The organism is Cryomorpha ignava, from assembly GCF_010686655.1.
Classification (GTDB): domain Bacteria; phylum Bacteroidota; class Bacteroidia; order Flavobacteriales_D; family Cryomorphaceae; genus Cryomorpha; species Cryomorpha ignava.
On record NZ_JAAGVY010000003.1, the window covers coordinates 1 to 205356 of the forward strand.

The 205356-nt window shown below is 40.4% G+C and carries 189 protein-coding genes and 2 pseudogenes; 97 read left to right on the forward strand and 94 right to left on the reverse strand.

The window, feature by feature from the left end:
- Positions 1-335 precede the first annotated feature (335 nt).
- From upp to G3O08_RS02655, 3 genes are read left to right on the forward strand one after another with little or no spacing between them, the layout of a single operon-like run.
- The gene (upp, locus tag G3O08_RS02645) at positions 336-983 is read left to right on the forward strand and encodes a uracil phosphoribosyltransferase (RefSeq protein WP_163283128.1); all 648 of its coding nucleotides are present in this window, start codon (positions 336-338) and stop codon (positions 981-983) included.
- A 7-nt stretch (positions 984-990) separates the two neighbouring features.
- Positions 991-1455, forward strand: a complete 465-nt coding sequence (locus tag G3O08_RS02650; protein WP_163283129.1) for a hypothetical protein — start codon at positions 991-993, stop codon at positions 1453-1455.
- 4 nt (positions 1456-1459) lie between these two features.
- Positions 1460-2158, forward strand: coding sequence for a YjjG family noncanonical pyrimidine nucleotidase (locus G3O08_RS02655; protein WP_163283130.1), 699 nt, complete (start codon positions 1460-1462; stop codon positions 2156-2158).
- Between the two features lie 3 nt (positions 2159-2161).
- On the opposite strand, the gene G3O08_RS02660 is transcribed toward G3O08_RS02655, so the two are convergent.
- From G3O08_RS02660 to rsfS, 5 genes are read right to left on the reverse strand one after another with little or no spacing between them, the layout of a single operon-like run.
- Positions 2162-2821 (reverse strand): phosphatidylserine decarboxylase family protein, encoded by a 660-nt coding sequence (locus G3O08_RS02660; protein WP_163283131.1) that lies wholly within the window; start codon positions 2819-2821, stop codon positions 2162-2164.
- A gap of 17 nt (positions 2822-2838) precedes the next feature.
- Positions 2839-3657 (reverse strand): phosphatidate cytidylyltransferase, encoded by an 819-nt coding sequence (locus tag G3O08_RS02665; protein WP_204336760.1) that lies wholly within the window; start codon positions 3655-3657, stop codon positions 2839-2841.
- A complete protein-coding gene (locus G3O08_RS02670; protein WP_262888927.1) occupies positions 3654-3860 on the reverse strand; it encodes a DUF2007 domain-containing protein in 207 nt (68 codons plus the stop codon). The genes G3O08_RS02665 and G3O08_RS02670 overlap by 4 nt, the downstream gene beginning before the upstream one ends.
- 6 nt (positions 3861-3866) lie before the next feature.
- On the reverse strand, positions 3867-6002 hold the full coding sequence (gene ftsH, locus G3O08_RS02675; RefSeq protein ID WP_163283134.1) for an ATP-dependent zinc metalloprotease FtsH: 2136 nt from the start codon (positions 6000-6002) through the stop codon (positions 3867-3869).
- 21 nt (positions 6003-6023) lie between these two features.
- Complete coding sequence (gene rsfS, locus G3O08_RS02680) at positions 6024-6398, reverse strand: ribosome silencing factor (RefSeq protein ID WP_163283135.1); 375 nt, start codon at positions 6396-6398, stop codon at positions 6024-6026.
- An 80-nt stretch (positions 6399-6478) separates the two neighbouring features.
- On the opposite strand from rsfS, the gene G3O08_RS02685 reads away from it, so the two are divergent.
- Entirely contained in the window at positions 6479-7213 is a 735-nt protein-coding gene (locus tag G3O08_RS02685) for a biotin--[acetyl-CoA-carboxylase] ligase (RefSeq protein ID WP_163283136.1), read from the forward strand.
- On the opposite strand, the gene G3O08_RS02690 is transcribed toward G3O08_RS02685, so the two are convergent.
- Together G3O08_RS02690 and pyrE are read right to left on the reverse strand one after the other, a co-directional pair.
- Positions 7203-7604: an SRPBCC family protein gene (locus G3O08_RS02690; protein ID WP_163283137.1), complete on the reverse strand. Its 402-nt coding sequence runs from the start codon at positions 7602-7604 to the stop codon at positions 7203-7205. The two genes, G3O08_RS02685 and G3O08_RS02690, sit on opposite strands and share 11 nt — an antisense overlap.
- A 3-nt stretch (positions 7605-7607) precedes the next feature.
- Positions 7608-8249: an orotate phosphoribosyltransferase gene (pyrE, locus tag G3O08_RS02695; RefSeq protein WP_163283138.1), complete on the reverse strand. Its 642-nt coding sequence runs from the start codon at positions 8247-8249 to the stop codon at positions 7608-7610.
- Positions 8250-8257: 8 nt separating this feature from the next.
- On the opposite strand from pyrE, the gene G3O08_RS02700 reads away from it, so the two are divergent.
- Positions 8258-8875, forward strand: a complete 618-nt coding sequence (locus G3O08_RS02700; RefSeq protein WP_163283139.1) for an NUDIX hydrolase — start codon at positions 8258-8260, stop codon at positions 8873-8875.
- A gap of 8 nt (positions 8876-8883) precedes the next feature.
- On the opposite strand, the gene G3O08_RS02705 is transcribed toward G3O08_RS02700, so the two are convergent.
- The 10 genes from G3O08_RS02705 to G3O08_RS02750 form a co-directional block, all read right to left on the reverse strand.
- Positions 8884-11394, reverse strand: a complete 2511-nt coding sequence (locus G3O08_RS02705; RefSeq protein ID WP_163283140.1) for a YbcC family protein — start codon at positions 11392-11394, stop codon at positions 8884-8886.
- Positions 11395-11524: 130 nt separating this feature from the next.
- A complete protein-coding gene (locus G3O08_RS02710) occupies positions 11525-13186 on the reverse strand; it encodes a proton-conducting transporter transmembrane domain-containing protein (protein ID WP_163283141.1) in 1662 nt (553 codons plus the stop codon).
- 29 nt (positions 13187-13215) lie between these two features.
- Positions 13216-13506: a hypothetical protein gene (locus tag G3O08_RS02715; protein WP_163283142.1), complete on the reverse strand. Its 291-nt coding sequence runs from the start codon at positions 13504-13506 to the stop codon at positions 13216-13218.
- 430 nt (positions 13507-13936) lie between these two features.
- A complete protein-coding gene (locus G3O08_RS02720; protein ID WP_163283143.1) occupies positions 13937-15313 on the reverse strand; it encodes a TlpA family protein disulfide reductase in 1377 nt (458 codons plus the stop codon).
- Positions 15300-15770 (reverse strand): pantetheine-phosphate adenylyltransferase, encoded by a 471-nt coding sequence (coaD, locus tag G3O08_RS02725; protein ID WP_163283144.1) that lies wholly within the window; start codon positions 15768-15770, stop codon positions 15300-15302. The genes G3O08_RS02720 and coaD overlap by 14 nt, the downstream gene beginning before the upstream one ends.
- Before the next feature lie 3 nt (positions 15771-15773).
- A complete protein-coding gene (kdsA, locus tag G3O08_RS02730; RefSeq protein WP_163283145.1) occupies positions 15774-16553 on the reverse strand; it encodes a 3-deoxy-8-phosphooctulonate synthase in 780 nt (259 codons plus the stop codon).
- Positions 16550-17149 carry a KpsF/GutQ family sugar-phosphate isomerase gene (locus G3O08_RS02735; protein ID WP_163283146.1) on the reverse strand — a complete coding sequence of 200 codons (600 nt, stop codon included), beginning with the start codon at positions 17147-17149 and terminating at the stop codon, positions 16550-16552. Before G3O08_RS02735 ends, kdsA begins: the two co-directional genes overlap by 4 nt.
- A 46-nt stretch (positions 17150-17195) precedes the next feature.
- Positions 17196-17729 (reverse strand): 16S rRNA (guanine(966)-N(2))-methyltransferase RsmD, encoded by a 534-nt coding sequence (gene rsmD, locus G3O08_RS02740; protein WP_163283147.1) that lies wholly within the window; start codon positions 17727-17729, stop codon positions 17196-17198.
- Positions 17717-18562 (reverse strand): DUF3822 family protein, encoded by an 846-nt coding sequence (locus G3O08_RS02745; RefSeq protein WP_163283148.1) that lies wholly within the window; start codon positions 18560-18562, stop codon positions 17717-17719. The genes rsmD and G3O08_RS02745 overlap by 13 nt, the downstream gene beginning before the upstream one ends.
- Positions 18525-19328 (reverse strand): hypothetical protein, encoded by an 804-nt coding sequence (locus G3O08_RS02750; RefSeq protein ID WP_163283149.1) that lies wholly within the window; start codon positions 19326-19328, stop codon positions 18525-18527. The genes G3O08_RS02745 and G3O08_RS02750 overlap by 38 nt, the downstream gene beginning before the upstream one ends.
- 145 nt (positions 19329-19473) lie before the next feature.
- Between G3O08_RS02750 and G3O08_RS02755 the strand changes: the two genes are divergently transcribed.
- Positions 19474-20913 (forward strand): ATP-dependent DNA helicase, encoded by a 1440-nt coding sequence (locus G3O08_RS02755; protein WP_163283150.1) that lies wholly within the window; start codon positions 19474-19476, stop codon positions 20911-20913.
- Positions 20914-21010: 97 nt separating this feature from the next.
- Here G3O08_RS02755 and G3O08_RS02760 read toward each other — a convergent pair whose 3' ends face one another.
- The 3 genes from G3O08_RS02760 to G3O08_RS02770 all read right to left on the reverse strand — a co-directional run bounded on the left by G3O08_RS02760 (position 21011) and on the right by G3O08_RS02770 (position 24310).
- A complete protein-coding gene (locus tag G3O08_RS02760) occupies positions 21011-21466 on the reverse strand; it encodes a hypothetical protein (RefSeq protein ID WP_163283151.1) in 456 nt (151 codons plus the stop codon).
- A 421-nt stretch (positions 21467-21887) separates the two neighbouring features.
- Positions 21888-22859, reverse strand: coding sequence for a DUF3078 domain-containing protein (locus G3O08_RS02765; RefSeq protein WP_163283152.1), 972 nt, complete (start codon positions 22857-22859; stop codon positions 21888-21890).
- 224 nt (positions 22860-23083) lie between these two features.
- On the reverse strand, positions 23084-24310 hold the full coding sequence (locus tag G3O08_RS02770; protein ID WP_163283153.1) for a proline dehydrogenase family protein: 1227 nt from the start codon (positions 24308-24310) through the stop codon (positions 23084-23086).
- Between the two features lie 57 nt (positions 24311-24367).
- Here G3O08_RS02770 and aroB point away from each other — a divergent pair, with 57 nt between their 5' ends.
- On the forward strand, positions 24368-25462 hold the full coding sequence (gene aroB / locus G3O08_RS02775) for a 3-dehydroquinate synthase (protein WP_163283154.1): 1095 nt from the start codon (positions 24368-24370) through the stop codon (positions 25460-25462).
- Positions 25450-26679, forward strand: coding sequence for a 3-phosphoshikimate 1-carboxyvinyltransferase (locus G3O08_RS02780; protein ID WP_163283155.1), 1230 nt, complete (start codon positions 25450-25452; stop codon positions 26677-26679). The genes aroB and G3O08_RS02780 overlap by 13 nt, the downstream gene beginning before the upstream one ends.
- Before the next feature lie 373 nt (positions 26680-27052).
- Here the strand turns inward: G3O08_RS02780 and G3O08_RS02785 are convergent, their stop codons facing one another.
- Both G3O08_RS02785 and G3O08_RS02790 read right to left on the reverse strand, forming a co-directional pair.
- Entirely contained in the window at positions 27053-28363 is a 1311-nt protein-coding gene (locus tag G3O08_RS02785) for a hypothetical protein (protein WP_163283156.1), read from the reverse strand.
- 522 nt (positions 28364-28885) lie between these two features.
- Positions 28886-29023: a hypothetical protein gene (locus G3O08_RS02790; protein ID WP_163283157.1), complete on the reverse strand. Its 138-nt coding sequence runs from the start codon at positions 29021-29023 to the stop codon at positions 28886-28888.
- Between the two features lie 370 nt (positions 29024-29393).
- On the opposite strand from G3O08_RS02790, the gene G3O08_RS02795 reads away from it, so the two are divergent.
- Positions 29394-29606: a hypothetical protein gene (locus G3O08_RS02795; protein WP_163283127.1), complete on the forward strand. Its 213-nt coding sequence runs from the start codon at positions 29394-29396 to the stop codon at positions 29604-29606.
- A gap of 139 nt (positions 29607-29745) precedes the next feature.
- Here the strand turns inward: G3O08_RS02795 and G3O08_RS02800 are convergent, their stop codons facing one another.
- The 4 genes from G3O08_RS02800 to G3O08_RS02815 all read right to left on the reverse strand — a co-directional run bounded on the left by G3O08_RS02800 (position 29746) and on the right by G3O08_RS02815 (position 33912).
- Positions 29746-31854, reverse strand: a complete 2109-nt coding sequence (locus G3O08_RS02800; RefSeq protein WP_163283158.1) for a hypothetical protein — start codon at positions 31852-31854, stop codon at positions 29746-29748.
- Positions 31851-32669, reverse strand: a complete 819-nt coding sequence (locus tag G3O08_RS02805; RefSeq protein WP_163283159.1) for a PorV/PorQ family protein — start codon at positions 32667-32669, stop codon at positions 31851-31853. The genes G3O08_RS02800 and G3O08_RS02805 overlap by 4 nt, the downstream gene beginning before the upstream one ends.
- Positions 32670-32744: 75 nt before the next feature.
- Positions 32745-33002, reverse strand: a complete 258-nt coding sequence (locus G3O08_RS02810; protein ID WP_163283160.1) for a hypothetical protein — start codon at positions 33000-33002, stop codon at positions 32745-32747.
- Complete coding sequence (locus tag G3O08_RS02815) at positions 32992-33912, reverse strand: sterol desaturase family protein (protein WP_163283161.1); 921 nt, start codon at positions 33910-33912, stop codon at positions 32992-32994. The genes G3O08_RS02810 and G3O08_RS02815 overlap by 11 nt, the downstream gene beginning before the upstream one ends.
- Before the next feature lie 659 nt (positions 33913-34571).
- Here G3O08_RS02815 and tnpA point away from each other — a divergent pair.
- Positions 34572-35033: pseudogene (tnpA, locus tag G3O08_RS02820) on the forward strand (IS200/IS605 family transposase).
- 207 nt (positions 35034-35240) lie between these two features.
- The gene (locus G3O08_RS02825) at positions 35241-36125 is read left to right on the forward strand and encodes a DNA-methyltransferase (RefSeq protein ID WP_163283162.1); all 885 of its coding nucleotides are present in this window, start codon (positions 35241-35243) and stop codon (positions 36123-36125) included.
- Between the two features lie 92 nt (positions 36126-36217).
- On the opposite strand, the pseudogene G3O08_RS21420 reads toward G3O08_RS02825, so the two are convergent.
- From G3O08_RS21420 to G3O08_RS02855, 6 genes and pseudogenes are all read right to left on the reverse strand, one after another.
- Positions 36218-36469, reverse strand: a pseudogene (locus G3O08_RS21420) (putative toxin-antitoxin system toxin component, PIN family); the annotation flags it as partial.
- A gap of 32 nt (positions 36470-36501) precedes the next feature.
- The gene (locus G3O08_RS21800) at positions 36502-36639 is read right to left on the reverse strand and encodes a putative toxin-antitoxin system toxin component, PIN family (protein WP_163283163.1); all 138 of its coding nucleotides are present in this window, start codon (positions 36637-36639) and stop codon (positions 36502-36504) included.
- Positions 36620-36895 carry a hypothetical protein gene (locus G3O08_RS02840; protein ID WP_163283164.1) on the reverse strand — a complete coding sequence of 92 codons (276 nt, stop codon included), beginning with the start codon at positions 36893-36895 and terminating at the stop codon, positions 36620-36622. Before G3O08_RS02840 ends, G3O08_RS21800 begins: the two co-directional genes overlap by 20 nt.
- Positions 36896-37161: 266 nt before the next feature.
- The gene (gene purE / locus G3O08_RS02845) at positions 37162-37635 is read right to left on the reverse strand and encodes a 5-(carboxyamino)imidazole ribonucleotide mutase (RefSeq protein WP_163283165.1); all 474 of its coding nucleotides are present in this window, start codon (positions 37633-37635) and stop codon (positions 37162-37164) included.
- Between the two features lies 1 nt (position 37636).
- Complete coding sequence (locus G3O08_RS02850; RefSeq protein ID WP_163283166.1) at positions 37637-38785, reverse strand: 5-(carboxyamino)imidazole ribonucleotide synthase; 1149 nt, start codon at positions 38783-38785, stop codon at positions 37637-37639.
- A 9-nt stretch (positions 38786-38794) separates the two neighbouring features.
- Positions 38795-40285 carry a T9SS type A sorting domain-containing protein gene (locus tag G3O08_RS02855; RefSeq protein ID WP_163283167.1) on the reverse strand — a complete coding sequence of 497 codons (1491 nt, stop codon included), beginning with the start codon at positions 40283-40285 and terminating at the stop codon, positions 38795-38797.
- Positions 40286-40396: 111 nt separating this feature from the next.
- Between G3O08_RS02855 and hpt the strand changes: the two genes are divergently transcribed.
- From hpt to G3O08_RS02905, 10 genes are all read left to right on the forward strand, one after another.
- Positions 40397-40933 (forward strand): hypoxanthine phosphoribosyltransferase, encoded by a 537-nt coding sequence (gene hpt, locus G3O08_RS21075; RefSeq protein ID WP_163283168.1) that lies wholly within the window; start codon positions 40397-40399, stop codon positions 40931-40933.
- 3 nt (positions 40934-40936) lie between these two features.
- Positions 40937-41515: an adenylate kinase gene (locus G3O08_RS21080; RefSeq protein ID WP_163283169.1), complete on the forward strand. Its 579-nt coding sequence runs from the start codon at positions 40937-40939 to the stop codon at positions 41513-41515.
- Positions 41505-42494, forward strand: coding sequence for a GTPase ObgE (obgE, locus tag G3O08_RS02870; RefSeq protein WP_163283170.1), 990 nt, complete (start codon positions 41505-41507; stop codon positions 42492-42494). Before G3O08_RS21080 ends, obgE begins: the two co-directional genes overlap by 11 nt.
- A gap of 2 nt (positions 42495-42496) precedes the next feature.
- A complete protein-coding gene (locus G3O08_RS02875) occupies positions 42497-43066 on the forward strand; it encodes a phosphatase PAP2 family protein (protein WP_163283171.1) in 570 nt (189 codons plus the stop codon).
- Entirely contained in the window at positions 43063-43431 is a 369-nt protein-coding gene (locus G3O08_RS02880; RefSeq protein ID WP_163283172.1) for a fluoride efflux transporter FluC, read from the forward strand. Before G3O08_RS02875 ends, G3O08_RS02880 begins: the two co-directional genes overlap by 4 nt.
- Positions 43428-45050: an alkaline phosphatase PafA gene (gene pafA, locus G3O08_RS02885; RefSeq protein WP_163283173.1), complete on the forward strand. Its 1623-nt coding sequence runs from the start codon at positions 43428-43430 to the stop codon at positions 45048-45050. The genes G3O08_RS02880 and pafA overlap by 4 nt, the downstream gene beginning before the upstream one ends.
- A 97-nt stretch (positions 45051-45147) precedes the next feature.
- Complete coding sequence (locus G3O08_RS02890) at positions 45148-46080, forward strand: ABC transporter ATP-binding protein (RefSeq protein WP_394352317.1); 933 nt, start codon at positions 45148-45150, stop codon at positions 46078-46080.
- Complete coding sequence (locus G3O08_RS02895; protein ID WP_163283175.1) at positions 46073-47419, forward strand: ABC transporter permease; 1347 nt, start codon at positions 46073-46075, stop codon at positions 47417-47419. The genes G3O08_RS02890 and G3O08_RS02895 overlap by 8 nt, the downstream gene beginning before the upstream one ends.
- Before the next feature lie 137 nt (positions 47420-47556).
- Positions 47557-48489: a Ppx/GppA phosphatase family protein gene (locus tag G3O08_RS02900; protein ID WP_163283176.1), complete on the forward strand. Its 933-nt coding sequence runs from the start codon at positions 47557-47559 to the stop codon at positions 48487-48489.
- Between the two features lie 2 nt (positions 48490-48491).
- Entirely contained in the window at positions 48492-49670 is a 1179-nt protein-coding gene (locus tag G3O08_RS02905; protein ID WP_163283177.1) for a sigma-54-dependent transcriptional regulator, read from the forward strand.
- A 42-nt stretch (positions 49671-49712) separates the two neighbouring features.
- Here the strand turns inward: G3O08_RS02905 and G3O08_RS02910 are convergent, their stop codons facing one another.
- The 3 genes from G3O08_RS02910 to G3O08_RS02920 all read right to left on the reverse strand — a co-directional run bounded on the left by G3O08_RS02910 (position 49713) and on the right by G3O08_RS02920 (position 54739).
- Positions 49713-51980 (reverse strand): patatin-like phospholipase family protein, encoded by a 2268-nt coding sequence (locus G3O08_RS02910; RefSeq protein WP_163283178.1) that lies wholly within the window; start codon positions 51978-51980, stop codon positions 49713-49715.
- Between the two features lie 94 nt (positions 51981-52074).
- Positions 52075-52890: a helical backbone metal receptor gene (locus tag G3O08_RS02915; RefSeq protein ID WP_163283179.1), complete on the reverse strand. Its 816-nt coding sequence runs from the start codon at positions 52888-52890 to the stop codon at positions 52075-52077.
- Positions 52891-53368: 478 nt separating this feature from the next.
- A complete protein-coding gene (locus tag G3O08_RS02920; protein WP_163283180.1) occupies positions 53369-54739 on the reverse strand; it encodes a pyridoxal-phosphate dependent enzyme in 1371 nt (456 codons plus the stop codon).
- Positions 54740-54981: 242 nt separating this feature from the next.
- On the opposite strand from G3O08_RS02920, the gene G3O08_RS02925 reads away from it, so the two are divergent.
- Positions 54982-56109 carry a hypothetical protein gene (locus tag G3O08_RS02925; RefSeq protein ID WP_163283181.1) on the forward strand — a complete coding sequence of 376 codons (1128 nt, stop codon included), beginning with the start codon at positions 54982-54984 and terminating at the stop codon, positions 56107-56109.
- Between the two features lie 161 nt (positions 56110-56270).
- Positions 56271-56507, forward strand: coding sequence for an SdpI family protein (locus tag G3O08_RS02930; protein ID WP_239540902.1), 237 nt, complete (start codon positions 56271-56273; stop codon positions 56505-56507).
- Positions 56508-56518: 11 nt separating this feature from the next.
- Here G3O08_RS02930 and G3O08_RS02935 read toward each other — a convergent pair whose 3' ends face one another.
- Complete coding sequence (locus G3O08_RS02935; RefSeq protein ID WP_163283183.1) at positions 56519-58045, reverse strand: FtsX-like permease family protein; 1527 nt, start codon at positions 58043-58045, stop codon at positions 56519-56521.
- A 44-nt stretch (positions 58046-58089) separates the two neighbouring features.
- On the opposite strand from G3O08_RS02935, the gene G3O08_RS02940 reads away from it, so the two are divergent.
- A complete protein-coding gene (locus G3O08_RS02940) occupies positions 58090-59313 on the forward strand; it encodes an exo-beta-N-acetylmuramidase NamZ family protein (RefSeq protein ID WP_204336762.1) in 1224 nt (407 codons plus the stop codon).
- Positions 59314-59360: 47 nt separating this feature from the next.
- Positions 59361-59918 (forward strand): DUF7935 family protein, encoded by a 558-nt coding sequence (locus tag G3O08_RS02945; RefSeq protein ID WP_163283185.1) that lies wholly within the window; start codon positions 59361-59363, stop codon positions 59916-59918.
- 263 nt (positions 59919-60181) lie between these two features.
- Here G3O08_RS02945 and G3O08_RS02950 read toward each other — a convergent pair whose 3' ends face one another.
- The 7 genes from G3O08_RS02950 to G3O08_RS02980 form a co-directional block, all read right to left on the reverse strand.
- Positions 60182-61084, reverse strand: coding sequence for a histone deacetylase family protein (locus tag G3O08_RS02950; RefSeq protein WP_163283186.1), 903 nt, complete (start codon positions 61082-61084; stop codon positions 60182-60184).
- Between the two features lie 361 nt (positions 61085-61445).
- The gene (locus tag G3O08_RS02955) at positions 61446-61715 is read right to left on the reverse strand and encodes a DUF2188 domain-containing protein (protein WP_163283187.1); all 270 of its coding nucleotides are present in this window, start codon (positions 61713-61715) and stop codon (positions 61446-61448) included.
- 219 nt (positions 61716-61934) lie between these two features.
- Positions 61935-62348, reverse strand: coding sequence for a type II toxin-antitoxin system VapC family toxin (locus tag G3O08_RS02960; protein WP_163283188.1), 414 nt, complete (start codon positions 62346-62348; stop codon positions 61935-61937).
- Positions 62345-62590, reverse strand: coding sequence for a DUF6364 family protein (locus G3O08_RS02965; protein ID WP_163283189.1), 246 nt, complete (start codon positions 62588-62590; stop codon positions 62345-62347). The genes G3O08_RS02960 and G3O08_RS02965 overlap by 4 nt, the downstream gene beginning before the upstream one ends.
- A gap of 59 nt (positions 62591-62649) precedes the next feature.
- The gene (locus G3O08_RS02970) at positions 62650-63948 is read right to left on the reverse strand and encodes a DUF819 family protein (protein WP_163283190.1); all 1299 of its coding nucleotides are present in this window, start codon (positions 63946-63948) and stop codon (positions 62650-62652) included.
- 157 nt (positions 63949-64105) lie between these two features.
- Complete coding sequence (locus tag G3O08_RS02975; RefSeq protein ID WP_163283191.1) at positions 64106-68545, reverse strand: zinc-dependent metalloprotease; 4440 nt, start codon at positions 68543-68545, stop codon at positions 64106-64108.
- A gap of 121 nt (positions 68546-68666) precedes the next feature.
- A complete protein-coding gene (locus G3O08_RS02980; protein WP_163283192.1) occupies positions 68667-69545 on the reverse strand; it encodes an SDR family oxidoreductase in 879 nt (292 codons plus the stop codon).
- Between the two features lie 51 nt (positions 69546-69596).
- Here G3O08_RS02980 and G3O08_RS02985 point away from each other — a divergent pair, with 51 nt between their 5' ends.
- Together G3O08_RS02985 and G3O08_RS02990 are read left to right on the forward strand one after the other, a co-directional pair.
- On the forward strand, positions 69597-70010 hold the full coding sequence (locus G3O08_RS02985) for a hypothetical protein (protein WP_163283193.1): 414 nt from the start codon (positions 69597-69599) through the stop codon (positions 70008-70010).
- A gap of 18 nt (positions 70011-70028) precedes the next feature.
- Positions 70029-70541 (forward strand): DUF2911 domain-containing protein, encoded by a 513-nt coding sequence (locus G3O08_RS02990; protein ID WP_163283194.1) that lies wholly within the window; start codon positions 70029-70031, stop codon positions 70539-70541.
- A gap of 65 nt (positions 70542-70606) precedes the next feature.
- On the opposite strand, the gene G3O08_RS02995 is transcribed toward G3O08_RS02990, so the two are convergent.
- The 3 genes from G3O08_RS02995 to G3O08_RS03005 all read right to left on the reverse strand — a co-directional run bounded on the left by G3O08_RS02995 (position 70607) and on the right by G3O08_RS03005 (position 73965).
- Positions 70607-71563, reverse strand: a complete 957-nt coding sequence (locus G3O08_RS02995) for a septum formation inhibitor Maf (protein ID WP_163283195.1) — start codon at positions 71561-71563, stop codon at positions 70607-70609.
- Positions 71564-71800: 237 nt separating this feature from the next.
- Positions 71801-72484, reverse strand: a complete 684-nt coding sequence (locus tag G3O08_RS03000; protein ID WP_163283196.1) for a CPBP family intramembrane glutamic endopeptidase — start codon at positions 72482-72484, stop codon at positions 71801-71803.
- Positions 72481-73965 carry a sigma 54-interacting transcriptional regulator gene (locus G3O08_RS03005; protein ID WP_204336763.1) on the reverse strand — a complete coding sequence of 495 codons (1485 nt, stop codon included), beginning with the start codon at positions 73963-73965 and terminating at the stop codon, positions 72481-72483. Before G3O08_RS03005 ends, G3O08_RS03000 begins: the two co-directional genes overlap by 4 nt.
- A gap of 132 nt (positions 73966-74097) precedes the next feature.
- Between G3O08_RS03005 and G3O08_RS03010 the strand changes: the two genes are divergently transcribed.
- Positions 74098-75165: an FAD:protein FMN transferase gene (locus G3O08_RS03010; protein ID WP_163283197.1), complete on the forward strand. Its 1068-nt coding sequence runs from the start codon at positions 74098-74100 to the stop codon at positions 75163-75165.
- On the opposite strand, the gene G3O08_RS03015 is transcribed toward G3O08_RS03010, so the two are convergent.
- From G3O08_RS03015 to G3O08_RS03025, 3 genes are read right to left on the reverse strand one after another with little or no spacing between them, the layout of a single operon-like run.
- Positions 75162-75356, reverse strand: coding sequence for a membrane or secreted protein (locus G3O08_RS03015; RefSeq protein ID WP_163283198.1), 195 nt, complete (start codon positions 75354-75356; stop codon positions 75162-75164). The genes G3O08_RS03010 and G3O08_RS03015 overlap by 4 nt on opposite strands.
- Before the next feature lie 60 nt (positions 75357-75416).
- Positions 75417-76151 carry a GIN domain-containing protein gene (locus tag G3O08_RS03020; RefSeq protein WP_163283199.1) on the reverse strand — a complete coding sequence of 245 codons (735 nt, stop codon included), beginning with the start codon at positions 76149-76151 and terminating at the stop codon, positions 75417-75419.
- On the reverse strand, positions 76148-77221 hold the full coding sequence (locus G3O08_RS03025; RefSeq protein WP_163283200.1) for an acyloxyacyl hydrolase: 1074 nt from the start codon (positions 77219-77221) through the stop codon (positions 76148-76150). Before G3O08_RS03025 ends, G3O08_RS03020 begins: the two co-directional genes overlap by 4 nt.
- A 95-nt stretch (positions 77222-77316) precedes the next feature.
- Between G3O08_RS03025 and mazG the strand changes: the two genes are divergently transcribed.
- The 5 genes from mazG to G3O08_RS03050 all read left to right on the forward strand — a co-directional run bounded on the left by mazG (position 77317) and on the right by G3O08_RS03050 (position 80908).
- On the forward strand, positions 77317-78084 hold the full coding sequence (gene mazG / locus G3O08_RS03030) for a nucleoside triphosphate pyrophosphohydrolase (RefSeq protein ID WP_163283201.1): 768 nt from the start codon (positions 77317-77319) through the stop codon (positions 78082-78084).
- An 83-nt stretch (positions 78085-78167) separates the two neighbouring features.
- The gene (locus G3O08_RS03035) at positions 78168-78485 is read left to right on the forward strand and encodes a thioredoxin family protein (RefSeq protein ID WP_163283202.1); all 318 of its coding nucleotides are present in this window, start codon (positions 78168-78170) and stop codon (positions 78483-78485) included.
- Positions 78485-78727, forward strand: a complete 243-nt coding sequence (locus tag G3O08_RS03040; protein ID WP_163283203.1) for a DUF6952 family protein — start codon at positions 78485-78487, stop codon at positions 78725-78727. Before G3O08_RS03035 ends, G3O08_RS03040 begins: the two co-directional genes overlap by 1 nt.
- Before the next feature lie 328 nt (positions 78728-79055).
- A complete protein-coding gene (locus G3O08_RS03045; protein ID WP_163283204.1) occupies positions 79056-79412 on the forward strand; it encodes a hypothetical protein in 357 nt (118 codons plus the stop codon).
- A 119-nt stretch (positions 79413-79531) separates the two neighbouring features.
- Positions 79532-80908: a sigma-54-dependent transcriptional regulator gene (locus tag G3O08_RS03050; protein ID WP_163283205.1), complete on the forward strand. Its 1377-nt coding sequence runs from the start codon at positions 79532-79534 to the stop codon at positions 80906-80908.
- Position 80909: 1 nt separating this feature from the next.
- On the opposite strand, the gene G3O08_RS03055 is transcribed toward G3O08_RS03050, so the two are convergent.
- From G3O08_RS03055 to G3O08_RS03070, 4 genes are all read right to left on the reverse strand, one after another.
- Positions 80910-83375, reverse strand: coding sequence for a hybrid sensor histidine kinase/response regulator (locus G3O08_RS03055; RefSeq protein ID WP_163283206.1), 2466 nt, complete (start codon positions 83373-83375; stop codon positions 80910-80912).
- 58 nt (positions 83376-83433) lie between these two features.
- A complete protein-coding gene (locus tag G3O08_RS03060) occupies positions 83434-84225 on the reverse strand; it encodes a DUF481 domain-containing protein (RefSeq protein WP_163283207.1) in 792 nt (263 codons plus the stop codon).
- Between the two features lie 146 nt (positions 84226-84371).
- Entirely contained in the window at positions 84372-85292 is a 921-nt protein-coding gene (locus G3O08_RS03065; RefSeq protein WP_163283208.1) for a DUF6263 family protein, read from the reverse strand.
- Between the two features lie 548 nt (positions 85293-85840).
- Positions 85841-86113, reverse strand: a complete 273-nt coding sequence (locus G3O08_RS03070; protein WP_163283209.1) for a hypothetical protein — start codon at positions 86111-86113, stop codon at positions 85841-85843.
- A gap of 97 nt (positions 86114-86210) precedes the next feature.
- Here G3O08_RS03070 and G3O08_RS03075 point away from each other — a divergent pair, with 97 nt between their 5' ends.
- Complete coding sequence (locus G3O08_RS03075; protein ID WP_163283210.1) at positions 86211-87044, forward strand: DUF1853 family protein; 834 nt, start codon at positions 86211-86213, stop codon at positions 87042-87044.
- A 432-nt stretch (positions 87045-87476) separates the two neighbouring features.
- Positions 87477-87779, forward strand: coding sequence for a hypothetical protein (locus G3O08_RS03080; protein WP_163283211.1), 303 nt, complete (start codon positions 87477-87479; stop codon positions 87777-87779).
- 35 nt (positions 87780-87814) lie between these two features.
- Here G3O08_RS03080 and G3O08_RS03085 read toward each other — a convergent pair whose 3' ends face one another.
- Positions 87815-89347 carry a helicase HerA-like domain-containing protein gene (locus tag G3O08_RS03085; RefSeq protein ID WP_163283212.1) on the reverse strand — a complete coding sequence of 511 codons (1533 nt, stop codon included), beginning with the start codon at positions 89345-89347 and terminating at the stop codon, positions 87815-87817.
- 145 nt (positions 89348-89492) lie between these two features.
- On the opposite strand from G3O08_RS03085, the gene G3O08_RS03090 reads away from it, so the two are divergent.
- Positions 89493-91541, forward strand: coding sequence for a dipeptidyl-peptidase 3 family protein (locus tag G3O08_RS03090; RefSeq protein ID WP_317164019.1), 2049 nt, complete (start codon positions 89493-89495; stop codon positions 91539-91541).
- 151 nt (positions 91542-91692) lie between these two features.
- On the opposite strand, the gene G3O08_RS03095 is transcribed toward G3O08_RS03090, so the two are convergent.
- From G3O08_RS03095 to G3O08_RS03115, 5 genes are all read right to left on the reverse strand, one after another.
- A complete protein-coding gene (locus tag G3O08_RS03095) occupies positions 91693-92508 on the reverse strand; it encodes a mechanosensitive ion channel family protein (protein WP_163283213.1) in 816 nt (271 codons plus the stop codon).
- Between the two features lie 281 nt (positions 92509-92789).
- The gene (locus tag G3O08_RS03100; protein WP_163283214.1) at positions 92790-95897 is read right to left on the reverse strand and encodes an ATP-binding cassette domain-containing protein; all 3108 of its coding nucleotides are present in this window, start codon (positions 95895-95897) and stop codon (positions 92790-92792) included.
- A 69-nt stretch (positions 95898-95966) separates the two neighbouring features.
- The gene (locus G3O08_RS03105) at positions 95967-96383 is read right to left on the reverse strand and encodes a hypothetical protein (protein ID WP_163283215.1); all 417 of its coding nucleotides are present in this window, start codon (positions 96381-96383) and stop codon (positions 95967-95969) included.
- A 4-nt stretch (positions 96384-96387) separates the two neighbouring features.
- Complete coding sequence (locus tag G3O08_RS03110; RefSeq protein WP_163283216.1) at positions 96388-97284, reverse strand: hypothetical protein; 897 nt, start codon at positions 97282-97284, stop codon at positions 96388-96390.
- Positions 97285-97349: 65 nt separating this feature from the next.
- A complete protein-coding gene (locus G3O08_RS03115) occupies positions 97350-99113 on the reverse strand; it encodes a sodium:solute symporter family protein (protein ID WP_163283217.1) in 1764 nt (587 codons plus the stop codon).
- A 137-nt stretch (positions 99114-99250) separates the two neighbouring features.
- Here G3O08_RS03115 and priA point away from each other — a divergent pair, with 137 nt between their 5' ends.
- Together priA and G3O08_RS03125 are read left to right on the forward strand one after the other, a co-directional pair.
- Positions 99251-101713, forward strand: a complete 2463-nt coding sequence (gene priA, locus G3O08_RS03120; protein ID WP_163283218.1) for a replication restart helicase PriA — start codon at positions 99251-99253, stop codon at positions 101711-101713.
- Positions 101714-101978: 265 nt separating this feature from the next.
- Complete coding sequence (locus tag G3O08_RS03125) at positions 101979-102734, forward strand: lysophospholipid acyltransferase family protein (RefSeq protein WP_163283219.1); 756 nt, start codon at positions 101979-101981, stop codon at positions 102732-102734.
- Between the two features lie 246 nt (positions 102735-102980).
- On the opposite strand, the gene G3O08_RS03130 is transcribed toward G3O08_RS03125, so the two are convergent.
- The 5 genes from G3O08_RS03130 to G3O08_RS03150 form a co-directional block, all read right to left on the reverse strand.
- The gene (locus G3O08_RS03130; RefSeq protein ID WP_163283220.1) at positions 102981-103430 is read right to left on the reverse strand and encodes a PaaI family thioesterase; all 450 of its coding nucleotides are present in this window, start codon (positions 103428-103430) and stop codon (positions 102981-102983) included.
- An 8-nt stretch (positions 103431-103438) separates the two neighbouring features.
- Positions 103439-105145, reverse strand: coding sequence for a gamma-glutamyltransferase (gene ggt, locus G3O08_RS03135; protein ID WP_163283221.1), 1707 nt, complete (start codon positions 105143-105145; stop codon positions 103439-103441).
- Positions 105146-105964, reverse strand: a complete 819-nt coding sequence (locus G3O08_RS03140) for a peptidylprolyl isomerase (RefSeq protein WP_163283222.1) — start codon at positions 105962-105964, stop codon at positions 105146-105148.
- Positions 105964-106308: a DUF1883 domain-containing protein gene (locus tag G3O08_RS03145; RefSeq protein WP_163283223.1), complete on the reverse strand. Its 345-nt coding sequence runs from the start codon at positions 106306-106308 to the stop codon at positions 105964-105966. Before G3O08_RS03145 ends, G3O08_RS03140 begins: the two co-directional genes overlap by 1 nt.
- A 266-nt stretch (positions 106309-106574) precedes the next feature.
- Positions 106575-107354 (reverse strand): hypothetical protein, encoded by a 780-nt coding sequence (locus G3O08_RS03150; protein WP_163283224.1) that lies wholly within the window; start codon positions 107352-107354, stop codon positions 106575-106577.
- A gap of 82 nt (positions 107355-107436) precedes the next feature.
- Between G3O08_RS03150 and G3O08_RS03155 the strand changes: the two genes are divergently transcribed.
- Positions 107437-108048, forward strand: coding sequence for a DUF1684 domain-containing protein (locus G3O08_RS03155; RefSeq protein WP_163283225.1), 612 nt, complete (start codon positions 107437-107439; stop codon positions 108046-108048).
- A gap of 5 nt (positions 108049-108053) precedes the next feature.
- Here G3O08_RS03155 and G3O08_RS03160 read toward each other — a convergent pair whose 3' ends face one another.
- Genes G3O08_RS03160 through G3O08_RS03175 form a run of 4 tightly spaced genes read right to left on the reverse strand, consistent with a single transcriptional unit; the run spans position 108054 to position 110532 of the window.
- Complete coding sequence (locus G3O08_RS03160) at positions 108054-108830, reverse strand: hypothetical protein (protein WP_163283226.1); 777 nt, start codon at positions 108828-108830, stop codon at positions 108054-108056.
- Between the two features lie 18 nt (positions 108831-108848).
- The gene (locus G3O08_RS03165; protein ID WP_163283227.1) at positions 108849-109247 is read right to left on the reverse strand and encodes a hypothetical protein; all 399 of its coding nucleotides are present in this window, start codon (positions 109245-109247) and stop codon (positions 108849-108851) included.
- A 1-nt stretch (position 109248) separates the two neighbouring features.
- On the reverse strand, positions 109249-109554 hold the full coding sequence (locus tag G3O08_RS03170; RefSeq protein ID WP_163283228.1) for a hypothetical protein: 306 nt from the start codon (positions 109552-109554) through the stop codon (positions 109249-109251).
- A gap of 27 nt (positions 109555-109581) precedes the next feature.
- Entirely contained in the window at positions 109582-110532 is a 951-nt protein-coding gene (locus tag G3O08_RS03175) for a LysR substrate-binding domain-containing protein (protein ID WP_163283229.1), read from the reverse strand.
- Between the two features lie 117 nt (positions 110533-110649).
- Between G3O08_RS03175 and G3O08_RS03180 the strand changes: the two genes are divergently transcribed.
- The gene (locus G3O08_RS03180; protein ID WP_163283230.1) at positions 110650-111339 is read left to right on the forward strand and encodes a hypothetical protein; all 690 of its coding nucleotides are present in this window, start codon (positions 110650-110652) and stop codon (positions 111337-111339) included.
- 110 nt (positions 111340-111449) lie between these two features.
- Here G3O08_RS03180 and G3O08_RS03185 read toward each other — a convergent pair whose 3' ends face one another.
- The 3 genes from G3O08_RS03185 to G3O08_RS03195 are packed head-to-tail and all read right to left on the reverse strand — an operon-like array spanning position 111450 to position 113751.
- Entirely contained in the window at positions 111450-111824 is a 375-nt protein-coding gene (locus G3O08_RS03185; RefSeq protein ID WP_163283231.1) for a hypothetical protein, read from the reverse strand.
- Positions 111825-111832: 8 nt separating this feature from the next.
- Positions 111833-113227, reverse strand: a complete 1395-nt coding sequence (locus G3O08_RS03190) for a cytochrome c (RefSeq protein ID WP_163283232.1) — start codon at positions 113225-113227, stop codon at positions 111833-111835.
- A complete protein-coding gene (locus G3O08_RS03195; protein ID WP_163283233.1) occupies positions 113212-113751 on the reverse strand; it encodes a redoxin domain-containing protein in 540 nt (179 codons plus the stop codon). Before G3O08_RS03195 ends, G3O08_RS03190 begins: the two co-directional genes overlap by 16 nt.
- 85 nt (positions 113752-113836) lie before the next feature.
- On the opposite strand from G3O08_RS03195, the gene G3O08_RS03200 reads away from it, so the two are divergent.
- Positions 113837-115828, forward strand: coding sequence for a Na+/H+ antiporter NhaC family protein (locus tag G3O08_RS03200; protein WP_163283234.1), 1992 nt, complete (start codon positions 113837-113839; stop codon positions 115826-115828).
- A gap of 3 nt (positions 115829-115831) precedes the next feature.
- Here G3O08_RS03200 and G3O08_RS03205 read toward each other — a convergent pair whose 3' ends face one another.
- The 3 genes from G3O08_RS03205 to G3O08_RS03215 all read right to left on the reverse strand — a co-directional run bounded on the left by G3O08_RS03205 (position 115832) and on the right by G3O08_RS03215 (position 121739).
- On the reverse strand, positions 115832-118066 hold the full coding sequence (locus G3O08_RS03205; protein WP_163283235.1) for an efflux RND transporter permease subunit: 2235 nt from the start codon (positions 118064-118066) through the stop codon (positions 115832-115834).
- Positions 118067-118538: 472 nt separating this feature from the next.
- Positions 118539-120443 carry a molecular chaperone DnaK gene (gene dnaK / locus G3O08_RS03210; protein ID WP_163283236.1) on the reverse strand — a complete coding sequence of 635 codons (1905 nt, stop codon included), beginning with the start codon at positions 120441-120443 and terminating at the stop codon, positions 118539-118541.
- Positions 120444-120614: 171 nt separating this feature from the next.
- On the reverse strand, positions 120615-121739 hold the full coding sequence (locus G3O08_RS03215; RefSeq protein WP_163283237.1) for a hypothetical protein: 1125 nt from the start codon (positions 121737-121739) through the stop codon (positions 120615-120617).
- Between the two features lie 165 nt (positions 121740-121904).
- On the opposite strand from G3O08_RS03215, the gene panB reads away from it, so the two are divergent.
- From panB to G3O08_RS03235, 4 genes are all read left to right on the forward strand, one after another.
- On the forward strand, positions 121905-122720 hold the full coding sequence (gene panB / locus G3O08_RS03220) for a 3-methyl-2-oxobutanoate hydroxymethyltransferase (RefSeq protein ID WP_163283238.1): 816 nt from the start codon (positions 121905-121907) through the stop codon (positions 122718-122720).
- Complete coding sequence (locus tag G3O08_RS03225; RefSeq protein WP_163283239.1) at positions 122720-123421, forward strand: RluA family pseudouridine synthase; 702 nt, start codon at positions 122720-122722, stop codon at positions 123419-123421. Before panB ends, G3O08_RS03225 begins: the two co-directional genes overlap by 1 nt.
- Positions 123422-123587: 166 nt before the next feature.
- Positions 123588-124028 carry an Hsp20/alpha crystallin family protein gene (locus tag G3O08_RS03230; protein WP_163283240.1) on the forward strand — a complete coding sequence of 147 codons (441 nt, stop codon included), beginning with the start codon at positions 123588-123590 and terminating at the stop codon, positions 124026-124028.
- Positions 124029-124201: 173 nt separating this feature from the next.
- Positions 124202-125113 (forward strand): J domain-containing protein, encoded by a 912-nt coding sequence (locus G3O08_RS03235; RefSeq protein WP_163283241.1) that lies wholly within the window; start codon positions 124202-124204, stop codon positions 125111-125113.
- A 129-nt stretch (positions 125114-125242) separates the two neighbouring features.
- Here the strand turns inward: G3O08_RS03235 and G3O08_RS03240 are convergent, their stop codons facing one another.
- The 4 genes from G3O08_RS03240 to G3O08_RS03255 all read right to left on the reverse strand — a co-directional run bounded on the left by G3O08_RS03240 (position 125243) and on the right by G3O08_RS03255 (position 130408).
- Entirely contained in the window at positions 125243-127297 is a 2055-nt protein-coding gene (locus G3O08_RS03240) for a M13 family metallopeptidase (RefSeq protein WP_163283242.1), read from the reverse strand.
- A 109-nt stretch (positions 127298-127406) separates the two neighbouring features.
- Positions 127407-127988 carry a nitroreductase family protein gene (locus G3O08_RS03245; protein WP_163283243.1) on the reverse strand — a complete coding sequence of 194 codons (582 nt, stop codon included), beginning with the start codon at positions 127986-127988 and terminating at the stop codon, positions 127407-127409.
- A 318-nt stretch (positions 127989-128306) separates the two neighbouring features.
- On the reverse strand, positions 128307-129437 hold the full coding sequence (locus G3O08_RS03250; RefSeq protein ID WP_163283244.1) for a Fic family protein: 1131 nt from the start codon (positions 129435-129437) through the stop codon (positions 128307-128309).
- A gap of 212 nt (positions 129438-129649) precedes the next feature.
- A complete protein-coding gene (locus G3O08_RS03255) occupies positions 129650-130408 on the reverse strand; it encodes an NUDIX hydrolase (protein WP_163283245.1) in 759 nt (252 codons plus the stop codon).
- Positions 130409-130522: 114 nt separating this feature from the next.
- Between G3O08_RS03255 and pfkA the strand changes: the two genes are divergently transcribed.
- The 11 genes from pfkA (at position 130523) to G3O08_RS03310 (ending at position 145351) form a co-directional block, all read left to right on the forward strand.
- Positions 130523-131503 carry a 6-phosphofructokinase gene (gene pfkA, locus G3O08_RS03260; protein WP_163283246.1) on the forward strand — a complete coding sequence of 327 codons (981 nt, stop codon included), beginning with the start codon at positions 130523-130525 and terminating at the stop codon, positions 131501-131503.
- Positions 131504-131524: 21 nt separating this feature from the next.
- Complete coding sequence (locus tag G3O08_RS03265; RefSeq protein WP_163283247.1) at positions 131525-132397, forward strand: hypothetical protein; 873 nt, start codon at positions 131525-131527, stop codon at positions 132395-132397.
- 2 nt (positions 132398-132399) lie between these two features.
- Positions 132400-133050, forward strand: coding sequence for a beta-phosphoglucomutase (gene pgmB / locus G3O08_RS03270; RefSeq protein ID WP_163283248.1), 651 nt, complete (start codon positions 132400-132402; stop codon positions 133048-133050).
- Positions 133051-133227: 177 nt separating this feature from the next.
- Positions 133228-135534 carry a family 65 glycosyl hydrolase domain-containing protein gene (locus G3O08_RS03275; RefSeq protein WP_163283249.1) on the forward strand — a complete coding sequence of 769 codons (2307 nt, stop codon included), beginning with the start codon at positions 133228-133230 and terminating at the stop codon, positions 135532-135534.
- Positions 135531-137918 (forward strand): alpha-amylase family glycosyl hydrolase, encoded by a 2388-nt coding sequence (locus G3O08_RS03280; protein ID WP_163283250.1) that lies wholly within the window; start codon positions 135531-135533, stop codon positions 137916-137918. Before G3O08_RS03275 ends, G3O08_RS03280 begins: the two co-directional genes overlap by 4 nt.
- Position 137919: 1 nt before the next feature.
- Entirely contained in the window at positions 137920-139293 is a 1374-nt protein-coding gene (locus G3O08_RS03285) for an alpha-amylase family glycosyl hydrolase (RefSeq protein ID WP_163283251.1), read from the forward strand.
- A 566-nt stretch (positions 139294-139859) separates the two neighbouring features.
- On the forward strand, positions 139860-140207 hold the full coding sequence (locus tag G3O08_RS03290; RefSeq protein WP_163283252.1) for a hypothetical protein: 348 nt from the start codon (positions 139860-139862) through the stop codon (positions 140205-140207).
- A 5-nt stretch (positions 140208-140212) separates the two neighbouring features.
- Positions 140213-141748 (forward strand): T9SS type A sorting domain-containing protein, encoded by a 1536-nt coding sequence (locus G3O08_RS03295; protein ID WP_163283253.1) that lies wholly within the window; start codon positions 140213-140215, stop codon positions 141746-141748.
- A gap of 81 nt (positions 141749-141829) precedes the next feature.
- Entirely contained in the window at positions 141830-142624 is a 795-nt protein-coding gene (locus G3O08_RS03300) for a T9SS type A sorting domain-containing protein (protein WP_163283254.1), read from the forward strand.
- Positions 142625-142697: 73 nt separating this feature from the next.
- Positions 142698-144356 carry a T9SS type A sorting domain-containing protein gene (locus tag G3O08_RS03305; RefSeq protein WP_163283255.1) on the forward strand — a complete coding sequence of 553 codons (1659 nt, stop codon included), beginning with the start codon at positions 142698-142700 and terminating at the stop codon, positions 144354-144356.
- A 50-nt stretch (positions 144357-144406) separates the two neighbouring features.
- Entirely contained in the window at positions 144407-145351 is a 945-nt protein-coding gene (locus tag G3O08_RS03310; RefSeq protein ID WP_163283256.1) for a T9SS type A sorting domain-containing protein, read from the forward strand.
- 71 nt (positions 145352-145422) lie between these two features.
- Here G3O08_RS03310 and G3O08_RS03315 read toward each other — a convergent pair whose 3' ends face one another.
- A complete protein-coding gene (locus G3O08_RS03315; RefSeq protein WP_163283257.1) occupies positions 145423-145764 on the reverse strand; it encodes a helix-turn-helix domain-containing protein in 342 nt (113 codons plus the stop codon).
- Positions 145765-146499: 735 nt separating this feature from the next.
- Positions 146500-146637, reverse strand: coding sequence for a hypothetical protein (locus G3O08_RS20870; RefSeq protein WP_204336764.1), 138 nt, complete (start codon positions 146635-146637; stop codon positions 146500-146502).
- Between the two features lie 207 nt (positions 146638-146844).
- On the opposite strand from G3O08_RS20870, the gene G3O08_RS03320 reads away from it, so the two are divergent.
- The 5 genes from G3O08_RS03320 to G3O08_RS03340 all read left to right on the forward strand — a co-directional run bounded on the left by G3O08_RS03320 (position 146845) and on the right by G3O08_RS03340 (position 153003).
- A complete protein-coding gene (locus G3O08_RS03320) occupies positions 146845-147216 on the forward strand; it encodes a methylglyoxal synthase (protein ID WP_163283258.1) in 372 nt (123 codons plus the stop codon).
- 11 nt (positions 147217-147227) lie between these two features.
- Complete coding sequence (gene fbaA / locus G3O08_RS03325) at positions 147228-148298, forward strand: class II fructose-bisphosphate aldolase (RefSeq protein ID WP_163283259.1); 1071 nt, start codon at positions 147228-147230, stop codon at positions 148296-148298.
- 15 nt (positions 148299-148313) lie between these two features.
- Entirely contained in the window at positions 148314-149957 is a 1644-nt protein-coding gene (pgi, locus tag G3O08_RS03330; protein WP_163283260.1) for a glucose-6-phosphate isomerase, read from the forward strand.
- Between the two features lie 104 nt (positions 149958-150061).
- Positions 150062-151504, forward strand: coding sequence for a T9SS type A sorting domain-containing protein (locus G3O08_RS03335; protein WP_163283261.1), 1443 nt, complete (start codon positions 150062-150064; stop codon positions 151502-151504).
- A gap of 197 nt (positions 151505-151701) precedes the next feature.
- Entirely contained in the window at positions 151702-153003 is a 1302-nt protein-coding gene (locus tag G3O08_RS03340; RefSeq protein WP_239540890.1) for an MFS transporter, read from the forward strand.
- Positions 153004-153440: 437 nt separating this feature from the next.
- Here the strand turns inward: G3O08_RS03340 and G3O08_RS03345 are convergent, their stop codons facing one another.
- Positions 153441-155318 (reverse strand): alpha-amylase family glycosyl hydrolase, encoded by a 1878-nt coding sequence (locus tag G3O08_RS03345; protein ID WP_163283262.1) that lies wholly within the window; start codon positions 155316-155318, stop codon positions 153441-153443.
- Between the two features lie 117 nt (positions 155319-155435).
- Between G3O08_RS03345 and G3O08_RS03350 the strand changes: the two genes are divergently transcribed.
- Both G3O08_RS03350 and G3O08_RS03355 read left to right on the forward strand, forming a co-directional pair.
- Positions 155436-157139, forward strand: coding sequence for a pullulanase X25 domain-containing protein (locus G3O08_RS03350; protein ID WP_163283263.1), 1704 nt, complete (start codon positions 155436-155438; stop codon positions 157137-157139).
- Between the two features lie 356 nt (positions 157140-157495).
- Positions 157496-157651 (forward strand): DUF1328 domain-containing protein, encoded by a 156-nt coding sequence (locus tag G3O08_RS03355; protein WP_163283264.1) that lies wholly within the window; start codon positions 157496-157498, stop codon positions 157649-157651.
- 118 nt (positions 157652-157769) lie between these two features.
- Here G3O08_RS03355 and lpdA read toward each other — a convergent pair whose 3' ends face one another.
- Positions 157770-159158, reverse strand: a complete 1389-nt coding sequence (gene lpdA / locus G3O08_RS03360; protein WP_163283265.1) for a dihydrolipoyl dehydrogenase — start codon at positions 159156-159158, stop codon at positions 157770-157772.
- A gap of 249 nt (positions 159159-159407) precedes the next feature.
- On the opposite strand from lpdA, the gene G3O08_RS03365 reads away from it, so the two are divergent.
- The 8 genes from G3O08_RS03365 (at position 159408) to G3O08_RS03400 (ending at position 165304) form a co-directional block, all read left to right on the forward strand.
- On the forward strand, positions 159408-159953 hold the full coding sequence (locus G3O08_RS03365; RefSeq protein WP_163283266.1) for a GNAT family N-acetyltransferase: 546 nt from the start codon (positions 159408-159410) through the stop codon (positions 159951-159953).
- Positions 159954-160051: 98 nt separating this feature from the next.
- Positions 160052-160603, forward strand: a complete 552-nt coding sequence (pyrR, locus tag G3O08_RS03370; protein ID WP_163283267.1) for a bifunctional pyr operon transcriptional regulator/uracil phosphoribosyltransferase PyrR — start codon at positions 160052-160054, stop codon at positions 160601-160603.
- On the forward strand, positions 160600-161535 hold the full coding sequence (locus tag G3O08_RS03375) for an aspartate carbamoyltransferase catalytic subunit (protein ID WP_163283268.1): 936 nt from the start codon (positions 160600-160602) through the stop codon (positions 161533-161535). Before pyrR ends, G3O08_RS03375 begins: the two co-directional genes overlap by 4 nt.
- Before the next feature lie 33 nt (positions 161536-161568).
- Positions 161569-161964 (forward strand): STAS domain-containing protein, encoded by a 396-nt coding sequence (locus G3O08_RS03380; protein ID WP_163283269.1) that lies wholly within the window; start codon positions 161569-161571, stop codon positions 161962-161964.
- Positions 161961-162698 (forward strand): T9SS type A sorting domain-containing protein, encoded by a 738-nt coding sequence (locus G3O08_RS03385; RefSeq protein WP_163283270.1) that lies wholly within the window; start codon positions 161961-161963, stop codon positions 162696-162698. Before G3O08_RS03380 ends, G3O08_RS03385 begins: the two co-directional genes overlap by 4 nt.
- A gap of 61 nt (positions 162699-162759) precedes the next feature.
- On the forward strand, positions 162760-163671 hold the full coding sequence (locus G3O08_RS03390; RefSeq protein WP_163283271.1) for a ribonuclease Z: 912 nt from the start codon (positions 162760-162762) through the stop codon (positions 163669-163671).
- Between the two features lie 76 nt (positions 163672-163747).
- Complete coding sequence (locus G3O08_RS21645) at positions 163748-164434, forward strand: response regulator transcription factor (protein ID WP_163283272.1); 687 nt, start codon at positions 163748-163750, stop codon at positions 164432-164434.
- A gap of 27 nt (positions 164435-164461) precedes the next feature.
- Positions 164462-165304, forward strand: coding sequence for an N-acetylglucosamine kinase (locus G3O08_RS03400; protein WP_163283273.1), 843 nt, complete (start codon positions 164462-164464; stop codon positions 165302-165304).
- Between the two features lie 12 nt (positions 165305-165316).
- Here the strand turns inward: G3O08_RS03400 and G3O08_RS03405 are convergent, their stop codons facing one another.
- Complete coding sequence (locus tag G3O08_RS03405; protein WP_163283274.1) at positions 165317-167059, reverse strand: M23 family metallopeptidase; 1743 nt, start codon at positions 167057-167059, stop codon at positions 165317-165319.
- Between the two features lie 179 nt (positions 167060-167238).
- Between G3O08_RS03405 and G3O08_RS03410 the strand changes: the two genes are divergently transcribed.
- From G3O08_RS03410 to G3O08_RS03445, 8 genes are all read left to right on the forward strand, one after another.
- On the forward strand, positions 167239-167529 hold the full coding sequence (locus tag G3O08_RS03410) for a hypothetical protein (protein ID WP_163283275.1): 291 nt from the start codon (positions 167239-167241) through the stop codon (positions 167527-167529).
- A 10-nt stretch (positions 167530-167539) separates the two neighbouring features.
- Positions 167540-167818, forward strand: coding sequence for a cell division protein ZapA (locus G3O08_RS03415; protein WP_163283276.1), 279 nt, complete (start codon positions 167540-167542; stop codon positions 167816-167818).
- Between the two features lie 62 nt (positions 167819-167880).
- Positions 167881-169422 carry a ribonuclease Y gene (rny, locus tag G3O08_RS03420; RefSeq protein WP_163283277.1) on the forward strand — a complete coding sequence of 514 codons (1542 nt, stop codon included), beginning with the start codon at positions 167881-167883 and terminating at the stop codon, positions 169420-169422.
- 4 nt (positions 169423-169426) lie between these two features.
- Positions 169427-170416: an SDR family oxidoreductase gene (locus tag G3O08_RS03425; protein WP_163283278.1), complete on the forward strand. Its 990-nt coding sequence runs from the start codon at positions 169427-169429 to the stop codon at positions 170414-170416.
- Between the two features lie 274 nt (positions 170417-170690).
- The gene (locus tag G3O08_RS03430; protein ID WP_163283279.1) at positions 170691-171992 is read left to right on the forward strand and encodes a lipopolysaccharide biosynthesis protein; all 1302 of its coding nucleotides are present in this window, start codon (positions 170691-170693) and stop codon (positions 171990-171992) included.
- A gap of 39 nt (positions 171993-172031) precedes the next feature.
- Positions 172032-172604: an acyltransferase gene (locus tag G3O08_RS03435; protein WP_163283280.1), complete on the forward strand. Its 573-nt coding sequence runs from the start codon at positions 172032-172034 to the stop codon at positions 172602-172604.
- A 44-nt stretch (positions 172605-172648) separates the two neighbouring features.
- On the forward strand, positions 172649-173710 hold the full coding sequence (locus G3O08_RS03440) for a glycosyltransferase (protein WP_163283281.1): 1062 nt from the start codon (positions 172649-172651) through the stop codon (positions 173708-173710).
- The gene (locus tag G3O08_RS03445) at positions 173707-174834 is read left to right on the forward strand and encodes a glycosyltransferase (protein WP_163283282.1); all 1128 of its coding nucleotides are present in this window, start codon (positions 173707-173709) and stop codon (positions 174832-174834) included. Before G3O08_RS03440 ends, G3O08_RS03445 begins: the two co-directional genes overlap by 4 nt.
- A gap of 93 nt (positions 174835-174927) precedes the next feature.
- Here G3O08_RS03445 and G3O08_RS03450 read toward each other — a convergent pair whose 3' ends face one another.
- Positions 174928-176076, reverse strand: coding sequence for a DegT/DnrJ/EryC1/StrS family aminotransferase (locus G3O08_RS03450; protein WP_163283283.1), 1149 nt, complete (start codon positions 176074-176076; stop codon positions 174928-174930).
- A gap of 3 nt (positions 176077-176079) precedes the next feature.
- The gene (locus G3O08_RS03455) at positions 176080-177111 is read right to left on the reverse strand and encodes a glycosyltransferase family 2 protein (protein WP_163283284.1); all 1032 of its coding nucleotides are present in this window, start codon (positions 177109-177111) and stop codon (positions 176080-176082) included.
- A 319-nt stretch (positions 177112-177430) separates the two neighbouring features.
- Here G3O08_RS03455 and G3O08_RS03460 point away from each other — a divergent pair, with 319 nt between their 5' ends.
- From G3O08_RS03460 to G3O08_RS03490, 7 genes are all read left to right on the forward strand, one after another.
- On the forward strand, positions 177431-178366 hold the full coding sequence (locus G3O08_RS03460; protein ID WP_163283285.1) for a hypothetical protein: 936 nt from the start codon (positions 177431-177433) through the stop codon (positions 178364-178366).
- Positions 178363-179625 carry an O-antigen ligase family protein gene (locus tag G3O08_RS03465; protein ID WP_163283286.1) on the forward strand — a complete coding sequence of 421 codons (1263 nt, stop codon included), beginning with the start codon at positions 178363-178365 and terminating at the stop codon, positions 179623-179625. The genes G3O08_RS03460 and G3O08_RS03465 overlap by 4 nt, the downstream gene beginning before the upstream one ends.
- Complete coding sequence (gene wecB / locus G3O08_RS03470; RefSeq protein WP_163283287.1) at positions 179622-180701, forward strand: non-hydrolyzing UDP-N-acetylglucosamine 2-epimerase; 1080 nt, start codon at positions 179622-179624, stop codon at positions 180699-180701. The genes G3O08_RS03465 and wecB overlap by 4 nt, the downstream gene beginning before the upstream one ends.
- Before the next feature lie 58 nt (positions 180702-180759).
- Positions 180760-182004, forward strand: coding sequence for a DegT/DnrJ/EryC1/StrS family aminotransferase (locus G3O08_RS03475; protein WP_163283288.1), 1245 nt, complete (start codon positions 180760-180762; stop codon positions 182002-182004).
- On the forward strand, positions 181982-182578 hold the full coding sequence (locus G3O08_RS03480; RefSeq protein ID WP_163283289.1) for a sugar transferase: 597 nt from the start codon (positions 181982-181984) through the stop codon (positions 182576-182578). Before G3O08_RS03475 ends, G3O08_RS03480 begins: the two co-directional genes overlap by 23 nt.
- A gap of 123 nt (positions 182579-182701) precedes the next feature.
- A complete protein-coding gene (locus G3O08_RS03485; RefSeq protein WP_239540893.1) occupies positions 182702-182959 on the forward strand; it encodes a type II toxin-antitoxin system RelE/ParE family toxin in 258 nt (85 codons plus the stop codon).
- Between the two features lie 78 nt (positions 182960-183037).
- Complete coding sequence (locus tag G3O08_RS03490) at positions 183038-183325, forward strand: helix-turn-helix domain-containing protein (RefSeq protein ID WP_163283290.1); 288 nt, start codon at positions 183038-183040, stop codon at positions 183323-183325.
- 360 nt (positions 183326-183685) lie between these two features.
- Here the strand turns inward: G3O08_RS03490 and G3O08_RS03495 are convergent, their stop codons facing one another.
- The 4 genes from G3O08_RS03495 to G3O08_RS03510 all read right to left on the reverse strand — a co-directional run bounded on the left by G3O08_RS03495 (position 183686) and on the right by G3O08_RS03510 (position 186845).
- The gene (locus tag G3O08_RS03495; RefSeq protein WP_163283291.1) at positions 183686-184582 is read right to left on the reverse strand and encodes a transglutaminase-like domain-containing protein; all 897 of its coding nucleotides are present in this window, start codon (positions 184580-184582) and stop codon (positions 183686-183688) included.
- A 102-nt stretch (positions 184583-184684) separates the two neighbouring features.
- Complete coding sequence (locus tag G3O08_RS03500) at positions 184685-185551, reverse strand: nucleoside phosphorylase (protein ID WP_163283292.1); 867 nt, start codon at positions 185549-185551, stop codon at positions 184685-184687.
- Between the two features lie 71 nt (positions 185552-185622).
- Positions 185623-185937: an HPF/RaiA family ribosome-associated protein gene (locus G3O08_RS03505; protein WP_163283293.1), complete on the reverse strand. Its 315-nt coding sequence runs from the start codon at positions 185935-185937 to the stop codon at positions 185623-185625.
- A 173-nt stretch (positions 185938-186110) separates the two neighbouring features.
- Positions 186111-186845, reverse strand: a complete 735-nt coding sequence (locus tag G3O08_RS03510; RefSeq protein WP_163283294.1) for a DUF4197 domain-containing protein — start codon at positions 186843-186845, stop codon at positions 186111-186113.
- A 155-nt stretch (positions 186846-187000) separates the two neighbouring features.
- On the opposite strand from G3O08_RS03510, the gene G3O08_RS03515 reads away from it, so the two are divergent.
- The 6 genes from G3O08_RS03515 to rimO all read left to right on the forward strand — a co-directional run bounded on the left by G3O08_RS03515 (position 187001) and on the right by rimO (position 191731).
- Positions 187001-188713, forward strand: coding sequence for a competence/damage-inducible protein A (locus tag G3O08_RS03515; protein ID WP_239540896.1), 1713 nt, complete (start codon positions 187001-187003; stop codon positions 188711-188713).
- Between the two features lie 61 nt (positions 188714-188774).
- On the forward strand, positions 188775-189014 hold the full coding sequence (gene rpmB, locus G3O08_RS03520; protein ID WP_163283295.1) for a 50S ribosomal protein L28: 240 nt from the start codon (positions 188775-188777) through the stop codon (positions 189012-189014).
- 21 nt (positions 189015-189035) lie between these two features.
- Positions 189036-189218, forward strand: a complete 183-nt coding sequence (gene rpmG / locus G3O08_RS03525) for a 50S ribosomal protein L33 (protein ID WP_163283296.1) — start codon at positions 189036-189038, stop codon at positions 189216-189218.
- A 7-nt stretch (positions 189219-189225) separates the two neighbouring features.
- Entirely contained in the window at positions 189226-189384 is a 159-nt protein-coding gene (locus G3O08_RS03530; RefSeq protein WP_163283297.1) for a DUF4295 domain-containing protein, read from the forward strand.
- Between the two features lie 73 nt (positions 189385-189457).
- Complete coding sequence (gene ftsY / locus G3O08_RS03535) at positions 189458-190414, forward strand: signal recognition particle-docking protein FtsY (protein ID WP_163283298.1); 957 nt, start codon at positions 189458-189460, stop codon at positions 190412-190414.
- A gap of 6 nt (positions 190415-190420) precedes the next feature.
- The gene (rimO, locus tag G3O08_RS03540; RefSeq protein ID WP_163283299.1) at positions 190421-191731 is read left to right on the forward strand and encodes a 30S ribosomal protein S12 methylthiotransferase RimO; all 1311 of its coding nucleotides are present in this window, start codon (positions 190421-190423) and stop codon (positions 191729-191731) included.
- Between the two features lie 265 nt (positions 191732-191996).
- On the opposite strand, the gene G3O08_RS03545 is transcribed toward rimO, so the two are convergent.
- The 5 genes from G3O08_RS03545 to G3O08_RS03565 all read right to left on the reverse strand — a co-directional run bounded on the left by G3O08_RS03545 (position 191997) and on the right by G3O08_RS03565 (position 201708).
- Entirely contained in the window at positions 191997-193289 is a 1293-nt protein-coding gene (locus tag G3O08_RS03545; protein WP_163283300.1) for a T9SS type A sorting domain-containing protein, read from the reverse strand.
- The gene (locus tag G3O08_RS03550) at positions 193286-197152 is read right to left on the reverse strand and encodes a DUF7948 domain-containing protein (RefSeq protein WP_163283301.1); all 3867 of its coding nucleotides are present in this window, start codon (positions 197150-197152) and stop codon (positions 193286-193288) included. Before G3O08_RS03550 ends, G3O08_RS03545 begins: the two co-directional genes overlap by 4 nt.
- Before the next feature lie 369 nt (positions 197153-197521).
- The gene (locus tag G3O08_RS03555) at positions 197522-198994 is read right to left on the reverse strand and encodes a glyceraldehyde-3-phosphate dehydrogenase (protein WP_163283302.1); all 1473 of its coding nucleotides are present in this window, start codon (positions 198992-198994) and stop codon (positions 197522-197524) included.
- A gap of 68 nt (positions 198995-199062) precedes the next feature.
- Entirely contained in the window at positions 199063-199926 is an 864-nt protein-coding gene (locus tag G3O08_RS03560; protein ID WP_163283303.1) for a sigma-70 family RNA polymerase sigma factor, read from the reverse strand.
- A 333-nt stretch (positions 199927-200259) separates the two neighbouring features.
- Positions 200260-201708, reverse strand: coding sequence for a Do family serine endopeptidase (locus G3O08_RS03565; protein ID WP_163283304.1), 1449 nt, complete (start codon positions 201706-201708; stop codon positions 200260-200262).
- 156 nt (positions 201709-201864) lie between these two features.
- Between G3O08_RS03565 and G3O08_RS03570 the strand changes: the two genes are divergently transcribed.
- The 5 genes from G3O08_RS03570 to G3O08_RS03590 are packed head-to-tail and all read left to right on the forward strand — an operon-like array spanning position 201865 to position 205235.
- Complete coding sequence (locus tag G3O08_RS03570; RefSeq protein WP_163283305.1) at positions 201865-202653, forward strand: hypothetical protein; 789 nt, start codon at positions 201865-201867, stop codon at positions 202651-202653.
- Entirely contained in the window at positions 202643-203425 is a 783-nt protein-coding gene (gene dapF, locus G3O08_RS03575) for a diaminopimelate epimerase (protein ID WP_163283306.1), read from the forward strand. Before G3O08_RS03570 ends, dapF begins: the two co-directional genes overlap by 11 nt.
- The gene (locus tag G3O08_RS03580) at positions 203418-203942 is read left to right on the forward strand and encodes a GNAT family N-acetyltransferase (protein WP_163283307.1); all 525 of its coding nucleotides are present in this window, start codon (positions 203418-203420) and stop codon (positions 203940-203942) included. Before dapF ends, G3O08_RS03580 begins: the two co-directional genes overlap by 8 nt.
- Positions 203935-204984, forward strand: coding sequence for an endolytic transglycosylase MltG (gene mltG / locus G3O08_RS03585; RefSeq protein WP_163283308.1), 1050 nt, complete (start codon positions 203935-203937; stop codon positions 204982-204984). Before G3O08_RS03580 ends, mltG begins: the two co-directional genes overlap by 8 nt.
- Positions 204984-205235, forward strand: a complete 252-nt coding sequence (locus tag G3O08_RS03590; protein WP_163283309.1) for a hypothetical protein — start codon at positions 204984-204986, stop codon at positions 205233-205235. Before mltG ends, G3O08_RS03590 begins: the two co-directional genes overlap by 1 nt.
- Positions 205236-205356: the final 121 nt, after the last annotated feature.

A 205356-nucleotide genomic window follows, 5' to 3' on the forward strand; every position in this document is an offset into this window, starting at 1 on the left:
ATAGTCTACCAAAGCATATAGAAAGGATTCTTTACTATTGTAGCTATGAACATAGGAAAGACAGGACAAATCATATAGAACGCCTAATAACAGGGAGTTCTTAAGTACACGCTAATTCCTTTAGGGGTCGGGGGCGCGGGAAGGCGTTGATTGATTGTTGTTATACATTCTCAAAACTTTCAGACCACGATGTGTATATAGATTAGATTAATGATAGCGACTTTATGCTTTTGATTGTCATATTGAAACTGTTGATATGATTTTTATCATAAAACAGCTATTAGTAGGTATTTCACCGCTGAAATCCTTAATTTTAGCATCTTTAAAACCAGAACATGATTCAAGAAATAGGACTTCAGAATTCAATTTTTAACCAGTTTTTACGTGAAGTGCGCGATGAAAAAATTCAAACAGACCGGGCGCGTTTCAGAAGAAATTTGGAACGTCTTGGTGAAATATTCGCCTACGAGATTAGTAAAAAATTGGAGTATGAAGTTGTAGATGTTACCACTTCTCTGGGTAGTGCAAGTATGCGGGTGCCAAAGCAGTATCCTGTGCTGGCAACAATTATGCGCGCCGGACTTCCTTTTCACCAGGGTATGCTAAATTATTTCGATCATGCTGATTCGGCTTTTGTATCAGCATATAGAATGCATTCAAAAGATGAAGGCGATTTTAAAGTAGAAGTAGATTATATGAGCTGTCCTGATTTGGATAAGCGTGAGCTTATACTTGTTGATCCCATGCTGGCAACGGGTTCATCAATGGTGAAAGTACATAGGGCATTACTTAAAAACGGTGCGCCTTCTCACAATCATATTGTAACCCTGCTCGCTACCAAAGAAGGAATAAGCCTGGTTAGAAAAAATGCTCCTCCCAACACCACCATCTGGGTAGGGGCAATTGACGATGAGCTTACTGCTCAAGCGTATATTGTGCCCGGCTTGGGAGATGCAGGAGACCTTTGCTATGGCGCAAAATAAATGAGAGGTGAGCACGATCATTGCTAAAATATTGAGCGTGTTCTTTCTCAGTACTGTAAAGTTTATGTGGGCTCCCGGTACTGCTTTGGTTTCGGGGTTCTCCTTTTTTGAAACCATTCTTATTACCACTGTTGGTGGAATGACGGGGATAACATTTTTCTATTTTTTCGGGATGTGGGCAATAGAAAAAATTGAAGGGATAAAATCACGATCTAAATTTTCTCGTTTTCAAAATTCTCCCAAAAAAGTTTTTACCAAAAAGAATCGCCGTATTATTAAAATCAAGGTTTCGTTTGGGTTAATAGGGTTAATCATCATTACCCCGGCGTTGCTCAGTATTCCAATAGGATGCGTAGTAGCAGCAAAATTTTACCGACATAATAAACTCACCTATCCCTTGTTGCTTCTATCTACTTTTATCTGGTCGCTGTTTCTTACAACGATTGTTTTTTATATAAAATCAAATTGGTAAATTAATGCGCCGTTACAAACACTTATTTTTTGATTTAGATAGAACCCTTTGGGATTTTGATACAAATTCGAAATTTGCCTTAAGTGAAATATATGACACGTTTAATCTAAAGGGAGAAGGAGTAGCCGATTTAAATGAGTTTATTTCGCGGTATCAGCTTATCAATGAGCGGTTATGGGGATGGTATCGCATGGGTAATATCAAAAAAAATGATTTGAGGAGACGACGGTTTAGCGAAGCACTTGCTCATTTTGGTTGTGAGAATGAAGATTTGGGAGTTAAACTCGATGAAAACTACATCAAAATAAGTCCATACCAAAAAACGTTGATGCCTAAAGCGATTGAAACGCTTGAGTATCTTTCCGAAAAATACGCACTACACATTATCACCAATGGATTTGAAGAGGTGCAAAATATTAAGATGCAGGAATCTGGTTTGCAGCCGTTTTTTAAACACATAATAACCAGCGAGCGGGCTATGGCGCGAAAACCCGATCCGATAGTTTTTAATCTGGCCTGCAAACTAGCCAAGACTATTCCGGCAGACTCGCTAATGATAGGCGACGATTTGGCGGCGGATATATTGGGTGCAAAAAAAGTATGGATGGATCAGGTGTATTTCAATCCATTAGAAATTTCACACGATCACGACGATATTACTTTTGAGATTAAATCGCTTGAAGAGTTGAAGGTTATTCTGTAAAACTTAGCTTTTTGGTAAAACAGCCAAAACAGTTTTAGATCCAACAACTTTGTCGTCGATATTCACTTTTATTTCGCTGCCAAGCGGAAGGAAAACATCTACACGCGATCCGAATTTGATAAAACCAAACTCGGTACTCTGGCTAACTTCAGTACCCGGTTTTGAATAGCAAATAATACGACGGGCTACCGCTCCGGCTATTTGCCTGAAAAGTACAGACACACCCTTACTGTTTTCAACCACAACTGTAGTACGTTCATTATCGGTGCTTGACTTTGGGTGCCAAGCCACCAGGTATTTTCCCTTGTGATACTTAAAGTACTTGACGATTCCGCTGATGGGGTACCAGTTTATGTGCACATTTAATGGCGACATAAATATGGATACCTGAATACGTTTGTCTTTGAGATATTCAGTTTCAGTCGTTTCTTCAATTACTACAACCTTTCCGTCGGCAGGGCATATTACCAGATTTTCATCTGATGTAATAACACGCTTCGGAACGCGGAAAAATTGCACAACCAAAAAGAAAAAAATCAGTGTAACGGGAATGGAAAATGCGAGAAATATATTCGGCGCAAGCCAATAAACCAATAGATTGATACCCACGATAAGTAAGAAAGTAGTGAGCATAATAAGGGTTCCTTCGCGGTGCAATTTCATGTTTCTGTAGAGTTAAGTTAATGGACAAAAATCATAAGGTACGTAAATACGATTGGGCTAGCCAGCAATACGCCGTCAAATCTATCTAATATTCCGCCATGTCCGGGCAATAAATTGCTGGAATCTTTCACCTTGAGACTGCGCTTTAACATAGACTCAACCAAATCGCCAAAAGAAGCCGAGATGGTGATTAGAATGGCGAGAATAAGCCAATTTTGAACTGTAAATTGTTGGTAATATATGGATATTATCCATCCGCCACCTATTGCGGCAAGCATTCCACCTATCAATCCTTCCCAAGTTTTATTGGGCGATATACGCGGAAAAAGTTTGTGTCGGCCAAACAGTCTGCCAAAAGCGTATGCACCGGTATCATTCAGCCAAAGCATAACGAAAAACCCAAGAACAATTTCAGGTTGATATTCGTGAATGATTTCTTCAAAGCTAAACACGTTTAGCAATGCAAGCGGTGCCATTACATAAATAATTCCGATGATGGTATGGGCAATATTATTGAAAGGGTCTGGCCGCTGGCGGTACAGCTCATAGATGAAAATTGCAATAAAGAATGGTATGCTCAATCCCACGTATTGTATGGGCACTACATTTAGCTTCACTAATTCTATGGCTATATAAAGAACAGTACCGGTAATTACCCCCAGCGTGCTTTGCGGATGGGTACCACCAATTTTGGCAAGACTATAATATTCAAGCATACCCAATACACCCACCACGTAAAATAGCGAAGCGAGTGTATAAGGATTGTAAACAATAGAACTTATTACTACTATAAGGAACACTAGCCCTGTTGATATTCTTAAAAAGAGTTCTCTCACAACTGGGCTTCGCTAATTATTTTATTTGCATGAATAACATCGGTGTTTAAGACCAATAAATTTATGTCGCCGATGGTTACGTAAATAGAATCTTGTTGGTTTAAAACAATTGATTCTATGTCATATGAACTGAGTAAATGCTTCAACAGCTGAATTTTATGCATTTGCCTAGAGCTGTAAACCAAGACCCAATCCTTTTCCATCTATTCTTAGTCCTTTCCGTCCTTGGTATTTACCTCGGCAATGTTTTCCTGATCGTCTTCGGTTTCTAGATTTTCAGAGATTCCTTCACCTAATGAAGTTGGTTTTTCACTAGCCGGACGAAGCTTTTTTTCGTCATCTTCATGGCTGGTCGGTATTAAATGCTCCTCAGTTTCGTAAGGTCGCTTGCCAAATATCTTCTGCAAGTCTTCTTTAAAAATCACTTCTTTTTCTAGCAGCTGAGTGGCAAGTAGGGTAAGTTTTTCTTCATTCTCGCGCAAAATTTGCTTAGCACGTTCATATTGAGCTTCGATAATTTTTTTAACCTCCGCGTCAATTTTTTCAGATGTTTTCTCGCTATACGGTTTGGTGAAATTGTAATCAGACGATCCTGAAGAGTCGTAGAAACTAATGTTTCCAATTTCTTCATTCAGTCCATACACTGTTACCATCGCATAAGCTTGCTTGGTTACTTTCTCTAAATCGCTTAAAGCGCCGGTAGAAATTTCATCAAAAACCACTTTCTCTGCGGCTCGTCCACCCAGGGCTGCACACATTTCATCAAGTATTTGATTAATGGTATTTAGTTGGCGTTCTTCAGGGAGATACCACGCTGCGCCGAGCGACTGCCCACGGGGAACAATGGTGACTTTTACCAATGGAGAAGCGTGCTCAAGCAACCACGATACAGTAGCGTGACCAGCTTCGTGATAGGCAATAACTTTTTTCTCTTTCTTGGTAATAATCTTATTCTTCTTCTCAAGGCCTCCGATAATACGGTCTACGGCATCGAGAAAATCTTCCTTGGTTACCATTTTTTTCTTGCGTCGCGCTGCAATAAGTGCTGCTTCATTACAAATATTGGCAATATCTGCACCGCTAAATCCAGGTGTTTGCTTGGCAAGAAAATCAACATCAATAGATTTGTCTACTTTAATAGGAGCTAGGTGGACTTTAAAAATCTCTTTTCGCTCATTTAAGTCAGGCATATCAACGTAAATCTGTCTGTCGAAACGACCTGCACGCATAAGTGCTCTGTCTAATATGTCGGCGCGGTTGGTGGCCGCGAGAATGATTACTCCACTGTTTGTTCCAAAACCATCCATCTCTGTAAGTAGCTGATTTAGTGTATTCTCTCGTTCATCGTTGGCGCCCATGCTCGCGTTTTTACCACGTGCTCTACCTATGGCATCAATCTCGTCGATAAATATGATTGCCGGTGCCTTTTCTTTGGCTTGCTTAAACAAGTCGCGTACGCGCGAAGCGCCAACTCCAACAAACATTTCTACAAAGTCTGAACCCGAAAGTGAGAAGAACGGTACTTGTGCTTCTCCTGCAACGGCTTTCGCCAACAGGGTTTTCCCTGTTCCGGGAGGTCCTACTAAAAGTGCTCCTTTTGGAATTTTAGCACCCAGAGTGGTATATCTTTTCGGGTTTTTAAGGAAATCTACAATTTCCTGCACTTCTTCTTTGGCACCTTCCAGACCGGCTACATCATTAAATGTTGTAGAGGTTTGTTTGGTTTTATCAAATAACTGCGCTCTTGATTTACCGATATTGAAAATCTGTCCGCCGGCACCACCGCCACCGCCTATTCGGCGCATAACAAACATCCATACAGCAATCATAATTCCGATAAAGAGCACCCAGGTAAAGAGTTCCTTACCCCAATCGCTGCGTGTTTTATAATCATATGCCAGGTTGTACTCGCTGCTCCAGCTATCTAGTTTTTCCTGAAAGCTGTCTGCCGGCCCAATATCAAATTTATAATGCGGACCCGAATTTTGTGCTCCTGAAATAAGCGGAGATTTAATGCGCTTGCTGTGCTTTTCCTTCTTTAGTGCTTCTTTCTTTAAAAACACTTCGGCCATCTGCTTATTGTAAACCACTACGCGTTCTACTTCACCTTGTTCAACCATTTGCTCAAACTCGGTCAAATTGATGTCTGTCATGTTGCCATTCCAGTTAAAAAGGTTGAGCGATATAAGCACAACTCCAATAATGGCGTAAATCCAGTAGAAGTTAAAAGGCTTTTTTGAATTCTTATCGCCGTTGCCACCACTACCACCCGTCGGAGGCGTAATTTTCTTCTTCAGGTTTTTGTACTGCTTATTGTCTTTATTATTATCTTTCTTTTCTGTCATTTCCCTAATTTATCAATCAGCTTAAAACTGATATTCAATTTGTTTAACATCGGCATCCGCCCAAAGTTTTTCGAGGTTGTAAAACTCCCGTGCTTCTTCGTTAAAGATGTGGACTACGATATTAAAGTAGTCTAGCAGAATCCATTCTGCATTTTCTTTTCCTTCCTTATGAAACGGCGATTCGCCAGTTTCGCTATAAATTATTTTTTCTACAGAACGCGCAATAGCATCTACCTGAACATGTGAAGTTCCATGGCAGATGATAAAGAAATCACTAACAGAATTGTGGATTTTTCGCAGGTCAATAGATAATATTTCGTGCCCTTTCACCTCTTGAATTCCGCGCACAGCGGCCTCGGCGAGGTCTTGGGATGAAGTAATGTTTTTGTTTACCATTAATTTGATTTACTCAAGTCAGCAAAATTAAGCAATTTAGCCCATCGTTTAGGTATAGATCAGATGCAAATCACCTTTTTATGATAGGAAATAAAATTACTCAGTTTAATTCTCTTGATAGCACAAGCAACTATGTTGCCAAACAGCTAATTAGCGGTGATTACGAAGAGGGAGATGTAATTCTGGCACATTTTCAGACGGAAGGGCGCGGACAGCGCGGCAGCTTTTGGCAGAGTGTTTCCGGTCAAAACCTCACTTTTAGCTTTGCTTTAAGGTCAGATTTTCTGAATATCCACGAGCATTTTATTTTTTCTAAAGCTGTTTCGGTGGCAATTTACGACCTGCTTTGCAAGCGACTTAAAACAGATGTTTCTATAAAATGGCCCAACGACATACTGGTTTCTGACCAAAAAATTTGCGGTATTCTACTCGAAACCAAAATAATTGATTCACAAAAGTACACCATTTTTGGACTTGGATTAAACGTGAATCAAGGCGAATTTCCCATAGGCTTAAAAGCCACGAGTATCGCGCTGCAATTGAGAGAATCAATTTCTGTGAATGAAATTCTGACCGATTTAATTCGCGAACTAAACGCTTGTCTAAAGCCGATTACTGACGGCTATTATGATGATATTGAGTGGCGCTATATGAATGCACTATACGGTGCACATGAATGGATAAATTTCACAGAAGAAAACCGCAGCTTTTATGGAAAAATACGCGAAGTAGATAATGCCGGCGTAATGCTCGTTAAATCAAAACAAGGGAATGCCTTAAATTACCGAACAAAAGAAGTCACGATTAATTACTAACTTTTTCGGTCAGCCTGTCAGCTATGAAATCAAAAAGATTGGTAAGCGGCTTTTGCACCATCATTTTTAAAAATGGATTTACCTTGGCTTCCATTATTTGATAAACCGTGGTTTCGTCATCATTTCCAGACAAATAAATATTTAATGTAAATGGAAATGGTGATTTTTCGCCACTTTCAAGAAGGATGTGGTCAAACTCGGTACTATCTTTCAAATTTAAATCTATTGTTGCCGTACCCTGTACTTTAAAACTACAGTAGGTTTCAGTGCTTTCCCATTCAGAAATGCGGTCTTCTGGAAGAAGATTATTGAAATTATTTAGATCAGTAATATATTTGAATACTTTTTCGCGACCCGCAGGTACATTTACTTTTTTACTTTCTATTTTCATTGCTTACTGTCCCCAGGTTTCAGGCGAAACGCGCCAATTTTCTAATGATTCTACTTCTTTTTGGTCAATATATTCGGCTTTTACGGCTTGCTTTATCAGGTTGCTGTAATCTGTTAGAGTTACCAGCTGTACGTCTGCTTTTTCGAAAGCTTCTTTAGCGCGTTCAAAACCATAAGTAAATATGGCAGCCATGCCTTTTATCGATGCGTTTGATGCGCGAAGCGCATCTACCGCGAGCAAACTGCTCTTTCCGGTTGATACTAAATCTTCAATAACGACAACAGACTGGCCTGACTCTAAATGACCTTCAATCATGTTTTGCATGCCGTGGCCTTTAGTAGACGAACGTACATATACAAAAGGAACTCCAAGCTCCTGAGCGATAAGGGCACCTTGAGCGATTCCGCCTGTAGCCACGCCCGCTATTACATCTGGTTTTCCAAAATTTTCTAAAATGGCATCCACATAATTTTGACGTATAAATGTCCGAATCTTTGGATATGAGAGGGTTACACGGTTGTCGCAATATATAGGCGACTTCCATCCGCTTGCCCAGGTAAATGGATTTTCGGGCTGAAGTTTAACAGCCTTGACTTGTAGGAGAAATTCTGCTACTTTTAGAGCCGAATCACGTTTAGATTGCATGGCTGCAAATGTATAAAGTTTTCTTCAACGACAAGTTCGTTTTACTTACAGATAAATATGAATATGATGTCCTCGGTAAGGGGGTCTTACTTTTGCGTTATGAAGATTTTGAAGAGCTACACTTTGTGATTGCCTTGCTCAATGAATCAAAATTCGTTAGTGCAGTAGTTATTTTAAGCACTGATGTAGAAGAGCTTTGGGCCGATTTTAGAAGTCATTTTGTGGAAATTGATGCTGCAGGTGGTTTAGTAACCAATAGCAGGAATGAATTACTTCTTATTCACCGGAACGGTTTATGGGATTTGCCTAAGGGCAAGCTCGAAGAAAGCGAACACGCCAGTGATGGAGCTTTGAGAGAGGTAGAAGAGGAATGTGGTATTACAGACTTGCAGCTGGTTGACAAAATTACCACCACATACCACGTTTACTCAATGAAGGGTTTTACTTATTTAAAACGCACTTTTTGGTACTCCATGATTAGCAATCAAGAAGAATTTGTTCCGCAAGGCGATGAGGGGATTGATAAAGTGGAGTGGGTGAAAATAGAAGAATTCAATTGGGATAATCTGGAAACGTATGCTTCTATAAAAGAGGTTGTTAATCAGTTTTTGGTGCTTGGTGCTTAATTTTTGGCTCAATTGGTACTTGAGACTGCATTTAGTCTTTCCCAACTCAAATTTCCGGTATAGCGGTGCGAGACCATTCCTTCTTCGTTCATAGCCAGTAAATTAATCCAGCCATTGTCGCACAATTCTTTCACCATTTGGTGTTTTTCAATGATACGATTCATCTCTGCCATGGGCGCTTCAACTATTACATTTAGCCTTAAGGGTTCATGCTGATAACGCTCTCCATCGTGAATGGATTGAATGGGCAGCCCTACGCGCAAATCGCCCGAGTAGCCTTCTAATACGCCGATGCCGGCTGTAACATTGTGGAGGGTTTTATTTCCCGAACCAAAGGTTTTGTTATCTACTGTAGAGCCGTAATATTGCAGATTTATCCATGCGGTAACAACCATTGGGGCAGTCATAATGAGTTCCAGAACTGAGAATTGGGTATCTCTTTTCCAGTTGTAGGAATGTAAGAACGTGCTACTGCCTAAATCAATGTGTTTAGATCTTGAGCGCGGTGCGACTACAAATGCAGAGCAGCCTGCCAGACCCCATTCCGGCCGCACTTGCGACCAGTCTTTACTTCGCGCAATAATAGACTTGCTCACATCATTTCCAGTTGGTGAAAGCTTAAGCGATCGCTCTAATCTGGTCGCGTTACCTGCCAACCTGAGAGATTTTTTAATTTCGGCCAAAGCTTCTTTTTGATTGATGGGTACATCATTTTCATTGTATATGCCTACTTCATCAGTTGTGGTATCGTGCAGGCACGCTAAAAATGTAGTGTCTTTCGGAATAAAAATATTCGCTTTCTTAAGCCCTTCTCTTACTTCATTATTATTTAAAACTGCTGCGGCTACTTTGGCATTAGCCTCACCGGTATGTCCTCCACATGCGCCACAATCGTATCCCGAAGCATGCGGATTATTTACCATTGTTGACCCGTGGCCGGTTATGAGAACAAAGGGGGCAAAATTTTCTGCTAAGGACATGGCAATCAGCGCGTTTTTCGCCATTTCTATTTGCTGATCTATTGGAATTCCGAAAGATTTCCCATCAACGATCTCTGATTTTAGGCTTATGCTTTTTTTACTAGAGGTATTATTGGTCATACCGGTTTTATTTGGATTGGGTACCGGCCTGGTTATGCCAAATGAATCTGTAAATAGTTTTGGAAGATAGGTGAGACCTAATGGACTAACAAAACTGAAACAGGTTATAGCACCAGATTTAAATGTTTTCCAAACTTGTTGAATTTGCCGGCTTAAAATCCTGTTGTTAAATACGCCTTTCTGTTCTTTTTCATCGGGCATTTGTTCCAGAATATTCGGTCCTGTTTTAAGCAGAACCGGGCATTGTGCTTCGCCAACCTTATGCCCAATAGGTAGATAATTGATAGAAAAAGCAAAAAAACCGGCAAACCCGAGGGTTTCGATTTTAGCATTAACCGCTTCGAGGTTTCTGCGGTAAACTTCTGAACGCACATCAATACAGAAAACAGCTTGAGCTTTGGGACGGACAGATTTGTCGTTGATATAATTTTGACTTTTAAATTTACTTATCAATTTACGCTGCGCCGCAATGTCAAAAGCTTCCTGAAGAATCAAGTTTTCAGAGAGTTGCTCTTGAATTTCTACTTGGATGTTGACCTGACCGTATAAAGCTTTATTTTCATTCCATTTTTGTGAAAGCGATGTGTGCATCAAACTATCGAGTATGCAAGCTTCCCAGCAGAGAAGAATGGCCAAAAACTCTATGAGCTTCCCATCTTTGCCACCATATAGTTCGCTATCCCAATCTAATCGCGCTGCATAGGCTGACCATCCGCCAACACCCAAAAGAATTTTATGCAAATAAAGCGGAATCCCTTCCTCGGGAATACCTATTTTATCAAGAGCTACTTGCGCTGCATACAATGGGTGATCAGGGAGTTGTTTAATGTGTTTTCTAAAATTTTTAAGACCACTAATCTCGGGAGTACGATCTATTTCTGCTTCCGCTTTCCAGGCCATAAACAACCCTTTGTTTTTATTGGCTGCCGACCAAATAGCCTGGCCATTATCAAAATAAGACGCAGCCCAAACAGAAATTCTGGCAATAACCAGTCGGCTCCAATCTTTGTGAGTTACCTGCGCGGCTGATTCTGCAATAATCGGAATGGTTTTGATTTTTATGGGTTTTTCAGGTCGCTTATTAATTTTCTGAATAAAATCCTTTACCTCTATCTTGCTGTTTCTTCTTCTTAAAGCTGCGGCTATATCATCATTTGTTATTTTTCCTGCCTTTATCTTTTCCAAATAAAAACCACCCGGAAGGGTCATTTGTATGGCTCCTGCATACGCCAATTCCTGCGCCACTTCGGTAAATTTTTTGTCCGTAAGACCCAGATATGGATTTACCGCTACAAAATTTTCTAAAGGCCATACAGGAGCAATTTTTTTACAAGCCGTTCTTAATGTGCTTAGCAGCTTGGCTTGCTCGTCGCTTAAATTTTCAAAATAGCCGGCGTTTCGTAATGAATTTTCTACCATGATGCTTTTCTTTCTGATGATAATTTTAGGAATTGGGTTTACCTTAATTAGAGTCTGTCAATACACTCAAGTGGCTGGATCATAAAGTCCAAGTGCAACGCTGATATTGGACTTTATGGACAGACACTAATTAGACAGGTTGCTCTTTAAATGCTACTTGTTTTATTGATTTCTTATGTCTCAAATCAGAAGGGTCTATAAGTTCTTCGCCAGGCTTGCCGTGTGAATAGAGGGCTCTCACCATTCTGTCAAATAAGGCATTGGCATACAGTCCATTCCTTAAATGAATAGCCAAGTTGATGTAGGCTGGCTTGGCGCGAAAAAGGGGTGCTAAGATTTGGATGAAAACGGTTATTCCAAAAATGATGAGGATGGCACTTATCAACCCTGTTTCCAAGATGCTGGGATTTGTGAGGACTGGAATTTGAGCTGACAGTAAGTGATGCGCTCCAGCTTCTAAAGTAAAGAATGCAGCAGCAACAACCACAGCAAGTAGCGAGGCTCTTAAAATGAGTTTTAAACTAACTGTCGAATCGAGCGCTGCAGTAAACAGGCGTGATAGGCCCATTACTATTATTGCACCAATGGCAAAAAGTGCGAGCTCTGTGTTCGGATCAATTCCCCAAATTAGCGCAAAGCTAGTGTACACTGAAAAGGAGAGTATAATTCCAAGTCCTATTCTCAATGGGCTTCCTATTCGTTTTGCAGAAACAATTTTGGCAGATTGAATCAAATCGATTACACTTCCTGATGATAAAAAAGAGTGAGCTTTGTAGAATGAGTGTGCGACCAGATGAAGCATAGCAGCCGGAAACACACCTAAGCCGCATACCATCAAACTAAACCCCATGTGGCCAACGCTGGAATATCCCAAAGCCGTTTTCACTGATGTTTGGGTGAGATAAACTACGGATGCAAATAGAGCGGTAAAGCCACCTATAATTAATAGAGCAATTGAAGCATAAGTAGTTGCATCCATTATATAAGCCATTCGTATTATTAGGAATGGGCCGGCATTTAGAACGCCTGCGTGAAGCAGCGCAGATACTGGCGTCGGGGTTTCCATTACTTCAATAAGCCAGCCATGAGTTGGAAATTGTGCTGATTTTAAAATGGCAGCTGCTGCGAATAGCAATGCTACAATTTCCATTCCTTCCATCGATATATTTGCGGCCACATTAGATTTAATCATTGTAAAGATATCTCCAAAATTTCCTGTGCCAAACATTTGGTAAAGGATACTAATGGCTGATAAAACGCAGACATCTGCTACTCTAGCAATAATAAATTTTTTGCGCGCTGCTATTATGGCACCTGGCCTTTCGTGATAAAAAATAAGCAAACGGTGCAAAGTGATGCTTGTTGAGATCCACGCTAAAAACAAGAGACCCAAATTTCCCGAGAGTACCAGCAATTGCACTGCGGCAATGGTGGCAGCGAGCCTACCTATAAAAGCTCCCTGGCGCTTATCACCATCTAAATAATTAAGGCTGAAACGAATGATGATAAAGCTAAGCAGGGCAATCATAGAAAACATAATTACACTAATTGAATCAAGCCGTAAGCTTAACCCAATATTAGCAATCCCAAAAAAAGCCGTTTCCAGAAAGGAATATTTTACAACAAAAACGCTGCAAACTATGGCGATGGTGATACTAATAGTGGCTGAGATAACTCCCAGTTTTTTTACCAGATTAGGCCTGATTCCAGGCTGGAACCATGAAATCAAAGCTGTTAAAATAAATGCTAATGGAGAAAGTAAGGCAATTGATGCTAGTAGGTGTTCAGTCATAGCAAATAAGTTGGCTATTAGAAAGATGTTTAGATAAGTTCAATATATATTTTTGATGATAGGCGCACCGTTTTACTCTGTTCTTTGGCTATCAAAATTTCTTTCTCAATGGCGCTCATGCGGTTTTTCAAGATTTTAATTCGGTCTAGAGAATCTTGATCCGATTTACCGAATTGAATTTGCGCACTAAATGATTTTAGCTCGTGAAAGCTTATTTTTTTGGTAAAAAGGTGGCGTATAATTTCCTGTGCATCTTCCGCAGCAAAGTCGCCTTTTATAAAGTCAAACTCTTCCTTTTTCGTTGTGAGACTTTGTGCCATATTTGAAGTGGTCATACTTTTTTAATCGCAGTACAAAGTATGAGATTCTAATCCATATATTATTATTTATATTTGTGATGTAAAGCATAAATAAATTTTATGAATTATATGATTTATCAGCTACGTATATTCTTAAAGGTGGTAGAGAAAGCGAAAGGTTTGCCTAGCATCACGCAGTGGCGATTGATTTGGCAATAATGAAAAAAGCTTTGGCCGGTTAGCCAGGCGTACTTGAATTTTGTTAAGATTGAAAAAGAGAATATTCGAGAGGCACTTTTTGAATGGTGTTTAAAATATTGAAGGACAATTCAATGCTTATCTCGGCAGTTCATATATGTCTGGCGGTAACTGTAGCTGGATCAATCTAGTAAGCTCCTTATCGCAATTGAGGTGGGAGTCGATTTTCCTCCGAGAATAAAAGGTTTACGTTCTATTGTCCGACCTTGATTCTGTTCCTATTATCTGTCTCTGTCTGTACTTTAAACAGTCGTGATTCTAAACCTTCACTGGGCTTTTCAATTCCGTTTTCACGAATTGTGCCGTTGCCATCCACCCATATAAAATGTGGGAATCCATAAATATTAAAATGGTCTAAAAACTGCATTTGATTCTGTGGGTAATAAACTTTCCACGGGCGGGTTGCCGGTTTTGACCCATCGCTGATTCGCACTTCAGCAAAGTGAGCAATGCCTTCATACTTTTCAAAAAGCGATTTCAAAACCAAAGCTTCTTTTTCGGAGGCAGTACTACCCTCAGTGGTCACCATCAAAATAGTCGGCAAGGTGTCTTGTTCAGCAATATACCCCGGTTTCCAGTTTTTAGAAATGGTCGCCAAGTTGCTGTCGATAAGCGTGTTTTCCATCTTTGCTTTTAATCGATTGGCAATGGCACCCACTTCTGTTGATGCCGGTGTTTCGCCAATAAGATTTACAATGGCTATGAGTTTATCAAGAGGATATGCAGGATTGGAATAACTTTCTGAAATTGATTTTAAGATTACCAGCTGGCGAATGGTATCGTTTTGCAAAAAATCATCTTGCTTAAATAAAATCGACAAGCTATCGGGCGGTAGGCCTGTTTTGAGCCTATTGGCAATTGTAGCACCGCCAAATTTCAGATCGTAAGTCTGGAAATAATCAGCGTAAAAGAGATTAAAAAAATCAAACCAGGCAATGTTTTGCAGCTCGATGGGCTTATCGTTCAAATATTCTTCAAAAAGATCGCTTTTTTTGAATCCGCTCGAAAGTTTCATTTCTGCGAAGGTGTATATTTGATAGGTATGAATAAAGGCGTTTGCAGAATCCGTTTTTTGCTCTTCGGCATATGCGGCAACTTTTCTTTTAAGTTGTGATGTTCCTATAAACCGGGAATTATCAAGGTAAAAATCATAATACTTTGTATCAAAATCGGCCAGCATTTTATTTACGTCTACAGCGTCAAGCGCCAGAAAAGCGTATTCAAAACTTCCGTTTTGCCAGGTATCCACAAGAATATTTTCGGGCTTTGGAATGATAGAAATGGGATAAACAGTAGCGGGCGAAATCCATATAGGCGATTTAAAGCGTTTGACAGCCAGCCAGTAGAGCGCAGTTTCGCTGGTGTCAACAGTGAGTTTAAAACTTCCGTCAGATACAATCGTGTCAGAATCAACCTGCCTGAAAGTTTTTGTAATGGGATCGTTTTCAATTAGAAGCCTTATTTCTTTTCCGGACCATTCTTTGGCAATTCCCGAGATTTCAGCTTTTTGGGCCTTCGCCGATAGGCAAAACAAGACGAATAATATGGATAGTCCTCTATAAATCGTCATTCAGCTGAATAGAATTTGGAATGAATTTGCTTACATCGCCATCGTTTCTCAAAATATCGCGCACAATAGACGAGCTGTAAGCCGAATATTCGGGGCTGGTCACCAAAAAAACTGTGTCAATTTCTGCGGCCAACTCGCGATTCATTTGGGCAATAGAGCTTTCAAATTGAAAATCTTCGGCATTGCGCAGGCCGCGGATAATGTAATTTGCGTTTACGCTGCGGCAATAATTTACAGTAAGGCCTTCGTAGCTGCCCACCTCAAAATTTTCTGCAAACGAAAATGTTTGGCGTATCCACTCTTTACGCTCTTCCAGGCTAAACATATATTTCTTATCGGCATTTACACCAATAGCCACAATTACCTTGTCGAAAAGGGGAAGAGCCCGTCTTATGAGATTTTCATGACCCTTTGTAATGGGGTCAAACGATCCGGGAAATACTGCAATTCTTGCCATCGTCTAATAGTTTAATGCTTTTCTAATTTTCATGCATTTCTCTAAAATTGGTTCCAATCTATCGAGCTGTAGCATGGTAAAAGGATCGCTTTGCGCTTTATGCGGCTCCGGGTGTACTTCCAGAAAGAGTCCGTCAACGCCGGTTGCAGCAGCAGATAGAGCAATTGCTTCAATCAATTCTGGATCGCCGCCGGTAATTCCAGAAGTTTGATTTGGCTTTTGAACGCTGTGGGTACAGTCCATTACGGTGGGTACGCCAAGCTTTTTCATACGGTAAATACTTGTGGCATCAACAATTAAGTCAGTGTATCCAAAAGTCGTTCCCCGTTCGCAAACCCAAACTTTATCGTTTCCGGTTGAGCGCACTTTTTCTACTGCAAATTTCATCGCTTCAGGACTTAAAAACTGTCCTTTCTTGATATTTACAGTGCACCCCGATTCACCGGCTGCAAGCAATAACTTGGTTTGACGGCAAAGAAAAGCGGGAATTTGCAAATGCGTAACATAATCAGAAATCTCTTTCGGCTCATAGCTTTCGTGCACATCTGTAATATTATCGATCCCAAGTTTATCACTCACTTCTTTCAATATCTCCAATGCTGTTTGCTTCTCGATTCCGGTAAAGCTATCGAGTTTGCTGCGGTTAGCTTTTTCGTAACTACCTTTAAAGATATACTCAATGCCGAGATTGTCGCAGATTCGCTTTACTTCGTTGGCAATTGTAAATGCGGTATCGCGTTCTTCGATGGCGCAAGGGCCGGCGATTAAAAAAAACTTTCTCATTCTTCTTTTGCTTTTTGTCCAAGGTAGCCGCTGTGATGCCGCTTGGCATATTCTGCTTTTGTAAAACCTATTTTTTCCATGAGCAACACCACGAGTACATCGCCGGCTACAGTCATTACAGTTGTAGATGTGGTAGGAGTAAGCCCAAGCGGGCAAATTTCCGGGGGGCCACCGGTAAATAATGTGAGGTCGGCTTTTTCTGCCAGCTCTGAATCTTTATTTCCGGTAAGGACGATAAACTTTATACCCGGATGAAGTCTTTTGGCAAGAAACTCAAGCTCAATAACTTCGCGTGTTCTGCCGCTATTGCTAATGGCGAAAATCACATCGTTTTTTTGAATAACTCCCAAGTCGCCGTGTTGGGCTTCCGCCGGATGAATAAAAACTGCCGTGGTGCCGGTAGAGCTAAGTGTAGTAGCAATGTTTACACCTATTTGGCCTGCTTTTCCCATTCCGCTTACCACTACTTTGCCACCTTTTACATGCACTTGTTCGTATATCAAATCTACGACGTCGCGTATTTGCCCGTCGATGGGGATATTCTGAATTGCTTCAATTTCTTTTGCAATCAGTTCTTTGATTCTCTCTTTTGTCAAAATCTTAATTTTGGACTACAAAATTAGCCTTTCCCGACGATTTGCCTTAATTCCGGAAAAAACTAAAGTTCACACTGCTATATTGTCTATGCGATTGAAAACGCAGATTTGACTCAAAATTGTGTTCAGAGCCGTGTTCCAGTATCAATAAGCCGTCTTGTTTTACCCATCCCGAATCAAAAATCATATCGGGCAATTCGGGAAAACGCGGATCTGCATAAGGTGGATCGGCAAAAACAATGTCGAAACTACGGTCGGCCTTTTTGAGTAATTTAAAAACATCGGCTTTTACGGTTTTTAGATTGTCAATTTCCCATTCTTTCTTTATACCGTCCAGAAATTTTTTAGAAAGATATTCCACATCAATAGCTGTGGCCGAGTTTGCTCCGCGGCTAATAAACTCGAGTGAAATGGCTCCTGTTCCCGAAAAGAGATCGAGCACATCGGCTCCGTGAATGTCTAATTCGTTTTGCAAAACATTAAAAAGTGCTTCCCGAGCCATGTCGGTTGTAGGTCGTGCTTTTATATTGGCCGGTGGCGACAATCGTCTGCCTTTATACTTGCCGCTTATAATGCGCATACAGAGGCGTATATTCCTGCCCAATGAGCGGCTGCAAAACGCGAATCGGGGAGATTTGTTATGGATGTCTTATCGCTAAATGCGTGGCTTTTAAACGTTGTGTTCAACTTAGGTAAATACGGTTTTAGAAGGGCTATCACCTTTTCGTTTTTCGCGGAAGCGCCTAGAAAATTCACTTTAATATCGGTGTTTAATCCAAGCGTTTTTAAGGTGTAAAGCAGAAAATAACGCGCATCTTCTGCATGGCTGGCGTGAATGGAATTAGCGAAAAGTAAGGTTGATTTGCTGAAAATTACTAAATCGAAAACATCGCCAGACTGATGAAAGAAAACTTCATGGTCTTCATTTTGGTTTTGTCTGCAAAATTCTAAAAGGGCGCCAACACCATGTTTTACGCGCAAACTTGGAAATATTCTTTCTACCGTCGTTTCAGATTTTTCGTCGCGTTTATATATCAGCACAGAGTCGAGACCGATTATTCTATTCCATTCGGCTTCATTGGCAGCAGCCGACGTATTGAAGCTGAGATACTTTCCGGCATCCTCATCATTAAATACTTGCTGGGGTACAAGGGTATAATCGCCCATAAAGGATAATGCAAAAATAGGCTTGAGTGCTTTTATTTCGCTGCTCTGAAGCGGCACCGTAGAGTTGAAAGTGCCATAAGCGACCGGAATTCTTGCATCTAAATCGCCGTAGAAATAGGCTGTAAAAAAATTGGGCTCAAAAATGAGCCCAATAGATTGAATATCAGCTTTAGAGTGGCTATTAAAATGTGTGAGCCCTTCTATCATCTTACTCTTTCCAGTTACCACTTGTATTTGCTTTTTCAAGTGATCCTACCATAAGTTGATTAGCAAAAGGTTTGGGGTCTTTTACTAAAAAAACCGATTGGGTAACACCACCCGATTCAACAGTCCCTGTTTCGAGCACAAATTTGTGTTTTCCAAACGGCACATACGGAAGGGAATCGAGATATAATTTGTATTTTCTATTACTTGAATCTGATTGGTCAAAAACGTAGGTATCAACCGGTACAAGTATTGTGTCGCGGACAATCATTCCAGAGGCTATAACCTGTTCTTCTGTCAGCGAATCGGGCATCTGATGAATTAAACCAAGCTCACGTGCCATTTCTTCTGTGGGAACAGTGTCGGGAAGTGCACCGAATCTTTTAATTAGTGAAACTTGTCCATTTTTGAGGAAATCGATAAGGGTATCAAAACTTGGAGTATACGCTCCGTATTCTTTTTGATAAGCTACCTCTGCTTTTCGAATATCCTTTAGTCTTTGAATGATATGCGACTCTATTTTTTGCTTCTTTGTGTCATAAGCTAGCCTGTCTTTAATTACATCGTAATCTTTAAACGCCAGAAATAAAGCACCTACTGCAATTACTACGGCAACGATTACCTGCACCTGTCTGTTTATTATTCCTTTTACAAACAAGAAGCCCAGCACTCCTACAATTAAAATGCCCGCGCCGCCTAGTTTATACCAGATAGTTTGACCTTGGGAAAAGAGTAATAACGAAAGTCCAATCAATATTAACAGAATTGGAAAAAGATATCTGCCTACTATGCGTCCTATTTCTTGCATGTGCTCTAATTTTAAACGAGTGGCAACAAATCTACAATTTTTTTTATTTCATCATTACTTTGATGCAACGAATTAAGCAAAGGTTGAATTTGGGAAGGAACAATTACCTGTTTTCAGCATTAAAGTCACGTTATTTGTTGGAATTATGAGCAATCCCAGCGATTCAAAAAGTAGTGCGCCGGAGCTTGAGGGCTTATTGCTCGATAATTTCGGCTTTATTCCTACCGAATCTCAGCATCGGCTGATCAAAGCTATGGCTCGTTTTCTGATTAGCGACAAGCCCAATTGCCTGCTAATGGTAAAGGGATATGCCGGTACCGGAAAAACGAGTATGGTCAATACGCTTGTACGCACCTTGCCGGCCGTTCGTATGGGGTCGGTTTTGCTGGCTCCCACGGGAAGGGCAGCCAAGGTTCTTAGTGGATATACGGATGCCCGCGCTTATACCATTCACAAAAAAATTTACTTTCAGCAACGCACTCCAAATGGGGGAATGGCTTTTTCTCCTGCCCGAAATTTGCATAAAAACACGGTTTTTGTAGTCGATGAAGCATCAATGATCGGTTGGGAAAATTATGGAGCACCGGGAGGTGGAAATCTCCTTTTAGATTTATTCGAATACGTTTATAACGGTCAGAATTGCAGGCTTATGCTTATAGGAGACGGCGCACAGTTGCCACCCGTAGGGAGTCCAATAAGTCCGGCGTTGGATTTAAAATTTTTGAAAAGTGAGTTTTCGTTAACTGCCGCCCTCTGCGAACTCACAGAAGTAATGCGCCAAAAAGATGATTCGGGAATATTAGACATTGCAACAGATATTCGTTCGTGTTTGGAGGGGGGCAGTATGGATAAGCTTCCGCTAAAATTGCCTGCTAAACCCGATGTTATTCAAATTACAGGAATGGAACTTCAGGATTATCTGGAAGAAGTGTTTGGAAAGTTCGGCACAGAGGGAAGTGTCATTGTGAGCAGATCAAATAAGCGATGCAACCAGTTTAATCAGGAAATAAGAGCCCGTGTTTTCTTCCGGGAAGAACTTGTTTCGGCCGGCGATTATATTATGTCGGTAAAAAATAACTACCACTGGCTGGGCGACGATAGTAAAGCGGGATTTATAGCAAATGGCGATGTAATGGAGGTATTGCGCATTGGCAAAGAAGTAAATCGTTACGGGTTTAATTTTATTCACGTAAGTAGCCGTCTAATTGATTATCCCGACGAGCCACCAGTTGAAATGGTTCTCTGGACAGATTCACTTTACGTAGATGGCCCCTCAATGAGCAGTAAAGACTGGGAAACATTATACCGTGGCGTCTTAGAAGATTACAACCATTTGCCGACAAAGGCAGAGCGTAAAAAAGCTGTAAAGCAAGATGAATATTACAATGCAGTGCAAATAAAATTCGCCTATGCAGTAACCTGCCATAAAGCCCAGGGTGGTCAATGGCCTGCGGTAATTGTAGATCAAGGCTACGTAACTGAAGATATGATTAACGAAGAGTATTTTAGATGGCTCTATACCGCAGTAACACGTGCCAGCGAAAGATTGTATTTACTGAATTTTAGCGACAAGATATTTCAGTGATCTGATTTTAGATTGATGATTTCAGATTGCCGTTGCAGAGATCGTGTTTGGAGCCTATGGATTTCGCAGCAGCGCAAATGGCGAAGAGCCTATTTATCTATTTAAGCGTTCGCTTAAAGAAATACCGGATAATGAAAATTCCAGTTCCGTCGTCTTTGCCTGAATCACTTTCCACACCACTTACCACAAATGTTAATTCCCATCCTGCTGAAACGAGTTTGTTGATTTTATCGGCAATCAGGGCATCATTTGATGCAATATTCTGAAAATTGATACCCGTTGCGCTGTAGAAATTAAGTAGTTTCGTTTCATCAAAATGGTCAATTTTGGCATCCTTCCTGTTTACGGTTCCCTGGTCACTTTTTTTGCCGTCCGTCCTGGTAGTGGTCAAATCTTCAATAGAAATTTCCTGCTGGGATTCGATTATACGGGATCGACCTATTCCCATAGGAACGATAGACTCAACCGATGTTACAACTTTATATTCAACCTGCTGCGAAAATGCCAGGCTTACAAAAAGTAATGCGCTGATTGTTAGAGAATTCTTAAGCATAATTTGTGTTATAAATGGCTAATTTAAATAAAAAAAGCATCCATGTTGAAGATTTCAGATTGAAGATTTCAGATTGATGATTTTAGATTGATGATTTCAAATTCCTGTTGCAGAGATCGGGTTTGGAGCCTTTGGATTTCGCAGCAGCGCAGATTATAAATAACGTCATTTTAAATATCTGATAGCGAGAGTTATGCAATTTATCATTTTGTGAGAAATATGAAACCGAAATGCATCACGCTACCTATAGAAATGAATCGTTTTTCCGCGATAAAGTGAATGCTATCCAAAAATCAAGCATTCGCAAACAAAAAAGCCTCTCGATAAATCGACGAGGCTTTGCATCCCTCGATCCCCAATCTGAAATCTGAAATCAACAACTTAGCAAAGCGTTCATGACCGAAGGGAATAATCCGAAATCCTAAAACTTCACTGAAAGACCAAGGGCAAAAACTTCTTTAAACTGTGTGCGCGGGCCTCGTTTTTCGATAATAGTTGGTTCACCATCAACAATCACTTCACGTGAATCTGTTACAATCATAATGTCGTCGTCATATATGAGCTGTGTAGCGATAGATGCTGAAAGCCAGCTGTTTATTTTCATCGAAATAAGTGTTTCCCAGTTCACATCCACATTTTGTGGATTGTTGGCGTAATTCGAAAATAGGTCAATTCTGGTAAGCAGATTCACATTCTCAAAAATGTCTTTTTGATAAGTCAATTTTACAAATGCTCCCAGTTCAAATCTCACATTATCTCCTGGATCAATTCCAAAATCAGGCGCTAGTCTATCATCGTTTACAATCGTAATTTTAGTTGTAAGTGGCGAAAGAAGTGCTGAAAAATTATCGTTTGGCTTATAATCCATACCGAGCGAAAAAATCATGTATGCCGGTGCAAAGAAATCCGAGATTTTCGGGCCTATTTCCTCACCATCTTCAATCTCGTAACCCGGAGCAAACTGCGATCGGAAATTAAACAGGGCAGAATAATACCAGTTTGGATTTTTGAGTTGGTAGCCATATTTTGATGTCAAATCAATTTTATCGTCTGTTTTAATCGGGTCTTTTTTGTCAAGCGCCTGCAATCCATAGGCCAGATCTATTGAGTTGTCCCAGCTATTGCGGCCCTTTGTGTATTTCGCAAATCCGTTAAAAAATGCCGTTCCGGAAATTGAGTTTTGACCACCGGCAGCCCAGTTACTGAAGTAGGCCTGGCTGAAATTTAATCCGGCCGAACCTCCAAATTTCCAAATTGTATCGGTCGCTGCAGCTCTTTCTTGCAATGCTTTTATTTTGGCTTTGTCGGCGTCGTTAAGTCCATCTACATTGACCTGGCTGAAGGATAAAAAAGGAAGAATTCCCAGAAGGAATAAGAAGGAAAGTTTTTTCATTTTAGCGTGGATTTTAAGAATAGAATTTATTCGCCATTCTGTTCAGAATATTTGAAAAGATGTTTTAGCGCAATAGCTTTTATTTAATTGGGTTAAATTGCTTAATATAAAGGAATTACACGTTTTTCGTTATTCAAAACGGCGTCAAAGAAACGAATAATTTTGAATATGAAGGCTGATGTGTAATACGATAAGACCGGTTGTGCTCCCACAACTTTGTTTTTTTAAGCCCTAAGGATTTGCTTCCGCCGTTCGATTTCTTTTAGAATCAAGTTTAGCTCGCGGGTAGTCTGTCCTGCTACTGAAGTGTTTTCTTCGGCACGTCGAATTAAATAGGGCATTACCTCTTTTACAGGGCCATAGGGTACATATTTTGCCACCAGAAACCCGGCATTGCTGAGGTTAAAGCTAATGTGATCGCTCATTCCAAATAGCTGGGCAAAATAAATGCGTCTGTCTTTTCGGCCTAGACCACGCCGGTCAATTTCGTCAGCCAGAAATAGCGAGCTTTCTTCGTTGTGTGTTCCTGCACAAAAAGCAACTCTATCAAGGTGGTCAAGACAAAATGAAATGGCAGCATTGTAGTCGCGATCGGTTGCTGCTTTATCTGGTTGGATGGGCGAAACATAGCCCATCTGCTCTGCGCGCAACCGCTCTTTTTCCATATAGGCGCCGCGCACGAGCTTTACAGCATAAATATAATCGTTCTCTTCGGCTTGCGAATAAGCTTCTATTAAATGCGCAATGCGGTCATGGCGATACATTTGCAATGTGTTGTAAACTATAGCTTCTACTTTGTTATATCGCGCCATCATTTCCACTACCAAATCGTCAATGGCTTTTTGCATCCAGGTCTCTTCGGCATCGATAAATATTGGAGTACCCGTAGCTGCTCCCTTGGCGCATATTCTATCTACACGGTTTTGAAGGCGTGCATATTCTGCCAGCTCTTCTTCGCTTAACGGTTGAGCCGAGCTTATTTTTTCGAGCAATTCGTTCCGGCACATTCCGGTTACCTTAAATACAGAAAAAGGCACATTCGGATTGCCGTGTGCAGTTTCTACTGTTTGTAAAATTTCGGTGCAGGTCGCCTCAAATGTTTCACGGTCGTTTTTGCCCTCTACGCTGTAATCCAGAATAGTACCAACGTTATACTTATCTAAAATTTGTGTAGTTTTTGCGCATTCTGCAATGGTTTCGCCGCCGCAAAATTGTTTGAAAATGGTTTTCTTAATCATCCCCTTTATCGGAAGATTTACTTTGAGCGCAAAAATGGTAAGGTACTTTCCGCAAATCATTATAAACGGACTGGCAATTAGCTTAAAAAGCCAATAAGCCCGCTTTAATTCTGCATCGCTTTTGCTTGAAAAAGCAATTTTGGTATTCTCTAAAGATAGAAACCCGGATTCCTGACCGGGAATGGTGGTATTATTTTGATCTGTTTTAATCATTTCGTTTCTCAAAAAGCTGTCATATATTAGCCGCTTGCAATCTTAACCCTATTCACGATGTCAACTGTAGCTATTCAGCATATTAAATCAGATGGTCACCAGGTCATTCTGGGCAGACACTGCCTTGGAGAATTCGCTGAATTACTTTCCACAGAAGCATTTTCGGGCGCGAAGTTATTCATTTTAGTTGATGAAAATACAGCAAAATATTGTCTTCCTGCGTTAATTTCGAAAGTAAGTATTCTTAGCGACGCCGAAGTACTTGAAATAGGTGTTGGCGAAGAGAGTAAGAGCATAGAAATCAGCACACAGTTGTGGAGCGTGCTCAGCGAGTTAAATGCCGATCGTGGCAGTGTTTTGATCAATCTGGGTGGTGGTGTAATTACCGATCTAGGCGGTTTTGTTGCGGGTACTTACAAGCGTGGAATACGATTTTTTAATATTCCCACCACTTTGCTCGCCCAGGTAGATGCATCGGTAGGGGGCAAGGTTGGCATAAATCATGACGGCCTCAAAAATGAAATTGGTCTTTTTAATAATCCCAATACCGTTTTTATAGATCCTGATTTTTTGAGTACGCTTCCGCGAAAGCACCTTCTTAGTGGATTTTCTGAAATGATTAAACATGGCCTCATTTGCGATAAGGATTATTGGGTAAAGCTAAAAGAGGTCAGCTTTTTTGAACTTGAAAGTCTCGATGAATCCATTTTGACTTCTATAAAAATCAAAAACGAAATTGTAAGTAGCGACCCGTTTGAATCAGGGCGGAGAAAAATTTTAAATTTTGGTCACACCATCGGCCACGCCGTTGAGTCGTATTCTTTTGAAAGCGATACCAAGGAAGTTTTACATGGTGAGGCGGTGGCTATGGGAATGGTCTGCGAGAGTTTTATTTCGCACCGTATGGGAATGTTGCGTGAAGATGAACTTCAGGAAATAACTGCATTTATATTTAGTCATTACACCCGGATTTTTATTGATCAGCTCGTTTTTCATCGGCTTATTGAATTGATGAACCACGACAAGAAAAATCGCGATGGCGAAATAAAAATGAGTTTGATTCAGGGAATAGGAAATGCCGTAATTGACAAAGCGGTAAAAGCTGATGTAATTATTGACTCACTGAATTTTTATGCGCGATGGGTGAATTGATCACAGTTTCCGCGTCAAAGAATTCTGTGCAGTCAAATGTGCAAATCAATCTGCCGGCATCTAAAAGTATAAGCAATCGGCTGCTTATTATGCGTGCCCTTAGCGGTAATTTGATAAGGATTGAAAATCTCAGTTCTGCAGACGATACTCAAATTTTGGAAACTGCTTTAGGCGTTAAATCTGGCGAAGTAAATCTCGGACTTGCCGGTACTGCCCTTCGTTTTGGAATGGCGTGGGCCGCGGTTACGCCTGGTGTTCGCGTTTTGCGTGGCGATGCCCGGCTAAATGAACGACCTGTAAAAGAACTTGCCAATGCACTGCGCGAACTCGGAGCCGACTTCAAGTACATCGAAAAAGAGGGATTTGCGCCTGTTGAGATCACCGGAAAAAAATTGAATGGCGGTAAATTGACCATCGACGGAAGTCGCAGTAGCCAGTTTATTACTGCCATGATGCTTATTGCACCTTATTGTGAAGCGCCTCTGCTTTTTAAAATTGATAAAAGCCAGGTATCAATGCCATACGTAGATATGACAGTGAGCCTCATGCGTAAAGCCGGAGCGAAAATAGAGCAGCAGGAAAGCGATATTAAAATCTCTGGAGCTTATGGTTCTTCTGATTTTGTTGTAGAGCCTGATTGGAGTGCGGCTTCGTATTTTTATCTCTGGGCAATGGCCTTGGAGAAAACTACGCTCTCTATTAATGGCTTGCCTTTTGAATCTGTTCAGGGCGATAAAGTTGCATCCGATATCTTTGCTCACTACGGCATTATCAGCCATTTTACTGATGGGAATATGCGTATTGCAAAGAAGCTTTTACCTGATTTTCCCGAAGAAATAAATTGCATTGGCTGCCCTGATTTGGCTCAAACATTTGCTATTGCTGCCGTAATTGCTCAAAAATCGGTAAGGCTTACAGGTTTACAAACGCTCCGCCACAAAGAGACTGATCGCATAGAAGCTTTAAAAAATGAGCTGGCAAAATGTGGAGTTTTCTGCAAAGCCGGATCAGACTTTTTAGAAATTCTTTCATTTGAAAAACCTGCTGGTACACCTATAATCAAAACCTATAAGGATCACCGCATGGCGATGGCATTTGCGCCGCTTGCTGCCATTTTTGGAGAAATCCAGATTGAAAATCCGGGTGTGGTTTCAAAATCTTTTCCGGGTTATTGGAAGGAAGTTGAAAAGATGGGGTTGGTATTAGAAAGTGATTGAGTTAGAATTGAGCACGCAATCGGTTACTTGATAATGGTTTGTCATCATTTTTGAATTTGGCAACGAACTTTTTTATAATGTGAATCTTTTATCAAATATTGCATATCGAGTCTTTAAGATAACAATCAAAAATGCCGCCAAACGGTTGTGATTCAGCCAATTGAAGTTCTATAAACATGTGGCCCCTCCAGGGTCCGATATGTTGAATTCAGCATCGCTTTCATCATCGAGATCTCTATACGCTTAGCACACCTGCGGGCTTTCGTTGGTCGTGAAATCGCTTCCCTAAGTTGCGGTAAAACTCCGTTCGCGTAGCGAAATCTTCACTTATCACTCCGCTCCAACAACCAAAAACTAAAAACAAAGCACCAGGTTACCCCAATCTATTCCGCATCAAAAATACATCCCAATATTTCTCCTTTGTCATCTCATCCCAATGAATCTCGTAATAGCGGTATTGATAGGTTTGAACTTGACAAACTACTAGGAGCAAAAAAGTCAGCGAAAGCAGAGCAATACGCCATTTTTTAGATTTGGCTTCCGCCAATAAAACGGCAAACAAAATCATAAAAAGCGGAATGTATTCCACATAAACCCGCGAAGAAAAACTACCGCCGTAATACCACATCCACCAGGAAGAAAAAACGTAAGTAATTATGACAAAAAATATGAGCCAGCTAAGTACTGCAAACTTCCTTTTGTTGAAAAAGGGAATCAGACCAAACATGGCGAGCAAATACATAGGTGTATAAAGAAATAGCCCTTTTTTATAACTGAAAAGAATATCAATGAAATGCGGATCTAAAAAATTAAATCCTTCTTCCTGATAAGAATAAACAATAAGTTGGCCGGTAGAGATTTTGTAAATAATAAGCTGGATGGAAACTATAATCACAAAAATAGCCGCGCTAAAAATGAGATTTTTATAATGAATGATAGCAAATTTCAATCCTTCTTTAACTGATTTTAAGCTGCCTGCCAAAAATGGCCAGCTCAAGATTATCAGCAAATTGACTGGGCGTATTAGCACTATTATTCCAAGCAACAGTGCAAGAACAGGCAGCGATTTTGCTTTTGGCGTATTGAAATACCGCTTGGTGAAATAAATAAATGCCGAGATAAACCCAAAACTGAAAACATGCGAAAGTCCGGTGTCAACCACGGTATAGACGAATAAATTTGTGGCAAAAACCGCTGCTACAAGTGTTGCCGAAATGGCCCATCGCGGTATGGCGTATGCGATAAGCGTTTTGCGCAGATAAAACAATCCCAAGAACAGGTAAAAAAGCGCCGCGATATTGATAAAAATCATGTAGTATTTTGAGTAGCCGTCTGCATCGCCATTGGTTGCAATCGTGAGGGAATGAGCCATCACGAAAAAGGGCAATTCGGCTACAGCCGTACCGCTGTAATACTTATTGATAAGTTGACCGGTTCCGGAGTTGGCTCTGTAATCGTAATACCTGTTTGGGTTGTAATATTTCTCTTTTTCAATGTGGTCGAAAAACCCAAAATTTAAATCGTGATAAATAAAAACGGCAGGTAAATAGGCATAGTAGCCTTTTCCATCGGCTTCTACAATGCCTTTCCAACGCTCTTTGCCCCAGTTTATATTTGATGAAATGGCCGTCATCAATACCATGATGGCAATGAGGGTTATTTTTGAAATGTCGACTTTTTTCATTTAGAGAAAATAAATTTGTTGGAATGGCAGAGCTTTAAAATTTTACGCTTTTTAAACGCTCCAATATTGACTCCCTCCGGCCGAAAGGCATCAAGATTTTGCGCAAAGTTCGCAAAGAAATATACATTTTATATGCAATCAATTGTTTGGTATTTTAGTTTACGCTCCATCTATGTTGTGGTAAGTGATGCGAAAAGTTTTAGTTTATAGAAATAGATTAGTTAGAATCGATTTGAACTAGGCTTGAGGTCTTTTGTCTGGGTCTTGTTGGCTCTGGAAACATGAGAGGATTTTGATGGTGCGTTGTTCTCATTTATGACGAAGTAAAGAGCGTAAGGGAAGCCCTTTAGTTTTAAGGCTCGAATGTTTTTATATCTGATTCTGAAATAAGGATTTACTTTTAAGGTGTTGTAAGCCGCTTTTGTTTGGGCTATAAATTTTAAGGGAGCATCAACACTATTCTCTGCATAATATTCCACAGCTTCATCTATTTCTATTTGAGCTTAGGGCGAAATGGTTAATTCAAATCCCATATTTTTTATTGAGCTCTTTCAGAGATTCGTCAGCTGAAAGATGTGTGCTTTCGTCTTCTTGAAGGCGAGCGTCTAAAATAGTTTTCATTTCAGTTGTAAGCTCCAGATCACCATCGCTTTCCTCCACAATGATTGTAATAGGTTTTGATTTAAAAGTGGCTTTAATTGCGTCAAGTATGTCTGTGTTTACATCTTGTGCCGATGCTAAATGTTAAGTAGTATACATTGTCGTTTATTTTATTGGTTATAAAGATAACGAATTTTTGCATGGTCAAAGTTGAGACCATATTCCGCATCAAAAATAGAAACAATTGATTTTGGTAGTATTGACGTGCATACGTTTTTTTCATTTGGTCGATAGTTGATCAGAATAACTCCTATCCGCTCGATTTATTCATCTGATAGAGATGAGAAAAGCCAAGATTTTGTCATCTTTCTTTTCGAATTAAAACCAGACTTAGTATGAAAACTAAGACCACATATTATGACTCACAGAAATGAAGGAGATAACACTCATAATACCAGAGAAGAATCTGGAATTTTTCATGGAGTTCGTTAAGCAATTAGGTATTGAAGTAACTGATGAAATTGAGATATCAGAAGAGCATAAAGCTATAGTTAGAGAAAGAATTAGAACGTCTAAACTGAAGATATGGTTTCTTGGAAAGAAGCCCATACCCGTTTGTCATTTAAAGATAAACCGTAAATAAAGGCATTTGAGTTAATATTAGATGAGTTAATATTAGACCCAAGAGCTATTCGCGATGTTCAGGCAGTATTGTCTTGACCGACTCTTAAAAGTTTCAGATTGCACCGGCACATTTCCAAGCATCGTAATAAATCTTTACCCTAAAACTTAAAGAGAAACTGGGCTTTAATCTCAGATTTAGTATTGCCATTTATCAATTCCTTGCTACTGCCAATTTCATTTCTGTCGGTATAATAATATTGCGCCCAGCGGAGCCAGAAATCAATATTGCGACCAATGTCGTACTTTATCATTGCGTAAACCCGTGTACCTCGGCCGCTATAGGCAGGAATCGAGAAGAAATACCGCACATCGTTTTCGTAGGCATAAATCCGCGAATCGTAGGTGTCGGTATCAAACAAAGCGTAGCGGAATGTAAACTTTAAAGGGAGCTTTTTAAAGTCGTAGCTAACATCCTGATAAACCATAAATCCGCGCGATACGGGCTCTGCACCGCGCTTGTATTCCGAAAACTCAACCCGGGATCTGAACTGAATATTGCGGGCAGCACTATAGCTAAAGTTTAAACGGAGATTGCGCCTCGGGTTGAGTACAATATTATCCAACCCTTCCACATCTTCGCGTGTATTGATTTGCTTTTCTCGATCGCGATAGCGAATGTAAACTCCAAATCTACTGCTCGGTTGATAATCAAGCTGGGCTAAAAAATCGTATCCCGATGAGGGTGCATCAACCTGGTACCGCAGCCACGGAAATTTAAACTGATCGAAATAGGCATTGAATTTCCATTTTTTAAACGGCCGGAATTCAATGCCCAGATACACACCCGATTCGTTTTCTACAGACGACCCTTCACCAAAACCAACAGAAGCCACAGGCTGAAAGTCGGTGTCGTAATGCCGCTGGGTAATGTTTACGCTAAGCCGCGGATTCATGTTTATGTTCACTCCGTTCATGGTAGCCAAGCCACCATTTTCACTGCGCGAGGTTTCACCAAAAAAGAAAAAGTTGCGAAACTTATAACTGTAATCGCCACCGATAATTGTGTTTTCGCTTCCGCTAAAGCGGAATTTGCTATACTCTTTAATGTCTCGATTTATGGCGCCGTCAAGCTCCATGCGTGCGGCAGTAACTCCCAGATGCAGCCTTTCATGGTCAAAAGAAATATTCCCGCCATAATGCTGTTGAAAAATGGAGTTTTTGCTTCTTACCTCAGATGCTGTTCTGTGGTAGCCACTTTCCTGAAACGAAGAAACCAGCACTTCAGGTTCGCTAAAATCAAGGGTATCTTGCTCTTGTTCTAAAAGGTTTCCGTCTATCTCTTTGCCCGAATAGAATACAGAAACATCAAACTTGCCAAGCCCAACAGTTGCAGCACCGCCGCGCAAAAACAAATTTTCGTTTATAGAAGTGTATGCGCCAATACCGCGTCCGCGCTGGGCGGTGCTTACTGTAAATGAGCTTTTTCTATTAAAGCCGAGCCCCGACCAAAAGGTGAGTCCCTGCCCAAATTGCGCCTGATAGTCGCCAAGAGATAAGGCCTTTACGACGCCAAAATCACTCAAGTGTAAATGCGCTGAATAAAAGTCGAATCCGTTTTTCTGGCTTCCATTAAAAAATTCTTCGCCATTGTCTTTCTCTGCGGTAATTCCAAAGCTTATTCTGTCGTCATAGCGATAGCGGTAGCGAGTGTAAACCTTATCGGCCGAACCCAGATATCGTGCATTTTCGCTTTTTTCCCATTCTTCGGGTGTGGCATCGGTGTAGCCGTATTGCTCTTCGAGTATGCGTTGATACCGCACCACCCATTCGTTTTTACCGTATTTGAGCATTTTCTCCAGGGTGATCTTTCGGTTTGCCGTTTCAGGGCTTACCATCACAAAGGGCTCTATAAGATCGGCGGTATAAACGTCCCATCCATTTATTTGCGGAAGCTCAAATATGGAAAATAAATTCCCGTATTCAAGGCGGTATTCCATAAATTCGCCTATCTGATAATTCGATAAAAAGCCTAGACTGTAAAGATCGTCAGCGGTAGCCGAATTCAAATTTAGCGGAAAATCGATATACACTGACAGTTTTTCAAAAAGCGTATTGTAATCCAGATTTTCATCTTCCGAGGTTTCGGCAATTTGCTCAATGCGCTGCTCAATAATCAGTGCTCTGTCCATAGCATCATTTACACCTTCCTGGGCTTTCGCCGAAAGGCAAAATAAAAAGGCAAACGCTATCCAGACTAAATTTTTCATTTTTTGCCTGGTGCGTAAGTAAGTGCGATCTGCGGTGAATAGCCGAGCGCGCTGTGGTAAGTGGTAGATAGATCGAGTTTAAAGGCGTCGAAATTTAAGCCAAACCCAAAAGCTAAAAGGCCGGGATTGCTCGATACACCGATGCGAAGGAATAAAATGTCGGCCGGCTGATACTCCATGCCCGCTCTAAAAATGGGATTCATATCAATATCTTTTTCCACTTCGCCGGTCGCCAGCAGGTCTTCGCTTATTTGGTAGCCCGCGCCAAAACGAATTACGGTAGGAATGCGTTCATCGTCAAAATCGTTTAAACTAGTGCGTGTTGGGTTTGAGATATGCGCTGCAAGACTCACATTATCTGACACTTGCAGTCTAAATCCAACATCGGCAGTTATAGCGCCTTTACTGCCATACCCATCGGCATCAATCCGCAAGGTGTGATAATTTAGCTGGACTCCAACGGCAAATTTTTCTGAAAGCTTCATTCCGTAAGCCAGTCCTACCCTGCCCTCGTTGTATGCCGAATAGCCAAAATTGGTATAGCTTACGCCAATAGCTCCATTGCCTAGGGGAATGGCGCCGGCAAATCCGGCGTAAGCAAAATTGCTGATCAGAAATTTATTTTCGTAAAAAATTGACGCTGTAGGGCCTTGAATATATCCCAGGCCGGCCTGATTGTGGTAGATACTCCAAATATCGGTAAAGGTTAAACCCGCGTTTGCCATCGCTGCCGATCGCGCTCCGGGTGGGTCGTTTTCGCCACCGGCGTAGCTTAGCAGCGGTAGGCAAATAAGTAAAATGGTTATGAGTCGCACTAAAAATGATTTGTCGCAAAGTACAAATCATTCTTAAATTTTTGATTTAAATCACAAATTTCGCTTTTGCGGATATTATTTCAGCTCATTTGTAGATTTTTCCGGAGCAGTTTTGCGAGATCTAAAATAATCGAAAATAGTGAAAATGAGCAGTAAGAAAGGGAAGCTGTGCATTACCAAATCAAACCAATCGATAGCCTGCATACCCACCGCTCCATCAAGTAGCCACCGCCACTTTTGAAAAAGGTGCGGCTCGGGTGTAAACGGCGCCAGGCCAAGTGTAGCACTGAAAAGCAATGCAAAAAGGATATTCTGAATTTTCTTATTTTTCAACTGGCTGCATTTTAGATTTCAGATTTTGACTTTTTGGTGGTTTTGCAAAGCCATGGGTTATCTGCCCCACAAATTTATGCGGAAATTCTTCATCGCCGTGAAATCCGATTTCAATATCTTTCCCCGAATAAGGTACGTAGGCAGTTCCAAAAATATAGTCCCATAAGCTCAGCGACAAGCCGTAATTCATACCATACCTATGCGAGTCGGGCAGGTTATAGGCATGATGCCACATATGCATGTCGGGGTTGTTGAAAATGTATTTCAATGGTCCTATTTTTACTCTGAAATTGGCGTGATTCCAGTGGCCTACTGCGATGGCAAACATGTGAACGATAAAGAAATCGTCTATTCCAAAACCGATCATTGCCAGTGGGATATAGGCTATTCCTTTGTAAAGTACGCTTTCCATCCAGTGAAAACGCAGGTGTGCCGCAAAGCCCATTTCCTTAACAGAATGATGCACTTTGTGAAACTCCCACAAGGCTGGAACGTGGTGTAGCAGGCGGTGAATCCACCACTCTATAAAATCTTTTGCGACAAAAAGTGTAAGCAGCTGCACCCATACCGGCCATGATGATACCTCAAGTGAAACAAGATTGGTAATGCCCAGCTGCGCGAGAAAATTATTGAATAGATTGACACCTATTTCGCTCAATCCTGCAAAAATAATCAGCGAGAAAACAAAGAAATTGAAAAACATGTAGAAGGCGTCGAGCCAAAAATCACCCCTGAATTTGGGTTGGTTTTTTCGCCATGGTCTGAGCCATTCTAAAACCAGAAAAAACAGAGATATGGCAATGAGGTAGTAGAAATAATTTCCCCACAGCCCTTCCTGAAAGGTTATTTGCCGCCAGAGCCACAGGCCGTAGTTCTTTGTAGCTTCCCAAAATATTTGAATATATTCCATGATCATAACTGGTGCAAAGATACAATGACTAGAATGCTTCTCGTGTGAGTCAAATCACAATACTTGTTTTTTGGGGAATGTGTCGGTTATGGTTTTTTTTGGCACAATTAAATTAATGCAAATACGTATCACGTACCTAAAGGCACGTTATGTTCGGAATGAATCGTTTTTGGCTACCGATATTAAGGCTACCGATATTAAGTCCCTAACGCGACAGTGTCGAAAATTCATCCATCTCCGTCGTTCCTCTATAGAAATTCGTGATTTAAATTAAAAATGCCGAAATTTATCCATGCATTTTCGTCCCGTTAGGGACAAAATATGGGATGATATAATTTATCCATCCATTGACGTCCCGTTAGGGATAAAATATGGGATGATACAATTTATCCATCCGTATTCGTCACCGTTCGGGATAAAATATGGGATGATATAATTTATCCATCCGTATTCGTCACCGTTCGGGATAAAATATGGGATGATACAATTTATCCATCCGTATTCGTCACCGTTCGGGATAAAATATGGGATGATATAATTTATCCATCCATTGACGTCCCGTTAGGGACGAAATATTGGTAGATGACAAAATATGGGTAGCTCCTAGAATTTATAAACGAACCGGCGTGCCGTGAGGTACGCAATATGAAACATTATTAATGGCAAATACCTACACACAAATTCATATCCAAACCGTTTTTGCGGTGCGGAACAGACAGAGTCTCATTCAGAGAGATTGGCAAGACGAACTCTATAAATATATTACTGGAATTATTCAGAACCACAGCCATAAAATTTAACAAATTAACGGCATGTCTGATCATATCCATATTCTCTTCGGAATGCGTCCCACACAATCTATCTCGGATCTCTTAAAACAGGTGAAACATGATTCATCTGTATGGATAAATGATGAAGGTTTCGCGAATGGAAAATTCTCGTGGCAATCGGGTTATGGTGCATTTTCATATTCAAAACGTGATGTTCCGAATGTGATAAGATACAACAAAAATCAAAATGAACATCATAAAGCGATATCCTTTACAGATGAATATTTGAAATTGCTGCAAGAATTTGAAATGGAATATGACAATCGTTACATATTGAAATCGGTGATGTAAACATGGATCATTCCGTATTTCAACAATTTTGGGTCAAAATCATTTTCTTATAGTATATGGTGTTGGTTACCATCATTAATTTCCAGTTTGCTTGAGTTTTTCTTGCATCACGTATTCTAAGTTTACATTTCATATCGACAAGCTACGATTAAAGTCGTTGTACTTCTCGCATTTCAAACTATGAGAATAATCATTTAACTTTACCTGATGGCAGAAGGAATAAAAGAGTATCTGAATAAGGTTATTCAGGGCGATTGTCTGGATGTGATGAAAAGTTTTCCGGACAAGTCGATCGATATGATTCTCTGCGATTTGCCCTATGGCACAACCCAGAATAAATGGGATTCGGTAATAGATCTCAAAAAGCTTTGGAATGAGTATGAAAGAATAATAAAGGACAATGGTGCCATTGCTTTAACTGCGCAAGGTATTTTTACCGCCCGACTTATTTTGAGCAACGAAAAATTATTCAAATACAAGGTGGTTTGGATAAAGTCTAAATCCACAAATTTTCTAAATGCCAAAAAGCAACCTCTTAGAAAACATGAAGATATTTGTGTTTTTTATAAAAATCCGCCGACATACAATCCGCAAATGACTCCAGGGGAAGCTTACGATAAAGGAGTGAGAAAAGCCCAGAACACCGGGAGTTACGGCTTGTTTGAACCCAGCCACGTAAAAAGCAAAGGTAAGAGATATCCCAATGACATCGTTTTTTATGAAAACCAGCCCGTTGATGATTTTGTATATGTAAAAACAGCCGAGAGTGAAGGCCCGGTATTGCATCCAACCCAAAAGCCGATTGCGCTAGGCAGGTATTTGATAAGAACCTACACAAATCCGGGCGATGTAATACTAGACAATGCCAGTGGCAGCGGTAGTTTTTTATTGTCAGCGATACTTGAAAACAGAGGTTTTATCGGAATTGAAAAAAATAAAAATGGCGAGCTGCACCGAATAAAGAAAATGGATTTCATCAAAATCACTTCAGATAGGATTGAGCAAATACTGGAGCGAGATGAAGTTGAAGAGTCACGGCGAGCGCTATTTGCTAAGCCGATTTTTGATAATCATACTTTCGTTTTACGATGATAATTTTCAATAAGCAGTTTCTAATAAGCAAAGCTTTACAGTAGGGATGTGATTTTTTTGGAGAATGGTTCACTTTGGAATCGAAATAACAGCTAATTTTTCGTTTCAAATTCATCCCAGTATTCTCTTGGGGTCATTATTCTTGTGTATTCAAATTCAGTTATTTGAAAGTCAAGTGTGTTGCCTGTGATCAGATAGTCCGCCGAACTTGCAGCTGCCAATTCCAGAAATTTATTATCACTTTTATCTTTTAAAACGTAAATCTTTCGGTTGGGTTTGTAGAAAATCGATAATTTACGAAGTTGATTTAGCACTATATCTGCTTTCGTTTTAACGTTGGAGTATTTGGCAAATTTTTCCTATTCATCACTTCAAGTTATTCTGTAAATACTTCGTCGGACAAACATGTTTGAACCTTTTTGGCTAGAACCAATTCATATAAGATCTTCGTAGGGATTGAGTTGGAAATCAGAGCTGAGACGACAATATTTGTGTCAAGAATGATCTTTAGCATCTCTTACAGCCTTTATTTCAGCATTTATTTCTTCGGATGTCATTTTAGAAAGACCTTCTTGTTCGGCAATTTCATTGCAATCCAAAAGTGTTTCTCGAGCATATTCATTGCTAATCAATTCAACCAAGTCGGTAAATTTGATTTCTGTACTTTTCAACTTATACCTTTCAAAGTCAGATTTGCTTATTTTTATTTGTAAAGTTTGCATATTGCTATTCATTTGAGTAGCTCCTCTCAAAAATACGATTTTTTTCATAATCAGTTATTTTTGAAAACTCATACGGAAAAAAATCCTGACGTGGCGCCAGAGTATGCCACCCTATCCCCAACCTTCGCTTTTTACGGGCACATCAAGACGCCGCCAAAAAGCGTGGTAAACTGAGCGTGTGGGTAGGTGCAAAATTTGAATCCCGCATTTTCAAAATGACATTTATCTCGCTGAAATCTCTCAATAACCCGGAAAGCTTTGAGACCTCAATCTGAAATCATAAATCTGAAATCATAAATCTAAAATCATAAACCCTAAATCAATTTCGCGTCTCTCAAAACTTTGTCTTTCATCCCTTCTTTATATGCTGAAATACGCTTGCGCACATTTTCATCGGCTACGCCCATAATTTGCGCGGCGAGAATTCCCGCATTTTTGGCTCCATCTAGAGCTACCGTGGCTACCGGAACCCCTCCGGGCATTTGCAAAATACTCAGTATCGAATCCCATCCGTCAATGCTATTCCGGCTTTTTACCGGTACACCGATTACCGGAAGGGGAGTGATAGATGCCGTCATTCCCGGAAGGTGAGCTGCCCCGCCTGCCCCGGCAATAATTACGCGAATACCTCTCTCCTCGGCGGTTTTCGCATACTCAAACATACGCTCTGGTGTGCGGTGCGCACTTACGATTTCTACTTCGTGGGCAATGCCGAGCTCATTCAAAATATCAATGGCTTCCTGCATAACCGGAAGGTCGCTTTTGCTACCCATTATAATTCCTACCATCTTATTTTGCTTTAACTTTTATAATCGATTTTACACGCATTGCTTTCTCACGAGCCTCATCGGCTGTAGCCGCAGTAATGGTTACATGGCCCATTTTACGAAACGGCTTGGTGTCGGTTTTTCCGTAAAGGTGCACATAAACCCCTGAAATTTGCAGTGCTTCTTCGAGGCCTTCGTAAATCACGGGTCCGGTATGTCCTTCTTCGCCCAGCAAATTTACCATGGCCGCCGGCCGTAATAAATCGGTATCGCCAAGCGGAAAGTTTAGAATAGAACGCAGATGCTGCGCGTACTGCGAAGTAATATTTGCCTCTATTGTTTGATGACCTGAATTATGTGGGCGCGGGGCTACCTCATTTACCAGAAGTTCTCCTTCTTTGGTCAGAAAAAGCTCTACCGCTAAAATTCCTACAAGTCCAAAAGCTTCAATTGTTTTTCGTGCGATGTTCTCAGCTTTTTTGGCAATCTCATCCGAAATATTTGCCGGAGCAAAAAGCAGTTCCACCAGGTTTGCCTTTGGGTTAAAATCTAGTTCAACGGAGGGAAAAGTCTTGATTTCTCCGCTTTCATTCCGGGCTACAATAACCGAAAGCTCTTTTTCGAAATCAACAAATTTCTCCAAAACTGTTGGTGCATCAAAACCTTCTTCAATCTGATCTTTTGATTTAATCACAAATACACCGCGGCCATCATAACCACCTTTGCGCAATTTTTGAGCTGCGGGCAAAAAGTCGGTATTGTCGTAAAGTTCTGCTTTGTTATTCAATAACCGGTAAGGCGCTGATGGGATCTGGTGCTCCTTGTAAAATTCTTTTTGAAGGCCTTTGTCTTGCACAATTTCCAGCATATCTGGCTGGGGAAAAACTTTTACACCGGCTTTTTCTAAATCGCGCAGACCTTCAATGCTTACATGCTCTATTTCAACGGTTACCACATCGAGATCTTTTCCAAACTCGCGCACAGTTTTGCGATCGTTAAAATCGCCTGTGGTGAAAAAATTTACAATCTGGTGGCAAGGTGCTTCGGGATTTGGATCTAAAGCAGCAAGCTTAATGTCCAGATTCACAGCTTCCTGCAAAAGCATTCTGCCCAATTGCCCGCCGCCTAGAACGCCGAGTTTAAAATCTTTACTGTACGGCTTCTTTGCCATTGTTTTTATTTATTGAAGAATGATTTTTCCATTTGCAATAAAGTCCCTTCCGCTAATCTGTATCAGGTAAATTCCTGCCGGGAAACGAGAAAGATCAAGTTTTAAATTCTTTGACTGATTGGTGGAAATGTTTTGCAAAACGCGTCCACTCAAATCGTAAAGACGAATGCTTTCGGCTTTTTCAGCCAATTCAATATTCACAAAATCTACCGCCGGATTGGGATAAATAAGCGCCAAATTATCTATTGAAATTTCGTTTACGCCAGTGGGGTCAACAATTGCACCACATAGCCAATTGCTGTAATCTACAATCCCAAGCGAATCTGCATCAGCAAAATGAAAGATAAGGTCCTCAATATCATCTTCTGTTGCATCCTGATTGTCTTCTGTCCAACAATTTGCCTGAGCAAACACAAAATTTGGCGTATTGTTATAAAAGGCAAAGATTTCGCCACCATTTCCGTTTCCGGAAAAGACATTGTTTCCGGCTCCGATTTCTTCATCATCCAGATTGCCCATATTTATCATTGCGTTGCCTTGAGTGGTGATTCCCCAAAGGTTTCCGCGTATTTCATTGTCAAGAATCACGTGGCTGTTTTCACCACCGCTGTTTATATTAATTCCGCTGCCACCAAGAGCCGGATTTCCCTGTGTGTTATTGTCTTCGATGATATTGCCGGTAATGAGTGTGTATGCTTTACCTACGGCAGTAAGTCCGTAGCGATTGTTGCGAATGGTATTTCCTGATATAACTGCGTAAGTGCCCCCTCCAAAAAAATCGGCTATCGCGATTCCTCCAGCTTGATCGTTTTCGGGATAGCCTGTAATGGTATTGTTGATAATAAAAGTTGTGTCGATTCCTGATGGGCCAAGGTTAATTTGTGGCCTGTTTTGATTTTCCATTGTATTTCCTGTAAAGGTGCAATTGATGATGGTAGGCGCTACGCTTCCATTTGCAGGGCTTCCAATTGCCGCTTTGTCATTTTCGAGAAAAGTACAGTCGCTAAAAAGTGGTTTTCCGGCAGATAGACCCACAACTGCGCTGCTTGAGCTGCCACCGTTATGATAGCGCATGATGCAATCTACCATTTGTAGATTTCCGGTAATGGATTTGAACCCACCTCCATATTCAAAGATGGGTCCTTCTATATTTACATTGCTGAGAGATTCAAACCTAAAACCTACATAGTTTGAATCAGGATTTAATTTTGTGAAAAGTGCATTTGAAAATACGTTGAAAACTGCACTGTCTTCAATGGTTATTAGTGCCTCTGGGGCAATGCGTACCGTGTTATTTGTTGTAATCTCAAAAGTATCAGTAGCCGCTATGAATAAAGGTTGATGAATTTGATATTCATTTCCGCCACTGGTCACTGCTCCATTGCTAAGGGTTACCAACTCGTCAAGCGAATAAGTTTGACCAGTACCCGGAGTTGTGTATTGTGCCACAAGGGCAAAAGGGATAATAAATAGGGTTAAAAGGGAGTATAATTTTGTCATGGTTATTATTTTTCGGTGCAAACTTAGAACTTTTATAAGAGATTATGGAAGTTAGCACAATGATAATGGCATCTGAATTCATTACCTTCGCACACTTATATTTTGCCATTTATGACAGGAGTAAAGATTCACGACAAGGAATTTGTAGATTATATTTCATCTGAAAAAATTCAGAAACGCATTGAAGAGCTGGGACAGGAAGTTCATTCTGACTTGGCCGGAAAAAACCCGATTTTCCTCGGAATTTTAAATGGATGCTTTCGATTTTCGGCAGATTTACTCAGCCACGTCGATACACCTTGCGAGATTAATTTTCTAAAAGTTAGTTCTTATGTCGGCACGAAAACAACGGGAAAGGTCAATGAGCTAATCGGTCTCAATGTCAGCCTCAAAGGCAGGCATATTGTAATTCTTGAAGATATTGTAGATACCGGTCATACTGTAGATTTTTTGATTGACCGCTTGCAAAAAGAAGAACCTGCGGGTATTAAAATTGCAACGCTGCTTTGCAAACCCAGTGCATATCATGGTAAGCACAAACTCGATTATGTTGGGTTTGAAATACCGAATCTTTTTGTGGTGGGCTATGGACTTGATTACGACGGATATGGGCGAAATTTAAATGATATTTATCAAATTAAAACGTAAGAAATGATTAATATAGTACTATTCGGACCTCCCGGCGCCGGAAAAGGAACGCAGGCAGAACGATTGGTAGAACGCTATAATCTGGTGCATCTCTCAACCGGCGATGTTTTTAGAAGAAATATTAAAGGAGGAACCGAGCTGGGTTCTCTTGCGAAAAAATATATGGACGGCGGCAATTTGGTGCCAGATGAAGTAACAATTAAAATGCTTGAGTCTGAAGCCAATCAGCATCCCGATGCGAATGGGTTTATTTTTGATGGTTTCCCACGTACGCAGCCTCAGGCAAAGGCTCTTGATACTTTTCTGGAAAGTAAAAATCAGTCAATTTCCCTTATGCTTTCGCTCAATGTGGAAGACAACGAGCTGAAAAACCGCCTGATGAAACGCGCTGAAACAAGCGGTAGAACAGATGATGCCGATCCTGAAATTATTGCAAACCGAATTGATGTCTATAAGCGCGATACAGCTCCCGTTGCCGATTATTACAGCGCACAAAATAAGCTTGTTGAAATAAATGGAATAGGCTCAATCAATGAAATAAGCCAGCGTCTTTTTGATGCTGTAGATAAAAATGGCAAGTAGCAATTTTGTAGATTACGTAAAAATTCACTGCAAGTCTGGTAGTGGCGGTGCCGGTTCAAAGCACTTATTTCGTGATATTCTTACCGCAAAAGGTGGGCCTGATGGGGGAGATGGAGGTCGCGGTGGACATATTATTCTTCGCGGAAACGCACAACTGTGGACTTTGCTCCATTTTAAGTACAAAAAGCACGTAAAGGCAGGCCACGGTGGGGGCGGTAGTAAACAAACGAGTACCGGTAAATCGGGCGAAGATGAATATCTTGATGTACCACTTGGCACCATAGCCAGAGATCCCGAAACTGGTGAAACGCTTGTTGAAATTACCGATGAGGGCCAGGAGTATGTTCTTATAAAAGGTGGTAGAGGCGGACAGGGAAATGCACATTTTAAATCTAGTACAAACCAAACGCCGCGTTATGCCCAGCCGGGTGAGGAAGGCGAAGAAGGATGGCGGATTCTAGAACTTAAAGTCCTGGCAGATGTAGGTTTAGTGGGTTTCCCAAATGCCGGTAAATCAACACTCTTGTCAGTTGTATCTGCTGCCAAACCCGAAATTGCCAACTATCCTTTTACCACTCTGGTGCCCAATTTGGGTATTGTGGGATACCGCGATGATCGCTCTTTTGTAATGGCCGATATTCCGGGAATTATAGAGGGCGCCAGCGAAGGAAAAGGCCTGGGAACGCGATTTTTGAGACATATTGAGCGCAACAGCGTTTTACTCTTTGTTATTCCGTCAGATAGCGACGATATTTACAAGGAATACGAAATTTTGCTAGGCGAATTGCGCGCCCACAATCCCGAACTGCTCGATAAAGAAAGACTGCTTGCAATTACAAAAACAGATTTGCTCGACGCCGAGCTGATAGCAGAAATAAAACCCGATTTACCGAATATTCCCTACGTTTTTATTTCATCTGTTGCACAGCAAGGATTGATGGAATTAAAAGATCTTATTTGGAAGCATTTAAATAAATAATTGTGTTTGAGGCCTTAAAAGATTTTGACAGAGAAATATTTCTTTTTTTGAACGGACTGCACCAACCGTGGCTCGATCAGGCCATGTTTTACATGACAAAAGCGGTGTTTTGGATTCCGGTTTATGCCGTATTGCTTTACCTCGTAGCAAAAACTTATGGTTGGAAAATTATGCTTTGGTCGCTTCTTGCCATTGCTGTGGTTATCACCTTAAGCGATCGTATTTCTGTAGAACTTTTTAAAGAAGTTTTTCAGCGATACCGGCCTTCGCGAAATTTGACTATCGGGCCAATCGTGCATGTGGTTAATGAATACCGCGGAGGACTTTTTGGATTTGTGTCTTCGCATGCAACAAACTTTTTCGGAATTTCCACTTTCGTGGCGCTCCTTCTGCGGAAGCAGTACCCTAAAATTTTGCCTTTACTCATTCTTTGGGCTTCATTTATTTGCTACACACGCGTTTACCTCGGTGTGCATTACCCTTCAGATATTTTGGTGGGCTCATTACTAGGCGCCACTATTGGGTTTTCGGTTTACAAACTGTTTAAATACCTTGTGCTTAAGGAGAAATGAAAACACTAATCGCCATATTTATAGGAGGAGGATTGGGCTCTATAGCCCGATACGCAATAAGTAGATTGAGCGTTTTGGCTTTTGGAAATACCGTTTTTCCATTGGGTACGCTCATGGCGAATGTTTTGAGCTCTGCGTTATTGGCAGTTTTGGTGGTATCTATCGGTAAAGAATACCTGCAAGGACTGTGGATTCCTTTTTTGGTAATAGGGTTTTGCGGTGGCTTTAGCACATTTTCTACCTTTAGTTTCGAAACGTTTATCTTAATTAATGAAGGCAAATGGATATGGGCGGGAGCTAATGTTTTAATTAGCGTAGCAACCTGCCTCGTTCTTATTTACATCATTTCAAAACAATTGACATGAAACGAATCATTTTACTGGCTTTCCTATTTCATTTCTCTTTGGCTTACGCCCAAAAAACAGAAAATGCTCCAAAGCTTGTGGTGGGTATCGTGGTAGATCAAATGAAGAATGAATTTTTGTACCGGTACGCCGATCAATATAGTGAAGGTGGATTTTTGCGTCTGATGAATGAAGGCTTTTACGCTGCAAATCATCAGTACACATATATGCCCACATCTACCGCGCCGGGACATGCTTCGATTTACACAGGAACTACCCCGGCTGTTCACGGCATTTCTGCCAATAACTGGTACGATCCACACGCCAAAGAGATATTTTATTGCGTTGGCGATAATTCTGTTAAATCTGTAGGGCTTAGCACATCTGCCGGTCAGCGCAGTCCTAAAAATTTAAAAACGACAACTATTACCGATGAGCTCAAGCTTTTCTGGAATTTTAGAAGTAAGGTTATCAGTGTTTCTTTAAAAGATCGCGGTGCTATTTTGCCGGCAGGCCATTTGGCAAATGGTGCCTATTGGTATAATGACGGTGTGTTTATTACCAGCAGCTTTTATATGGATGAGCTTCCGCAATGGGTGACTGATTTTAACAACAGCGGACTTGCTAATGCGTATATCAAAAAGGGGTGGCAGCGCTTTTCGCCAGATCTGGAGTACAAGGCAAGTACAGCCGATGATAGTCCTTATGAAATGATTTTCGCAGAAGAAGATCGCCCGGTTCTGCCCAAAAACTTAAAGAAGCTGGCGCCGCACAATAGAAATGCCGATATACTAAAGCTTACGCCATTTGGTAATTCAATTGTACTCGATTTTGCGCTAAAAGCTATTGAAGAAGAGGAACTTGGAAAAGATGCTATTACCGATTTTTTGAGCGTAAGCTTCTCAAGCACAGACGAAATAGGTCATGTATATGGAACAAGGGCTATTGAGGTAGAAGATACCTATATCAGGCTTGACGCCGATATTGCCAAGCTGCTGAATACTCTTGATGAACAGATAGGTAAGGATAATTATATTGTATTTCTAACCGGAGATCACGGCAGCGCTGAAGTTGCTCAGTTTAGTCTGGACAATAAGCTACCGGGTGGATATATCGATACTGATTCTGCCGCTAAGGCTTTAGAAGAAGTTATGCTTACCCTTCATCCATCGGGAATGGATCTCGTGGAGACTTTAGAAGGTAACGAATTGTATTTTGATAAGGAAAAAGTGGCTGCCGCCGGATTGAAAATATCTGATTTGGCTGAAGCTGTTGCAGAGAGATTCGCTTATTTTCCCGGGATATATGCAGCTTATCCCACTGCTGATATTGTGAAAAGCGCATCAGAAGAATTTCCGATAAAGAATCTTAAACGTGGCATATATCCTGCCGTAGCGAGCGATGTAATATGGGTGCTGAACAGTGGATGGATGGACTATGGAAGTGTAGGAACTCAACACGGTACACCCTGGAAATACGATACCCATGTTCCGTTTATACTCTATGGGAAAGGAGTGAAAAAGGGAAAGATTTATCGTGAAACAAATATTCGCGATATTGCTCCAACTCTCTCTATGATTCTACAAATACCGCTACCGAGTGGCACAACCGGAACTCCGATTGTGGAAGCAATTGAGTAGTCTTAAATTAGTGAGACTCGTATTGAAAAGAATTATCGGCTTCACCTTCCAAAATATTAACCATTTGAATTAGATTTGGATTTTTTAAAACAAATAAATTATGGACGTTCTCAAAGTTGAGAATATTACCAAGGCTTACGCCAATCACATCGCCCTTAATGATGTAAGTCTTAGCGTGCCCAAGGGCAGTATATACGGGTTGCTGGGGCCCAACGGTGCAGGTAAAACCACGCTTATTCGTATTGTCAACCAAATAACCGGCCCTGATAGTGGTAAAGTATTTTTTAATGGCGAGCCTTTAAGCCCCAAACATGTTTCACGAATTGGCTATTTGCCCGAAGAGCGCGGTCTTTATAAAAAAATGAAGGTGGGCGAGCAGGCTCTTTATCTGGCACAGCTTAAAGGAATGTCGAAAAAAGACGCCAATGAGAAGCTGAAAGAATGGTTTAAGCGTTTTGAAATTGAAGGATGGTGGGATAAGAAAGTAGAAGAGCTCTCAAAAGGAATGGCGCAAAAGGTGCAATTTATTACCACCGTAATGCACGAGCCGGAGTTTATTATTCTTGATGAACCCTTTAGCGGCTTCGACCCCATTAATGCAAATTTGATAAAAGGAGAGATTAAGCGCCTTTCGGAAAATGGTACCACTATTATGCTTTCTACGCACAATATGGGATCTGTTGAAGAGATTTGCAGCCATATTGGTCTGATACACAATTCTGTAAAAATGCTCGAAGGGTCTATCGGTACCGTGAGAGATGCCTATAAAGAGGGCGTTTACGACCTGCAGTTTCAGGGTGATATGATCTCTATTACAAATGCAATGTGGACGAATTTTGAACTGATTGACCATTGGAAAAGAGACGGGTCGCAAATTGCACGTATTAAATTGCTCAATAAGTCAACGGTTAACGATCTACTTGCTGTTGCCATAGCTGTGATAAAAGTAGAAGCGGTAAACGAAGTGATACCCAGTATGAATGATATTTTTATTAAAGTAGTTGAAAATAAATCGGATAGCCATGAATAAAACAAACCTGATTATCCAAAGAGAATACCTTACACGGGTTAGAAAGAAGTCATTCATTATTATGACATTCCTTGGGCCGGTATTTATTGCGGGGTTAATGAGCCTTGGTATCTATCTCGGTATGAGCGACTCGAGTGTGTACAACGTATTGGTAGTTGATAATACACCACAAATTTCGGCCGACAGCCTTTCGCAGCCAAAATCTCTTTTCTGGAAAGAATTTAAGGAAACTCCGCAGATGAAGTTTCAATATACACATGACGCACTCACCAATGCCGAATTTGATTCTAGTGCATACTCATTAATGCTCGTAATGCGCGAAGATATTGTGACTTTTCCAGAAGCAGAGCTTGTTTTTAGAAAGTTGCCAAGCGTGAAAGCACGCAGCTATATTAAATCGCAGGTAGAGAAAGTTATAGAAAATGAAAAGCTAAAGCTGAATGCTATTGATAAACGTGTGTATGATAGCATACGAACTGATGTAGAAATTCTTAGCGTTGATTCTGAAGATGGCGGCACCTCTTACAAGCAGGAGCAGGCAATGGTTGGTTTTGGCTTTGCTGTGCTAATTTATTTCTTCATTTTTCTCTATGGCGTACAGGTAATGCGCGGTGTAATGGAAGAAAAAAGCAGTCGCATTGTTGAGGTTATAATCTCATCTGTTAAGCCATTTCAACTTATGATGGGTAAGATTATTGGCATTGCGCTAGTTGGTTTAACCCAATTTTTACTTTGGGTTATTCTTACCGGTATTATTTTTACAGTGGTTTCAGGTTTAATATTGCCCGATGCGGCAACGATGGCAGAGCAGGTGCAGGCCACCCAGGTTGCCGCCGAGCAGGCCACAAGCGACCCTATGAACCAGGCCGTAATAAGCGATATGGCAGAGTTGTTTCTCTTTCGCATTAACTGGCCGCTTATGCTGGGAATGTTCCTTTTTTACTTTTTAGGAGGTTACCTGCTCTACGCTTCCCTTTTTGCAGCAGTTGGCGCGGCAGTTGACAATGAAACGGATACCCAGCAGTTTATGATGCCGATAACTATTCCACTAATTTTTGGATTTATCGTCGCTCAATTTGCTTTGACAAATCCCGAAGGAGGAGCTGTGTTTTGGTTTTCCCAAATACCGTTTACTTCGCCAATTGTTATGATGGTGCGCGTAGCAATGGGCTTTGATGCCGGAACCGTCTGGCAACTTGCCCTTTCTATGGCGCTACTTGTTGCCGGATTTATTGGAGCCGTGTGGATGGCAGGTAAAATATACCGCGTAGGGATATTGATGTACGGTAAAAAGATAACTTACAAAGAGCTTTGGAAATGGATGCGGTTTAATTCATAAATCTCGATTTACGAGTTAATCTATCTCTTTGATTGTCTTGGACTTGAAAGTCAACTAATTTTAAAAGGTTTTAAAAGTGAAGAAATCTCAATTTCAAAATCTTATATTTACCTCAATCTCAAAACGCAAATAATCAGGTGAAAGTCGGAATTATAGATTTAGGTACAAATACATTCAATCTGCTAATCGCTGAAATTGACGATGTTGGCGGCTATAAGCAAGTTTACAGCTCTAAAGTGGGTGTAAAGCTTGGCGAGGGCAGTTTTGCCAAAAACTATATAACCGAAGAAGCCATGGAGCGCGCAATGGTGGCGCTCCACGCCCAAATAAGCGTCATTAAAAATCAGTATTGCGATCGTATTCTGGCATTTGCCACGGCAGCTGTTCGCAATGCCAGCAATAGCCAGCAATTTATTGATAAGGTGTATTCTGCTTTTCAGGTCAAAATTCGTGTTATTGACGGTGAGCATGAAGCGAGTATGATCTATCAGGGAGTTCAAATGTCAGGAGCGCTCACAGATCAAAATGCGCTTATTATGGATATCGGTGGCGGAAGTACCGAGTTTATTGTGGCCAATGATCAGGAAATTATCTGGAAACAGAGTTATGAGCTTGGTGTTACAAGATTGGTCGAAAAAATGGAACCGGATGATCCCATCACACTAGCTCAAATTGAGGAAACAAAATCTTATTTGATTCAAACCATGTCGGAGGTGTTTGACGTGGTAAAGCAAGAACAGGTCAAAATACTCATCGGGTCTTCCGGCTCTTTTGATAGCTATTCTGACGTTTTAGCTAACCGCAAAAATACCTTTGAACAGGATGCATTACGAAGCGCTTTGCAATTTGATATAGACGAATTGAAGCCCTTTTTAAATGAACTCATAACCACTACTATTTCTCAGCGTCAGGATATGATAGGTATGGCGTCAATACGCGCAAATATTATAAATATGTCGGCGATTTTTGTTTTGCTGGTTCTCGAAAAAACCAATATACCAGTAGTTAAGCTCTCAAGGTACGCTTTAAAAGAAGGCGTGCTTTTTGATGTGCTCAAAGGAAATTTATAACTATGCCCCACATTCTTATTATTGACGACGAAAGAAGTATTCGCAATACTTTAAAAGAGATTCTTGAATTTGAAAAGTTTACAGTAGATCTGGCCGAAGATGGCCCGGAAGGATTAAAAAAATTAACCGAAGGAGCGTATGATGTTGCGCTTTGCGATATTAAAATGCCTAAAATGGATGGGATTGAGGTGTTGCAAAAAGCTTTGGAAGCTGAAGTAGAAACTCCAATCGTAATGATTTCGGGTCATGGAAATGTAGAAACGGCTGTAGAGGCGATCAAATTAGGAGCTTATGATTTTATAGAAAAGCCACTTGATCTCAATCGTACCCTTGTTACTTTGCGCAATGCGCTCGAACGATCTACCCTCGAAGCGGAGACGAAAACCCTCCGCAAGAAAATAAATCTTATTAAAGGTTTTGAAATCATAGGAGCCTCTGAACCTATTTCGGAGATTAAAAATATGATTCAAAAAGTGGCGCCAAGCGAAGCAAGGGTGCTTATTACTGGCGCCAACGGAACCGGAAAAGAGCTTGTGGCGCGACAGCTCCATGCTTTGAGTAATCGAAATAAGGCACCTTTTGTGGAAGTGAATTGTGCTGCTATACCGTCAGAATTGATTGAAAGCGAATTGTTTGGCCACGAAAAAGGTGCGTTTACATCTGCAATAAAGCAGCGCAAAGGAAAGTTTGAGCAGGCAGATGGTGGAACATTGTTTTTAGATGAAATTGGTGACATGAGTGCATCTGCCCAAGCTAAAGTATTAAGAGCATTGCAAGAAAATAAGATAAGCAGAGTAGGTGGTGAGAAAGAGATAAAGGTTAATGTGCGCATTCTTGCCGCTACAAATAAAGATTTGCGAAAGGAAATCGAAAATGGAAATTTTCGGGAAGATCTCTACCACCGCTTAAGCGTAATTCTCCTTCAGGTGCCTGCGCTTAACGATAGAAAAGATGATATTCCGCTTCTCGCCGATCACTTTATGAATCTCATTTGCCAGGAGCAAGGCATTCAGCCAAAGACTATTGCAGATGGAGCTTATGAGGCTTTGAAAGAAATTAACTGGACCGGAAATATCAGAGAGCTGCGAAATGTAATAGAGCGCCTGATTATTTTGGGTGGAGTTACAATTACACGTGCGGATGTAGAGGCTTATGCCAATCCTGGGAATGTCTTTAGATGATTTCATTTGGACCTCGCGATGAATCGTCGAGCCTACAAATCATCAAAGTTCATAAACGCTCTTATTGAAAATGGTAAACCCAAAGTTGAAGAAAAAGCTCCATGGGCCTTCTTCGCGGTTGTCGTAGTAGTTTAGATTTAAACTTACCGGACCTAACGGGCTGTGATAAACAAGTGTGCTAGAGCCGATAAAATACCTGTTTTCAAAAGGATCGGTGTAAATTGCTTCGTTATTCGCATCGGCTACAATAGATCTAAACGGTTGAAATACATAGCCTTCCATTCTGAAGTCAATATTTTTTCTGATCGAAAAAACGGATATTAGCCCGAAGCTTGCATATTCGGTGGTTCTGAACTCATTGATAAAAATCGTCTTGCTTTCGGGTATGGGCTGATAAGCGGGAGCAGAAATAATGGAGGCGTAATAATTTTCGTAAAAGGGCTTGTTTGAGTACAGCGCCTCCAAATCAAAGCCAAAACTAACCGGCCCCAGGTTTGAAAAATAGTTCTGATAGTTAAAGCTTGTTTCAACCCATGCATGGCTTTCTTTGAAATCGTCGGCATCATTTCCAGTGGTTCCAAAAGTGGTGGTTTCGTTTCCGAATACTCCGCGCACCAGTAATTCTATCCTACTTCCTTTACTTGGGTATTGCTTTCTGTTTAAGGTATTGCGGTCTATTCCTGCAGCTATTGTACCCATTCTAAATTCGGTAAGATCTGCCGTATCGAGCACCGTAAAATTATCAGATTGGTAATACCTATCGTCTGTTTCGCCATATTTCACATCACCGAGTATCACTGTATTATTGCCCCATGAAGCCGTATAAATAAATCCTCCATAGGTTTCGTTCTTTATGATGTACGACGGTTTTGAAAGCTCAAAAAATGTTGCGAAGCTTTTAAAATAATCCCATCTGTTTGCCACAAAAAGGGGTGAAATACTCATGCGTGTTTTACCACCAAAGTCCACATTTGCCCGGAGTAAAATAGAGCCATAAAATTTTCCGAAGTAACTATTTGCCATGAGCGTTGCCGACGTTCTGCCAAAGAGATTGTACTTTAAACCAACATAACCAATATTGATGGGGCGCGATGAAAAATTACCGCCAAAATATAGGGTGAGATCTTTTTCTCTGCGGACTTTTAAATCGATGGAGTATGCGTCTTTCGTAGAGTCGTAGGTTGCAATGGGCTGTAGGTATTTAATTTTGCTGTCTTGTGCCAGGCGCAAATACTGCGGCTTAAAATCCTGAAATGTATAGACGTTGTCTTTTTCATTTTTACCGAGGGTAGATTTGATATACTCCTCCTGATTTGCATTTAAGTCGCCGCTGATTTTTATATCGCTGATATTCTGATCGGGAAAATCTGATCTGAAACGACTGCGCATAATATTCCTGTCTTGCGCGGTGCGCCTTGCATTATGCGTCATTATCTTTATTTTGGCAATGCTGTCAATGGTTGCATTATAGCCATTCTGTATTTCAGCTTCAATATCAGAAAAGTCAAAAACTCCAATATCAGATTTTGGTTCAATAACAATGCCCTCCTCGCACTTTAATGTAAAATCACGCGGGCTGGTTATCATATTTCGCACCAGCGAAAGCAAGTCATCCTCATCTGGGGGTTCAATTTGCGATGCCACATTGCTTCCAATAATTACATCGGGTAAGAAGGCATCGTACATTACATCTGCCGGAAAGTTATTGTACAAGCCACCATCAAAAAGCAAGGTGCTGTCTATAATTACCGGCTTGTAATAAAACGGATACGTGGTAGATGCACGCAAAGCAAGAGCGAGACTACCTTCGTCAAATACCACTTCTTGCTTTTGTGTAATGTCAGATGCTACACATCTAAACGGTATCATCAGACTATCAAAATCGTATTGTGCTTTCGCGGCAGGTTGTTCAAATAGATTGAGAAACATGTACTCCATCAAGTCTGGAGTAATCAGGTTGGTAGGAATAGAATTACGAATTAACCGCTTTGGTGAAATTTTCAATCGAATAATCGAAGCATCTAAAATGTCTTGGGTAAAGTAATAAACATCTTTATTTGAGAGTTCGCCGCTTATGGCAAGACTAAAGTTTTCACTTTTTACAATTTCGGTAATTTCTTCTACTGTATATCCCGATGCGTATAAGCCACCAATCAGCGCTCCCATAGATGTACCGCTGATGTAATCTATGGGAATATCATTCTCTTCCAGAGCCTTTAATACGCCAATATGAGCCAAGCCTGCTGCACCGCCGCCGCTTAGCACGAGACCAATTTTTTGAGCATGAACAGTGGTTGTGGTCAAGGTCAAAAAAAGGATTATAAAAAGAAAATTCTTCAATTTAGCCATTTGCTTAGCGCCCTCAAAATTACATTTTTTGGACAGAGAAACTAGTGTATTCACACTAACGGTAAAATGAGCTGATTTCTTGTGCGAATTTCTGTAAATACGGCAGGCAATGCAAAATTCTGGATCCGTACCAACTAAATGCCTCACCATCTACGCCCATGGTTTTTATACCTGTTTCACTTAAAATTTCACTGTCGTGAATGGCTTTGAAGGGATAGGGCTCGGAGCTTAGAAATATGACGTCGGGATTTAGTGACTTGATTTCTTGAATCGTTGTTTCCGGATACCGAAGTCCTGCGTCATCCCATTTTGAAAGGCTGTTTTCAATACCGCAAATATTCAGCATTTCTGTAATGAAAGCGTCAGTTCCGGCAGCCATGTAAGGATCTTTCCAAATCAGGTAAAGCGCATTTATTGATTTGCTACCTTCCGAGATTTTTTTTAATTTGGCAATTGCATTGTTGATTTTGGCATTGAGCAAGGCCGCTTTTTCTTCATTTCCCGTAAGGGTACCCATATCATTTGCAAATGCTTGTGCATGATCCAGATTTTGAATATCACTGACGTAAACCGGATATTTCTCCGAAAGCTTTTCTACATCTTCCCGGTTATTTTCCTCCTTATTCGCAATGATCAAATCGGGATTTAAGGCATTAATTCTATCAAAATGCAGTTTTTTAGTGCCACCAATTATCGTTTTCGCTTTCCGCAAATGTTTTGGGTGAACGCAAAATTTGGTCACTCCTACAATGCTATCTTCCAACCCCAAATCGCATAACAATTCTGTTTGGGAAGGAACCAGCGAAACGATACGCTGAGGTGGCGCTTTTAATTCAAACTTACGTGCTATTTGATCAGTATAAACAGGCATAGGGCTAATTGATTGATTAAAGTTTTAAACATCTCTTAGAAAGCGGGTTTGGTTGTGTTTTAAATTTTAGAATATAGTAAATTTTCTCAAGTGTATATTCAATATGAGATTAACACATTTGACCCTGTAAGGCGGAACATGCCCGGCACACCAAACATGTGACCCTTACAGGTCGCCCTTCTAACGGGAAAAATTCATCATACTGCTCAATATTATCCTAATGATTTTCATCGTCATAAACTCAGATATTGGACTTTTTGAGCGGACACTCAAGTGTCTTAGTCAAAAAGTTCAAGATCAAGCGCTGTGCTAAGCAAAGTTCAATAGCAAGGCGCACGTATGATTGAAAACCAATGAGTCCCGCTGGGGCGCGATGCGATGCCTTGAGTGGTTATTGAGCCTGTCGAAATGCGGAGTCGAAAGGACTGTTTTCAAAACAAGAGCAACGCCGATATCGGGCTTTATAGCCAGACATGACTTAATGCAAAGCGGCAATCAAATCATGACGCGTAATAATGTGATGTTTATTATTATCGATTTTGACAATAACAGCTGACACATTTTTATTCACCATTTTCATTACGTCTTTCAAATCCATATCGCTCTCTACAATCGGAAATGGTTTCGACATAATCTCTTTGATTTTCATATTATCAATGGATTTATTCTCTACCATCACGTCAAAAATAGCGCGTTCGTCTATCGATCCTACAAACTTACCATCTTGTACTACAGGAATTTGTGAGATGTCGTATTTGCGAAGTTTTTCTACTGCGTGCGAAACCAATTCTTCTGTGCCAACTGTAAGCAAAGGCTTGTCGCCATGTTTGTTAACCAAGTCGAGAGCAGATTTATTTCGGTCGTTTAAGAATCCGCGGTCGCGCATCCAGTCATCGTTATATACCTTGCCTACGTAGCGCGATCCATGATCGTGAAAGAGCACCACCACCACATCATCGGCAGTAAGCTCATCTTTCATTTGCTCAATTACGGCATACGCCGATCCGGCAGAATAGCCAAGCAGCAGTCCTTCTTTACGAGCCAGTTCGCGTGTATACACGGCGCCGTCTTTATCAGTTACTTTTTCGAAATGGTCGATAATACTAAAGTCGACATTCTTAGGTAGAATGTCTTCGCCAATACCTTCGGTGATGTATGAGTATATTTCATTCTCATCAAATTCACCCGTTTCGTGGTATTTTTTGAAAACGGATCCATATGTATCAGCACCCCAAAGTTTGATATTTGGATTTTTTTCTTTCAAATATTTTCCAGCTCCTGATATTGTTCCCCCAGTCCCGACACCTACTACAAAATGCGTAATTTTTCCTTCGGTTTGTTCCCAGATTTCAGGACCTGTAGTAAGGTAATGCGCTCTGGCATTTCCCGGATTGTCGTACTGGAATGGATAAAATGAATTCGGAATTTCTTTATTTAGTCGAGATGCTACAGAGTAATACGAGTCCGGGTGATCGGCAGCGACGTTTGTAGGACAAACATATACTTCCGCACCCATGGCGCGTAGAATATCCATTTTTTCCTTGCTCTGCTTGTCGCTGAGCGTGCAAATGAGCTTGTATCCTTTTACGATACAGGCAAGAGCAAGGCCCATTCCTGTATTCCCTGATGTACATTCTATTACTGTTCCGCCCGGCTTTAATTGACCGGATGCTTCGGCATCTTCAATCATTTGCAGTGCCATACGGTCTTTTACGCTGTGGCCGGGATTGAAATATTCTACTTTCGCATAAATCGTTGCAGGGATGTGTTTGCAAATTTTGTTCATGCGAACCAGTGGCGTATCACCAATGGTCTCTAAAATATTGTTGTAAGCTTTTCTGAATGCCATGCTTTAAATTTTTTGCAAATTTACGCATCTGGATTCGATTATTAAAGGGTTGTTTTAATTACGAATTATGAATTATGAATTATGAATTATGAATTATGAATTATGAATTATGAATTATGAATGTCCAAGCAAATGTGTCTTACTCAACAGAACATATATTGAACTCGCAAAATTTGAAGTAAACAAATTACAAAGACAATTTTATATCTTAGGAGGATTATTTCAAGACTTTGCATGCAGCAGTGCTAACTGAAAAAGCGGAGCAGATTGTGTGCATTTCGATATTAAAAACCGGGCAGCATAGGATGGAGCTAAGTGGGATTACCAACGTGGGAATTATTAAAATAATCGCTGAGCTTCTTTCAGTTGCTAAGAAAAAGAGGTTGATTTTTTTACTGTTTATTCTGCTTCTGTTGAAATCGGAGCGTGGAAATGGTCAATCTTATGACGCGTATCATCAACTGATTTTAGCAGCAGAGGAGTTTTACTTCCTTCAGAATAATGTTGATAGTTCATTGTTTTACTATGATAGGTGTTTCAAATCTTTTGATTTTATTTTTGCAAGAGACGCTGTAAATGCTTTTCAAATAGCCTATAAGGAGGGTCGTCCCATTGATGAGTTTTTGATAACAGCCATGGAGTCTGGTGTTACGCCATATGTTTTAGCAAGCATTCCAGCGCTGACTGATTTTACAAAAGATTCACTGCCTAATTTAGACTTAATGCGCGATTATGATCTATACCGTTCTCGCTATCTGGAAAGAATAAATGTAAAATGTTTGAACAATATTTACAGACTAGGAATCAAGGATCAAATAACCAAGTACATAGAAGGAAGACATGAAACTGGACCATTATTTAAGTTGGCATTGGTTTATGGCCTCCCCGGAGAAAGAAATTGTGGGATTGAAGATTTGGAAATCCATAAGGAATTGGGAGGCAGAGCAGCAGATTTTCTTAGTCTGAGAGATAGTATGTCTGAAAAGTACGGAAGGGGCCTCAGGTATTACAAACTGGATAATAATTCACTGATTACGCATATTCCTATCGTAATTATGCTTCATGATTACTGCACCTATAAAGACTATGAGAACGACTTGCGCGAAGCATATTTAGGGGGGTTTATTCATCCGAGGGAAATAGGATGTATTTATGATAACGCTTTCAGAGGTTATGGATCAAAATGCTTGATGGTTCCAAATAGAGGGATTTTTGGATTAAATACTTTTGTGAATATTTCCAATACCAATATAGATGAAGAAAAGGCAAATCAACTTAGATCAAAATGGCAAATATGCTCAATTGAAATAGACAGAAAAAAGAAAGAATTAGAAAAGCTAGGGTTTAGATTTATTTGGGATTATTGGTGAAAGCGGGAATCAATATTTTGTATTAAGAAAATAAACGCAATAGTCGGATTTAGTTTATCTCATAATGGATCAAATTCACAACTAAAATGGACCATAATATTATTAATGCCATGGTCTTCGTAAGTATTGCGATCATATTTGTGATTTTCAGACCCAAGAAAATGAATGGCCTATTTGGCTATAGAACTCCGCGCTCTAAAAAAAACTTGTCAAATTGGAATTATGCTCAAAGACTAAGTAGCTCGCTTCTCTTAATTTTCACAAGTTCTATTTTTGTATTGACCTTATTTCCGGCTTATATTGAAATAAATTTCAATGTTGTCGTAATTTTAATTCTTCCGTCATTCATTTTGACAATATTGATTGTTGAATACAAATTATGGCGAAGAGATAATTAGGGAGCTTCGAATTAATCAAACCGTATAGCCTTTGTAGGCCGTATCTGCGCCACAGCAAGCGAAGGAATCAACATGGCAGCCACACAAATAAGCAGGGTAGCCAGATTCAACCCAAGAATCACCATGGGGTCAAGCAATACCGGAACTACAGAAACGTAGTAATTCTCCGGGTCGAGTTTCACAAATCCAAAGGTTTTTTGGAGCAATCCAAGTCCTATGCCCAGCGCATTTCCCGCAAGGAGGCCAATGGTAATAATGTAGGCAGCCTGAATAATGAAAATGCGCTGAATAAACCAAGACCCGGCACCCATCGCCTTGAGCATACCTATCATATTGGTGCGCTCCATGATGAGAATGAGCAGGGCAGAAGTCATATTGATTACCGAAATCAAAATCATCAATCCCACAATAATTAGGGTGTTGAGATCAAGCATTTCCAGCCAGTTAAAAATTTCAGGAAGGTTTTGCTTTATGGTAGAGGTCTTTAAATCGTAGTTGAGATGCTCGTATAAAATCTGATCCATTCTATCCAAATCTTCGTAGCTGTTTAGCTGCACTTCAAATCCACCGGTATAGTATTTTCCCGATCCGCCTGAAGTTGAAATGGTATATGAATTATCAGCAGGGCAGTGGCAGTTTCCAGCAGCACGGGACACACCTGAATAGTTGAAAAATGCTGTGTCGCCAATAGTTTGGGTATTATCTGTCGCCACCACGTAAATGGTGGTATCGCCTTGAATGCAAAATGAATGTGGCCCTTCTCCGCGCAGCGAATCGGCACTCCATTTAAGCCGCAGATCACCGTTTCCGCCAAAACCTTTTGCAGCCAAAAGTGTCTGCCCGTTTTGGCAACCCTTATAAATCATTTGGGCATCAATACCCCATTGGCTCAACTTTCTAATCTGATCAATATCGATAAAGACAAATTCTTCGTCCATCTCTTTGAGGCCGGTATTAAAAATACCAACAAGCGTAAAATTCCGCTGGCTCATTCCGCTTTTAGCGTTCTGAAAATAGACAGGAACTTTGTCGCCCAGCTTTACTTGTAGCCGCTTTGCAAGAAATTCCGAGATGAGCATATCGTTGCTCGTCGCCGTGTCGCTTACGCTTAAAACGCTTCCCTCTACGAGTTTTGATTTTAAAAAAGTCCAGTCAAAATCACTCGCAACACCCTTTGCAAGAATGCCTTGTATATTGTCTTTGGTTTCAAGCACACCCTCTTTAAGCGCAAACATATTGATGTGCTTTACACCGTCAACAGTATCGAGCGAAGGATAAAACGCCTGGTCTATTTCCAGTTTTGGATCAACAAACTTACTGGCAGTTCCAAATTGGGTAATTTGGATATGAGAGCCAAAACCAATTACTTTTTCTCTAATTTCGCCCTGAAAACCTGTAACGATTGCTATGGCCAGAATCATTACCGCCATGCCGAGTGCTATGCCAATAGTGGCAATACGCACAATGGGGCGGGAGAGTTCCTTGCCCACACTTTCTTTACGAATTAAACGTTTTGCTATAAATAATGGAGTATTCAATGCCCTGTATCAAATTAGCGTTTTTGCTAAACGCGCGTAAAAGTATGAAATTCATTAGCCTTTGCTGCCTGTTCTTGCCATTGATTGCATCTTGCAGCTCACAATCTGCCCAAAACCATTTTCCGGAAACTAAAAGTCAAGCGGAAACGATTACGGAAAAACAAATATTGCCGGGTATTTACGCTATGGATTCCATTGTGGCTGCCCTTTTGGGGAAAAGAGTGGCGTTGATTGCTAACCACACCAGTTTGGTAGATGGTACGCATGCGGTTGACACGCTTTTAGGCTCGGGGATAAATGTTGTAAAAGTATTTGCATCAGAGCATGGTTTTCGCGGCGATGCACCCGATGGTGCGCATATCGGGAATACAAAAGATCCAAAAACGGGACTTCCCATTGTTTCGCTCTACGGAAAAAACAAAAAGCCAACACCCGAAATGCTGAAAGATGTTGACGTAATAGTTTTTGATATTCAGGATGTGGGATGCAGGTTTTACACCTTTTTGTCAACGATGCATTACGCTATGGAGGCCGCTGCCGAAAATGGTTTGGAAATGGTTGTGCTAGACAGACCAAATCCAAATGGTTTTTATGTTGATGGCCCGGTGCTCGATCCGAAGTTTAAATCATTTGTTGGTATGCATCCCATTCCCGTAGTCTACGGAATGACCCTGGGCGAATGCGCTAAAATGATAAATGGTGAAGGATGGCTTAAAGATGGCGTAACTGCCGATCTGAAAGTATTTGAATGTGAAAACTATACACATAGCTCACTATACGAATTGCCTGTAAAACCGTCGCCAAATTTGCCAAACATGGATGCAATATATTGGTATCCAAGTCTCTGCTTTCTGGAAGGTACAGATGTAAGCGTGGGCAGGGGAACGCCAACTCCATTTACGATTATTGGTGAACCTGGAAATAAAGGTGGAGATTTTGAATTCACACCCGTTTCTATTGAAAATGCATCAACAGATCCAAAACATAAAGGCGAAGTTTGCGTGGGCTATGACCTTTCGGGAAAGCTCGATTTTAAAAACCTACCAGATACTGTGCAGATTTCCTGGCTTGTACGGATGTACAATGAAACAGATAGCAAGGCAGACTTTTTTCGGAAGGATGGATATTTTGATCTCCTGGCCGGAACTGATGCATTGCGAAAAGCTTTGGTGGCCGGAAAAACGGCGAATGAAATAAGAGCTGAATGGCAAAAAGATTTGCTGGACTTTAAAAAGATTCGCGTTAAATATTTGATTTACGCAGACTAGAAACCATTGTAGACTGAAATCGTAAACCTATTCTAAGATAAAAAATCATGAACGATATTCTTTCCATAATTCTGGCACTTGCTCCTTATTTAATCATTGGCTTTGTGTTAATTTATCTTTTTCACGAAGCGATGCGTTTTATAAAAACCCGCGACGAGCAAATGATAAAGTTGCGATTGGCTACCAATCAAAATACAGTGAGCAGCGGACAGAGCGAATCTGTTATAAAACTTGAGCTTCAGGCTGCCGAGCGATTTGCGTTATATCTGGAGCGTATTTCTCCCGATAGATTGGTGATGAGATTGCACCAAACGGGGATGAGTGCCAAAATGCTCCAGTCTGAAATGCTTCGCGCAATCCGTGAAGAATTTGACCACAACCTTTCGCAGCAGATTTACATTTCTGAAAATGCGTGGGAGCTGATTAAAAATGCAAAAGAAGAAATGGTGAAGTTTATCTCTGTTTGCGGAGATAATATGGGCGATAAAAATTCTGGACTTGACCTGAGCCGTAAGATTTTTGAAGCAGCTTCACGTGTTGAGAAATTACCAAGTGAAATTGCTCTTCAGTATTTGCGGAAGGAGACAAGGCGGTATTTGAATTAATAGGCAATAGGCAAGGAGAATTTATGGTATTTAATAGGCAATAAGGATGCCGTCGCTTCGCGTCTCGCGAGGGACGATTTGTCTGGCGTCCCGCCGGGTTCCAGTGAAAAAATTTGGTTTTGATTTTGCGTAAAAATTTCGATTCCACAGGGTGCATGACAGCTGAGCAAAGTTTTTAAACCACAGAATAGAAATCCGTCAAGATAAGCCTGGCGGGACGCCAGATGTAACCACCCTCGCAAGATGCGAGCGTGTGCAATGGGTCAAAAAAACACCTCCCTCGCTACTTTAAACGTATTTGCATGGGCATCAACAATAGTCGCAATACGTTCTGAATAGCCGCCCCCCATGTTGAAGACTACAGGAATTTCTTGCTTCGCAATTTCTTCAAAAACAATTTGATCTCGGGTTTTGCAGCCATCAATTGTTAGCGCAAGTCTTCCGAGTTTATCCGTTTTTAAAACATCAACCCCTGCTAGGTAAAAAATCAAATCGGGTTTTTGTGATTGGATGAGTTTGGGAATATTTTCGCGAACGATTTTCAAATAAGTATTGTCGTCTGTATTATCATCTAAGGCAATATCTAAATCTGATTTTTCTTTGTGATGCGGATAGTTTTTGGCGCCGTGCACGCTAAATGTAAAAACCCGATCGTCGCCTTTAAAAATAAAAGCCGTCCCATTTCCCTGATGCACATCTAAGTCAATGACCAGTATTTTCTTTTTTCTTAAATTATCAATGGCATAATGCGATGCAATGGCAATGTCGTTTAAGAGACAAAAACCTTCGCCATGACCTGGATAGGCGTGATGGGTGCCTCCCGCAACATTCGCGGAAGCGCCGTACTGTAAAGCGTAATCAACTCCCGAAACAGTGCCTTGTGTAATTTCGAGCTCTCGCTGAACCAAGCCTGCGCTAAGCGGAAACCCGGTAACGCGCTGCTCGCGTTTTGAAAGACTTAGTGTTTTTAATTTTTCAAGATATTCCTTGTCATGAACTTTTAAAATCAGCTCATCGTCAATTGGCTTGGGATGGAAAAAATTGGCTTCGGTAAAACTGCCTTCGTGAAGCAATTGAGCAGGAATCAGGCTATATTTTTCCATTGGAAAACGATGTCCGGGAGGCAAAAGATGGGGGAAAGTATTGCTGTAGGCGATTTTGAGCATGGACAGTTTTAACAGATTGTTTGGGTGTTTGTTGAGCTTGAGACATCTCCATTTATAAAGAAGCCATCGCTGCGCGTCTTGCGAGGGACGATTTGATAGACTTCCCGCGGATTCCTGTGAAAAGGATTTCTCTCTATTCCCAATTTCAAACTTTAGTCTAAAAGACAGAGACCCTTCAAAATTTAGCCTGGCAAGATGCCAGTTAAGACCACCCTCGCGAGACGCGAGCGCGTGCCCGAGACAGAGCCTCAAGCCTAATTAAATAAGCTCAAAAATCAATACTTTAAGCAGTGGTTTATATTTCTCGTCAAAAGGACAGTTTATGAAAACGTTTTTATTAAAACCCATAAACTGTATTAAATTATCCCGCTAATGATAGCCATTCATCAACATCTCCCGTTGATTTGTGAATGACTACTTCACCTTCAATCTTTTTTGCACATTCTTTTGCAAATTCAACTGCTTCCGGCTTCGTATTGAAAACTCTCGTGGCGCGAATGTTTCCCTGTAATACAACAGACCACTTTCGCCCTATTCCCAACATAACGTGATACCTATTAGGATGTGCAGGTTTTGCAGAAGCAGCAACCAAAGCACCCAACTCTTTTGTATATAGACTTTTTATAGGCATATTCAAATATACACATTTTTAAATGAAAAGAAAATATAATGGCTGAGAGTCTTATCAGGTTAATACAAAGAGGTAGTAAGAGTAACAGGTACTTCAGTATAAGCGAAACCGGCGGCAAAAAATAGGAAAATATTGCTGTAGGCGATTTTGAGCATGAGCAGTTTTAACAGATTGCGTGCATGAATGTTGGATTTACTTAAAATCTGTCAGAATTATATGCTAAATTGTCGCTAAAAATTCTTTTGTAGTTAGCACAGGGATTTTAGAGTTCTGAAAGTCTTTTTTGTTCCGTGTTATTATTATATCTATCTGATTTTCTAACGCTGAATAGTATTGCAGTCCGTCTTCAAAATCAGGAAATTCTTCGTCGTTTAAAGCTAACTCTGTTATTTTATCATCTAAGCTCAATATTTCAACCAGTACTTTGAATTTACGTAAGATTTGTCGTGCTTCTCGCGACGATGTTTGTTTGGTTAATGTATAGTTGGTGTTTGCGAAAGATAAAGATGAAATAGCCATTCTTAATTTTTTTTGGTCACAAAGTGAAAATAATTCAGCAGCTTCTTCATAAAATCCTGATCTTTTAGCCAATAAGTCAATTATGACATTTGTATCGATTAATAGTCTTGTCATTTGTACTTCTTCATTATGTAATCAGCGTATTCCTTCTTTTCATCATAATCGGCCGGCAGTTCTATCACCCCGCTCAAACTCTCCACTAAAGGAGTTATTTTGGAATTTTTACTGGCGGGTTGAGTTAGAGAATTAAAGTATGACTCAATTAATTTAGAAAGACTCGTATTGTTTGATTTAGCGTACAGCTTCGCTTTTTCAATAATAGTTTGATCTAAACTTACAGTTAATTTCTTGGACATGATTATTTGTTTACGTACGAATATACCAAATATTTACGTATTCAACAAAAATAAATGACCTACATCGTCAAGCTCTGCATCAATATTGCACAAGCTATAGCACCAAAAGTACCAATAGCATATCCCAAAACGGCAAGCAGTACCCCAACCGGAGCGAGCGCAGGGCTAAACGCCGATGCTACAATAGGAGCAGAGGCAGCACCGCCAATATTGGCCTGGCTGCCTACGGCGATAAAGAAAAATGGGGCGCGAATGAGTTTTCCGATAAGGAGAAGGATGGTGATGTGAATAAGAATCCAGATAAATCCGATAGAAATAATGTACTTAAAAACTTCCCATTCGCGAATAAGCTGACCAATATCCATGTGCATTCCAATCGTTGCTACGAGTACATACAGAAAGGCGCTTCCAAATTTTGAGGCTCCTGCATCTTCGTATTTTTTAAGTTTTGTAAAAGAAATCGCAACACCACCAATTGTCGCAATTACCACCAGCCAGAAAAACGAACTGCCAAACGAGGTAAAAAGCCTGATCCACGAATCGGGATTGGCCTCTAAAGCAGCGGTTATGCTTCCTTCTATTCCCGGAGCAATGGCGTCGCTTAGCGCATGAGCGATGGCAACTGTTCCAAACCCAATTGCGAGAATTATCATAATGTCAGTAAACGATGGAATGCGCGCATTGGCAAGCTGCTGTTTTTCAATGCGATTTTTGAGATCGGCTATAGCAGAATTGTCTGCTTTTAGCGATTTGTCGAGCTTGTCAGAAATTCCGGCTCCGTACAGTAAAAATGCCATCCAGATATTTGCCACCACCACATCTACAACTATCATGGCAGAGAAAAGGGTATCGCTTGCACCGTAAATTTCCTTCATTGCAGTTTGATTGGCACCGCCACCTATCCAGCTACCGGCTATGGTTGCCAGTCCACGCCATATAGCTTCGGGTCCACCACCTTCAAGTAATTGGGGCTCAAATTGACCCATTATAAAAAGGGCTATTGGAGCACCGATAATAATGCTCACAGTAGAAGTTCCAAACATGATCAAGGCTTTTGGGCCAAGCTTAAAAACGCCTTTCAGATCAATATTTAAGCAGAGTAAAACCAAACTGGCCGGCAGTAAAAAACGTGATGCTACGAAATAAAGGCGGTCTGAAGTTTCGGCCGAAAATAAGCCGAGAGAGTTGAGGATGGCTGGTACAAAATAGCAGAGTAAAAGGGCGGGAACGAATTTATAAAATCCGGCAAATCGGGGTGAACCGCTGGTTTTGAAGATAATGGCCAAAACGACCATCAATATGCCAAGAGTAATGGCATCGTTATTTATCAATCCCTGTACTTCTAAAATTATTGGCATTATAAACGGTTGATGGATTTCACAAAGCGCAATAATAAGCTTTTAATTGATAAATCCAGCTAGCAGAAAGTCAAGTAGGTATTAAAGGCAAAGCCGCTGACGGTCCTAAGACCAATCAGCGACTTCTCCCCTTAAACTATCCGTTCAAATATATTTATTACTGTATCAGTAATTTCTTTGAGAGTGTTTGTTTTCCGTGTGTAATGTGCAGAAAGTACATTCCGGGTTTAAAATTAGATATGTTCAATTCCTTTGGAGTCAAATTCTTAAAATCACTTTTAAATTTTTCTAATCCATGCCCTTGAGTATCAGAAATTTCGATTATGATATTCTCCCAGTCTCCTTTCGTTTGCAGATTTACCTGCTTGCCGTAGCTTCCCGGGTTAGGGAAAATGAACATATTAAGCTTTAGAATTTCCGGGTTTCCAAATGCTATATTGCATATCTCTCCCCAGGGCGTCCATGCTCCTTCTTTCAAAGCTCTCGCTTGAGCCTGATAATAAGTTTCAGGAGTAACTCCTTCTAATGAAATAGCTGAAAATTCGGGTTGATTACTTTGAAGGTTTGCTTCGAAGTTTTCTGCTTCATTGCTAATTCTGATCTCATATACGGAGGCGTTTTCAATAGGTTGCAGTAATATGATATCAGATTGTAAATTAATTGAATAATTTTCACACCATTCATCTGTAAGTGCCGTCGTTTCTATAAAAGGTATCACTTTTACAATACAATTTTCGCCGTATTCGCCCCAAATATTGCGGTATTTAGCACGAACTAAAACATTGTATTCTACCTCTAATTCCAGATCTTCAACATCTGCTAGTGGGCAGCTGCTCTCTCCATCAGAATAGTAATAAAGCCTGGCCAAAGTAATTGGATTTTCGAACCGGAATTCATAGTCAGTTGCTCCTTGCACCGAGGTGGCTGTAACTATGTCTTCTATCATCAGGTTTAGGTTTCCACAATCGCCACTTATCAGTTTAGATTCATTTATTGCAAATTGTAATTCACATGCCGATCCAAAATCGCTTGGAATAAGTGGATTCACCCCTTTTACCCGAATTTGATAAATCATTCCTGGTATCAAGGCAGGTATATCGCTTCCGCTAAAAGAAGGAATGGTGGTAGTAAAGTTTATAGGATTGTCCAAATCTGGCAATCTGCGCAGTTCCCATGCATAATTCAAGACGTTTTCTACCGGTTGGCAATTTACAGAGTCGTAAAAACCAACATTTTGTTGTTCGCAAATTGACGCTTCAACTTGTGTTTCAGAAAGACTATCGCAGCTCATCTGCTCAATTGTAAAATTGGCGGAAGCCGAACAGCTATTGCCATCAAGTACGTCAATCACATACGTATCTGCCGAAAGGCTATTGAGTACCATGTTCGTAATTACCACGTTGTTTAGTGTCACTATATAAGGCTCGGTTCCTCCGCTTACGCTGATAGATGCTGCACCTGCAGGATTATCATCACAATCGTCGTTTTCAATACTTTGCACGGCAATAAGCAAGGCGGCAGGCTCTGTAAGTACAACTTGCAGAAAGGCAGTACACTCACCTTCTACAAGACTAGCTTGATAGGTGCCGGAACCTAGTCCAGTAAGAACTGTTCCCGTCATCCCATTATTCCACGTAAGTGTATAATCGTTTGAAACGGTGCTAACTGTTATATTTATCTCGCCATTTTCACTTCCGTTACATGTAGGCGATAAGCTTGAAATAAGCGTAATTCCTACACCCTCGCAAAGAATGCAATCGTTTTCGATAATATTATCGCAAGTTCCACAATCGTCGTAATATGCTTCTCCACCCCATACACCGGCACAATCTTGCACACAGTCGTTGTTGGAATTCGAATCGCAAGTTCCGCAATTATCAAGGTATGCACTCCCTCCCCAAACTCCGGCGCAATCTTGCACACAGTCATTATTCGGATTTGAATCGCATACCTCGCAGTTGTCAATTACCGCATTTCCACCCCATACACCGGCACAATCCTGCACACAGTCATTATTTGGGTTTGAATCGCAGACACCGCAATTGTCCATGGCAGCATCTCCACCCCATACGCCGGCACAATCTTGCACACAGTCGTTGTTGGAATTCGAATCGCAAGTTCCACAATTATCAATGTATGCACTACCTCCCCACACACCGGCGCAATCTTGCACACAGTCATTATTCGGATTTGAATCACATACCTCGCAGTTGTCAATTACAGCATTTCCGCCCCACACACCGGCACAATCTTGCACACAGTTGTTATTCGGATTCGAATCACAAACTCCACAATTGTCCATTACTGCGTTTCCGCCCCACACACCGGCACAATCTTGTACACAGTCGTTATTCGAATTTGAGTCACAGACGCCGCAATTATCCATTACCGCATTTCCACCCCAGGCACCGGCGCAATCTTGCACACAGTCATTATTTGCATTTGAATCGCAGATGCCGCAATTGTCAAGCTCGGCGGTTCCATTCATTACATTTAAGCAGTCATAGCAGCTATTCCAGTCTCCTCCATTATTGTCATTGCAGTCGTCGCCCAGAGTCACATACCCTGTTGGTTGCGCGCATGATTCAATAGTAGCGTTTGGATCTCCGTGGCCGTCATTATCAGTATCGGCATACCAGGTTTGTACTGATCCTACTGTTATATAATCTGATTTGAGTTCAATATCATTTCCAAATTGGTTTGTAGCAATAAGGCGTACATTGTACGTACCGGGTGTATTGTAAGTAATTGTGCCTGGATTTGCTCCGGTTACCGTAAAGGGGCTTCCGCCAAAAAATTTCCACTCATAGCTATCTACGTCTCCAGTAGTAAGATTTGTAAAAGTGGTACTACCGCCTTCGCAAATATTTGTTGAAGCTGCCGAAAAGTTAGCTACCGGTGGATCTCCGCCACTACTAAAACAGAAGTTAGTTGTTTCCTGGGTTCCAAAATCACCACCCGAAGCGAGCAAATTATCGTTTTCATCTTCTAGGGTGTATGAGCCATTGCCGTTCTCGCAGCATATTCCATCGCCCATTATATCCATTATCACAAAGTCATAGCAACCATTGTCCACACAAACAATTTCTGTTTCAATGGTTCCACTTTGAAAATTGGCATAAGGACCACCGCTGGCTATAGTTTCATTGGCACTATTGCGTATTAACCAAGTGGTTTGCCCGCCCAGCACATCTTTTACGATGTTGAGTGTAAGTGTATGTCCGTTCTGTACCGCGTTGTATCCCGCTGTAGATTGGTCGTTTGATGAGTTTGCATCGGTACTTCCATTTGGTAAATTCGTGCGTGCATAAAGCGTTTGCTGACCCCAGCCACCATTGTATACCGGTAGGGTTACATCTACCGATTGGTTTTGTCCTAAAAGCCCTGTCCAGCTGTAGTTTTGCCAGCTTCCTGTCGTTTTGTACTGGATGGTGACATTGTTTAAATTTACACTCCCCACGTTTGTAAGCGTGACCACGGGCTGTATCATATTTATACACGAATTTCCCACCGGTTTAGTAATGGCTATAATAGAAGCATCGGCCTGAGTAACTGTGATAGGTTCGCAGCCGTTAGAATTTATCAGATTGATTCGCGAGTTTTCCAAGGCAGCGCGCATACGTAGCTTTTGACCTTCGCTAAACATGTTTTTACAGTTCTGACTGGTGTAGTCCATGTAATTTTCTACCTGTTGGGTACCTCCACAAGCGGGGTTGTTGCAATTTGAATTTAAAGTGGTAGGAGGGGTGTCGCAAACCCTGTCGCCTTGCATAGTGCAGTTTGTTTCAGTACAAGTGCCTCCCTGAAAGGTGTGAAATAAGGCAAAAGCATGACCAATTTCGTGGGTAAGAGTTTTGTTTTTATTGGTATAAGATTTTAATGCTCCTATAGTTCCAAAAGCATTGTAGAGCAATACTGTACCATCAACTATTGAGGTTGTAGGGAAATAGGCATACCCTTGAATTCCAGAGCCTCCGTTGTTATCTTCAATTTCGGTAACTACCCAAATATTGTAATATTGTTGATTTGGCCAACGCGAAAGATTTTTAACTGAGGTTTCGCTGGCTCCCTGACCGTTTCCGGCAGTAATACCTTCGGTGCAATAATCTGTCACGCTACACCCACTTATACGGTTAATTCCGGTAGAGGCATTCCCATTAGGATCGCGTTGTGCGAGGCAAAATTCTACTTCAATATCTGCACCGTCTCCATCGCCTGCCGTACCAATCATTTTCCGGTAGTCCTGATTCAAAGCGTTTATAGCGCTGTAAACCTGCTCGTCAGAAATATTCGATCCTGTGCCAATAGCTTCGCCTTTGTGAATAATGTGCACAACAACAGGAACGGTATGAATAGTTCCGGTTTTAGGAACCATTCCTGATTTATATTGTTCAACCAGATTTTCAATAGCGATTTGCTGTGCTTCCTGCTCGGCCCGGTATTGCGGGTTTTGCAACATAAGTCGCTCATGTATATCAGTATGAGCACACTGATCTTCAGTGTGTTCGTTAAAGTCGCCATATGGAGTTTGTTCGCTCTCCTGGCCAAAAATACATGTAAATGCAAATAGTGATAATATCGTCAAGTAGTGTCTCACAGTCCTGAATCTTTAGTGATGATTCCCGACTGTTTACTGTAATACTTGATTTTTTGTTACGAGAAATTAATTGATAACGATAGAAAATCGATGAATAATCATCTGGCTTCGTCGAACACTATTAACTACCTTTTTTGCTTCGGATAGAAGCTTCTATGGCATCCCACATTTCTTCAGGAACTGCCTCCAGTTGATTAAACTGGCCTGCTCCCTGTAGCCATTCACCTCCATCTATTGTCACAATTTCACCGTTCATATAAGCTGCAAAATCACTCATTAAATAGGCCGCCAAATTAGCGAGTTCCTGGTGCTCCCCAGTTCTACGAAGCGGAATTCTTTTTTCCATCGATATTTTTTCTTTCAACGGTTCAGGCAATAATCTGTCCCAGGCTCCCTTTGTTGGAAATGGACCCGGAGCGATTCCGTTAAAACGAATGCCGTATTTTGCCCATTCCACCGCCAGGCTGCGGGTCATGGCCTGCACACCTGCTTTTGCACATGCAGATGGTACGACATATGCCGAACCCGTAGTGGCATATGTGGTTACTATATTGACTACTGTGGCAGGTTGTTTTATTTCAATCCAGTGTTTACCAAAAACCATGGTCATATTTATCGTACCTTTAAGAACGATATCAATAATCACACTAAAAGCCTTTGGGCTTAGCCTCTCGGTAGGGCTAATAAAATTTCCGGCAGCGTTGTTGAGCAAGCCGTGTACGGCTCCAAACTCATCAAGTGTTTTTTTAAGAAGTACGTGAATCTGGTCTTCATGACGCACGTCGCAAGCAACTGCCAGTACCTTGCCTCCGGTTTTTTCGCGCATTTCGGCTGCTGTTTTTTCGAGTACATCAAGTTTTCTACTTGTAATAACCACATTTGCACCGAGTTGCGAAAAATATGTGGACATAGATTTACCCAGACCCGTGCCGCCGCCGGTTACCACAATAGTTTTTCCTTTTAAAGCGTTATCTTTCAGCATTGGTTCAGCAAAATTCATATCCATTGAGTTTTTTTAATTTAGCCAAAGTAACTACTAAAATTTAGAATATTGAAAACCTCTTATCCTGCCAAAATATTACTCGCCTGGGGTGAGGCCATTAGCGGTAATAAAAAAATTCGAGAATGGCTTATGGAAAACGGATATCCCGAGCTGGGTATCTTTGTTTTTGCGCTCCGCAATAAAGATGATGCCAAGAAATGGCTCTTTGAAAATAATTTTAGACATCTCGCCGCAACTATTTCTGGAGCCGAAGGGAACAAAGGTGCAATAGAATGGTTGTCTAAAAGTGATTTTGATGTTCTTGCACGTGTTGCAGGTGTGGGCGATGGAGATGAACCTGCGTTTAAATGGCTTTTGGCCAACGGACATAGGGAAATGGCAATGATTGGCAAGAAAATTGAGGCAGTAAAGGATGAAATTGAACGCGATAACAACGACGTTCATAAAATAAGTCAGGAATAAAAACTAAAAAAAAATAAAATGAAATTATTGAAAACCAGCTTAATTCTATTCGTTAGTTTACTTTGTTTAAACCTTCAGGCGCAAGACAAAGCAGACAGACCAAGCCCGCCAATGACCGCTGAAGCAGTGGTAAATGGTACAGAAGTAGTTATAGATTATTCATCGCCTGCAGTGAAGGGTCGTACCGTATGGGGAGATTTAGTTCCTTACGGAAAATCGTGGCGCACAGGAGCTAATGAAGCAACGACGTTGACGATTTCTGATGATGTTGAAATTGATGGCCAAGTGTTAAAATCAGGAAAATACAGCCTGTTTACTATTCCGGGAGAGAAGGAATGGACATTTATTATCAATAGTGTTTGGGATCAATGGGGGGATTATAATTACGATGCATCAAAAGATGTTATGCGTTTTACAGCCAAGCCTCGTGAGCTTACCGAAGCTCAGGAGCGTATGATTTTTGAAATTTCAGATGCCGGCATGGTTGAGGTAAAATGGGATAAACTCGGTGTTGGTTTTAAAATCAAATAATCTTTTCCAAAAAAAATTGCGGAGCAGAACCAGCGGTTTTGCTCCGTTTTTTTGCCTTATACTTTTTACTCGGTTATCTTATAATGCAATCCCAAACTATCTCTCAAACTTTGGTTGGCATTTTTATTCAATTCCCAATAAGGAAGCATTTCGGTGTTACGGGCTTCTGCCTTCGTGGTTAGCGCTTTGGCAGGATTGGAAAAATTATTTGTTTCTTCCCAGCTTATGATTTTAAATGGAAATAGGCTTTGACAAGATATTTTCAATACACGATCTAATTCAGGATACTTGATGGTATATACGTAAAACTCCTTTGGCTCTTCGCTTTTTACATCATTAACTTGCAATACAAGGGAAGCCTGAGCATCGTAAGCCTTCAGATCCTTGTGGTTTAATCGCAAATACTCCTGCGAGGGAACCATCTTTATTTTTCCCAGTGGCAACATTTGTGGCTCCAAGCGTATTCGTGTCCACACATCTTCTTCCACATAAGTGGCATCAATAGCTTCATTTACATCACCTTCTGCCTGAAAGTAAGAGCGCTGCTCATAATTCAGCTTTCCATTTCGCAAATTCATTTGCGCAAAGCTCTGTCCGCACCAGTCTTGCGACGAAAAAGTGAGCTTTAGAGTTTGTGGATACTTTCTAAACTCAATAGGAGTAAAAATGCTCGTCATAATAGAGTAATCGTAAATTCCGGTGATGAATTTTTTCATGTAATTCAGTTTCAAAACAGAAATTCCTTTTTCATCGCCAAATTCTTTTTTCACCTGTTTTTCCGGAAGAAAATCTTCGGTAACGTAAATAAGCACCGCGTCGCCTTTTCGTTTTTCACCATAGCGTATTTGGGTAAGATCGAAATGATTGAGCTCGGCTTTTCCGGCATACCAATAATCACCGAACTGCTCGGGATGCGTTTGCTCAAACGAATCGTCGGGCGAAGTATTGACCTGTGCATCGCATGATGAAAAGGTGAATAAGAGAATAATGTAAAATGTAATTTTTTTAATGTCTTGAGGCATGACTAAAGGATTTTCGTTCGGCAAGTTAGCAAGAACTTTTGGTGAATATCTTGTTGTGCTTTAACTCGCGATGCCATTTTTGCTGTGAAAAAACAACATTTGACTATTGAGCTCTATTCGTATTGCACTAATCACCGCATATTTAAGGGGAATAGACGTGTTATTCTCCGCATTCTTAGTGTTCTGTGACAAAAACACCTATTTACAAGCCAAGTAATTCTTGATGCGGTGAAAATTTTATAGCAATAACAGAGGCTTGTTTAAGGTATTCGTCGCTTTTTCTGTCGTTATCGTCTGTGAGTCGGTTTCGTCAAGATTAGTTTCAAACATATTTTCTTGTGGTAGTTCGATTTCTATTCTATCGTTAAATTGTGACTTCCCACTTTTTATAAGATGTCTGAAAAGCACATAATCAATTCCCGCGTGTGCCAGGCTTGCGCCAATAATGCCCATGTAATCCGTGTAATATCCCAAAGCGGCAATGGCTAATGTCATGTAAACGCCGTAAACGGTCATCTTCCAATCACGGGGATCTAAATATCCGTGTATGGCGACAAAAACTATGGCGGTTATCCACAGGCCGATAAGCGGCTGTATGGCTCCGCGAAAAAGAAGCTCTTCACCAAATCCGGCGCAGAGGGAAATGAAAATAATATGCCAATGTTTTAGTTTAAGTCCGGCTATAATGCGCGAATATTTTTTTTCAACTCCACCCAAAAATGGTCGCGACACTACATATTGCGCTCCATAACCCAAAGCAAATCCAAGTGCAATACCGGATGGAATTTGAAGCCAGACTGCAACCGGCGATCTGAACATGATTGCCAGCGAATTATCTCTGAAAATAGCCAGAATGCCCCAGCCAGCGAGTGGAAAAAGTATCAATGTCCCCAGCGCTGCCAGGAGTAACCTTTTTCTCATCCGTTTTCAGAATCTTCAAAGTCGTCCATCGAAAAAACAGAGCTGAACAAATCTGAAAACGATAATCCGTCGTCCAAAATATTTTTGCTTAGCATAGAGTATTCTGAAAGTCCGTGAAGAACGAATTCCATTAGCAAAAAGCTATCTGCTTCACTTGCTTTTGGGTTGTATTTTTTCGCTAAATCTTCAAGTCCCGGAACTTCTTTAAGGCTTTTTTGATATTCTTTTTCAGTGAGATCTGCAGGCAAGTCAACTTCATTTTTTCCAAACCACCGCACAATTTTATCGTAGGGATTTATTTCGTTTTTACGCTTCTTGGCCAGTTCAGGATCTGGAAAGAACTGGGCAAATTGATTTCGAATAGCCTTGCCCATCAATGTGAGCGCTACGCCTCGCGATCCTTCTTGCTCACCCTCATATACCAGCTCTACCTTTCCGGTAATGGCGGGTAAAATTCCCAATAAATCTCCAACTCGCGCTCGACCCTTTGCCTCACCATTTTTGATAATTCGTCGCTCAACGGCACTTACCATATTTTCAAAAGCAGTAATTGTAAGCCTCGCCGAAACACCACTTTTTTGATCTATAAACTCGCTACTTCGGGCTTCCACGGCTATTTGCTCAATGAGTAGGCTTATCAAATCTGGAACTTCAATATTCTTTTTTTGGTCATCGGCAAGTCGTGCTTCCTGGCGAGTAATCGCCGATGAGATAATCGTGTTTTTCGGATAATGCGTTAGTATCTGACTTTGAATCCGGTCTTTAAGCGGTGTGATAATTGCACCACGATTGGTATAGTCTTCGGGGTTTGCTGTAAATACAAACATCACATCAAGCGGCAGTCGCAATTTAAATCCGCGAATCTGAATATCGCCTTCCTGCAATATATTGAACAAGGCTACTTGAATGCGCGGCTGTAAATCAGGAAGCTCATTAATAACAAAAATTCCGCGGTGAGCGCGGGGAATCAGTCCAAAGTGTATGACGCGCTCATCAGAATAATCGAGTTTTAGGTTGGCAGCTTTTATCGGGTCTGCATCGCCGATAAGGTCGGCCACTGTTACATCAGGAGTCGCCAGTTTTTCAGTGTAGCGATCATCCCTGTGCAGCCATTCAATGGCGGTGTCGTCACCTTTTTCAGCAATAAGATCAATGGCGAATCGTGAAATTGGCTTTAAGGGGTCGTCAGAAATTGAAGACCCTTTTACAAACGGAATATATTCGTCAAGCAATGACGTTAGCTGGCGTGCCATGCGGGTTTTTGCCTGTCCGCGCAAACCCAGAAAATTAATGTTGTGCCGCGATAAAATGGCGCGTTCTACTTCCGGAAAAACCGTATTTTCATATCCCAGAACATCCTGAAAAACAGGTTCTCCGCTTTTTAATTTTTTAATTAGGTTATTGCGCAATTCATCTTTTATAGGAATAGATTTATATCCCGATTCTTTTAATGTTTTTAAAGTCTCTGGTCTTTTGGCCATTTTCGTCATTTCTTGATAGATATTCAACAATATTTTTAAATCGTGGCAGTATTATGCCTGAATCCGTCTCTTATATTCTAATTTTGGACTTTGATATAGTTAATCAAACACGAATCTAAGGCATTGGTTGCGATGAAGTATAGAAATTTCCTACATATTATCACATTTTTTGTTTTCCCGGTATTGATTATAACAGCTTGCGAGAGTGGCAAAAGCGAAAAGAAAACAAATGAAAATTACCGTTACATATCAGGCGATGCACAGGGCACAACCTATTCCATTACCTATTTAGATTCAGCGAATACGAAATTTTCTAAGGCAGTGGCAGATTCAATTCTCGACAATTTTGATATGTCGCTATCGGTGTGGAGAGAAAACTCCACTATTTCCAAGTTTAACAGAGTAGACTCTATGGAAATAACTGATAAGCTTTTTCTTACAGTATTTTTCCGTGGTCGCGAAATTGAAAATAGAACGAATGGTGCCTTTCAACCCATGATTATGCCACTTGTGCGTGCTTGGGGCTTTAGTACTGAAGGTGCGCATCCAAAAGGCGACCTGAATACCGATTCCCTAATGGCGATGGTGCATACACCGCTTAGGGTATTGCCTGCAGATACATCGGCCGAAAGGCAAAGAAATGCATTTATTATTCAAAAAAAGCCAGGCCAACAAATAGATGTGAACGGTATTGCACAGGGATTTTCTGTAGATGTGATAGCCGATTTTTTAAGAGATCGTGGCGTACGCGATTTTATGATCGAAATAGGTGGCGAAGTGCTCGCAAATGGTCTGAATGATAAAGGTGAATTGTGGAGAATAGGTATTGATAAACCAGTTGATCTCGATGAAGAACGCGAACTTCAGGCTATAGCCAAAGTTGACAATAGAGCCATTGCCACATCCGGCAGCTACCGTAAATACTATATGAACAATGGAAAGCGGTATTCTCATACCATCGATCCGGAAACCGGCAAACCAGTTGACCATCAGCTTTTAAGTACGACAGTACTTGCCCCAAATGCAACCAATGCAGATGGGTTTGCGACAGCCTTTATGGTAATGGGTGTAGAAAAGTCAAAAGAATTTGTGGAAGATAATCCAGATTTAATGCTGGATATCTACCTGATTTACGGTGAAGGAGATAGCCTTAATACTTATATGAGTAAAGGGCTAAAGGAAATACTCGAAGAGATTTAATCTTCGTTAAGACACTTATCTTCAGGACGCGCTCCGCATACGCCACAGCTCGCTCCGGCTTCGTTGAGCATCGGATTATTACTTGCGCAAGTACCTGCAAATTTTCCGTCTTTTTTTACCAATATTTTAATGGCTATTCCGGCAAAAGCCAGAGCCAATAATACGATTGCAACTAGAATTAATTTTAGCATAACGCTTATTTTGGTACAAAGGTAGTGCCATACACGTTTATTGCCAAATTGGCTGGTTGATTAATGCGGCAACACTCGCCCGCTACCATTTATACTGGTGTCAATGTTTTCAGGATCACCTGAATACAAGATATTTCCCGAAAGGTTAATTTCTCCAAACAAATACGAGTTTGCCACGCAGGGTAAATCCTGGAGAGAGGAATTGTTGACTATCGTTATGTCAGAATTTAGGAGTGAAGCATCGAGTTTTCCTACCGATGCGTTGTACAGTCCGCTGTAAGTGCTGCGTCCTGATACGTATATACCCGTGTAGCCGGTATGCACATATACGCGAGCACTATCGGTTTTTAGCAACAAATGTGCGTTGCCATTAGAGCCACGTTGTTCGTAAAGAAAATCGTGACTTACTAAAGTGTCGCGCATTGTGATTGTCGCACTCGATGTGTTTTCGAGATAGGCGAGGGTAGGAGCATAAACAACTACCAGCGGAATTTTTTTGAGCGTGCGCACCCAATTGCAGGTGGCAGTATTTGCTATAAATAATGAATTGCCATCTACCCGGGTTTGGATGTGATGTATGATGTTTTCACCAAAAAAAACTTCTACATAACACGAGTCGCTGTATCGGTAGTCCATGTCAACCTTATCGGTAAGAAAAATCTGGTTAAAATTTCCGGGGTAGCGGATTTCTGAAGCGTCATCGCCCAAAGATTTCAGGCAATCCCAACTGTCTTCGTTATTGCAGCCCGAAAGAATCAGGCAAAAGGCGAAAGCTATGTAAAAAAGTTTCTTCACCTCAGTTTGTATGCTATTCCTAACTCGCCATTGTCGGCTTTGGCATAGTGCGATTTTAAACCGATAAATGCCTGCCATCTATCAAAATTATAGACAACATGGTATCTGAAAAAAATCATTCCATCGGCATCAAACCGCGGAAAAAGATAAGTTCCAATTTGAAATCTGATTGCCAGCGGATCAAAATTTAATTGGTATAGTCCGGCTAAATAGGCGCGATAATTATCGGCCGAATTCATGCTGGCTTTTTCTGCTCCTACATCGCGGTGTTGAAGGCTGGCATTGTAGTTTAAGCCCAGTTCGGCTCCGAAAGTCGATTTTTCGTTTACCCGTTTCTGCACAATCGTGAATAAATTTGCTACACCATACCGTTTTGAGCCTATTGGAGCAACTTGCTTAACGCCAAATGAAGTTCCAGCTAAAATTTCGAGTTGTGATTTTTCAAAAGGTTTTTCAATGCGCTGGGGTGTTTCAAAACCACTTGGGCTATAGGTAAATAGCAGTTTTATCATGGCGAGGTTTATACCCGTATTGGGAAGTGTTATGGCACCATTAGAGAAGTGATGAATTCCTATTCCAGGCTTTAGAAGCCAATTGTCTGAAAGGGCTACGCGACCGTATAAATTCAGCCCAAGAGCTACATTTACATGTGAACCTATAGCCGAGTTGTGAAAATTGTTTTCCAGATCGAATGGTTTTTCAAGATATCCTATCCCTAGACCCATTTTAAGCCCGAGTACTCTATTTCGCGAAAGCGGAAGATCGTAAAAAATGCGCAGCGCACCGGCATATCCCAAAGATGGTGAACGCAAATTATAACCATCCAAACTAAAACCCCACGATGGAAAATTATACGCGTGGTGCCAGGGTTTAGAGCCATCTGTTGTAAAGGCAAGCTCGAGCTCGGCTCCGGGAAGGTGGCCCGTTACCAGATATTTCATATTGGGATGATGCGGCAGAATAACTCCACCCATCGGTGCAATAGAAAAAGTGCTATGCCTAAGCGTATCCTGCCCATTTGCCGAAAAGGCGAAACAAAAAAACAGGAAAATGACGAAAATGACTCTCACCGATTGTTTAATCTTAATTGCAGCCCGTAAACTTAGCAGTTAGAAAGTAGAAATGCCAAATTGAATTGGCTAATTTTGCAGAAAATAGAAAACCTATGCATGATAAGTTGAAAGCATTTGAACGCCTGCTTACCATTATGGATGAGTTAAGGGAGCAATGCCCGTGGGATAGAAAGCAGACTATGGAGTCTCTTAGGCACCTTACTATTGAGGAGCTATATGAGCTATCTGATGCCATTATTGACAATGACCTGGAGGAGATAAAAAAGGAACTCGGCGATTTGATGCTTCACTTAGTGTTTTATAGCAAAATAGGAAGTGAAAAAGGCGCTTTCGATATTGCTGATGTACTTAACGGTGTGTGTGAAAAGCTGATTAACAGGCATCCGCATATATACGGTGATGTGGAAGTAAGTGGCGAAGATGAAGTGAAGGCCAACTGGGAAAAGATAAAATTGAAAGAAGGAAAAGGTAAAAAATCTGTTTTGGAAGGTGTTCCTAAATCACTGCCATCGCTGGTAAAAGCTGGAAGGATTCAGGATAAGGCGCGTGGTGTGGGTTTTGACTGGGATAATGCGGATCAGGTGTGGGAAAAAGTAGAGGAAGAGCTGGGGGAGCTTAAAATTGAGGTTGAAGGCAAAACAGATAGAGTAGAAGAAGAGTTTGGAGATGTGTTGTTTTCGCTGATTAATTATGCACGGTTTCTGGGAATTAATCCTGACGATGCCCTGGAGCGAACAAACCGGAAGTTTATAAAGAGATTTAAATATCTGGAAAAGGAGTCGGCGAAGGATGGTAAGCAAATGGGTGAAATGTCGCTAGAAGAAATGGATGTGTATTGGAATCGCGCCAAGGAAATTTGATCAATCTGCATATAGATAATCATTATTGATTTTGACATGTTGAATGATTTTAACTATGTAAATTTGCATTAAAATTAGAAACAATGAGTGTACAAAATATAACAGATTCAGATTTTAAAAATTCCTTATCGGGAAAGGAGAAGGTAATGGTAAAGTACTATGCCGATTGGTGTGGGTCGTGCAAATTGATTTCACCCAAATTCCGCCGTTTGAGTGAAGACGACCGATTTAAAGGAATTGATTTTTTAGAAGTAAATGCTGAGGTAAACGAAAATGCCCGTAAAGCGGCCGGAGTTGATAACTTGCCATTCTTTGCCGTTTTTAAAAATGGCGAAATGGTAGAGGGAACTGCAACATCTAAAATTGAAAAGGTTGAAGAATTATTAAATAAGCTGAACTAATGAAAATTCCATCGATTAAGAAAATTGCAGAATCTTATAGTTTAGATGAGCTGAAAAGAGCCGAACTTGCCCTTCTTGAGGAGCAGACTCCTGCCATAGAAATTGAAGGATCTGATGAAGGTGAGCAATTAACTCATATTATTGCAGCACTTGAAATTAAAGAACAGATGGAAAGAGATGGAATTCCTTTTCCTAAAGCACTGCGTAATTACACTCATCGGGTACGCAATTCTATTTCGTAAGTATGCTTAATAAAGAAACCGCAATGCATTTCGAGTGTTGCGGTATTTTGTTTTTAGAATATGCAGCCTTCACATAAGTATGTGGTTTCGTATGGTGCACTCATTAAAAAACTCCAATGCCGTCGATCTACCCACTTCTCCCCAATTGCATGACACATTTTGTTACATTATTCTACAAGTAATTCTTTGTTATAGATTGGTTTTAATTTTTAAAAAACTGTAACACAGATAATTAGAATGATTTCAATTTTGCGGTATGATCTCTGCCTATTGGTTATTCGAATTCAATTAACAAACAGTTTTAGAATAACTACAAAATTAACTTATTATGAAAAAGTCAATAATCGCACTATCTACAATGTTCCTACTTGCAATTGGTGCAGCAAATGCTCAAACAGAAACAACGCAAGTTGCAAATGTTCAGGAAACTGAAGTTCAAGAATCTGTGGCAACAGATGTGCAAATTGAGCAAGTAGAACAAGATGAGAAATCGGAAATTAAATTTGATGCTCTTCCATCTAATGTTCAAGAAGTGCTTGAATCTGATAGATTTAATACTTGGGACGTTTCAAAAGTATATGAAATGACAGATGAGAAAGACAAAAAAGTTTATGAAGTTGTTTTGACGAATGGAGAGAAAAAAGCAACTTATAAATTTGATGCCGAAGGGAAAACCATCGGATAAATCGTTTAAGTTCCAATTTACCAAAAAGAGGTCGGACATTATGTTCGGCCTTTTTTTTTATATCCTAGTCTGAGTCTCAAATTAATTCTTTGTAGTAACTTCGTTTTTTAGAAATATCTATGAAAAAAATACTTGTTATTGAAGATGACCTTACGTTTGTGAAAACGCTGGAAGCGTATTTAGGTAAGCTTGGCTATGAGGTTTACGCCGCCTCTCGGGCAATAGAGGGAGTAGCAAAAGCGAAAGAAATTAAGCCCAGGCTTATTCTCTTAGATTATCGCCTTCCTGATGCTACAGGACTGGAAGTGCTCGTTGACTTGAAACAAGTGGAATCGAACCCGCAGGTTATTTTAATGACCGGATTTTCTGATATACGCACTGCTGTAAAAGCGATGAAGCTAGGTGCGTTTGATTATATAACCAAGCCGGTAAACCCCGATGAGCTGAAACTTCTGGTAGAAAAGGCCATGAAAGCTACTTCGACAAATGATGCGACCGCTAAGAGTTCTGATACCAAATCAGCTACAAAGAAAATTGCGAATTTAGACCGCGATTTCGTACGTGGAAAGAGTATCCAATCTGACACGCTTCACCAACATATAGATCTGGTGGCACCTACAGATATGTCGGTGCTAATACTTGGAGAGAGTGGTACCGGAAAGGAATATGTGGCAAGGCGCATTCATTCTCAAAGCAAGCGAAGTAAAGGCAGATTTGTGGCGGTAGATTGTGGTGCATTGTCTGAAGAATTGGCTATAAGCGAATTGTTTGGGCATGTGAAAGGAGCGTTTACAGGTGCTCATGCCAACAAGGAAGGTCAATTTGTGGCAGCCGAAGGAGGTACGCTTTTTCTGGACGAAGTGGGAAATCTAAGTTATGAGGTACAGGTAAAATTGCTCCGAGCCTTGCAAGAACGCATCATTCAACCATTGGGCTCAAATACGGATATTCCTGTAGATGTGCGGATTGTCACTGCTACTAACGAAAACTTACTGAACCAGGTACGAGATGGAAATTTTAGAGAAGATCTATACCACCGTATCAATGAATTTAAAATTCAGGTGCCAGCACTTATTGAGCGAAAAGATGATTTTTGGACGTTTACCGAATTTTTCAGGAAACATGCCAATGCCGATTTGAATCGCGAGGTAGAAGGTTTTGATGAAGATGTGACCGCAATTTTTAATTCCTATACTTGGCCAGGAAATTTGCGTGAATTGCGCAACGTGATACGCAGAGCTATTCTTCTCACGCACGATTCCACGATCGTATCATCGAACAGTCTTCCGCCTGAAATGAAAGAAACTGCTGGATCATATACTGTTCATGGATCGAGTCCATATGACCTGAAAGCTCAAAAGCAAAACTCTGAGCGCGAAATGATTATTAAAACACTCGAAGAGGCGAGATATAATAAGTCAAAGGCTGCTAGATTGCTCAATATTGATCGAAAAACTCTTTACCTAAAAATAAGTAAATACGATATTGACGCGTAATTTAGATAAGCGTTAGCTCATGATAGAGATTTTGATTTAATGAAGAAATATTTTGGGCAATTGATTCTGAATAGCCTTTGTCCATCAATTCAATCTCAATCATTTTATATTTTCCTGCCAGGGTGGCAAACTCAAAAAGACCAAGGCGTCCGCCCAGCTTATGCACAGTTTCGTGCAAGAGGTCACCATCTTTATTTTCGATTCCGCTTTTTAGATCGCTTAAATCAATTGCACAGTCTTTTTTAAATTGTTCAATTAATTCAGCTTCAAGACGAGCATCGCCAAAAGTTAATTTAGCAAGTTTTTCTTTCATTCCATTCGAGCCGTATTCCACCATTATTTCATTGCTCTCAAACCCAACGAGTTCTAAAAGTTGTTTGGTTTTAAACGGTTTCGGGAGATAAAAATCAAATCCATTGACTGATTCTTCAGACTTGTTCTTCTCAAAAACATTGGCGGTTACAGCCACTACGGGTAGTGCGGGTTGAAGTTTTCTCAGAGCATCTCTGAGTTCGGCTCCGGTCATTTCGGGCATTCGAAAATCTACGAGAGCCATGTCAAATTTTTGTTTTTTGGCAATTTCTATTGCATTAAGCGGCGATGATTCGGCAACCACATCAAATCCATTTCCGGTCAAAATCTGTCTGGTCAAGTTTAGAATCGTTTCATCATCATCAACCACCAAAATTCTGTGCATTTTTGCCCGCTTCGTAGTTTTTTTGTCTGCCTCCGTATCTTTCTGTTTTGGCGCAAGATCTATACTAACTGTGAAAGTCGTACCTTCATTTTTTTCGCTCTTCACATCAATCGTTCCATGATAGGCATCTACCAAGGCCTTGGTGATGCTGAGACCCAAGCCGGTACCATTCGATGCGTGCATGGGAGTGCCCACTTGCTCAAACTCTTGAAATACACATTCCAGATCGCTTTTTGTCATGCCGATTCCCGAATCTTCAATACTAAAAAGGAGGTGAATTTTTCCGTCTTTTTCAGCCGTTTTGGCAAATAGTTTGATAAATCCTGCTTCGGTAAATTTTACAGCATTACCCAATAAATTGTAAAGAATCTGGCGTAGCCTGAACGGATCAATGTAAATGTTTGGAACATCTATTTCTGATTCAAAGAATATCCGGATGTCCTTATTCGCTGCCTGAATGCTCATGCTATTTACCACCTCGAGAAGTAGTGCTTTCACATCAATGACTTCTGGATTTAGTACGAGCTTGCCGGTAGATATTCTGCTAAAATCTAATACCTGATTTACAATTTGCAACAAATGTTCTGATGACTGATTGATAATTTCGGCATCGCGGTTTTTATCTTTGGAAAATAGCTTTTCAGAATACCCCAATATGTTTTGCAGAGGGGTGCGTATTTCGTGGCTCATATTCGCGAGAAATCGCTCCTTTACCTTACTTAAGTTTTCGGCACGTTCTTTTTCTTCAACAAGCTGTATGCGATAGTATTTTGCATTTGCAAGATCGGTTAGGATGCGATATACAAGAACAGTGGCGAGGAGAGCAAAAACGAGCAATACAAGATACATCTGTGTAAGCGCATTTTGCATCATACCACTCGCATCTGCACTTTCATTTCTAATCCGAGTGAGTTCCACCTCTTCAGCGTGACGAATGGTTGTGAGTAAAAAATTTTGGATACGTGCGCTGTTTTGTACAATTTCCATTTCTATATCGCGAACACGACGCTGCTGGTACGCCTGGTCACGACGAATACCTTTAATAATATTTCCAGCTTTGGCACTACTGGTATCTGACTTTGCCAGAGGAATTGTGTCTACTCTAATGTAAGTCTCCTCTATAATTTCGGGAACTACTTCCGGTTTTACTTCTTTTTCGGAATTACTCCCAAATATTCGTCCAAACCAACTCTTTTTTTCTTCCTGATTATTTTCAGATGGTGTTTCTACCGGTTCTGCCGGAATACGCCTTGTAGATTTAGTTGTAGTTATTATGTCAGATTCTTTCAAAATCTCTTCTGCCGAAATTAGATTTATAAGTGAGTCTAAGTTCTGGCGTAGTAAAGGTTGTTCGCTTCGTTTTAATGCGCGGTAAGCCATCAGATGTTTATCCTGACGTAAGATCATTACCGCAACGCTATCTAAAATAGTCTGTTCATTCATCTGAAAATTGACGCTCTTCGTCGTGCTGTCTATTAGTTGATTGAGGGAATCAAGCTTTGCGTAGTAATCGTCCGTATTTGCAAATGGATTTGCTATTAATGGTGCTTGGTAGCTTCTTTCAAACTCACCAAACGTATTGTAGATTTTATTGAGAACCTTGTTTTGCTCATTGGTAATAGATAGCCGGGAGATGCTGTTGTTTACTTCTTGAAATGTGAGTTTGGTAATGTAAACCGCGGCAACCAAAAAAAGTATTGACAGGATTACTGCCACCAGTACTTTTTGGCCTATCGTTTTTGACGCGTATTTTAATGCCGTCTTTTTCATATGAATTATAAACGCTTAAAGATAGTAAACAGATATTCTCTTTTTACGCGGAAATCATTTAGAACGTTAATGTTAAACCATTTTCAACACCATAAATAAATTTGGTGATGGGAATGATGGGTTTGTCTTCATATGCCATTGCAATGCTCGTAGTGAAAGATAAGAATTTTGATAATTTGAAGTTGAAATTTGTGTTGGAACTCAGTCTATTCCGTGCCGCATCAATTGAATCATCATATCCCACTTGATGGTAGAAGGTAGTGTTGAAATACACATTATCAGATATATCCCAACGCACAATCAAGTAGGTACTCAATTTTATGAAACTTACATCTTCAACCCCTTCTTCGTTTGGTCGGCGCCAAATTTCATTTTCATACATTGGCCCCGAACCGATTGCCAGTGTGAGTTTATTCGATTGGTAGGCTCTCCATCTTATAGCCACGCCCAAAATATAGCGATCTGATAAACCCCTGAAATTATCGTATTGCATTTGGCCGTAAGCTTCCTGACTCCAGCGCTTCTTATAATTAAAGTTCGTGCGCAAGTGAAAGTATCCGTTGTTGAGTATTGTTTCACTATTATTTTCGGTATAGGCGAGATTTCCCAATGCGATATACGCATGTTTATTAGGCGCGAATACAGCGTTTAACTCATTCGTTAAGGTTGTAAAACGAGCTTGTTCTTCTGAGCTCGCACTACGATTGTAAAAGTTAAATTTGGTTTCAAAATTAATGCGATAGGCACGACCCTTTTCTAAACTGTCAAGCCTTGCTTTTTCAATATTAAGAATCTGACTAAAAGCCGAAAATGAAAAAGACAGAAAAATAAGTGCAAAAATATATTTCATACCAATCAAAAAATAAGGATTTTCTCTAGTGGCCTAAGCCATTAAATTATTAAAAATATGATTCATAATAAATTCAAAACCCGCACGAGAATACCTGCGGGTTTTGAAAGTAAAAGAATGAGGGAATTCAGATGAAAACCTAAAATTTAATTTGAACTCACAGAGGTATTCGAATTCATTTCAATTGGAATAGTCATTCCATCAGGCATTTGAGGATTGCTTTCAATACTAATGCTGCCAATAATCTCATCATTAATATCTGCAGAACTTACAAACCCAGAGCTCACTTCCATTTCGAGGGTACCACTTCGGCTTCCTTCCATAAAATAAGTTGCTTTCATGCCTTGCAATTCAGTAGAGCTTTGATTGGGATCTACGGTTATATTTGCTTTAACATCTATTACGGCTTTTCCGTCTGCAACACTTTTTAAGGTAAAAGTATTGTTTAAAACCAATGGAAGTCCTGATGATGTAAACTGCTTATTCGTCCAAGTGCTGCCCACTTTAACGGGTGTTGCAGGCATAATAGCCGTAAGCATTTCCATATTTTTAGCTAAACCGGAATCTCCAAATCCGGCAGATATTTGCTCTCCAATCATTCCAGCCTGTTCTCCCATAGATGCAGTAGCACCAGAAATTATTTCCTCAAGGCCATTAACCTCTACTATTTTTCCAGAAAAGTCGATATCGGCTTCAAATTTCCTTCCTGTTAACATTGAAAAGAGTTCAGACATTGGGTCAACCGCTTCAAGCTTAGTAGTATCAGAATTGAAATTCTGAGTCATTCCACCTCCCTGATTTATTCCCATAGATATGTTCTCATACCACATCGTGTAGGTGTTGGCATCTTTACCACTTTCTTTTAATTCCATCTTGGTAATTGTACCGGCATTTTGATTGATAACCTGCTCATTTCCTGCAATAGTTTGCTTTGTTACAGTGGTCATTACCGTGTTTTGAGTGTAGGTTTTGCCATTTTCTAAGTTAAATTTCAAATCCACTTTTTTTGCCATTGGTGCAAATGCCAATGCCAAAATGGATAGACCTAATACTAATTTGATTTTCATAAGCTTTTAATTTTTTCGATGCAAAGAACATAATTTTTTTTTCGATAAGAAAGATTATTGTTCTTCATTCGTTGCACTTTGTTGTTTTGAAAGTAGCATTTGATTTATTAATCAAGTGCTACTTTTAGAAATATTCAATGAGCTAATATCATTTCAAAAGTTCAATTTGTTTAGATCACTAATCAAAGTCGGACTCCTGCGTTGATATAAAATGTATTGTTTTTAACGTCTCTAAAAGCACTGCCGTGTTTTCCGTCAACACTAGACTCGCTGGAACGTGAGAAGTATGCTATTTGCGGATTAAAGTAAAACCAGTTTTAAACATTAAACCTACTCCTATGTGACCACCAAGTTTGGCATTCGTGGTTAAACCATATTATGCCTTACCAACAATTGCTGAAATTGGTACCAAGATAAGGGCGCACTTCTACCCGAGAATAGGCCTCAACTGTAAAACTGATAACGCCAAAACTTAATAGTGATTTTTTCATGAATTCGTTGTTTAAAAGGGTGGGCAACATATTATATGCTTGTTTGTTATTCTGGTATTAATAGCTAAATGTGGCTTGCTCTGCATAATCTCTTGATTGTGGTTTTCCAAGTTTTGGTCTGTCTAAATAGCCAAATTCCTGTCCTTTATCCAGTTCATCACCTTTAAATTCACCGTGTTTTAGTACGCTATAAACCATAAAGATGATAAGCACAGGAGAAACTATGAAAATCATTAGCGCAATACTGGTATAGATATCGAATGATATAAACGAGATATATACTAAAAATAATGCAGATACAATCGAAACTGCGATTTCATCTTTTTTCATGTAATTTAAACAGCTGACTTATATAAATGTTTGATGAATTTTTTCATTCTTAGTAGAACATCAAGACATCCATTTCTGGGATCGTTACATTTGCGTTGTGAAATACAAATACACCCTTTCTGCGTCCGTAAGATTGGTCGATCAGTATACCGGTTTTGTAAAAACTAAGTCTCCGCAGTTTTGGAGCGATACGCATATTGAACTTTTTCCTTTTCCCGCATCTACTACAACAATTACAGATCTTTCAGTGCCTAATAATACAGTATTGGGAAAGAGGGCTGAAGTTTTCTTTGCAGCAATGATTTTAAATTCAACGTCTTATCGCTTAGTAGCATCTCAAATCCAGCTTATTACAGACGGGATAACCTTAGGTGAGATGGATTTTGTAGTGGAGGATATTGTTTCAAATAAATTGATTCATGTAGAGCTGGCGTATAAATTTTATCTTTTGGATACGCGTATTTCAAACAGTCTGGCAAAATGGGTAGGGCCAAACCTACGAGATTCGCTGGAGCGCAAGTGGCTAAAACTACAGGAAGTTCAGTTTCCTAAACTTTATAGCCCTTCAGCAATAAATATCTTGAGAAAACTTGGCTGTGAAAACCAACCAAGTCATCAGTCACTTTGTATGCCTATGCAATTATTCCTCCCTTTCGGGGAATCTAAAAGTGGCATGGAAGCACTCCCGGTGGGCTATGCAGGACGGTGGATTTCCTTTAATGATTTCACCAATGAGAAATGGAATGATTATACTTTTTTCATTCCCGAAAAGGAAGATTGGTTTGTGGATCCTGAAAAATGTGAAATTTGGCTTTCTCAAGCTGAAGTGATGCCGGTACTCATCGAAAAAAATGAGAGTTCGAAATCGCCGATGGTCTGGATTAAGTTAAAGGCTGATATTCCGACCAGGTTATTTGTTACTTTTTGGTAAAATGTAGATCCAAAAAAAAGTCAGGCATCCAGAATACACCAAATAACTCCTAAACGAATTCCAAGACTAAAAGTCAATCCTTATATTAGAATGTCAACCTTTAAGGGTAAACCAGAGTGGAGAGCATAAAAGCTTAAAAAGTATCGTGAATATTATCATGTATTTTAAGTTTAAACGCTTCTAAGGTATACGGCATGTCTTTTAAAATGATGTATTTGAACTTTATAAATAATTGATAAATAGATACATAAATTGTTTTACCTACGCTATTTGACGTATATTGAAACCTTATTTAGGTGATTAAAGATACCCGTTTTTATCACCCGATTGGAGGGGGGTGTTTTAACGGTATTTGCATAAATCATTTTTTTGAGGCTGTCAGATTGTATAATTTGGTGGTGAAATCAAGTTATACAACCAATAAAAACAGAAATGAATATTGAAGCAGTTTCAAAAACCCGAAAAGTTATGACCCGTGATAAACTCATAACCTCTCTTTCAGAGCACACAGCAAAGCTTGATAATAAATCCATGACTTTTAGAGAGGTTAAGGCGCTTTACTTCAGCTTAAATCTTGAATATATAAGATTTTGTGAAGTGATGAGAAGTGCCAGTTATTTTCCGTCCAAATCTTGTGATGCACGAATGAAAAATTGTACAGATGATTCTGATTTTGAAAAAGCCCTCGCCATTGTACGGTCAAGGATTAATGAAATTACAAGTAGCGTAAACTAACAGGAAGAGAAAAATTTTTGACTGTGTTTTGAACTTTATCTCCTTCGTGACTTAATTCCCAAAACCCCAAGAATACCGCGGGTTACTTCTCTCACAATAGTTCGCGTTACTGAACTGGCCATTACTTTTTCAAAAGTTGTCTTGGTTTGTCTGGTGCTGCGTGTAGTAGTGCGCTTTTCCTCAACTTGTAGTGCAGCATCATCCTTTGCCGATTTCTGTAATTTTGCTGTCAGAATTTCGTACGCGCTTTCTCTGTCTATATCGGTATTGTACTTGGTTACGAGGGCGCTACTTCGAATAAGTTTTTTGATTTCTTCATCTGTCAGCACATCCATGCGCGACGCCGGTGCCTTGAGAAGCGTATGAACCAGCGGCGATGGAATTCCCTTCTCATTTAAGAGTGTTATAAATGCCTCGCCAGTTCCCATTTGTGTGAGAACTTGATCGATATGATAAAATTCTGAAATGGGGTAATTTTCAGAAACTTGCTTGATCGATTTTCGATCTTTTGCCGTAAAGGCACGCAGTGCATGCTGTACTTTCATTCCCAACTGGCTAAGCACTGCATCTGGAATATCGGTAGGTAGCTGCGTGCAGAAAAATATTCCGACGCCTTTTGAGCGAATAAGCTTAATAATGGTTTCAATTTGGCTTAATAATGCTTTCGACGCTTCATCAAAAAGCAAATGAGCCTCATCAATAAATATGACAAGCTCGGGTCTGTCTGTGTCGCCCTTTTCAGGGAATTTCTCGTAAATTTCTGCAAGAAGGCAAAGCATAAAAGTAGAAAATAGCTTTGGAGTGCTTTGCATATCGGCAAGTCTGATTGTGTTAATGTAGCCGCGGCCATTGCTGTCAAGCCGCAATAAGTCATCAACATCGGTGCTCAACTCGCCAAAAAATCGCGAGGCTCCCTGCTGTTCGAGTTCAAGCAGCTTTCGCATAATAGCTCCCACGCTGCTAGTACTTACCAAACCGTATTTTTGTTGTACTTCATCTTTACCCGCCCCAATAATATGCTGAAGTACCGCTCTGAAATCTTTTATGTCTAGAAGAGGATATGCATTGTCGTCGCAAAATTTAAACGCTATAGCAACTGCACCTTCCTGGGTGTCGTTAAGACCCAAAATTTTGCTTAATAATACCGGGCCAAACTCGCTGATTGTCGCGCGCATTCTGGCACCAGGCTCGTCAGAAAGGGTTAATAACTCAACCGGAAAAGCAGTTGCTTTCCACGCTGCACCAATGTGTTTATGCCGCTCATCAATTTTTAAATGGGGATTTCCAGCGGCAGCTAGTCCGCTCAAATCTCCTTTTATATCCATCACTAAAACAGGAACGCCGGCATCTGATAAGCCCTCGGCAATTCCTTGCAAAGTTTTGGTTTTTCCGGTTCCGGTCGCGCCGGAAATGAGCCCATGACGGTTAAACATCTTCAAGGGTGCTTTTACTTGAATCCCATCTACAGGTGTGCCATCCAAAATACCACACCCTAACAATACCGAGTCGCCTTTAAATGTATATCCGTTTGTAATGGCTTCGCTAAACTTTGCTTGTTTTCCGTTCATGGTTTGTTCAATTTTGCTTGCGCCAAATATAAAAAGGTTTGGCCGAAATGATTAATTCTTGAATCCTTTATGCTTTACCATTTAGGCGCTGGTTTAAAGATTCAGATTTCTTTTATCTTTGACAACTTCCAAAAAAATAAAGATTATGAAAATAATGCGATTAAATTTAGCGATGTTCTTTGTGGTATCGTTCATACTGGTGTCTTGCGGAGAAAACAAGCCAACGGAAAAAGTTGAGATTGAAACGGCAGAAAATGCTGACGATTTTCAATACATGACCGAGCAATTTGCTGATATAAAAATTATCAGATATCAAATTCCGAGCTGGGATGAGCTTCCTTTACAAGAGAAAAAACTGGCTTATTACCTTTCACAAGCGGGGCTTGCCGGTAGAGATATGATTTACGATCAGAACTACCGCAACAATTTAGCGATTAGAAGAGCGCTTGAATCGGCTTACAAAAATTTTGATGGTGATAAATCAAGCGATGACTGGATAGCTTTTGACACCTACATGAAAGAAATTTGGTTTGCAAATGGTATCCACCACCATTATTCTCATGTGAAATTTCAACCCGAGTTCTCGCGCGAATTCCTTACAGGAATACTTACGAAATCTGGTGCAAGTTTGAGTGATGATCTGATGGCTGTAATTTTTGATCCGGCAGTTGATGCTAAGAAAGTGAGCAAAGATGCTGGTAAGGATATCGTATTGGCGAGTTCCGTAAATTTTTACGATCCCGATCTTACCCAGACAGAAGTTGATGCTTACTATAAAAAGAAAATGGCCGACCGTGATACAGAGCGACCTATTTCTTATGGTTTGAATTCTAAATTGGTTAAGGGCGCTGATGGAAAAATCACAGAGCAAATTTACAAAGTTGGTGGAATGTATGGTGAGGCGTTAACAGAAGTCATAAAATGGCTTGAACTCGCCAAAGGTGTGGCAGACAATGCACAACAAGCAAAAGCCATCGGCCTATTAATTGATTATTATAAAACCGGAGATTTACACACTTGGGATAAATTTAATATCGCCTGGGTAGAAGATACTACCAGCGTTGTAGATTTTATTCACGGCTTTGTAGAGGTTTATAATGATCCGCTGGGATACCGTGGTTCTTATGAGAGCATTGTTCAAATAAGAGATCTTGATGCGAGCGAAAAAATGAAAGTGTTAAGCGAAAACGCACAGTATTTCGAAGATAATTCGCCCATTATGGATGAGCACAAAAAAGAAAAGGTTGTAGGTATTTCATACAACTTTATTAATGTAGCTGGCGAGGCAGGTGATGCTTCTCCCAGTACTCCTATAGGAGTAAATCTACCCAATGCCAACTGGATACGGGCAGAGCACGGATCAAAATCTATAAGTCTTGGAAATATCGTTTCGGCATATTCTAAAGCTGGTACAACCGGATTTTTGGAAGAATTTTCGAATGATACCAGTGAAATCGCACTTTCTAAAAAATATGGAAAAGTTTCAGATAAGCTACATACTGCTCTCCACGAAGTAATAGGCCATGCCAGTGGAAAAATTAACCCGGGAGTGGGAACGCCTAAACAAACATTGATAAATTACGCTTCAACCATTGAAGAAGCGCGTGCAGATTTGGTAGCGCTTTATTATTTGCTTGATACCAAGCTAATAGAAATGGGCGTTATGGACGATTTAGATGCGGGTCGCCATGCTTATGATGATTATATCAAAAATGGTTTAATGCTTCAATTGCGCCGATTAAAACCCGGAGATGTAATTGAGGAAGACCACATGCGCAACCGCCAGCTGGTGGCTGCCTGGGTTTTTGAAAAAGGACAGGAAGAAAACGTGATTTCTAAAGTGAAAAGAGATGGAAATACGTATTTCGAAATCAATGATTACGGTAAGCTTCGTGCTCTATTTGGTGATTTACTGCGCGATATTCAGCGAATTACTTCTGAAGGAGATTTTGAAGCTGCTAAAAATTTAGTAGAAACCTACGGTGTTCAGGTTGATCCTGAAATCCATGCCGAAATGTTGGCGCGATCAGAGAAATTTGATAGTGCTCCTTATGGTGGATTTATAAACCCAATGCTGGTACCAGTAGTAGAAAACGGCGAAATAACGGATATTAAAGTGGAGTATCCAGAAGATTTTGCAAAGCAAATGTTGCGCTATGCAGCCGATTATACAACACTTCCCAATAAAAATTAAGTGATTGAATTACCCAAGCTATGATCTGGAAAGATGCTTGAGTTTGGATAGAAAGAGGGGCAGAAATATAGAAGCATAAAAAAAGGCAGTTTCGATTTCGAAACTGCCTTTTTAGTGTTTTTATATCTGTAGAAGCAGAAATTCTGTTTTGCTATTCTTTTATCATGTGAATATCGCGTTGTGGGAAAGGGATGCTGACATTCTCTGCATCGAATGCTTTTTTCACTTTCTCGTTCAAATTATTGGTCACATCCCAATAGTCAGAGCTTTTTAGCCAGGCTCGTAGATGGATAATAACCGAACTGTCTGCAAGATCTTTAACAAAAACGTCGTGAGCCGGATCAGTAAGAAATCGGGAATCTTCCTTAACGAGGTTGTCGAGAATGCTCTTGGCAAGATCTATGTCGTCATTATATCCAATGCCAAATGTGATATCCAAACGACGTGTATCGTAAAAGGAATAATTTTTTAGTGCATTATTGCTCAACTCGCCGTTGGGAATAATAACTTCCTGATTTTGGGTAGTCGTCATATACGTGTAGAAAATTTGAATTTCGCGAATAGTTCCTGAATGGGAACCTGTATCAATAAAGTCGCCGACCTTAAATGGCTTTAGAAGCAGGATGAGCACTCCGCCAGCAAAGTTTGCGAGGCTTCCCTGCAAAGCTAAACCAATGGCCAAACCGGCAGCACCAAGCACGGCTATAAAAGCAGTAACCTGAATTCCAATCATACCCGCAACAGAAATAACTAACATTATTCTTAATAGGATGCTAATTATCGATGTCAAAAATGGACGAAGCGACTCATTTACATCTCGGTTGTGCATGGCTTTGGAAGCAAGTTTTACGATCCATTTTATAATCCATAACCCGATAAAAAGTACCACAATTGCCAATACCACTCTACCACCATAAACGACTATAAGTCCTTTTATCTGATCAAAATATTCAGTTAACCTATCCATAATCTGCGTTTCTTTCAATAAATAAGACCGGAAAGATACAAATCTTATGGATATTGAATTTTTCCAAATAGTTTAGCCCATATTAAAATGCTTGAGATATCGTATATTGGGGGCGAGATGGGTCAGTTTAAGATTGGGTTCAACTCTAGAGAAAATGCGGTTTTAGTCAAAGAACTGATCGTGCAGATTTAATGAGAATCCAATCAAGAAACTTAGTAAATTTTTAACAGCGAGTAGATAGAAAATCTCTAAACTCCTCGATATGGGTCACCATATTTTGATTAGGCAGGAGATGTCGTTTCCCGACGCTTATCTTTCTTTGAAAAATGCAAAGCCGACTCCAAAAACTTGATCGATTTTGGGAATACATCGAAGAATAAGCATAGAGCCAGGCCAATTGTCATGCCCCAAAGTACGAGCAGGTTGGCGTAAAAAGTATCTATAAAATGGCCGTAAAGATTTTTTGCAGGCGCGTAAAAATGAGCTCCAAAAAAGTCGCTGTTATAGGGCATTAAATAGATAAGATCTTTTTTCTGAATCAATTCGCCATTGTACTCAGCTATGTAGTTTACGTCGTTGCGATTAGTCGCAAATACTTCAAGTTGATCGTTTTTGTAATTGTTGAAGAGTTTTTTGTACGCTGCATGTTTATCATCTGTCTGCGTCATAGCGTATATGGCATCTTCCTTTTCTGCATCAGCTTTTAGATACACGCGTTTATAATGTTCTGTTAGTAGATCGAGATGTTTTAACACTGATTTTAAAGTCTCTTCATTTACACGATCAGGAGTCAAATCGTTTACTTTATTAAACTTCAATCCTTTTAGAAAAGCATTTTCTTTATTCAATTCGTTTCTAAGCAGCGTTAGGTTTTTATCCAATTCTACCGTTGCCGCATCGTCGTTCATTATCCGGCTCGTTACTGCAACTTTATTTTTGAGCTCGGTTATCCAATAGTCTTTCTTCCAGTTCGAAAATTTCTTTCGCTTCTCTAGTTCAAAAAACTCTTTTTCATAATCGTTTGTTTTATATTGAGTTACTGCAATTGCTTCGTATGCCCAGCGACTCGCCATAATATTTCCAATCCACGGTACACCATCTTGCGATGCGAAAATAGGATTGAGCCTGTCAAATTTTACAATGATTCCACTAAAAAGCAATTGTGGAATAATGATAATCGGAATAAGAATATAAATAACTTTTGCAGAGTTAAAGCTCGATGAAATGTTGAGACCGAGCAAATTGGCAAATGAACAAGTGCTAAAGAGTATAAGCCAGTAAGATAAAGTCATTCCCTGAATTTCGAGAACAAAGTTTCCAATGATTACAAAAAGAAACATTTGCAAAGCCGAGATAGCGAGCATAATCGAAATTTTGCTGTACAAATAGCTACTCTTGCTTAAATTTAAAAATGACTCGCGTTTTCTTATTTTCTTGTCGCGAATAATTTCTTCAGAGCTTACGGTCAGACCTATAAAAAGGGCAACAATAACCGAGATAAAAATGTAAACGGGTATGTTTTCGTTTTCACGAAATATATAGCTATCAGCTCCGGCAGGTATAAAAAACCGCATAAAAAAGGAGAGTATCAAAGCTAGAACCGGAGCTTCAAGCAAATTAATAAGAACGTATTGCTTATTGGTTAGCTTAGAAAGCAAATCTCGTTTTATAAAAACGCCGAATTGTTTTATTTTTCCGGGAATTGTAAAGTGCGTTTCGGGAGTTGCTATGCGCTCATCGTCAAGCTCAAGCTCGATTTCAATGTGTTCAGTATACAGTTTATTCCACTCTGTTGGTGTTATTTTTCTTTGGTGCGTTAGGTTTCCGAATTCATCAACAACCTTAGCTTCAATGATATTAAAAACATCTTCGGTTTTCACATTCCCGCAAGTCAGGCATTCGGCCTCGTCGCAGTTTATATGATTAACCATTTGTTTAAAATAAACAAGACTATCAACAGGGTTGCCATAATAGATTGGGTATCCGCCATTATCCAAAACAAATAGTTTATCAAACATTTTAAAAATATCTGACGATGGCTGGTGGATTACTACAAAAATGAGCTTGCCTTTGAGGCTAAGCTCCTTGAGCAAATCCATAATGTTTTCTGAATCGCGCGATGACAAACCAGATGTGGGCTCATCAACGAATAGTACCGCTGGTTCGCGAATGAGCTCCAGCGCAATATTTAATCTTTTTCTTTGTCCTCCGCTGATGGTTTTGTCTAAAGGATTTCCAACTTTTAGATTTCTCGTTTCGCCGAGGCCGAGCACAGAAAGCATCTCTTCTACAAGATCGGTAATTTCTTCTTTGTTCTTTTGACCAAAGCAGAGTTTTGCATTAAAGAATAGATTTTGAAAAACTGTGAGTTCATCAATAAGCAAGTCATCTTGAGCTACATAGCCTATCAATCCTTCAATGGCATCGCCCTCGCCGTGAATATCAATTCCATTAATTTTTACAGTACCCTTCGAAGGATTTAAATTTCCGTTTAGTACATTGAGCAATGTAGATTTACCGCTTCCGCTAGCACCCATTATGCCTACCAGTCTGCCCGATTCTTCATCAATGTTTATCTCGTGAAGACCAGTATTTCCACGTTTGAATTTATACTCCAGGTTTCGTGTTTGGAAGCTAATACCCTCACGGCTATCATCCTGAAGAAAAGTTCCAATAATATCGCTGTAGTAAATTGGTTTTATTTTCGATCCGCGAATCGAAGCACCTTGATTTAAAACATAAAACCGATTGTTGTAAACAGCCTGACCCGATATATTATAACTCCCTTCGCCACGGTATTTTATAAAATGCAGATTGATGCTGGGAATGCGAAGAACACGTATGTAACCTTCAATTCCCTCGCATAAATAGTGTTTTCCAAATCCAGCTCCAGAATCTGTGCTGTCGGTAATGTACATCACATTCGGAGATTCGAGCAGTTCGGTTTCTCGCTCTTCAACAAAAAAGCGGGCGAGTTTATACTCGTCCATATCAAAGTTAAATGTTGAAGCTACGGTATCAATAAATTCTTGTTCAAGTTCACGCACTTCATCGTGGGTGTGAATAAACTCCAGAAGTCTGATCAGTACGATGGTTTTTTGACGCTGGGTAAGTTCTTCGTTTATCTGGGTGCAAATGCGCAGTATTTTCACCGAGTTTACTGCATTTCGTTTTTGCTCGCCGTCTTTTATTTTAGAAATTTTCTGATAGCTTTCCAGATACTCTTCAAAAAGATCCATGTATTTGCTGAAAAGCTTTTTGGGTAACCGCTCGCGTAGAAATGACTCTACGATCTGTCGGCCGTTTAGCGAGCCATCTTGCTGATGCGGATCTACACGCGCGATAATCGCGAAGAGTTGAATAAGTGCTTTAAGAATTCTTTCGCTCATAGTTGGGGGGGTAAAACAAAAAAAGCGTCCCGGAGTGGAGACGCTTCAGCAATTTCGTTTTATTCGGTGCTAGCGCTCAAATCCAATAAGTAATACGGCGCATCCCGATTTTTGTTTCGTGAGATCCAGCCTGGCTTCAATTCGGCCTTCCATCGTATCTTTAAACTCAAAATCCCAATGGTTTGAATTTTCATGCTCCTTGTTGGAAAAGAGCTGATTACCGTCTTGATCGTATAACGAAAACTGCAATTGATTTTTCTCCATTCCCGCGAAGGCAACAATACGATATTTGGACCCGCCGTAAAAAGTGGTATTGAATTCAGCAACCTGATCGTCGAAAAGCAGAGCGCGGTAAGATTGGCCATCGGATACAAAATTCTTTTGCATGTACTGCGCAGCGTAAGATGCTGTGGAGTCGCATTGAGCAAAAGCTTCATGGCTAATTGTGCTAAGCAAAAAGAAAAAGATGTATATCGTTTTATTCATGGCTCTATTGGATAATTGATGCTCTTATTCTTTCGATTCTCGCAATAATATCTGCAAGCTCATCATCGGTAAGTTGAAAATTAGATTCACTATTGATAATGGTCGTCTTTGTTTCCGGGTTGGTTTCGGGCTTCTGATAAGTATAAGTGTGCTCTACAGAGCGATAAACGTTTTTTAAACTATCGAGTTGCAACATGGTATTTCCAGAGTTAAACTGCTCGTCAGCAGTCGATTGCAGCACTTCGCAGAGGGTAATTATCGTTTTTTTCTGTGCTGCAAGTCTTTTTCGAGCTGCATCATTTCCTGTATTTGCCGAAAGGGCAGTAAGATAACTCGCTTCTATCCATCCACCGGCAAGTATAAGCGCGGCGAGGTCGTAGCGTTCATTTTCTTTGAGGTAAATATCCGCAGCTTCGTAAAATTGCCCACTAAGGAAAAGAAGTGAATCAGTGTTGCCCACATTACTTCCCAATCGTTTTACAAGCGAGGGACTTAATGCCCCTTTTATTTCCAGATCATCGGCCAAATTTTCTACGGCCTTATAATAACGCAACGACCATTGGCTGTCGTCATATAATGATGTATACGCCATTTCAGTACCGTAAATCCCCAGATTTAAAGCTCGTTGGTTTTTTGTACTGTAATTTGAAACATTGGCGGGATCGTTAAGCACTTCACGGTTATATGGAATATCAGATTCCTTTATCAGGATAGCCGTTTGGATAGGTGAAGGTATGCTGAAAAGCTTCCCGGCAACACTCACAAAGTTCGTTTTTGTGCTGTCGAGTTCTGTATTTTTCAAGTCGCCATTTTTGCTTACCGTCTGTTCATCGCAAGAATAAAACAAAATGACGATAAGGCCAAGAAAGCTGAAAAAAGTAATTTTTCTTAAATGAGTCATAGTTTTTAAAAGGATTGCCTGAAAGTACGTTATAATTCCTTTTCTTATTTCCATCTCAAAAATACTTATTCCCAAATGCTTGTTCGCTTTAAAGTAAATGAAAGAATTATTCCCGAAATTACGACGGTAATCAAGTACATTCCGGCTTCAAACCATTCGGCAAAAATTATCTTCCCGGTTAAAAAGAGCACGCTGTAGGCCAAGACTACAGAGCTTATCCAACATACGAGAAGAGCGGGTATATTGTTCTTCTTTTTTTCATCTTTCAGTGCAAATCCACTCCAATTACCATCAGGTCTTACCTGATTGTAAAATTTTTGAAGCGTTTCTACAGATTCAGGTTTTGTAATGTAAGTAGCCACTATCCAGGCCACTGTGGTGAATGCGACTGTAAAAAAGAAGCTGTCTGGAAATTGCCAACCCATAACAAATCTCGAAATGGTATAAGCTACAAAAGGAGCAATGGTAGCCACTATTTCGCTCCATGCGTTTATGCGCCACCAATACCAACGCAGGATAAGCACGAGTCCGAGTCCGGCGCCGCATTCCATAATAAATGACCACACACCACTAATAGATGTCATTTGGGTAGTAACCGCCAGCCCAAGAGCCATTAGCACCAGAGTAACAATACGCGACATGTCCACAAATCTCTTCTCACTGGCATCTGGTTTTATAAACCTTTTGTAAACGTCGTTTACCAAATACCCGGCTCCCCAATTGAGCTGGGTGGATATAGTGCTGAGGTATGCGGCTAAAAATGAAGCGAGAAGCACACCTTTTAACCCTATCGGCAAAAAGTCGCGCATGGCCCAAACATAACCTTTTCCAAATTCGCCGGCTGCAATACCAGGATTGTCTATTGGGCTGATAGAAGGGTAAATAACGAGACAAGACAAAGCCACCAAAATCCAAGGCCAGGGGCGAAGGCAATAATGTGCAACTTGAAATAATAGTGTGGCATAAACAGCACCTTTTTCTGTTTTGGTACTCATCATACGCTGCGCTACATAGCCACCACCGCCGGGTTCCTGTCCGGGATACCAGCTTGACCACCACTGAATACCGATGTATGCAAAAAATGCTCCCGCACTGATCGCAAGCGTATTCCCATCAAGCGATCCATCGCCTAAGGAAGGAAAGAAGTTGAACGTAGATGGTGGCAAAGCTGCCTTTAGTCCGGCAATTCCGCCTACTTCGGGGCTGCTTACCACAATTACTGAAAGAATAATTGTACCGGTAATTGCAAATATAAATTGAACGACATCAGTTACCGCCACTCCCCAAATCCCCGAAAGGGAAGTATATGCCGCTGCCAATAGCATCGTGGCACCCAGAACCATGTAAACCGTTTGGGTTTCGAGTCCAAAAAATTCTTGAATGATAGAAATCATGGCCAGGTTTACCCAGCCTATAATCATTACATTCATAAAAAGACCTAGATAAAGTGCTTTAAAGCATCGGAGTATTGCAGCCGGTTTTCCGCCGTAGCGCAGCTCAATAAGCTCTATTTCGGTAAGTACGCCCGCGCGCCGCCACAGCTTTGCGAAAAAGAAAGTGGTAAGCATACCACCCGCCAGGAAGCTCCACCAAAGCCAGTTTCCTGAAATTCCATTTTGACCAACCAATTCCGTAACAGCCAGAGGTGTATCGGCGGCAAAAGTAGTGGCTACCATAGAAATACCCGCCACAACCCAGGGCATATTTCTATCGCCCAAAAAGAAACTAAGCAAGCTTTTCGAAGCTCTTTTGCGAAAATAAAGCCCAATTAATAAGCTTAAAATCAAAAATAGAGCAATTATTGCCCAGTCTATCCAGTGTAATCCCATAAGTCAATAAAGTAGGTGCAAAATAACCAGTACATTAAACCGTTTTTTGACAGGTATTAAAAACTTGCCACTATCAAATGTTGGTAATTTAGGTAAGTTTGTCCTCCCTTTTTTCCCTGCAAAAATCAAAATATAGTTTGAAAACTTATTTCGCCGAAATACTCCTTCCGCTTGCCGTTCCCAATTCGTTCACCTACCGCATTCCCAAAAATATGGAGCCATACGTGCATCTGGGCTTGCGTGTGGTAGTGCCTTTCGGCAAACAAAAAATATTGACGGGAATTGTAATTTCTATTCACGAAACACCGCCCAGCGCATATGTGGCAAAGTACATTGATTCATTGCTTGATGATGAAGCCATTGTTACACCACAGCAAATTCAGTTTTGGGAATGGATGGCAGGTTATTATTTGTGCAACCGGGGCGATATTTTGCTTGCTGCATTACCAGGCGGTTTGAGGCTTGCCAGCGAATCAAAGTATATTTTAAACCCGGCTTTTGATGGAGATTTGTCGCGGTTTAATGAGCGAGAATGTCAATTGATTGAAATTTTGAGTAAGCGAGAAGTGCTTGACAGTAAGGAGGTTTCTGAAGCGCTTGGAATAAAGAGCATTCAAAAAACATTAAAAAATCTACTTGAAGGTGAGGCCATTTTGATAATGGAAGATCTGAAAGAGCGCTACAAGCCAAAGTTGGAGACTTATGTGAAATTGAGCGATGGTGTGAACGATGAAGACGGACTGGAAGCAGCTTTCAAAGCGGTGCAATCGGCAGCTCGCCAGGAAGAAGCGCTGATGATGTATATTCAACTTAGCAATCGCTATGGCGACATTATTCACGAAGTTAAAAAAACGGTGCTCCAAAAGCGGGCGAATGTAACTTCTTCGGTGGTGAAAGATTTGGTTAAAAAAGGAATTTTTGAACTTGAAGAACGCGAAGTGGGTCGCTTGCCGAAAGTGGAAGAAGGCAAAACGGAAGAGGTGGAATTTAATGAGTTTCAGCTTAAAGCATTGACAGAAATCAAATCGCTTTTTGAAACCAAAGACACTGTTTTGCTTCACGGAATTACATCATCCGGAAAGACCGAGATATACACACACCTCATTCGCGAGCAGCTCGATAAAGGAAAGCAGGTGCTCTATATCCTTCCGGAAATAGCGCTCACCACTCAAATGATTCAGCGGCTGCAGCGTTATTTTGGAAATACGGTGGCGGTTTACCACTCTAAGTTTAATCAAAATGAGCGCGTAGAAATTTGGAATCTGGTATTAAAAAACGATGGTGAAAGAGGAAGTCTTATTCTTGGAGCCCGAAGCGCTGTTTTTCTGCCATTTTCAAATTTGGGACTGGTGATTGTAGATGAGGAGCATGAGACTTCTTTTAAGCAGTTTGAACCGGCTCCGCGCTACCATGCACGCGATTCTGCTATAGTGCTAGCTTCAATTCATGGTGCTAAAACCCTTCTCGGCTCGGCAACTCCTTCGTATGAATCGGTTTACAATGCGAAAATGGGAAAGTACGGATATGTTACCATCAATGAGCGCTATGGTGGAATGGAGCTTCCCGAAATTACGACCGCTTCACTGAGCAAAAAAAATGCACCAACGGGATATTTTACCCAGGAATTGCTCAAAGAGATAAAAGGTTCACTCGACTTGAAAGAACAAGTTATTCTTTTTCAGAATAGGAGAGGATATGCACCGGTGCTTCTTTGCGAAATGTGTGGCTGGTCGCCGGAGTGCACGCGATGTGATGTTACGCTTACATTTCACAAATCGCAAGACAGATTGGTTTGTCACTATTGCGGAAGCAAATATCAATCACCTCATTTATGCGCGGCCTGCGGTTCGCACAAGCTCAAGTTGGCAGGGTTTGGTACGGAACGGATTGAAGAAGAAATTCTAATCCAGTTTCCAGATGCCAAGGTTGCCAGACTCGATCTGGATAGCACGCGTACAAAATACGGATATCAAAAAATTCTCAGTGATTTTCAAGATGGATTTATTGATATTCTAATTGGTACACAGATGGTTACCAAAGGACTCGACTTTGGAAAAGTAAATCTGGTGGGTATTCTCAATGCCGATCTATTGCTGAAATTTCCCGATTTTAGATCCACAGAGCGCGGATTTCAGCTGATGACTCAGGTAGCAGGTAGGGCAGGGCGCCGGCAAAAAAGAGGGAAAGTTATTATTCAAAGCCATGACCCGCAACAATGGGTAATACAACAAGTGGTGGAAGGAAATTATGATGCCGTAGCAAAAAAGGAATTGGGCGAAAGACGAAAATTTCTTTATCCGCCTTTTGCCAGATTAATTATGCTCACATTCCGCCACAAGCAAGTAGAATTGGTTGATTTTACAGCGGCTTCTTATCACAAAGAGCTATGTGCATTTATTGACGAAGCCAATGTTTTGGGACCCGAGTATCCCGCCGTTTCCAGAGTTAAAAACCGATTTAATAAGCACATTATTATTAAGATCGATCGAAAGTTTAATATCGCCACTGTGAAGGCAAAAATCCATAGCCTCAACAATCGTTTTTTCAGCGATAAGCAATTTAAAGAGGTTCGGCTTATTATTAATGTAGATCCGCAGTAGTCCATAAGCAATAGGCAATGGGCAATGGGCAATAGGCAATTTGCAATAGGCAACGGGCAATTTGCAATAGGCAACGGGCAATAGGCAATAACATCGATCTTAATTACTACTCAAACATCCGCACATCCGCACATCCGCACATCCACACATCCACACATCAGCACATCCACACCCGCACATCCACACATTTTTAACTTTCTGATAAATGCGCCATGCTAACAACCAAAGGCATTTTCTGCTATCTTGGCAGCCCTAATTTAAGGATTTGAAAAACGTATTTGGTCAGTGGATTTTTGTAAAGAGATTGCTTATTTCTATTTTGGGAATAATCACCTGGCCTAGATTTGTTTGGACGAATAAGTCGGTAATAGCCGGAATGGAGGTTCTGGAAAAACTTCCTTCGGAAAATGTGGTTTTTGTTTCTAATCATCAAACTTACTTCGCCGATGTAATGCTTATGTATCACGCATTTAGTGCAGCGAAGTGGAAGTTGAAGCGCGGAATTCGAAATCCCTTATACTTGCTTTCGCCAAAAACAAATATCTATTATGTGGCAGCACTTGAGACGATGAAAAGCGGTTTTTTACCTAAGCTTTTTGCTTATGGCGGTGCCGTTTCTGTGCAGCGCACCTGGCGCGAATCTGGCAAGGATGTAAAACGAGAAGTTAACCCCGAGGATCCTGAAAATATCGGAAAAGCTATCCGTTCCGGTTGGTTAATTACTTTCCCGCAGGGTACCACCAAGCCTTTTGAACAGGGAAGAAAAGGAACTGCCCACCTTATTAAAGAGCATAAACCCATAGTTGTTCCTGTAAATATCGACGGTTTTAGAAGGGCATTTGACAAGAAGGGATTGAAAATTAAAAAACGCGATTCACGGTTATTAATGAAAATTTACGATCCTTTAGAAATTGATTATGACGCCCCTGCGGAGGATATTCTTCATCAGATTATGTACGCCATTCGCCAAAGCCCCGAATTTATGAAGGTCAATTTGCTGCATGAAGAGAATGAGAAGTAATTTTTTGCACTACTTACATCGGTACGTACTAAGTAATTTCTACTAAGCCAACCGGTGTCTATTGCTAATTGCCAATTGCAAATTCATCTCCACAAAACTGATCATGCCTATTGCTAATTGCCTATTGCCAATTCATCTCCACGAAACTGTCTGCCTATTGCTAATTGTCTATTGCAAATTGCCAACTAAGCGACCTCACGTGGTTATTGAGCGCAGTCGAAATGCAGCGCAGCAAGTAATTGCCAATTAATCTCCATCACCTTCTCCCCCCAACATCATATTCTTCTCAACAGGATATGAATTAAATGTACCAAGCCCTTTACAAACTACGTTCATATTCTCATTTTCACAGTAAATTGTTCCCTCACTGCTTATCAATCTGTTTCCTTCAAAAACCACTTGGCCGACTCCCACCAATTTATCACCCAGCTTAATTGGGGCAAAATAGTTGATTTTAAATTCCACGGTGCTCACCAGTCTATGTTTTTCGGTGGCAAGCGAGAGTGCTGATACGCCCAGAATTCCATCCATCATTGAGGCAATGGCTCCGCCATGTGCGGCGGCCGGATTGGATAAATGTTTTTCGGTAATTTCCATTCGGTACACTACTTTCCCTGGCTCAATTACGTTCAGTTCAAGACCCAGCAATGCACCAAAGGCATTTACCTTATCGTATTTCTTTAGTATTTCGTTCATAGCATACTTTAATAGCCGGCTGTGGTATCGTCGGCGCGGGGGTCCCCACAGCTTTGTAATGTATTATTCGGGTTTACCAATATAGCGTCTACTCTTCCCAGCGAGGGAAAAAAATCAATTTCATGTCCAAGGGCTTTCAAAGAATCAAGCAATTCAGGCTCAAACCGGTTTTCTTCCATAAAAATAACATCGGGTAACCACTGGCTGTGAAATTTGGGTACTTCAATCGCTTCTTTCAAATTCATATCAAAAACAGCTGTATTCATAACCGTTTGAAATACAGATGTAATTATTGTAGAGCCTCCCGGTGACCCGGCAACCAGAAAAAGATTTCCATCTTTTTCTACTATAGTAGGCGTCATAGAGCTTAGCATTCGTTTTTCCGGCTGAATAGAATTGGCTTCTCCACCTATAAGGCCAAACATATTTGGCGTTCCAGGTTTTGAACTAAAGTCATCCATCTCATTATTCAGGAAAAATCCGGCTCCAACAACCATAATTTTGCTTCCGAAATGGCCGTTAAGTGTGGTCGTTACAGAAACGGCATTTCCTTCAGCATCTACAACACACAGATGAGTAGTTTCTGTGGATTCTTTTCCTTTTTGAAACTTTCCTGCCTCAATATCTTTACTAGGCGTGGCAAGCGAGGCATCGAAATTGCCCATTCTCACATTTAAATATTTTTGATCTAAAAGTTCCGAAACAGGTACTTTATAAAATTCAGGATCGCCAAGATGAACCGAACGGTCAGCGTAAACCCGGCGTTCCATTTCTGTAATGAGGTGAAGGTATTCAACTGAATTATGCGCTATTCCATCGGTTTTAGCAGCTTCCCACATTTTGAGCAATTGTACTATAGCAACGCCACCGCTTGACGGAGGAGGCATGGAAATAATTTTATAGTTTTCAAAATCTGATTCTATCGGCTTACGCCAAATGGACTTGTAATTTGCCAAATCTGCTTTTGTGATAATTCCACCGCCGGCTTTCATTTCTTCAATGATAAGTCCGGCAGTTCTACCCGAGTAGAATTCGTCTTCGCCATCTTTTGAAATTCGCTTTAGCGTTGCCGCCAAATTTGATTGTACGATAAGGTCACCTTCTTTCCAGATTTTATTCGTTACAAAAAATGGAATGGCGTTTTTGTTTCTCGCTTCAAAATCAGCTTTATACTGGTTGAGTAAGCTCGCCTGGTTAGCCGTTATTTTAAAACCATTTTCTGCAAGATCTATAGCGGGAGCAATGAGCTTTTCCATTGGTAGTTTGCCATATTTTCGATGGCTTTCGTAAAGTCCACTAACCGATCCTGGAACACCAACGGCCATGTGGGTATCCAGGCTCCTGCCTTCAACAATCTCTCCGTTCTCGTCCTGATACATTTTTTCTGTCGCAGCTGCCGGTGCCTGCTCGCGAAAGTCGAGTGTGTTGGTGGTTCCATCAGCCATCCGAATGACCATAAAGCCACCGCCGCCAATATTCCCTGCCTGCGGATAGCATACCGCGAGAGCCCACTGAATGCCTACAGCCGCATCTATTGCATTGCCTCCTTGTTTCAAAATTTCTGCGCCTATGCGCGCTGCTTCAGGATGTGCGCAAGCTACCGCAGCGGTGAGGCTATCGAGACTTTTGCCAATTTTAATTTCTGAATCAACAGGCTGCCCTGAGCCGTTTAAAAAAAGAAAGAAGCCAATGGCTAATACAAATAATCTTTTCATTTAGTCCTCTATTACTTCCATTTTCATAATTAACGGTTTCAATGGCCAGTCGCTAGCATCTGTTTCTACAAGCGACATTTTTTCTAAAACATCAAGACCTTCATATATTTCTCCAAAAACGGTATGCTCACCATCCAAATGCGGAGCGCCACCAAGTGTTCTATAAACCTGCCGTTTCCATTCCGGAATCTGCATTTCGTTATCACGTTCAATAGCGAGTAGCTGTGGCTCGGTGAATTTCTGTCCCTTCACGAAATAAAAATTATAACCCGAAGAGCGCTTATCCGGATTTTCTTCGTAACGCCTGGCCATGGCCAGCGCACCTTTTTTATGCAAGTGCTGCTGATTAAATTCGGGCTCAAGCTCATAACTACCTATTAAAAGCCGCTTTATGTCTTCTTGCTCTTTGTCATTGTTACCGCCTTGCACCACAAAGTTCTCAACCACTCTGGTAAATTCAGTATCATTGAAATACTCGCGCTTAACCAACATTAGAAAATTAGCGGAGTGCACCGGAGTATCGTCATAAAGTCGAAATTTTAAAACGCCCAATCGGGTAGTCAGTTTTATCTTTCTTTCTGAATTTTCTTTGAAATAAGAACGTAAAAACGCCTCGGCATTTTTAGAAGTCAACCTCGGAAATTCTCTTTCGAAGGATTTAACAGTCGTGTCAGCAGCACTCTGAGCAGAAGAATCAGAGGCTATTTCTGCATCACTTTCAGAAATAGATTGCTTTACTTCTTCAGATTGGCATCCGAGAAGAAATAATATTGAGAAAAACAGAAACACCTGTTTTATCTCTTTTAAGAATTCACTCATTATTCAAGCGTATCGTCGTATTCTTCAATTTTTTGATGCGTTTCGTTTTGTTCAGCACCATTAAGCGTGCTGTAACGCGGCTTAATTAGCTTGGCTTTTCCGCTCACATTCAGCGGGTTGTGATAGGTGCCTTTTTCGATAATTGCGTGCCAAACGCCATCAAAGGGTACAGTAAATTCGGTGGGCGACGTTTCTGCATGGCCTCCGTGATATTGGTAAGTCCTACCACCTTTGTACTTCGCAAACTGACTAGTATGAATTAAAAGCACCTTAGTAGGCTTGTCAAAATCTACGACTATACGTTCTTTGGCTTTCGCGGTGAAGGGTTGGTGTAAGAATTTCATGAGCCTGGATTTTAGACTGAAAATATACGAAATTTCTGACATAAAAAGAAAAAAAGAAAAGCGAACTGCCTGAGGCGTGTTCGCTTTCCGGTGCTCTGCTCAAAGCAACCATCAGAAGGTTTTTCCCGTTTGGGTTATTGTAAAGGTAAGAAAGATTGTGGCTGGTTGCTGGGCTTTTCCACCAACGTATCGGATCGTTTTAGCAATGGTTGAAAATAACGGAGATTCGGAAAATAGTGAATAGGAGGGGTTATTTAAAACCGCCATTATCCCTTTTTTATCGGCAGAATCTGGTACTCAAAAACAATCCGGTCATCATAGCCCAAAGGATATGCATGAAATTTACGCGGGCTGCGAATGGTAATACTGAGTTGCGCTTGTTTTTGAACATGTTTCGGAGCGACTTTAAAGAATAAAATATTTCCTGATTGCCATTTGTCGCCGTGAAGCTTGTATTCCAATGGCATCCCTTCGGGGTCATGCGCTTGCACAATAAACTCTATTGACATGCCGGGGTGGAGGTTGCAATTGGTTTTTACTCTTCTTGGTTTGCCGGGAACCCACATATTTCCAAGGCTGTCTTTAATATACTCTATTCGCGGGTAGCCTTCTTTACCGATTTCCATCAAGCTGCGAAAAGCGGTAATCTTTGAGCGTAACTCACCGGTAATACCCAGGATAAGGTGTTTTTGATAAACGAATAATTCGCGCCGTTGCAAATCCGTATGCCTGTATCTTTCCAAGAGCTTCAAATAAGTCATTAGTTGATCGCGATCTGTAAAAGCTGCTTGAAAATCGCCTATCCAATTCTGCGATATCAATTCGTATAAATCTTCAAAAGGTGCATAATAAAGTATTCGCTCTTCTCCTGAGTTTGGGCTAGAATCAGCTTCGGTATTGGCTTTTCGCTCGTGCCAAACATCAACTTTGGCCGAAGGGATACCACATTTGTCAAGCCACTCTGTCCCGAAATTTCGCTCTAAGCTGTATTCAAGAAAGTCGCGAAGCGCATTTTCAGAATCTTTTAATGCTTGTCCTATATCCATTTAGCCGTCTGTTTCTTTTGCATAGACGAGTGAAAAGCGGTCTGGTTGGGTTTCTCCCAGATTCAAACCTTATCTTTGCCTTATGAAAAGTGTTATTACAGTTGCAGTTGCCTTGATTCTCTCAGTCGCATCTTATGGGCAAACCGACGATCAAGGGGCTGAATATCGGGAGTTTTGGCTTAAAACAGAAACAGAATTTAAAAATCCTGATGAAAGTCCCCTTTCTGACGCCAAAAGAGCTGATTTTGACAGTATTCCACGTTATGAATATAGTCCTGAATATAGGGTAGGAGCAGTTTGGGAAGAGCGCAAATATGAAAAGCCATTTAAGATTGAGACCACCGGACCGCGCAAAAGCATGTACCAGAAAGTGGCCGTGCTCCATTTTAAGCTTGGAAACGATTCACTTCATTTATCGGCTTACCAAAATTTGGAGCTTATGCGAAATCCGGTTTATAAGGATTATATTTTTCTTCCCTTTACCGACGAATCTAATGGGTTTGAGACTTATGGTGGCGGAAGGTATATCGATTTTACCATGCCGGGCGACCCTTCCGGGAAAGTGATCTTGGATTTTAATAAAGCCTACAATCCATATTGCGCATATAGTGATGGCTATTCGTGTCCTATTCCGCCCAGCGAGAATAATCTAAAAGTGAAGGTGCCGGCAGGAGCTAAATATGAATATAAATAGGGTGTTTATTTTTCAGTCTCCTGAATCCAAACGCGGTCGGTTACAGCTTCGCCATTTTTGAAGTAGAAAACTCCTCCCCAGCCGTGTACAACCTTTTTGTACTCGTTGCCCACATTATTTGAAACCACAATGCGCTTAATGATGGTTTTATTTCCTTCAGTAGTCATTTCTTCAGTTATTCCATCGGGATATTTCTGACCTAGATCTTTTTTGAAATCTTCGGTAGAGAGTTTTTCTACATCTCCGGTCATTTGCGTTTCAGCAGGCTTTTCGTTTTCTCTTTTTTTATCTAATTCACGTTGACGCTCTAATTTAGCCCGCTCCTGATCTTCCCATTTCTCCTGTTTTTCTCTGCGCTCTTTTTCAGATTCGGGCTTAGGATTTTCAGGTTTTTGCTCATCTTTTACTTCAGCGGGTTTTTCAGATTTCTCCAATTTTTCTTTTTGGGTTTCTGCTTTTTCTGCAGCGCGTAATGTTTGAAGGGTGTCTTTCATAGAAAGCTCAATGTCTGCAATAATCACTTTTGGATAAACATTGTACGGTCTGCGCTCCTGGGCTTGCTCGTACGAATGAACGGCTTTAAGATAGTGTTTATCTTTAAAAAAAAGATGTCCATCCTGCATAAGCGATTGGAATTTTTCGTCGTTGGAGGCTTCTTTCTCTTCATTTTCAGCAATAGTAATACGCTCTTTTGATGAGAGTTCCGCAAATTTATCCTGGCCATACATAGCAGTTGACGCAAAAAGTAGAATAGTTGAAATAAGGGAAATAAAACGAGTCATAGTTGGCAAAGTTATATGTTATAAACGATTAATATCAATCAAAGTTCCAGTATCTACCTGAATTTTATGTTTTTCGGCTGAACGCAAAAATACAATGTAGTAAAACAACCCACCCGCAATGTAACATAGCATATCTGCCATATCTCTTTCAAAAGCCATGCCGAACCTCGGAAATATGAACTCAAAACCTACAATGCAGACGATTACGGTGAGGATCAATTCTTTAAATCTGATTTTTACCGATATGTTAAATAAGGCACTTGCTGAACTAATCCCCAAAATGAGGAATGGAATGAGGGTTAAATCCTTGCCGTAAAAGCGAAGTAATACCGGGCCTCTACCGTGAGCTTGCATGTAGTGAACCACTAAATAAATAGCAGCAAGCAAAAAGAGTGTATAAGCTTCCTTTTTATTCAAATCATCCTGAAACTAGAGCAATCAACCAAACAATAAACGATAAGATAGCCATATAAATTGTGAAAAGGGTGTCGGCAATATAAAAGATAATCCGGTGAAAGGTTTTATCTGATTCCTTTAGCCCTTTTAGTTTTTTAATTGCTTTTGATTCGTTTATAAACATGTACGCTTCTCTCTCCTCTTCGCGTTCTTTTCTTATTTCTTCAGCAATAAGTGCAGGGTCCGTAAGGGCGCCACAGTGGGTGCAATGCGTTTTATGTCCGTCTGTCCATTTAGCACAAGCGGGACATTTACGTTCATTTACCATTTTTAAAGAAGTGATTTTGCAAATTTGCTATTGATGCAATGGGCTAATTAAATCGTTATCTGCTTTTTCCAATAATTTTTTTGGAATTAGCTTTTTAATTTCTGCTTCCAAAATATTTATAATGCTAATTTTCAACTGAGCACGCGAATAAATAAGGCTTATTTCGCGAGTAGGTTGTGGATGATCAATGGGTTTTAAATTTGCCCGATCAGCTTCATTCAGATCCAGTGCAGTTAAATACGGAATCAGTGTCATCCCAAATCCTTGATTAGATAGCTTTACGAGGGTTTCAAAATTACCACTTTCAAACTCTAAAAGGTTATTGGCATTCCCTGTTTCTGCAAACGCTCCGTCGCAAAGATTTATAATATTATCTCTAAAGCAATGCCCGTTTTTAAGCAATAAAATGTCGCGGAGCTGAAGCTCACTATGGAGCACAAAGCTCTCTTTCTCTAAGCGGTGCCCCTTAGGAATGTATGCCATAAAGGGTTCGTAATAAAGCGGCTTTTCTATAATGCGTGCTTTTTCGAGTGGCGTAGCCAAAATCCCCGCATCGAGTTGATCCTTGTCGAGTTTTTCCAGAATTTGGTCTGTTTGCAACTCCTCAATTTTTAAATGAATATCTGGAAAGTCATTGGTTATCTTTCTCAAAAAGCGAGGCAATAAGGCGGGCGACACCGTTGGGATAATGCCCAATCTGAACTCTCCCGAAATCTGGCCTTTACTGGCTTTTACGATTTCATCTATCCGGTTGGCTTCAGTGAGAGCCAGCTTGGCCTGAAGTAATATTTTTTTGCCAATTTCAGTAGGCTGTACAGGGTGCTTGCTTCTGTCAAAAATCAGAATATCAAGCTCCTTTTCCAATTTGCTGATCTGCATACTCAAAGTGGGCTGGGTAACGAAGCAATGATCTGCCGCTGTCGCGAAATGACGGTATGTGTCAACAGCGACTATATATTTCAACTGGATTAAGGTCATATGTAAAATCTATTAAAAATAAATTGTTCATTGACAAAGTTAGAACAATAAAGACCTTTTTGAAACCTTTTTGCTAAAATTAAGTAAGAATTACCTATAAATATGCACCCCTAAATTATGAACTACTTTTTAAAAATACTATTCATCCCTGCATCTATTTTAGCGCTTACTTCATGCGATAAAGATCCCGAGCAGGTTGGCTGTACAGACCAGTATGCCGTAAATTATGATCCATCTGCTTTAGAGGATGATGGCAGCTGCACATTTAATGATAAAGAGCAATTAATTTGGGCAAACGGAATAAGAGGCGGCTGGAATGGCGATCTTTTGCAAGGCGCTTTCAGACTCGATCTTTGCGCCGGTGAAATCAATGAACTATCTCAGCAAAAAGATTCTGCAACGGTAGAAAAAACATTATACCTTGGAACCGGGGGTGGTGACGAACATAAATCTTATTTCTCGCTGATTAATGAGCAAAATGCGCGCGACTTTGCTGAGGGAAGCCTTCGAATGGGTATTCGTGTTTCTGATACGCTAGCCGGGTCTCCCGAATATATCCGCATTTACATTGGTGGAAAAATTCTGCAAACTGAAGAGTGTAATCCACATCGAAGAAGCGATTTTGTTGAGATATCAACGCATTCGTTTAACGACTCAACTTATACCAATGTAAATATTCCGATCCGCGATTTTGATAAAATCATGATGGCACATGTCAATGTGGTTTGCGGAATTCAATTTGAAGGAGAAAGAAGTACCGGTATTGAGGTGGATAATATTCGCTGGGTAGCGAATAAGCTGGATTAGGAAAATAAAAGCTTAGTTAAAAAACCCGCCGTAAAGCGGGTTTTTTAATTCTGAATAATATCGAGAGACTTCCTCATTCCATTAAAATAACGAATGGAAGTTTTTTCAATTTAGTCTTCAATTTTCTCCATTCGCTTTTCGAGTTTTTCGTCAAGCTGTGGCTTAATTTCTTTTTGATACTTGGCCCATTCTTCAGTAGATAGCATTCCCTGAATTTGCTTTTGGGCAGTGAGTTCCAGGGTAGTCATTTGTAGTTTTATCTGGTCTATTTCGCGAAGCAGGTTTTCTTTTTGCAGACGTTTGTCTTCCATAATCTGACCCAATTCGCCTACACGAGCTGGCGCAAGCTTCAATCCATTGGCTATCAGGCTCATTTGTTCCTGCAATTCTGCTTTTGTCTGGTACTTCTCTGAGCTTGTTTGCGCAGTTGCAATTCCGGCGGTGGCGAGCATTGCCACCATTAAAGTAATTTTTAGATTCATCATTTTTGTTTTTAAAGTTCAATATTCTCGTCGCCTGTGCGATAAGGCACGTAAGTTATAAAAAATTGAAACATTTCGTCGGTAGTTTTCATATGTTTTCCCGATTCTGTTATCGTTTTGGGCGGTGCATAAGGGTTATAAGGGTTATTTATCGTATTGTCAAAAGTGGCATTTACTACAATTTCATATCCTTTTGGTATTTTAAGAATATGCTTAAAGGTATAAAAATACTGCCATCTGAAATCCCACTTCGGAATATGAATTAAAGGTATGGTATCTTTTTTATTTTCGGAAACGGCAAAAGCAATAAAATCCTGACCAAGAAGATGCATGTGGGGGTTGATGGTTAAAACCGACATGTCTTGAGGGACTCTGTAACGCGTAGAAAATTCAGCTACAGTTCCGGCTTCAATTATAAATTTTGGTACCACCGGCGTTTCGCCAAGGGTTCCCATTTGCAATTCCTTAAAAGGCCTTTCGGGGCGCTTTTCAGCGAAATAAATTTCAATTCTGCTCAAGTCAAATGTATCTATTGCGGTAGGACCGTAATGCAGAGTATTTAAAATAAAAGTTCCTTTTTTATTCAAAAAAACGGTACCCATACCTTCAGGATAAGTCGGCGGCTCTACCCCCGGCAAATAATTAAACGCTGAAACCAATAGAGGCGGGTAGGTGCCGTCGTCATTGGGTATTTTCATTTCGCGGTAAGCGGTAAGCGAGTTTACTTCTTCGGCATCTTTTATCCATTCGCCCGCAAATGGATCTTTCTTTTTTCCTTCAGGATAGTTTATTAAGTGGCCATTTACATGATGAACGAGCTGCCTGTTGCCCGGTACAAATGAAATGGCGCGAATAATAGTGTCGCGAGCCATTTCAAAAGGAATTTTAGCCAGTCTGAATTTGTCACGATTATCGCCGGGTATAAAAATCGTGTCCGGAAATTCGAGAATCAGGTCGGGTTTGCCCAGCGCTTTTACAGCAAATAGTTGTGGAGTCGGTTTTTTGTTGGGTACAATGCCTTCGGGAACATCTTGGTCTATCCATTTCAAAATAAGACTTTTCTCTTCCTGCGTTATCGTCTTTTCGTCTTTAAATCTAGAGTAGAGAGTGTCGGCAGGCCAGGGAGGCATGATGCCTTCGGCAATAACCTCACGAATAGTTTTGGTGCGCTTTTTTGCATCAATATAATCGGTAAGCGGAAAAGGTGCGGCACCATTTTTATTGTGACATGGCGTGCAATTTTCGAATAAAACGGGAGCTATATGCTGCCAGTAAAAGACCGTGTCAGGAAGATTTATTTGGGCTACAGCATTTTCATCCTGCGAGCTGGTTTCACCCTTATCAGCATCGGCGCAAGCAGAAAACAGAGCAGAGACAACAACAAAAAAGCTTATTCTATAAAACATCCCACAGGTTTAGTTCTTTCCGGATTTATTTTATTTCCCGAAAGGAAATCATCCAAAGCGTCGCTAAGATAATGTTCTGTTGTGTTTAGTCGCTTTTTTGCAATAGATATTGCCCAATTGTCTATCGCACCCCGGTACTTTAAATCTCCTTTTCTATCAATAAAAATAGCCTCGGGAGTAACGGTAGCGCCATAATATTTTGACAACTTAAAATCAGGGTCAAATAGAATGTCCATTTCCATATCGTACTTTAATTTATATCTCCGCACTTCATCTTTGGTGTAGTAATTTCCGCTTATTACACCGATAAAAGGAATGTCTTTAGCGCTATATTCCTTCTCAAGTTTGCGCATGGCAACCGTATAGTTTTGGCAAAGAGGACATTCGGGAGTGAGAAAGAGCATGACCATGCCACTCTTATTTTCTAAATATCCCTCTACTGAATGTGCCGTGCCCGTCGTATCTTCAAAAGGTTCTTCAAGTGGCGACTTGTCTGTGCAAGACAGAATAAAAAATGAAAGCAAAATAATACCAATTCGAACCATGCTGCAAAAATAATAAAGATATCAAGGATGCTATTTAACCAAAATTCTATCTTAGCGCCATTCTATGTGGAAGTTTATAAGGCTATCTCTTGTTTTTTGCCTGATTTTATTCGGTTTGGGCGGTGTGTCGGGTCAGGCAAATGCTGATGTGCAAGAGCAAGTCCAGTTTCAAAGAGATGACTTTACGCTTGATATTCCAGATTTGTTCATTTCGGGAATAGAAACAACCGGCGAAATAACCTGCCATGACCAGGAAAAACTGGCAGCGACAAATCATATTGTATCTGTAGTTGTAAACGGAAAGCGGCAGGAGTTATATTTTGAAAATGGAAAAGCCAATTTCCCACTGGTCTTTGATCGCAATGAGCCACTATCTATAAAAGCCGGTGAGTTTACTTACGTGCGAAATGTCAAGCCCATGCCACTCTGGCTATCTATAATACCGCCGCTTATCGTTATTTTACTTGCACTGGTTTTTAAGGAAGTGGTGAGCAGTCTTATTATAGGTATTGTCTCGGGTGCTTGTATTACAGGATTCTATGCGAGCGATGGCAGCATTTGGAATGGACTTTTTAGATTCATCGATACCTATGTTGTTCAAGCTATGAGTGATAGCGGACACATATCTGTCATGATTTTTTCTACACTAATCGGTGGTATTGTAGCCGTAATTTCTAAAAATGGCGGTATGCAAGCGGTTGTCGATAAGCTTTCGCGAAAAGCTACCAATGCCAGGAACGGACAAATGGCAACTTACTTAATGGGTATTGCCATCTTTTTCGACGATTATGCAAACACGCTTGTGGTGGGTAATACAATGCGGCCGCTCACAGACAAATTGCGTATTTCGCGCGAAAAGTTGAGCTATATCGTAGATTCTACCGCTGCCCCTGTAGCGGCAATAGCATTGATTACTACTTGGATAGGAGCAGAGCTTGGCTATATTCAGGGAGCGCTCGATACCATTAATGCCAAGGCAGGAGTTGCCTATCCCCACGGAATTGATGAGAGTGCTTACGCTATTTTTCTTGGCTCTCTTGAGTATGCCTATTATCCCATTTTTACGCTGGCTTTTATTCTCATGCTCATTTTGATGAACCGCGATTTTGGCCCAATGCATAAAGCTGAATCCAAAGCACGGCTGGAAGGAAACGTGGGCAAAGGAATGATGCACAGTAATATTGATGTTTCTGAATTTGAGCCCGAAAAAGACATAAAATATAGAATGATCAACGCCATTCTGCCTATAAGTGTCGTCGTTTTGGGAACAGTTGTGGGGCTGCTTGTTACAGGCTGGGATGCGGCAATATGGAGCGAACCGGCAAACTCCTTTGGTAAAAAACTTTCGTTAACTATTGGGCAATCAGATTCGTATAAAGCGCTGCTTTGGTCGTCAATGGGCGGCCTTATTGTAGCCATTGCCATGACTGCCTTCCAAAAAATCCAAACTTTTCCGGAAACGATAGAAACCAGTATTTCAGGATTTAAAACCATGGTAAGTGCGCTGGTGATTCTTATTCTGGCCTGGTCGCTTGCATCCATCACCAGCGATATGCATACTGCCGATTATTTGGCAGGTCTAGCTTCGGGCACAGTCGTAGAATGGGCTGTGCCGGCTATTACTTTTGTCATTGCCGCAGTGGTTGCTTTTTCAACCGGATCATCGTGGGGTACCATGGCAATAGTTTATCCATTAATGTTGCCGCTAAGCTGGGAGCTTTCCATGCAAGGCGGGGTAGAAGCAAGCGTAGCTCTCGGACACTTTTTAAACGTAACTTCTTGTGTGCTGGCGGGTTCTGTGCTTGGTGATCATTGTTCTCCGATTAGCGACACCACGATTTTAAGTTCGCTGGCTACGCACTGTAACCACATTGAGCACGTGCGTACACAAATGCCTTATGCGCTTACCGTGGGAGGTGTTTCCATCGTGTTTACCCTTATTGGTGCCTATTTCGAATTGCCATGGATCCTTGATTTCCCACTGGGAATTTTTGTTTTATTTCTAATTGTTCGATTTTTTGGAAAACATGTGCCCGACCCCAGCGGCAGTGGCTAAAGTTTAATCTTCTTTTCGCGCAAGCAGTGCCGGCAAAATGGTCAGGTCAAAAAAGAGTGCAAACCCCAAGGTAAGGGTTACGAGTAGTCCAATATAAAATGTACTTTGAAATGAGCTGAAGCAGAGGCTTATAAAACCGCCAAAAAGAATAATGCTCGTAATGATTATGGCTTTTCCGGTGTGTACAAATGAATTGCGTAAAGCCTGATTTGATGATCTTCCGTTTCGCATTTCGAGCTTGTACCGGCTCAATAAATGAATGGTGTCATCTACCGCTATTCCAAAAGCAATGGTGAAAATAATACTGGTACTCATTTTTAAATCTATGCCTAAAATTGCCATAACTCCACCAATTGCAAGAAGGGGTAGCAGGTTTGGAATCAGTGCGATGAGTACCATTTTAATTGATCTGAACATAATGCCCATCAGCAAGGCTATGAGCAAAAAGGCAGCTCCCAAACCCTTTGATAGACTAAAAACCAGATTTTGATTTGTCCGGTCTATCAGCGTTCCGGTTCCGGTAATTTCTATGTCCATTGTTTTGGTTATTCCTTCTGCTTCCGCGAATGTTTGGAGTGCCACATTTGCACTATCGAAATACTGTGCGCCCAGATCTCCGGTGCGACCCGAAATACGCGCATATTGCTGATCTTTAGCGAGAACGGGTTTTAATTTTCCTGTTTTCACAATGTCTCTTAAATCTTTTTCAGTTTTTTTCCAATCGCGCTCCGAATCGGGAATAACGTAATATTCATTTTTTCCACCATGGCGCATTCTATTGCTCTCTTTGGCAGCAACCACGGGCGATAATATGGCGTGCACACCGTAAGTTGATTTCAAATAATTTTCAAGTTTATTTAGTTTACCAATGTTTTGAGGAGTTAGAAAGCTATCATCTTGCTCTTTTAATTTAAGTCCAAGTTCAAAAGGCCGCACCCCTGCAAAATTCACATCAAAAAAGGCAAAATCTTTACGCAAAGGCTCGTCAGGCTTTAAATCTTCGAGGATGAAATTATTGAGCTCAAGCCGCGATGCTGCAAAACCAAAGCCCAGCGCGATGACAATAGTGCCGATAAAAACCCATTTTCTATGGCGGATTATTGGAATGAGAATACCATCAAGTTGCCTTTGCCAATTTCCTTTTTCGTTATTAATCACCTTGTGTGGTGGCTCGGTAAGCACCAGCCAAGCCGGAAGCATGGTTATAGAAATTACGTAGGCAGCTATGACTCCCGAAGCTGTAATAACTCCAAATTCCTGAAGCGCAGGTATTCCAGTAAGGTAGAGCGACGCAAAACCAATGGCAGTGGTAATGCTGGTAAATAATGCGGCGAGGCCGGTATCAAAAATCATTTGGTGAATGGCATGTGCTTTCGTGGCTCCATCGCGCAGCTCTTCCAAAAACCGGGAATACAGATGAACTGCATCGCTCATGCCCACCACAAAAATTACCGGTGGCAGCATATTGAGCAAAATGCTAATCCCTTTTCCCGAAAGGTTGAGAATACCAATGCTCCACACCACAGCAACCAATACGGTGGCGAGCGGGATAAGTACCCCTCTAAAACTCCGGAACATGACAAAGAGCAGAATGACAATAAACACGAGTGCAATACCCATAAAAAGGATGAACTCGGTCTGGATTTTATTTACATAAACTACTTGCCCTATGGCGCGACCGGCGAGATGCACATCGTCAAACTTGTACTTGTCAATGGTTGATTTTAGAGCTGTGGAAATAACATCAGATTTGTTTTTACTGAGCTTAGGCTCGGTAATTACAACCAGACTTATTGCCGGTGCTGTCTCTGAAAAGATATTGTCGACCAGCGAAGGATCAGAAAATACACGAATAGAATCTTTGGTTCTATCGCCGCGAATAACCGGTGTTTGAAAAACCGTTCCCGTAAGAGGTTCGCGGACATAATGCTTTAGTGTGGCCGGAGAAATAACATCCTTTACGTAAGGCAACTCCTTTACCTCGGCAGTGAGTTTTTCTATTTGCGAAAGAAATGAAGGATCAAAAACACCGCCCTGATTAACTACGCCAATCAGGATGAAATCATTATCGGTTCCAAAAGTATCCCGATGCTCATTAAAGTATTGGGTGGGCTCGTCGTCAGGCTTGAAGAATTTATCAAAATCATAATCAAACTTTGTATTGGAAAGCGTAAGCCCGAAGAGCACCGTAGCGGCAACTACGGCAAAAAGGAAAAAGATAGCCCACTTTTTTGTCATTGGCGGCAAAGATATGCATCACCACAACATGAGATTAACTTAAAGGTTTTTGATTTTGATAATTCGGGTTAAACAGGCAATATAAAATAGAAAAGGTTTACGCATTTAGATATGGAAGAACAATCTGGTCAAACCAGAACTCAATTCTGAATAGGTGAGCTTGTTTTCTTTTTAACCGCTCCATACGGATTCCCTCTGGTCAAAAGGGCGCAAATCCCAGATCAAGCCGCAGGCATGAGATTCTACGCTCCATACGGACTTCCTGCGGTCGAAAGGCCGCAGAGGTTTTCAATACAAAAAAATTAGTAGTGCTATTAATCTAAATATAGCATATAAAACTACAGAAAATAATTGTAGTGGTTAACGCTAGAATAAAATATGGAGCAATATTATGTAGCGAAAATTATCAAAAAAAACCGCCCCGAACATAGCAGTCGGGGCGGTACAATTAACCATTTACTTTAAGAAGGTATTACTTTTCTTCTTTTACTTCTTCAAAGTCCACATCAGTTACTTCTTCGTCACCGGGTGTTTCGCCAGTTTCGCTTCCGTTTTCACTTCCTTGTGGTTGATCTTTTTGCTGTGCATACATTTCTTGCGAAGCTGCCTGAAAAACAGTGTTTAGTTTTTCCATAGAGCTATTTATTGCAGGCACATCTTGTGCTTCGTGTGCTTTTTTAAGCTCTGCAAGGGCATCTTCGATAGGCTGTTTTTTGTCAGCTGGTATTTTATCACCGTATTCTTTAAGTTGTTTTTCCGTTTGGAAAATCAAAGAGTCGGCTTTGTTAATAGATTCTACACGCTCTTTGGCTGCTTTGTCAGAATCGGCATTCGCTTCAGCTTCTTTTTTCATTTTATCGATCTCGGCATCGGTCAATCCGCTAGAAGCTTCAATTCTTATGCTTTGCTCTTTTCCGGTAGCCTTATCTTTGGCGCCTACGTGCATAATACCGTTGGCATCAATATCAAAAGTTACTTCAATCTGAGGCGTTCCGCGTGGTGATGGTGGAATGTCAGTCAACTGGAAACGTCCAATTGATCTATTGTCATTCGCCATAGGGCGCTCACCTTGCAATACGTGGATATCAACAGAGGGCTGATTGTCTGATGCAGTTGAGAATGTTTCCGACTTTTTGGTTGGAATCGTTGTATTTGCATCAATCAATTTGGTAAAAACGCTACCCATTGTTTCAATTCCAAGAGAAAGTGGAGTTACATCAAGAAGCAATACATCTTTCACTTCTCCTGTAAGAACACCACCCTGAATGGCTGCACCTACTGCTACTACTTCATCGGGGTTTACGCCTTTTGAAGGCTCTTTTCCGAAGAAGGCTTTTACAGCATCCTGCACTGCAGGAATACGTGTAGACCCACCTACAAGGAGTACCTCATCAATATCACCTTTGCTCAATCCGGCACCTTTAAGTGCTTTCTCACATGGAGCAATTGATCTTTTGATCAGTTTGTCACAAAGCTGCTCAAATTTAGAGCGAGTCAATGTTTTTACAAGGTGTTTTGGCACACCGTCAACCGGCATAATATATGGCAGGTTGATTTCTGTTGTGCTTGAGCTCGATAATTCAATTTTTGCTTTCTCGGCTGCTTCTTTCAATCGCTGCAATGCCATTGGGTCTTTGGTCAAGTCCAATCCATTGTCATTTTTAAATTCAGCAACAAGCCAATTTATAATTTCATGATCGAAGTCATCTCCACCAAGGTGTGTATCACCATCTGTAGAAAGTACTTCAAATACGCCATCGCCAAGCTCCAGAATAGAAACGTCATGCGTTCCACCACCAAGGTCAAATACAACAACTTTTACATCGTTTGATTTTTTGTCGAGACCGTAAGCAAGAGCTGCCGCAGTAGGTTCATTTATAATTCGGCGTACTTTAAGTCCGGCAATTTCTCCGGCTTCTTTTGTAGCCTGACGCTGTGCGTCATTAAAATACGCGGGAACAGTAATTACTGCTTCAGTAACGCTTGTGCCAAGAAAGTCTTCAGCAGTTTTCTTCATTTTTTGAAGAACCATTGCCGAAATTTCCTGTGGTGTATATAGTCTGTCGTCTATTTTTACGCGAGGTGTATTGTTATCACCTTTTACTACATTGTAAGGTACGCGTGCTATTTCTTTAGCTACCTCGTCAAAAGAGTTACCCATAAAACGTTTTATAGAAGAAATCGTTTTTTCAGGGTTCGTAATTGCTTGTCGTTTAGCCGGGTCGCCAACTTTGCGCTCGCCGCCTTCCACAAATGCAACTATAGATGGGGTTGTGCGTTTTCCTTCGCTATTTGAGATAACTTGTGGTTCATTTCCCTCCATTACTGCAACGCAGGAATTTGTAGTACCCAAGTCAATTCCGATTATTTTACTCATGTGTGTTGTGCTTTTTGTTTTTAACTGATAGGCATAACTCAATGATTATACCAATGCCCAAAATCTTCCGATATGGGCAGTTTTGACACTTTTTATGTCAAAGTAAATGACAAAAAGACAGGAAAAGGGGTTAAAAGAATCAAATGCACTAAAGCAGAATGTCCTGATTTATTATGGGTTGCACACGTAAAGTGAGCTTGCCCAGTTTACAACGCAGTACGATAATCCTGGAGCCGAGGTAAATTCTCCCATATTCATAATCTCAATTCCCGGGTCGAGAATATAAGCCTCACGCACCACTGTAGAGCGGGCGCCAAAAATACCGATGGCGCCATTGTCCAGATTTGTAAAAGTGTTTAGTACCGGTGTGAATTCACTTACAGGATTTGCTACCTTATAATAGGTATTAAGAATGCCATTGGCTCCGGTAAGTCTGAATTCAGTATTGTGTATGCGAATTTTCGTGACATTCGGAATAGCCTTTATTTTTGGTCCAATAAACTCATACCAGCTCTGTGCATTAAAAGTAAAGTATGCATTTTGATTGTTGGCTCCTTCACTATTATCGGTTGCTCCGAGTTTATAATCTATGTATTGATTGGTAACCGTTGTTCCATCGGCGGTTACATAATCGTAGTTTAATCTATAGACACCAAGGTTACGAGCGGTTTTGCTTTTTAATTTATACGCAAACGTCACCTGTGCATATTGGTTGAAACTTTGGCGATATAGTTCGAGTTTTGAAGGAGGATTTGCCGGAAGAGGGGTCGAAATTGTACTTGACGATATATCTGGAAAATCAGTTTCTGCAGTGTAAATTTCGCCTCTGGCTATCACTTTTAGTTCATAGGTCATGAGTACCGGATTGTTTCCAAAAGAGGCATTTCTGATATCTGCAATCTCATCTGCGGTAAAAAGATCTTGAGAGGTGTAATAGAATCCCACATTCTGATTGTAAAACACACCCGGGTCGCGAGAGGGTTTTACAATATATTGAAGTTGTATAGAATCTTGAAGGTTTCCGTTTCGCCTTTTATAAAGCCAAACTTCAACTTCGGCGGCATTATACTCTACGCTATCTCTAATTCCTGCATATATATTGGCATCACCTTCTCCCAAAAATGTTCGATTTATCCGTACAAACTGCGAGTCGGCAGTATAGTCTAAGATCCCAATTATAACGGGTGTGCTTTTGTATGGAGCAATTAAATCTACATCTGTTTCACAACTGCTTACCAGAAATGACAAGCCCAATGCGACAAAAATTGTGAGAAAGATAGATTTGCGAAAGTTCATTATAGAAGTTTTTTCAGAATAGGTGCAAAGGTAAGGTATTCAGTCAAAATTAGCTTTGTGAATTTACAATCGGTTAATTTTTTAGCGATTCTGGAAGTCCAATATTCCCGTTTCATTTTCATGGCTCAATTATCTTCGCTACGTTTACCGAAATTTCTATAATATATGTCAGTTCACTCACAGGTAAAACGCGTTACTACACACACGCTTCGGGAGATGAAGCAAAAAGGTGAAAAAATTGCCATGCTCACCTCTTACGACTTTTCTATGGCACGCATTGTCGATGAAGCCGGGGTGGATGTTATTCTCGTTGGCGATTCAGCTTCAAACGTCATGGCAGGTCATGAAACTACGCTGCCTATCACCCTCGACCAAATGATTTACCACGCATCGTCTGTGGTGCGCGCAGTTAAGAGAGCACTCGTTGTAGTAGATCTTCCTTTTGGAGCTTATCAGGGCAATAGCAAAGAAGCACTCACTTCATCTATTCGTATTATGAAAGAAAGTGGAGCACACGCCGTAAAGCTTGAAGGTGGCATAGAAATCAAAGAAAGCGTAGAAAGAATACTGTCTGCCGGAATCCCGGTTATGGGACATTTGGGACTAACGCCCCAAAGTATTTACAAATTTGGCACGTATACTGTGCGCGCCAAAGAAGATGAAGAAGCCGGTCACTTAATGCACGATGCGAAAATTCTTGATGAGATAGGTTGTTTTGGAATTGTTTTGGAAAAAATACCGGCTCACCTTACAGAAAAAGTGTCTAAAAGCATTGATGTGCCCACAATTGGTATCGGTGCGGGTGCAGGTGCCGATGGTCAAGTGCTTGTGGTGCACGATCTTTTGGGAATTACAAATGAGTTTAATCCACGCTTTTTGAGACGCTACGCCAATCTTTACGATGATATAAAAGGAGCAGTGGCCCATTACGTAAGCGATGTGCGTTCAAAAGATTTCCCAAATGAAAGCGAGCAATACTAATGGCACTTAGTACGATTGACAACCTGCAAGTTCTATTTGAAGACAATCATTTAATAGCTATCAATAAGCGTCCTTCTGATATTGTGCAGGGCGATAAAACCGGCGACACTCCATTGAGCGAAGTGGTAAAGCTTTGGCTGAAGAAAAAATACAATAAACCCGGAAATGTTTTTGTCGGTGTGGCTCATCGAATAGACAGACCTGTAAGTGGCGTAGTGGTTTTTGCTAAAACAAGTAAGGCGCTTGCACGGCTTAATGAGCTATTCAAATCTAAAGAAGTATCCAAAACTTATTTGGCTGCAGTTTGCGCCATGCCACCGCATCAAGAAGATACGGTGTCGCACTATATGATTAAAGATGGTGCAAAAAACCGGTCGAAGGTGGTGAGCGAAAAGAATAAAACAGCCAAGAAAGCAGAGCTTGATTACCGCCTTATCGGCGAAAGCGATCGCTACTTCTTTCTGGAAGTAAAACCAAAATCCGGGCGTCATCATCAAATCCGGGTTCAATTGTCGGCAATGGGTTGTGTAATAAAAGGCGACTTAAAATACGGCGCTCCACGAAGCAATAAAGATGCTTCTATCCATCTGCACGCCCGTGAAATAAGTTTCATTCATCCCGTTTCCAAAGAAAAACTGACTGTTATTGCTCCGGTTCCCGACGAACCTGTTTGGAATGTTATCGCAAAGCTGGTGGATTGATATCTGACGTTGAGAACTGATTTTAAAGCTGAAACACGCCAAAATGGCGCATTATCCCCCATCATTGCGCCATAATGGCGTGGAAATTACCTGAATTTCATTTGGTATTGCTTTTGAAAGGGGTGAGTTGTATTCAATAATTACAAACCTTAAAAGCACACATACTATGTCACTTATCAAATTAAGAACAAACGACTCATCAGCAAATCCTTTTGACACTTTATTAAATGATTTCTTCGAAGGAGAATTTTTGCCAGGTCGCAGAAACAGATCATTTGGTTCTATGCCTGCCGCTAACATTAAGGAAACTGAAAAAAGCTATCAGGTAGAATTGGCCTCTCCTGGGATGAACAAAGAAGATTTTAAAATTGAAGTTGATGAAGACTTGTTGACTATCCGTTCTGAAAAAGAATCAGAAAAAGAAGAAAACAGTACCCGCTACACCAAGCGCGAATTCAACTACACTTCATTTGTTCGTTCATTTAGACTTCCCGAAGAAGTAGATTCAGAAAATATTTCTGCAAAATACGATGGCGGAATTCTTCTGCTCGAAATTCCAAAAAGAGCAGTTGAAGAGAAAAAAGTTCGAAAGATCGATATTAAGTAAGCATCATTAATTTTGATTGGTTGGAAGTGCGGGAGTGTTAAAGCTTCCGCATTTTTTTTGAGATATAATTGAGATTCTAAGAGCAAGTCGTCAATTAAAACGACATTTGCTTCTTTAGTAATTTAAATTGTGGCAACAGAATGTTTGCTTTTGTATAAATAAGCAGATTAGAAATGAACTATAAAGACTATTACGAAACTCTGGGAGTGGAGAAGAAGGCTCCACAGGCCGATATAAAAAAGAAGTTTAGAAAACTTGCTATTAAGTTTCACCCTGATAAAAATCCGGATGACGCCAGTGCCGAAGCAAAGTTTAAAGAAGTAAACGAGGCATACGAGGTGCTTGGCGATCCAGAAAAGCGTAAAAAGTACGACGAATTAGGGTCCAACTGGAAGCAATATGAGAATTTTCAGAATGCAGGCGGAAGGCAGCAAGGTGGTCGTCAGCGCACCTATCAGTACTCCGGCGATTACGGAGACTATTTTGGGAGTTCAGATGGAGGCGGTTTTTCCGATTTCTTTAATTCTTTCTTTGCTGGAGGCGGTTATCAGGGCACTGGTAGCGCTTTTGGCGGGCGTTCTCGCCAACCAGCGCGACCGGCCAATTCTCAGGCTACGCTTCCGCTAAACTTTCAAGAGGCTTTTAGTGGTGTGGGGAAAGTGGTGGAGCTTGACGGAAAGAAAATTAGATTGAACATTAAGCCCGGAGTAAAAAACGGACAGAAGCTTAAAGTGACCGGTAAAGGAAGAAACGGGGGTGACCTTATTATTACTCTTCAGGTTCCTTCGCCAACAGGATATGAGTTATCCGGCCTTAATCTGACAAAAAAAGTTGACATTGATTTATATACTGCCGTGCTTGGCGGTAAAGCAGAAGTAGATACGCTCCACGGTAAAATAAATATGCCTGTTGCTAAAGGAACTCAAAGCGGCAAGAAGCTAAGGCTAAAAGGAAAAGGAATGCCAGATTACGACAAGCAAGGCAGCTTTGGCGACCTTGTTATAGAAGTGCAAATTAAAGTTCCTGAAAACTTAAGCGAGAAAGAGGTAGACCTCTTTAAGGAGTTGGAGAAGATTAGATCTTAAAACAAAAGCCCCGCACTCGCGGGGCTTTCTAGTTCCTGTATCCCCGCGATTAAGTATCCCCGCGATTCATCGCGGGGGCAATTGGGCCCAGAGTTCACTTCATGGGCATCTCCTTTCATCGCAAAGTCTCTACCAAATTGTAGTCCGAATACTATCCGGACGGTACAATTTACTATCAGCAGTAACCCCAAATGCATCGTAAAATTCCGGCATATTAGAAAGTGTTCCATTCACCCGGTACAATTCGGGCGAGTGCGGATCTGTGTTTACGCGAAGCAGCATTCTTTCGTCTGTATTTTTCATTCGCCATACGGCAGCAAAAGCCAAAAAGAAACGCTGATCGGGTGTGAGTCCATTTATCTTTTCTGCACCTTTACCTTGGTCTGTTTTCTTAAAAGCAGCGTACGCAATTGCAAGTCCGCCGTTATCGGCAATATTTTCACCTTGAGTCAGTTCACCATTTAGCGAAACGGAATCAAGCACTTGGTAATTGGCGTACTGCTCTACAACGCGATTTGTTAGTTCTGTAAAATTTTCGCGGTCAGCTTCTGTCCACCAGTTGTTCAGATTTCCATTCAGGTCATACTGACTTCCCTGATCGTCAAATCCGTGAGTCATCTCGTGGCCAATTGCCGCTCCGATAGCACCATAATTTAGCGCGTCATCGCCATTGGGGTAGAAAAACGGCGGCTGAAGAATTCCTGCCGGAAATACGATCTCGTTAAATGAAGGATTGTAGTACGCATTTACAGTAGGTGCCGACATTCCCCATTCGGTTTTATCAACAGGCTTGCCTAGTTTTTCGATATTTTCCTTGTAATGCCATGCGCCGATATTCTGCATATTGGCAATAGCCGAATCTCTGCTTACTTCCACGCCGGAATAATCTTTCCATGTATCGGGGTAACCAATTTTCTTAGTAAAAGCATCCAATTTTTCAACGGCTTTGGTTTTTGTAGAATCGCCCATCCACGAAAGTGCCTGTATGCGCTCGCGATAGGTGTCCTGAAGATTGTCAACCAGTTTTACCATGTAGGTTTTGGCCGATGGTGGAAAATATTCTTTTACATATATTGCACCCAAAGCATCGCCAAGTTGGCTGTCTACAATTCCCGAAGCGCGTTTCCATCTCACTTCTGGTTCTTTTTGGCCACCTAAATGACGCGAATAGAAATCAAATTGTGCATCTGCGAAAGGCTGACTCAAAAGCGACGCATATCCCTTTATATAATGAAATGCCAGATAATCTTTCCAGGTATCAATAGGCTCTGAAACTATGAGTTGTGATAGGTTTTTGTAAAACTCGGGCTGTCCTACAAGCACCGTATCCACATCTACACCTAGTTTGGCTAGATTGGTTTCCCAATTCATGTTTGGCGACAGCTTCTGAAATGCAGCAGTTGACATCAGATTGTAATTTGCCTGCGGGTTGCGCAGATCTACCGGACTTTTTGACGCTTCAGCCATTTTTGTTTCCAGTGCGAGAATTTTTCCAGTTTTAGATTTCGCCTCTTTTTCATCAACACCACTCAATGCAAACAGCTTTGCGATATACGCTTTATACTTCTCTCTTGTAGCAGCGCTTTCACCGTCTTTTTTGAAATAATAATCGCGGTTCGGAAGTCCAAGACCGCCCTGATTCAAATTGAATCGCTGCACTTCACTGTTTTTATCATCAGGCGATACGTAGGCACTGAACATGGTTCGGTCGCCGGCAATATACTCCTTCACCACTTCAGACATAAGATCCTCTTTAGATTTTACAGAAGCTATGCGATCCAGAACCGGTCGTAGCGGGTCGATGCCCGCTTTTTCTATGCTTACGGTATCCATGAGACTTGCGTAAAGATCGCCTATCATTTGCGTAGCAGAACCTTTCGGCGAATCTGTAATATTAGCACAAGAATCAAGAATGTGATGCATGTTCTCAAGAGCCTGGTCGCGAACTATATAAAACGATCCCCAGCCGGTTTTTGAAGCTGGTATTTCGGAGTTTTTCATCCAGGTTCCATTCGCGTAAGCGAAAAAATCATCTGCAGGATTTACCGAAGTATCTCGAGCCGCAAGATCAAGAATTTCTTCAATTCTTTCCTCTGTATTTTCTTTTGATTTTTCGTTCTGACACGATGAAATAAGGGCTGCAAAAAGTACTGCCACGGCAATGTTAAGCTTCGTTTGAAACATTTTTATTTTTTTGATGTGGTGCAAAAATAAGAGGAATGCCGACATTAAAATGTCATTTAAAGAATTCTGGTTTCCCGATTGATAAATTGGGAATCCAACGAATAGAAAGTTAAAATGTCCATGTTTCTTCGCCTACAAATTCATCTTGCGCCATTCTTTTGCGATCAGATTTCTCCGATTTTTCTAAATCATCGGGAAGGTCAGATACATCGCCGCCGTAGTAACCCATTGCGACAGCTGTGGTAATGTGGTAATCGTTGGGTACTTGATATGTTTTATGAGCCTTTTGCCAATTAACCCCTGCCATCGAATGCACGGCGATGCCCATAGATTCGGCTTGAATAGATAGGTTTCCCATTGCGAGTCCAAGATCGTGTAGTGCGTGAAAATTCTCTTTTCCGCTATCAAAGGTCTTTTTATAGGCAGTAAGCATCAAAACAGGAGCGTTTTTACACCATTTCTTATTGAAATCGGCTAGGTGTTCAAAAATTTCGTTGTAGGTATCAGAACCTTTGTGGGCGTACATAAACCTCCAGGGCTGGCCATTGTTAGAACTTGCTGCCCAGCGAGCTGCTTCAAAAAGTTTTTTTAAGGTCTCAGTTTCTACTGCCTTATCGGCAAATACGCGGGGACTCCAGCGGTTTGCAAGTAAAGGATAAATCTCGTGCTCTGTGTTTGCTTTCTTCTTCATATATAAATTTTTCTGTTTTTTATAGTATTGGTAACACGAGATAGGAGAGAAGGTTTGTAATTTAGCTTTTAGCTTTTAGCCTTTAGCTGTTGGCTTTTAGCTATTGGCTTTGCGCAGCAGCGTAAAAATCTAAAAATGCGAGGCAACAGCACAATGGAAATAGTTATCCTTATAAGGTAGAAATGAAATACCATAAAAGTAAGGAGGCAGAGCTAAATCGCGCGAGTGTGACGGTGGTGAGATTGGGGGTTGGTTCTTTTGTTGGTTACTCCTTCGTGGAATGGCTTTTTTGATTTAATTTTTCATCATAGAAAGTTTTCATTTCGATAAAATACTATAGAGTTCTAGGTTCAGGTAATAATGATGTCCACCAATTACCCTTTTTTCCAAGATCATCATATCGCATAATTTGTTCAGATAATCACGCGCCGTGTTTTCAGAATAGAGCCCCGCATCTACTAGGTGCTTCACTTTACTATAAGGTTGAGTAAAAAGCAATTCAATAAACTGAACCGGCTTTTGGAAAGTGGTCTTATCCTTTATTACATAATCCAGAATTGAATCCTTTGCCGAAACTATTTCATTGATTTTATCAAATGTAATGTTTGATGTTTGCTCTATTGCTTTTAGCATAAACAGAAGCCATTCCTTCCAATTCCCCCTTTGAGTAACTCCAATTAATCCTGAGTAGTAATCTGTCTTGTTATCGAGAATGTACTTGCTTAAAAAGAGAATAGGTAGATCTAATAGGTTTTTATTAGTCAAATAATTGATGTTCAATATTCTGCCTGTTCTCCCGTTTCCGTCTCGAAAAGGGTGAATAGCCTCAAATTGGTAATGAGAAATAGCCATTTTCAGCAAATAGTCAATCTTAAATTGGCCATCATCATTTAAAAAGTCAGTCAAATTTCTTAGCTTCTCTTGTATTACTTTTTGACCTTTTGGTGGTGTGTATATCACTTGTCCGGCATTTGGCCCGGTGCCACCCTGTTTTATGGTGGTATTCGTAAAATCCGGTCGAATGTTATCTTTGGATTGTTTTATTTCCTGAAATACATTTATAAAATATTCCTGATCAAATTCCCCTTTTTTATCTAAGTAATGATAGCCCGACCAAAGTGCTTCTCTGTAACGTAATACTTCTTTCGGTGCCCCCGTTAATTCAGAATCCTGGTCACTAAAAGCCTTATAAAGTTCATCGTCTGTGGTGAAAATATTTTCAATTTCACTTGATGCCTTTGCTTCTTGGAGGCTTATGGTATTGATCAGTATTCCTTGATTTGGGATCACAGCACTTCTTCCTTGCAGGCGTGCAAGAGCAGCTTTGGCATCTCCAAGTTTCTCTGCTATGTCAATAGTGCGATAGAGCTCTTCTTTAATTGGAAGCGGCGGCAAGTCGTTCCAGGGTGTATTTCTATCAGGATTTATTTTGTAGAGAATTTCTGCCATAAAAATTTACTTTTGGAGAAAAAAGTGTTTCGCAAATATAGCAAAGTAAACTTTAGTAGACATTAAAAAAGACTATTTCTAATGTTTACTCGCTTTTAGGCATTAAAAATACATGAAATTCAACATGTAGACATTAAAAAGTGTGAATTTTAATGTTTACTCCATTTTTGGCATTAAAAATTGACCGACGTGATGCAAAACTTTTACCCTAACTAAAGCTGAAAATAAAAATCATCAACATTCTGTCGATAATCTTCATACTTCTTCTTATTAAAAACAAAATACTGCGCGGGTTTATGGGGTACGCCAATTTGTTTTTCTTCCAGCGGGATGAGAAAATCTTTTTTCAAAATCTTTCTTCTGAAATTGCGCTTGTCGAGGTCGGTGCCAAGGATGGCTTCGTAAAGGTGCTTAAGCTGACTTAGCGTAAATTTTTCGGGGAGAAGCTCAAAACCAAGCGGTTCGTATTTGCTCTTAAACTTGAGCTCTTTCAGTCCGGCCTCAATAATTTCAAGGTGGTCAAAACCTAACGTTGGCAAGTCGTCAATATCGTACCAAAAAGCTTCTTTGGCAAAGCTGCTCGCGTGGAGCTCGTACTGATCTATTTTGATTAGCGAATAATAAGCGACTGTAATTACGCGTGCATCGGGCTCGGCTCGGATTGACTTTAACCATTGAAGGTCAGATTCTTTATTGAGTCTGTCGGGATTGCCAAAAGATCCGAATTGCTCCAGATAAATATTCTTCAAGCCTGTAAGCTCTTTGAGTACCCGGTCGGCTGCCTGATCGAGATTTTCATCAGTTTTTATCAAGTTTCCCGGAAGGGCATAAACCTTTTCAGATTCGGCGCCAGGTTCCTGCCCTCTATCTATCAATAAAACTTTCAGCTTCTCGCTATCAAACCCGAATATAACGCAATCTACCGATACATTCGGATTTAGTTTTGTTTCACTTACGGATTTTAAGCCCATATATTGCGGATTTTCGTTCCTTTGTAGAGCCCGCGAAAATATCAATAAATTCTTGTTTTTTTGCCATCAAATCTACTAAGTGTTATATTTACACTTTAATTCTTAAACTATTCTATGGGTTCAATTCGTAAAATTGCAGTATTCACTTCGGGAGGCGATGCGCCGGGAATGAATGCGGCAGTTAGAGCAGTGGTACGCACCGCAATTTTCAATGATTTACAAGTAGCCGGAATTTACCGCGGTTTTGAAGGCTTAATTGAAGGTGATATTGAGCCACTATCGGCTCGATCTGTAAATCATATTTTGCAACGTGGTGGCACTATTCTTAAATCGGCCCGAAGCAAAGATTTCAAAACAAAGGCGGGTCGTGCCAAAGCTTTTGAGAAATTAAAATCGAATGGAATTGATGCCCTTGTGGGAATAGGAGGCGATGGAACCTTTGCAGGAGCGCATGTATTCAACAAAGAATTTGATTTTCCTTTTATTGGGATACCAGGCACCATCGATAACGACTTGGTAGGAACAGATTTTACGATTGGTTTTGATACAGCATTGAATACTGTAATTGATGCCGTAGATAAAATTCGCGATACTGCAGCCTCACACAACCGCCTGTTTTTTGTGGAAGTTATGGGGCGCGATGCCGGATTTATCGCGGCACATGCGGGTGTAGCTTCTGGTGCACTTGCTGTCCTTATTCCCGAAAGGAATATGTCAATAGCCGACCTGGTAGAACGCCTAAGCGAAGCGCGCCGACACAATAAAACGTCGAGTATTGTGATTGTGGCAGAAGGCGGTAAGAGTGGAAATGCCACTGAAATTGCCACTAAAGTAAATGAACTAGCTCCTTATTACGAAACGAAAGTTACTATATTGGGGCATATACAGCGGGGTGGAAGTCCATCGTGCTTTGATAGAAACCTGGCAAGCAGACTGGGTGTGGCATCCGTTGAAAAACTGATACAAGGAGAACGTGATTGTATGGTGGGAATGATTAATCAAAAAGTTGTTTCAACCCCATTTGCGGAAGCTATATCAGACAAATTGACGATTGACCCCGAGCTGCTTAGAATTGCCGATATACTTTCAATTTAATCTTAACCTAAGAAAAAAACTATGCTTTTAATTGCTGATAGCGGTTCTACAAAATGCGACTGGCGCCTTGTGGACGAAGATAAAACCTACCGCGATTTTAAATCTTTAGGTATCAATCCTTATTTTCACAATGAGGAAGTGATTGAAGCCGAGCTGAAAAAGGTAGAGCCATTAATAGAAAATGCCGACAAGGTTACAGCTGTGTTTTTTTACGGCGCAGGCTGCTCTTCTACCGAGTTGAAGCGGATTGTTGATCGCGGGCTTAGCCGGATATTTGAAAAAGCACAGATTTATGTAGATCACGACCTTGTGGCTGCAGCCTTTGCCGTGTACGACGATGAGCCTTGTATAGCCTGCATTCTGGGCACAGGTTCTAATTCATGCCATTTTGATGGAGATATTGTGCGCGAAGAAGTACCGGCTCTCGCATATATTTTGGGCGATGAGGGAAGTGGTAGCTATTTTGGCAAAAAACTATTAACCGATTTTCTGTATAAAAAACTACCTGACAATATTCACCAGGCACTTATTAAAGAGTTTGACCTGAATAAAAACACCATAATGGATCGGGTGTATAGAACCCCACACGCCAATGTGTATCTTGCGTCGTTTATGCGGTTTATTTCCAGCTTCAGATCAGAGCCTTACGTACGTGACATGATTCGCGAAGGACTCGAAAAGTTTATCGATATTCACGTAAAGTGCTTTCGCGATTCAGGAAAAGTAAAAACCCATTTCGTTGGTTCGGTGGCCCACTATCAAGAAGATATACTTAAAGAAGTAGCGGCAGAAAAAGGCATCATAGTGGGCAATATTATCAAGCAGCCCATTGAAGGCTTGTACGAACACCATGTAAAAAACTATTTTTCTAAAATCCCTTTTAAAACATCTTAATAATGGCATTTATTAGAGCTTGTATTTTTGATTTGGATGGTGTACTTGTTGACACTGCTCACTATCATTACCTTGCATGGAAACGCCTGTGCAATGAGCTGGGGTTTGACCTCACCGAAGATGAGAATGAAGAACTGAAAGGAATCAGCAGAGTGGAATCGATGGAGATATTGCTAAAAAATGGAGGTGTTAGTTTATCTGATGCCGACAAAAAGCACTATATGGATCTCAAAAACGAGTGGTATCTCGAATATGTTGATACAATGTCCGGCGGAGAAGTTTTGCCGGGAGTGGTTCCTTTTCTTTATGATGTAAAAGAATCAGGAAGAAAAATAGTGCTAGGCTCGGCGAGTAAGAATGCGGTTAAGATTTTAACGAGAGTTGGTCTTGTTAATCTCTTTGATGATATAATTGACGGAACGAAAGTTACCAAAGGCAAACCACATCCACAGACTTTTAAACTTGGGGCGCAGGCTGCCGGAGTGAAACCCAAAGAATGTGTTGTGTTTGAAGATGCGGCGGCGGGAATAGAAGCGGCTCTTGCTGCTAAAATGTATGCCGTGGGAGTGGGAAATCCTGAAATTTTGAAAAAAGCACATCGGATTATTCCGGGATTTCAACAGGTGAAGATTGATATGCTGAAGGAACTTTGAGAGCCGAAAAGTCACGAGTCTCGAGTCGCGAGTCTCGAGTCGCGAGTGAGAATAAGATGTGGTAAAGGGGCGAGAGAATAATTTAGAATTCAATCTCGGCGGCCTTCGCAGACTCTTGTGCAGAGGGAATCCCTATGAAACGGTTATAAATTTGAAGGTTTATTTTTTAATAAAGAAATGAAAGAACATTATAAAGAAGACGCCTGGAGCATTATAGAAGAAGGATTTCATGCCGAAATGCAAAAGTCGTCTGAAAGTATTTTTAGCCTTGGAAATGGTCGGATGGGCCAGCGGGCAAATTTTGAAGAGGATTATAGCGGCGAAAGCCTTCTTGGGAATTATGTGGGTGGAGTTTACTACCCCGATAAAACACGTGTAGGCTGGTGGAAAAATGGGTATCCCGAGTATTTTGCGAAAGTGCTCAATGCTGCCAATTGGATTGGAATACGGGTTACCGCAAATGGTGAATTGCTCGATTTGGCGACCGCAAAAGTTTCAGAATTCCGGCGTGAGCTAAATATGAAGGAAGGCTATCTGCACCGGACGTTTACAGCAGAATTGCCAAATGGTATTAAGCTTAAAGTTGATGCCAGGCGGTTTTTGAGCATGCAGGTCTTTGAAGCCGGACTTATTCGCTATAGCGTTACCCCACTTAACTATTCGGGCGAGATTGAATTTGGTTGCTATATCGATGGTGACATTAAAAACGAGGACTCAAACTACGATGAAAAATTCTGGGCAGAGGTGACCCGCGAAACTGGAAATGATACGTCTGCCCTGATCATTCGCACCAAAAAACTTGATTTTCACGTGTGTACAGCCCAGAAAATTGTGCTTACAAAAAATGGCGAGAATCAGACTTTTACAAGTATAGCGACCGAAAAGGAAAAATATGTAGAGAACCTAATTTCTGTAAGCGCTACCGAAGGCGATGAAATAGTAGTTTATAAATACGCTGCCAACGTTTCTTCGCTCAATCACGATAAAAGTGAATTGATGAATCAGGCGATGCAAGTAGTGTCGCGCTGCTCGGTAGATGGTTTTGATGAGATGCTCGAAGATCAGAAAAATGCCTGGGCCGAGCGCTGGAAAATGAACGATATTGTAATTGAAGGCGATGTGGCAGCACAGCAGGCTATTCGGTTTAATATTTTTCAGCTCAACCAGACTTATACAGGCGATGATGCACGCTTAAATATTGGCCCTAAAGGCTTTACGGGCGAGAAATACGGTGGAAGTACCTATTGGGATACAGAGGCTTATTGCCTGCCATTTTACATGCTTACAGCAGGACAAGATGTAGCTAAAAATCTCTTACTCTACCGCTACCGTCAGCTTAATAAGGCTATTGAAAATGGCGAAAAGTTGGGCTTTAAAGCGGGTGCAGCTCTCTACCCTATGGTTACCATGAATGGTGAAGAGTGCCATAATGAGTGGGAAATAACTTTTGAAGAAATTCACCGAAATGGCGCCATTGCCTACGCCATTTACAATTATATAAAGCACACCGGCGATTCCGGTTATCTCATGGAAGGCGGGCTGGAAGTGCTTTTGGCAATTTCCCGATTCTGGAGCCAGCGCTTTAACTGGAGCGACCACAAAAAGCAGTACGTAATGCTCGGCGTTACAGGGCCAAATGAGTACGAAAACAACGTAAACAACAATTGGTACACCAATTATATAGCCCGATGGACAATGCAATATACCATGGAGTGCATGGAATACTGTCGCGAAGATTCGGGTTTCTGGAATGAATTTATTCAAAAAACCAGCTTTGTTAACGACCAGGAGCTTACGCAATGGCGTAAAATTGTAGACAATGTATATGAACCTCGGTTAGAAGGGAGCAATATTTACCTTCAGCAAGATGGATATTTAGATAAAGAAGATCGCTTGGCCGAAGATTTAGATCCACAGGAGCGACCTATAAATCAGCACTGGAGCTGGGATAGGATTTTGAGATCGGTGTTTATTAAACAAGCCGATGTGCTTCAGGGAATGTACTTCTTTGAAGATGATTTTAGCGAAGAGGTAATTCGCGATAATTTTAATTATTATGAACCTAGAACGGTGCATGAGTCTTCCCTTTCGCCATGTGTGCACTCGGTCATAGCAAGCAAACTCGGAATGGAAGAGAAGGCTTATGAAATGTACCTCCGCACGGCGCGCTTAGACTTAGATGATTACAACCACGAAGCGGATGAAGGTTTGCATATTACCTCCATGGCCGGCACGTGGATAGCTGTAATAGAAGGTTTTGGGGGCAAGCGTGTACACGATGGAATTTTGAGTTTTGATCCTGTAATACCTCCACAATGGGACTCGTATCGGTTCAACCTGGTTTACAGAAATGTAATAATCCGGGTAGGCGTTTCCGCAAATGGCGTTTCGGTAAAAACAGAATCTGATGGCGAACTGGAAATATTGATTTACGGCAAGTCGCACAGGCTTACTGCCAATAACCCCATAAATGTGGAAAGATGATAAAACAACTCGGTATTTTGGCGCTTGCTGTTCTTATTTTTGGATGTAGCGATGAGGATAAAATGAACGCGAAAAAAGAGATTATTTCTGGAAGTGATATCGTGGGGTTGGCAAGTCCGATAAAACTGAGTTACGATTCTACCACTGTTTTTTTGCTCGATTATTTTCAAGATGCTGCAAAAATTGATAGCGTAATCCTTCCGGCAAATGCCGAGTACAGCTTTGATAAAGAAAAGGCTACCATTGAAATTACCGATTTTGAAAATGGAGATCCGCTTTCGCTGCTTTCTGTGATTTACAGCGGTAAGCAATACGATATTCCGGTTTTTAAAAGTAGAGATTTGCCTTTTAGGTACACCTATGAATCAATGAACCCGGGAGCCGGAAAAATTGCGCTAAAAGGAAATTTTAATGGATGGAATCAAGCGGCAACACCGTTGCAAAAAGATGATGATTCTTGGTCGGCAAATTTGATTTTGGAGCCGGGGCTTTACGAATATCTGGTGGTAGAAGATGGAAAGGAAATGCTCGACCCAAATAATCCCAATAAGAAAGACAACGGACAGGGTGGGTTTAATTCCACTTTTCGGGTGGGCTCGGATACCGGGGTGCCGCATATTTCAACCTATGGTTTTTTGGGAGATTCAATTGTTATTCACTTCCCGAGTGATCTGGAAAATCCTTTCATTTTTTGGAATAACCACCGCCTCGATACTGCCTGGTACCGCCGCAATGGCGATCGCTTAAGTATTGATTTGCCTGCCGCTTCTGCGGAAGCGCAACGATCTGATTTACGCGTTTTTGCACACAATGGTGAGCAGCGAACCAACGATATTCTCATTCCACTTCAAAAAGGAAAACCGCTTGAAAATCCGACTGACTTACCGCGTAGCGATAAGCAAAAGCTGGCCATGTATTTTATGATGGTAGATAGGTTTGTAGATGCAGACAAAGAAAATGACCTTCCGGTAAATGATCCCGAAATACTCCCTCCGGCAAATTATTATGGAGGTGATCTAGAAGGAGTAGATGCTAAAATAAAAGACGGTTACCTCAAAGATTTGGGAATGAACACAGTTTGGCTTTCCCCCATTGCCCAAAACCCGCTTGGCGCATACGGACTTTGGGATAAAGGTGGAGTGCGAAGCAAGTTTTCAGGATACCACGGCTACTGGCCAATCTCTTCTTCGCAGGTTGATTTTAGATTTGGCGATGCCCAGATACTCGAAAAGTTGATTGATCGCGCCCATAATAAGGATATGAACGTAATACTTGATTATGTGGCAAACCACGTGCACGAAGAGCATCCCGTTTATAAGCAACATCCCGATTGGGCTACAAATTTATACCTTCCCGATGGCTCGCTAAATACCGAAAAATGGGACGAGCACAGACTTACAACCTGGTTTGATACTTTTATGCCAACCCTCGATTTTAGCAGGCCAGAGGTGATTGACGCCATGACAGATTCTGCTCTTTTTTGGTTTCAGAATTATCAGCTCGACGGGTTTCGGCATGATGCTACAAAGCATATTCAACTTGAGTTTTGGCGCGAGCTTACCCGAAAATTGAAGTATCAAGTAATATTGCCCAATAACAGACCTGTTTACCAAATTGGAGAGACCTACGGAAATGCTCAATTAATTGATAGTTATGTGGGTAGCGGTCTCCTCGACGCCCAATTTGATTTTAATCTTTACGATGCAGCAGTTGGCGCTTTCGCGAAAGACGATGGCTCGATTGAAAACCTGAATCGGGTATTAAATCAAAGTCTTTCGGTATATGGAAATCATCACTCGATGGGAAATATCTCTGGAAACCAGGATAGAACCCGTTTTATTTCCTACGCAGATGGTTCCGTTGATTTTGGCGAAGACCCAAAACTCGCCGGATGGACTCGGAAAATTGAAATAAAAGATAATATTGGCTACAGCCGTCTGGCCATGCTCCACGCGTTTAATTTTACGATTCCCGGTGTGCCGGTAATTTACTATGGTGATGAAATAGGGATGCCCGGAGCAAACGATCCCGACAATCGCAGGATGATGCGCTTTGGTAAGGATCTAAATAAAAAAGAATCAGAGTTACTCAAAACCGTTACTAAAATTGCCAACCTCCGTCAAGAAAAAATGGCTCTGCTTTACGGCGATTTGGTGGTGCTGAATGCTGGTGAGAAGGAGTTTGTTTATTTGCGAAATTACTTTAAGAAAACAGCTATTGTGTTTTTTAATACATCGCGAAAATCAAATACGATATCTGTGGAAATTCCCGAGTATTATTCATTGGAAAATATCAAAGCCAATTTTGGTCACAAAATAAAAATCGATGGCAGAAAAATAACTATTGAGCTGCCGCCGGTTTCGTATGAAATCCTAACCAATTAATATGAAAAATACTTTTTTAGTCGCATTGATTTGCTGTATTGCAGCATCGTGCGGAAATGCGCCAAAAGAAAAATCTGAATCTGAATCGATGGAGAAGAAAGCCGACACTGTTTCGCATGCCGAATGGTCGAAAAACGCTACGATTTACGAAGTAAATATTCGTCAATACACACCCGAAGGCACATTTAGTGCGTTTGGCGAAAGCCTGCCCAGACTAAAAGATATGGGTGTGAAAATACTCTGGCTTATGCCGATAAATCCGATAGGTGAAAAAAATAGAAAAGGTACAAAGGGAAGCTACTATTCGGTGCGCGATTACAAAGGCATAAATCCCGAATTTGGAAATTTAGATGATTTTAAATTACTTGTAAAAGAAGCGCATGATCTTGATATGAAGGTGATTATAGACTGGGTAGCAAATCACAGTGCGTTTGATAATGTGTGGACAGAAACCAACAAAGATTGGTACGAACTCGATTCTGTTGGAGCGCTAATGCCTCCTCACGGCACCGATTGGTGGGATGTTGCTCAATTAAATTACGATAATGCAGAAATGCGATTGGCAATGATAGATGCCATGCAATACTGGTTAAAAGAAGCAGACATCGATGGTTTTAGATGCGATGTAGCCGAGATGGTTCCAATGGATTTTTGGATTACTTGCCGCGATTCACTTGATAAAACCAAGCCAGGCGTTTTTATGCTCGCCGAAGGTCAACACCCCGAATTGCACCAGGCATTTGATATGACCTACGCCTTTGAGTTTTTGCATCTGATGAACGGCATTGCAAAAGGTGAAAAAGAATTGTCTGAAATAGACAGTTTTCTCAAAGAAGAAAAAGTAAAATACAGCCCCGAGGATTACCGAATGTTTTTTACCACCAGCCACGACGAAAATTCGTGGAATGGAACCGTATTTGAACGCTACGGAAAGGGGCATAAAGTGTTTGCAACCCTCGCTTTTACCATTGCGGGAATGCCTATGGTTTACAGCGGTCAGGAAGCGGGACTGGATTATGCACTTGAGTTTTTTGAGAAAGATTCCATTAAATGGGGCGATATTAAATTGAATGATTTTTATTCAAAACTTCTCAACCTGAATCGTGAAAACAAAGCAATGTGGAATGGCGAATACGGCGGAGAACTTACCCGTTTAAAAACAGATGCTGATGAAGCCGTTTATGCCTTTTCGCGGAAGCGTGAAAACAATGAAGTTGTAGTAATTTGCAATTTGAAAGACACCTACGTAAAAACAAAATTTGATTCTGTTCCTTCCGGAGATTTTAAGCCGCTTTTTGATCAGGAAAGTCTTGAATTGATTGGCAAAAACGGCTTAGAACTGGCGCCTTATGGGTTTCATGTATTTTATCGGTAGGTTGTAAATGGGATTGAGACAATTCTGTAAACTGAAAGGGTTTGTATAAATTCTCTTATCCATAGGAAAGTCATTCGATAAATCCGCAATTAGTGTAGGATAATAACTTTTAATATTTGGATGCGCTGCAAATAGAATGAGTTTAGATTTTGAAAGGAGAATAACTTTATTGTTTTGAGAAAATTTTTGACATCTAATTAGTGAGAGCTAAGTTTCTCTCATTTTGAAACTTAAAACGTTAAACAATCATAAATATTATTTATTTTTCACATATTTCAACACTTTGAAATTGAGTTGCTTGCGAAAAATTGGCTAATGATACGCGCCGATCTCAAGAGGAGCAGTTTATAAAAAAGTATTTTTTTTTAACTAATTTTAGAGTTCATTCTTAAAACCTTTATAACCATGGAATATTCTAAATTGAAGCCACAAGCCACAAGCCACAAGCCACAAGCCACAAGCCACATTACTTTTTATTAATCTTCTTTTTAATATTTGGAATTGTTCAAATTCAAGCTCAGCAGGATTTTATAATACCTGCGGAACTTGCCAAGAGAGATTCAGTTTTGCCACGTTCTATTACGGCAGCAGAAGTGTATCAGAATTTTGATGACTTAATGCAAAGTCCCGACACCAACTTGGCGCACGCGAAAAAAGTTGCTCAACGCTGGATGGCATACAGTATGCCGTACTTAAATGTTGACTCGGCCACAGGTGCGCTGACAAATAAACCTTTCAACGATGCTATGAAAGCTATTTACACTAGTCCTTTACAATGTGGTGAAGCTGATTTAGCAAGTTGGGAGAGTGATGGTCCAAAATTCATACCTGATTGGCTTTTTCAAGGGCGCTTTTATGAGTTGCTTCAAGATGGAAGTAAGTTGAAAGGTGGTAAGTTTATTATTAAGCACTAAAGAGAATGTCAGTTTTGAAGAAGATGATTCTTGGCGTACTGGTATTTATCAGTTTAGGTCTACTAAACCAAGTGGTTTCACAACAACCTACATATACCATTGATGAGAATTTTAATACGGGGGAGCTATTCCGAGATGGCTCTTCCGTTGCTGATTTTCTCATTTTAGATGATGGCAGATATTTGGTTGGAGGTGGTTTTTCAAATTATGGTGTAAGTCCTGTGGAAGGGTTTGGAATGATTTTTAGTAATGGCGCTTGGGATAATAGCTTTATAACAGGAATTTGTAGCCCTATTGAGATTATTTTGCAAGAGGATGGATTTGTCTTTCCGTACATAACGAATCTCTTTAAAGTAACTATGGATGGTGATTTTTGGAGCTCAGCACATGGCGTTTTTTGGCCAGAATATAATATTGGTGGCACTTTTAGCCCTTATAACGTAGCGCGTGCTTGGGATGTTTATCAAATGGAAGATGGTGATTTATTGATTGGAGGTGCTATTTCTAGTGATACACTGCAACCTAATTTATTTCGAGGCATCACACGTATCCACGCAGATGGCACTCACGACCCAACCTTCCCAATAATAAATATTACACCAAATAATTCTTCGGGAGCTGTGCGAGAGATTTTTCATGCGCCAAATGGGAGTTGGTACATTTCAGGAAGTTTTACGGCCATAAATGGGCATGAAACCAACCATGTAGCCAAGCTTACAGCAGAATTTACAGTTGACACTACATTTGTTTCACCATTTATGTATGACGGTCCTGTAAATTATACCGAAGATATAATTTTAATAGATGAACAGAGTCGGGTATGGGTAAGTGGGTATGACATGCGCTTACTGGAAAACCCAAATGACACCATTCAGCTTTGTAGGCTATTGCCTGATGGAGTGTTAGATTCAACATTTCCTTTAATCAAGCTAAAGGGTGTATATCCAGATTCTTGGATGACTTGGAAACCAAGTTACGCGAGAGGTGCTAGTGAACTTGAAGATTACCCAGGGAATTATTTGATTTATGGTTCGTTTAGCCATTACAATGATACAATACAGCCCTGTATTACTGTAATTAATGATGCTGGAGTGATACAAGATAATTTCTTTCAGGGAGAGGGTGCTACTAAATATACACCTTTTGATGATGATGATTTTATTTACCCTGCTGTTACTATTGTAGAGCAATTAGAGAATGGCGATTTGCTTGTCGGTGGTGGTTTTAGTGAGTTTATGGGGCAAACACATCACAGCGTCGTAAAGCTTACGCAAGGTTTTGTTGGAGTAGAAGAAACTAAACAAAAAATTGATATTAAAACCTATCCCAACCCGGCAAGTGATAATCTACATATTTCTCTTCCAACAGGCAGAGCCATCAGTGGCAACATTTACAATGCCGTAGGGATGCAGGTCTTAGATTTTCCATTTGTTAATAGTCAAACACAAGTTGATATTCGCAAACTCGAAGTGGGTATTTACTTTGTAAAAGTTCAATTGGAGAATGGGCAAATAGCATTTGGGAAGTTTATTAAACAGTAGAAATCAAAAATGATGAAATATTTAGCAATAATTATTCTTTTTTTTAGTCTTTCAAGAGCTGCTGCACAAAACGATTCTTTAATGCCAAATTTGACAGCGCATTATAGAGTTCTTTGCTTTACTGATTCACCATGGGATGTTGAACAGGACATATTTTTTTCTAATCCCAATCCGGCTTATGACACCGTAGATGTTTACAACCAATATGATGAGCTGTACGCCAAACTATATATGGACACACTAAAAGTTTGGATTAAGAGAATAGATTATATTGATGATTGCTATGTTGGTTGGCCGGAAGATTTTACCAATGAATGGGAATTGCTTTATGATTTTGGACTTGAAGTGGGTGACACAGCGTATTCACCGTATTTCGATATAGGTATAATCACATCCATTGAAGAAATACAAGTTCAAGGTCAAATTCGTAAGAAGTTTATAATTAACGAAGGAATTAATGCTTACATACAAGGGATTGGTGACACACGACACCCGTTCTATCCTAAGATGTATATGTTTGAAAACAACTATAAAACATGTACATCTCAATTGAATTATATAGGCCCTTCACCAATTGATAGCATTACATTTTCACCCGATTGCAATGGCGAAATTCTATCTACAAGCCACATGGAATTAATAAATTTTAATATTTACCCCAACCCGGTAAGTGATAAATTACATATTTCGCTTCCGGCAGGTGTTGCTATAAGTGGCAGCATATACAACGCCGTAGGGATGCAGGTGTTAGATTTTTCTTTTGTCAATAGTCAAACACAAGTAGATATTCGCAAACTCGAAGTCGGCACTTACTTTGTAAAGATTGAATTAGAGAATGGCAAAGTGGGTATAAACAAGTTTGTGAAAACAAGATGAATGGAATTTTGAAGACGCAAAAAAGTGTAGATTTTGTATTTTTAAAACATAATGAAACCAAATTCGTGAAAACATGAAACTTTCTATACTCATCCTTATTTCTTTATTTGCTGCTCAAGCAGTTGTTGGCCAAGATTGGCAACCCATTTACTTAAATGAAACTTTAAACTATCAATCCTCTGCCAGTCCGGATGAGCCAATCGGTGTATTTGCAAGCGATCTGTCCGAAAATGCTGATTCGTCTGATGTTAGGTTAACACTCGATACCGATACTTTAGACGAATGTGACTGCGAGTCCATCTGTTTTCGCTTAAAAGCTGACTTTCTGCAAAGCAGTTTGGCCTATTTATCCGGTGGTGTTTTAGTGTTTCAAAATCCTGATACCTTTTACATCCATACACAAGCCAATACTGGCGATTCATGGGTTTTTGAGAGTGATAATGCAGGAAATGAAATTATGGCTACTGTGTCTTCGGCTACTGCAGTAGAGGTGCTAGGTCAAGAAGATAGCTTGAAGGTTATCTCGCTTGGAACAGACGAGGAAATTCATTTATCAAAATTTCATGGTATTACAAAATGGATTAGCTCAACAGATACGCTTGTGCTAACTTCTATTCCTAAAAGAGAATTGGGAAGCGCTTATCTCACAAAAGCAGAAGTTTATGATTTTAATGTTGGAGATGTGTTTTGCTATGTTACGGATGATAAAGACTTTACTCCCAATGAAGGGCCTTCAACGGAAACAACCATAAAATACAGACGGATACTCCGATTTGAAGTCCTAAATATTTCAGAAAATGATAGTATAAGAGAAATAGAATTTTCTTTAAGTGGAATTCGGAAATCATTTAGTCAGTATAATTCCGGGCCTCCAAACATTTCACAGAGCTATTTTACTGATACTGTTCTTTCAATTATTAATCTCTCATCACATGAAAATATGTTTGAGTTGCCTTTGAATAAATATTGGTATCGCGGTGCATATATAAATCCGAATGAAGATTATTGGGCGATTGGTGAGCATGATGCCTTTTTTCAAGAATCTGAAGATCCCTTTATGGATCCTCAAAGTGCAAAAATGGTTCATTTAAATGCCGAAATGTTCAATGATCTGAAGATGTTGAGCTTCGGAATGAAAAATGTTGATTTAGGATTTGATTCCGAAACTACTATTTTGGAACTTCTGGATATTGAAATGTATTTGGAAGCGAATAAAGATTTTATTACATATTGTGAGAATTGGCAAAATTATGAGGCAGACCCCTACATACCAGGTGATACACTGTATGATTTATTTGAATCTTACAGAGATGACTTTAAAATGAGTGCTGAAGGTATTGGTGTCGTGGTTTATTATGGACAGTTCATGTATAGCATCGGACCTATAGCTACTTTTAAATCATTCTTAACCGGGTACAAAAAGGGAGAAGAAACCTATGGTTATGTACCCGAGATAATAGACCTTATTTCTGTGGGAACTGCTGACCTTTCTGCCCCTATCAACTTTTCGGTATTTCCGAATCCAGCGACCAGCTCTATTCAAGTGGCTTTGCCATCATCAGAATCCGGTCAATTAGAAATTTTCGATATTTCGGGTAGAGTGCTGTTTACAATGCCACTTAATTCTGAAAGAGTAGAAATGGATATCAATCAATATCCACCTGGTGTTTACCTTATTCGTGTAGAAACTCAAAATGGAATTGGCGTCAAGAAGATTGTTGTTTCACGTTAAGATGAATTAAGCAAATAGTGTATTAGTAACACTTATAAAGACATTACGAAATGAAAATCCGATATCCATTACTCCTTATTCTATTGTTAATGGCCGTTGGTGCCCAAGCACAAACTGCGCTACTACAACAAGGCAATCAATGGTATTATAACGTGTATTGCCTTATAATGCCAAATTGTGGATATACCAATTACAGTGTGGGGCAAGACACACTTATAAATGACGTATCGGGAACTATAGTCCATGAAAGTTCGCTTCAAGAATTGGCAACGGAACCTGAATCTGAAATTATTATTCTTCGGCAATCAAATGATACGGTTTTCAAGTATTCACCGGAAGCCCAAGTGTGGCATACACTATATGACTTTGGCGCTCAGCCCGGCGATATTTGGGATATACAATCTGAGACCTACGTAGGTTACGGAGAGGAAGATCAGCCCGAAACATTCAGAATAACGGTAGATTCTATCGATCAAATAGTTATTGGTCAAAATACGCATCGGGTAATCTACACCTCGGCCTGGAGTGATGGCATCGTACCCAGCGATTTTCACTTCGGTAATAATGGCGGTCGAATCATTGAAGGTATCGGACCGGTTGATCAGGCGCATGGGCTCATTGGTCAAAGTGTTTTTGAGATGTTACCGCTACAGAATCCGAGTTTTGCGTGCTTCCTGAACAATGATGAATTAATTTGGGGAAGTGACAGCAGTCCGTGTAATGCGCTTTCGGTAGAAGGGATGAAACCAAGCTTAGCCAAACTTAACATCTATCCCAACCCTGCATTTGAAAGTTTTCAAATTGAATTACCGGATAAATCTGCCGTTTTACAATTTTACACTACTGATCATAAATTACAAAAGATCGTTGAACTCAGCGGAAGATTTCAACATACATCTATCTCGCTTGAAGGCTTGACACCCGGTTTTTACATTATACGCCTCATCGATCAAGATGGTAAAGTTATGGGTTACAACAAGATGGTGAAATTATAGGATAGCTTTATTTCTCCTAAGCTGCAAGTTCTTAAAAGTGAAGGTCGAAATTTTGAAATCATTTCGGTAAGTTACAAATGCTTTCGGACTGTTGACTTCTTAATTCTACGCGTATTCTCAGTAACTTTTTGAACTTTAGTATTTTCTAAAGAGAGCAAGGAAATATCAAGTGCTTTTTCTATTTCTACAAGTGTATCGACAGTAAAGTTATGTGTTCCTGAAAGCCATTTGGTTATTACAGATGGGTTTTTTTGACCTACAGCTTCCATAAAATCTTTATTGTTCCACTTCTTACTTTTGAGAACTTTAAATATTCTGGAAGCAAGTATCATTTTAGCGTCAGTCTTTGCCTGATCTATTGGCGATATTTCCGCTAATAATTCAGCTAGTATATTTTTTTTTGTATTATTCATTGCCGCATTTTTATTATATATCAATGTCTATATCAAATTCGAAATCTCCTTCAAGCTCAATTGCGTTATCAGAAAAAGCCAACTCTTTATATCGCATTAGCTCTCCCATGTGCGTTGAAATAGATCGAAGAAAGTAATTTGTGTTTTGAAGCATATCATCTTTTTGTAAAGAACGTATGGATTTCGATTTAAAACCTCCACTTCCAACTATAAGTACACCTTTTCCGAATCTAATACAATAGAGGCGAAGGTTGCTATTAGGTTTGTCGTAAAGAGCTCTCCTGGTTTTCCTTCTTTTGTTTTAAAGAAATACTCCTCTGCTCCCTATCGATTTTAAACGTTTTAGTATATCAATGGTTTCATTTTTAAACTTTTACGTAAATTCTTCTAAAAATAATTCCAGTAGACTATCTTTTAGAAAATCATCATTTTCATCTGCAAGAATGATCGAGTAGATTGATGCTTTTTTCCCACTGAGCAATTTAATTTTAACGAGTTTGCATTTCATTTTGATATTGTACAAATGTAGATAATTTCACTTAAAAGTGAAATTAAAAATCAAAATTTGAACTTTATTAACTACTTAATGAGTTGGTAGGAGGTTCAAAATTATAAAATTAAGCAGATACATGCGTCATTTTTCGAAAATGTAGGAATAGTTTTGGATTCTGCAATATGCCTCTCAAATATCTATAAACTAATTAGATTAAGGGAATTCAGAGATTTGTTTGCATATTATATAGTTTCGCTGATAATATCCCACTTTATGATTCGAAAGTCGATATTATTATAACTTAAGTGGTGTTGTGAGCCAATCAAAACCTGCTGTAGAAGCGGGTTTATTTCTGAATTTCGGAATGAAACTTTATTCATGTTTAAAATATTTTTTTCCAAATGAAATGCCACCTGTATAATTTGCACTTGAGAAATTATTCTAAAGAGAATTGCGCAAAAAAATAGTATATCCACCTTTTCAAATTTAGGGATAGTATATGTAGTTGAACTATATTTGGCCGTGGAGATTGGATAGCCTTGAGGAATAAAGAGGCATGAAGATAATCGAATTAAAATGAAAAAAACATGAAACTCGCCATAATTGCACACGATGGAAAAAAAGCCGAAATGGTTCGTTTTCTAACAGATCATCATGAATTTTTACAACGCAACGATGTACAACTGGTAGCTACAGGTACCACCGGAATGCACGTAGAGCGCGCAGGACTCGACGTGCAAAAAGTAGCTTCAGGGCCGCGTGGTGGCGATGCGCAAATAGCGGCAATGGTTACAGAAGGTGCCATAACAGCAGTGTTCTTTTTTCGTGATCCCCTTGATCGACACCCCCATGAGCCCGATATTGCCATGCTTATGCGGATATGTGATGTGCATAATGTACCTTTGGCAACCAACCCGGCCACGGCCGAATTGATAATAAAAGGATTTGAACAACCGTAAAAATAGTTAAGATGAATAAGAAATTTCGTTCAGGAGTGCTTCATGGTCAAGAAGTTACCGATCTGCTAAATTATGCCAACCAAAATGATTTTGCACTGCCCGCCGTTAATGTCATTGGAACCAATTCTGTAAATGCTGTTTTGGAAACTGCCCGCGACCTCAACTCACCGGTTATGATTCAATTTTCGAATGGAGGTGCACACTTTTTTGCCGGAAAAGGCCTTAGCAATGAAAACCAAAAAGCCGCTGTAGCAGGCGGTGTGAGCGGTGCGCTTCACGTACACGAAATGGCAAAAGCATACGGTGTGCCAGTAGTATTGCATACAGATCATGCTGCCAAAAAACTCCTTCCGTGGATTGACGGATTACTCGATGCCGGCGAAGCTTATTACAAGAAAAACGGCCAGCCGCTTTACAGCTCGCACATGCTTGATCTTAGCGAAGAGCCCATTGAAGAAAACATTGAAACCAGTGCACGCTATTTTGAACGCATGAACAAAATGGGCATGACTCTAGAAATAGAACTTGGTGTAACAGGCGGTGAAGAAGATGGCGTGGACAATTCAGATGTGGATAGCTCAAAGCTTTATACACAGCCCGAAGAAGTGGCTTATGCTTACGAAAAGCTAAAAGCTATTTCAGATAATTTTACGATTGCCGCCGCTTTTGGAAATGTACACGGAGTTTACAAACCCGGAAACGTTTCGCTGAAACCCATTATTCTTAAAAATTCGCAAGATTATATTATCAAGAAATTCAATACCGGTGAGCAGCCTGTAAACTTTGTTTTTCACGGTGGTAGCGGTTCTTCGCAAGCCGAAATCCGCGAAGCAATATCTTATGGTGCCATTAAAATGAATATCGATACCGACATGCAATGGGCATATTGGGATGGCGTAAAGAATTACTACAAATCAAATGAAGGATTTTTGCAATCGCAAATCGGAAATCCTGATGGCGATGACAAACCGAATAAGAAATACTACGATCCACGCGTGTGGTTGCGCAAAGGCGAAGAGACTTTTGTTCAACGACTTAAACAAGCCTTTGAAGATTTGAATTGCGTAAATAAAAACGCTTAATCTTCTTCGATTTTTATGCTGCCCAAAGTTTCCTTTGCCGATACGGACTCATATAAGATTTTAAAAGATCATGCCGCGCGCATGAATAATATTTCCATGCGCCAGCTTTTTAAGCAAGATCAAGATAGGTTTAAAAAGCTTACTTCATGCTTTGAAAATATTCTGCTTGATTATAGCAAGAATAAAATAGATGATGCGGTGATGAGCACTCTTACTGATTTGGCAAAAGAGTGCAAACTCAATGAGGCCATTGAAGCAATGTTTTCGGGAGCGGAAATCAATGAAACAGAGGGCAGAGCTGTTTTGCATACGGCACTCCGTACGCAAAGTGATGCCCCAATTATAATTGACGGCGAGAATATTATTCCTGAAATACGTGCGGTTCAAAGCCAAATGAAATCCTTTTCTGAAAAGGTGATTTCTGGGCAGTGGAAAGGATTTACGGGTAAACCAATCCAGCACATTGTAAACATTGGAATTGGCGGATCTGACCTTGGGCCGGTCATGGTTACCGAAGCGCTCAAAGCGTATTCAAATCATCTAAAACTGCACTTTGTAAGCAATGTTGACGCAACGCATATTGCTGAAGCCTTTAAACTTATAGATCCTGAAACCACGCTTTTCATCATTGCTTCCAAAACTTTTACCACACAGGAAACAATGACCAATGCGCACACAGCCCGAAAGTGGTTTTTGGAAAATGGTGGTTCTGAAAAAGATATTGAACAGCATTTCATTGCACTTTCTACCAATGTGGAAGCTGTGCAGAAATTTGGTATTCACCCCGATAACATGTTCCGCTTTTGGGATTGGGTAGGAGGGCGGTATTCGCTTTGGTCGGCTATTGGACTTTCCATTTCGCTGGCTATTGGTTATGATAATTTTTCGGATTTGCTGAAAGGTGCTGCCGCAATGGATACCCATTTTCGCGAAAAGCGCACGGCAAGTATGCCAGCCGTTTTGGCCTTGCTCGGAATCTGGTACAATAATTTTTTCGATGCTCAAAGTCAGGCTATTTTGCCTTACGATCAGTACATGCACAGATTTGCCGCCTATTTTCAGCAGGGCGATATGGAGAGTAATGGAAAGTCTGTTGATAGAAACGGAAAAACAGTCTCTTATCAAACCGGTCCGATTATTTGGGGAGAGCCCGGCACCAATGGGCAGCACGCATTTTATCAGCTTATTCATCAGGGTACGAAGTTCATTCCCTGCGATTTTATTGCACCGGCTCAAAGTCAAAATCCCATCGGCAATCACCACGTAAAGTTAATGGCAAACTTCTTTGCCCAAACAGAAGCTTTAATGAATGGCAAAACATCGGCGGAAGCCAAAACCGACCTTGAAGCAGCAGGAAAATCACCCAAAGAAATAGAAGAGCTATTGCCACACAAGGTTTTTGAGGGTGACAATCCCACAAATTCTATTCTTGTTAAGAAAATAAATCCCCATACCCTCGGTAGCCTTATAGCCATGTACGAACACAAAATTTTCGTGCAGGGTGTTATTTGGAATGTGTACAGCTTTGACCAATGGGGCGTAGAGCTTGGAAAAGTGCTGGCTCAAAAAATTCTTCCAGAACTCGAATCATCCGAGCTGGTAAATTCGCACGATGCGAGTACAAATGGACTTATCAATGCCTTTAAGGCAATGCGCTAAGTATCGTTTATCACCATTTTTGAAACAAGTTTTTTGTTAAGGTCGTATGAAATTGCGAAACCTTGCACGTCGAAAGACAAGCTAAGAAACGAAAAACTAAAACGATGAAAAAAATTTTACTCCCCTTGTTTATGGGTGCGGTGGCTTTTTCTGCCAATGCGCAAATTAGTAATGGTGATTTTGAAAGATGGGACAAAGTGCTTCTATTTCAACATCCTTCCGGGGCTTCAGCAACGATGAGTTCAAATTATGAAACCTATTTTGATAATGGGCTTCTCAATGTTACCAAAGAAGAAGTAAACGGTAATTCCTTTGTGCGAATAGAAAATATTATGGGTACAGAAAATGTACAGCCGGGATTTTTTATTTTTGGGAAAGTTCCTTCTGAGGATATGGTGTTTAGCGCCGGCAATCCAATTTCGGATGTCAATATGACCGGTATATCAATGGACTTAAATTACGATATGCTTGATCGTGAAGGTTTTGTAATTGTGCAATTTAAGAACGGAAATACTCCCGTAGGCGAAGGGAATTATGGCCCGGGAACCTATTTTTTTCCTATTTCGGGAAGTCAGGATTGGAGCAATACTGAATTTTTATTTGACAATCCTATAGATCCGTCAGCAAATACCTGCGTCGTCGCTCTTGCATCTGCAGATCTTATTAATGAGGATTTGCCATTTGCCGAAGGTTCCTTTATGGAGGTTGATAATATCGCTTTTATAGGTTCGGAAAGTACTTTTCAAGGAGGCGACTTTGAATTCTGGTCGTATGTGGAGCCACTATACGTGCCGGGCGATTGCTATGTAGATATACATCCATTCGATCAAAATTACCAGAAATCTCTTGATTCGTATCAAGGTTCATTTGCCCTTAGATTGAATTCAACGTTGCGCAATGATAATGTAGATGTGGGATACGCGCTAATGGGAGAGAAAAATGAAGAAGGTGGGATTGCACCAACTATCGCATTGGGCGATATGACTATTTTATCATTTATGTATTATTATTTAGCACAGGACGATATGGGAGAAGCCAAACTTGTGTTTTACAATGAGTCTAGCGGTAGCTATACACCCGTTTACGAACATAGCATCGAGCTCACATCAAATGAAAACTATCAACTAATTGAATTTCCATTTGGAAATGAATTAGAGGAGCAGGAGATCGTTGCAACTCATATGAGTATTGAATTTAAATCGAGTATTGAGACAGAAAACATAACGGCAATAGACGGCAGTGTTCTTTTACTCGATAACGTTAGCCTTGGTAATGCACTCGGACTAAATCCGGCGATGACTAAACAATCTCTTAGACAGGTGAGGTCGTATCCAAATCCAACTATGGGGAGAGTAGTGTTTAATTTTGGTACAAATAGAGCCGGTTACTATCGTGTTTACAATCAACTTGGTAGCCAGGTTGCTATACGTGAATTTAGTAGTACAAAAGAAGTTGTTTTTGATTTGTATCCTTATCCTTCAGGCGTTTACACCTTTAGGTTTTTCCATAATGCCGGAACAGATTACGCACGCGTAATTCGCGAATAATAAGGCGATTTATCGCAGAAGCTTTCAGGGTTTTCCAAATTATATTGGTCACTGACGGCAACAAGTTTATAGGGAAGAGATCTTTTAGATCTCTTCCCTATTTTTTTATGGCTGCATTATCATTTCTGTTTTTAAGTGTATATATGACACGAAGACATTTTTTTCTATCTTGCCCGCATCTTTTAAAGAGTTAGATTATGCAGCAAAAGCCACGCCTCGGATTTTGGGAAATTTGGAATATGAGTTTTGGATTCCTCGGAATTCAATTTGGTTTTGCACTTCAAAATGCCAATGTAAGTCGCATATTTGAAACACTTGGTGCCAGTAAAGATGCCCTGCCTATTCTTTGGCTCGCTGCGCCCGTAACAGGTTTGCTCGTGCAGCCAATAGTCGGCTATTATAGCGACCGCACCTGGAACAAGCTCGGTAGAAGGAGGCCGTTCTTTCTCGCCGGCGCCATTCTCGCTTCGTTTGCACTTATCGTTATGCCCAATAGTCCCACTCTGTGGATTGCCGCCGGTACGCTTTGGCTCATGGATGGTTCTATCAATATTTCAATGGAACCATTCCGTGCTTTTGTAGGCGACAAATTACCGGATGATCAGCGCACAAAAGGTTTTGCCATGCAGAGCTTTTTTATCGGTACCGGTGCAGTAATCGCTTCGATGCTTCCCTATATTTTTACCAATTGGTTTGGTGTGAGTAATACAGCACCCGAAGGTATTATTCCCGATTCGGTACGTTACTCATTCTATATTGGAGCAGCAGCGTTTCTGGGGGCTGTGATATACACGATTGTTAAAACCAAAGAATATCCGCCGGAAGATATGGAAGCATTTCTGGCAGAGAAAGCTGAAAAGAAAGGAGTGTTTAGTGGATTGAAAGAAGCTTTTCTCGGTATTTTCTCAATGCCAAAAACCATGAAGCAGCTGGCATTCGTTCAGTTCTTTTCCTGGTTTGCGCTTTTCGCCATGTGGATTTATACAACGAGCGGCGTTACCAGTCATATTTATGGAACCGACGATACCACATCGGCATTATATAATGAAGGAGCCGATTGGGTTGGTGTTCTTTTCGCTATTTACAATGGCGTGGCTGCAATTTTTGCTTTTATACTACCTGTATTTGCCAAACTTACCAATCGAAAAATTACCCATTTGGTTTGCCTTTTCGCCGGTGGAATTGGGCTGATTTCCATTTTTTACATAACCGATCCTGCTATGCTTTTTCTTCCAATGATAGGTGTGGGAATAGCCTGGTCAAGTATACTCTCCATGCCTTATGCCATGCTGGCGGGTGCCTTGCCGGCAAATAAAATGGGCTATTATATGGGAGTTTTCAATTTCTTTATCGTCATTCCACAGATTGTGGCTGCAAGTATTTTGGGCTACTTACTCAAAACATTTTTCGGCAATGATTCGATTTATGCTTTGATAATTGGCGGAGTTGCCATGTTTTTAGCGGGCCTTCTTACGCTGCTTGTTAAGGATACGGATTAAACTTTTTGAGTCGCTAGTCTCTAGTCGCTAGTCTCTAGTCGCTAGTCTCTAGTCGCTAGTCTCTAGTCGCTAGTCTCTAGTCGCTAGTCTCTAGTCGCTAGTCACGAGTCGCTAGTCACGAGCCGCCGCTGCGAAGGGTATCCACCCTTCGCCAATTATTGTGATGACGTATTTTGAACATAGTCCGAAAGGACGCCCAGGCTAGCGTCCCGTTGAAAACCCGTAAAAACCAAAGGTTGGGGCTAGGCTGATTTTCTTCTGGCCTCTCGCCAGGCTTTCTGTTTCATAGATGGATTTTGCAAATTCACAGGATGTTTGGATGTGATTTCTAAATGGTTTTAATACCACTAAACCTGGCGAGACACCGGGCAAGGCGTCTCCAACCGGTAAGCTTGGCGACCGCGAAACCAAAAACCAAGCACCAAAAACCAGAAAACCTACCTCACTTCCCAGATAAAAGTCTCAAACGGTGCGATTTCTATTTTGTCGTCAATCGCCTTTTCTTCTCCATTTAAATTCCGAAGGAGGGATTTTCCATCCAGCAATTCTGCATAGTTCGATCTCAAAATAATTCGTTTCTCTTGAGAAGTGTTTACTGCCACCATCACTAAATCGCTGCCGCTGTGACGAAAATAAACGTACAATCCATCAACGGGTATGAATTGTGTGGTTTTACCTTCATAAATGGCAGCATTGGTTTTGCGGAAATCGGAAAGCGATTTTATGTAGTCGTAAATTTCATTTTCAACTTCTGATCGACCTTGTGGTGTAAACTTATTGAGTGAGTCGCCCTGCCAGCCACCCATAAAATCTTCACGTATTTTGCCGTGTCCTTCTGTTTCGCGCATCAGTGTTTCGGTGCCGTAATAAATGCTTGGAATGCCCCGCATGGTAAACATCAGCGCAAGACCCATTTTCATTTTGCGGATATCGCCATTTACATATCCAAAAAACCGCGCCAAATCGTGGTTATCCAAAAAGGTGACCATGTTTTCAGGCTGTTCGTAAATGTAGTCTGCGGCAAGCGTGTAGTACAGCTTACTTATACCTTCAGTCCAGTTTTGCTCTTTGGTAAGCGCGTCATTAATGGCGTAGTATAACTGAAAATCGGTTAACCCATCCAGGGAATTTTCTTCCGGAGCCAATCCATTTCCTATAAACCAGCCCTGAACTGTCGAGCCGTGCACCCACGTTTCTGCAAAGAGAAAAATATCCGGAAAATCCTCTTTTACCTGCTTAGCCCATTCGCGCATAAAATCTTGGTCGGGATAGGCGTAAGTATCAATCCGTAAGGCATCAATTTGGTACTTTTCAATCCACCAAAGCGTTTGCTGAATCAGATATTTTGCCAGAGTCTCATTTTTTTGATTCAAATCGGGCATGTGTTTGTCAAACCAGCCATCGGTAAAAACGTTTTTTTCATTCGCGGAAGCGTACCTATCCATAAGTAATGGGGCGCGGTAATTCGTGCGGGTATAGGTATTCCAAAAGTGAAACCACGAAGAGTCCGGTAAATCTTTAAACAGGTAATGTTCGTTGCCAATGTGGTTATAAACCACATCTTGAATCAATTTCATACCACGGTTGTGCAGCGAGTCAGAAAGTGCAGCGTAGAGGGCATTTGTACCAAAACGCTTATCAATTTTATAATAATCGGTAAAGGCGTATCCGTGGTAAGATTCCTCGGGTTGGTCATTTTCGAGCAGTGGGTTTGGCCAGAGTGCGGTCATTCCTAATTCTTGTATATAGTTCAGATTATTGATTATTCCCTGTATATCTCCTCCATGTCTTTCGTAGGGTTCGGCTCTGTTTGCGCCTGTTTGGTTCATATCTTCAAAGCTGTCGTTGCCGAGATCGCCATTGGCAAATCTATCGGGTGTAATTAAATAAATCGCATCTTTTTGATCAAGCCCCCGGTTATGGGCTTTTCGTGCATCGAGTCTGTAATCAACTGCAAACTTCCCGGCCTTTCCGCTACTTTCTATTGTTATCGTTTGGGGTTTCGCTTTCGCGGAAATGGACAGGTGGAGAACGACATAATTTTTGCCGGGAAGGATATTCACGCTTTTTAGAGTTACGTTTTCTGAATTATTTTTAATTGAAAACGAATTTGCAGAAACGCCTTTTTGGTGAATAAGAATTTCAAGATTTTCATCGGCCATTCCCACCCACCAGTTTGGAGGGTCGATGTGTTGAAATTGTTTCGATTTGGCTAGTTCGATGTCGCTCTTCTCTGCTCTACACACAAAATTGTCGAATATGAGTAGTGTGAATACAAGGATGAATAAAAACTTATTTGTTTGATATGTAGTCATTTAGGTCTTTTTCGATGATTTGATTGAGCTAAAAATTTTTGATTTGCCTAATTTAGATTAAATTTGTTAGTGTTAAAAGGACAATAAGTCTTTTTCGAAACCTTAAAAAGTAATAAAATGAAGAAAATTTACCTTTTGGCACTCTCTGCTATTTTCGGTGCATCCGCAATGGCACAGGTGAGTGTAACATTTCAAGTGGATATGAACGGACAAACCGTTTCTCCAAACGGAGTTCACGTAGCTGGAGCTTGGCAATTGGAAGCCGGATTTCCTGATGATTGGCAGCCAGGAACTGCTGAAATGACCGATGATAACTTAGATGGAATTTACTCTCTTACAGTAGATGTTCCGCCGGGAACTTACGGCTTTAAATATGTAAATGGTAATGCATGGGGTAGTGACGAAAATGTCCCAGCGATTGCTAGAATCGGTAATGACCGTGGTTTTGCAGTTACAGGTTGGCATGCGGATAACGGCGGTTTAACCTTGCCTGCTGTAATTTATGCAGGTGCAGCGCCTGAAGGAATGATTCCTGTTCGATTGGTTACCAATGTTTCTCAGGTAACCGAAGTTTCTCCTCTTGGTGTTCATGTAGCGGGTGATTTAATTACGCCTACGTGGGAGCCAGAGTATGGAACTGCAATGATGATCAACCCTGATGAGTATGCATATATAACTTATGTTGATGAGCCTGGTACATATGAATATAAATTTTTTAATGGAGATTTTTGGGGCACGGATGAATGGAATGGATTTGGTCAAGATGAATTACCTTTTTGTGCGAATGGCGATTTAAATAGAACCTTAGAAGTCGTAGCAGGTGGGGTGTCAACTCCGGCATATTGCTTCGAAGCTTGCGAAACTTGTGCTGAACCAAATGTAATTCTCACAGTGGATATGAGTAACGAGACTGTTACAAATGGCGAAGTTTTTGCGGCAGGCTCTTTTAATGGATTTTCTGATGAATTAATGACAGACAATGGCGACGGCACTTACACTATTGAGCTGCTTTTGTTACCAGGAATTTATCAATTTAAATTTAAAAATGGAAGTGGAGGTTGGGAAAATGTCCCATCATCATGTCAAGGAGATGGCACAGACAACCGTGATTTTACTGTAGTAGAAGATGAGATTTTTTCTCTTACACGATGCTTTGAGCAATGTGTTGAAGACTGTATTCCATATCCGGATCCATCAGACATTACCTTCCGAGTTAACATGGAAGATGTTGCAGCTATTTCACCCGATGGAGTTTGGGTAATGGGTAGTTTTACAGAACCTGATTGGCAAGGTGGTGCCACTCAAATGACTGATCTTGATGCCGACGGAATTTATGAAGCAACATTCGAAGGTGTTTCTGGTTCAGCTGACATATCTTATAAGTTTGCAAATGGTGATCCAAATGTGGTGGCATCTGAAGAAAACGGAAATTTCGCAGCAGGAGGATGTGGAGTTGCTACTGACATTGGTGGCTTTAACAGAACTCTGGTAAGAACAGGAGAAGCGATGGTACTTGATATTGTATGTTACAACGCCTGTGTTAATTGCAATTTAGTTGGTTTGGAAGAAATTGGTCTTGGAGAAGTAAATCTTTTCCCGAATCCATCGAATGGGGTAACTTACTTAGATGTTCAAAATCCAAACGGATATACCTTAATAATGAGTATTGTAGATATCACGGGTAAAACGGTTCGTGAAAACGTAGTTTTGAATTCAACACGAAACGAAATCAATACTAAAAACCTTAATGCAGGGATTTACTTCCTGAATATTGTAAATGAGCAGAATGAGCGCTCAGTTTACAAGTTGATGGTGAGATAATATTTCCTTTGTTTTTTCTTTACTAAGAAGAGCGATCTGTATACAGGTCGCTCTTTTTTTTAATTCCACAGTTTTTAGATGAATCAATCCCCACTTTCGGGGAATTTTATATTCAGTTTTTAATATTTTACATTCCCCTATTTCATCTATTTTTTAATTTCAGACGACTACGTCAGTCAAATTCTCCTTTTTGAAGCAGTCTGTAAAATATTATTAGTTAGCCTTTTAAATACTGTTTTGATTGAAATATTGAACAGAAATTGGTGCTCCGTCTATTTGTATATTTATTAGGAATACAATTTTCGGTATTGCATTTGCCTAACTAAAACCATATTAACCATCAAAAATAAAATATTATGATTACATGGATTATAGTCTTCGCAGTATTAGCACTCATATTTGCCGTATTAGGCTTTGGAGGAATTGCTAGTGGATTTGCAAGTATTGCAAAAATCATTTTTTACATCTTTCTAGTTGTACTTATAATTACACTTATCTCAAGTGCCTTTTAGGTAATTTAGAAAACCAATAAAACTATTAAACCCTTCTCATCCGAGACATCACTGTCCGGAGGGGAAGGGTTTTTTAAATGGTGTTTTTTTCGAAGATACCTTCGAAAAATATCAAAATTTAAATATGAATTACCTCATCATAAGCTGCTGCAGCGGCTTCCATAATTGCCTCGCTCATAGTAGGGTGAGGGTGAATGGTTTTAATGATTTCGTGTCCTGTAGTTTCAAGTTTTCGGATAGAAACCAATTCGGCAACCATTTCGGTAACATTAGCGCCTATCATATGGCCGCCCAATAGCTCACCGTATTTAGCATCGAAAATAAGCTTTACAAATCCATCGCTGTGGCCGGCTGCTTTCGCTTTTCCGGAAGCTGAAAATGGGAATTTTCCAACTTTTATTTCATGGCCGGCTGCTTTCGCTTCTGCCTCTGTCATACCCACGCTTGCCACTTCGGGCATACAATAGGTACAACTTGGAATGTTGCCATAGTCAATCGGCTCAACTTTCTCGCCTTTAATCTTCTCAACACATAAAATTCCTTCGGCGCTGGCTACGTGTGCCAAAGCCGGCCCCGGAATGCAATCGCCGATGGCGTAGTATCCGGGAATATTGGTTTTATAATATTCGTCAACAGTAATAAAACCACGATCTGTAGCAATGCCCACTTCAGCCAGGCCAATTTTTTCGGTGTTTGGGGTTACGCCTACTGCGCTAAGTACTACATCGCATTCTACTACTTCAGTACCTTTCTTTGTTTTAACGTGTACTTTACAGCCAGTTCCCGAAGTGTCAACTTTATCTACACTGCTGCCAAGCATTATTTTAATGCCATTTTTCTTGAAAGTTCGGGCAAGTTGTTTTGAAACTTCCTCATCTTCGCGCGGCACCACATTGTCTAGAAATTCCACAATGGTTACTTCTGTACCTAAGGTGCTGTAGAAATATGCAAATTCACAACCTATTGCACCACTTCCCATAACAACCATTTTCTTGGGTTGCTTCTCCAGTGACATGGCTTTGCGGTATTCTATTATTTTCTTTCCGTCTAGCTTAATGTTCGGCAATTCTTTGGCGCGAGCTCCGGTTGCAATAATAATGTTTTCGCCTTCTACCGTGCTTTTCTTGCCGTCGTTATCAGTAACTTCAATTTTTTTACCGGGCTTAAGCATTCCTTCGCCCATTATTACATCTACTTTATTCTTTTTCAGAAGAAAAGTAACGCCTTTGTTCATTCCGTCGGCTACGCCGCGGCTGCGTTTGATGATTTCACCAAAATCTGCTTTTGGCGAAGCTATTGAAATGCCGTAATCTGCAGCATGGTTTATATAATCAAAAACATTTGCGCTTTTTATAAGTGCTTTGGTAGGAATACAGCCCCAGTTTAGGCATATACCACCCAATGATTCGCGTTCTATTACAGCGGTTTTGAGTCCAAGCTGGCTTGCGCGAATGGCAGCTACATACCCTCCCGGGCCACTACCTAAAACTATAACGTCGTATTTCATTTCGGTTCTTTTTTTCTCATTATTGCGGTGCGAAATTAAGAATAATCCCGACTTTTAAAGGTGAATACGGCCACGATTCACATCAATTGGGTCAAATGAGATTGTCAAAGAGAGCGGCTATTCGTCAATCTGCCAGCTCTGCGGTTTGATTTCTGACAATTTTATTTTATGCTCAACAATTATTTCCTTTTGGGATGGCATTTTCTGAAATAATTAAATCAAATTTGTTAAGTACCAAATTCTACAAGAATGAACCAAGTAACTTCAAACCTGTCAATTCGCGAAATCCGCGAGTCAGACATATCGCTCATTGCGGACTATTGGTTAAAATCTGATCTTGAATTTCTAAAGAGTCTTGGTGTAGATTTGAAGAAATTACCCGAAAGGGAAGGCCTTACCACCATGCTGAAAAAGCAAATTGCGCTGCCTTATTCAGAAAAACAATCGCTGGCATTAATTTGGGAAAATGATAAAAAACCCATTGGCCATTGCAATGTTAATGGAATTAATTTCGGAAAAGAAGCCACAATGCACCTCCATCTCTGGAATGTTGAGAACAGAAAAAAAGGAATTGGGGTGTGTCTTTTAAAGCAATCTATTCCCTTTTTTTTCGAAAAACTCAATCTGGAAACCCTGTGGTGCGAGCCTTACGCGCATAATCCTGCACCGAATAAAACGCTGATGAAGGCTGGGTTTGAATTTGTAAAACGCTATGTTACAATTCCGGGGTCGCTCAATTTTGAGCAGGAAGTAAATCGGTACCGTTTTCTAATGAGATCTGGAGATGAAAATTGAACTATTTCAGGTGAATTTAAATAAAGCCAATGCCGTAGGTAGATTTGAGACCGGCGTTTAAAATATTCCAACCATCTTATTATATTTGACCCCGCGCAATGAATCCGGTAAATATTCTAAATAGCGATCAGCTCGCCATTACCATCACGCGGCTCTGCCAGCAATTGATAGAAAATCACGGCGATTTTGAAAAAACTGCAATCGTTGGTCTTCAGCCACGTGGAGTTTTTCTTGCCAATCGTATTGTAAAAGTGCTCCACGAGCTTACAGGAGTTTCCAAAATTCGACACGGAGCTCTGGATATTACTTTTCACCGTGACGACTTTCGCCGAAAGGACACACCCGCTATTCCGAGTGAGACCCAAATGAATTTTGATGTTGAAGGACTGAATGTTGTGCTTATTGATGATGTGCTATATACCGGGCGCACAATCAGAGCCGGACTAGATGCCCTTCTCGCGTTTGGAAGGCCAAGCAGGGTAGAACTTCTCGTGCTGATAGACAGAAGGTTTAGCCGCCACTTGCCGGTACAAGCCGATTATAGAGGACGCACCGTAGATGCCATAGCCAGCGAACGTGTATCTGTTGATTGGAAAGAAACCGAAGGAAAAGATCAGGTAACTCTTTACGCCACGAAAAAAGAATTATGAGCAGCTTGAGCGTAAATCACCTATTGGGAATAAAAAATCTTACGCGAGAAGATATTGAGCTCATTTTTGAAACGGCTACTAATTTTAAAGAGGTGATAAACCGTCCGATGAAGAAAGTTCCTTCGCTGCGCGATATTACCATTGCCAATCTCTTTTTTGAAAATTCTACCCGAACCAAATTAAGTTTTGAGCTGGCAGAGAAACGCCTTTCGGCAGATATCATTAATTTTTCGTCTGCATCATCATCAGTTAAAAAAGGAGAAACGCTGATTGACACCGTCAACAATATTCTCTCTATGAAAGTAGATATGGTGGTAATGCGGCATCCCAATCCGGGAGCCCATTATTTCTTATCGCAGCATATCGATGCAAGCATTATAAATGCGGGCGATGGAACCCACGAGCACCCCACCCAGGCTTTGCTCGATGCTTTTTCGATGCGCGAAAAACTGGGAGATCTGCAAGGCAAAAAAGTGGTAATAGTGGGCGATATTATGCATTCGCGGGTTGCTTTAAGCAATATTCTCTGTTTGCAGAAGCTCGGAGCTGAAGTGATGGTTTGCGGGCCGACTACACTTATTCCAAAGTACATCGAATCTTTAGGTGTAAAGGTGGAACATAATTTAAAGAAGGCACTAATCTGGTGCGATGTGGCAAATATTCTCCGCATTCAATTAGAAAGACAGGATATTGCTTATTTCCCTTCGCTTCGCGAATACACGATGATGTACGGAGTAACGATGGAAATTTTAAATTCTTTGAAAAAAGAAATTATTATTATGCACCCCGGGCCTATCAATAGAGGGGTAGAAATATCGAGTGAAGTAGCTGACAGTAAGCAGAGTATTATTCTCCAGCAAGTAGAGAATGGTGTTGCGATACGCATGGCGGTGCTTTATCTTCTTGCAGGAAAAATAGAACGCAATTCATAAATTATTATATTTGACTTCAATCATCACTTAAATATGACCGATAAATTTACAGTAATAGAAGGCGAGCAGTACACAGTTGTTGAATCGCAGGTAGATAAATTAGACTCTTTAAACGCACCAGACATCAAGTCGGAACTGGTATTTTTGATAAAAAGCGGGAAGAAAAATATTATTGTCGACCTGGAAAAAACCAGATACGTAGATTCAAGTGGTTTAAGTGCATTACTCACCGGAAACCGTCTTTGCAAAGACAACAAAGGAAGTTTTGTGATTTGTTGCCTGCAACCCTCAGTCGAAAAACTCGTCCATATATCACAGCTCTCATCTGTTTTTGAAATCACTCCTACGCGCAATGAAGCTATTGATGTGGTAATGATGAACGAAATAGAGCGTGAGCTTGAAGATGAAAAACAAAAAAAGGATCAATGAAAAAACTTTTACTCTTAACCATTTCTCTCGCCACTGCAGCTCTTTCATACAGTCAGTGCACGCCTAATACCGATTTTGGCGACGAGCCTTTTGGTGTTGCGCCAGATACTGTCGTGAATTTTGTGTCCGGATCAGTAAACAACATCTACTCACAACAAATTGATGTTAAGGTTCCCACCGATGGAACCTTTGCTAACGCACCTTTTATTACGGTTGATTCGGCTATGGTAATGGCTATTTCCGGATTACCACCTGGGCTTAGTTTAGATTGTGCAGGCAATACTGTTTCTGAGTGTACTTACCTCGCCGGCACTGAAGGCTGTGCAGTAATTTCCGGAATTCCTACAGCTGCCGGTACTTATGAACTGACTGTTGAATTGTTAGTTTACACCAATTTTAATGCGATTCCATATCCGGTTCCCGGATATCGCATTGTCGTTGATGGTACGATAGGTTTGGAAGAAAATGATAATCTTGCTTTTAAAATGGAAGACATTCGTCCAAATCCCGCGAATTTATCGGCTAGCCTTTTTCTAGAATCAAAGCGAAGCGGGAAGGCAGAGTTTCGGGTGTTCGATCTCGTAGGTAAGGAGGTACATTCCAAAGAATTGGTGGTAGTGCAAGGAAGAAATAAGATCAACTATAATACTTCTCAATTGCCAGAAGGAGTATATATTTATAGACTCGATGCTTTTGGAGAGTCGATGACGAGCCGACTGGTTATTGTGCACTAAGCGTTTTGCTTATCATCACGAGTTTTTCTATAGAATAATTTCAAAGTCTTAGCTTCGTGTTATGAAATTTGAAGTTACTATTTTGGGCTGCGGATCTGCTACACCCACCTTGCGGCATTGGCCTACGTCGCAACTGGTAAATCACGATGAGCACTATTTTCTTTTTGATTGTGGAGAGGGAGCACAGCTTCAATTGCGCAGATACAACATTAAGTTTCAACAGATTAATCATTTGTTTATTACGCACTTACATGGCGATCACTGCTTGGGCTTGCCAGGCTTGCTCAGTACAATGCATTTGCTAGGGCGTACAAAAGATCTGAACATTTATGCCAATGCGGCACTCCAGGAAGCTATAGAAATTCAGCTTCGTGTTTCTTATTCAAGGCTTCGCTTTCAGCTTAAATGGCATCCACTTTCTTATGATGAGCCCCAAATTATAATGGAAAATGCCAAGCTTCAGGTAATGAGCTTTCCGCTAAATCATAGGGTGCCTTGCTGCGGTTTTCGTATTTCTGAAAAGCCAAAACCCAGAAATATGATTCCCCAAATGATCGAGAAATACACTATTCCATTTGTTCGCATTCGGCAAATTAAGGCAGGAGCAGATTATATTCTCGAAGATGGTACCGTGATTCCAAATGCTGATTTAACCTTAGATCCGGCAGAACCAAAATCGTATGCTTTTTGCACCGATACCGCTTTCGCGGAGAAAACAATTGATGCGGTACAGGGAGTTGACTTACTTTACCATGAGGCTACATTTCTTGAAAAAGACAGACAAAGGGCTTACGATACTTTTCACAGCACAGCCAGCGATGCGGCGAGAGTGGCGAATATGGCGGGTGTTGGAAAACTTATACTTGGGCATTTTTCGGCACGATATCACGATCTAAACCCCTTTTTGGAAGAAGCGGAATCTGTTTTTAAACCAGTGGTACTGGCAAATGAAGGATTGTGCTTTAAGGTTTGAATCCTGTGAATAAATTTAACTTTGAATAAACATTCTAAGCATTATCTTTGCTATTTAAAAACAATCTAAATAGCAAGTGATAAAGGAGCGAAAAATTCGTGTAGCTGTTGCCGATAGCAATAAACTAATCATACTTGGTCTGGAGACTGTTCTTGCCAATGTAGCTGATGTAGAACTTGCGGGTCATGCCGAAACCGGAGAAGAACTGCTGACGATGGTAAAGGAAGATCATATTGACATTGTTTTAATGGACTTTACAGCTCCAGGTTACAGCCTTGAATTTATTCCCGAAATTTTTAAAATATCGCCCTGTACACGTGTGGTGGCCATTACACCAGATCAGGAAGGAACCACAATAATTAATGCGCTAAAAGCCGGTGTAACCAGCTATGTAAAAAAGGATTGCGACCTGGATGAAATTATTTCTTCGGTACGCGAAACTGCCAAGGGAACAAAATTTTTCTGTGGCCAAATTCTCGAAACTATACGCCGTGTTGAGATTGATCCGGAAGATGCCGATTATAAAAATTTTAATTGCGAGCCGGTTCATTTATCAGAACGCGAACAAGAAATTATTACGCTTATCGCCGAAGGCCTCACAAATACGACTATCGCCGAGCAATTATTCTTAAGTCCGCATACGGTTAATACCCATCGCAAGAATATAATGCAAAAGCTGGGCGTGAAAAATACGGCTTCTATTGTTATGTATGCTGTAAAAGCCAATCTGGTGAACGTAAATAAATTTCTATTTTCTCGTTAAATCTATTTGCATAGATTTGCCTCTATTATGATTTTAATAGCCGATAGCGGTTCCACCAAGACAGACTGGCGTTTAATAGCCAATAACGGAAAAGTATTTTCGTTTAAAAGTGAAGGTGTAAACCCGTATTTTCACACAAGCACCACTATTACGGAAACCCTTCGAAGGTTTAATCTACAGCCATTTAATCACTCTGATATCGATGAGGTTTATTTTTATGGTGCCGGCTGTAGCTCAGACAGAAATCGCAAAATTATGGAAACGGGCTTTCAGCCAGTGTTTACCACTGCTAAAATTCACATTCTTCACGACTTGCTCGGAGCTGCACGTGCACTTTTTCAAAACGAGTCGGGTATAGCGGCAATTTTGGGAACCGGATCAAACTCATGCCTGTACATCAATGATGAGATTGTATTGGCATTAGGTGGGCAGGGATATATTCTGGGCGATGAGGGGAGTGGCTTGCATTTGGGAAGAAAGGTTGTACGCGATTATATGAATGATCTTATGCCGCCCGATATTCTCAAATTGTTCAATGAGACTTATGCCCTTTCCAAAGACGAAATAAGCTATGCGGTTTATAAAAAGGAGTTCCCTAACCGATTCCTAGCATCTTTTAGCACTTTTGTATGCGATAACATGCGCCACCCGTATATGCAGGCACTGGCCGACGATGCTTTTCTAAAGTTTTTTCAGCGCTATGTATCTCAATACCCTGATTATAAAACCTATCCGCTTAGAATCGTTGGTTCAATCGGATTTTTTTTCAAGGAGCAAATCCAAAAGCAGGCCGATGATTTTGGAATTGTATTGGATAGAATTATCAGAGCTCCAATAGAAGGACTGCTTGAGTACCGCCTCAAAAAGTAAGCGACTGAAACGCTAATAGTTATACTCAAATTGATTCGTGGTAATGTTTCCACAGGCATCTTCCAGTGTTATTTCCAGCGTGTTTTTGCCTTTTTGAAAATTGCTGTCGCCAACCTTTAGATAAATCATTGCATTCTTTGGTTCATACTTTATTAAAACCCATTCACCGTTAAGGTAGCCATTGTAAGTTTTAACACCAGAGCGGTTGTCGCTAATTGTAAACTGCAATTCGGTAGCATTTGTAACCGTTCCCCCTGTTGACCACTTTCTGGCCGAAAGATTTGGGGCGGTAGTATCTGCTACAAGCGTAAACTTGCCGAAATCTTTTGATTCGGCTACGTAATAATCTGCAGTAGCAGTACCTGTAATGTACGAAGTTCGCCCAGCTAAATCGCTGCGCTGTACCAATATTTTGTCCTGGATTTTTTTAGGAATATCTTTCCAGGCAAATTTAATTTCAAAAGCTGACTGAAGCGGAATATTTTCGTTTTGAACGATATAATAAGGTGAGTACGAATCTGTAGATTGCATTTGGCGGCTGAACTGAAACCGAAGATCGTTGTAGAGCGCATTGGCCGGAAAGGTGATCTTCACCTCATCGGCGTACTCAAAATGATTTTCTTGCCCGTATGGAAAGTAAGCATCATAAGGCTCGGGAGCAGGAAGCGAAACCGGTGGCTTTGCGAGTGTGGTAAACTCAAATTCTAATTGAGACTCGTTGCCGTACGCATCGGTTGTGAGATAATTTACCTGATGTTTTCCAGGCTTGGTCTCATTTATTACTCCGTCGCTGGCTGATTTAAAGTCATATATGTCAAGTTTATTTCCCGGTTCTACAAATGATTTATGATAATGCCAATTATTGGTTTTGTACACTTCATAGTCCTTGTAGCTATTAATGTTTCTAACTGTTGAAAAGTCGAGCTCGTCAAAACGTGAGGCGCAAATAAGCTCATCATCAACTTTTAAAGCGAGGGTATAAATTCCACATTTATTTGGATATCCATTTAAAAAATCGAGCGTGTGTAAGGACAGGCCAAAGGCACCATAAACTTTAACATCCTGACCGGCATTTAAATGATATTTTCCAGCATTTCCGTTTACTACAAAGCTTTGTGCCTCGTGTTTGTTGTTTATGAGTGTAGTGTCGGCTAAGGGGTGAAACCTAACTCCGCGGATACGTGGGGCGATATCGTCTTTAATATCAAAACCAAAAAGCAAAGGGTTTTGAGGTCGCTCATTATCTGTTTTGCGAATTTCGAAATGCAGATGCGGGCCCCCACTACCGCCAGAATTTCCGCTTTTGGCGACAATTTCTCCGCGCTTTACCTGAATGGGTGAATCTGGAGTAAAATCTACTGAAAATGATTTGTCAAGATATTGTTGCTTTCGGACAGCTGCCTCTATTTTAGCGGAATAAGATTGTAAATGCCCGTAAACTGTAGTGTATCCGTTCGGATGATCAATGTAAAGCGCCAGCCCGTAACCCCATGGCGAAACATTAATGCGGCTAATTGTACCATCTTCTGCAGCGAGCACATTTTGGCCTTCTACGCCTTGGGTTTTTATGTCAATTCCGGTATGGAAGTGATTGCGACGTAGCTCGGCAAAATTTCCCGAAAGGTATAAGGGGATGTCAAGGGGTGGGCCAAAAGAAGGAAGTGAATCCTTGGGTTGAACTGAAACATTCGCCGTACATACGCACAACTTTGCAGTTGAAAGGCAAACCAAAATGAGTAAAAGGAGCTTTTGCAAGTGTATATTTTTAGAATGACGAATGTAAGAAGGTATAATTTTATTACTTTACACCCCGTTATAAGATGTAAACAAACTTAGGTGCAAATTATTATACAGAACTGCGGTTTTGAATTTTGGAATGTGCGCCTACAAAATTACATTTGTACACTTATTGTATTTTTTGCTATTGAAAATGTATGAGCGAGGTTTCGAAAAGAGTATTGTCTATAAAGGGCAAACTTGAAAAGATTGATAAGCGGTTTGAAAAGTTAAAACAAGAGAACGAAGAGCTTAAACGCGGTAGTTCTGATTTGCAAAGACTGCTTGACGATGAAAAGCGCAAAACACAATCAGTGCAAAATGAATACAATAGATTAAAATTAGCCAAAACGCTGGTGAGCACATCCGGCGATAAGGCTGAAATGAAGTTCAGAGTGAACGAACTGGTGCGGGAGATTGACAAATGCATAGCATTATTAAACAGGTAGAAAATACGCGATGAGCGAACTATCGATAAAAGTAACCATAGCGGGCCGGATATATCCTATCATGGCTAAAGCTGAAGAGGAAGAGATTGTAAGGTCTGCTGCCAAAAGTGTAGATGACAACATTAAGCACTTGCAGGAGAATTATGCCGTAAAAGATAAGCAGGATTTGCTTGCTATGACGGCTCTTCAGATGGCTAAAAAGTTACACGAACAAGATACGAAGCATTCAGAATCTGTTGATACAGACGAGCTGGATGCGATAGAGAAACTGATTGATTCAATGCTATAGCTTTTGTAAATCTTCCAAATCAATATACTGGCGCGAAAGTGCCTTAACAAGTTAAAATTGATATGGAAATAACCGATGTACTAATAGGACTTCTTGCAGGTGTGATAGTGGGCGGGGCAGTAGCCTGGTTTGCACTTAACGCCGTGTTTAACAAGAAGAAAAACTCCATTCTCGAAGAAGCCGAGAAGGAAGGTGAAGCGATTAAAAAAGAAAAAATGCTTCAGGCCAAAGAGAAATTTTATCAGCTGAAAGAAGATCACGAAAAGGTAATTAAAGACCGAAACCGGAAAATTCAAAGTGCAGAAGATCGAATTAAGCAACGCGAAGCTGTTTTGAGCAAAAACTTAGAACACAGCAAGAAAGAAGGTGAAAAGGTGGGCGCAATAAAAGAAAATCTGGAGCGCCAGGTGGAAGTCATTGAAAACAAACAGAAGGAGCTGGAAAAATCGCATTCACAGAATGTAGAGCGATTGGAGAAAATCTCTAATATGAGTGCTGTTGACGCGAAAGCCGAACTAACAAAAGCGCTTAAAGACGAGGCGCGTACGGAGGCTATGAGCCACATTAAGGAAATAATTGATGAGGCAAAGCTCACTGCAGGTTCAGAGGCTAAAAAAGTAATTATTCAGAGCATTCAGCGGCTGGCTACCGAGCATGCTGTAGAAAATTCGGTTTCGGTATTTAATATTGAAAGCGATGAGTTAAAAGGCCGCATTATAGGTCGTGAAGGACGAAACATTCGCGCAATTGAAGCCGCAACGGGGGTTGAAATAATTGTTGACGATACTCCGGAAGCCATTATTTTATCTTGTTTCGATCCCGTACGACGCGAAATAGCGCGCTTGGCATTGCACCAATTGGTTACAGATGGCCGAATTCACCCGGCGCGTATTGAAGAGGTGGTTAAAAAAGTAACCAAGCAAATTGAAGATGAGATAGTTGAAACCGGAAAACGTACTTGTATTGATCTGGGAATTCACGGATTGAATGCGAATCTGGTTCGCATGGTTGGGCGAATGAAATACCGCTCAAGCTATGGTCAAAACCTGCTTCAGCACAGCCGCGAAGTAGCCAACTTAAGTGCTACAATGGCTTCTGAACTTGGATTGAATACAAAGCTCGCTAAAAGAGCCGGATTGCTGCACGATATTGGAAAAGTGCCAGATGATGAGCCGGAATTGCCACACGCACTGTTAGGAATGAAGCTCGCAGAAAAGTTTGGCGAGAAACCCGAAGTGTGCAACGCCATTGGAGCTCACCACGACGAGATAGAAATGACCGGATTGCTTTCGCCAATCATTCAGGTTTGCGATGCTATTTCTGGTGCGAGACCGGGTGCACGTCGCGAAGTGGTAGAATCGTACATTAAGCGACTACGCGATTTGGAAAACATGGCATTGAGCTATCCCGGTGTTACTAAATCGTACGCGATACAAGCCGGTAGAGAATTGCGGGTAATGGTTGAAAGCGATCAGGTAACAGATGATCAGGCAGATACATTAAGCTTTGATCTTTCGCAAAGAATACAAACCGAGATGACTTATCCCGGACAGGTAAAAATTACCGTAATTCGCGAAAAAAGAGCCATTAACTACGCTAAATAAAAGCATGCCCCGCCAATTAAAAAACAGTAAAGTACTCATTACAGGTGGGGCCGGCTTTATAGGTTCCAATCTCTGCGACTCGTTTCTGAAGGCCGGTAATACAGTTGTGTGTTTAGACAACCTTGCTACAGGATCTAAAGAGAATATTTCCCATCTGATTTCAGATGGGAATTTTTCGTTTCTCGCAGGCGATATACGCGATTTTAAAACCTGCAAAAAAGCTATGGAGGGAGTGGATATTGTACTTCATCAGGCAGCTTTGGGAAGTGTACCGCGCAGTATTAACGATCCGCTTACTTCCAATGAAGTTAATATTACGGGCTTTTTGAATATACTTCATGCAGCCAAGGAAGCAGGAGTGAGGCGCTTAGTTTACGCAGCAAGCTCAAGTACTTATGGCGATAGCAAGGCACTGCCCAAAGTAGAAGATCAAATCGGAATGCCGCTCTCGCCTTACGCCGTTACCAAATATGTAAATGAACTTTATGCCCAGGTTTATGGCAATTTGTTCGGCATGGAAATTATCGGGTTGCGCTACTTTAATGTTTTTGGAAAACGCCAAACCCCGGACGGTGCTTATGCCGCTGCCATTCCCAGATTTGTTGAAGCTTTTATAAGGCATCATTCGCCAACCATTCATGGTGATGGCTTGCAAACACGCGATTTTACCTACATAGAAAATGTGGTGCAAATGAATCATCTGGCCGCAACAGTCGAAAATAAAGAAGCACTTAATCAAGTATACAATGTGGCTTATGGCGAGCGTACAACACTGCTTGATTTGATTGAAATTATCCGGGAAGCTTTGGTTCCTTTCGATTCAAAAATTTCAGAAGTAGCCCTAGACTTTGGCCCTTCACGAGCAGGTGATGTGCGCGACTCGCTTGCAGATGTTACAAAGGCAAAAACCCTTTTGGGATACGAACCATCACATTCTTTAAAAGCTGGAATTGTAGAGGCAATAGATTGGTATTGGGATACGTTAAGGAATTAAGCTGTTAATTTAATTCTAATGGCTAACTAAAGTGAAGGCTTTCAATGCAGGGTTTTTAAAAACTGATTTTTCTAAAAATCTGGCGGTCATGTGAGCCGTAAATGCCGCTGTGCAAGCTTTGCGTTCTATTCTCGTTGCATTCTTTTTCTTTTTAAATACTTTTAAATTTTCTCAATTGTTTCAGTGTTTCGAGATGCATGAAATGAAGAGCTTCAGGATGGTAGAAATCAATGTGTATATTCGCCGCTAATTTGGTTTTAGGGCTAATTAATTTATGAATAAGCTAAAGGCTTTACTTTTCAGGTCAGATTTTACCAAAAATGTTGCGGTAATGATGTCTGGTAATGGTTTAGCCATTATCTTTCCATTTTTGATGGCACCGCTTATTTCACGGATTTATACACCAGATGATTTTGCCGGCTTTGAGCTTTTTATCAAAATAGCAGCCTTAATAGCAGTGGTCTCTGCCTTGCGTTTTGAAATCGCCATACTTTTACCACGAAAACAGGCTGAGGCTGATGCTATTTTCAAATTATCCATTAAGCTACTTCTTTTCATATCAGTTTTATCAGCGGTAATTATATGGCCGTGGCGGGAGGAAATTGCTGCGGCTCTCTCAAATTCAGATCTCGCCAATTTACTTTGGTTTGCGCCCTTAGCCGTTTTCTTTATTGGAGGACAGAATGTATTGACACAATATGTAATTCGACTTCAAAAGTTTAAAGAAATAGCTTCTAACAAGGTTCTTAGCTCAATTTCTAATAGTGGAACATCATATATACTGGGACTTTCTGCGCCTATAGCCGGTAGTTTGGTGTTTGGGCAAATTGCAGGAAATGCCATTCCGGCAATTGCATTCTTAAGATTGAAGCCGATAAGAACCGCGCTGGCAGGTACTTTCACGTCTGATTATTCGGCAAAATATCTTTTTAAAAAATATCGTGACTTTCCGGTTGTTAATTCTGCGCACGCTTTTTTTGACGAAAGTCAGAAGGCACTACTATTGTTTATCATATCAGCTTATTATGGGGAGATAGTACTCGGTTTATTTGCCTTTGCTTGGCGATATCTCCGCGTACCACTTCAAGTTTTTGGACACTCCTTATCGCAAGTGCTCAATGAAAAATGGGCGCGTGATTTAAATAATGGAATTGTATTAAAAAAATCTTTGCTTCGCACAAGCTTGGGATTATTTGCTATTGGATTAATCCCTTTTTCTGTATTGTTCTTTTTTGGGGAACCTATTTTTACTTTCGTTTTTGGTAAAGATTGGACTATGGCAGGAACTTATGCCGCATATATGGCTCCTTGGTTACTTATTCATTTCGTTATTAGTCCAGTGTCATTTATGCCAGTGCTCTATTTGCGTCAAAAAACAAATTTTGTTTTTGCCGTAGCAGGAAACACCGTCATACTAATCACAGTAGCAGCAATGAGTTATTTTGAGTATGATTTTAAATCTGTTCTTGCGGCATTAGTAAGTTTAAACACCTTACTAATGATTTTTGTATTATTTTGGTACTTTACGCTTTCGCGAAATTTGAGACCCGATCACGGCTCGGATTTGGATGCCTAGTAGAGACAACATTTTTATGAGCTGAATACTAAAAACTGTATGTTTTCAAAAATTTATAGACGTATTAAAATCGAGCTGGCGCGACGAGTAGGTCCTGTTATGGTAAATGGATATAAAAATCCAAATGGTGAAATAGTTAAGCATACTCGATATGGCTCTACAACATATTTTCAAGGAGTTGAAAATACCAAAATTGGCGACCATGTTTATATAGCACAGCATTGCTTCATTGATGGATCACGAGGCCTTAAAATTGACGAAGGCTGTCAAATTTGCTCATTCGTTTCTATACTCACTCACAGTAGTCATCTTTCTATAAGGCTATACGGTAGTGAATACAAGGGTAGCGATATGAAAGGCTATGTGGTAGGCGCTACAGAGATTGGGGCTTATACTTTTGTAGGGCCTTATGTTACCATCATGCCAGGCTCAACTATTGGAAAAGGGAGCATTATATCTGCCTATGCCTATGTAAAGGGCACTTTTCAAGATTATGCAATCATAGCTGGAAATCCTGCAAAAGTGGTTGGTGATACACGTGAACTAGATGCACCTTATTTAGAAAAACATCCCGAATTGCTAACCTATTATAATAATTGGTCACATGGTTAAAATTTTTTATTCGGTTTATCTTTGGCGTTTAAATTAGCTGACTATTGTTAGAGAAAGCAAATTCATATAAGTTATTAGTTGTTGCTCCCTCTGGAGCACATTTGCGTAATTTTCTTCATCGTATAGAAAGCGCGAATACCCAAATCCATATTATTACAAGTAAGCCATTAATTTTTGAAACCAAACATCCTGTAACTTTCGTTGATTTTACTTTAAAAAATCCACTTAACATATCACCAACTCTTGAAGCAATTAGAAAGGTCTATCAAGAATTCTTGCCAGATATTGTCCATGTACATCAATTAAATTCGGTAGCATTCTACACGGTTAAGGCATTGCGAAAGTATAAGGTTCATTTAATTGCAACAGCTTGGGGTTCAGATGTTTTAACGCTTCCGCAAAAAGGTGTGCTGTATAAAGCTATGGTTAAGTATTCACTCAAACATGCTACGGCCTTTACGTCTGACTCTGCTTTTATGGCGAAACGAATGCGTGAATTAGTGCCTAAGCGAAAGCTCGATATTACAATTTGCAATTTTGGCGTATCAGAACCTGTTTATTCCCTTCCTAAAGAAGACATTATTTACGCCAATAGATTGCACAAGCCACTTTACAGAGTCGATAAAATTATTGCCGCATTTAAGAAGTTTCTAGACTCGGGGAGTGACAATTGGCAATTGGTTGTGGCTGCCACGGGTACAGAAACAGAGAAGCTTAAAGCGTTGACGAATCAACTCAAAATAGCAGATAGCGTAAGTTTTGTAGGTTGGCTCGAAAACGATGACAATATGAAGTGGTATGCCAAGGCAAAAGTCTGGGCGTCTATACCATCTTCAGATGCCACCGCAATTTCGCTGCTTGAAGCGATGTATAATGGTTGTTTTCCGGTAGTAGCAGATCTTCCTGCCTCGCACGAATGGATTGTAGATGGAGAAAATGGTAGAATCGTGAAAGATGTTGACTCCTCTTTTTTTGAAGAAATTGAAACTGTAGATTTTGACAGGGTTGCAAAGCGCAATAAATCTATAATTGAACAAGAAGCAACTTACGCTATTAGCGAAAAGAAATTTCAAGACTTACACCGCCGATTACTGGAATCAGAATGACAAGAATCTGCCACGTTACATCCATTCATAAGGGGTACGACACGCGTATATTTTTAAAAGAATGCCGATCACTAGCGAAGGCAGGATATGATGTAAAGTTGGTAGCACCGCACCCCAAAGCCGAATGGGTAGATGGGGTAGATATTGTTGCTGTAAATAGAAAGGGCAAAGGGCGTTTATCGCGCGTACTGTTTTTTGTGTGGCGGGTTTTCTATGTGGCTCTAAAAACAAAATCAGACATTTATCATTTCCACGATCCCGAATTGGTACCGGCAGGTATAATTTTGCGATTGATGGGCAAAAAGGTAATTTTCGATATTCATGAAAATATTGCCCGACAAATAAAGTCTAAGTCTTACCTTCCTTTCAGATTAAAGATATCGAAACTTTATGGGGTAGTAGATTGGATTTCTGCAAAATGCTTTTTTATTATTTTGGCGGAATATTCTTACGAGAAAATTTATAGTAAATGGACTAAGAATTATGAAATTGTATTGAATATGCCCGATTTTGATTTTTTAATGCCATTTCAAAATACAGAAAGGATTTATAACCAAACCATAGAATTGTACTATGTGGGCGGAATTACATTTGTACGCGGTATCGAAACAGTAGTAATTGCCATCAATGAATTGAAGAGCCGCGGTTTCAATGTGATTTTTCATTGCGTGGGTCCCTATGAAGAATCGGTAATGGAAAAAATAAAAGCTATTCCCGAATTCGAACAAGTGAAGAATGATATTCATTTCTACGGTGCAAAGCGATTGGATCTGGCGCTTGAAATGTCTAAAAAATGCCATATCGGACTTTCGATTTTGCTCCCCATTGAAAATTATTTAGAATCTTATTCTACTAAGATTTTCGAATACATGGCTATTGGCTTGCCTGTTATTACTTCTAATTTTGAGCTGTATCGAAAGGTAATCGAAAAGCATGAATGTGGATTTTGTGTGGATCCGAATGATCCGGTTCTGCTTGCCGATAAGATTGAATATTTTGCAACGCATAATAATGCCATTTCTGAAATGGGAAAAAATGGTATTGCTGCAGCCAAAGCACATTATAATTGGAAGCATGAGGAAGAAAAATTGCTTAATCTATATTCCAAGGTTTTATTTCAGTAAGCACATTACACTTTAAGGATTGAGTGTAGATTTATGAGAAGGTTTAAAATTTAATAACCAATCGGAAGAACCACAAAACTGTCCTGCTTTTATCTAGAGTATAAAATGCTGATTTGCATCTAAAAAACCAAAATACTTTTTTAGACTTTTCCGATCTAAAGGAATATTGATAATCTGACTTGAAATTTTGGTAGCTACTGGAAAGTCTTCACAATTCAATCCCCAGAGATTGAAATTTGCAGTAACCGGATGTAAAGGTGACACAAACCAATCGCCCATAGGTAATCCCGCATTTTCGGCTAAATTCATAAATTCAGCTCTATTGGTTACAAGAATTGGATAAATCAAAAAAGAATGATTTGCTTGTAAGTCAGAAGAGACATAAGTTTTGCCATGGCTTTTTAAGAAGGCTGAAATCGCTAAGGCATTCGCTTTCCTTCGTTTTAGCACAACAGCTAGTCGTTTTAGAGATCTTATTCCTTCCCGATGTTGGGTATTACAGCCTTTTTTCAAAAACGCTTCAGGAATTTCGGGAGCTTCTATTTCTTCAGGAGAGGAAGATCCAACTACAATTTTCCAAGCGGTAAGTTGTCTATAAAGCTTAAGCAGTAACCAATAGGAAATATCATTGAGAAAGTAGCGCCGAGCTTTGATTAATGCGTTCAGCATGTGCTTTTCTCTTGTGGTAGGAGTAATTGCTGATCGCTCTAATTCCTGTATTTCAGGCAAATATTTTAAGTTGTTTACCCGCAAGATTCCACCGATGCCCGTAGAGAATGGTTTATTCCATTGGGTAGAATAGAAGGCGAAATCTGCATAAGATCCATTAGACTTTCCATCATGCATTCCACCAAAGCCATGGGTGCAATCTTCAATACAAATTATTCCATTTTCGGCACAGTATTCTGAAATGCGCTTTACACTACTGCTAAGCCCATAAGTATTTTGGGTAATAATAACCTTTGTTTTATCGGTTACCTTCTCTTCTATATCTTCAAATGAGGCGTTGAAACTATGTCTCTCAATATCTACATAAATTGGCGCAGCACCGGTATAAATAATGCTATTGGGAACTACTACACAAGTAAATGCCTGTACAATTACCTCATCTCCTTTTCGCACTCCGCAAGCTTTAAGAGCAGTGTACAACCCAACCCTTCCTTTCCAAAATAAAAAAAGTTGATTGCTATCACATCCAAGAAATGAAGCAATTTCGTTTTTATATGTATTTTCTGTTTCCAACTTTTATGCCCGTAGGTATTTTAATGAAAATAGGCCACTTAACGAACCCAAGCCATAAGAAATGTGCAAAACCATAAATGCGAGAAGAGAATATCCAATTGAAGTTCGGGAATTATCTTTAAAGATTTTTATAGATTGGCTCAATATCACAGCGCCATATAACCCAAAAGAGATTAGCGCAAGGATCGAAAGCTGTGGCAAGATTAGCGCCGCTAGCAAAGGTAATAATATGCTTAATAGAAAAATCAATGGTATAAAATGCCGTAAGCTAAGTGATGAAAACCTCTTAGTAATATACACAGTTTTTATGTTCCAGTTGCCGTTTCTATAATTGTTTTGAAATAATTTACTAAAGGTCTCTCTTGCGTAATAATAGCATCTCGGTGTTGGTAACAGCAAAATCTTGTAACCCATTGCTAAAATTCTTTTCGACATTTCTATGTCGTGGTTTCGAATAAGGCGGGTATCATAACCGTTTATAGATTTGAGCAAGTTTGTTTTATATATGCCAAATGGAACTGTATCAACATAAGTCGGTATTTTAACTCCCACTCTGAACATTGAATTCCCTACTCCAAATTTATTCGACAATACATGCATGATAGAAAGCGATTTAGGTGTTTCCGTCAAAACCTTGGTTTCCATCATTCCACCAATTATGTCTGCTTCGTATTTTTCTTCATCAAACAATTGTGTGATTAAGCTAATATAATCAGAATCAAAGCTTGAGTGAGCACTAGCTATTAAAGTGTAATCGCCCTTTGCATGCGCAATACCTAAATTTAAAGCAAAGGGAGTCTTTTTTTTGTGATTGTCTATTATTCGTATTTTTCCTGGATGAGTAGCTTGTTTCTTGGCTATTTCGGCTCGCGTGCTATCTGTGCTCATTCCGTCAATAATCAGAATTTCCAAATTCAGACCATCTGGTTCCTTAAAAAAGGAATCAATACACTGCCCAATGTACTTTTCTTCATTAAAGCAAGGGATTATTACACTCACATTTACAGCCATCCAGTTTGGTGTTTTACAGAACATTGCGTTTCTGCAATTATAAAATGCTCAAGAATCTCCTGCATTTTTAAATGGTCTCTTGTTTTGATTTCTTTTTGAATAAGTATGGTCGAACTTTTCATTCTATAACGGAAATTATCTCCTTGAGAAAAGAATATGGATTAAATCAACCAATACCTTTGTGCAAATATAGCCTCGATAAAATGAAAATTAAAAAGGGATTTTTTCAGTACGACTATGCCCGTTGTGTAATCGAAGGTTTAAAAATGGCTTAATGAAAGGCGAAGCAAGTTTTGTCCATTAAAATTATGATCTTTGCTTTTCAAAATGAAATGTAAATAAATTGAACGTATCAAGCGACGTTTCAAAATTTTCGGAAGCAGACGCAAACCTTTTTGCCAATGCCAGTTGGGCTGCCATGTATGGTGAAGGCATAATGCCAATAGCCATTGGCAACGATGCTGAAACAAAAGCCATTCTCAATTTATTTGTCTATAAAAAAATCGGCAAATCTGTTTTAATTAATCCTCCTTTTTCGCCTAATTGCGGGTTGAGTATTGCTCAAAATTCATCAAAACGTTTTACTGTCAATTCTGATATTAAGCGAGTTATGCGCACACTTACCGAATATCTCAACAGCAATTTTGCAAATGCGTATATCGACATTGCATTTCCACCTGAAGTAAAAGATATTCAGCCGTTTTTGCAAGCGGGTTTTAAACCGGAAATAGCCTATACATACCAGTTAAATCTATCTCCAAGCGATAAAGAAATCCTATCAGCCTTTTCATCAGAACGTCGCAAAAATGTGCGCGATGCCGAAAAAAACAATCTTCAGGCAGTGCTAAATTCCAATCCCGACGAAGTGGTAGCCTTGGTGAGCGATACGCTGCAACGGTCTGGATTAAAGTACGATTGTGAGGTGTTGCGCAGAATGATAAATACAGATTGGACTTTTACTATTTCAATTCGCGATGCATCGCAACTGCTAGCTACAGCTGTAATTGCTTATAACAATAATTGCGCTTATTACATTGCAGGTGGTTCTATAAAAAACTTAAGCAATAATGGGGCAGGAGCATCGGCTTTGTGGGAAGCTATTAAAGAATCTAAAAAATTAAATATTCCCAAGTTTGATTTTTGCGGTTCGTCAGTGCCCGCAATTGAAAGTTTTTTTCGCGGATTTGGTGGTGAGTTAACCCCATTTTTTCGTGTTAAGAATAACTTTATGTTCTTTGATTTGCTGAAATCATCCAAAGAAAAAATCGCTTCGCATTGAATTTAATCCATAAAATAGAATGGTCAAATTGGAGAGAATTCGCTTTTCCGTCATCAGTGGTCTTGCTGGCATTCTTTATTCCCTTAATCAAATATGGAATTCAAATTCCGATTTTGCTTTTCATTTTATCCTGGTTTTTTTATCCAAAAGTTCCATTTAAAAAGGTGTGGTGGCCTTTTTTGGTTTTTGGCGGATTCTATATTTTTCATCTCATTGGCATGTTTTATACCGAGCATGTAAATTTGGGAATAAACGATCTTACAGAAAAATTGAGCTTGCTGCTCTTTCCGTTTTTCTTTGCTACGGCCAAGCCCATGAATAAAAAGTTTAAGCGATATGCCATAATTACATTTGCCATTGGTCTTGCTTTTTCTGTCGTTCTTTCATTTATTATTTCAGGATTTTCCTATGCTAACAGTGGTAATATTCGGGATTTTTATATGTCAGAATTCTCACCGATTTTTCACCCTTCTTATATTGCCATGTTTATAAATATGGCAATTGCCATTCTTTTAACGGTTATTACCACACTAAAATTCAGTAAAATACAACTCGTTTTGCTTTGGGTTTTAATTTTCTTTCTATCGCTTGCATTGGTTTTTCCTACCAGTAAAATGGGGTTTATTATTTTTGTCTTTCTCATAGGTTACTTTTTATTTAAATGGGCTACACAAAAGGTTTTTTTCAAATTGAATTCGCTATTACTTTTGCTGGTGGGTATTACAACTTTGGTATTTATTAAATTTAATCCTGTGGCTCAAAGTCGGGTTAATAGTGCTGTAGAGTTTGCTGATGGAGAAATGAAACCGAATGAAAGCCATCAAATGGAGAGCAACGCCGCACGTATTTATGCATGGAAAGCAACGCTTAACGAAATTAAAAAACATCCTTTCGGCGTAGGAACAGGCGATATAAATACCGTTTTAGAAAACCACTTTCGTGAAAACGGACTTGAAGAGCTGGCAGACAAAGGCCTCAATCCGCACAATCAGTATTTACAATCAGCAATGGCAATTGGAATTCCGGCTCTACTTTGGTTTCTTTTTTCATTGCTTTACCCTTTCGGGAAAATAATAAGAACTAAAGATTGGCTATACGCCTTCTTTTTGTGCAGTTTAGCACTAAATCTTTTGGTAGAGTCCATGCTCGAGAAGCAGAGCGGAATCGTTTTCTTTTCTTTTTTTAATGCGCTCTTTTTCTTTAGCGCTAGTTTAATTTCAAAAAATACAGATAATTCAAAAATGAATTTTGAGAAATGAAAATCCTAACTATTGTTGGCGCGAGACCCCAATTTGTTAAAGCAGCTGTTTTTAGCCGCGAAGTGGCTAATCATGCTGATATCGAAGAAGTAATTGTTCATACCGGTCAGCACTTTGATGCGAATATGAGCGCTGTTTTCTTTGACGATATGAGTATTCCGAAGCCAAAATATAATCTCAATATCAATAGTTTAGGTCATGGCGCAATGACCGGCAAAATGCTGGAAGGGATTGAGGAGCTGATCTTAAAAGAAAAACCCGATCTGCTGCTGGTTTATGGCGATACCAATTCAACTCTGGCAGGTGCACTTGCGGCTCGAAAACTTCATGTGAAGGTTGGCCACGTAGAAGCCGGCCTTAGAAGTTTTAATATGGAAATGCCTGAAGAAGTAAATAGAATTCTAACGGATAGGATTTCAGATGTACTTTTTTGCCCAACAGATTCAGCGATAGCTAATTTAAAAACGGAAGGATATGATAATTTTGATATTTCTGTGGTGAAATCAGGTGATGTAATGCAAGATGCAGCTTTGTTTTACGCCCAGTTTTCTGCCGAGAAATCGAAGATGGCTGAGGTAATGCCTAAAGGTGATTTTGTACTCTGTACCCTACACCGCGCCGAAAATACTGACGATGAAGACAGGCTGAGTGAAATTGTAAACGGACTCAATACCATTCACGAATCTATGCCAATTGTGCTGCCGCTACATCCGCGAACCAAAAAGCTTCTCGAAAAATTTGGCCTAAAACTAAATGTGCAAATAATCGATCCTGTGGGCTATTTTGACATGATAGAACTGCTCAAAAACTGCAAATTGGTGATGACAGATAGCGGAGGATTGCAGAAGGAAGCTTTTTTCTTCAAGAAAAACTGTGTTACCATGCGCGATCAAACAGAATGGGTTGAGTTGATAGACCACGGTTTTAATACACTCGCTTCCGCGAAAGCGAACGACATAGTAGAAAAACACAGAATAATGAGCCGGAAACAGAATGATTTCAATATAGATTTATATGGCGGGGGCAATGCTGCAACCAATATTCTAAAAGAAATAAGACGAATTTTTTCAATGTAAAGTCCGGCGAAGTTCTCACTTTGGTTTTCTTAACTTTGGCATAAATTAAAATGAATTAATGATTCCATTTTCACCACCTCGTATTGATCAGGCTATTATAGATGCAGTAACAGATACGCTGCTTTCCGGATGGATTACAACCGGGCCGAAAACCAAAAAGTTTGAGAAAGACATTACTGCTTATACAGATGCCAAAATTACTGCCTGTTTTAATTCGGCAACTGCAGGTATGGAGCTCATGTTGAGGTGGTATGGAATAGGTATTGGCGATGAAGTCATTTTGCCCGCTTATACCTATTGCGCTACAGCAAATGTGGTGTTGCATTGCGGTGCCACACCTGTAATGGTCGATACGTTGCCTGATGGCTTTAACCTCGATCCCCAAAAAGTACGGCAAGCTGTATCGGAGCGCACAAAAGCGATTGTACCGGTAGATATTGCCGGAACTCCATGCGATTACGACGGATTGTGGGCAATACTTAACGACGCAAAAGTGAAAGCACTTTTTCATCCCAAAACTGAAGCACAACAAAAACTGGGGCGCATACTCCTTATGGCAGATTCGGCACACGGGTTTGGCGCCAGATACAAAGGAAAAATGCTGGGGTCGATTGCCGATGTTACCGCATTTTCGTTTCACGCAGTTAAAAATCTCACTACAGCCGAGGGTGGAGCGGTTTGCTTAAACCTTCCGGAAAATTTTGATCACGACGAAATTTATAAAACCCTCACCATTATGAGCTTGCACGGTCAGAGTAAAGATGCCCTCGCCAAAACTCAAAAAGGTGCCTGGCGATATGATGTACTTTTTCCGGGGTATAAATGCAATATGACTGATATTCAGGCGGCAATTGGCTTGGTAGAATTAGGCAGATATAATTCTGAAACCACTCCGCGCAGGCGTGAATTATGCGCTTTGTATCAGCGGGGCCTGGAGAAGTTTGATTGGGCTATTTTACCCGAATTTTCTTTTGATGACGATACGGAAAGCTCGTATCATCTATATCAATTGCGCATTGCAGGAGCCACGGAAAGCCAGCGAGATGCGATTATTCAAAAAATTGCAGATAGCGATATTGCGGTTAATGTGCACTTTTTGCCATTGCCCATGCTTACTGCTTACCGTAATTTGGGCTATATGATGAGCGACTATCCCAATGCCCAAAAGCAATACGAAAATGAAATCAGCCTGCCCCTTTTCTACAATCTAAAAGATGTGGAAGTGGTAGAAGTGGTTAATGCGGTGAGCAATGCAGTAGCCGAAGTATTAAAACTTGAACATGCTCAGAAGCCTCTTCGATAAAATAGCTGCATTGCTTGGCTTGCTCGTATTGAGTCCGTTTTTAATAATCATCGCGCTTGCTATTTCAATCGATTCTCGTGGCGGAGTATTCTTTGTGCAAACCAGAGTGGGTAAAGATTTCAAACCTTTTGGTCTTTTCAAGTTTCGTACCATGCGTCCATTTGCCGAAAAGGAAGGAAAACTTACTATCGGCAATAACGATCCGCGCATTACAACGGTTGGCGCAATTTTACGGAAGGTTAAACTCGACGAATTGCCACAGCTTTTTAATGTGCTAAATGGCACCATGAATCTTGTTGGCCCCCGACCGGAAGTACTTGAATACGTGGAGCACTACAGCGAAGAACAGCGGAAAGTATTAACGGTTAAGCCTGGAATAACAGATTATGCTTCTCTGTTGTATTTTAATGAAAATGAAATGCTTGCCCAAAGCGAAAATCCCAAAGAAACTTATTTGAACGTGATAATGCCCGCCAAGCTAAAGCTCAATTTGGAGTATATTGAAAAGAGAAGTTTCAGTGAAGATTTGAAGATTATTTTTAGGACTGTAATTCGGATCTTCCTGATCTGCTGAAAAACGGATTAACAAAATAGGCGGTTTGTTGCAACATTGTTGGAGCAACTATGTAAAACCAATTCATTGTTTACATTTAACGAAACTTTATGTATCTTTGAATCAGACTTGATTTGACCAATCATGATAAAACGATTTGAAACAATGTTGTTGGCTGAAGCATTTGATTTCATTCAAAAACAAAACCAGAAGACTAGGAATAAGATTTTCCAAAATATTAGACGTGCCGAGCGAAGCTCTGATCCTAAATTTTTCAAAAAGCTTACAAATGATATTTGGGAGTTCCGAACTTTATTTTCGGGAATTCAATATAGGCTTTTGGCATTTTGGGACAAGGAAAATAAGGAAGAAACGCTAGTTTTTGCGACACATGGAGTTTAAGAAAACAAGCAGAGTGGACAAAAAGGAGATTGAAAAAGCTGAAAAAATTAGAGCCGATTACTTTAAAAACAAAAAGAAATGAAAACTTACTCATTAGATGAAGCTGAAGACCTTTTAGTAGGAAAAAAAGGTACTAAAGAAAGAGACGAATATGAATTTGAGCTAAAACTTGAACTTATCGGCGATATAATTAAAACTGCCAGAATAAAAAGAAACCTCACTCAAGAGCAATTAGGTGAGCTGGTGGGCGTTAAAAAAGCTCAAATATCCAGACTTGAAAATAGCACAGGAAACGTGACTTTTGAAACTGTGATTCGGATTTTAGACGCTTTGGGTGCGAGATTAAGTCTAAATCTTCAAATGTAATTCAAGATAGTCGTCTACAGCTTCTTTAAACGCTGTTTTCAATTCGTTCGCGGTAGTCCCTTCAAAAAGTTACTAAGTCATTTATCCCTTCAATTTTCCCGTAGAAGACATCGTCGTCTGCAGAAAACTTAACCGTGCCGATAAAGTTTTTGTATTTTAGTTTGTCTGGCATAAGAAGTTTTTAGATTATATCGACGATACATCTAAAAATAAAAGGGCTAAAAAAAATATCGCTATTCCATCGAAAATTCTATGTAATGAAGGTGATTGGATGAACATCATCATGCAAAATAAAAGGCCATTATGCGTTTTACGGTTCCAGATTGGTAAAAAGAAGATTCTTATATAGTCTTCACTTTTTCAATTAAATTTCACAACCGCTTCGAGTAGCTTCTTCAGCTCCTCCACCTTTTCTGGATAGCCCAGCCTGTCATAAGAAAAAACCAAATTATTAATCAATCGAATAATAATTGTGCGGTTGTCGCATGCTTGATAATATTCGGGTTTTGGGTCGAGTTTAATCTGTTCTAAATACGTCGTTATTTCACTTTTGTGCACAATAGTGCCGCTGCTAAAAGCATTGAGGTAAAAAAGCACATCAGTCCGGTCGGCTTCCGGATTCGTATGGTTCTCAATAAAATGGATAATATTATTTGGATCTACATATGCCAGCAAAAAGTGATTTGGCAAGTTTACACCGTAAACCGGAACACCCAAAGATTCGGCTATTACCATATAGATAATGCTCAAAGAAAGCGGATTTCCTTTTTTTGATTCCAGAACGGTATTGATATACGAATTCTGGGCAGCGTGAAAATTCTTTTTATTACCTCTAAATCCATGCACATCATAAATAATGTGGTTCATTACCTTCACTTTTTCAAGGGCGGTAAGTTCGTCATTGAGTTCCAGCCACACGTCTTGCCTTACTTTCATCAGGTTGGCCTTTACCTCCGTTTCATCTAAATCAGGATACTGATAATGCGACACGAGCAGGGCGCCTTCAAAAAGGTCAAGTCCTCCATCGCGCGACCAGCGCTCAAGCGACTTATAAACTGAATCGAACTGGATAATATGGATAATATCTTCTATGCGCTGTTGAAATTCATGACCAAAAGAATTTAGCTCCCAAATATTTTCGAGTTGCGGAATGATTGTTTCGCCGTAAGACACGATACGTTCCCTCACATGAGCGTAAACAATCTCATCCGGATCGTCAATAAGATTTATTAGCGCATCTATTTCCTTAATATCCATAGGTGTTGTGCAAATAGAATAAAGTTAAATTCTATTGGCTAAAAATAAATGACAGAGCTCCCGAAAATGTGGGGAACTGTTCATTTTATTATCAATGGACTGTTAATGGGTGGTAAATGCTTCCAGAACCTTGTCAATAAGCTGATCTATAGCAGGTTGATAATCTTTTAAAAACTCATTGCGCAATCTGTTTGCAATCACGGCGCAAACGGTGGTGCACTCATGCCCCAGCGCAGAGCCAAGGCCAAAAAGTGCCGAACTTTCCATCTCGTAATTCGCCATGGCCAAATCGTTATACGTAAAGTTTGACATAGCATCATTTAGGTTTTGCATTGCGAGCGGCAATCTGAGCTGACGACCTTGAGGGCCATAAAAACCACAAGCGGTAGCCGTAATACCTTGAAAAAATCCTTCCTGAAAGTAAGCACTTAGGGTAGCGCTACCGCGAATGGCGTATGGACGAAGTCCGTCGATATTCCAGTTTACATGTTCCATAAACTTGCGGGTCAATTCCAATTCATCTTCTTCGTACGCGCACCCGTAAAAATGCATCACGCCATCCAGACCAATCGCGTAATTACTTTGAATAAAACTTCCTACAGGAATATCGCGACTTAGTGCACCACAAGTTCCGAGTCGAATGATTTTGAGCGGATTCAGCTTGCCTTTTGCCATCCGTGTCGTCAAGTCAATATTGCGCAAGGCGTCAAGCTCATTCATTACGATATCAATATTGTCAACCCCAATTCCTGTACTGAGTACTGTAATTCGCTCATTTCCAATATATCCGGTATGCGTTACGAATTCGCGTTTTGAAACCTTGTGCTCAACGGAGTCAAATTTATTCGAGATTTTTGCTACTCGGCCGGGATCACCAACCACAATTATCTTGTCAGCTATTTCTTCAGGTTGAAGCCCTAAATGATAAACGGCGCCAGCGCTGTCCAAAACCAGCTCAGACGGTGGCATGGCACTTCGTAGGTTTATGTTACATTCTTTCACGAGGGCAAGATAGGAAAGAAAAGGTTTTTATGAGAAATTTAATGCTTTTCCATTTTCCCAAAAGTCGTATCCAGTAGAGCGGTAAGCTTTGAAATAGCACCCGCAACTGATTGATCAATTGTGTTGTCAAAACTTGTTACAGCAACAGGTCTCAGGTCTGCAACCCGCGCCTCAAGCATACATCGTTTATCGTTTTCTCCAAATTTGCTCCCGTTTTCATCAGAAATATGAACTTCCAAACGGGTAATCTTGTCGCCGTATTTTTTTAATGAGTGGGTTAATCTTTCGCTTATTTTTTCCTGAAACTCTTCGCTCCCGGTAATGTTATTGTCTGTATTAAATTGAATTGTCATGATAATTTTGAATAAATGTAAAATGGATAAATTTCAAAGGGATGTATAAATCTTAACTCCTTAAGCTTCGTTATTAAACGTGGCCCAGTTATTTTAACCTTTGAATCATTGAAAAGTTTAGAGACAATCAAGTTCTAAAGTTTTCAAAAGAATATTTCAGGGGCTTGCCAGCATTATTTTGCCGCTTCCGATCCAAATACCTTTTTCAACAAATCGGTAACACGCGCAGCAGGGTTTTCTCTTATTTGCTTCTCTTCGTCCGCAATGAGTTTGAAGAGTCCGTCAATCGACCGGTTTGTCACATATTCAGTGAGGTCCGGGTCAATTGTTTCGCCACCGGTTAACTGGGTAGCTGAATTGTATGCGTTCGCCAGCGGATTCCAGTATTTGGTAAGCTCTACCTGATTCACTGCCTGGCTCACTTTGGGTTCAAATTTATTGAATAGTTCTGCGCTGGTTTTGCGTCGCAAGTATTCGGTGGCGGCATTGTCGCCACCTTTCAACAATCCAAAAGCGTCTTCTACGGTCATAGATGTTATAGCATTTACGAATATTGGCTTTGCTTCTTTTACTGCTTGCTCTGCAGCTCTGTTGAGGGTTTCTTCAAACTTGTTAACCTGACTGGTAAGACCCAATTTTAAGGCAGTTTCCTTCACTTTTTCTGCCTCTTCGGGAAATGGAATGAAAAGTCTTGGGTTTTTATAAAATCCGTCTTTAACGCCCGAAAAGTCTACAGCATAATCTGTTCCTTTCACCAGAGCCTCCTTGAGTCCGGAAGCAACCTCGCTTGTGGTAAGCGAGCCGCCTTCCCCATATAAAACTTCATTAGCTCCTTCAAGGGTACGTTGTATTTCCTGTTGTGAACAACCCATCAATAATATTGCTAAGAGTGGAATAAATTTGCGCATCAGTCGTGGTTTTAAAAATTCACAGCAAAAGTAAGACCAAAAATCGGAAAACTTGTTCTTGGTGATTTTAAACTATGATATTGAATTAATGATGCTTTTTTGTCATTAATGAGGTACATTTAGGGAAGAAAAAGTCACCAATCACCTTACGACCAATGGGAGTGCGTGTGATGGGAGTCCGAAGTGAGCCCATAGGTGACATCAAAACCCACTACTCACTACGCAATAAGCTCTGCCCAATATTCTATGCTCAATACCCAATACCCAATACTCAATACCCAATACTCAATACCCAATACTCAATACCCAATACCCAATACCCAATACTCAATACCCAATACTCAATACCCAATACCCAATACCCAATACCTAATACCCAATACTCAATACTCAATACCCAATACTCAATACCCAATACTCAATACCCAATACCCAATACCCAATACTCAATACCCAATACTCAATACCCAATACTCAATACCCACTACACAATACTCAATACCAATACTCAATACCCAATACTCAATACTCAATACCCAATACTCAATAACCAAGAACTAAAAACCAAAAACCAAAAACCAAACACTAAAAACATTTACCTTTGCGTGATGATAGCCGAAATTATTACCATTGGCGATGAAATTCTCATTGGCCAAACCATCGATACCAATTCTGCCTGGCTGGGTGAGCAGCTTTCTTTACAAGGCATCAGGCTTAATAGAATCGTTACGATCAGCGATGTGCCAGCCGAAATTATTCACGCAGTAGACGAATCTTTTTCACGAGCCGATTTAGTACTTATGACAGGCGGCTTAGGCCCAACGCAGGATGACGTAACTAAGGAAACTTTGGCGCAATATTTTGATACCACCCTCGAAATGCATCAAGAAGTACTTGAAGGAATAACAGCTTTCTTTACATCTCGCGGTCGCGAAATGCTGGAGGTAAACCGCAAGCAGGCGGAGCTGCCAAAAAATGCCGATATTTTGATGAACGCCCGTGGCACAGCAATGGGAATGTGGTTTGAAAAAAATGGAAAAGTTCTTATTTCTATGCCCGGAGTGCCTTATGAGATGAAAGGAATCATGCGCGATTTTGGTTTTGAAAAAATTAGAAACTTCTTTCACACCCAGCCCATTATTCACAAAACAGTTCTCACGCAAGGTATTGGCGAAAGTTTTCTGGCCGAGACAATTAGTGATTGGGAAACTGCCCTTAGAAATGAAGGCATGTTTCTGGCTTATTTGCCTTCACCCGGGATGGTTAAACTGCGCATTAGCGGATATGCCGAAAATGGGAATGCTGATAAAATTGAGAATAGAATTGATCATTATATTAAAGAGCTACGTCGTCGTGTTCCTGAATTTGCATTTGGCAGCGACCGTGAGACTATTGCAGAGGTAGTAGGAAATATGCTGCAAGAGCGTAAACAAACACTGGCGCTTGCCGAAAGCTGTACCGGCGGCTTTATCGCTCATCTTGTAACCTCTATTGCCGGTTCGTCCGCTCATTTTATGGGTGGAGTAGTTGCTTATAGTAATGAAGCGAAAATTAATTTACTCGAAGTTTCTCCCGATTCATTGGCATCAGAGGGTGCCGTGAGTGAAAAAGTAGTAAAAGAAATGGCAAATGGTGCACGTAAAAAATTTAATGCTACTTTTGCGGTCGCTACCTCGGGTGTTGCCGGCCCGGATGGCGGAACGGATGAAAAACCGGTTGGCACAGTGTGGATAGCACTTGCCGGACCAAAGAAAACCGTTGCTAAAAAAGTAATTTTCGGAAAAAGTCGCTCCAGAACTATCACAGTATCAGCACTTACCGCATTAAATTGGCTAAGAAATGAAATTTTTAAAAGTGAGCTTGAATAATCGAAATTAAATAACGATATTTGCCCCCACTTTTTGCGACCCTAATATAAGGATATATACAATGCCACGAATTTGTCAACTGACCGGAAAAAAAGCGATGGTAGGAAATAATGTTTCTTTCTCGAAAAGAAGAACGAAACGCAGATTCCTTCCTAACTTGATTAAAAAGAATTTTTACCTACCACACGAAGATAAGTGGGTAGCACTTACAATATCAACAAAAGCGTTGAGAACTGTAAACAAGATTGGAATTGAAAAAGCTCTGAAAAGAGCTAAAGAAAAAGGATTTTTTGCAGGGTAAACCCCATAAAGAATAAGTAAAATGGCAAAGAAAGGAAACCGCGTACAGGTAATAATGGAGTGCACCGAACACAAAGAGTCGGGTATGCCTGGTACATCGCGTTACATCACTACCAAAAACCGTAAAAACAGCCCAGACAGAATGGAGCTTAAGAAGTTTAATCCAATTCTTAAGAAGAAAACTGTTCACCGGGAGATTAAATAATTGAGTTATGGCTAAGAAAACAGTAGCAACACTACAAACAGGCTCTGGTAAAAATCACACCAAAGTGATTAAAATGGTGAAATCGCCTAAAACCGGTGCGTATAGTTTTAAAACAGAAATCGTTACTAACGATAAGGTAACTGACTTTTTCAAAGAAGGTAAGTAAGACCGATTCGTCTTTAAGATATCAGGCTTTTTCCGATCTTTGGGAAAAGCCTTTTTTCGTTTAACTGATACAAATGGGAATATTCAAAATTTTCTCCCGCGACAAAAAAGAAAAGCTCGACGAAGGTCTCGAGAAAACGAAGTCAAGCGTTTTCTCAAAACTAAGTAAAGCCGTTGCCGGAAAGTCAAAAGTCGATGACGAAGTGCTTGACAATCTTGAAGAAGTGCTTATTTCTTCAGATGTTGGTGTCAACACCACACTCAAAATTATTGAGCGAATAGAAGCGCGTGTGGCCAAAGACAAGTATCTCGGTACAGACGAACTAAACCGAATTCTCAAAGAAGAAATTACTGGTTTGCTCGATGAATCTAATTCAGGCGATGCCACCGAGTTTACTACTCCTGCAGATAAAAAACCGTACGTTATAATGGTTGTAGGGGTAAATGGTGTTGGCAAAACTACGACCATCGGAAAACTGGCATATCAGTTTAAGAAAGCAGGAAAAAGTGTTGTGCTTGGTGCAGCCGATACTTTTCGCGCAGCAGCCGTTGAGCAATTAAAAATCTGGGCGCAGCGAGTAGATGTGCCTATAGTGGAGCAGGGAATGAATGCCGATCCGGCATCAGTCGCCTTTGATACACTGCAAAGTGCGGTAAAACGAGGGGCAGATGTAGTACTAATTGATACCGCTGGCCGCCTGCATAATAAGGTAAATCTCATGAACGAGCTTACCAAGATTAAGCGGGTAATGGATAAAATTATCCCCGATGCACCGCACGAAGTACTGCTAGTGCTGGATGGTTCTACCGGTCAAAATGCAATTGAACAAGCTCGCCAGTTTACAAAGGCAACCGAAGTAACAGCGCTGGCGCTAACAAAAATAGACGGTACGGCTAAAGGCGGTGTCGTTATTGGAATTTCAGATGAATTTAAAATCCCCGTAAAATATATCGGGGTAGGTGAGGGAATGGAACACTTGCAGGTTTTTAACAGGCATGAGTTTGTTGATTCGCTTTTTAGCAATGATTAGAGGTGTATGAAGACCAAGACATTAAAGAAAAATAAAGTAAACGTTATAACACTGGGCTGCTCGAAGAATATTTTTGACAGTGAAGTGCTTATGGCGCAGCTTAAAGCGAATAAGTACGACGTGGTGCACGAAAATGACGATGGTGATTCTGCCATCGTAATTATCAATACCTGCGGATTTATTGATAATGCTAAGCAAGAAAGTATAGATACAATTATTCAATGGGCCGATGCCAAAGAGCGGGGTCAAGTTGACAAAGTTTACGTTACCGGATGTCTTTCGCAGCGCTATAAGCCGGAGTTGGAAAAAGAGATTCCAAATGTGGATGCTTACTTTGGTACCCGAGAATTACCACGTTTGCTAAAAACGCTCAAGGCAGATTACAAGCACGAATTGGTTGGCGAGCGATTGCTCACTACGCCAAATCATTTTGCTTATTTTAAAATAGCCGAAGGTTGTGATCGCCCGTGTTCTTTTTGCGCCATACCGCTTATGCGTGGAAAGCATATTTCCACACCGATAGAAGAATTGGTAAAACGCGCGAAGAGCCTTGCCGCTCAAGGAGTAAAAGAACTTATTCTCATTGCCCAAGATCTTACCTATTATGGGCTTGATCTATACAAAAAGCGGGAACTCGCTCGATTAGTTGATGAGCTATCGGCGGTAGAAGGAATTGAATGGATTCGTCTGCACTATGCATTCCCAAGTGGTTTCCCGATGGATGTGCTTGATGTGATGCGTGATACACCAAATGTGTGTAATTATCTCGATATTCCATTGCAACATGCTTCTACACGTATGCTTAAAGCGATGCGCCGAGGTATTACGCGCGAGAAAACTACTGCACTTATCCACGATATTCGAGAAAGAGTACCCGGTATTGCTGTTAGAACAACTTTAATTTCAGGCTATCCCGGCGAGAGCGAAGAAGATCATGCAGAAATGCTTGAATGGGTTGCCGAAATGAAATTTGATCGATTAGGTGTTTTTACTTATTCGCATGAAGAAGATACACATGCGCATAAATTTGAAGACGACGTTCCCGAAAAGGTGAAGCAACAACGTGCCGAAGAAATTATGGAATTACAATCTGGCATTTCTCATGATATAAACCTAACTAAGGTAGGCCTAACACTTCGGGTTATGATAGACCGTATAGAAGGTGATAGCTACGTTGGGCGCACCGAGGCTGATTCTCCTGAAGTTGATAATGAAGTAATTATTCCTAAAGCATCGGGCTACGCACGTGTAGGCGATTATGCTGAAGTGAAGATTACGGAGGCTGATCCATACGATTTGTTTGGGGAACTGGTTTAGGCGTTTATTGCAAGTTTTGAAATCTCGTTTTAATCCGAATTCCGAGATACGGCGCCGCTTTTGTGTTGAAAAATTAAATGCAGTTCTACTTTGGCTCAAATACCAAACTGAACGCAATGGATAATTGTGAGAGTTCCCGCAACAAGTTATAAGTGCATATTGTAGGATGATTCTATGGAGTAGATGTTTTCTGAGTGTTGAACAGAAATCCCGATCTAAAAAGACCGGGATTTAAAGAATACGTGATTTATGGGTTGAAAATTCTTCATTCCCTCACAATTTTCCCAGTTCGTATTATATCACCGGCCATAATTTGAATCAAATAAACACCACTTTCAAATTTGGACAAATCAATTTGCACAATAAAATCATTGGGGTAAGCTTGAACCAATTCTTTGCCTTGAAGATCAAAGATTTTTATTTCTTTAATAAGTTCTTTTTCTGATCTAACAGTTACCTGCCCTTGTGTTGGGTTTGGTGCAATTGAAAAGTTAAGATCATCATCTATTTCTTTTACGGAAAGGACGATTTGTTCTACCTCATCTAAAAGCGGGCCGCCGCCGTTTGTTGTTTTGTATATTCTGCCTCCAATACCTCCAACAGCATAACAAACTGAATCATTGGGACAATAGATTTGCTTAGTGCCATAGTAACCGGTCTCATCTAAACCTTGCTTATACCAAGAATTGCCTCCGTCCATAGACTTCATGAAGAATATATCTTCGTTTCCCTCCTCATAAATTGATCGGTAAACGGCATACATTACGTTCTCAGATGGCCAACTAACTCCGAAAATACGATTAAACTCTGGAAAATAAGTTATGATATAATTTTCTTGAATAACATCTCCAATAGTCAAAATCCCAAAACTAAATGTCTGAAAACCTAAAGTAAACCCATCATTACCTATAGCTGAAGAGAGGAATTTGTAATCTCTCGTTTTTAAGAAGGAATGTGATCCTTGATAATCTAATAGATACGAAAAAAAACTATCTCCTTCATCTTGAGACCATACTAGTACAGTTCCATCAAGCCCTATGAATGTAGAATTATCAATATCTCCATCTCTAGTTCCACCCATTGGAAAATTTTCCAGAATAGACCAAGTGACTCCTGCATCAATTGTTTTAGCAGACCAGCTTGGTACTGATATAATTCCTGTGTTATTATCGAAAAAGGAAATGGAATATGGTATAGATACAGCACTCGCAAGACCTTCGGCTATCCGTTCCCATGAATCGCCTCCGTTAATACTGCGCATTACAGATATTTGATTTTCATAGAAACAAGATATGTAACCAGTATCTGCCGAAGGAAAAAATATAGTTCTGAACTGATGATCAGAAAACCCAAGTGAATCCCAATCTGCACCACCATTTTGTGTTCTTAAAACATAACTATCCGTGCTGCTAATTCCTACAACAAAACCCGTGTCAGAATTTAAGAAATATACGTCTTGGTCGTTTGAATTTATTGATGCCTGATACGCTATCTCCCACTGCCCAAAACTAGCTAAAGGGCATATCATTATTGTGAAAACACAAATGAAGATTTTCATAGCTTTATAAATTTCTCGTTGAAAACATAATCTTCAGAAGAAATTTTAATTATAAATATTCCTGCAGATAATAGAGATGTATCGATATAAAACATTGAACTATTTGGGGTTAATGCCTGAACAAGTTTACCCGAAACATCAAATATTTCTATTTTCTGGATTGTTTTAGAAAAACTTACTGCTAGCTGATTACTTGACGGATTGGGCCATAGTTTAATCTTATATGCTGATTCTAAAAAATGCTTATTAGAAAGTGGTATATCAATTTCGGATACACCAAATATGACCCCTTGCGCACAAGGCGTTGTTTCAGAAATAATATATGGCTGGTAATAATCATTTATAACACTAGGATTGTAATCTACACCATCATAAGTATTAAGATCCATCTCGTTCAACCCATGATTACCTGTTCCAACTACCACAACCCGATCATTATTTTCAGAAATAGCTACTCCACCACAATAATCGTATTTGTTAGAGCCATGATACGTTGCCCAAATCAACTGCATATTTTGATTGAATGCTGCAATATAATTGTCGCCAAGATTAACATTTGGTTCGTTTGCACTTATTGTTAAATTGTCTTTTACATAAAATCCGTCAGGTTGATTCGTTGGCAACGGCATACCAAATTGATTCTGACTGTAGCCACTTCTCGAATAAGTAGTGAGATAAAGAATACCCGAATTTGATACCGCAAGTTTCACTCTCATATAATCTAGGGGTTCACCAACTACAATTGGAAAAGCCCCGTCAATATTGCTACCCCCAATGTAGGAGCTAAAGAGAAAATCAGCTGCTGCGCTGCTTAGATTTATTTTTACTAAGAAATCACTATAACCATTACTATTAGGAGATATTGAGTTGATTAAAGGCATATTATCAACACAAGTGTAATCAGGAATTTCGGCTCTTGTATTTCCGGCAAAGTAAATATTGTCGTTATCATCGACCACAATTGAATTTCCGGCTTCGGGGCAATGGCCTCCAAAATAGGAAGAAAATTGTAGCTGACCATTTGCATCAAATTTATTTACAAACGCATCCAATTTCCCTGTTGAATATAAGGAGGTTGTGGTAGGTAATCCGGGATCGGTATTCATTACCGGCATATTGTCTGATTTTGTGCCACCGGTAGTATAAACATTATTGTCGCTATCAATATCTAAGCTCATGATAACTTCACCATCCCATGGATTTGACCATTCCAAATTCTTGTTAACGTTATATTTAAGAAATAATCCTGAACCTGAAAAGTAGTTTGAAGCACCTGACTTCGGAACAATTGTCGTATTGGTATTCCTGGATCCAACAGCATAAATATTTCCGAGGTTATCTACTTCAATATCTCTTAAGGTTTCATCACCATCATTGCCGTAATATGTTGACCAGTGTAATGTACCATTCAGATCAAATTGAGCAATAAAACCATCGAGACATAAACCACTTGAACAATTGTTGGTTGGATCTACATCCGCATTTCCACCGCTATTTGCAATTGTCATATCAACAGAATTGGTGTAACCGCAGATGTACACATCGTTTAAAACTGCATCTTGTACAAATCGTCTTAACGCAATTGCTTTTACATTGTCGTTACCTGCATATCCATTTGCATTTTCGCTTCCACCAAAATACGACGACCATTGAGGAACTATATCGGCATTCAATTTTAAAAGTATAACATCCAATCCACCGGAATAATCTGCTAATACTTGCTGACCGATCAATACTGGAAAGTTACCTGCTTTAGTTCCTCCACATATATAAATTTGACCATTACTATCTGTAACCACATCATTAAAATGGCTTTCGGACCCTGATCCATAATGGCTATTCCACAACATATTCCCAATAGAAGCAACCCCACCTGTTCCTTGCACCACTCCCTTATCAATCTCAATAACCAAGGTGTTATTAGCATTAAATGAACCAATACCAAGCGATGCATCGCTTCCGCTTACACTAAAAGTGGGTTGCCAGCTTTTATCTATACGCGTACCGCTACTATTTACTTCGTAGGCTTCGCCTTTTGGCATAATTACGAAGCCAATGCTTGAGGTTAGAACGAGTTCTCCGGAGGAGTTTACAGAAACAGAACTTGCGCCTTCGTATTTCCAACCCAAATCGGCAGTGCTAAATCCCGGTTTGCAAATGAGGTAATATTTTAAGCCTTTGTTATTGTGAGAAATCATCAGGTCAATGTTATCCCAAACATCGAGGCTAATCAGTTTTTTAAATGATTCAACGCGTTCTCGCTTGCCATCTGCCACGGTGGGCAGGTAGTAATTTTGGTAAAAATCCATTTTGTCGAGCGCGCGCATTTTCGGATTTTTTTTGCGTTCGTTAAATACCATGTCTATGCGGTGAAGGGTATCATTTGCAAGTGAATCGGCTACGTGAAATACATAGGACAGTTTATCGTCTTGCACATAGACTTTTGGATAATCTGCGCCACCTATAAATTTTATATCGCTAGCTTGTTGCCCATTCGTTTTAACAAGCTGTCCGTTGTTTTCCGTAAAGTAACCCGAGGATGGAATGTTTTCTTCATCGGGAGGATTTACAATATTTCGCTCTATATATTTTACGGAAGTATAGCGATAGATACCACCAATTTCGCTTTGACCGGCTACGATAACATCACCTGCATTATCAATGGCAATATCAAAGGGATTGTCGCGGCCATTGGTTACTCCGTTATAGGTTATATTCCAGAGTTCATTTCCACTAGTGCTGTATTTTATGGTATGAAAATCTTCATTGGCCGTATTTTCTGAAACTCCTGTAATTATAGGTTGATTTGAGGCGTCGAGTACAATAGCATTGGCAGTATCTGCGGCATTTGCCTTTCCATTATACGAGGCCGCCCACAGCTGACTGCCTGAAGAATTATATTTTAAGGTGGTATAATTTGTGCCATTATCTGCACTTTCTGAATATCCTGTAACATATACGTTTCCTGACGGGTCGACGGCGAGCGCATTGGCTATATCATTAAAACTTCCTGAACTATTGTAATTTACAGACCAGGTGATATTAAGCGCATTGTCAAGCTTAATGGTTCTAAAATCGTAGCCGGTATTGTTTAGCGCGCCACCGGTTACGTAGATATTGCCGGCCCCGTCTCTGGTAAGGTCTGTTATACGATCTATTCCATCGCCCGTTCCTCCTGAGGTGGTTTGATTTTGGAAGCTCCCTGTCGATGCATCGAGATTTACAATAGAATACTTCCAGCTATTTGGGTCGGTTTGAGTACCACCGGCGAGTGAAATTGAATTTCCCGAAGGATAAATCTTTGTAATTACATCGTTGTAGTCAACATTATTCCAGCTATAATTCCAGTTCATACTTCCGGAATGGGTGTACGATAAGGCAAGATAATCGGCTTGATTGGTCAGATTGTATGTGGCTCCGCCTACATAGATCCGATTGTTATCGCCGGTAATAGAAGTTGCCAGATTGTAAAGCGAGTTTGGGTATGTATATACATCATCCCATAGAAAAGTACCACTAGAACTGTATTTTAAAACCAGCACCTGATACCCGCTGTTGGAAGGATTGAATGTAGATCCTGCCAGATATACATTGTTATTATTGTCTATAAATAAATCGATTGCAGCATCGTCGTACCCGGCTACGTCGTAGGTTTCGGTCCACAATTCTTCTCCACGCGGGTTGTATTTGGTGAGAATAACATCGTAATCGCCAAGCGAAGAAAGGGTGGCTCCTGCCTGATATACGTTTTTATTGGCGTCTGTTTTTACAACTGATTTTAAAAAATAGCTTTGGGTGCCGCGTGTAGTCATCCAATCTTCAAAAACGGTTTGGGAATATGCAGAATTAACCCAGAAAAGCATAGTTAGAAGAGAGAGAGAGAGAGAGAGATGTTTTGCCTGGATTAGCAGAAATAATAGTAGAAAGTAGTTTCATAATAGGAAGGTTTAATTGATTAAGAGCCCTCAAGGTACGAAAATGAATTAAACTAAAAGGGGGTTAAAACACCCTTTTTGGTTGGGTGTTTTAACGGTATTCTTCCGAGCGCGTAGATTCCTTTTTAAATTAAGGTTGAATTAAAAGATCTCAAAGTTGCCTTTTATTATGGCGCGAGTAAGCAACCCCAAAGGATTTTAAACTCCAACTACTTTGAGGTCAACAATACAATTTCAACAAAAAATTCCCACTTTTCTAAGAAAAACGGGGATTTAATTTTTTACAAAAGGCTTTATCTAATAATAGTGCAGTCTGCGTACTTTGGCAATATATTTAGCCAGTCGGATAACCTGCTTGGTATAACCAAACTCATTATCGTACCATACATACAGCACTACGCTTTTCTTATCATTGTGAATTAAAGTGGCTTTGCTGTCAAAAACAGAACAGCAGCTGTCGCCAACAATATCGCTCGATACCAATTCGGGTTCAATGCTATACTTAATTTGATTAACTAAATCTCCTTTCAAAGCAGCTCCTTTCATTACTGCATTTACCTCTTCTACACTTGTGGCTTTATTGAGAGTAAGATTCATAATTGCAAGCGACCCATTTGGAACCGGCACGCGTACTGCATTTGCAGTTAGCTTATTAGCCAATTTCGGAATAACTTTAGTAACAGCTTTGGCGGCACCTGTTTCAGTAATTACCATATTCACAGCGGCAGAACGCCCACGTCTTTCTTTCTTATGAAAGTTGTCAAGTAGATTCTGATCATTTGTGTAAGCATGTACCGTTTCAATATGTCCTTTCTCAATGCCGTATTCGTTTTCAATTACTTGAAGAACAGTGCTGATGGCATTGGTGGTACATGAAGCTGCGGAATAAATATTTTCATTCTCAATATCCAGATCCTTGTGGTTTACTCCGTAAACAATATTCGGAATTTCACCACCGGGAGCTGTAAGAATTACTTTGCTGATTCCATTAGATTTCAAGTGAAGGCTGAGCTCTGCGCGATTTCTGAATGCTCCGGTATTGTCAATTAATACGGCATCACTAATTCCGTAATCCTCGTAGTTAACTTTATCTGGAGATTCTGCTTGAATCATTTTAATTATCTGACCATTGATGATCAATGCATTATTTTCGATATCGGCTTGAACAGATCCCGGAAACGGGCCATGAACAGAATCCATACGGAGTAAGTCCGCACGTTTTACGATTTCTTCGGGAGTAACCTTACGGGTTACAATAGCTTTAAGTCTAAGCTGGTGTCCCTTTCCGAATTGTTGAATCAATTCGCGTGCAGCCAATCTTCCGATACGTCCAAAACCAAATAAAACCACATCGCGTGGCTCAAATTTCTGGCCGTGATCTTCACCCACGAACCTTCCTATTTTTGACAATAGAAAATCGTGTTTAGAAGCGTGCTGGTTTTTCTCTTCCATCCATTCTGCCGAAAGTCTTCCAATATCTATTTTGGAAGGCGCCAGATTAAACTCCATAAGGATTCGTGCAAGCTCGCTGGTTACAAATACATCAATTGGTTTTTGAACCACGTCTGCAGCATATTTGTGCAGACTTAAAACTTCGCTCACACTGGTATTTACCAGGTGGTTACGAAAAAGAACAAGCTCTACTGATTTGTCATAAAGTAGGTGTCCTACTGCGCTGATAAGTTCTACGGCAGCTTTTTCTTTACTAATCCAGGTTTCGAGCTCCTTGTTGTAGGTATCTCGTCCTGCGCTCAAAAGATCACTTGACATGATTATTAACGTTTATATAAGGTGGTTTGAAATAATTCAACTTTCCAGGCGCACCAAACACATTGGGTTTAACCCAAATACGCTTTTAGGTGTTTGCTTCTTGACGAATGACGCAATCTGCGAATAGCTTTTTCTTTAATCTGTCTAACGCGCTCGCGTGTCAGTCCAAAGCGATCTCCTATTTCTTCAAGAGTAAGGCCGTGTTTCATACCAATACCGTAGAAAAGACGAATTACTTCGCGCTCTTTTTCAGTAAGAGTTGACAGCGAACGCTCAATTTCCTGAACCAAAGATTCATTTAATAGTTGAGTATCGGCATTTGGTGAGTCGCTGTTTATCATTACATCAAGCAATGACGAACTGTCATCTTCTGTAAAAGGAGCATCAACAGACACGTGGCGACCACTAACTTTAAGCGAGTCAGCTACTTTTTCTGCCGGTATATCAAGCGCGTTTGCAATCTCTTCCACGGTAGGTGGACGATCGTATTCCTGCTCTAGCTTGGCAAACATCTTATTTATTTTGTTCAAGCTTCCAACCTGATTTAGTGGAAGGCGAACAATACGCGATTGCTCTGCAAGTGCTTGAAGAATAGATTGTCTAATCCACCATACGGCATAAGAAATAAATTTGAAACCACGGGTTTCATCAAATCGTTGTGCAGCCTTAATCAATCCAAGGTTTCCTTCGTTAATAAGGTCAGGAAGAGAAAGGCCTTGATTTTGATATTGCTTGGAGACAGATACCACAAAACGCAGGTTAGCGCGTGTGAGTTTTTCCAATGCTGCCTGGTCACCTTTTTTAATTCTCTGTGCCAATTCAACTTCTTCCTCCGCAGTAATCAGGTCCTCACGGCCTATTTCCTGAAGGTATTTGTCTAATGACTGGCTTTCGCGATTGGTTATGCTCTTGGTAATCTTAAGTTGTCTCATAAAATTGTTCCTAAGTAAGGGTTTATAATAGCGGCTATCAAACCGCAAAGATACGTCAATGGTACTTCAAATACAAACTACCGAATTAGATTTGAGTTTGAAATTCCAATATTAAATATGTAAAGCGACAGAGTATTAAGTTGCTGCCGCTTTACATTGTTCAAAATAAAATGAGATATGCGTAAAATAAATGATGAATCGATGTTTACGATTTCGGGTATATCTCGCAGGTTTTTATTTTGAAATTTGGTTCAAAAGACTTTTTAAGGACTATATTTATTGAGTTCGATAGCTGGAATTTTACGCAGTTATCTAACCGTGTCACCAAATTTATTACATTCCAAAACCGAAGTAATCAGGCTTTCCATCCGGATGCAATCCTTCAACCAGAACGCCTCCTCGTTTGGAGCTAAGTATCCGGTTTACGTCTTCGGGTGTGTTTACCGGTTGCTTATCAATTTGCGTTATTACAAATCCTGCACTCAATCCGGCATTTTTTAATTTTCCGCTTTCAAGATCTGTTATTTTAACGCCATTTGCAATTTTAAGCCTACCTTTTTCTTCGGTACTCAATGATTCCAATTTGGCACCAAAAATTCTATTGACTGCTTCTTTATCACGTTTCTTTAACTCTTTATTTCCGTAGCGGTCTCTCAGCACAACAGTAAACTCTTTGATATTGTTCTTGCGCAGCACTAAAACCTCAATTTCGTCGCCAGGGCGGTACTTGCCTATTTGCTCCTGAAGCTGAGTAACATTGTTTACGCCAAAGCCTTGCACTTTGGTAATGATGTCTCCTTCTTCAATTCCGGAATCAGCGGCAGCTCCATCTGGCAGTAACCCTCGGACGTAGGCTCCTTCCCGGGTTTTTAAATCTTTTTCCTTTGCCAACGCCTGATCTATATTGCTGATGTTTACACCAATATAAGCGCGCTGAACCAATCCAAACTCAAGTAAGTCGGCAGTAACTTTCTGCACAATGCTTACAGGTACTGCAAAGCTATAACCACTGTACGATCCGGTACGCGAAGCTATTGCAGTGTTAATTCCCACCAGCTCCCCACGTCCGTTTACAAGCGCGCCTCCACTGTTTCCGGGATTTACCGCGGCATCTGTTTGGATAAACGACTCAAGCGGAAAAATCTCATCGGTAGGGTTGTAATGCAAGATGTTGATATTTCTAGCCTTTGCACTAACAATGCCTGCTGTAACGGTAGATGTAAGATTAAACGGATTGCCCACAGCGAGCACCCATTCTCCTACCTGTAAGTTGTCGCTGTCGCCAAATGTAATGGCCGGAAGATCTGATTCGTCAATTTTCAACAAGGCGATATCTGTTGCCGGGTCAGTACCTATTAGTGTAGCCGTATAAGTTCGGTTGTCGTTAGTACTGATTTCAATATTTGCCGCATTGTCAATTACGTGGTTATTGGTTACAATATAGCCGTCGTCACTTATAATTACTCCCGATCCGGATGCTTTTTGCTCCTGAGAATAATATTTCTCGCCACCAAAAATCTGGCTCCAGGGATTGTAATACTTCTGCGATTGAAAAGTTGTGGTAACGTGCACCACTGCATTTACTGTTCGCTGAGCGGCACTTACAAAATCAATGCTTTCAAGAGGAACTGATGGACTGGAAGTATAATTAGTAAATTGAATTTGTGGTTTCTCTCCCGAAGAAGACATTTTAAGATCTGAATTTAGAAAAGTAGAATACAAACCGAGGGATACGATACCACCGAGAATCGCCACGAGAAAAAATTTAAATAGCTGCTTCATTTTATCTTTGCTTTAAATTAAAGGTTTCGTCTTTTAAACATTCACTGCCCGCAATTTCTTACTTTTGTGCTGTTAATTCGTGTTAAGCCTATATACTGCGGAAAACAGAGTTAATTACAGTGCAATTTGCATTCCATTTTGTCCATGCGTCAAACAATGAGAAAATTTGTCACTTTTATTGCCTTCGTGGCATGTTTAATCCTATTCGCAAGCTGTGAAAACAAACAGGGTGAGACAAATACGGATCAAGATGAGAAGACGCGCACTTCAATTTTTAAGAAGAAACCTAAACCAGATGCTATTGCCAAGGTTGAAGATTCACTCTCATCGCCCGATCTTACTGCCGGTATCGATAGTGCTTATGCCGATTCAACAGATATTTCGAGTTTGCCTGATTCTGCCACAAATGAATTGCCATTGCCAAACGAAGAAACCGAAGTGGAGTGGGAGTCAACGACAGAAATGAATTCACGTCAAACCGATTCCGAAGAAGAAATTACAGAAGAATGGGTTGAAGAATCGAGCGGAGAAGAGGAGAATGAGTATGTAAACTACTCAAATAGCGATGTAACGCTTAATAAAGAGCGTATTCTAAAAACCGAAATCGTAAAAGTGAAAATGCCTGATATTCAAGATGAGCGCGACTCTGTACTAGCGGTTATCGAAGAAAGAATGAGCCTGAATCTCGAGCAAGTCTCGAAGCAAATCGTTGTAGAAAAATGGTTTTCGCCGGTAAACTATCGCGGATATAAATTTAATCGCAGGAAGTTAATGCTCTACGGTGTTGAAAGAGAAACACTTATAGTTATTTATTTCTACCTCGGCGAATATTATTTTGCCGTTGATCAGAAGATTTACAATTTAGATGAAACGGCTAAAAACGTTTCTTTTGAAAGCGTGAAAGACACGACCCTAACGTATTATTTATTGATGTATGAAAATTAATTTCGAGAAATATCAGGGTACGGGCAATGATTTTGTACTTATCGACGATCGTAATGAGGAATTCCCCGAAAACGATATTAAGCTTATTAAGCACATCTGCAGCGCAAAGTTTGGGGTTGGTTCTGATGGCCTTATGCTCATTAGAAATTCAGCTGACGCTGATTTTGAAATGATTTTCTTCAATCCTGACGGGTCAAAAAGTCTTTGCGGAAATGGAAGCCGCTGCGCAGTTCATTACGCGCATAAAAGCGGATTTGCTAGCACGAGTGGAACATTTATAACAACAGATGGCGTACATAAATTCAAGGTTCTTTCGCACGATTTAATTGCCATAGAAATGCGCGATGTGCATAATCCCGAAAAGCATAGCGGACATTGGTTTATCGATACAGGTTCGCCACATCTTATTATTCGGGTGCCAAATGCCGATAAGGTTGATGTGCTAAATGAGGGTAGAAAATGGCGCAATGAAGCTGTTTTTATCCCCATAGGAGGAACCAATGTAAATTTTGTTTCCGTAATTTTAGATAGTGGTTCTTTCAGAGTTCGAACTTATGAGCGCGGTGTTGAAAATGAAACCCTTTCTTGTGGAACAGGCGTTACGGCTGTCGGCCTCGCCATGAATCTGGAAGAGAAAGCTGAAAACAGAGCCGAAATAGAAACAAAAGGTGGAAATTTAACGGTTCAGTTTCAGCGCGATGGAGCACATTTTAGAAATATATGGTTAGAAGGACCAGCCAAATTTGTATTTTCCGGACAGATTGATGCTTGAAAACAAAAGAATAAAACTCCGCTCGCTTGAAATTGGCGATGTAAACCTGCTTAGCATTTGGGAAAATGACAGGGCTAACTGGAAAGTTTCGCATACCATATCGCCATACAGTAAATATGTCCTTGCCGATTACATTAATTCGGTAACAGATGTGTATTCAGACAAGCAGTTGCGATTGGTTATTGAAACCAAGCCAGATCGGGTTTCCGTGGGAACCATAGACCTATTTGATTGCGATTTTGCTAATAGAAGAGCCGGTATAGGCATATTAATTGCAGATCCCGATAATAGAGGAAAAGGAATTGGGAGCCAGGTGCTTGACATCATAATAGACTATTGTTTTGAGGTGCTCAATTTGCATCAGCTCTATTGCAATGTGCTTCTCGACAATCCCAAAAGTATGGCTCTTTTTGAGAAATACGGTTTTCAGAAAATTGGCGTTAAAAAGGACTGGACTGCGTATGAAGGAAAATTTTACGATGAAGTGCTCATGCAAAAGATAAGAGAAAATGGCTAAGCGAAAAAGACGAATTATTTCTTTCGGTTTCCTGATGTTTCTGGTCACAGTTCTTTTGGTTGGTTTTTATTATTATCGGCTCGTTTTCGGTCCTGTATTAAACATGAAAAAGGAATCTGTCGCATTTTATATTCATACTGGCTGGAGTCAAGATAATGTTTTTGATGCCCTCATATCTATGGATATTGTAAAAAAGCCCAAAGCCGTAAAATGGGTTATGGAACGCAAAAATTATGATGGCGGCTTGGTTGTACCAGGAAAGTATACCCTCAAAAACGGTATAAATGCCAACGATTTGGTAAATCACTTACGGGCTGGAAATGGCGAAGAAGAAGTAAAGATTGTTTTGAATCACGCGCGCACCTTGCAAGAGTTGGCAGGTAAGGCTTCCGCCAATATTGAAGCAGACTCCATCTCTATTTTAGACAAGCTTACCGATCCTGAAGTAATTGGGCGGTATGGCTTTAGTGCCGAAACCTTTAAAGCCATGTTTCTGCCCGATACCTATTATACAGAATGGGATACCGATGCAGATGAATTTTTGGAAAGAATGGCCAGTGAATACAAGAAATTCTGGACGGAAGAGCGTATTCAAAGTGCAAAAATTCAAGGGCTAAGTCAAAGTCAGGTTACAACGTTGGCCTCTATTGTACAGGCAGAGCAGCAAACTCATCCCGAAGAGCGGGCAGCCATAGCCGGATTGTATTTAAACAGGTTAAACCGCGGAATGCGACTTCAGAGCGATCCGACAGTGGTTTATGCAGTCGGCGATTTTAATATTAACCGGGTACTTACCAAGCACCTTAGCTTTGCGAGTCCTTACAATACATATATAAACAGTGGTCTTCCACCGGGGCCAATAAATATACCTACAAAGCAGGCCATAGATGCTGTGCTCAATGCCGAAGACAACGATTATATTTATATGTGTGCGAAAGCAGATTTTAGTGGTTATCACGCTTTCGCGAAAAGCCATACAGAGCATATTCGCAATGCGCGGGCATTTCAAAATGCCCTTAATCAGCGTAAAATTTACAAATAATGTCTACTACTACCAATGTTGTTATTTCGGAGGGAATTTCTTTTAATTATCTGATTAAGGGAACCTTACTCGCTATTTTTTCAGGTATCATTTCTTTGTTTTTTCTTCCGGCATTAATCGGCCTTGTGGTTGGGGTGGCACTAGTTCTGGCATCTTCCGGAGTGGAAATAAACATTCAAAAAAAGCAATACCGCCGATACGTTGGAATTTTTGGATATAAAATTGGCAAATGGAATGATTTAATAACCTGAGTTCGATTATTAACAACTTGACTGTCAATAACTAACGAAAAATAGTTCTAAAAATAGAAAGGTAAAATACAGTGTTTTTGTATATTTAGATCGTTGAAAAATAAACACTTAACAAAAACAA

Coding starts and splice junctions, on each gene's coding strand:
- fbaA (WP_163283259.1), top strand. CDS start 147,228: ATGAATAAGAAATTTCGTTCAGGAGTGCTTCATGGTCAAGAAGTTACC.
- pgi (WP_163283260.1), top strand. CDS start 148,314: ATGCTGCCCAAAGTTTCCTTTGCCGATACGGACTCATATAAGATTTTA.
- G3O08_RS03515 (WP_239540896.1), top strand. CDS start 187,001: ATGGGAGTGCGTGTGATGGGAGTCCGAAGTGAGCCCATAGGTGACATC.
- G3O08_RS03295 (WP_163283253.1), top strand. CDS start 140,213: ATGTCAGTTTTGAAGAAGATGATTCTTGGCGTACTGGTATTTATCAGT.
- G3O08_RS03415 (WP_163283276.1), top strand. CDS start 167,540: ATGAGCGAACTATCGATAAAAGTAACCATAGCGGGCCGGATATATCCT.
- G3O08_RS02955 (WP_163283187.1), bottom strand. CDS start 61,715: ATGCCTATAAAAAGTCTATATACAAAAGAGTTGGGTGCTTTGGTTGCT.
- G3O08_RS02855 (WP_163283167.1), bottom strand. CDS start 40,285: ATGACAAAATTATACTCCCTTTTAACCCTATTTATTATCCCTTTTGCC.
- ftsY (WP_163283298.1), top strand. CDS start 189,458: ATGGGAATATTCAAAATTTTCTCCCGCGACAAAAAAGAAAAGCTCGAC.
- G3O08_RS02750 (WP_163283149.1), bottom strand. CDS start 19,328: ATGCAAGAAATAGGACGCATAGTAGGCAGATATCTTTTTCCAATTCTG.
- G3O08_RS03095 (WP_163283213.1), bottom strand. CDS start 92,508: ATGGATAGGTTAACTGAATATTTTGATCAGATAAAAGGACTTATAGTC.
- G3O08_RS03320 (WP_163283258.1), top strand. CDS start 146,845: ATGAAACTCGCCATAATTGCACACGATGGAAAAAAAGCCGAAATGGTT.
- pyrR (WP_163283267.1), top strand. CDS start 160,052: ATGAATCCGGTAAATATTCTAAATAGCGATCAGCTCGCCATTACCATC.
- G3O08_RS02950 (WP_163283186.1), bottom strand. CDS start 61,084: ATGCTCAAAATCGCCTACAGCAATACTTTCCCCCATCTTTTGCCTCCC.
- G3O08_RS03365 (WP_163283266.1), top strand. CDS start 159,408: ATGAACCAAGTAACTTCAAACCTGTCAATTCGCGAAATCCGCGAGTCA.
- G3O08_RS02670 (WP_262888927.1), bottom strand. CDS start 3,860: ATGGAAAAGGATTGGGTCTTGGTTTACAGCTCTAGGCAAATGCATAAA.
- dnaK (WP_163283236.1), bottom strand. CDS start 120,443: ATGAGTAAAATAATCGGAATTGACTTGGGTACTACAAATTCCTGCGTT.
- G3O08_RS02785 (WP_163283156.1), bottom strand. CDS start 28,363: ATGAAAAAAGTCGACATTTCAAAAATAACCCTCATTGCCATCATGGTA.
- G3O08_RS03550 (WP_163283301.1), bottom strand. CDS start 197,152: ATGCTTTTCTGGGTTAATTCTGCATATTCCCAAACCGTTTTTGAAGAT.
- pfkA (WP_163283246.1), top strand. CDS start 130,523: ATGGGTTCAATTCGTAAAATTGCAGTATTCACTTCGGGAGGCGATGCG.
- G3O08_RS03105 (WP_163283215.1), bottom strand. CDS start 96,383: ATGAATAAAACGATATACATCTTTTTCTTTTTGCTTAGCACAATTAGC.
- kdsA (WP_163283145.1), bottom strand. CDS start 16,553: ATGAGAAAGTTTTTTTTAATCGCCGGCCCTTGCGCCATCGAAGAACGC.
- G3O08_RS02795 (WP_163283127.1), top strand. CDS start 29,394: ATGAAGGAGATAACACTCATAATACCAGAGAAGAATCTGGAATTTTTC.
- G3O08_RS03315 (WP_163283257.1), bottom strand. CDS start 145,764: ATGAATAATACAAAAAAAAATATACTAGCTGAATTATTAGCGGAAATA.
- G3O08_RS03040 (WP_163283203.1), top strand. CDS start 78,485: ATGAAAATTCCATCGATTAAGAAAATTGCAGAATCTTATAGTTTAGAT.
- rny (WP_163283277.1), top strand. CDS start 167,881: ATGGAAATAACCGATGTACTAATAGGACTTCTTGCAGGTGTGATAGTG.
- G3O08_RS02995 (WP_163283195.1), bottom strand. CDS start 71,563: ATGCCTCAAGACATTAAAAAAATTACATTTTACATTATTCTCTTATTC.
- G3O08_RS03255 (WP_163283245.1), bottom strand. CDS start 130,408: ATGGGCTTAAAATCCGTAAGTGAAACAAAACTAAATCCGAATGTATCG.
- G3O08_RS02690 (WP_163283137.1), bottom strand. CDS start 7,604: ATGAAAATAGAAAGTAAAAAAGTAAATGTACCTGCGGGTCGCGAAAAA.
- G3O08_RS03045 (WP_163283204.1), top strand. CDS start 79,056: ATGAAAAAGTCAATAATCGCACTATCTACAATGTTCCTACTTGCAATT.
- G3O08_RS03010 (WP_163283197.1), top strand. CDS start 74,098: ATGAAGTATAGAAATTTCCTACATATTATCACATTTTTTGTTTTCCCG.
- G3O08_RS03355 (WP_163283264.1), top strand. CDS start 157,496: ATGATTACATGGATTATAGTCTTCGCAGTATTAGCACTCATATTTGCC.
- G3O08_RS02685 (WP_163283136.1), top strand. CDS start 6,479: ATGATAGGAAATAAAATTACTCAGTTTAATTCTCTTGATAGCACAAGC.
- panB (WP_163283238.1), top strand. CDS start 121,905: ATGTCAGTTCACTCACAGGTAAAACGCGTTACTACACACACGCTTCGG.
- G3O08_RS03310 (WP_163283256.1), top strand. CDS start 144,407: ATGAAAATCCGATATCCATTACTCCTTATTCTATTGTTAATGGCCGTT.
- G3O08_RS03175 (WP_163283229.1), bottom strand. CDS start 110,532: ATGACCTTAATCCAGTTGAAATATATAGTCGCTGTTGACACATACCGT.
- G3O08_RS03145 (WP_163283223.1), bottom strand. CDS start 106,308: ATGAAATTCTTACACCAACCCTTCACCGCGAAAGCCAAAGAACGTATA.
- G3O08_RS03390 (WP_163283271.1), top strand. CDS start 162,760: ATGAAATTTGAAGTTACTATTTTGGGCTGCGGATCTGCTACACCCACC.
- G3O08_RS03350 (WP_163283263.1), top strand. CDS start 155,436: ATGAAGAAAATTTACCTTTTGGCACTCTCTGCTATTTTCGGTGCATCC.
- G3O08_RS03015 (WP_163283198.1), bottom strand. CDS start 75,356: ATGCTAAAATTAATTCTAGTTGCAATCGTATTATTGGCTCTGGCTTTT.
- G3O08_RS03410 (WP_163283275.1), top strand. CDS start 167,239: ATGAGCGAGGTTTCGAAAAGAGTATTGTCTATAAAGGGCAAACTTGAA.
- mltG (WP_163283308.1), top strand. CDS start 203,935: ATGGCTAAGCGAAAAAGACGAATTATTTCTTTCGGTTTCCTGATGTTT.
- G3O08_RS02880 (WP_163283172.1), top strand. CDS start 43,063: ATGAAAACACTAATCGCCATATTTATAGGAGGAGGATTGGGCTCTATA.
- G3O08_RS02930 (WP_239540902.1), top strand. CDS start 56,271: ATGAATGGCCTATTTGGCTATAGAACTCCGCGCTCTAAAAAAAACTTG.
- G3O08_RS03150 (WP_163283224.1), bottom strand. CDS start 107,354: ATGGATATAGGACAAGCATTAAAAGATTCTGAAAATGCGCTTCGCGAC.
- lpdA (WP_163283265.1), bottom strand. CDS start 159,158: ATGAAATACGACGTTATAGTTTTAGGTAGTGGCCCGGGAGGGTATGTA.
- pyrE (WP_163283138.1), bottom strand. CDS start 8,249: ATGCAATCTAAACGTGATTCGGCTCTAAAAGTAGCAGAATTTCTCCTA.
- pgmB (WP_163283248.1), top strand. CDS start 132,400: ATGGCATTTATTAGAGCTTGTATTTTTGATTTGGATGGTGTACTTGTT.
- G3O08_RS03085 (WP_163283212.1), bottom strand. CDS start 89,347: ATGAACGGAAAACAAGCAAAGTTTAGCGAAGCCATTACAAACGGATAT.
- G3O08_RS03530 (WP_163283297.1), top strand. CDS start 189,226: ATGGCTAAGAAAACAGTAGCAACACTACAAACAGGCTCTGGTAAAAAT.
- G3O08_RS03305 (WP_163283255.1), top strand. CDS start 142,698: ATGAAACTTTCTATACTCATCCTTATTTCTTTATTTGCTGCTCAAGCA.
- G3O08_RS03180 (WP_163283230.1), top strand. CDS start 110,650: ATGAACTACTTTTTAAAAATACTATTCATCCCTGCATCTATTTTAGCG.
- G3O08_RS03265 (WP_163283247.1), top strand. CDS start 131,525: ATGCTTTTAATTGCTGATAGCGGTTCTACAAAATGCGACTGGCGCCTT.
- G3O08_RS02970 (WP_163283190.1), bottom strand. CDS start 63,948: ATGCCAATAATTTTAGAAGTACAGGGATTGATAAATAACGATGCCATT.
- G3O08_RS03070 (WP_163283209.1), bottom strand. CDS start 86,113: ATGAAAAAAGATGAAATCGCAGTTTCGATTGTATCTGCATTATTTTTA.
- G3O08_RS02915 (WP_163283179.1), bottom strand. CDS start 52,890: ATGCCTGTTTATACTGATCAAATAGCACGTAAGTTTGAATTAAAAGCG.
- G3O08_RS03435 (WP_163283280.1), top strand. CDS start 172,032: ATGTTTTCAAAAATTTATAGACGTATTAAAATCGAGCTGGCGCGACGA.
- G3O08_RS03375 (WP_163283268.1), top strand. CDS start 160,600: ATGAGCAGCTTGAGCGTAAATCACCTATTGGGAATAAAAAATCTTACG.
- G3O08_RS03545 (WP_163283300.1), bottom strand. CDS start 193,289: ATGAAAATCTTCATTTGTGTTTTCACAATAATGATATGCCCTTTAGCT.
- G3O08_RS02660 (WP_163283131.1), bottom strand. CDS start 2,821: ATGAAATTGCACCGCGAAGGAACCCTTATTATGCTCACTACTTTCTTA.
- G3O08_RS03205 (WP_163283235.1), bottom strand. CDS start 118,066: ATGACAAAAAAGTGGGCTATCTTTTTCCTTTTTGCCGTAGTTGCCGCT.
- G3O08_RS03055 (WP_163283206.1), bottom strand. CDS start 83,375: ATGAAAAAGACGGCATTAAAATACGCGTCAAAAACGATAGGCCAAAAA.
- G3O08_RS02720 (WP_163283143.1), bottom strand. CDS start 15,313: ATGACGATTTATAGAGGACTATCCATATTATTCGTCTTGTTTTGCCTA.
- G3O08_RS03115 (WP_163283217.1), bottom strand. CDS start 99,113: ATGGGATTACACTGGATAGACTGGGCAATAATTGCTCTATTTTTGATT.
- G3O08_RS03565 (WP_163283304.1), bottom strand. CDS start 201,708: ATGAAGCAGCTATTTAAATTTTTTCTCGTGGCGATTCTCGGTGGTATC.
- G3O08_RS02800 (WP_163283158.1), bottom strand. CDS start 31,854: ATGAAAAATTTAGTCTGGATAGCGTTTGCCTTTTTATTTTGCCTTTCG.
- G3O08_RS03155 (WP_163283225.1), top strand. CDS start 107,437: ATGAAAAGTGTTATTACAGTTGCAGTTGCCTTGATTCTCTCAGTCGCA.
- G3O08_RS03000 (WP_163283196.1), bottom strand. CDS start 72,484: ATGAGAAAAAGGTTACTCCTGGCAGCGCTGGGGACATTGATACTTTTT.
- G3O08_RS03400 (WP_163283273.1), top strand. CDS start 164,462: ATGATTTTAATAGCCGATAGCGGTTCCACCAAGACAGACTGGCGTTTA.
- G3O08_RS03090 (WP_317164019.1), top strand. CDS start 89,493: ATGAAAATAATGCGATTAAATTTAGCGATGTTCTTTGTGGTATCGTTC.
- G3O08_RS02965 (WP_163283189.1), bottom strand. CDS start 62,590: ATGTCCAAGAAATTAACTGTAAGTTTAGATCAAACTATTATTGAAAAA.
- G3O08_RS03430 (WP_163283279.1), top strand. CDS start 170,691: ATGAATAAGCTAAAGGCTTTACTTTTCAGGTCAGATTTTACCAAAAAT.
- G3O08_RS03110 (WP_163283216.1), bottom strand. CDS start 97,284: ATGACTCATTTAAGAAAAATTACTTTTTTCAGCTTTCTTGGCCTTATC.
- G3O08_RS03495 (WP_163283291.1), bottom strand. CDS start 184,582: ATGGATATTAAGGAAATAGATGCGCTAATAAATCTTATTGACGATCCG.
- G3O08_RS02815 (WP_163283161.1), bottom strand. CDS start 33,912: ATGGAATATATTCAAATATTTTGGGAAGCTACAAAGAACTACGGCCTG.
- G3O08_RS03285 (WP_163283251.1), top strand. CDS start 137,920: ATGAAAAATACTTTTTTAGTCGCATTGATTTGCTGTATTGCAGCATCG.
- G3O08_RS03190 (WP_163283232.1), bottom strand. CDS start 113,227: ATGTTTTATAGAATAAGCTTTTTTGTTGTTGTCTCTGCTCTGTTTTCT.
- G3O08_RS02755 (WP_163283150.1), top strand. CDS start 19,474: ATGAGCAATCCCAGCGATTCAAAAAGTAGTGCGCCGGAGCTTGAGGGC.
- G3O08_RS03060 (WP_163283207.1), bottom strand. CDS start 84,225: ATGAAATATATTTTTGCACTTATTTTTCTGTCTTTTTCATTTTCGGCT.
- G3O08_RS02840 (WP_163283164.1), bottom strand. CDS start 36,895: ATGAAAAAAATCGTATTTTTGAGAGGAGCTACTCAAATGAATAGCAAT.
- G3O08_RS02920 (WP_163283180.1), bottom strand. CDS start 54,739: ATGGCATTCAGAAAAGCTTACAACAATATTTTAGAGACCATTGGTGAT.
- G3O08_RS03485 (WP_239540893.1), top strand. CDS start 182,702: ATGATAAAACGATTTGAAACAATGTTGTTGGCTGAAGCATTTGATTTC.
- G3O08_RS03240 (WP_163283242.1), bottom strand. CDS start 127,297: ATGTTTCAAACGAAGCTTAACATTGCCGTGGCAGTACTTTTTGCAGCC.
- obgE (WP_163283170.1), top strand. CDS start 41,505: ATGGCAAGTAGCAATTTTGTAGATTACGTAAAAATTCACTGCAAGTCT.
- G3O08_RS02655 (WP_163283130.1), top strand. CDS start 1,460: ATGCGCCGTTACAAACACTTATTTTTTGATTTAGATAGAACCCTTTGG.
- rpmG (WP_163283296.1), top strand. CDS start 189,036: ATGGCAAAGAAAGGAAACCGCGTACAGGTAATAATGGAGTGCACCGAA.
- aroB (WP_163283154.1), top strand. CDS start 24,368: ATGTCAACTGTAGCTATTCAGCATATTAAATCAGATGGTCACCAGGTC.
- G3O08_RS03275 (WP_163283249.1), top strand. CDS start 133,228: ATGAAAGAACATTATAAAGAAGACGCCTGGAGCATTATAGAAGAAGGA.
- G3O08_RS03280 (WP_163283250.1), top strand. CDS start 135,531: ATGATAAAACAACTCGGTATTTTGGCGCTTGCTGTTCTTATTTTTGGA.
- G3O08_RS03080 (WP_163283211.1), top strand. CDS start 87,477: ATGAATATTGAAGCAGTTTCAAAAACCCGAAAAGTTATGACCCGTGAT.
- G3O08_RS02850 (WP_163283166.1), bottom strand. CDS start 38,785: ATGGCAAAGAAGCCGTACAGTAAAGATTTTAAACTCGGCGTTCTAGGC.
- G3O08_RS02780 (WP_163283155.1), top strand. CDS start 25,450: ATGGGTGAATTGATCACAGTTTCCGCGTCAAAGAATTCTGTGCAGTCA.
- G3O08_RS03130 (WP_163283220.1), bottom strand. CDS start 103,430: ATGAACGAAATACTAAAGAAATACGATAAGGTAAATGCCTTTGGTGCA.
- G3O08_RS03500 (WP_163283292.1), bottom strand. CDS start 185,551: ATGCCACCGTCTGAGCTGGTTTTGGACAGCGCTGGCGCCGTTTATCAT.
- G3O08_RS02825 (WP_163283162.1), top strand. CDS start 35,241: ATGGCAGAAGGAATAAAAGAGTATCTGAATAAGGTTATTCAGGGCGAT.
- G3O08_RS03425 (WP_163283278.1), top strand. CDS start 169,427: ATGCCCCGCCAATTAAAAAACAGTAAAGTACTCATTACAGGTGGGGCC.
- G3O08_RS03200 (WP_163283234.1), top strand. CDS start 113,837: ATGTGGAAGTTTATAAGGCTATCTCTTGTTTTTTGCCTGATTTTATTC.
- rsmD (WP_163283147.1), bottom strand. CDS start 17,729: ATGCGCATTATAAGCGGCAAGTATAAAGGCAGACGATTGTCGCCACCG.
- G3O08_RS02770 (WP_163283153.1), bottom strand. CDS start 24,310: ATGATTAAAACAGATCAAAATAATACCACCATTCCCGGTCAGGAATCC.
- upp (WP_163283128.1), top strand. CDS start 336: ATGATTCAAGAAATAGGACTTCAGAATTCAATTTTTAACCAGTTTTTA.
- rpmB (WP_163283295.1), top strand. CDS start 188,775: ATGCCACGAATTTGTCAACTGACCGGAAAAAAAGCGATGGTAGGAAAT.
- G3O08_RS03510 (WP_163283294.1), bottom strand. CDS start 186,845: ATGCGCAAATTTATTCCACTCTTAGCAATATTATTGATGGGTTGTTCA.
- G3O08_RS20870 (WP_204336764.1), bottom strand. CDS start 146,637: ATGAATAAAGTTTCATTCCGAAATTCAGAAATAAACCCGCTTCTACAG.
- G3O08_RS02940 (WP_204336762.1), top strand. CDS start 58,090: ATGAAATTCATTAGCCTTTGCTGCCTGTTCTTGCCATTGATTGCATCT.
- G3O08_RS02710 (WP_163283141.1), bottom strand. CDS start 13,186: ATGACTGAACACCTACTAGCATCAATTGCCTTACTTTCTCCATTAGCA.
- G3O08_RS02700 (WP_163283139.1), top strand. CDS start 8,258: ATGTATAAAGTTTTCTTCAACGACAAGTTCGTTTTACTTACAGATAAA.
- G3O08_RS03140 (WP_163283222.1), bottom strand. CDS start 105,964: ATGAGTGAATTCTTAAAAGAGATAAAACAGGTGTTTCTGTTTTTCTCA.
- G3O08_RS02760 (WP_163283151.1), bottom strand. CDS start 21,466: ATGCTTAAGAATTCTCTAACAATCAGCGCATTACTTTTTGTAAGCCTG.
- ftsH (WP_163283134.1), bottom strand. CDS start 6,002: ATGACAGAAAAGAAAGATAATAATAAAGACAATAAGCAGTACAAAAAC.
- G3O08_RS03050 (WP_163283205.1), top strand. CDS start 79,532: ATGAAAAAAATACTTGTTATTGAAGATGACCTTACGTTTGTGAAAACG.
- G3O08_RS03385 (WP_163283270.1), top strand. CDS start 161,961: ATGAAAAAACTTTTACTCTTAACCATTTCTCTCGCCACTGCAGCTCTT.
- G3O08_RS03445 (WP_163283282.1), top strand. CDS start 173,707: ATGACAAGAATCTGCCACGTTACATCCATTCATAAGGGGTACGACACG.
- G3O08_RS02980 (WP_163283192.1), bottom strand. CDS start 69,545: ATGAATTTTGCTGAACCAATGCTGAAAGATAACGCTTTAAAAGGAAAA.
- dapF (WP_163283306.1), top strand. CDS start 202,643: ATGAAAATTAATTTCGAGAAATATCAGGGTACGGGCAATGATTTTGTA.
- G3O08_RS02905 (WP_163283177.1), top strand. CDS start 48,492: ATGCCCCACATTCTTATTATTGACGACGAAAGAAGTATTCGCAATACT.
- G3O08_RS03570 (WP_163283305.1), top strand. CDS start 201,865: ATGAGAAAATTTGTCACTTTTATTGCCTTCGTGGCATGTTTAATCCTA.
- G3O08_RS03590 (WP_163283309.1), top strand. CDS start 204,984: ATGTCTACTACTACCAATGTTGTTATTTCGGAGGGAATTTCTTTTAAT.
- G3O08_RS03225 (WP_163283239.1), top strand. CDS start 122,720: ATGGCACTTAGTACGATTGACAACCTGCAAGTTCTATTTGAAGACAAT.
- G3O08_RS03340 (WP_239540890.1), top strand. CDS start 151,702: ATGCAGCAAAAGCCACGCCTCGGATTTTGGGAAATTTGGAATATGAGT.
- pafA (WP_163283173.1), top strand. CDS start 43,428: ATGAAACGAATCATTTTACTGGCTTTCCTATTTCATTTCTCTTTGGCT.
- G3O08_RS03250 (WP_163283244.1), bottom strand. CDS start 129,437: ATGGCAGAAATTCTCTACAAAATAAATCCTGATAGAAATACACCCTGG.
- G3O08_RS03475 (WP_163283288.1), top strand. CDS start 180,760: ATGATTCCATTTTCACCACCTCGTATTGATCAGGCTATTATAGATGCA.
- G3O08_RS02945 (WP_163283185.1), top strand. CDS start 59,361: ATGAACGATATTCTTTCCATAATTCTGGCACTTGCTCCTTATTTAATC.
- G3O08_RS02715 (WP_163283142.1), bottom strand. CDS start 13,506: ATGGCACAAAGTCTCACAACGAAAAAGGAAGAGTTTGACTTTATAAAA.
- G3O08_RS03345 (WP_163283262.1), bottom strand. CDS start 155,318: ATGACTACATATCAAACAAATAAGTTTTTATTCATCCTTGTATTCACA.
- G3O08_RS02895 (WP_163283175.1), top strand. CDS start 46,073: ATGAATAAAACAAACCTGATTATCCAAAGAGAATACCTTACACGGGTT.
- ggt (WP_163283221.1), bottom strand. CDS start 105,145: ATGAAAAGATTATTTGTATTAGCCATTGGCTTCTTTCTTTTTTTAAAC.
- G3O08_RS02765 (WP_163283152.1), bottom strand. CDS start 22,859: ATGAAAAAACTTTCCTTCTTATTCCTTCTGGGAATTCTTCCTTTTTTA.
- G3O08_RS21800 (WP_163283163.1), bottom strand. CDS start 36,639: ATGCTAAAGATCATTCTTGACACAAATATTGTCGTCTCAGCTCTGATT.
- G3O08_RS03490 (WP_163283290.1), top strand. CDS start 183,038: ATGAAAACTTACTCATTAGATGAAGCTGAAGACCTTTTAGTAGGAAAA.
- G3O08_RS03560 (WP_163283303.1), bottom strand. CDS start 199,926: ATGAGACAACTTAAGATTACCAAGAGCATAACCAATCGCGAAAGCCAG.
- G3O08_RS03235 (WP_163283241.1), top strand. CDS start 124,202: ATGAACTATAAAGACTATTACGAAACTCTGGGAGTGGAGAAGAAGGCT.
- G3O08_RS03480 (WP_163283289.1), top strand. CDS start 181,982: ATGCTCAGAAGCCTCTTCGATAAAATAGCTGCATTGCTTGGCTTGCTC.
- G3O08_RS03160 (WP_163283226.1), bottom strand. CDS start 108,830: ATGACTCGTTTTATTTCCCTTATTTCAACTATTCTACTTTTTGCGTCA.
- G3O08_RS03185 (WP_163283231.1), bottom strand. CDS start 111,824: ATGATGAATCTAAAAATTACTTTAATGGTGGCAATGCTCGCCACCGCC.
- hpt (WP_163283168.1), top strand. CDS start 40,397: ATGACAGGAGTAAAGATTCACGACAAGGAATTTGTAGATTATATTTCA.
- G3O08_RS03300 (WP_163283254.1), top strand. CDS start 141,830: ATGCCAAATTTGACAGCGCATTATAGAGTTCTTTGCTTTACTGATTCA.
- G3O08_RS03555 (WP_163283302.1), bottom strand. CDS start 198,994: ATGTCAAGTGATCTTTTGAGCGCAGGACGAGATACCTACAACAAGGAG.
- G3O08_RS03455 (WP_163283284.1), bottom strand. CDS start 177,111: ATGTTCTGTAAAACACCAAACTGGATGGCTGTAAATGTGAGTGTAATA.
- G3O08_RS03215 (WP_163283237.1), bottom strand. CDS start 121,739: ATGAACTTTCGCAAATCTATCTTTCTCACAATTTTTGTCGCATTGGGC.
- rsfS (WP_163283135.1), bottom strand. CDS start 6,398: ATGGTAAACAAAAACATTACTTCATCCCAAGACCTCGCCGAGGCCGCT.
- mazG (WP_163283201.1), top strand. CDS start 77,317: ATGCATGATAAGTTGAAAGCATTTGAACGCCTGCTTACCATTATGGAT.
- G3O08_RS02990 (WP_163283194.1), top strand. CDS start 70,029: ATGAAATTATTGAAAACCAGCTTAATTCTATTCGTTAGTTTACTTTGT.
- G3O08_RS03170 (WP_163283228.1), bottom strand. CDS start 109,554: ATGGTAAATGAACGTAAATGTCCCGCTTGTGCTAAATGGACAGACGGA.
- G3O08_RS03580 (WP_163283307.1), top strand. CDS start 203,418: ATGCTTGAAAACAAAAGAATAAAACTCCGCTCGCTTGAAATTGGCGAT.
- G3O08_RS21080 (WP_163283169.1), top strand. CDS start 40,937: ATGATTAATATAGTACTATTCGGACCTCCCGGCGCCGGAAAAGGAACG.
- purE (WP_163283165.1), bottom strand. CDS start 37,635: ATGGTAGGAATTATAATGGGTAGCAAAAGCGACCTTCCGGTTATGCAG.
- G3O08_RS03005 (WP_204336763.1), bottom strand. CDS start 73,965: ATGGCCAAAAGACCAGAGACTTTAAAAACATTAAAAGAATCGGGATAT.
- rimO (WP_163283299.1), top strand. CDS start 190,421: ATGAAGACCAAGACATTAAAGAAAAATAAAGTAAACGTTATAACACTG.
- G3O08_RS03100 (WP_163283214.1), bottom strand. CDS start 95,897: ATGAGCGAAAGAATTCTTAAAGCACTTATTCAACTCTTCGCGATTATC.
- G3O08_RS03380 (WP_163283269.1), top strand. CDS start 161,569: ATGACCGATAAATTTACAGTAATAGAAGGCGAGCAGTACACAGTTGTT.
- G3O08_RS02960 (WP_163283188.1), bottom strand. CDS start 62,348: ATGACAAGACTATTAATCGATACAAATGTCATAATTGACTTATTGGCT.
- G3O08_RS03230 (WP_163283240.1), top strand. CDS start 123,588: ATGTCACTTATCAAATTAAGAACAAACGACTCATCAGCAAATCCTTTT.
- G3O08_RS03245 (WP_163283243.1), bottom strand. CDS start 127,988: ATGAAGAAGAAAGCAAACACAGAGCACGAGATTTATCCTTTACTTGCA.
- coaD (WP_163283144.1), bottom strand. CDS start 15,770: ATGGCAAGAATTGCAGTATTTCCCGGATCGTTTGACCCCATTACAAAG.
- G3O08_RS02705 (WP_163283140.1), bottom strand. CDS start 11,394: ATGGTAGAAAATTCATTACGAAACGCCGGCTATTTTGAAAATTTAAGC.
- G3O08_RS03035 (WP_163283202.1), top strand. CDS start 78,168: ATGAGTGTACAAAATATAACAGATTCAGATTTTAAAAATTCCTTATCG.
- G3O08_RS03335 (WP_163283261.1), top strand. CDS start 150,062: ATGAAAAAAATTTTACTCCCCTTGTTTATGGGTGCGGTGGCTTTTTCT.
- G3O08_RS03505 (WP_163283293.1), bottom strand. CDS start 185,937: ATGACAATTCAATTTAATACAGACAATAACATTACCGGGAGCGAAGAG.
- wecB (WP_163283287.1), top strand. CDS start 179,622: ATGAAAATCCTAACTATTGTTGGCGCGAGACCCCAATTTGTTAAAGCA.
- G3O08_RS03065 (WP_163283208.1), bottom strand. CDS start 85,292: ATGAAAATCAAATTAGTATTAGGTCTATCCATTTTGGCATTGGCATTT.